Annotated in this window: 214 protein-coding genes and 1 tRNA gene (2 of these 215 running past the window's edge); 121 read left to right on the top strand and 94 right to left on the bottom strand. The window is 69.0% G+C overall.

Annotated elements, in window-relative coordinates; translation table 11 throughout:
- Positions 1-306, bottom strand: the 5' end (the start) of a protein-coding gene (locus tag AC3A6R_RS05815; protein WP_487858097.1) for a Bug family tripartite tricarboxylate transporter substrate binding protein. Its footprint begins 690 nt before the window's first position; only the first 306 of its 996 coding nucleotides appear in the window; its start codon is at positions 304-306; the stop codon falls past the left edge of the window.
- A gap of 100 nt (positions 307-406) precedes the next feature.
- Between AC3A6R_RS05815 and AC3A6R_RS05810 the strand changes: the two genes are divergently transcribed.
- Entirely contained in the window at positions 407-946 is a 540-nt protein-coding gene (locus AC3A6R_RS05810; protein ID WP_487858096.1) for a MarR family winged helix-turn-helix transcriptional regulator, read from the top strand.
- On the opposite strand, the gene AC3A6R_RS05805 is transcribed toward AC3A6R_RS05810, so the two are convergent.
- A complete protein-coding gene (locus AC3A6R_RS05805) occupies positions 918-1,940 on the bottom strand; it encodes a Bug family tripartite tricarboxylate transporter substrate binding protein (RefSeq protein WP_487863964.1) in 1,023 nt (340 codons plus the stop codon). The genes AC3A6R_RS05810 and AC3A6R_RS05805 overlap by 29 nt on opposite strands.
- Before the next feature lie 134 nt (positions 1,941-2,074).
- On the opposite strand from AC3A6R_RS05805, the gene AC3A6R_RS05800 reads away from it, so the two are divergent.
- Both AC3A6R_RS05800 and AC3A6R_RS05795 read left to right on the top strand, forming a co-directional pair.
- Entirely contained in the window at positions 2,075-3,022 is a 948-nt protein-coding gene (locus AC3A6R_RS05800) for a LysR substrate-binding domain-containing protein (RefSeq protein WP_487863963.1), read from the top strand.
- A complete protein-coding gene (locus AC3A6R_RS05795; protein WP_487863962.1) occupies positions 3,019-4,200 on the top strand; it encodes a DUF418 domain-containing protein in 1,182 nt (393 codons plus the stop codon). The genes AC3A6R_RS05800 and AC3A6R_RS05795 overlap by 4 nt, the downstream gene beginning before the upstream one ends.
- Here AC3A6R_RS05795 and AC3A6R_RS05790 read toward each other — a convergent pair.
- The 3 genes from AC3A6R_RS05790 to AC3A6R_RS05780 are packed head-to-tail and all read right to left on the bottom strand — an operon-like array spanning position 4,166 to position 8,543.
- Positions 4,166-5,245, bottom strand: a complete 1,080-nt coding sequence (locus AC3A6R_RS05790; protein ID WP_487863961.1) for a mechanosensitive ion channel family protein — start codon at positions 5,243-5,245, stop codon at positions 4,166-4,168. The genes AC3A6R_RS05795 and AC3A6R_RS05790 overlap by 35 nt on opposite strands.
- Positions 5,242-7,488, bottom strand: coding sequence for an FUSC family protein (locus AC3A6R_RS05785; protein ID WP_487864138.1), 2,247 nt, complete (start codon positions 7,486-7,488; stop codon positions 5,242-5,244). The genes AC3A6R_RS05790 and AC3A6R_RS05785 overlap by 4 nt, the downstream gene beginning before the upstream one ends.
- The gene (locus tag AC3A6R_RS05780) at positions 7,488-8,543 is read right to left on the bottom strand and encodes an inositol monophosphatase family protein (RefSeq protein WP_487863960.1); all 1,056 of its coding nucleotides are present in this window, start codon (positions 8,541-8,543) and stop codon (positions 7,488-7,490) included. The genes AC3A6R_RS05785 and AC3A6R_RS05780 overlap by 1 nt, the downstream gene beginning before the upstream one ends.
- Before the next feature lie 118 nt (positions 8,544-8,661).
- On the opposite strand from AC3A6R_RS05780, the gene AC3A6R_RS05775 reads away from it, so the two are divergent.
- Complete coding sequence (locus AC3A6R_RS05775) at positions 8,662-9,414, top strand: RNA methyltransferase (protein ID WP_487863959.1); 753 nt, start codon at positions 8,662-8,664, stop codon at positions 9,412-9,414.
- Positions 9,371-10,225 carry a serine O-acetyltransferase gene (gene cysE / locus AC3A6R_RS05770; RefSeq protein WP_487864137.1) on the top strand — a complete coding sequence of 285 codons (855 nt, stop codon included), beginning with the start codon at positions 9,371-9,373 and terminating at the stop codon, positions 10,223-10,225. The genes AC3A6R_RS05775 and cysE overlap by 44 nt, the downstream gene beginning before the upstream one ends.
- 7 nt (positions 10,226-10,232) lie before the next feature.
- Here cysE and cadR read toward each other — a convergent pair whose 3' ends face one another.
- A complete protein-coding gene (cadR, locus tag AC3A6R_RS05765; RefSeq protein ID WP_487858088.1) occupies positions 10,233-10,703 on the bottom strand; it encodes a Cd(II)/Pb(II)-responsive transcriptional regulator in 471 nt (156 codons plus the stop codon).
- Positions 10,704-10,768: 65 nt separating this feature from the next.
- On the opposite strand from cadR, the gene AC3A6R_RS05760 reads away from it, so the two are divergent.
- On the top strand, positions 10,769-13,018 hold the full coding sequence (locus AC3A6R_RS05760) for a heavy metal translocating P-type ATPase (RefSeq protein WP_487863958.1): 2,250 nt from the start codon (positions 10,769-10,771) through the stop codon (positions 13,016-13,018).
- Positions 13,019-13,028: 10 nt separating this feature from the next.
- Here AC3A6R_RS05760 and AC3A6R_RS05755 read toward each other — a convergent pair whose 3' ends face one another.
- On the bottom strand, positions 13,029-13,610 hold the full coding sequence (locus tag AC3A6R_RS05755) for a carboxymuconolactone decarboxylase family protein (RefSeq protein ID WP_487858086.1): 582 nt from the start codon (positions 13,608-13,610) through the stop codon (positions 13,029-13,031).
- A gap of 108 nt (positions 13,611-13,718) precedes the next feature.
- Between AC3A6R_RS05755 and AC3A6R_RS05750 the strand changes: the two genes are divergently transcribed.
- Positions 13,719-14,090, top strand: coding sequence for a winged helix-turn-helix transcriptional regulator (locus AC3A6R_RS05750; RefSeq protein ID WP_487863957.1), 372 nt, complete (start codon positions 13,719-13,721; stop codon positions 14,088-14,090).
- Positions 14,091-14,129: 39 nt separating this feature from the next.
- The gene (locus AC3A6R_RS05745; protein WP_487858084.1) at positions 14,130-15,413 is read left to right on the top strand and encodes a cation:proton antiporter; all 1,284 of its coding nucleotides are present in this window, start codon (positions 14,130-14,132) and stop codon (positions 15,411-15,413) included.
- Here the strand turns inward: AC3A6R_RS05745 and AC3A6R_RS05740 are convergent.
- The 3 genes from AC3A6R_RS05740 to yjgA form a co-directional block, all read right to left on the bottom strand.
- Complete coding sequence (locus AC3A6R_RS05740; protein WP_487863956.1) at positions 15,389-16,069, bottom strand: winged helix-turn-helix domain-containing protein; 681 nt, start codon at positions 16,067-16,069, stop codon at positions 15,389-15,391. The two genes, AC3A6R_RS05745 and AC3A6R_RS05740, sit on opposite strands and share 25 nt — an antisense overlap.
- A gap of 31 nt (positions 16,070-16,100) precedes the next feature.
- Positions 16,101-16,691, bottom strand: coding sequence for a molybdopterin adenylyltransferase (mog, locus tag AC3A6R_RS05735; RefSeq protein ID WP_487863955.1), 591 nt, complete (start codon positions 16,689-16,691; stop codon positions 16,101-16,103).
- A 121-nt stretch (positions 16,692-16,812) separates the two neighbouring features.
- Positions 16,813-17,469, bottom strand: coding sequence for a ribosome biogenesis factor YjgA (gene yjgA, locus AC3A6R_RS05730; protein WP_487858078.1), 657 nt, complete (start codon positions 17,467-17,469; stop codon positions 16,813-16,815).
- Between the two features lie 96 nt (positions 17,470-17,565).
- Here yjgA and pmbA point away from each other — a divergent pair, with 96 nt between their 5' ends.
- The 5 genes from pmbA to AC3A6R_RS05705 all read left to right on the top strand — a co-directional run bounded on the left by pmbA (position 17,566) and on the right by AC3A6R_RS05705 (position 23,106).
- Positions 17,566-18,936: a metalloprotease PmbA gene (pmbA, locus tag AC3A6R_RS05725; protein WP_487858077.1), complete on the top strand. Its 1,371-nt coding sequence runs from the start codon at positions 17,566-17,568 to the stop codon at positions 18,934-18,936.
- Positions 18,937-19,031: 95 nt separating this feature from the next.
- Positions 19,032-19,856, top strand: a complete 825-nt coding sequence (locus AC3A6R_RS05720; protein ID WP_487863954.1) for an SDR family oxidoreductase — start codon at positions 19,032-19,034, stop codon at positions 19,854-19,856.
- Positions 19,857-19,859: 3 nt separating this feature from the next.
- Positions 19,860-21,188, top strand: coding sequence for a flavin-containing monooxygenase (locus AC3A6R_RS05715; protein ID WP_487863953.1), 1,329 nt, complete (start codon positions 19,860-19,862; stop codon positions 21,186-21,188).
- A gap of 14 nt (positions 21,189-21,202) precedes the next feature.
- Positions 21,203-22,105 carry a bile acid:sodium symporter family protein gene (locus AC3A6R_RS05710; RefSeq protein WP_487863952.1) on the top strand — a complete coding sequence of 301 codons (903 nt, stop codon included), beginning with the start codon at positions 21,203-21,205 and terminating at the stop codon, positions 22,103-22,105.
- Entirely contained in the window at positions 22,102-23,106 is a 1,005-nt protein-coding gene (locus AC3A6R_RS05705; protein ID WP_487863951.1) for an SDR family oxidoreductase, read from the top strand. Before AC3A6R_RS05710 ends, AC3A6R_RS05705 begins: the two co-directional genes overlap by 4 nt.
- Here AC3A6R_RS05705 and AC3A6R_RS05700 read toward each other — a convergent pair.
- The gene (locus tag AC3A6R_RS05700; protein WP_487863950.1) at positions 23,093-23,998 is read right to left on the bottom strand and encodes a LysR family transcriptional regulator; all 906 of its coding nucleotides are present in this window, start codon (positions 23,996-23,998) and stop codon (positions 23,093-23,095) included. The genes AC3A6R_RS05705 and AC3A6R_RS05700 overlap by 14 nt on opposite strands.
- 101 nt (positions 23,999-24,099) lie before the next feature.
- Here AC3A6R_RS05700 and AC3A6R_RS05695 point away from each other — a divergent pair, with 101 nt between their 5' ends.
- Positions 24,100-24,858, top strand: a complete 759-nt coding sequence (locus AC3A6R_RS05695) for a sulfite exporter TauE/SafE family protein (RefSeq protein ID WP_487863949.1) — start codon at positions 24,100-24,102, stop codon at positions 24,856-24,858.
- A 13-nt stretch (positions 24,859-24,871) separates the two neighbouring features.
- On the opposite strand, the gene AC3A6R_RS05690 is transcribed toward AC3A6R_RS05695, so the two are convergent.
- The 11 genes from AC3A6R_RS05690 to nirB all read right to left on the bottom strand — a co-directional run bounded on the left by AC3A6R_RS05690 (position 24,872) and on the right by nirB (position 37,028).
- The gene (locus tag AC3A6R_RS05690; RefSeq protein WP_487863948.1) at positions 24,872-25,345 is read right to left on the bottom strand and encodes an NUDIX domain-containing protein; all 474 of its coding nucleotides are present in this window, start codon (positions 25,343-25,345) and stop codon (positions 24,872-24,874) included.
- 2 nt (positions 25,346-25,347) lie between these two features.
- Positions 25,348-25,797 carry a GatB/YqeY domain-containing protein gene (locus AC3A6R_RS05685; RefSeq protein WP_487858069.1) on the bottom strand — a complete coding sequence of 150 codons (450 nt, stop codon included), beginning with the start codon at positions 25,795-25,797 and terminating at the stop codon, positions 25,348-25,350.
- Positions 25,798-25,917: 120 nt separating this feature from the next.
- Positions 25,918-26,130, bottom strand: a complete 213-nt coding sequence (rpsU, locus tag AC3A6R_RS05680; protein WP_068628364.1) for a 30S ribosomal protein S21 — start codon at positions 26,128-26,130, stop codon at positions 25,918-25,920.
- A gap of 109 nt (positions 26,131-26,239) precedes the next feature.
- Positions 26,240-27,475, bottom strand: a complete 1,236-nt coding sequence (locus AC3A6R_RS05675) for a BaiN/RdsA family NAD(P)/FAD-dependent oxidoreductase (RefSeq protein WP_487863947.1) — start codon at positions 27,473-27,475, stop codon at positions 26,240-26,242.
- Between the two features lie 5 nt (positions 27,476-27,480).
- Positions 27,481-28,266, bottom strand: a complete 786-nt coding sequence (locus AC3A6R_RS05670) for a YaeF family permuted papain-like enzyme (RefSeq protein ID WP_487864136.1) — start codon at positions 28,264-28,266, stop codon at positions 27,481-27,483.
- On the bottom strand, positions 28,263-29,387 hold the full coding sequence (locus AC3A6R_RS05665; RefSeq protein ID WP_487863946.1) for a sterol desaturase family protein: 1,125 nt from the start codon (positions 29,385-29,387) through the stop codon (positions 28,263-28,265). The genes AC3A6R_RS05670 and AC3A6R_RS05665 overlap by 4 nt, the downstream gene beginning before the upstream one ends.
- A 100-nt stretch (positions 29,388-29,487) precedes the next feature.
- Positions 29,488-30,303 carry a uroporphyrinogen-III C-methyltransferase gene (gene cobA, locus AC3A6R_RS05660; RefSeq protein ID WP_487863945.1) on the bottom strand — a complete coding sequence of 272 codons (816 nt, stop codon included), beginning with the start codon at positions 30,301-30,303 and terminating at the stop codon, positions 29,488-29,490.
- Positions 30,300-31,205 (bottom strand): DNA-binding protein YbiB, encoded by a 906-nt coding sequence (ybiB, locus tag AC3A6R_RS05655; RefSeq protein ID WP_487863944.1) that lies wholly within the window; start codon positions 31,203-31,205, stop codon positions 30,300-30,302. The genes cobA and ybiB overlap by 4 nt, the downstream gene beginning before the upstream one ends.
- 47 nt (positions 31,206-31,252) lie before the next feature.
- Entirely contained in the window at positions 31,253-34,051 is a 2,799-nt protein-coding gene (locus AC3A6R_RS05650; RefSeq protein ID WP_487863943.1) for a nitrate reductase, read from the bottom strand.
- Between the two features lie 75 nt (positions 34,052-34,126).
- Entirely contained in the window at positions 34,127-34,546 is a 420-nt protein-coding gene (gene nirD / locus AC3A6R_RS05645; protein WP_487863942.1) for a nitrite reductase small subunit NirD, read from the bottom strand.
- A 13-nt stretch (positions 34,547-34,559) separates the two neighbouring features.
- Positions 34,560-37,028, bottom strand: coding sequence for a nitrite reductase large subunit NirB (gene nirB / locus AC3A6R_RS05640; protein ID WP_487864135.1), 2,469 nt, complete (start codon positions 37,026-37,028; stop codon positions 34,560-34,562).
- 78 nt (positions 37,029-37,106) lie between these two features.
- On the opposite strand from nirB, the gene AC3A6R_RS05635 reads away from it, so the two are divergent.
- Positions 37,107-38,807: a bifunctional protein-serine/threonine kinase/phosphatase gene (locus tag AC3A6R_RS05635; RefSeq protein WP_487863941.1), complete on the top strand. Its 1,701-nt coding sequence runs from the start codon at positions 37,107-37,109 to the stop codon at positions 38,805-38,807.
- A gap of 20 nt (positions 38,808-38,827) precedes the next feature.
- Here AC3A6R_RS05635 and AC3A6R_RS05630 read toward each other — a convergent pair whose 3' ends face one another.
- A complete protein-coding gene (locus AC3A6R_RS05630) occupies positions 38,828-40,096 on the bottom strand; it encodes an MFS transporter (RefSeq protein ID WP_487863940.1) in 1,269 nt (422 codons plus the stop codon).
- Positions 40,097-40,353: 257 nt separating this feature from the next.
- Between AC3A6R_RS05630 and AC3A6R_RS05625 the strand changes: the two genes are divergently transcribed.
- Positions 40,354-41,634 (top strand): ANTAR domain-containing protein, encoded by a 1,281-nt coding sequence (locus AC3A6R_RS05625; protein WP_487863939.1) that lies wholly within the window; start codon positions 40,354-40,356, stop codon positions 41,632-41,634.
- 31 nt (positions 41,635-41,665) lie between these two features.
- On the opposite strand, the gene AC3A6R_RS05620 is transcribed toward AC3A6R_RS05625, so the two are convergent.
- The 4 genes from AC3A6R_RS05620 to AC3A6R_RS05605 form a co-directional block, all read right to left on the bottom strand.
- A complete protein-coding gene (locus AC3A6R_RS05620) occupies positions 41,666-42,472 on the bottom strand; it encodes an ABC transporter ATP-binding protein (protein ID WP_487863938.1) in 807 nt (268 codons plus the stop codon).
- A gap of 55 nt (positions 42,473-42,527) precedes the next feature.
- Positions 42,528-43,427, bottom strand: coding sequence for a nitrate ABC transporter permease (ntrB, locus tag AC3A6R_RS05615; protein WP_487863937.1), 900 nt, complete (start codon positions 43,425-43,427; stop codon positions 42,528-42,530).
- A gap of 12 nt (positions 43,428-43,439) precedes the next feature.
- Positions 43,440-44,684, bottom strand: coding sequence for a CmpA/NrtA family ABC transporter substrate-binding protein (locus tag AC3A6R_RS05610; protein ID WP_487863936.1), 1,245 nt, complete (start codon positions 44,682-44,684; stop codon positions 43,440-43,442).
- Positions 44,685-44,935: 251 nt separating this feature from the next.
- Positions 44,936-46,216 carry a nitrate- and nitrite sensing domain-containing protein gene (locus AC3A6R_RS05605; protein ID WP_487863935.1) on the bottom strand — a complete coding sequence of 427 codons (1,281 nt, stop codon included), beginning with the start codon at positions 46,214-46,216 and terminating at the stop codon, positions 44,936-44,938.
- 90 nt (positions 46,217-46,306) lie between these two features.
- Between AC3A6R_RS05605 and tsaD the strand changes: the two genes are divergently transcribed.
- On the top strand, positions 46,307-47,368 hold the full coding sequence (gene tsaD / locus AC3A6R_RS05600; RefSeq protein ID WP_487863934.1) for a tRNA (adenosine(37)-N6)-threonylcarbamoyltransferase complex transferase subunit TsaD: 1,062 nt from the start codon (positions 46,307-46,309) through the stop codon (positions 47,366-47,368).
- Here tsaD and AC3A6R_RS05595 read toward each other — a convergent pair.
- Positions 47,304-48,059: an alpha/beta hydrolase-fold protein gene (locus AC3A6R_RS05595; protein WP_487863933.1), complete on the bottom strand. Its 756-nt coding sequence runs from the start codon at positions 48,057-48,059 to the stop codon at positions 47,304-47,306. The genes tsaD and AC3A6R_RS05595 overlap by 65 nt on opposite strands.
- Before the next feature lie 251 nt (positions 48,060-48,310).
- Entirely contained in the window at positions 48,311-48,682 is a 372-nt protein-coding gene (locus AC3A6R_RS05590) for an Hsp20/alpha crystallin family protein (protein WP_487863932.1), read from the bottom strand.
- A 124-nt stretch (positions 48,683-48,806) separates the two neighbouring features.
- On the opposite strand from AC3A6R_RS05590, the gene AC3A6R_RS05585 reads away from it, so the two are divergent.
- The 27 genes from AC3A6R_RS05585 (at position 48,807) to AC3A6R_RS05455 (ending at position 74,463) form a co-directional block, all read left to right on the top strand.
- Entirely contained in the window at positions 48,807-50,099 is a 1,293-nt protein-coding gene (locus AC3A6R_RS05585) for a branched-chain amino acid ABC transporter substrate-binding protein (protein ID WP_487863931.1), read from the top strand.
- 11 nt (positions 50,100-50,110) lie between these two features.
- On the top strand, positions 50,111-51,274 hold the full coding sequence (locus AC3A6R_RS05580; protein ID WP_487863930.1) for a pyridoxal phosphate-dependent aminotransferase: 1,164 nt from the start codon (positions 50,111-50,113) through the stop codon (positions 51,272-51,274).
- 10 nt (positions 51,275-51,284) lie between these two features.
- Complete coding sequence (locus tag AC3A6R_RS05575) at positions 51,285-52,076, top strand: AraC family transcriptional regulator (protein WP_487863929.1); 792 nt, start codon at positions 51,285-51,287, stop codon at positions 52,074-52,076.
- Between the two features lie 95 nt (positions 52,077-52,171).
- The gene (locus AC3A6R_RS05570; RefSeq protein ID WP_487863928.1) at positions 52,172-53,101 is read left to right on the top strand and encodes a DMT family transporter; all 930 of its coding nucleotides are present in this window, start codon (positions 52,172-52,174) and stop codon (positions 53,099-53,101) included.
- A 92-nt stretch (positions 53,102-53,193) separates the two neighbouring features.
- Positions 53,194-53,460, top strand: a complete 267-nt coding sequence (gene rpsO, locus AC3A6R_RS05565) for a 30S ribosomal protein S15 (protein WP_007837783.1) — start codon at positions 53,194-53,196, stop codon at positions 53,458-53,460.
- Positions 53,461-53,677: 217 nt separating this feature from the next.
- Positions 53,678-55,996: a polyribonucleotide nucleotidyltransferase gene (pnp, locus tag AC3A6R_RS05560; protein ID WP_487863927.1), complete on the top strand. Its 2,319-nt coding sequence runs from the start codon at positions 53,678-53,680 to the stop codon at positions 55,994-55,996.
- Between the two features lie 50 nt (positions 55,997-56,046).
- Positions 56,047-57,045, top strand: coding sequence for an NAD(P)H-quinone oxidoreductase (locus AC3A6R_RS05555; protein ID WP_487858047.1), 999 nt, complete (start codon positions 56,047-56,049; stop codon positions 57,043-57,045).
- Positions 57,039-57,839, top strand: coding sequence for a triose-phosphate isomerase (gene tpiA / locus AC3A6R_RS05550; RefSeq protein WP_487863926.1), 801 nt, complete (start codon positions 57,039-57,041; stop codon positions 57,837-57,839). Before AC3A6R_RS05555 ends, tpiA begins: the two co-directional genes overlap by 7 nt.
- A 38-nt stretch (positions 57,840-57,877) precedes the next feature.
- Complete coding sequence (gene secG, locus AC3A6R_RS05545) at positions 57,878-58,285, top strand: preprotein translocase subunit SecG (RefSeq protein WP_487858045.1); 408 nt, start codon at positions 57,878-57,880, stop codon at positions 58,283-58,285.
- A 120-nt stretch (positions 58,286-58,405) separates the two neighbouring features.
- Positions 58,406-58,490, top strand: a tRNA-Leu gene (locus tag AC3A6R_RS05540).
- 67 nt (positions 58,491-58,557) lie between these two features.
- Entirely contained in the window at positions 58,558-58,917 is a 360-nt protein-coding gene (locus AC3A6R_RS05535; protein WP_012748607.1) for an NADH-quinone oxidoreductase subunit A, read from the top strand.
- Positions 58,918-58,932: 15 nt separating this feature from the next.
- Positions 58,933-59,412 carry a NuoB/complex I 20 kDa subunit family protein gene (locus tag AC3A6R_RS05530; protein ID WP_280815972.1) on the top strand — a complete coding sequence of 160 codons (480 nt, stop codon included), beginning with the start codon at positions 58,933-58,935 and terminating at the stop codon, positions 59,410-59,412.
- Positions 59,413-59,424: 12 nt separating this feature from the next.
- Complete coding sequence (locus AC3A6R_RS05525; RefSeq protein ID WP_487858044.1) at positions 59,425-60,036, top strand: NADH-quinone oxidoreductase subunit C; 612 nt, start codon at positions 59,425-59,427, stop codon at positions 60,034-60,036.
- Position 60,037: 1 nt separating this feature from the next.
- Positions 60,038-61,291 carry an NADH-quinone oxidoreductase subunit D gene (locus AC3A6R_RS05520; protein ID WP_487858043.1) on the top strand — a complete coding sequence of 418 codons (1,254 nt, stop codon included), beginning with the start codon at positions 60,038-60,040 and terminating at the stop codon, positions 61,289-61,291.
- A gap of 10 nt (positions 61,292-61,301) precedes the next feature.
- The gene (locus AC3A6R_RS05515) at positions 61,302-61,847 is read left to right on the top strand and encodes an NADH-quinone oxidoreductase subunit NuoE family protein (RefSeq protein WP_487863925.1); all 546 of its coding nucleotides are present in this window, start codon (positions 61,302-61,304) and stop codon (positions 61,845-61,847) included.
- A complete protein-coding gene (gene nuoF / locus AC3A6R_RS05510; protein WP_487863924.1) occupies positions 61,847-63,187 on the top strand; it encodes an NADH-quinone oxidoreductase subunit NuoF in 1,341 nt (446 codons plus the stop codon). Before AC3A6R_RS05515 ends, nuoF begins: the two co-directional genes overlap by 1 nt.
- Before the next feature lie 20 nt (positions 63,188-63,207).
- The gene (nuoG, locus tag AC3A6R_RS05505) at positions 63,208-65,370 is read left to right on the top strand and encodes an NADH-quinone oxidoreductase subunit NuoG (protein WP_487863923.1); all 2,163 of its coding nucleotides are present in this window, start codon (positions 63,208-63,210) and stop codon (positions 65,368-65,370) included.
- Positions 65,367-66,443, top strand: a complete 1,077-nt coding sequence (gene nuoH / locus AC3A6R_RS05500; protein ID WP_487858039.1) for an NADH-quinone oxidoreductase subunit NuoH — start codon at positions 65,367-65,369, stop codon at positions 66,441-66,443. Before nuoG ends, nuoH begins: the two co-directional genes overlap by 4 nt.
- Positions 66,444-66,460: 17 nt before the next feature.
- Complete coding sequence (nuoI, locus tag AC3A6R_RS05495) at positions 66,461-66,985, top strand: NADH-quinone oxidoreductase subunit NuoI (protein WP_487858038.1); 525 nt, start codon at positions 66,461-66,463, stop codon at positions 66,983-66,985.
- A 37-nt stretch (positions 66,986-67,022) separates the two neighbouring features.
- Positions 67,023-67,688, top strand: a complete 666-nt coding sequence (locus AC3A6R_RS05490) for an NADH-quinone oxidoreductase subunit J (RefSeq protein WP_487858037.1) — start codon at positions 67,023-67,025, stop codon at positions 67,686-67,688.
- Entirely contained in the window at positions 67,685-67,993 is a 309-nt protein-coding gene (gene nuoK / locus AC3A6R_RS05485) for an NADH-quinone oxidoreductase subunit NuoK (protein ID WP_487858036.1), read from the top strand. Before AC3A6R_RS05490 ends, nuoK begins: the two co-directional genes overlap by 4 nt.
- A 15-nt stretch (positions 67,994-68,008) precedes the next feature.
- Positions 68,009-70,042: an NADH-quinone oxidoreductase subunit L gene (gene nuoL / locus AC3A6R_RS05480; RefSeq protein ID WP_487863922.1), complete on the top strand. Its 2,034-nt coding sequence runs from the start codon at positions 68,009-68,011 to the stop codon at positions 70,040-70,042.
- A gap of 25 nt (positions 70,043-70,067) precedes the next feature.
- Positions 70,068-71,543: an NADH-quinone oxidoreductase subunit M gene (locus tag AC3A6R_RS05475; RefSeq protein ID WP_487863921.1), complete on the top strand. Its 1,476-nt coding sequence runs from the start codon at positions 70,068-70,070 to the stop codon at positions 71,541-71,543.
- Between the two features lie 24 nt (positions 71,544-71,567).
- Entirely contained in the window at positions 71,568-73,055 is a 1,488-nt protein-coding gene (gene nuoN, locus AC3A6R_RS05470) for an NADH-quinone oxidoreductase subunit NuoN (protein WP_487863920.1), read from the top strand.
- A gap of 20 nt (positions 73,056-73,075) precedes the next feature.
- Positions 73,076-73,381: a DUF2818 family protein gene (locus AC3A6R_RS05465; RefSeq protein ID WP_487863919.1), complete on the top strand. Its 306-nt coding sequence runs from the start codon at positions 73,076-73,078 to the stop codon at positions 73,379-73,381.
- Between the two features lie 10 nt (positions 73,382-73,391).
- Positions 73,392-74,000: an NUDIX domain-containing protein gene (locus AC3A6R_RS05460; protein ID WP_487858031.1), complete on the top strand. Its 609-nt coding sequence runs from the start codon at positions 73,392-73,394 to the stop codon at positions 73,998-74,000.
- A 7-nt stretch (positions 74,001-74,007) separates the two neighbouring features.
- On the top strand, positions 74,008-74,463 hold the full coding sequence (locus tag AC3A6R_RS05455) for a DUF1178 family protein (RefSeq protein ID WP_487858030.1): 456 nt from the start codon (positions 74,008-74,010) through the stop codon (positions 74,461-74,463).
- A gap of 31 nt (positions 74,464-74,494) precedes the next feature.
- Here the strand turns inward: AC3A6R_RS05455 and AC3A6R_RS05450 are convergent, their stop codons facing one another.
- Positions 74,495-76,279 carry an ABC transporter transmembrane domain-containing protein gene (locus AC3A6R_RS05450; RefSeq protein WP_487858029.1) on the bottom strand — a complete coding sequence of 595 codons (1,785 nt, stop codon included), beginning with the start codon at positions 76,277-76,279 and terminating at the stop codon, positions 74,495-74,497.
- A 79-nt stretch (positions 76,280-76,358) separates the two neighbouring features.
- Here AC3A6R_RS05450 and AC3A6R_RS05445 point away from each other — a divergent pair, with 79 nt between their 5' ends.
- The 9 genes from AC3A6R_RS05445 (at position 76,359) to AC3A6R_RS05405 (ending at position 86,260) form a co-directional block, all read left to right on the top strand.
- On the top strand, positions 76,359-76,892 hold the full coding sequence (locus AC3A6R_RS05445) for a MarR family winged helix-turn-helix transcriptional regulator (RefSeq protein WP_487858028.1): 534 nt from the start codon (positions 76,359-76,361) through the stop codon (positions 76,890-76,892).
- Positions 76,885-78,366 (top strand): efflux transporter outer membrane subunit, encoded by a 1,482-nt coding sequence (locus AC3A6R_RS05440; protein ID WP_487858027.1) that lies wholly within the window; start codon positions 76,885-76,887, stop codon positions 78,364-78,366. The genes AC3A6R_RS05445 and AC3A6R_RS05440 overlap by 8 nt, the downstream gene beginning before the upstream one ends.
- 38 nt (positions 78,367-78,404) lie before the next feature.
- The gene (locus AC3A6R_RS05435) at positions 78,405-79,721 is read left to right on the top strand and encodes an EmrA/EmrK family multidrug efflux transporter periplasmic adaptor subunit (protein WP_487858026.1); all 1,317 of its coding nucleotides are present in this window, start codon (positions 78,405-78,407) and stop codon (positions 79,719-79,721) included.
- Between the two features lie 27 nt (positions 79,722-79,748).
- Positions 79,749-81,314 (top strand): DHA2 family efflux MFS transporter permease subunit, encoded by a 1,566-nt coding sequence (locus tag AC3A6R_RS05430; RefSeq protein ID WP_487858025.1) that lies wholly within the window; start codon positions 79,749-79,751, stop codon positions 81,312-81,314.
- 206 nt (positions 81,315-81,520) lie between these two features.
- Entirely contained in the window at positions 81,521-82,291 is a 771-nt protein-coding gene (locus AC3A6R_RS05425; RefSeq protein ID WP_487858024.1) for an ABC transporter ATP-binding protein, read from the top strand.
- Entirely contained in the window at positions 82,291-83,010 is a 720-nt protein-coding gene (locus AC3A6R_RS05420) for an ABC transporter ATP-binding protein (protein ID WP_487858023.1), read from the top strand. Before AC3A6R_RS05425 ends, AC3A6R_RS05420 begins: the two co-directional genes overlap by 1 nt.
- A 31-nt stretch (positions 83,011-83,041) precedes the next feature.
- Positions 83,042-84,331 (top strand): ABC transporter substrate-binding protein, encoded by a 1,290-nt coding sequence (locus AC3A6R_RS05415; protein ID WP_487858022.1) that lies wholly within the window; start codon positions 83,042-83,044, stop codon positions 84,329-84,331.
- 52 nt (positions 84,332-84,383) lie between these two features.
- Positions 84,384-85,259 (top strand): branched-chain amino acid ABC transporter permease, encoded by an 876-nt coding sequence (locus AC3A6R_RS05410; RefSeq protein ID WP_487858021.1) that lies wholly within the window; start codon positions 84,384-84,386, stop codon positions 85,257-85,259.
- 14 nt (positions 85,260-85,273) lie between these two features.
- Positions 85,274-86,260, top strand: coding sequence for a branched-chain amino acid ABC transporter permease (locus tag AC3A6R_RS05405; protein ID WP_487858020.1), 987 nt, complete (start codon positions 85,274-85,276; stop codon positions 86,258-86,260).
- 60 nt (positions 86,261-86,320) lie between these two features.
- Here AC3A6R_RS05405 and AC3A6R_RS05400 read toward each other — a convergent pair whose 3' ends face one another.
- From AC3A6R_RS05400 to AC3A6R_RS05380, 5 genes are all read right to left on the bottom strand, one after another.
- On the bottom strand, positions 86,321-88,141 hold the full coding sequence (locus AC3A6R_RS05400; protein WP_487858019.1) for a bifunctional metallophosphatase/5'-nucleotidase: 1,821 nt from the start codon (positions 88,139-88,141) through the stop codon (positions 86,321-86,323).
- Between the two features lie 84 nt (positions 88,142-88,225).
- The gene (locus AC3A6R_RS05395; protein WP_487858018.1) at positions 88,226-88,678 is read right to left on the bottom strand and encodes a hypothetical protein; all 453 of its coding nucleotides are present in this window, start codon (positions 88,676-88,678) and stop codon (positions 88,226-88,228) included.
- Positions 88,679-88,750: 72 nt separating this feature from the next.
- Positions 88,751-89,827 carry a lipocalin-like domain-containing protein gene (locus tag AC3A6R_RS05390; RefSeq protein ID WP_487858017.1) on the bottom strand — a complete coding sequence of 359 codons (1,077 nt, stop codon included), beginning with the start codon at positions 89,825-89,827 and terminating at the stop codon, positions 88,751-88,753.
- Positions 89,827-90,852, bottom strand: coding sequence for a PLP-dependent cysteine synthase family protein (locus AC3A6R_RS05385; protein WP_487858615.1), 1,026 nt, complete (start codon positions 90,850-90,852; stop codon positions 89,827-89,829). The genes AC3A6R_RS05390 and AC3A6R_RS05385 overlap by 1 nt, the downstream gene beginning before the upstream one ends.
- A 115-nt stretch (positions 90,853-90,967) precedes the next feature.
- Positions 90,968-93,559, bottom strand: a complete 2,592-nt coding sequence (locus tag AC3A6R_RS05380) for an FtsX-like permease family protein (RefSeq protein WP_487858016.1) — start codon at positions 93,557-93,559, stop codon at positions 90,968-90,970.
- Between the two features lie 77 nt (positions 93,560-93,636).
- Between AC3A6R_RS05380 and AC3A6R_RS05375 the strand changes: the two genes are divergently transcribed.
- Complete coding sequence (locus tag AC3A6R_RS05375; RefSeq protein WP_487858015.1) at positions 93,637-95,076, top strand: serine hydrolase domain-containing protein; 1,440 nt, start codon at positions 93,637-93,639, stop codon at positions 95,074-95,076.
- Positions 95,077-95,088: 12 nt separating this feature from the next.
- Here AC3A6R_RS05375 and AC3A6R_RS05370 read toward each other — a convergent pair whose 3' ends face one another.
- The 4 genes from AC3A6R_RS05370 to AC3A6R_RS05355 form a co-directional block, all read right to left on the bottom strand.
- Complete coding sequence (locus AC3A6R_RS05370; RefSeq protein ID WP_487858014.1) at positions 95,089-96,306, bottom strand: RNA polymerase sigma factor; 1,218 nt, start codon at positions 96,304-96,306, stop codon at positions 95,089-95,091.
- Between the two features lie 108 nt (positions 96,307-96,414).
- Complete coding sequence (locus tag AC3A6R_RS05365) at positions 96,415-97,776, bottom strand: NAD(P)H-dependent oxidoreductase (protein WP_487858013.1); 1,362 nt, start codon at positions 97,774-97,776, stop codon at positions 96,415-96,417.
- Positions 97,777-97,780: 4 nt separating this feature from the next.
- On the bottom strand, positions 97,781-98,656 hold the full coding sequence (locus tag AC3A6R_RS05360; RefSeq protein WP_487858012.1) for a phytanoyl-CoA dioxygenase family protein: 876 nt from the start codon (positions 98,654-98,656) through the stop codon (positions 97,781-97,783).
- Positions 98,653-99,372: a GntR family transcriptional regulator gene (locus tag AC3A6R_RS05355; RefSeq protein ID WP_487858011.1), complete on the bottom strand. Its 720-nt coding sequence runs from the start codon at positions 99,370-99,372 to the stop codon at positions 98,653-98,655. Before AC3A6R_RS05355 ends, AC3A6R_RS05360 begins: the two co-directional genes overlap by 4 nt.
- Positions 99,373-99,492: 120 nt before the next feature.
- Between AC3A6R_RS05355 and AC3A6R_RS05350 the strand changes: the two genes are divergently transcribed.
- Positions 99,493-100,455 (top strand): threo-3-hydroxy-L-aspartate ammonia-lyase, encoded by a 963-nt coding sequence (locus AC3A6R_RS05350; RefSeq protein ID WP_487858010.1) that lies wholly within the window; start codon positions 99,493-99,495, stop codon positions 100,453-100,455.
- 6 nt (positions 100,456-100,461) lie between these two features.
- Here the strand turns inward: AC3A6R_RS05350 and AC3A6R_RS05345 are convergent, their stop codons facing one another.
- The 5 genes from AC3A6R_RS05345 to AC3A6R_RS05325 all read right to left on the bottom strand — a co-directional run bounded on the left by AC3A6R_RS05345 (position 100,462) and on the right by AC3A6R_RS05325 (position 106,458).
- Positions 100,462-101,112, bottom strand: a complete 651-nt coding sequence (locus AC3A6R_RS05345) for an ABC transporter ATP-binding protein (protein WP_487858009.1) — start codon at positions 101,110-101,112, stop codon at positions 100,462-100,464.
- Entirely contained in the window at positions 101,109-102,092 is a 984-nt protein-coding gene (gene miaA / locus AC3A6R_RS05340; RefSeq protein WP_487858008.1) for a tRNA (adenosine(37)-N6)-dimethylallyltransferase MiaA, read from the bottom strand. The genes AC3A6R_RS05345 and miaA overlap by 4 nt, the downstream gene beginning before the upstream one ends.
- Before the next feature lie 67 nt (positions 102,093-102,159).
- Positions 102,160-103,131 (bottom strand): alpha/beta hydrolase, encoded by a 972-nt coding sequence (locus AC3A6R_RS05335; RefSeq protein WP_487858007.1) that lies wholly within the window; start codon positions 103,129-103,131, stop codon positions 102,160-102,162.
- 191 nt (positions 103,132-103,322) lie between these two features.
- Positions 103,323-105,182, bottom strand: a complete 1,860-nt coding sequence (gene mutL, locus AC3A6R_RS05330) for a DNA mismatch repair endonuclease MutL (protein WP_487858006.1) — start codon at positions 105,180-105,182, stop codon at positions 103,323-103,325.
- Between the two features lie 55 nt (positions 105,183-105,237).
- Positions 105,238-106,458, bottom strand: a complete 1,221-nt coding sequence (locus AC3A6R_RS05325; protein ID WP_487863918.1) for a dienelactone hydrolase family protein — start codon at positions 106,456-106,458, stop codon at positions 105,238-105,240.
- Between the two features lie 61 nt (positions 106,459-106,519).
- Here AC3A6R_RS05325 and AC3A6R_RS05320 point away from each other — a divergent pair, with 61 nt between their 5' ends.
- Positions 106,520-107,188 carry a DedA family protein gene (locus AC3A6R_RS05320; protein WP_487858004.1) on the top strand — a complete coding sequence of 223 codons (669 nt, stop codon included), beginning with the start codon at positions 106,520-106,522 and terminating at the stop codon, positions 107,186-107,188.
- A 51-nt stretch (positions 107,189-107,239) separates the two neighbouring features.
- Here the strand turns inward: AC3A6R_RS05320 and AC3A6R_RS05315 are convergent, their stop codons facing one another.
- The 3 genes from AC3A6R_RS05315 to tsaE form a co-directional block, all read right to left on the bottom strand.
- Positions 107,240-107,533, bottom strand: coding sequence for a YMGG-like glycine zipper-containing protein (locus tag AC3A6R_RS05315; protein ID WP_487858003.1), 294 nt, complete (start codon positions 107,531-107,533; stop codon positions 107,240-107,242).
- Positions 107,534-107,664: 131 nt separating this feature from the next.
- Positions 107,665-109,242: an N-acetylmuramoyl-L-alanine amidase gene (locus AC3A6R_RS05310; RefSeq protein ID WP_487858002.1), complete on the bottom strand. Its 1,578-nt coding sequence runs from the start codon at positions 109,240-109,242 to the stop codon at positions 107,665-107,667.
- A complete protein-coding gene (gene tsaE, locus AC3A6R_RS05305; RefSeq protein ID WP_487858001.1) occupies positions 109,239-109,754 on the bottom strand; it encodes a tRNA (adenosine(37)-N6)-threonylcarbamoyltransferase complex ATPase subunit type 1 TsaE in 516 nt (171 codons plus the stop codon). Before tsaE ends, AC3A6R_RS05310 begins: the two co-directional genes overlap by 4 nt.
- On the opposite strand from tsaE, the gene queG reads away from it, so the two are divergent.
- Positions 109,740-110,825, top strand: a complete 1,086-nt coding sequence (gene queG, locus AC3A6R_RS05300; RefSeq protein ID WP_487858000.1) for a tRNA epoxyqueuosine(34) reductase QueG — start codon at positions 109,740-109,742, stop codon at positions 110,823-110,825. The two genes, tsaE and queG, sit on opposite strands and share 15 nt — an antisense overlap.
- Here the strand turns inward: queG and AC3A6R_RS05295 are convergent.
- The gene (locus AC3A6R_RS05295; protein ID WP_487857999.1) at positions 110,822-111,739 is read right to left on the bottom strand and encodes an AEC family transporter; all 918 of its coding nucleotides are present in this window, start codon (positions 111,737-111,739) and stop codon (positions 110,822-110,824) included. The two genes, queG and AC3A6R_RS05295, sit on opposite strands and share 4 nt — an antisense overlap.
- A gap of 103 nt (positions 111,740-111,842) precedes the next feature.
- Here AC3A6R_RS05295 and AC3A6R_RS05290 point away from each other — a divergent pair, with 103 nt between their 5' ends.
- The 7 genes from AC3A6R_RS05290 (at position 111,843) to AC3A6R_RS05260 (ending at position 118,045) form a co-directional block, all read left to right on the top strand.
- Positions 111,843-112,817, top strand: a complete 975-nt coding sequence (locus AC3A6R_RS05290; protein WP_487857998.1) for a tripartite tricarboxylate transporter substrate binding protein BugE — start codon at positions 111,843-111,845, stop codon at positions 112,815-112,817.
- An 87-nt stretch (positions 112,818-112,904) separates the two neighbouring features.
- Complete coding sequence (gene xerD / locus AC3A6R_RS05285; protein ID WP_487857997.1) at positions 112,905-113,816, top strand: site-specific tyrosine recombinase XerD; 912 nt, start codon at positions 112,905-112,907, stop codon at positions 113,814-113,816.
- Between the two features lie 78 nt (positions 113,817-113,894).
- On the top strand, positions 113,895-114,668 hold the full coding sequence (locus AC3A6R_RS05280) for a DUF72 domain-containing protein (RefSeq protein ID WP_487857996.1): 774 nt from the start codon (positions 113,895-113,897) through the stop codon (positions 114,666-114,668).
- Positions 114,665-115,675, top strand: a complete 1,011-nt coding sequence (locus tag AC3A6R_RS05275; protein WP_487857995.1) for a Bug family tripartite tricarboxylate transporter substrate binding protein — start codon at positions 114,665-114,667, stop codon at positions 115,673-115,675. Before AC3A6R_RS05280 ends, AC3A6R_RS05275 begins: the two co-directional genes overlap by 4 nt.
- Positions 115,676-115,720: 45 nt before the next feature.
- Entirely contained in the window at positions 115,721-116,308 is a 588-nt protein-coding gene (locus tag AC3A6R_RS05270) for a TetR/AcrR family transcriptional regulator (RefSeq protein ID WP_487857994.1), read from the top strand.
- A 91-nt stretch (positions 116,309-116,399) separates the two neighbouring features.
- A complete protein-coding gene (locus tag AC3A6R_RS05265) occupies positions 116,400-117,533 on the top strand; it encodes a thiolase family protein (RefSeq protein WP_487857993.1) in 1,134 nt (377 codons plus the stop codon).
- Between the two features lie 38 nt (positions 117,534-117,571).
- A complete protein-coding gene (locus AC3A6R_RS05260; RefSeq protein ID WP_487857992.1) occupies positions 117,572-118,045 on the top strand; it encodes a MaoC family dehydratase in 474 nt (157 codons plus the stop codon).
- Between the two features lie 4 nt (positions 118,046-118,049).
- Here the strand turns inward: AC3A6R_RS05260 and AC3A6R_RS05255 are convergent, their stop codons facing one another.
- Complete coding sequence (locus tag AC3A6R_RS05255; protein ID WP_487857991.1) at positions 118,050-118,865, bottom strand: ferritin-like domain-containing protein; 816 nt, start codon at positions 118,863-118,865, stop codon at positions 118,050-118,052.
- Positions 118,866-118,901: 36 nt separating this feature from the next.
- Here AC3A6R_RS05255 and AC3A6R_RS05250 point away from each other — a divergent pair, with 36 nt between their 5' ends.
- Both AC3A6R_RS05250 and hslO read left to right on the top strand, forming a co-directional pair.
- A complete protein-coding gene (locus AC3A6R_RS05250) occupies positions 118,902-119,426 on the top strand; it encodes a gamma carbonic anhydrase family protein (RefSeq protein ID WP_487857990.1) in 525 nt (174 codons plus the stop codon).
- 30 nt (positions 119,427-119,456) lie between these two features.
- Positions 119,457-120,455: an Hsp33 family molecular chaperone HslO gene (gene hslO, locus AC3A6R_RS05245; RefSeq protein WP_487857989.1), complete on the top strand. Its 999-nt coding sequence runs from the start codon at positions 119,457-119,459 to the stop codon at positions 120,453-120,455.
- A gap of 12 nt (positions 120,456-120,467) precedes the next feature.
- On the opposite strand, the gene AC3A6R_RS05240 is transcribed toward hslO, so the two are convergent.
- Together AC3A6R_RS05240 and AC3A6R_RS05235 are read right to left on the bottom strand one after the other, a co-directional pair.
- Positions 120,468-121,331 (bottom strand): NAD(P)-dependent oxidoreductase, encoded by an 864-nt coding sequence (locus tag AC3A6R_RS05240; RefSeq protein ID WP_487857988.1) that lies wholly within the window; start codon positions 121,329-121,331, stop codon positions 120,468-120,470.
- A gap of 29 nt (positions 121,332-121,360) precedes the next feature.
- Positions 121,361-122,152, bottom strand: a complete 792-nt coding sequence (locus AC3A6R_RS05235) for an SDR family oxidoreductase (protein WP_487857987.1) — start codon at positions 122,150-122,152, stop codon at positions 121,361-121,363.
- Positions 122,153-122,257: 105 nt separating this feature from the next.
- Between AC3A6R_RS05235 and AC3A6R_RS05230 the strand changes: the two genes are divergently transcribed.
- Complete coding sequence (locus tag AC3A6R_RS05230) at positions 122,258-123,133, top strand: helix-turn-helix domain-containing protein (protein ID WP_487857986.1); 876 nt, start codon at positions 122,258-122,260, stop codon at positions 123,131-123,133.
- 21 nt (positions 123,134-123,154) lie between these two features.
- On the opposite strand, the gene AC3A6R_RS05225 is transcribed toward AC3A6R_RS05230, so the two are convergent.
- The 8 genes from AC3A6R_RS05225 to pyrG are packed head-to-tail and all read right to left on the bottom strand — an operon-like array spanning position 123,155 to position 129,903.
- Positions 123,155-124,114, bottom strand: a complete 960-nt coding sequence (locus AC3A6R_RS05225) for a hypothetical protein (RefSeq protein ID WP_487857985.1) — start codon at positions 124,112-124,114, stop codon at positions 123,155-123,157.
- Positions 124,114-124,821, bottom strand: a complete 708-nt coding sequence (locus AC3A6R_RS05220) for an AAA family ATPase (RefSeq protein ID WP_487857984.1) — start codon at positions 124,819-124,821, stop codon at positions 124,114-124,116. The genes AC3A6R_RS05225 and AC3A6R_RS05220 overlap by 1 nt, the downstream gene beginning before the upstream one ends.
- Positions 124,818-125,441: a nicotinamide riboside transporter PnuC gene (pnuC, locus tag AC3A6R_RS05215; protein ID WP_487857983.1), complete on the bottom strand. Its 624-nt coding sequence runs from the start codon at positions 125,439-125,441 to the stop codon at positions 124,818-124,820. The genes AC3A6R_RS05220 and pnuC overlap by 4 nt, the downstream gene beginning before the upstream one ends.
- Positions 125,442-125,457: 16 nt before the next feature.
- Complete coding sequence (ftsB, locus tag AC3A6R_RS05210) at positions 125,458-125,736, bottom strand: cell division protein FtsB (protein ID WP_487857982.1); 279 nt, start codon at positions 125,734-125,736, stop codon at positions 125,458-125,460.
- A gap of 18 nt (positions 125,737-125,754) precedes the next feature.
- A complete protein-coding gene (gene eno / locus AC3A6R_RS05205; protein ID WP_487857981.1) occupies positions 125,755-127,038 on the bottom strand; it encodes a phosphopyruvate hydratase in 1,284 nt (427 codons plus the stop codon).
- 44 nt (positions 127,039-127,082) lie between these two features.
- Positions 127,083-127,373, bottom strand: a complete 291-nt coding sequence (locus tag AC3A6R_RS05200) for a DUF1330 domain-containing protein (protein ID WP_487857980.1) — start codon at positions 127,371-127,373, stop codon at positions 127,083-127,085.
- Positions 127,370-128,227 (bottom strand): 3-deoxy-8-phosphooctulonate synthase, encoded by an 858-nt coding sequence (gene kdsA / locus AC3A6R_RS05195; protein ID WP_487857979.1) that lies wholly within the window; start codon positions 128,225-128,227, stop codon positions 127,370-127,372. The genes AC3A6R_RS05200 and kdsA overlap by 4 nt, the downstream gene beginning before the upstream one ends.
- Positions 128,224-129,903, bottom strand: a complete 1,680-nt coding sequence (gene pyrG, locus AC3A6R_RS05190) for a CTP synthase (protein ID WP_487857978.1) — start codon at positions 129,901-129,903, stop codon at positions 128,224-128,226. The genes kdsA and pyrG overlap by 4 nt, the downstream gene beginning before the upstream one ends.
- Positions 129,904-130,027: 124 nt before the next feature.
- On the opposite strand from pyrG, the gene coaBC reads away from it, so the two are divergent.
- From coaBC to AC3A6R_RS05170, 4 genes are all read left to right on the top strand, one after another.
- Positions 130,028-131,251, top strand: a complete 1,224-nt coding sequence (gene coaBC / locus AC3A6R_RS05185; RefSeq protein ID WP_487857977.1) for a bifunctional phosphopantothenoylcysteine decarboxylase/phosphopantothenate--cysteine ligase CoaBC — start codon at positions 130,028-130,030, stop codon at positions 131,249-131,251.
- On the top strand, positions 131,251-131,700 hold the full coding sequence (locus tag AC3A6R_RS05180; RefSeq protein WP_487857976.1) for a hypothetical protein: 450 nt from the start codon (positions 131,251-131,253) through the stop codon (positions 131,698-131,700). Before coaBC ends, AC3A6R_RS05180 begins: the two co-directional genes overlap by 1 nt.
- A 12-nt stretch (positions 131,701-131,712) precedes the next feature.
- A complete protein-coding gene (gene dut / locus AC3A6R_RS05175; protein ID WP_487857975.1) occupies positions 131,713-132,159 on the top strand; it encodes a dUTP diphosphatase in 447 nt (148 codons plus the stop codon).
- A gap of 165 nt (positions 132,160-132,324) precedes the next feature.
- Positions 132,325-132,825, top strand: a complete 501-nt coding sequence (locus tag AC3A6R_RS05170; protein WP_487857974.1) for an outer membrane lipoprotein — start codon at positions 132,325-132,327, stop codon at positions 132,823-132,825.
- Between the two features lie 74 nt (positions 132,826-132,899).
- Here the strand turns inward: AC3A6R_RS05170 and AC3A6R_RS05165 are convergent, their stop codons facing one another.
- Positions 132,900-133,424 carry an FKBP-type peptidyl-prolyl cis-trans isomerase gene (locus tag AC3A6R_RS05165; RefSeq protein WP_487857973.1) on the bottom strand — a complete coding sequence of 175 codons (525 nt, stop codon included), beginning with the start codon at positions 133,422-133,424 and terminating at the stop codon, positions 132,900-132,902.
- Between the two features lie 14 nt (positions 133,425-133,438).
- Between AC3A6R_RS05165 and AC3A6R_RS05160 the strand changes: the two genes are divergently transcribed.
- The 3 genes from AC3A6R_RS05160 (at position 133,439) to AC3A6R_RS05150 (ending at position 135,457) form a co-directional block, all read left to right on the top strand.
- A complete protein-coding gene (locus AC3A6R_RS05160; protein WP_487857972.1) occupies positions 133,439-134,581 on the top strand; it encodes a JmjC domain-containing protein in 1,143 nt (380 codons plus the stop codon).
- Positions 134,571-135,092, top strand: a complete 522-nt coding sequence (locus AC3A6R_RS05155) for a hypothetical protein (protein WP_487857971.1) — start codon at positions 134,571-134,573, stop codon at positions 135,090-135,092. The genes AC3A6R_RS05160 and AC3A6R_RS05155 overlap by 11 nt, the downstream gene beginning before the upstream one ends.
- A gap of 95 nt (positions 135,093-135,187) precedes the next feature.
- Positions 135,188-135,457 carry a hypothetical protein gene (locus tag AC3A6R_RS05150; RefSeq protein ID WP_487857970.1) on the top strand — a complete coding sequence of 90 codons (270 nt, stop codon included), beginning with the start codon at positions 135,188-135,190 and terminating at the stop codon, positions 135,455-135,457.
- A gap of 108 nt (positions 135,458-135,565) precedes the next feature.
- Here the strand turns inward: AC3A6R_RS05150 and AC3A6R_RS05145 are convergent, their stop codons facing one another.
- The 6 genes from AC3A6R_RS05145 to AC3A6R_RS05120 form a co-directional block, all read right to left on the bottom strand.
- Positions 135,566-136,342, bottom strand: a complete 777-nt coding sequence (locus tag AC3A6R_RS05145) for an MBL fold metallo-hydrolase (protein ID WP_487857969.1) — start codon at positions 136,340-136,342, stop codon at positions 135,566-135,568.
- Between the two features lie 5 nt (positions 136,343-136,347).
- Positions 136,348-137,439, bottom strand: coding sequence for an NlpB/DapX family lipoprotein (gene bamC / locus AC3A6R_RS05140; RefSeq protein ID WP_487857968.1), 1,092 nt, complete (start codon positions 137,437-137,439; stop codon positions 136,348-136,350).
- Positions 137,440-137,575: 136 nt separating this feature from the next.
- Positions 137,576-138,466 (bottom strand): 4-hydroxy-tetrahydrodipicolinate synthase, encoded by an 891-nt coding sequence (dapA, locus tag AC3A6R_RS05135; RefSeq protein WP_487857967.1) that lies wholly within the window; start codon positions 138,464-138,466, stop codon positions 137,576-137,578.
- 78 nt (positions 138,467-138,544) lie between these two features.
- Positions 138,545-139,114, bottom strand: coding sequence for a class I SAM-dependent methyltransferase (locus AC3A6R_RS05130; RefSeq protein WP_487857966.1), 570 nt, complete (start codon positions 139,112-139,114; stop codon positions 138,545-138,547).
- Between the two features lie 22 nt (positions 139,115-139,136).
- The gene (locus AC3A6R_RS05125; protein ID WP_487857965.1) at positions 139,137-139,277 is read right to left on the bottom strand and encodes a hypothetical protein; all 141 of its coding nucleotides are present in this window, start codon (positions 139,275-139,277) and stop codon (positions 139,137-139,139) included.
- A gap of 16 nt (positions 139,278-139,293) precedes the next feature.
- A complete protein-coding gene (locus AC3A6R_RS05120; RefSeq protein WP_487857964.1) occupies positions 139,294-140,517 on the bottom strand; it encodes an MFS transporter in 1,224 nt (407 codons plus the stop codon).
- 166 nt (positions 140,518-140,683) lie between these two features.
- On the opposite strand from AC3A6R_RS05120, the gene AC3A6R_RS05115 reads away from it, so the two are divergent.
- The 4 genes from AC3A6R_RS05115 (at position 140,684) to AC3A6R_RS05100 (ending at position 146,282) form a co-directional block, all read left to right on the top strand.
- Complete coding sequence (locus AC3A6R_RS05115; RefSeq protein WP_487857963.1) at positions 140,684-142,681, top strand: DNA topoisomerase IV subunit B; 1,998 nt, start codon at positions 140,684-140,686, stop codon at positions 142,679-142,681.
- Between the two features lie 29 nt (positions 142,682-142,710).
- Complete coding sequence (locus AC3A6R_RS05110; RefSeq protein ID WP_487857962.1) at positions 142,711-143,610, top strand: lytic transglycosylase domain-containing protein; 900 nt, start codon at positions 142,711-142,713, stop codon at positions 143,608-143,610.
- 87 nt (positions 143,611-143,697) lie between these two features.
- Complete coding sequence (gene parC / locus AC3A6R_RS05105) at positions 143,698-146,094, top strand: DNA topoisomerase IV subunit A (RefSeq protein ID WP_487857961.1); 2,397 nt, start codon at positions 143,698-143,700, stop codon at positions 146,092-146,094.
- Complete coding sequence (locus AC3A6R_RS05100) at positions 146,094-146,282, top strand: hypothetical protein (protein WP_487857960.1); 189 nt, start codon at positions 146,094-146,096, stop codon at positions 146,280-146,282. The genes parC and AC3A6R_RS05100 overlap by 1 nt, the downstream gene beginning before the upstream one ends.
- Here AC3A6R_RS05100 and AC3A6R_RS05095 read toward each other — a convergent pair whose 3' ends face one another.
- The gene (locus tag AC3A6R_RS05095) at positions 146,283-147,263 is read right to left on the bottom strand and encodes a tripartite tricarboxylate transporter substrate binding protein (RefSeq protein ID WP_487857959.1); all 981 of its coding nucleotides are present in this window, start codon (positions 147,261-147,263) and stop codon (positions 146,283-146,285) included.
- 62 nt (positions 147,264-147,325) lie between these two features.
- Positions 147,326-148,885 (bottom strand): class I adenylate-forming enzyme family protein, encoded by a 1,560-nt coding sequence (locus AC3A6R_RS05090; protein ID WP_487863917.1) that lies wholly within the window; start codon positions 148,883-148,885, stop codon positions 147,326-147,328.
- Positions 148,886-149,170: 285 nt separating this feature from the next.
- Between AC3A6R_RS05090 and AC3A6R_RS05085 the strand changes: the two genes are divergently transcribed.
- From AC3A6R_RS05085 to AC3A6R_RS05070, 4 genes are read left to right on the top strand one after another with little or no spacing between them, the layout of a single operon-like run.
- A complete protein-coding gene (locus tag AC3A6R_RS05085; RefSeq protein ID WP_487857957.1) occupies positions 149,171-149,899 on the top strand; it encodes an SDR family oxidoreductase in 729 nt (242 codons plus the stop codon).
- 2 nt (positions 149,900-149,901) lie between these two features.
- Positions 149,902-150,543 carry a DsbA family protein gene (locus tag AC3A6R_RS05080; protein WP_487857956.1) on the top strand — a complete coding sequence of 214 codons (642 nt, stop codon included), beginning with the start codon at positions 149,902-149,904 and terminating at the stop codon, positions 150,541-150,543.
- Positions 150,540-151,511 carry an NAD(P)H-dependent flavin oxidoreductase gene (locus AC3A6R_RS05075; RefSeq protein ID WP_487857955.1) on the top strand — a complete coding sequence of 324 codons (972 nt, stop codon included), beginning with the start codon at positions 150,540-150,542 and terminating at the stop codon, positions 151,509-151,511. Before AC3A6R_RS05080 ends, AC3A6R_RS05075 begins: the two co-directional genes overlap by 4 nt.
- A gap of 20 nt (positions 151,512-151,531) precedes the next feature.
- Complete coding sequence (locus tag AC3A6R_RS05070) at positions 151,532-152,371, top strand: IclR family transcriptional regulator (protein WP_487857954.1); 840 nt, start codon at positions 151,532-151,534, stop codon at positions 152,369-152,371.
- A 91-nt stretch (positions 152,372-152,462) separates the two neighbouring features.
- On the opposite strand, the gene AC3A6R_RS05065 is transcribed toward AC3A6R_RS05070, so the two are convergent.
- Together AC3A6R_RS05065 and AC3A6R_RS05060 are read right to left on the bottom strand one after the other, a co-directional pair.
- Positions 152,463-153,671 carry a porin gene (locus AC3A6R_RS05065; RefSeq protein WP_487857953.1) on the bottom strand — a complete coding sequence of 403 codons (1,209 nt, stop codon included), beginning with the start codon at positions 153,669-153,671 and terminating at the stop codon, positions 152,463-152,465.
- A gap of 194 nt (positions 153,672-153,865) precedes the next feature.
- Positions 153,866-155,002 carry an MBL fold metallo-hydrolase gene (locus tag AC3A6R_RS05060; RefSeq protein WP_487857952.1) on the bottom strand — a complete coding sequence of 379 codons (1,137 nt, stop codon included), beginning with the start codon at positions 155,000-155,002 and terminating at the stop codon, positions 153,866-153,868.
- Positions 155,003-155,210: 208 nt separating this feature from the next.
- On the opposite strand from AC3A6R_RS05060, the gene AC3A6R_RS05055 reads away from it, so the two are divergent.
- Complete coding sequence (locus AC3A6R_RS05055; RefSeq protein ID WP_487857951.1) at positions 155,211-155,741, top strand: isochorismatase family protein; 531 nt, start codon at positions 155,211-155,213, stop codon at positions 155,739-155,741.
- A 27-nt stretch (positions 155,742-155,768) separates the two neighbouring features.
- On the opposite strand, the gene AC3A6R_RS05050 is transcribed toward AC3A6R_RS05055, so the two are convergent.
- The 6 genes from AC3A6R_RS05050 to AC3A6R_RS05025 are packed head-to-tail and all read right to left on the bottom strand — an operon-like array spanning position 155,769 to position 161,367.
- Positions 155,769-156,017: an FmdB family zinc ribbon protein gene (locus AC3A6R_RS05050; protein ID WP_487857950.1), complete on the bottom strand. Its 249-nt coding sequence runs from the start codon at positions 156,015-156,017 to the stop codon at positions 155,769-155,771.
- A gap of 13 nt (positions 156,018-156,030) precedes the next feature.
- The gene (gene hydA / locus AC3A6R_RS05045) at positions 156,031-157,443 is read right to left on the bottom strand and encodes a dihydropyrimidinase (protein WP_487857949.1); all 1,413 of its coding nucleotides are present in this window, start codon (positions 157,441-157,443) and stop codon (positions 156,031-156,033) included.
- 40 nt (positions 157,444-157,483) lie between these two features.
- Positions 157,484-158,419, bottom strand: coding sequence for a dihydrodipicolinate synthase family protein (locus AC3A6R_RS05040; protein ID WP_487857948.1), 936 nt, complete (start codon positions 158,417-158,419; stop codon positions 157,484-157,486).
- A 23-nt stretch (positions 158,420-158,442) separates the two neighbouring features.
- Positions 158,443-159,585: an NAD(P)/FAD-dependent oxidoreductase gene (locus AC3A6R_RS05035; RefSeq protein ID WP_487857947.1), complete on the bottom strand. Its 1,143-nt coding sequence runs from the start codon at positions 159,583-159,585 to the stop codon at positions 158,443-158,445.
- On the bottom strand, positions 159,582-161,042 hold the full coding sequence (locus AC3A6R_RS05030) for an FAD/NAD(P)-dependent oxidoreductase (RefSeq protein WP_487857946.1): 1,461 nt from the start codon (positions 161,040-161,042) through the stop codon (positions 159,582-159,584). Before AC3A6R_RS05030 ends, AC3A6R_RS05035 begins: the two co-directional genes overlap by 4 nt.
- Positions 161,035-161,367, bottom strand: coding sequence for a (2Fe-2S)-binding protein (locus AC3A6R_RS05025; protein WP_487857945.1), 333 nt, complete (start codon positions 161,365-161,367; stop codon positions 161,035-161,037). Before AC3A6R_RS05025 ends, AC3A6R_RS05030 begins: the two co-directional genes overlap by 8 nt.
- A gap of 222 nt (positions 161,368-161,589) precedes the next feature.
- On the opposite strand from AC3A6R_RS05025, the gene AC3A6R_RS05020 reads away from it, so the two are divergent.
- From AC3A6R_RS05020 to AC3A6R_RS05005, 4 genes are read left to right on the top strand one after another with little or no spacing between them, the layout of a single operon-like run.
- Positions 161,590-162,423, top strand: a complete 834-nt coding sequence (locus tag AC3A6R_RS05020) for a transporter substrate-binding domain-containing protein (RefSeq protein ID WP_487857944.1) — start codon at positions 161,590-161,592, stop codon at positions 162,421-162,423.
- Between the two features lie 3 nt (positions 162,424-162,426).
- Positions 162,427-163,095 carry an amino acid ABC transporter permease gene (locus AC3A6R_RS05015; protein WP_487857943.1) on the top strand — a complete coding sequence of 223 codons (669 nt, stop codon included), beginning with the start codon at positions 162,427-162,429 and terminating at the stop codon, positions 163,093-163,095.
- Entirely contained in the window at positions 163,095-163,784 is a 690-nt protein-coding gene (locus AC3A6R_RS05010; RefSeq protein ID WP_487857942.1) for an amino acid ABC transporter permease, read from the top strand. Before AC3A6R_RS05015 ends, AC3A6R_RS05010 begins: the two co-directional genes overlap by 1 nt.
- Entirely contained in the window at positions 163,762-164,499 is a 738-nt protein-coding gene (locus tag AC3A6R_RS05005; RefSeq protein ID WP_487857941.1) for an amino acid ABC transporter ATP-binding protein, read from the top strand. The genes AC3A6R_RS05010 and AC3A6R_RS05005 overlap by 23 nt, the downstream gene beginning before the upstream one ends.
- Before the next feature lie 45 nt (positions 164,500-164,544).
- Here AC3A6R_RS05005 and AC3A6R_RS05000 read toward each other — a convergent pair whose 3' ends face one another.
- A complete protein-coding gene (locus AC3A6R_RS05000) occupies positions 164,545-165,327 on the bottom strand; it encodes a GntR family transcriptional regulator (protein ID WP_487857940.1) in 783 nt (260 codons plus the stop codon).
- Positions 165,328-165,534: 207 nt separating this feature from the next.
- Here AC3A6R_RS05000 and AC3A6R_RS04995 point away from each other — a divergent pair, with 207 nt between their 5' ends.
- From AC3A6R_RS04995 to AC3A6R_RS04955, 9 genes are all read left to right on the top strand, one after another.
- The gene (locus AC3A6R_RS04995; protein WP_487857939.1) at positions 165,535-166,206 is read left to right on the top strand and encodes an amino acid ABC transporter permease; all 672 of its coding nucleotides are present in this window, start codon (positions 165,535-165,537) and stop codon (positions 166,204-166,206) included.
- Between the two features lie 24 nt (positions 166,207-166,230).
- Positions 166,231-166,884 carry an amino acid ABC transporter permease gene (locus AC3A6R_RS04990; protein ID WP_487857938.1) on the top strand — a complete coding sequence of 218 codons (654 nt, stop codon included), beginning with the start codon at positions 166,231-166,233 and terminating at the stop codon, positions 166,882-166,884.
- Between the two features lie 162 nt (positions 166,885-167,046).
- Entirely contained in the window at positions 167,047-167,844 is a 798-nt protein-coding gene (locus tag AC3A6R_RS04985; RefSeq protein ID WP_487857937.1) for a transporter substrate-binding domain-containing protein, read from the top strand.
- 37 nt (positions 167,845-167,881) lie between these two features.
- Positions 167,882-168,637 (top strand): amino acid ABC transporter ATP-binding protein, encoded by a 756-nt coding sequence (locus tag AC3A6R_RS04980; protein ID WP_487857936.1) that lies wholly within the window; start codon positions 167,882-167,884, stop codon positions 168,635-168,637.
- On the top strand, positions 168,638-169,396 hold the full coding sequence (locus tag AC3A6R_RS04975; RefSeq protein WP_487857935.1) for a sugar phosphate isomerase/epimerase family protein: 759 nt from the start codon (positions 168,638-168,640) through the stop codon (positions 169,394-169,396).
- Positions 169,393-170,346 (top strand): sugar kinase, encoded by a 954-nt coding sequence (locus AC3A6R_RS04970; RefSeq protein ID WP_487857934.1) that lies wholly within the window; start codon positions 169,393-169,395, stop codon positions 170,344-170,346. Before AC3A6R_RS04975 ends, AC3A6R_RS04970 begins: the two co-directional genes overlap by 4 nt.
- An 8-nt stretch (positions 170,347-170,354) precedes the next feature.
- Entirely contained in the window at positions 170,355-171,353 is a 999-nt protein-coding gene (locus tag AC3A6R_RS04965) for a 2-hydroxyacid dehydrogenase (protein WP_487857933.1), read from the top strand.
- Positions 171,354-171,426: 73 nt separating this feature from the next.
- Positions 171,427-172,455, top strand: a complete 1,029-nt coding sequence (locus AC3A6R_RS04960; protein WP_487857932.1) for a LacI family DNA-binding transcriptional regulator — start codon at positions 171,427-171,429, stop codon at positions 172,453-172,455.
- 49 nt (positions 172,456-172,504) lie between these two features.
- Positions 172,505-173,389 (top strand): NAD(P)-dependent oxidoreductase, encoded by an 885-nt coding sequence (locus AC3A6R_RS04955; RefSeq protein ID WP_487858614.1) that lies wholly within the window; start codon positions 172,505-172,507, stop codon positions 173,387-173,389.
- On the opposite strand, the gene AC3A6R_RS04950 is transcribed toward AC3A6R_RS04955, so the two are convergent.
- From AC3A6R_RS04950 to AC3A6R_RS04940, 3 genes are all read right to left on the bottom strand, one after another.
- Positions 173,386-174,378, bottom strand: a complete 993-nt coding sequence (locus tag AC3A6R_RS04950) for a Bug family tripartite tricarboxylate transporter substrate binding protein (protein ID WP_487857931.1) — start codon at positions 174,376-174,378, stop codon at positions 173,386-173,388. The two genes, AC3A6R_RS04955 and AC3A6R_RS04950, sit on opposite strands and share 4 nt — an antisense overlap.
- Positions 174,379-174,439: 61 nt before the next feature.
- A complete protein-coding gene (locus tag AC3A6R_RS04945; RefSeq protein ID WP_487857930.1) occupies positions 174,440-175,207 on the bottom strand; it encodes a 3-oxoacyl-ACP reductase in 768 nt (255 codons plus the stop codon).
- Positions 175,204-176,934, bottom strand: a complete 1,731-nt coding sequence (locus AC3A6R_RS04940) for an acetolactate synthase catalytic subunit (RefSeq protein WP_487857929.1) — start codon at positions 176,932-176,934, stop codon at positions 175,204-175,206. The genes AC3A6R_RS04945 and AC3A6R_RS04940 overlap by 4 nt, the downstream gene beginning before the upstream one ends.
- 119 nt (positions 176,935-177,053) lie before the next feature.
- Here AC3A6R_RS04940 and AC3A6R_RS04935 point away from each other — a divergent pair, with 119 nt between their 5' ends.
- A complete protein-coding gene (locus AC3A6R_RS04935; protein WP_487857928.1) occupies positions 177,054-177,842 on the top strand; it encodes a GntR family transcriptional regulator in 789 nt (262 codons plus the stop codon).
- A 30-nt stretch (positions 177,843-177,872) separates the two neighbouring features.
- Here the strand turns inward: AC3A6R_RS04935 and AC3A6R_RS04930 are convergent, their stop codons facing one another.
- Both AC3A6R_RS04930 and AC3A6R_RS04925 read right to left on the bottom strand, forming a co-directional pair.
- The gene (locus AC3A6R_RS04930) at positions 177,873-179,054 is read right to left on the bottom strand and encodes a mandelate racemase/muconate lactonizing enzyme family protein (RefSeq protein ID WP_487857927.1); all 1,182 of its coding nucleotides are present in this window, start codon (positions 179,052-179,054) and stop codon (positions 177,873-177,875) included.
- On the bottom strand, positions 179,051-179,785 hold the full coding sequence (locus AC3A6R_RS04925; protein ID WP_487857926.1) for a GntR family transcriptional regulator: 735 nt from the start codon (positions 179,783-179,785) through the stop codon (positions 179,051-179,053). The genes AC3A6R_RS04930 and AC3A6R_RS04925 overlap by 4 nt, the downstream gene beginning before the upstream one ends.
- 110 nt (positions 179,786-179,895) lie before the next feature.
- Here AC3A6R_RS04925 and AC3A6R_RS04920 point away from each other — a divergent pair, with 110 nt between their 5' ends.
- The 6 genes from AC3A6R_RS04920 (at position 179,896) to AC3A6R_RS04895 (ending at position 186,914) form a co-directional block, all read left to right on the top strand.
- The gene (locus AC3A6R_RS04920; protein ID WP_487857925.1) at positions 179,896-180,663 is read left to right on the top strand and encodes an ABC transporter permease; all 768 of its coding nucleotides are present in this window, start codon (positions 179,896-179,898) and stop codon (positions 180,661-180,663) included.
- Positions 180,660-181,481 carry an ABC transporter ATP-binding protein gene (locus AC3A6R_RS04915; RefSeq protein WP_487857924.1) on the top strand — a complete coding sequence of 274 codons (822 nt, stop codon included), beginning with the start codon at positions 180,660-180,662 and terminating at the stop codon, positions 181,479-181,481. The genes AC3A6R_RS04920 and AC3A6R_RS04915 overlap by 4 nt, the downstream gene beginning before the upstream one ends.
- 35 nt (positions 181,482-181,516) lie before the next feature.
- Positions 181,517-182,518 (top strand): ABC transporter substrate-binding protein, encoded by a 1,002-nt coding sequence (locus tag AC3A6R_RS04910; protein WP_487857923.1) that lies wholly within the window; start codon positions 181,517-181,519, stop codon positions 182,516-182,518.
- Positions 182,519-182,531: 13 nt separating this feature from the next.
- Positions 182,532-184,145 (top strand): GMC family oxidoreductase, encoded by a 1,614-nt coding sequence (locus AC3A6R_RS04905; RefSeq protein ID WP_487857922.1) that lies wholly within the window; start codon positions 182,532-182,534, stop codon positions 184,143-184,145.
- A 172-nt stretch (positions 184,146-184,317) separates the two neighbouring features.
- Positions 184,318-184,515, top strand: coding sequence for a hypothetical protein (locus AC3A6R_RS04900; protein WP_487857921.1), 198 nt, complete (start codon positions 184,318-184,320; stop codon positions 184,513-184,515).
- Positions 184,516-184,544: 29 nt separating this feature from the next.
- Positions 184,545-186,914 (top strand): phosphocholine-specific phospholipase C, encoded by a 2,370-nt coding sequence (locus AC3A6R_RS04895; protein WP_487857920.1) that lies wholly within the window; start codon positions 184,545-184,547, stop codon positions 186,912-186,914.
- A 29-nt stretch (positions 186,915-186,943) separates the two neighbouring features.
- Here the strand turns inward: AC3A6R_RS04895 and AC3A6R_RS04890 are convergent, their stop codons facing one another.
- The 9 genes from AC3A6R_RS04890 to AC3A6R_RS04850 all read right to left on the bottom strand — a co-directional run bounded on the left by AC3A6R_RS04890 (position 186,944) and on the right by AC3A6R_RS04850 (position 200,421).
- Complete coding sequence (locus AC3A6R_RS04890) at positions 186,944-187,402, bottom strand: RidA family protein (RefSeq protein ID WP_487857919.1); 459 nt, start codon at positions 187,400-187,402, stop codon at positions 186,944-186,946.
- Positions 187,399-188,394, bottom strand: coding sequence for a transglutaminase family protein (locus AC3A6R_RS04885; protein ID WP_487857918.1), 996 nt, complete (start codon positions 188,392-188,394; stop codon positions 187,399-187,401). Before AC3A6R_RS04885 ends, AC3A6R_RS04890 begins: the two co-directional genes overlap by 4 nt.
- A 19-nt stretch (positions 188,395-188,413) precedes the next feature.
- Complete coding sequence (locus AC3A6R_RS04880; RefSeq protein WP_487857917.1) at positions 188,414-191,008, bottom strand: circularly permuted type 2 ATP-grasp protein; 2,595 nt, start codon at positions 191,006-191,008, stop codon at positions 188,414-188,416.
- A gap of 52 nt (positions 191,009-191,060) precedes the next feature.
- A complete protein-coding gene (locus AC3A6R_RS04875; protein WP_487857916.1) occupies positions 191,061-194,564 on the bottom strand; it encodes a transglutaminase family protein in 3,504 nt (1,167 codons plus the stop codon).
- A 120-nt stretch (positions 194,565-194,684) separates the two neighbouring features.
- Entirely contained in the window at positions 194,685-195,665 is a 981-nt protein-coding gene (locus AC3A6R_RS04870) for a Bug family tripartite tricarboxylate transporter substrate binding protein (RefSeq protein ID WP_487863916.1), read from the bottom strand.
- Positions 195,666-195,687: 22 nt separating this feature from the next.
- A complete protein-coding gene (gene metC / locus AC3A6R_RS04865; RefSeq protein ID WP_487857914.1) occupies positions 195,688-196,887 on the bottom strand; it encodes a cystathionine beta-lyase in 1,200 nt (399 codons plus the stop codon).
- Positions 196,884-198,221 carry a fumarylacetoacetase gene (fahA, locus tag AC3A6R_RS04860; protein ID WP_487857913.1) on the bottom strand — a complete coding sequence of 446 codons (1,338 nt, stop codon included), beginning with the start codon at positions 198,219-198,221 and terminating at the stop codon, positions 196,884-196,886. The genes metC and fahA overlap by 4 nt, the downstream gene beginning before the upstream one ends.
- On the bottom strand, positions 198,218-199,834 hold the full coding sequence (locus AC3A6R_RS04855; RefSeq protein WP_487857912.1) for a rhodanese-like domain-containing protein: 1,617 nt from the start codon (positions 199,832-199,834) through the stop codon (positions 198,218-198,220). Before AC3A6R_RS04855 ends, fahA begins: the two co-directional genes overlap by 4 nt.
- Positions 199,831-200,421: a cysteine dioxygenase family protein gene (locus AC3A6R_RS04850; RefSeq protein WP_487863915.1), complete on the bottom strand. Its 591-nt coding sequence runs from the start codon at positions 200,419-200,421 to the stop codon at positions 199,831-199,833. The genes AC3A6R_RS04855 and AC3A6R_RS04850 overlap by 4 nt, the downstream gene beginning before the upstream one ends.
- A gap of 169 nt (positions 200,422-200,590) precedes the next feature.
- On the opposite strand from AC3A6R_RS04850, the gene AC3A6R_RS04845 reads away from it, so the two are divergent.
- The 12 genes from AC3A6R_RS04845 to AC3A6R_RS04790 all read left to right on the top strand — a co-directional run bounded on the left by AC3A6R_RS04845 (position 200,591) and on the right by AC3A6R_RS04790 (position 214,973).
- The gene (locus tag AC3A6R_RS04845; protein ID WP_487857910.1) at positions 200,591-201,469 is read left to right on the top strand and encodes a LysR substrate-binding domain-containing protein; all 879 of its coding nucleotides are present in this window, start codon (positions 200,591-200,593) and stop codon (positions 201,467-201,469) included.
- 91 nt (positions 201,470-201,560) lie between these two features.
- The gene (locus tag AC3A6R_RS04840) at positions 201,561-203,981 is read left to right on the top strand and encodes a DNA internalization-related competence protein ComEC/Rec2 (protein WP_487863914.1); all 2,421 of its coding nucleotides are present in this window, start codon (positions 201,561-201,563) and stop codon (positions 203,979-203,981) included.
- Between the two features lie 158 nt (positions 203,982-204,139).
- Positions 204,140-204,991 (top strand): IclR family transcriptional regulator, encoded by an 852-nt coding sequence (locus tag AC3A6R_RS04835; protein ID WP_487857908.1) that lies wholly within the window; start codon positions 204,140-204,142, stop codon positions 204,989-204,991.
- A 5-nt stretch (positions 204,992-204,996) separates the two neighbouring features.
- Positions 204,997-206,151, top strand: coding sequence for a thiolase family protein (locus tag AC3A6R_RS04830; RefSeq protein WP_487857907.1), 1,155 nt, complete (start codon positions 204,997-204,999; stop codon positions 206,149-206,151).
- The gene (locus AC3A6R_RS04825; RefSeq protein WP_487857906.1) at positions 206,148-206,516 is read left to right on the top strand and encodes a Zn-ribbon domain-containing OB-fold protein; all 369 of its coding nucleotides are present in this window, start codon (positions 206,148-206,150) and stop codon (positions 206,514-206,516) included. The genes AC3A6R_RS04830 and AC3A6R_RS04825 overlap by 4 nt, the downstream gene beginning before the upstream one ends.
- Positions 206,517-206,566: 50 nt before the next feature.
- Positions 206,567-207,562, top strand: a complete 996-nt coding sequence (locus AC3A6R_RS04820; protein ID WP_487857905.1) for a tripartite tricarboxylate transporter substrate binding protein — start codon at positions 206,567-206,569, stop codon at positions 207,560-207,562.
- A 4-nt stretch (positions 207,563-207,566) separates the two neighbouring features.
- Entirely contained in the window at positions 207,567-208,445 is an 879-nt protein-coding gene (locus AC3A6R_RS04815; RefSeq protein ID WP_487857904.1) for a MaoC/PaaZ C-terminal domain-containing protein, read from the top strand.
- 25 nt (positions 208,446-208,470) lie between these two features.
- Positions 208,471-209,472, top strand: a complete 1,002-nt coding sequence (locus AC3A6R_RS04810) for a tripartite tricarboxylate transporter substrate binding protein (protein WP_487857903.1) — start codon at positions 208,471-208,473, stop codon at positions 209,470-209,472.
- Positions 209,473-209,474: 2 nt separating this feature from the next.
- Positions 209,475-210,272 carry an oxepin-CoA hydrolase, alternative type gene (locus tag AC3A6R_RS04805; protein ID WP_487857902.1) on the top strand — a complete coding sequence of 266 codons (798 nt, stop codon included), beginning with the start codon at positions 209,475-209,477 and terminating at the stop codon, positions 210,270-210,272.
- Positions 210,273-210,284: 12 nt separating this feature from the next.
- Positions 210,285-212,372, top strand: a complete 2,088-nt coding sequence (locus AC3A6R_RS04800; RefSeq protein WP_487857901.1) for an acetate--CoA ligase family protein — start codon at positions 210,285-210,287, stop codon at positions 212,370-212,372.
- A gap of 108 nt (positions 212,373-212,480) precedes the next feature.
- Complete coding sequence (locus AC3A6R_RS04795) at positions 212,481-213,983, top strand: circularly permuted type 2 ATP-grasp protein (protein WP_487857900.1); 1,503 nt, start codon at positions 212,481-212,483, stop codon at positions 213,981-213,983.
- 33 nt (positions 213,984-214,016) lie between these two features.
- A complete protein-coding gene (locus AC3A6R_RS04790) occupies positions 214,017-214,973 on the top strand; it encodes an alpha-E domain-containing protein (RefSeq protein ID WP_487857899.1) in 957 nt (318 codons plus the stop codon).
- A 15-nt stretch (positions 214,974-214,988) separates the two neighbouring features.
- Here the strand turns inward: AC3A6R_RS04790 and AC3A6R_RS04785 are convergent, their stop codons facing one another.
- On the bottom strand, positions 214,989-215,927 hold the full coding sequence (locus AC3A6R_RS04785) for a LysR family transcriptional regulator (protein ID WP_487857898.1): 939 nt from the start codon (positions 215,925-215,927) through the stop codon (positions 214,989-214,991).
- 292 nt (positions 215,928-216,219) lie between these two features.
- Between AC3A6R_RS04785 and AC3A6R_RS04780 the strand changes: the two genes are divergently transcribed.
- The 6 genes from AC3A6R_RS04780 to AC3A6R_RS04755 are packed head-to-tail and all read left to right on the top strand — an operon-like array spanning position 216,220 to position 221,733.
- Entirely contained in the window at positions 216,220-216,798 is a 579-nt protein-coding gene (locus AC3A6R_RS04780) for a cupin domain-containing protein (RefSeq protein WP_487857897.1), read from the top strand.
- A gap of 3 nt (positions 216,799-216,801) precedes the next feature.
- Entirely contained in the window at positions 216,802-217,590 is a 789-nt protein-coding gene (locus tag AC3A6R_RS04775) for an alpha/beta fold hydrolase (protein WP_487857896.1), read from the top strand.
- Positions 217,591-217,639: 49 nt separating this feature from the next.
- The gene (gene dctP, locus AC3A6R_RS04770; RefSeq protein ID WP_487863913.1) at positions 217,640-218,689 is read left to right on the top strand and encodes a TRAP transporter substrate-binding protein DctP; all 1,050 of its coding nucleotides are present in this window, start codon (positions 217,640-217,642) and stop codon (positions 218,687-218,689) included.
- A 41-nt stretch (positions 218,690-218,730) separates the two neighbouring features.
- Positions 218,731-219,924, top strand: a complete 1,194-nt coding sequence (locus tag AC3A6R_RS04765; protein ID WP_487857894.1) for an MFS transporter — start codon at positions 218,731-218,733, stop codon at positions 219,922-219,924.
- Entirely contained in the window at positions 219,921-220,424 is a 504-nt protein-coding gene (locus AC3A6R_RS04760; protein WP_487857893.1) for a TRAP transporter small permease, read from the top strand. Before AC3A6R_RS04765 ends, AC3A6R_RS04760 begins: the two co-directional genes overlap by 4 nt.
- Before the next feature lie 10 nt (positions 220,425-220,434).
- Positions 220,435-221,733, top strand: coding sequence for a TRAP transporter large permease (locus AC3A6R_RS04755; protein WP_487857892.1), 1,299 nt, complete (start codon positions 220,435-220,437; stop codon positions 221,731-221,733).
- Positions 221,734-221,769: 36 nt separating this feature from the next.
- Here the strand turns inward: AC3A6R_RS04755 and AC3A6R_RS04750 are convergent, their stop codons facing one another.
- Positions 221,770-222,738, bottom strand: a complete 969-nt coding sequence (locus AC3A6R_RS04750; RefSeq protein ID WP_487857891.1) for a Bug family tripartite tricarboxylate transporter substrate binding protein — start codon at positions 222,736-222,738, stop codon at positions 221,770-221,772.
- 23 nt (positions 222,739-222,761) lie between these two features.
- Positions 222,762-222,804, bottom strand: partial view of a 3-hydroxybutyrate dehydrogenase gene (locus tag AC3A6R_RS04745; protein ID WP_487857890.1) — the end only. It continues 746 nt past the right edge of the window; 43 of the gene's 789 nt are visible here — the last part of the coding sequence; its start codon lies off the right edge, out of view — the gene reads right to left on this strand; the stop codon is at positions 222,762-222,764.

Here is a 222,804-nt window from a genome sequence, read left to right as displayed (position 1 = left end):
GCTCGCGGTGCCGAGCAGCAGGGTGTGGCCGTCGGGGGCCGCGGTCTTGACGGCCTCGACCGCGATGCGGCCCGCCGCGCCGGAGCGGTTGTCGACGAGAAGCGGCCCGAGCGAGTCGCGCACCTGCTGCGCGATTGCGCGCGTCAGCACGTCCTGCGTGCCGCCGGCGGGCACGCCGATCAGCACCTTGATAGGCTGGCCCGGCGTGAAGGCCTGGCCGCGCGCGAGCGATGGCGCGAGTGCGACGCTGCCCAGGGCAGCAAAGGCGGCGAGGGCCTGGCGTCGGTCGATGGCGGGGCGTGTCATGTGGGGGTGTCTCCGGGTTCTCGTGTGGTGGCGACGACTGTAGAGACGCTACAGTCGATTGATCTAATCAACCATCCTCCGGGCTAACCCCGAATTCCCGATGACCGCCTCGCCGCGCCGCCCGCTCGACGACCTGCTGCTGTACCGGCTGACGCGGCTGTTGTCGGTGGCGGGCAGCATGGTGATCCGGCTTTGCGAGGGGCGTTTCGGCATCACGCGGCGCGAGTGGCGACTCATCGCCACGCTCGCGAGCCGCGGCGAACTGAGCTCCTCGGAACTCGCCGAACATGCGCAGCTCGACCGGGCGCGCACCTCGAAGGCGGTCGGCTCGCTGGTGATCAAGCAGCTGGTCTCGCGGGCCACGCGCGCGGGCGACCGGCGGCAGGTGCGGCTCTGCCTCACCGAGGCAGGGCAGGCGCTGTACGAAGCGCTGTTCCCGCTCGTCACGCGCATCAATGCCGACCTGATGGGCGCGCTCGACGCCGACGATGCGCAGCGCTTCGATGCCTCGCTGCAGAAGCTGCAGGCCCGGGCCGAACGCATGGTCGAAGAGGCCGTGCTGCCCAAGGCCGACCGGGGCCGCCGCGGCGCTGCTGCGGGCGCCGGCGCGCTCAATCCACCTTCATCCCGGTCGCCTTGACGATGCGCCCGTATCGCGCGTGGTTCGCGGCGAGGCGATCGGAGGCCGCGGCGCCGCTTTCGCCGAGCGGCACCATGTCGAGCGTTGCCAGCCGGGCCTTGACCTCGGGCTGCGCGAGCGCCTTGGCGAGCGCCTTCTGCAGCGTCTGCATCACGGGCGCGGGCGTGGCGGCGGGCACCATCGCGAGGTAGAGCACCTCGAACTCCATGTCCTTCAGTCCCAGCTCGCCCACGGCAGGCACCTGGGGCAGCAGCGGCGAGCGCTGGCGGCCGGTCACGGCCAGTGCGCGGAGCTTGCCCGCCTGCACCTGCGGCAGCAGGCCCGGCGTGGCGAGGATGCCGGCCTGCACCTCGCCGGCCATCAGCGCCAGCACCGCGGGCGCGTTGCCCTTGTAGGGCACGTGCGTGATCTTCGCGCCGGTGGCACCGGCAAAGATCTCGGCCGCGATGTGGCCCGGGCTGCCGTTGCCGGCCGAGCTGAAGGTGGCGGGCTCGGTCTTCGCCTGCGCGACGAACTCGGGCAGCGTCTTCGCCTTCACCCCCTGCGACACGCCGAAGCTCAGGCCCGACGAGCTGAAGATCATCAGCGGCTTCAGGTCCTTGGGCGCGAAGGGCATCGATGCATAGAGGTGCGGATTGATCGTGAACGTGCTGTCGATGCTCAGCAGCAGCGTGTAGCCGTCGGCCGCGCTCTTCGCCACCACGTCGGCCCCGATGTTGCCGCCCGCGCCGGGGCGGTTGTCAACCACGAAGGGCTGCTGGAGGTCTTTCTGCAGCACGTCGCCGAGCGCGCGGCCGAGGATGTCGAGCGGTCCGCCGGCAGGGAAGTTGGTGACGAACTTCACCGGCTTGGCGGGATAGGCCGCGTCGGCCTGCGCGGCGGTGGTGGTGGTGAGGGCGCCGAGGCCCAGCACGGCGCAGGCGGCAGCCAGCGCCACGCGGCGGCGCGCGCGGCCTGTGCTTGCGTCTGCGATCTTCGAAAAGCGGGTTGTCATGCTTCGGTCCTTGTCTCCGTATCGGTCCACTTTAGGAGCGTGCCGGTGCACGCACAACTGAAAGCTATTCCGCCAGCTATTCCTGTTGGTTATATTTGGAGTTGCCCGTTTTCCTTTGAGGAGGCATGCCAGCCATGAACTTTGCGCGCCTGAAGCTGCGCCACCTGCAGTGCCTCGTGATGGTGGCGCAGGAGCGCAACCTCGTGCGCGCGGCGCGCGCGCTGTCGCTCACCCAGCCCGCGGTGTCGAAGACCATCGCCGAACTCGAGGAGATCGTCGGGCGCAGGCTGCTCGTGCGCCGGCGCCGCGGCGTCGAGCTCACGCCCGCGGCGGAGGTGCTGGTGCGGCATGGCGTGGCGGCCCTGCGCAGCCTGCGCGAGGGCCTGGGCCTGGCGATGGACCAGCCCGAGGGCGACCAGGTGCAGGTGGCGGTGGGCGCGCTGCCCAACATGGCCGGTAGCCTGTTGCCCGAGGCCGTGGCGGCGCTGCAGGCCGCGCACTCCGCGCTGCACGTGCGGGTGGCGAGCGGCACCAATGCGCAGCTCATGACCCAATTGCGCCAGGGCGAGATCGACATGGTGCTTGGGCGGCTCGCGCAGGCATCGTCGATGGCCGACCTCGCCTTCGAGCAGCTCTATGCCGAGCCGCTGCTGATGGTGGCTCGGCCCGGCCACCCGCTGGCCGCGCGCAGGCATCCGCTGCTCGATGCGCTGGCGAACCATCCGCTGGTGCTGCCGGTGCAGGGCACGTTGATCCGGCATACCGCCGATGCCTTCCTGATTGCAGCGGGCATGGCGCTGCCGAAGCAGGTGGTCGAGGCCACGGACACCAGCTTCGTGGTCGGGCTGCTGCTGCGCAGCGATGCGGTGTGGTTTGCGCCGCAGGGAGCCGTCGAAGGCTTTCTCGCGCGGCGCGACCTGGCGCGGCTGGCCTACGACACGGCTGGCACCGAGGGGCCGGTGGGCATCACGGTGCGCCGCAACGCCGAACCGGGCGAAGGCGCGCGGCTGCTGCTCGACGCGATCGCGCACATCGTGCGGTCGCGCGCCGGCCGAACGGCGCCGGCAGAAAGCGGCGCATGACGACCAGCGAAGACCGCCAGGCCACCGTCGATGCGCTGCGCGGCTTTGCGCTGCTCGGCATCGTCGTGGTCAACATCGCGACCTTCTCCTCGGCCCATTACGGCGCGGGGCTGCCCGATCCGCTCGCGAGCTCCTTCGCCGACCGCTGCGCGGTGCTGGTGAGGACCTTCGCGTTCGAAGCCAAGTTCTACCTGCTGTTCTCGTTCCTGTTCGGCTACAGCTTCACGCTGCAGATGCAGGCGGCCGAACGCGCCGGCGCATCGTTCGCCGCGCGCATGGCGCGGCGGCTAGCCATGCTGTGGCTGCTCGGCGTGCTGCATGCGGTGCTGCTCTACCAGGGCGACATCCTCGCCACCTATGCCGTGATCGGGGCGGTGCTGCTGATGCTGCGGCGGCGCAGCGATGCCTTTTTGCTGCGCGGCGCATGTCTGCTGGTGCTCGCCACGGCGTCGCTCTGGGCCGGCTTCAGCCTGCTGCTGTCGCATTCGCTGGGCGGCGCGATGCTCGACCTGCGCGGTGCCCATGCGCAGGCGGCCGCGGCGCTCTCGGCCTACCGCGGCACGCCTGCGACGGTGGTGGCGCAGCACCTGCGCGACCTGGGGCAGATCTGGTGGATCACGGTGCTGGTGCAGGCGCCGACCGCGCTGGCGATGTTCTTCGTCGGCTGCGTGGCCGGCCGGCGGCGGCTGCTGGCCGACCCCGCCGCGCATGCGGCGCTGTGGCGACGCGTGTGCGCCTGGGGCTTGGCGGTGGGCCTGCCCGGGGCGGCTTTCTACACGGTGTTCACGCTGCGCGAGGAAGACGCGGTGCGCAGCTTCCAGGGGCTCGCGGCCACGCTGCTCACTGCGCCATTCCTGAGCGCGGGCTACGCGGCCGGGCTGGTGCTGCTGTTCGGCACGCAGCGCGGGCGCGTGCTCGAAGCCTGGCTCGCGCCCGCGGGCCGCATGGCGCTGTCGAACTACCTGCTGCAGTCGCTGGTGTGCGCCTGGATCTTCCTGGCCTACGGGCTGCGCTGGATCGGCACGACCGGCCCGCTTGCCGCGATGGCAATCGCGTTCGCGATCTTCGCCTGCCAGTTGCCGCTCAGCCGCTGGTGGATGCGCCGCTTTGCGTACGGCCCGTTCGAGTGGCTGCTGCGCGCGGTCACGAACCTGCAGCTTCCGCCGCTGCGCCGCTAGCCTTGCTGCCGCCGTCGTCGAAGCGCATCTTGGGCAGAAACTGCGGGTACTCGCGCTGCACGAAGTCGATCAGCCCCTCGCGCACGGTGCAGCGCAGGTCGAAGGCGAGGCCCGAGGTGGCAGCGGTGCAGAGCACGCGGACCTGCATCGTGCGCTCGGTGGTGTCGGTGACGCGCAGATTGAAGAAGCGGCCGTCCCATTCCGGCGCGGCCTTCACGATGCGCTCGGCCTCTTCGCGCAGCGGCCCGAGCGGCATGCCGTAGTCGAGGTGGACGAAGACCGAGCCGAGCAGTTGCGCCGAATGGCGCGTCCAGTTCTGGAACGGCTTCTCGATGAAGTAGGTGAGCGGCAGGATCAGCCGCCGGTCGTCCCAGATCTTGAGCACCACGAAGGTGCCGGTGATCTCCTCGACACGGCCCCATTCGCCTTCGACCACCAGCACGTCGTCGATGCGGATCGGCTGTGCGAGCGCGATCTGCAGGCCCGCGATCAGGTTGCTGAACACCGGCTTGGCCGCCAGGCCGGCCACGATGCCGATCACGCCGGCCGATGCCAGCAGGCTCGCGCCGACCTGGCGCGCGCCCGGAAAGGTCATGAGCATCATCGCGGCGCCGGCCACCAGCACGATGCTGATGGCGGTGCGCGAGAGCACGCGCGTCTGCGTGAGCACGCGGCGCGCCTGCAGGTTGTCGGCCACGTCGTACGGGTTCTTCGCGAGCACGCCGTCGGCGAAGCCGCTGATGGCTCGCACCGCGAGCCAGGTGACGGCGGCGATCAGCAGCAGGCCGCTGAAGTGGCGCACCGTGCCGATGAAGCGCAGGTCGTCCGGGGCGGCCTGAAACACGAGCTGCAAGGCGATCAGCGGCAGCACCAGGCGGGCCGGCGCGTGGCAGCTGAGCACCATTGAATGCACCGTGGGCGCCGGGCGGGTGATGCGCCTGAGGACCATGCCGCCGATGCGGTGGATCAGGAGAGCGAGCGGGACGGCAATGAAAACGGCAATCCAGGTGCCGAGCCAGGGGTGGTCGAGGATCTCTTGGGTCATCGGGCGGGTGGCGTCTTTGGGTCTGTTGTCTCGTTCAGGTGTTGAAGAATGCGCGCCGCGTCGTCGCGCAGCTGCGTCGCGAGTGCCGTGGCCAGGTCGAGCCGGCGCAGCAGCCAGGGGCTGATGTCGTTCTCGAACGGATCGGGCAGGGGGGGGATCGGGCCGCCGACGGCCGTGGAGCCTGGGCTCTCCGGCTGGGCCGGCCCGGTCTTGGGCAGGGTCCCGATGGCGGCGGCGATGCGTTCGGCGGTTCGGCTGATCGGCCCTTCGATCTCGTTCGGCGTGAGCCGGTCGCGCCGCAGCACGAGCATCGACTTGACCGCGCTGAGTTGCGCGAGCAGCTGGTAGCTGTGCGCTTGCAGGTGCTCGAGCGGCTCGACCGGCGGCTGCACCGCGCGCGGCTCGGACAGCGAGCGTTGCGTGGCCTGCACCAGCGCCGAGAGGCTGTCGAAGGCCTCGCGGCGCGCGAGCCGCCATTCGAGTTCGGGGCTGCTGTCGATCGCCTGCAGCTGCCCCAGGCCGAGCGCCAGCCGGGCATGGCGCGCCTGCGCGGTGAGCACCCGTGCCACCAGCGCCGGGATCTGCCCGCGCTCCCACGAGGGCAGCACATAGCAGAAGCCCCAGGCCAGCGCGGCGCCGATCAGGGTGTCGGCGATGCGTTCGAACAGCGCGAAGATCGGCGCGGTGCCGGTGTTGAGCATGTGCGCCTGCACCAAGCCGAGCACCGTGGCGGCCACCGCGGTGATCAGGTAGCGCCGCACCGCGAAGCTGTGCGCGATCGCCTGAGAGACCGTGACGATGACCAGCAGCGCCAGCGGCGATGGATGCGCCGCCAAGAGCACGACCGCGAGCACGCTGCCCAGCAGCGTGCCGGCGACGCGGCTGTTACGCCGCTCCAGCGTCTGCGACAGGCTGCCGCGCAGCACCACGACGATGGTCAGCAGGATCCAGTAGTCGTGCGATACCCAGGGCAGCGAGACCGCGATGATGTAGCCGGCTGCGATGGCGAGCGCGGCGCGGATCGCATGCCGCAGCGGCGGCGCGTCCCAGCGCCAGAGCGCGAGGAACGGCAGAATCGACCAGTCGGTCGGGCTCACGAACAGCTGCCAGTTGGCCCGCACCACCGCCAGGTCGGGCTCGGCATCGCCGCGCGCCATGGCCGACAGGCGCAGCACTTCGTCGTTGATGTGGCCGATGCGGCTCGCGAGGCCGCGCGCGAGCATGGCGGCATTCGGCCCGGGCAGGCCGTGGCCGGGCGCGTGGTCCTCGCCCGGCAGGTGGATCGCCGCGAGCCGCGGCCGGCGGTCGGACAGCGCCTCGGGCTGGCGGCTCAGCAGCAGTGCGTCGCCGAGCGCCGCGGTGTCGTCGGCGAGCCCTTCGAGCACGCGCCGCATCTCGATGAGTGCCTCGGCATGGTCGGGGTGGCTCTTGAGCGCATCGAGGTCGAGCTCGCTCGCGAGCAGCTGGTCGCGCATCTCGAGCACGATCACCAGCATCGAGGCCAGCCGCTGGCGCCGCGGCGTTCGCGGCGACTCGAGCACGATGTCGCGCGTGGCCTGCAGCTGGTCGGCCAGCGCCGCCTGTTCGCGCAGCAGCCGCCCCAGCAGCGGCGCGGGGGTGTCGCGCACGTCACGGGTGTCGTCGCGCGGCATGAACTGGCTGGCTTCGGTGCGCATCAGCGCGGCCAGCGAATACAGCACGTCCGAGATCGACTGGACCCGAAAGCGCCAGTTCAGCGCCTGGTTGGCGAGCGTGGCCCAGACCACGTAGAGCGCGGCACCGAGGCCGAAGTGCCAGGTGCGCTCGAGCGCCTCGGCCATGCCGCTCGGCGCGGGCGTGGCCATCGAGAAGACCATCGAGAACATTACCGCGATCGCGATCGGGATGCCCCGCTTGCCCCAGGCCATGGCCAGGAAGGCGACGAAGGTGGCGGGCACGAGCACCAGCCCGAGCCGGATCGGCGCGGCGTGCAGCAGCTGCACCAGAAAGAACAGCGGCAGCCCGAGCAGCGGTGCCGGCAGCATCTGGAAGAACTTGCCGCGGCGCGGGCCGGGCAGGTCGGGCGGCGCGGTGACGATCACGCCGACCGCGGCGGTCGAGGCCGCGACGGCGCCCAGCCAGAGGTGCACGCCGCCCGAGATCAGCAGCAGGCCGACAGCGACGGTGAGCCCGCTCGCGACGTACTGGCCCAGCGCGGTGCGCAGCGCCTCGCGCGCCTGGGTCGCGGCGGCCGGCCCCGCCATCACTGCGCGGGTGCGTCGCCTTCGGCGGCGGGCGCCTCGCGCTTGACGCGGGTGAGCTTGCGGGGCGCCGCCGGCGCGGCGGGCGCCGCTGCCGCGGGGACTTCGCCGTCCTCGAGGGGGGCGGCGGTCTCGTCGGTGACGGTGCTGCGGGCGTAGAGGTCGGCCGAGGCATCGTCGGGGCGCGTGCGGGTCGAAGCCGAGACCGCGCGCACGCGGTCGCTCGCGCGCAGCTTGTCGTCCACGCTCGCGAACTTCGAGTACTTGGCGAGCAACGGCACCAGTTGGCCGTAGATGCGCGGCGCGCCGGCCAGGCATTCGCGCTGCTCGAGGAAGTCGGGCTCGCCCGTGAAGTTGCCGATCAGGCCGCCGGCCTCGGTGACCAGCAGCGAGCCCGCGGCCACGTCCCAGGGGTTGAGCCCGGTCTCGAAGAAGCCGTCGGTGAAGCCCGCGGCCACGTAGGCCAGGTCGAGCGCCGCGGCGCCCGGGCGGCGCAGGCCCGCCATGCGCGGCATCATGTCGGCCATGATCGCGAGGTACTGCTTGAAGTTGTCGCCGCTGCGGAACGGAAAACCGGTGGAGACCAGGCACTCGCTGAGCTTGGTGCGCTTGGACACGCGGATGCGGCGCTCGTTCATGTAGGCGCCGCGGCCCTTGGTGGCGGTGAACAGGTCATTGCGGCTCGGGTCGTAGATGACCGCCTGCTCGATCTTGCCGCGCACCGACAGCGCGATCGAGACGCAGTAGACCGGGAAGCCGTGGATGAAGTTGGTGGTGCCGTCGAGCGGATCGATGATCCAGACGAACTCGGAATCCTTGGCACCGTGTTCGGTGCCCGATTCCTCGGCCAGGATGCCGTGCCCCGGGTACGCGCCAAGCAGCGTTTCGATGATGACCTGCTCGCTGGCGTGGTCGACTTCGGTGACGAAGTCGTTGACCTGCTTCTGCGAGATGCGCACGGCCTCGACGTCGAGGGCGGCTCGGTTGATGATCGCGCCGGCGGCGCGTGCGGCCTTGACGGCCACATTGAGCATGGGATGCAGGTTGGGGGACGACATTGGATTGTGGAAGAACGGCGTAAGGAGCGGCAGGTGCCCCGGTGGGCGGCCCGGCGATGCGGGCGGCGAGAATCGGGGATTTTACCGGCTCCGCCATTTTCGTGCCCCTTCGACCGCCATGCGCACCCGCTTCATCCTGATCCAGACCAGCCATGCCGGCAACGTGGGCGCCGCCGCGCGCGCCATGAAGACCATGGGTTTCGACGACCTCGTGCTGGTGGCGCCGCGCTGGCCCAACGTGCTGCGCCGCGAGGAAACTATCCAGCGCGCGAGCGGCGCGCTCGACGTGCTGGCCAACGCCCGCATCGTCGAAACGCTCGACGAGGCGCTCGACGGCATCACCCACCTGTGCGCCACCGCCATGGTGCCGCGCGACTTCGGCCCGCCCACCCGCACGCCGCGCGAACACCTGGCGCCACTCGCGGCCGAGGGCGACCCGCACGTCGCCTTCCTGTTCGGCTCCGAGCGTTTCGGCATGCGGAACGAAGACGTCTACCGCTGCCATGTGGCGCTGACCATCCCGACCGATCCGAAGTTCGGCTCCCTGAACCTCGGCGCTGCGATCCAGGTGATCGCCTACGAATGGCGGCTCGCGCTGGGCGGCTACGCGGTGCGCGACGCCACCGCGCCCGTGCAGGCGGCCGATGCGAAGGCCGTGGCCGGCATGCTCGAACACTGGGAGCGCTCGCTGGTGGCCGTCGGCTTTCTCGACCCCGAGGCGCCGAAGAAGCTCATGCCGCGGCTGCAACAGCTCTTCAACCGGGCCCAGCCCACGCCCGAGGAGATCCACATCCTGCGCGGCATCGCCAAGGCCATGGCGGACGCGGCTGTCAAAACCCCATCGGCCGTGCGCGAAGAACCCCGGCCTTAGACTGCCCGGCCCTATCGATATAACGACAGCAAAGGCAGCGATGTTCTCTCGGTTGCGCGCCGACATCCGGTGCATTCTCGAACGCGACCCCGCCGCGCGCAGCGCCTGGGAAGTGATCACGGTCTACCCGGGATTCCACGCCGTGGTGCTGCACCGCTGGGCGCACGCCTGCTGGACCCATGGTTTCAAGTGGCCCGCACGCTTCATCGCCCATGTCGCGCGCTGGCTCACCGGCATCGAGATCCACCCCGCGGCCAAGATCGGCGAGCGGGTCTTCTTCGACCATGCGATGGGCGTGGTGGTGGGCGAGACCGCCGAGATCGGCGACGGCTGCACCATCTACCAGGGTGTGACGCTGGGCGGCACCTCGCTCTACAAGGGCACCAAGCGGCATCCCACGCTCGGGCGCAATGTGGTCGTGAGCGCGGGCGCCAAGGTGCTCGGCGGTTTCGAGGTGGGCGACGGCGCCAAGATCGGCAGCAATGCGGTGGTCATCAAGCCGGTGCCCGCGGGCGCGACGGCGGTGGGCATTCCGGCGCGGATCATTCCATCGAAGGCCGGCGAGAGCGCCGACGTGGCCGCGCCGCAGAAGTTCTCGGCCTACGGCATCACGCAGGAAGACGATCCGCTGAGCCAGGCGATGCGCGGCCTGGTCGACAACGCCGCGGGCCAGGAACACCAGATCGCGCTGCTGTGGCAGGCGATCGAGAAGCTGTCCGCCCAGCCCGGCAACAAGGATTGCGTGCCCGGCGATGCGCAGCGGAACGAGAGCTTCCAGGCCGAGAAGCTGACGCAGTTGATCGGGAAGTAGGGCCGGCTCAGGCGGGCCGCTTCGGTCCCGCATGCAAGGCGCCATGCACATGGCCCGCATGCTGGCCGAAGGGCTCGGACGCCAGCGCAGCGGTGTCCAGCTCGTGCAGGATGCCGCAGTGCAGGGCCGATTCGGCACCGCCGCATTGCTCGCGCAGCGCCTTCAGCTGCTTCTCGAGCGTCTTGAGCTCTGCGATGCGCGCGGCCACATGGCCGATGTGGTCGTCGAGCAGCTGGTTGACCTCGCCGCAGTCTTCGCCGGGCGCATCGCGAAAGCGCAGCAGCACGCGGATCTCGTCGAGCGTCATGTCGAGCGAGCGGCAGCGCCGGATGAAACCCAGGCGCTGCGCATGCGCGTCGTCGTAGATGCGGTAGTTGCCGTCGGTGCGGGCCGGCGCGGGCAGCAGTTGCTCGCGCTCGTAGTAGCGAATGGTTTCGACCGGCGTCTTGGCGGCGCGGGCCAGTTCTCCGATTTTCATGGGCTTCGAAGGGAATCAGCAGGGGTGTTTGACTCTACACCTGCTTCAGGGTTTCCAATGAGGCCATGACGAATTCCAACACCCTGAACCCGCCTGAAACCACGTCGTGCTGCGGCAGCGGCTGCGGCGCGGAAGCCATTGCAGCGCCCGACGTCGCGGCGGCGGCAGCGCTGCCTGCCGGCGCACGGCTCTTTCGCATTCCCACCATGGACTGTGCCGTGGAGGAGTCCGAGATCCGCCGCGCGCTCGAACCCGTGGCGGGCGTTTCGGGCCTGCGCTTCCGGCTCGGCGAGCGCACCATGGCGATCACGGCCGAGGGCGCCGCGCTGTCCGAGGCGCTCGCGGCCATCCGCAAGGCCGGGTTCAAGCCCGAGGCGCTCGAAATCCCCGCGGCCGGTAGCGGCGCGGCACCGGTCGCGCCGGCGAGCGCCACCGGCTTCGCCAGCGCCGGCTTGTGGCGCTTGGTGGCCGCGCTGGCGCTGGCCATCGCGGCCGAGACGGTGGCGTTCTTCGCGCCGGAGGGCGCAGGAACCACCGCGGTGGAAATGGGCCTGGCGCTCGCAGCCATTGCGCTCGCGGGCCTCGACACCTACAAGAAGGGCTTTGCCGCGCTCGTGCACGGGCGCCTGAACATCAACGCATTGATGGCCGTGGCGGTCACGGGTGCCTTTCTGATCGGCCAGTGGCCCGAAGCGGCGATGGTGATGGCGCTCTATGCGATCGCCGAACTGATCGAGGCGCGCGCGGTCGACCGCGCGCGCAACGCGATCCAGGGGCTGCTCGCGCTCGCGCCCGAGATGGCGGAGGTCCGGCAAGCCGATGGCGCCTGGAAGACGCACAAGGCCGACACGGTGGCGCTCGACGAGGTCGTGCGCATCCGGCCCGGCGAACGCGTGCCGCTCGACGGCGTGGTCATCGAGGGCACGAGCGCGATCGACCAGGCACCGGTCACCGGCGAAAGCATCCCCGTGGACAAGACGGTGGGCGACCCGGTGTTCGCGGGCACCATCAACCACACGGCGGCGCTCGAATTCCGCGTGACGGCGATCGCGGCCAACACCACGCTCGCGCGCATCATCCATGCCGTCGAGGAAGCGCAGGCCACGCGCGCCCCGACCCAGCGTTTCGTGGACCGCTTCGCGGCCGTCTACACGCCGGCGGTGTTCGTGGCGGCCATCGCCGTGGCGGTGCTCACGCCCTGGCTCATGGACTGGACCTGGCTCGAGGCTCTCTACAAGGCGCTGGTGCTGCTGGTGATCGCATGCCCCTGCGCGCTCGTGATCTCCACGCCGGTCACCGTGGTGAGCGCGCTGGCCTCGGCGGCGCGGCGCGGCATCCTGATCAAGGGCGGCACCTACCTCGAAGAGGCGCGCAAGCTCAAGGCGGTGGCGCTCGACAAGACCGGCACCTTGACCGAAGGCAAGCCGAAGCTGGTCGCGTCGCGCCTGCTCGGGTCCGCGGCGGACGAAGAGGCGGTGCTGGCCATTGCCGCCGGCCTCGCGGGCCGATCGGACCACCCCGTGTCGAAGGCCATTGCCGCGGGCCTGGCGCAGGCGCCGCAGCCGGTCGGCGACTTCAAGGCCCTGCCTGGGCGCGGCGTGCAGGCCACGCACGAAGGCCGCACCTATGTGCTCGGGAACCACCGGCTGATCGAGGAGCAGAGGCTGTGCAGCCCCGCGCTCGAGGCCGAATTGAAGACGCACGAGGAAGCCGGGCGCACCGTCACGCTGCTGGCCTCGGGCGAGGCCGTGCTGGCGCTGTTCGCGGTGGCCGACACCATCAAGCCCTCATCGAAGCAGGCCTTGGCCGAACTGCGCGCGCTCGGCGTGACCCCGGTGATGCTGACCGGCGACAACGCCGCCACCGCGCGGGCCATCGGCGACCAGGCGGGCATCGACGACGTGCGCGGCAACCTGCTGCCCGACGAGAAGCGCGAAGCGGTCAAGGCGCTGCAGCAGCGCTACGGCATGGCCGGCATGGCGGGCGACGGCATCAACGATGCGCCCGCGCTCGCGCAGGCCGATATCGGCTTCGCCATGGGCGGTGCCGGCACCGACACGGCGATGGAAGCTGCCGACGTGGTCATCATGAACGACGACCTGCGGCGCCTGCCCGAGACCATCCGCCTCTCGCGTCGCGCGCATTCGGTGCTGTGGCAGAACATCACGCTGGCGCTGGGCATCAAGGGCGTCTTCTTCGTGCTCGCGGTGTTCGGCAGCGCGACCATGTGGATGGCGGTGTTCGCCGACATGGGCGCCAGCCTGCTCGTGGTGGCCAACGGGCTGCGCCTGATGCGCGCGCCGAAGGGCGGCTGAGCCCGTTCGTTCACCAGCGCACCCCCCAGGTCTCGAGCGGCACGCGCGCGGCGTTGCAGACGTAGCTCACGGTGCGGTACCAGCCTGCGAGCACCAGCAGTTCGATCAATTGCGGGGCGCTCCAGTGCGCGCCGAGCGCCTCCCACAGCGCGTCGTCCACGCTGGAGGTATCGTGCAGCTGGTCGACCATCGACACCAGCAGCCGGTCGCGCGGGGCGAGCTGCTGCAGGTCGCTGGCCGGCGAAGCGATCGCCTGCCGCTCGGCCGCGCTGAAACCCGCCGCATCGCCGAAGGCCGCAATGTGCACGCCCCATTCGTATTCGGCACCGCAGCGGGCGCAGGCGCGTGTGATCACCACTTCGCGCTCGCGCAGGCCGATCGCGGCCCCGCGGCCGAGCAGGTGGCGCCCGAGCCCCAGCATGCGCTCGGCGAGTTCCGGGTGGACCGCCAGCACGCGGAATAGCGCAAGAATCTCGGACCGGCCCGGCGGGTTCATGCGCGCGAGCAGGTCGGCAATGGGCGCGGGGTAGGGCGGCGCGAGCGGGGGGATGCGCGGCGGCAGGGGCGCGCTCGTGGCAGGGGGCATCGTCATCGCGGGTTCCTTTCCATAGAATGCGAATCGATCGCTACGGAATACGTAGCGAAAAGCCAGTTTATCGCTACGCATTCCGTAGCGCAAGAAGGCCTTGGGCCGCACCCGATGGAAGCCACCCGCATGGAAGACGCAGGAACGACGCCGAACGAGCAGGCCGCCCCGCCAGCATCGCGCCGGCCGGTGATGCGGCTGCTCGAGCAGCTGGGCCGCAAGGGCACGCTGCGCGTCCTCTGGGAGTTGCGCGACGGTCTGCCGCAGAGCTTCAGGGCCTTGCGCGCGAGCACGGACTACATGTCGCCGTCGGTTCTCAACGACCGGCTCAAGGAGCTGCGTGCGGGCGGCATCGTGGCGCTGGCCGATGCGGGCTACGTGCTCACCGCATCGGGCGTCGAGCTGGTCAAGCGGCTGAAGCCGCTCAACCAGTGGGCCGACCGCTGGTTCGATGCGCCGGTGCCGGACGATCGCGAGTCGCCCTAAGATGCGGGCCCCAACGCTGCCACCGCCTGCGCCCTTGCCATGTCCGCCACCTCCCTGCTGCTTCAACTGATCGTCATCCTGGGCACCGCGCGCGCCTGCGGCTGGGTGCTGCGCCATGTCGGCCAACCCAGCGTGGTCGGCGAGATGGCGGCGGGGCTGATGCTCGGGCCCGCGGTCATGGGGGCGCTGTTTCCCGATCTGCACGCGCAGCTTTTCTCGAAGAGCCACCTCGATGGCCTCTCGTCGCTCTCGACCGTGGGCCTGGTGCTGTTCATGTTCGTGGTCGGTCTCGAGCTGCGTTCGACCGGCGGGGTGCGCGCGCAGCTCAAGGCCGCGGGCTATGTCGGGGCGCTCAGCGTCGCGGTGCCTATGGTGCTGGGCATTGCGATCGCGCCGGTATTGCATCCGGCGCTGGCACCGGTGGGCACGGGCTTCTGGCCGTTCGCGCTGTTCATGGCGGCGGCGCTGTCGATCACCGCCTTTCCGGTGATGGCGCGCATCCTCAAGGACCGCGGGCTCACGCGCACGCCATTCGGCCAGCTGTCGCTGGGCGCGGCGGCCGTGGTCGACGTGTTCGCGTGGATCCTGCTGGCGCTCGTGGTGGCCATGGCCGGCGCGGGCGAGGGCTACATCGGCCTCGTCAAGATCACGGCAGGCGTAGCCGTGCTGCTGGCGGTGCTGTTCCTCGGCATCAAGCCGGCCTACGCGTGGCTGCTGCGCAGGCGCGCGCCCGACGGCGAGCCCTCGATCACCGAGATGGCTTCGCTCATGATCGGCCTCTTGGCCTGCGCGCTCGCGACCGAATGGCTGCACCTGCATGCGGTGTTCGGCGCTTTCCTGTTCGGTGCCTGCCTGCCGCGCGACGACCGCCTGCTGCGCTCGCTCACCGAGCGCATCGAGCCGATCTCGATCGTGGTGCTGATGCCGCTGTTCTTCGCGCTCGCGGGGCTCGGCACCACGGCCGATGCGTTCTCGGGTGCGAGCGTCGGCGCCATGCTGCTGATCGTCGCGGTCGCCACCATCGGCAAGCTCGCGGGCGGTGCCATCGGCGCGCGCATGGCCGGCTATGGCTGGCGCGACAGCCTGGCCACCGGTTCGCTGATGAATGCGCGCGGGCTGATGGAGCTCATCGTGATGAAGATCGGGCTGGATGCCGGCCTGATCGGCCCCGAGCTCTTCACCATGCTGCTGGTGATGGCGCTCGCCACCACCGCGATGACGGGTCCGCTGATCAACCTGGTGATGGGTCGTGCGAAGCCGGCGGCCGCTGCGACGGCGGCTGCCGCTGCTGCTGCGGTTCAGGAGCGGTCTTCGAGCACGTAGCCCTGGCCGCGCACGGTGTGCAGCAGCTTGCGCGCGAACGGCTCGTCGACCTTGCTGCGCAGCCTGCGGATGGCGACCTCGATCGCGTTGGTGGTGTCGCTGTCGAGCTTGCCGTCCCAGACCTGCTCGGCCAGGTGTGCGCGTGACAGCACTTGCCCCCGGGCGCGCAGCAGCACCGCGAGCAGCGCGAATTCCTGGCCGGTCAGATCGATGCGCATCTGCCCACGCATGCAGCTGTGGTTGGCCAGGTCGAGCGCGAGGTCGGCGAGCCGCAACACGCGCGCATCCTGCCCGTGGCCGGCGCGGCGCGACAGCGCCTGCACGCGCGCCAGCAGGTCCGGCCACAGGAAGGGCTTCACCAGGTAGTCGTTCGCGCCCAGCCGCAGTCCGCTGACCCGGTTCTCGACCGTGTCGCGCGCGGTGAGCACCAGCACCGGCACGTTGCTGCTGCGGCGGATGGCCTGCAGCACTGCAACACCATCGGCGCCCTCCTGGGGCACGTCGAGCAGGATCAGCGCGTAGCGGCTCGCCTCGGCCGCCCGTGCACGCGCCTGGGTGCCGTCGCGCGCAAGGTCCACCGTGTAGCCATGCGCCTCCAGGCCCCGCTTCAACGGGTCTGCCAGCCGGGGCTCGTCCTGGATGACAAGAAGCCGCATGGCCGCAGGCGGATGGCGTGCGGGCCGCGCTTCAGCGGCCGGGCCGGACCGCCGACTTGGGTCGAAAGGCCTTGCAGACCGCATCGTCGGTTTCCAGATACGGACCGCCGATCAGGTCGATGCAGTAGGGGACGGCTGCAAAAATGCCCGGCACGATCTGTGCGCCGTCCGGGTCCTTGAGGCCTTCGAGCGTTTCCGCGATCGCCTTGGGCTGCCCCGGCAGGTTGATGATCAGGCTCTTGTCGCGGATCACCGCCACCTGGCGCGAGAGGATCGCGGTCGGCACGAAGCGCAGGCTGATTTGGCGCATCTGCTCGCCGAAGCCCGGCATTTCCTTGTGCGCGACGGCGAGCGTGGCCTCGGGCGTCACGTCGCGCGGCGCGGGGCCGGTGCCGCCGGTTGTGAGCACCAGCGCGCAGCCGGCATCGACCAGTTCGACCAGCGTGGCGCTGATGAGCGCCGCCTCGTCGGGGATCAGCCGGGCCTCGAAGGTGACGGGGTTCTTCAGCGCCCGGCCGAGCCAGTCCTTCAGCGCGGGCAGCCCCTTGTCTTCGTAGGTGCCGCTCGAGGCGCGGTCGCTGACCGAGACGATGCCGATGCGAACGGGGTCGAGTGCGTTCATGGTCTTGCTCCTTCCCCTTCCGGGGGAAGGTTGGGATGGGGGCGCGCAGAACGCCCGGTGGATGCGCCGTATGCCCCCACCCCGGCCCTCCCCCGGAAGGGGAGGGAGAAAAACAATGCGTTCATGCGTCTTCCTCCCGGTCTTGCGCGGCCGCTGCCGCGGCGTGGTCGTCGCCGCCATGCACCGCGAGCTGCGCGCGCACCAGCTGGAAGATCTCGCGGTAGGCCTTGCCCTGGCGCGGCGCTTCGCCGGGCGGGCCGGCCTTCAGGTCTTTGCGCGCCTGGCGCACCAGCGCACGCAGCTGTTGCGAATCGGTGGCCGGGTGGGTCTCGATCCAGCCGCCCAGCGCGTCGTCGTCGGCAATGAGCCGATCGCGCCAGCGCTCGGCCTCGTGCAGCGCGGCGGCCTCGGCCGCGGGCACGCTGTTCTGCTCCTGCAAGGCCGAGCGGACCGCCTCGAGCACCTCGGGTTCGAGGCCGCGCATCAGCTTGCCGATGAACTGCATCTGCCGCCGCTTGCCTTCGAAGTTGGTGATGCGCTTGGCATCGGCGATCGCGTCGACCAGCTTGTCGCCCAGCGGCAGCGCGTCGAACAGCCCGGCGCGCAGGCCGAGCAGCTCTTCGCCGAGCTTCTGGAGTTCGGCGCTTTCGCGCTTGAGATCGGTTCGGCTCGCCTCGTCGGTGCCCTTGAGCTCGCGCTTGAGCTCCAGGTCGAGTTCGCTGCCCTCGGCGACGAACTGGCCGCGGACGAAATAGCCTTTTTTGGGTTTGCGGGACATGGGGTGGATTCTGGGCCGCGCCGGGCGGCGCTGCAACGCGCCTTGCAAAGGCGAGGGAAACGGAGGAATGGGGTGCGCAAGTATCATAGCCATCACATGACGACATCTTCTTCGCGCGCCGATTCCGGCTTCGCCTACAGCCGCTCCTTCTTCGAAAACCTGGTCGACACGGCCCTGGCGCACGCCAGGAAGCTCGGTGCGACCGACGCCGGCGCCGAGGCGTCCGAAGGCTGCGGCCTCAGCGTCTCGGTCCGCAAGGGCGAACTCGAGAACGTCGAGCGCAACCGCGACAAGTCGCTCGGCATCACGGTCTACGTGGGGCATCGCCGCGGCAATGCCAGCACGTCCGACTTCTCCGAGGCGGCCATCGCCCAGACCGTGCAGGCGGCCTACGACATCGCACGCTTCACGGCCGAAGACCCGGTCAGCGGCCTTCCCGACGAGGACGACATCGCCAAGGTGCATCCCGAACTCGACCTGTTCCATCCGTGGGAAGTGACCAGCGAGGAGGCCGCGCGGCTGGCGCTCGAATGCGAGGAAGCGGCACTGTCGACCGACAGGCGCATCACCAACAGCGAGGGCGCGGGCGTCTCGGCGCAGCAGAGCCATTTCTTCAGTGCGCACACCCATGGCTTTCGCGGCGGCTATGCGAGCTCGCGGCATTCGATCTCGGTAGCGCCGATCGCGGGCAAGGGCGACGGCATGCAGCGCGACGCCTGGTACAGCTCGATGCGCTCGGCCGCGGAACTCGCGAGCCCGCAGTCGGTGGGTCGCTATGCCGCCGAGCGGGCGCTGAGCCGCCTGAAGGCGCGCAAGATCAAGACCGTCGAATGCCCGGTGCTGTTTGAGTCGCCGCTCGCCGTGGGGCTGCTGGGCGGCCTGGTGCAGGCCGTCAGCGGCGGCGCGCTGTACCGCAAGAGCAGCTTCCTGCTCGATTCGCTCGGCAAGCCGGTGCTGCCCAAGCACGTGGACATTGCCGAAGACCCGCACATCCTGCGCGGCAAGGGCAGCTCGCCGTTCGACGACGAAGGCGTGGTGACGCGCGCGCGCAAGGTGGTCGACGCGGGCCGGCTCGAAGGCTATTTCCTCTCGACCTACTCGGCGCGCAAGCTCGGCATGAAGACCACCGGCAATGCCGGCGGCTCGCACAACCTGACGCTCAGCTCGCGCCTCACGCGGGCCGGCGACGACCTCGACGCCATGCTCGCCAAGCTCGGCACGGGCCTGTTCGTGATCGAGCTCATGGGCCAGGGCGTGAACTACGTGACCGGCGACTACTCGCGTGGCGCGAGCGGCTTCTGGGTCGAGAAGGGCCGCATCGCCTTTCCGGTGCAGGAGATCACGATCGCCGGCAACCTGCGTGACATGCTGATGGGCATCGAGGCCATCGGGGCCGACGCCTACACCTTCGGCGCCAAGACCACGGGCTCGATCCTGGTCAACCGCATGAAGGTGGCCGGCAGCTGACTGAGACGCTGCGAGCGCAAGGGGAAACGCGGGGGAGCGAATGCTTGCGCCCCGGCTAAAGTGGGCCGGTTTTTCCGACCGGAGCCACTGCCTCGATGTCCCTGCCGTTTCGCAATGTCGTCCTCACCGGCGCCTGTGGGGGACTCGGCCAGGCACTGGCCCGTGAACTGATCGGCGGTGGCGCGCGGGTGGCGCTGGTCGGCCTCGATGCCGCAAGGCTCGATGCACTCGTGGCGCTGGCGCCCGAGCGCTGTGTGGCTTACAGGCCCGACGTGTCGGACGCGCCCGCGATACAGGCGATGGCGGCCGACTGGATGGCTCGCAGCGGCGTGCCCGATCTCGTGATCGCCAATGCCGGCGTGGCGGGCGGCTTCGACACCGCCGAGGCCGCGGACATCGCCGTGCTGCGCCGCATGCTCGAGATCAACCTGCTCGGCGCCGCCATCACCTTCCATCCTTTCGTGGCCGCCCTGCGTGCGCAGCGGCGCGGCGCGCTGGTCGGCGTTGCCAGCATCGCGGGCTGGCGCGGCATGCCCGGCAACGGCGCCTATTGCGCGAGCAAGGCGGGCCTGATCCGCTACCTCGAAAGCCTGCGCGCCGAACTGCGCGGCACCGGCGTCACGGTGCACACCGTGAGCCCCGGCTACATCCGTACGGCGCTCACCGCTGGCAACCGCTTCGCGATGCCGGGCCTGCTCGAGGCCGACGTCGCCGCGCAGCAGTTGCTTGCGGGTGTGCGCGCGGGGCGCGAACGCATCGTGCTGCCAAGGCGCATCGGCTGGCTCTCGTCGCTGCTGAACCTGTTGCCCGATGCGTTGCACGACCGGGTGCTGCTCGCGCAGCCGCGCAAGCCGCGTGTCGGCGAATCCGGCGCCACCGCCATTCCCGGCCTGAGCGAGCCGAAACCACCCGCCAACTAGCCGATGCCCGACGACATCCCCACCCACGAGAAAATCGCGCTGATCGGCGCCGGCCCGTCGGGCCTGGCGGCGGCGCGCAACCTGCAGAAGCACGATGTACCGTTCCAGGGCTTCGAGGCGCACACCGACGTGGGCGGCCTCTGGGACATCGACAACCCGCGCTCCACCGTCTACGAATCGGCGCACCTGATCTCGAGCAAGACGACCACCGAGTTCGCGGAGTTTCCGATGGCCGAGACGGTGGCCGACTATCCGAGCCACCGCGAGCTGCGCCGCTACTTCAGCGACTTCGCCGACCATTTCGGCCTGCGGCCGCACTTCCGCTTCGGCACGCGCGTGGTCCGGGTCGCGCCGGTGAGCGACACGCCCGACACGCGCTGGCGCGTGAGCGTCGATGCCGGCGACGGACGCAGCGAGACAGCCGAATACAGCGGCGTGGTCATTGCCAACGGCACGCTCGCCGAGCCCAGGCGCCCGCAGTTCGAGGGCCGCTTCGACGGGGAGCTGCTGCACACCAGCGACTACAAGCACCCGCGCATCTTCCAGGGCAAGCGCGTGCTGATCGTCGGCGCGGGCAACTCGGGCTGCGACATCGCGGTCGATGCGGTGCACCATGCCGCGAGCGTCGACATCTCGGTGCGGCGCGGCTACTACTTCGTGCCCAAGTACGTATTCGGCAAGCCCGCCGACACGCTCGGCGGCAAGCGCCCGCTGCCGCCATGGCTTAAGCAGAGGATCGATGCGACCGTGCTCAAGTGGTTCACGGGCGACCCGGTGCGCTTCGGCTTCCCCAAGCCCGACTACAAGATGTACGAGTCGCACCCGATCGTGAACTCGCTGATCCTCTACCACGCGGGCCACGGCGACATCGGTGTGCGGGCCGACGTGGCGCGGCTCGACGGACGCACCGTGCATTTCAAGGATGGCAGCGCGCGCGACTACGACCTGGTGCTGGCCGCCACCGGCTATGCGCTGCACTACCCGTTCATCGACCGCGAACTGCTCGACTGGCAGGGCATGGCGCCGCGGCTCCACCTGAACATCTTCTCGCCGCGCTTCGAGACCCTCGCGGTGCTCGGCATGATCGAGGCGAGCGGCATCGGCTGGCAGGGGCGCTACGAGCAGGCCGAACTGGTGGCGCGCTACCTTCGCGCCGCCGCCGCGGGCGCACCTGCGGCCGCAGCGCTGCGCCGGGCGGTGCAGGGCCCGCCGCCGGACCTGTCGGGCGGTTTCAAGTACCTGCAGCTCGAGCGTATGGCGTATTACGTGCACAAGGACACCTACCGCGCAGCGGTGCGCAGCGCGTCTGCGGCGCTGGCCGATCCATCCTGAGCGAGATCGCCCCTATGCTCCCCGTCGACGAAATCAGGCTCAACTTCAATCCCGCGTCGCTGGTGGCGCTCAACGTGGTGCTGGGCTTCCTGATGTTCGGCATTGCGCTGGACACGCGCATCGACGACTTCCGCCGCGTGGCGCGCATGCCGGGCGCCATGGCGGTCGGCATCGGGGCGCAGTTCTTCGTGCTGCCGGCCGTGACTTTCGCGCTCACGCTCGCCCTCGACCCCGGCCCGAGCATCGCGCTGGGCATGATCCTCGTGGCCTGCTGCCCACCGGGCAACATCTCGCAGATCCTCACCCACCGCGCGGGCGGCAACGTGGCGCTGTCGGTGTCGATGACGGCCATTTCCAATGCGCTCTCCATCGTGCTGATGCCGCTGAACTTCGCGTTCTGGGGCGGGCTGCATCCGACCGCGTCGGCGCTGCTCAAGTCGATTGCGCTCGATCCGCTCGACATGCTGGGCCATATCGTGATGATCATCGGCATCCCGTTCGTGCTGGGGGTTGCCTGCGCGCACCGGCTGCCGCGGCTCACCGCGCGCATCAAGAAGCCCGCGCGCATCCTGAGTTTCGCGGCGCTGGTGGCGTTCATCATCGGCGCGATCGCGGGCAACTGGCGCTACTTCCTCGACTACGTGGGCCTGGTGCTCGTGGCCGTGGTGATCCACGATGCGCTCGCCTTCGGCACCGGCTATCTCTGTGCGCGCCTCTCGGGTCTGGCCGACTACGACCGCCGCGCCGTGGCCATCGAGGTGGGCATTCGCAACGCGGGGCTCGGGCTGGTGCTGATCTTCAGCTTCTTCGGCGGCCTCGGCGGCATGGCCGTGGTGGCCGGCGTGTGGGGCTTCTGGGACATCATCGCGGGCCTGGCGCTCGCGAGCTGGTGGGGGCGCAGGCCCGCGCTGCCGTGAGCGCGGCAAGCGGCGTGAGTGGCGTGACGGCGCGGCGCGTGCTCGTCACGGGCGCCGACGGGTTCCTGGGGCGCGGTGTCGTGTCCGCGCTGTCGGCGCAGGCGCTCGACGAAATCGTGGCGCTCGACGTGCGCGACGTGCCTCGTGAACGGCGGCTGCCTGGTGTGGTCTATCGCCGGCAGGACGTGCGCGAGAGCGGCATCGCCGAGACCATCGCAGAGTGCGCCATCGACACCGTGGTGCACCTGGCATCGATCGTCACGCCCGGCAAGGGCTCGAACCGCGCCTTCGAACATTCGGTGGACGTGGGCGGCACGCGCAACGTGCTCGAGGCCTGCATGGCCGCGGGCGTTCGCCACCTCGTGGTGTCGTCGAGCGGTGCTGCCTACGGCTACCACGCCGACAACCCGGCGTGGATCACCGAGGAGCAGCCGCTGCGTGGCAACGTGGTCTTCGCCTATGCCGACCACAAGCGGCAGGTCGAGGAGATGCTCGCCGAACATCGCGCGCGGCATCCCGCGCTGGCGCAGACGGTGCTGCGCATCGGCACCATCCTCGGCGAAGGCGTCGACAACCAGATCACCGCCCTGTTCGAGAAGAAGCGGCTCATCGCCATCCGCGGCAGCGCGAGCCCGTTCGTCTTCGTGTGGGACGAGGACGTGACCGGCGCCATCGCGCACGCACTGGCTGGCGCGCCGCCCGGCTGCTACAACCTCGCCGGCGACGGCGCGCTCACCCTCCACGAGATCGCGGCGCGCCTGGGCAAGAAGACCGTCGACTGGCCCGCAGGCGTGCTCAAGGCGGCGCTGGCGGTCGGCTCCGCCATCGGCGTGAGCCGCTACGGGCCGGAGCAGCTCGACTTTCTGCGCTATCGACCGGTGCTGTGCAACACCGCGCTGAAGGAACGCTTCGGCTACCTGCCGCGCAAGACCAGCAGCGAAGCCTTCGATGCGTTCGTCGCGGCGCGCGCGCGACAGGGGCGGCCGGTCACCTTGCGGTAGCCTCGGGCGCCGGCGCCACCAGGTGCTCGAGCATGCGCCGTGCATTGAGCGGCAATGCCTGCGACGAGCGCACGCACGCCATCAGCGTGCGCTCGGCCCACGGATCGCCGAGCGCGGCCAGCGCGATCTTCATCGAGCGGGCGCAGCGTTCGGCCGCGGTCTGCGGCACGATGCCCACGCCGATGCCATGCGACACCATCCGGCACACCGCCTCGAAGTTGCCCACGCGCACGCGGTAGGCGAGATGGCGGCCGAGCGCACGCGCGTGCTGCGTCAGCAGCTGCTGCAGCGCGCTGTCGGCGGGCAGGCCGACGAATTCGCTGTCGACCGCTTCGGCCAGCATCACGCGGCGGCGTCGGGCCAGTGCATGGCCGCGCGGCAGCACCAGCACGAGGTCGTCGCGGCGGAACGGATGGCATTCGAGGCCCTCGGTGTCGACGGCGTCCGAGACGATGCCGATATCGCAGCGCCCGCCGCGCAGCGCGTCGGCGGTCTCGGGGCTCGGGCGCTCCTCGAGGTCGACCGAAATGCGCGGATGCTGGATGAGAAAGCGGCTCAGCACCTCCGGCAGGTGCTCGGTCAGCGCCGAGGTGCCGCACATGAAGCGCACGTGCCCCTTGAGGCCCTGGCCGTACTCGCCGAGTTCGCCGCGCAGCCGCTCCATCTGCTGCAGCACGACGCGCGCATGGTGCGCGAGCGTGCGGCCGGCCTCGGTGGGGCGCACACCCTGCGCATGGCGCGTGAGCAGCGGGCTGCCGAGCGCGTCTTCCATGCCGCGCACGCGCTGGCTGGCCGAGGCGAGCGTCATGTGCGAGCGCGCCGCGCCGGCCGTGAGGCTGCCGGCCTCCACCACATGGAGAAAGAGCCGCAGGTCGGTGAGATCGAATCGCATGGTGGGGCGCAAGGTAGCACGGGCGCCTCAGTTTCTGCCTGAGGCCGGCTGCGCGAGCGCCGCATTCCCATGCGCCGTGCGCGCCGGCAGACTCCACCGCCATGACGACGATCCCGAATGAACTGGCAGGCCATGGGTGGGCGGCCGCCGCGGTCTTTTTGCTGGCCGGCGTGGTCAAGGGCGTGATCGGGCTCGGCCTGCCGACGGTGTCGATGGCGCTGCTTGCGCTCTGGATGCCGCCGGTGCGCGCGGCGGCGCTGCTGATCGCGCCGTCGTTGGTCACCAATCTCTGGCAGCTCGGTCCGCGCACCACCTTCTGGCCGGTGCTGCGCCGCATCGGCGGCCTGCAAGCGGGCATCGTGGCGGGTAGCCTGGGCGGCGCGCTGTGGCTCGGCGTGCCCGCGGGCACCTGGGCCTCGGTGGCGCTCGGGGTGGCACTGGTCGCGTATGGCCTGTGGGGGCTGGCGGGCCGGCAGCTGCAGGTGCCGGCGGCGCACGAGCGCTGGCTCGCGCCCGTCGTAGGGGCGGCGACGGGGCTGGTGACGGCGGCGACCGGCGTGTTCGTGGTGCCGGCCGTGCCCTACCTGCAGGCGCTGGGCCTGCAGCGCGACGCGCTGATCCAGGCCATGGGCATCTCGTTCACCACCTCGACCGTGGTGCTCGCGATCGGGCTCGCGGGCAACGGGGGCTATCCGGTGGCGGCGGCGGGCGGCTCGCTCGCGATGCTGGTGCCGGCCCTGGGCGGCATGGCGCTCGGCACCTGGTTGCGCAAGCGCTTGCCGGTGGTGGTGTTCCGGCGCTGCTTCCTTGGCGGGCTGGCGCTGCTGGGCCTCTACATGGTGGTTCGCGCGCTGGCCTGACGCGCGGCATGCGTCAGGCGGTGGTCAGGGCCGCGCGGACGCGCTCGATGGTCTGGCGGTAGGGTGGCGTGAAGTGGCCGATGTCGTCGCCGGCCGCCAGCCAGCTGAACGAGAAGACGAGGCCGTCTTCCTCGGGACTGCCCATCGCCACATGGTCGAAGGTTTCGGGCAGCGGGCCGTCGGCGCGCATCAGGAACAGGTGCCAGAGCTGCGCGTGGCGCAGCGTGTTTCCCTCGATGCCGGCCTCGCAGTCGCGCTGCAGCGTGCCGAGCGGCTCCAGGGCGCCGAGATGGTCGATGCCCGATTCCTCGAGCAGTTCGCGCCGCGCGGCAATCTCGGGCGATTCGCCGGGCTCGATGGTGCCCTTGGGCAGCTGCATGTTGCCGTCGCCGGGGTGGCGGAACACCAGCAGCCGCCCACCGGCGTCCACCAGGCAGGCGCAGGCCTTCAGCACGACCTTGTCCGAGTCGGCGCAGCTGCCGTGCATGCTCAGGCGCCCGCGAGGGCGGCCTTGACCGCCGCGCTCACCTGGCCCATGTCGGCCTTGCCGGCGAGGCGGGTCTTGACCGCGCCCATCACCTTGCCCATGTCGCCCGGGCCCTTGGCGCCCAGCTCGGCCACGATGGCCTTCACTTCGGCGGCCACTTCGTCGGCGCTCATGCGTTGCGGCAGGTAGACCTCGAGCACCTTGATCTCGGCGGCTTCCTTGTCGGCCAGGTCGGTGCGTCCGCCGGTGGTGAACGCGGCGATCGAGTCCTTGCGCTGCTTGACCATCTTGTCGACGATGGCGACGACCATGGCGTCGTCGAGCTCGACGCGCTCGTCGACTTCCTTCTGCTTCAGCGCCGACAGCAGCAGGCGGATGGTGCCGAGGCGCTCCGAATCCTTGGCGCGCATCGCGGTCTTCATGTCTTCGGTGATCTGTTCCTTGAGCGTCATGCGAGAGATCCTTTGGCAAAAAAACAAAAGCCGCGGCAGGTTTCCCTGGCGCGGCTGCGGCAACTGTGCGTTGGCGGTGACGGTGTCGCTGGCCAACGGTCCGGGTTGCCCCGGCGTTGCTTAGAACAGCTTCTTGGGCAGCTGCATGCTGCGCACGCGCTTGTAGTGGCGCTTGACTGCCGCTGCCTTCTTGCGCTTGCGCTCGGCCGTCGGCTTCTCGTAGAACTCGCGGGCACGCAGGTCGGTCAGCAGGCCGAGCTTTTCGATGGTGCGCTTGAAGCGGCGCAGGGCGACGTCGAAAGGCTCGTTTTCTTTAACGCGGATGGTGGTCATTGATGAATCGTTGAACTGAATTTGGCCTGGGGAGATCGAGGCCCCGGGCCGGGGTTCCTCAACTGAAAGTATGTGCGGCCGTTGAGGGAAGGCCAAAGTTAGCCCGCGATTATAACGCGGTTGCGCACGCATGTGCACTCGCCCAGGCCCACTGGAAGTTGTACCCGCCCAACCAGCCCGTCACATCGACCACTTCGCCGATGAAATAGAGCCCGGGCTGCTTCGATTCCATGGTCTGGGACGAGAGATCCCGGGTGTCGACCCCGCCGGCCGTGACCTCGGCCTTCTTGTAGCCCTCGGTGCCGCTCGGAACGATCTGCCAGCGCGCGATGCGCTCGGCCAGCGTGGCCAGCGCCTTGTCGGCGGCTTCGTTGACTGGGCGCTGCAGGGCAGGGTCCTGGCCGACCCAGGCGTCTGCCAGCCGCGATGGCACCAGCGCGGCCAGTTCGTTGGCGATGCGCTTCTTCGAGGACCGGCGCTTGGCCTCGCCCAGCGCCTCGGCCACGTCCACGCCGGGCGCGAAATCGAGCGTGAGCGGCGCGCCCGGCTTCCAGTAGCTCGAGATCTGCAGCACCGCCGGGCCCGACAGGCCGCGGTGCGTGAACAGCAGGTCTTCGAGGAAGGCGATCTTTTCCTTCTTCGTCCCGGTTTCGATGCGCACCGGCAGCGCCAGCCCCGCCAGTTCGGCATAAGGCGCCCAGGCGTCGCCGCCGAAGGTCAGCGGCACCAGCGCCGGGCGCGGGGTGACCACGCGCAGCCCGAACTGTGCCGCCAGCCGGTAGCCGAAGTCGCTCGCGCCGATCTGCGGAATCGACAAGCCGCCGGTGGCGACCACCAGCCGGGGCGTCTCGATCGGCCCCTTGCTGCTATCGATCCGGTAGCAGCCCGGCGCGGCGGGGTCGTCGCTGGCGGGCGTGAACCCGATGTTCCCGAGCTTGCACGGCTGCCAGCGCGTGACCTGGCCCGCATCGCACTCGGCCAGCAGCATGTCGACGATCTGCTGCGACGAGCCGTCGCAGAACAGCTGCCCCTTGTGCTTCTCGTGGAAGGCGATGCCGTGCTTCTGCACCAGCTCGATGAACTGCTGCGGTGCATAGCGCGACAGTGCCGAGCGGCAGAAATTGGGGTTCTCGCCGATGAAGTGGCGCTGCGGCGCACGCACGTCGAGGTCGCGGTTGGTGAAATTGGCGCGGCCGCCGCCCGAGATGCGGATCTTCTCGCCGACTTTCTCGCTGTGGTCCACCAGCAGCACCTTCAGTCCGCGCTGGCCTGCAACGCCGGCGCAGAAGAGGCCGGCCGCACCGGCGCCGACCACCACGACATCGAATCGGGAAGGCGTGCTCAAACCGGTCAGGGCCCGTCGGCCGCCAGCAGCGGCGGCGGGTTGTACTTGAGGTGGCCCACGTAGCGCAGCGGCTGCGTGGCCGCGATGGAGGGCACGTCGCCCTCGCGCATGTGCAGCAGGTCGGCGGGGCTGACCCAGCGCGGATCGGCCTCGGTGACCGGCACGCCGGCCTGCCGATAGGCCTCGAGCACGAACTGCGAGCAGAAGAACTGGTCGTCGCGGCTCGCGCCCAGCTGGACCATCGCCATGCCGCTGATGCAGTAGTGGCTGACGGCGGACGGGATCAGCGGCAGTTCGCAGAGCCTCCGGTTCAGCACGAAAGGCGCGTTCAGCAGCACGCCGGCGGTGTTGTAGCGCGTGCCCACCTGCGCATTGGCCCAGGTGCGGATCTTCTCGACGTCGGCCGCCTGCAGCCCCGGCACGCGGAACGCGACGACCATCTGTTCCTCGTCGACCACGTCGGCGAGCCGGCGCGCGCGCACGCCGCTGCCGACCGCCTCGGCAATCAGCCCGTCGCCGAGGTACAGCACCGCATGGCTCACGGGCGAGAAGGTGCCGAGCCGGATGCCGAACGAGTTGACCGTGGCGATGGAGGTCAGCAGGATGTCGCCGGCCTGCAATGCATCGGCCGCGACGAGTTCACCGCCGTTGCCCGGCGCGATGACCGAGCTCTGCACGCGCAGGCGCAGGCCGGCGTCCTTCGACGGCAGCTCGATGCGGCTGGCGCAGGCCGACAGCAGCAGCAGCGCGGCGGCAGCACCGGCGGCCGCGAGAAAGGCGCGCCGCATCATCCCTTCCACGTGAACGGGAACTTCAGCTGCCTGAAGAAGCCGTTGGGCACGTAGTCGCCGAGCACGCCGTACTTCTCGGGCCAGAGCTTGGTGCTCTTGACCGCGGTGCCGAACAGGTGGTCGAGGAAGGCGTAGTGCGCCGCGTAGTTCTTGTCGAGCGCTTCCACGTCCTGGCTGTGGTGCCAGTGGTGGAAGTTGGGCGTGACGATCACATAGCGCAGAGGGCCGAGCCGCACGCTCACGTTGCAGTGGTTGAACACCGCCTGGAAGCCCACCACCACGATGTAGGCGTCGATCACTTCCTTCGAGAAGCCGAGCACGTAGATCGGCGCGAGCACCAGCGTGCGCGTGATCAGCAGCTCGAGGATGTGCTGGCGCGAGCCGGCCATCCAGTCCATGCTCTTCACGCTGTGGTGCACCGCATGCAGGCGCCAGAGCACCGGCACCTCGTGGTAGGCGCGGTGCGTCCAGTACTGCACCAGGTCGGCCACCAAAACGATCAGCAGCAGCCCCGCCCAGAAGGGCAGGCCGCCGACCCAGCCGCGGATGCCGTCGTAGGCGGCCCAGCCGAAGAACTTGTGCACCATCAGGTTGGTGGCCAGCAGCACGAAGCCCACGATCATGTGGTTGACCACGAAATGGTGGAAGTCGGTCTGCCATTCGGCGCGGAACACCGGCTGGTCCTTGCGCAGCGCGAAGAGCTTCTCGATGAAGATGAAGATCAGCGCCGAACCCAGCAGGTCGAGGATGAACCAGTCGAGCCCGATGTACGGCGTGTTGTCCGCGAAGTCGTTCACCGGCACCTTGTGGCCGCCCAGCAGCGCCGCCGCGACCACCAGCAGGAAGGCCGCCGACGAGAGCCAGCGCGAACGGTTGAAGATGATGTTGACGAGCGCCAGCCCGCCCGAGACGACCAGGGCCACGAGCAGCACGATGCGCATCAGGTCCACGTCGTAGCTCTTGCGCAGCTCGGGCGTCGTGAGGTACTGCGGAAAGTGGAAGGCCAGCACGCCGAGAAAGCAGAGGATGCCGAGCGCGAGCGCAATGGTGCCCGTGACGAGACCGCGGCCGGGGCGCAGTTCGCCGTGGCTTTCGGTGAATTCGTTGAGTCTTTCGAGCATTTCCGCCTCAGTCGTGCTGTGTTTTTGTGGAGCGCGATTCTAGGCGGGCGTAGGAAAAATCTCACGCGCCCGGAGCGCGGGCGCGATGCGCAGCGCGGTTTCAGGTGCCGAAGCGGCCCGCGTCGGCCCCGGCGGGCCGCACGGCGGCCGCCAGCCCCTGCAACACGTCGCCGACCACGATCACCGCCGGGCTCCCGAGTCCGGCTTCGGCGATGCCGGCCTGCAGCCGGCCGAGCGTGGTGACGGTGTGACGCTGCTGCGGCAGGCTCGCATGCTGCACCACCGCCACCGGCGTGTCGGCCGGCAGCCCGTGCAGCAGCTCGCGTTCGATGTGTGCCGCGCCGGCCACGCCCATGTAGATCACGAGCGTGAGGCGGGCGCTGTGCGCCGTGGCGGCGAGTGCGCGCCAGTCGGTGGCGTCTTCATGCGCGCTGGCGCCGGTCTTGGCATGGCCGGTGACGAACACCACGCCCTGCGCATGGTCGCGGTGGGTCAGCGGCACGCCGAGCGAGGTCACGGCGGCCAGGCCCGCGGTGACGCCGTTGACCACCGTGCACTCGATGCCGGCCGCGCGCAGGTGCTCGACCTCCTCGCCGCCGCGCCCGAAGATGAACGGGTCGCCGCCCTTGAGGCGGACCACCGTCTCGCCCTCCTGCACCGCGGTGACCATCAGGCGTTCGATGAAGGCCTGCGGCGTGCTCTTGCAGCCGCCGCGCTTGCCGACGTGCACGATGCGCGCGCCGGGCCGCGCATAGGCGGCGAGGATGCCCTCGTTCACGAGGTCGTCCACCAGCAGCACGGTCGCGGCCTGGATCGCCTTGATGGCCTTGAGCGTCAGCAGCTCGGGGTCGCCGGGACCGGCCCCCACCAGCGTGCAGCTTCCGGGGGCAGAGGAGGAGCGGGAGGTGGTGGTCATGCGTGGGATGCCAGTTGGATGATGTGTCCGACCTGCGCGGCGATCGCGTCCGGCACGGGAAGTTCGCCCTGGAGGACCCGGCGCGCGTAGTCGGCCGTGGTCGCGACGTCGATCTCCTTCGGCAGGCCCGGCACCTCGCTGGCGGTGCCGCTGGCCTGCGCCTGCAGTTCGCTGCGCACGCCGCGCACGAAGCCGTCGATCTGCGCCGTGCGCCGCGGATCGGACACCACTTCGCCCTCGAGCCCGCGCGAGAGCAGGGCGGTGGTCCCCATCAGCTCGAAGGTCTCGCCCATGGTGCGCGCATATTCGGGATGGGTGTAGCTCGCCACGACCACGGCCGGGCCGGTGGTCGGCTGCATCAGCTTGACCACGCTGTGGCCCGGGTTGCGCAGGCCCACGACGCGGCGCACGTCGAGCAGCCGCTTGAGCGCGGGATTGAGCAGTTCGGTCGGCGCGAAGGCCACCTCGCCCGAAGGGATCGCGCGGACCGCCGGGAGCTCCGGCACGCCGAGCGCCTGCAGCACGTTCGACGCCAGCACGCGCGTGGTCTCGGTGGCGCTGCCGTGCACCAGCACCGGTAGGCCTTCGCGCGCGAGCAGCAAGGCCAGCAGCGGCGTGAGCACCGGCAGCTTGCGCGCGCCGTTGTAGCTGGGCAGCACGATGAGCGGCCGTTCGCCGGCGGGCACATGCGCAAGGCGCGCATGGGTGGCGTCGAGGAAGCCGGCCATTTCGTCGGGCGTCTCGCCCTTGATGCGCATGGCCAGGCAGAAGCCGCCGATTTCGAGGTCGGTGACCGCGCCGTCCAGCACCTGGCCGAACAGGTCCGCGGCTTGCTCGCGCGAGAGCGGCCTGGCGCCGCGCGCGCCGCGGCCGATTTCCTTGATGTAGTGGCTGATTCCCATGGGTGCGCCGATTGTCCTGCAATGCTTATGCCGGAATGCGGGTCGGCTTATGCCCCCGCGACCAGGTCGGCGGTGGGCGTGGCGCGCACCATGCGCTGGAGCTCCGGGATGCACGAGCCGCAGTTCGTGCCGCATTTCAATGCGCCCTGCAGCGCGGCGAGCCGCTCGCCGGGCGTGCCGCTGCAGCGGCCCAGTTCGGCCTGGATCGCCAGGTCCGTCACGTTGAAGCAGGTGCAGACCGGCTTGCCGCGCGACTGCACCGCCACCGGTGCGCGCGCGCCCGGCGACAGCAGCAGCCGGCCGTAGCTCTGTGCCGGCATCTCCTCGCGCAGCAGGGTGCCGATCCAGGCCTCGGCGCTGGTGTCGCCGCCGAGCAGGAAAGCCTCGAGTCCGGCATTGCCGTCGGCGCGCCGCACCAGCCGTGCCACGCGGCGCTGGCCGCGGCGCCGGTCGGCGTAGCGCAGCACGTCGCCGGCACCGAGGCCGAGCAGGCCTTCGAGGCGATCGATCAGCGCGTCTTCCGGCGCGTCGTGGACGGCCGCGCGAAACAGCACGCCGCTGCGTTCCTCGCCGGCGGCGCTGCCCGCGAACGGCACGCAGGCCGCGAACGGGAACAGCGCCATCAGCGGCTTGAGCGCCGCATGGGCTGCGAGCGCCGCGTCGGGCGGCAGCCAGGCCATGGCGAGCAGCGCCCAGGGCAGCTCGGCCTTGAGGATCTTCACCGGCGTGTGCTTGAGTTCGGGCTGCTTCGAGCTCGGGCAGAAGGCCGGGCTCGTCAGCGCGTTGATGCCGGCGAGCCGCGTGCCCGTCGACGAACAACCGCTCAGGTATTCCTCGCCCCAGTGCATGCCGACGAAGGCCTGGCTCAAGCCGATTTCCGCGCTGGCGCGCGCGGGCAGCAGGATCGAGCCGCGCTTCGAGGTCAGGTGCACGAGGTCGCCGTCGCGAATGAGCCGGCGCGCCATGTCCTGCACGTTCATCTGCACCACGGGCTCGGCCACGTGGCCGAACAGCCGCCCGACCGTGCCGGTGCGGCTCATGCCGTGCCACTGGTCGCGCAGGCGCCCGGTGTTGAGCGAGAACGGATAGCGCGCATCGCGCGCCTCGGCCACGGGCTTGTAGACCGTGTCGACGAAGCGCGCGCGGCCGTCGGGCGTGGGGAAGACGCCGTCCTCGTAGAGGCGCGCACGGCCCGTGGTCTCGCCTTCCTTCAGCGGCCACTGCTGCGGGCCCGCGGTGTCGAGCATCGCGTAGCTCAGGCCGGTGATGTCGAGGTCGCGCCCGCGCGTCGATTCGCGGTGCTCGTTCCAGACCTGTTCGGCCGTGCCATACGCAAACAGCGTGGGCTCGGTGCGGCCCAGGCGTGCTTCGAGCCGCCGCGCGAAGTCGACCGCGATCGACCAGTCGTGGCGTGCCTCGCCGGGCGCCGGCACCGCGGGGCGCACGCGCGAGATGCGACGCTCGCTGTTGGTCACCGTGCCTTCCTTTTCGCCCCAGGTGGTCGCGGGCAGCAGCAGGTCGGCGAAGGCGCAGGTGGCGGTGGTCGAAAAGGCCTCCTGCACCACGACGAACTCCGCGCGTTCGAGTGCGCGGCGCACGGTCGCCTGGTCGGGCATCGACTGCGCGGGGTTGGTGCAGGCGATCCAAAGCGCCCGGATCTCGCCGTCGGCCGCGGCCTGGAACATCTCGACCGCGGTCTTGCCGGGCTTTTCGGGCACAGCGGGCACTTGCCACAGCGCCGCCACCTCGGCGCGGTGCGCGGGATCGGCCAGGTCGCGGTGCGCGCTCAGCAGGTTGGCGAGCCCGCCCACTTCGCGCCCGCCCATCGCGTTGGGCTGCCCGGTGAGCGAGAACGGACCGGCGCCGGGCTTGCCGATCTGGCCGGTCGCGAGATGCAGGTTGATCAGCGCCGCGTTCTTCGCGGTGCCGCTCGACGACTGGTTGAGGCCCTGGCAATAGAGGCTCAGGGTGGCGGGCGAGGTCGCGAACAGCCGCGCCGCCGCGAGCAGGTCGTCCTTCGCGATGCCGCAGACCTGCGCGACCTTGTCGGGCGTGCATTCGCGCACCGTGGCCTTCAGCGCTTCGAAGCCGTTCGTGTGCGCGGCGATGTAGGCGGCATCGGTCCAGCCCTCCCACAGCATCAGGTGCAGCATGCCGTTGAACAGCATCACGTCGGTGCCGGGCTGCAGCGGCAGGAACAGGTCGGCGATCTCCACCGTGTCGGTGCGGCGCGGATCGGCCACGATGATCTTCAGCGCCGGATTCGCGGCCTTCGCGTCCTCGATGCGGCGGAACAGCACCGGATGTGCCCAGGCCGCGTTGCTGCCCACGATGAAGAGGCACTGCGCATGCTTCAGGTCGTCGTAGCAGGCGGGCGGCGCGTCGGCGCCCAGCGTCTGCTTGTAGCCGGCCACCGCGCTGCTCATGCACAGGCGCGAATTGGTGTCGATGTTGTTGGTGCCGATGAGGCCCTTGGCGAGCTTGTTGAAGACGTAGTAGTCCTCGGTGAGCAGCTGGCCCGAGACGTAGAAGCCGACCGCATCGGGGCCGTGGTCGCGCACGATCTGGGCGAACCTGTCGGCCGCGCCGTCGAGCGCGGTGTCCCAGGCCACCGGCGCCGGATCGCCCCCGCGCGCCGCGCGCTGCATCGGCTGCAGCAGCCGGGTCTGGCGCGTGACCGCGGCGCTCGCGGTGAGGTGCAGCGTCGAGCCCTTGGTGCACAGGCGGCCGAAGTTGGCCGGGTGGTCGGGGTCGCCCCGCACGCCGCTGATCTGGGCGCCGTCGGATTCGATGACCACGCCGCAGCCGACGCCGCAATAGGGGCAGGTGGAGCGGGTCTCCCGCATTACTCCCTCTCCCTCTGGGAGAGGGTGGGGGTGAGGGCCGGCGGCGCCTACGGTGTGCACGCTGCTGCCCTCACCCTAGCCCTCTCCCAGGGGGAGAGGGGACAAGACGGCAAACGGCTTCGGGCCGGCAACGGGACGCGGCAGGTCGATGGCGTGGCAGGACAACTCGCGCCCATCGAGGTGCACCACACCGTCCTCGACCTTCACCGCGAACTTCGGCGTGCAGCCCTCGTCGGGCGACTTCGCGCAGCCGTCGTCGAGCCCGATGGCCCAGTTGTGCAGCGGGCAGGCCACGCTCGTGCCGAACACGATGCCCTGGCTCAGCGGGCCGCCCTTGTGCGGGCAGCGGTCGAGCAGCGCGAAAACCTGGTCCTCCGCGTTGCGGAACACCGCGACGTCGGCGCCGACCGGGCGCGCCACGCGGCGTGCGCCGAGCCTCGGTATGTCGTCCACGCGGCAGATCGCCTGCCATTCGATGCGGATGTTGTCGTTCATCGTGCTGTTCCTTTCAGGCGGCCTGCGCCGCACCTTCGACCACCGCCACCGGCGTGAACTGCCGCACGTCCACTTGCGCCTCGGCCGAAGCGAACCACGGATCGGGCTCGCCGTCGAGCGCGAACTGCAGCCGCTCCCAGAGCGCCTGGCGCCCGGCCTCGTCCTCCACGATCTTCTTCTTCACGTAGTCCAGCCCCACGCGGCCGATGTAGTGCACCGTGCGCTCGAGGTACCAGCCTTCCTCGCGGTACAGCTGCAGGAACGCGCCCGAATAGGCCATCACTTCCTCCGGCGTCTTGACCTTCACGAGGAACTGCGCCACTTCGGTCTTGATGCCGCCGTTGCCGCCCACGTACAGCTCCCAGCCCGAGTCGACCCCGATCACACCCACGTCCTTGATGCCGGCCTCGGCGCAATTGCGCGGGCAGCCCGAGACCGCCAGCTTCACCTTGTGCGGCGCATACATCGCCCAGAGCGCGCGCTCCAGGTCCTTGCCCATCTGCGTGGAGTCCTGCGTGCCGAAGCGGCACCACTCACTGCCCACGCAGGTCTTCACCGTGCGCAGGCTCTTCGCATAGGCAAAGCCCGAGGGCATGCCGATGTCCTTCCAGACATTGGCGAGGTCCTCCTTCTTCACGCCGAGCAGGTCGATGCGCTGGCCGCCCGTGACCTTCACCGTCGGGATCTTGTACTTGTCGGCCGCGTCCGCGATGCGGCGCAGCTCGTCGGGCGTGGTGTGGCCGCCCCACATGCGCGGGATCACCGAATAGGTGCCGTCGCGCTGGATGTTGGCGTGGCTGCGCTCGTTGATGAAGCGGCTCTGCGGATCGTCCTTCGCCTCCTTGGGCCAGGTCGAGATCAGGTAGTAGTTGATCGCCGGGCGGCAGGTGGCGCAGCCGTCGGGCGTGCGCCAGCCCATGCCGCGGTACACCGCCTCGTGCGTGAGCCAGTGTTCGCGCCGGATCGCCTCGCGCACGTCCTGGTGGCTCGCGTCGGTGCAGCCGCACACCGCCTTCTTCTTGGGCGTGGCCGAGTAGTCGCCGCCCGCGGTGAACATCAGGATCTGCTCGACCAGGCCGGTGCACGAGCCGCAGCTCGCGCTCGCCTTGGTGTGCTTCTTGACCTCGTCGAGCGTGAACAGGCCCTTTTCCTTGATCGCCTTGCAGATCGTGCCCTTGGTTACGCCGTTGCAGCCGCACACCTCGGCCTCGTCGGGCATGCTCGCGGCCTTGCTGTGACCCTCGTGGCCGGTGTCGCCGATGTTCGACTCGCCGAACATCAGCTTGTCGCGGATGTCGCCCACGCTGCGGCCGTCGCGCAGCAGCTTGAAGTACCAGCTGCCGTCCACGGTGTCGCCGTACAGGCACGCACCCACGAGCTTGTCGTCCTTGATGACGAGCTTCTTGTAGACGCCGCCGAAGGGGTCGCTCATCACGATCTCCTCAGTGCCTTCGCCGCCCATGAACTCGCCGGCCGAGAACAGGTCGATGCCGGTGACCTTGAGCTTGGTCGAGGTCAGCGAGCCCAGGTAGCGGCCGATGCCGAACTGCGCGAGGTGGTTGGCCGCGACCTTGGCCTGCTCGAACAGCGGGGCCACGAGGCCGTAGGCGATGCCGCGGTGCGCCGCGCATTCGCCGACCGAGTAGATGCGCGCGTCGGTCACCGTTTGCATGGTGTCGGTCACGACGATGCCGCGGTTGCAGTGCAGCCGCATCTTCTCGGCCAGTTCGGTATTGGGCCGGATGCCCACGGCCATGACGACCAGGTCGGCTGCCACCTCGTTGCCGTCCTTGAAGCGGATCGTTTTGACCCGTCCATCCTCACCGCCGAGGAGCGCCTCGGTCTGCGCGCCCATCATGAACTTCAGGCCGCGGTCCTCGAGCGACTTCTGCAGCAACTTGCCGGCCACGTCGTCGAGCTGGCGCTCCATGAGCCAGGGCATCACATGCACCACCGTGACCGTCATGCCGCGCAGCATCAGGCCGTTGGCCGCCTCGAGGCCGAGCAGGCCGCCGCCGATGACGACCGCATTCTTGTGGGTGCGCGCGGTCTCGATCATGTAGTCGGTGTCGGCAATGTCGCGGTAGGCGACGACGCCTTTCAGCGCCTTGCCTGGCACGGGCAGCATGAACGGGTTGGAGCCGGTGCACATCAGCAGGCGGTCGTAGGCGGCCTCGGTGACGGCGCCTTCGGCATCGACGGCGCGCACGATGCGCTTCACGCGGTCGACCTCGACCACCTTCTTGCCCGCGTGCAGCGTGATGCCGTTGTCCGAATACCACTCCCAGCTGTTGAGCACGATCTCGTCGACGGTCTGCTCGCCCGCGAGCACGGGCGACAACAGGATGCGGTTGTAGTTCGGATGCGGCTCGGCACCGAAGACGGTGATGTCGTAAAGCTCGGGCGCGAGCTTCAGCAGCTCTTCCAGCGTGCGCACGCCGGCCATGCCGTTGCCGACCATCACGAGCTTGAGTTTCTTCATCATGGGGAGGGCCTTTCAACCAATCGAACGAACGGGGATGCGCGATGCGCGCAGGAAAAGCCCATGGACAATCGCGCCATGAGCTTCGAAGTGGACATCGGCTATGCCAGCCAGCGCGGACCGCGCGAGGTGAACGAGGATTTCGCCGGCGCCGTGCATGCACCGCCGGGGGACGAATCGCGCGGGTTGATCGCGGCCATCGCAGACGGCGTGTCTACCGGCGGCCGCGGCCTGGAGGCGGCGCAGACCACGGTGATGGGCCTGCTGGCCGACTACTTCGCCACGCCCGCCACCTGGGAGCCGACTGCCGCGCTCGACCGGCTGGTCGCCGCGCAGAACGCCTGGCTGGCCGACCACAACCGGCGCCGCCAGGGCGGCGCCACCGCGCTCACCACGCTGACCGCGTTGGTGCTGCACGGCCAGAGCTACACGCTTGCGCATGTCGGCGATACGCGTGCATGGCGCGTGCGCAGCGACGGCGAAGCGGCGCTGCCGCTCACGCAGGACCATGCCTTCGAGCATCCCGACCTGCGCAGCCGCCTGACGCGCGCCATCGGCCTCGACGACCAGGTGCGCGTGGACTACACGCAGGGCGACGTGCGCGTCGGCGACTGCTTCGTGCTCACCTCCGACGGCGTGCATGGCGTGCTCAAGCCGCAGCGGCTCGCCGCGCTGGCCCTTGCCGGCAGCGCCCGCGAGGCGGGCGAGGCGCTGGTGCAGGCCGCGCTCGAGACGGGCACGCGCGACAACGCGACCGCGCTGGTGATCCGCGTGGTCGGCCTCGATGCGCGGCAGCTCGACGACGAGCTCGGCGACGGCCGCCGGCTCGCGCCGCCGCCGCGCCTGAAGGTGGGCGACGTGCTCGACGGCCATGCCATCACCGCGCTCGTGGCCGACACCGGTGTGCACCTGCTGTACCAGGCGCGCCACATCGCCACGCGCGAACTGGTGGCGATCAAGACGCTGCATCCTTCGCGCGCGAGCGACCCGCAGGAGCGCGCGATGCTTGCCCACGAGGCCTGGCTCGGGTTGCGCGTCGGCAGCAGCGGCTTCGTGCGCGTGCATCCGCGCGGCAGCGACGCGAGCGCGCTCTACCTCGTCTTCGACTGGCATGGCGGACGCACGCTCGAGCAGATCCGAAAGTCGACTGCGCGCGGCGGCGTGGCCGAGGTGGTTGCGGCCGCCATCGAGATCGCCAAGGCGCTCGGTCGGCTGCACCGCCATGGCGTGGTGCACCGCGACATCAAGCCCGGCAACCTGCATCTCGGAGACGACGGCCGGTGGCGCGTTCTCGATCTCGGCGTGGCGCTGTCCGGCCGCGAAGGCGCGGCCCAGCGCGAACTGCATGCCGGCACGCCGAGCTACATCAATCCCGAGCAGTGGGAGGGCGCCCACGCCGATGCCGGCAGCGACCTGTTCGCGCTCGGCGTCACGCTCTACCAGTGGCTCGGCGGGCATCTGCCCTACGGCGAGATCGAGCCCTACCAGGTGGCCCGCTACCGGCGCGACCCAGTCGCGCTGTCGCGCCTGCGGCCCGACGTGCCGGTGTGGCTCGACCATCTGGTGCGCAAGGCCGTGGCGCGCGATCCGCGCGAGCGCTTCGAGACCGCCGAGGAACTGCTGCTGGCGCTCGAGCGCGGCGCGTCCCGTCCCGTCGCCTCGCCCGCTGCCACGCCGCTGATCCGCCGCGATCCCGTCGCGCTCTGGAAGATCGCGCTGGGCGTGTCGCTGCTGTTCAACCTGCTGCTCGTGCTGTGGCTTCTCTTCTTGCCACGCTGAGGCCGACGCCGGGATGAGGTTCATGGCCGGGCCGCCTTGCGTGGCACGGCGTACGCTGCCGCGTCGGCTGGCGCCGGCGTGGTGCGCGCGCGACCACCTTTCTCGGCCCAGGTGCGGGTCCAACGGATCTGCATCACGCGCATGACACCGAGCATTACCAGCGACAGTGCGGCGAAGAACACGAAGCCCCAGACGTAGCTGCCGAGGTACTGCTTCGACAAACCCATGGCGTTGGGCACGAGCCCGCCGCCGAGTGCGCCGATCTCGCCGATCATCGAGCCGGCGACTGCGGTGCTCGCGGGCCAGCGCAGCGGCACCAGCTGGAACAGCGCGCCGTTGCCCGCGCCCAGGGCCGCGAAGCACACGATCAAGAGCAGCGTGGTGAGCACGAGCGACGACGACGAGACACCCACCAGCGCCAGCCCCACGGCCACCGCAAGCAGCACCACCGTGAGCGTGTTGACGCCGCCCCAGCGATCGGAGAGCCAGCCGCCGACGATGCGCACCGCCGCACCCATGAAGGCCGCCAGCATCGTGAGCTGCCCGGCCTCGACCTTGCTGACGCCGAACTGCTCGTAGTAGTACGAAGGCAGGAAGGTGATGAGCCCGATGAAGCCGCCGAAGGTCACGCCGTAGATCAGGCTGAAGACCCAGCCGTCTTTCTCGAACAGGCAGGCGATGTGGGCGCGAAAGCTCGCATGGCTGTCGACGTCGGGCGGTTCCTTGGCGAACACCACCATCACCACCATCGGCAGCAGGATCGCCGCGGCGGCAACCGCATACACGCTCTGCCAGCCGAGCCACTGTGCGAGCGGCGGTGCCACCAGCACCGACACCGCGGTGCCCACGTTGCCGGCGCCCACGAGCCCCATCGCCAGGCCCTTGTGCTGCGGCGGGAACCAGCCTGAACCGAGCGACAGCGCCACGCCGAAGCTCGCGCCGGCAATGCCCAGCAGCACGCCCATCGCCAGCAGGTCGTTGAAGCTCTCGACGAAGAAGAAGCCGAACAGCATCGCCACCGCGATCAGGCCCATCTCGACCAGCGTCGCGTTCTTGCGGCCGATGTACTGCGACAGGATGCCGAGCGGAAAGCGCATCAGCGCGCCCGCGATGATCGGCACCGACAGCATCAGGCCCTTCTGCGCCGGCGAAAGGTCGAAGCTCTCGCCGATGAAGGGCGCCATCGCGCCGTTGAGCACCCAGATGCAGCAGGAGAACGAGAAGTACAGGAAGGCCGCGAACAGCGTGGGGCTGTGGCCGGACTGCAAGAAGCTCTTGAAACTCGACATGGCTTTCAACGATGCAATAAACCGCGGGCGCGGCCTGCAAAGGCCGCGTCGCGGACGGGTTGGGGGGCGGGGGGCCGGCAGCATGCGCTGTCGGCAGGGCGGTGCTTTCCGGCCTGTGCGTGGCCGGAACGGATGCAGGAACCTGCAGCCTCACCAAAGCGGTGCTTCGTTACACCGCGCTGTGTTCGATGCAAGAGCCGTGCCCGCCTTTCCGGGCGTGCGTCGCCTATGCTTCCAGTGCCTTCCCACACGCCGCCATGACTTCCGTTCTTCTCGTCGCCCCCCATGAATGGGATGAATCCGCGCCCTTGCCCGAGCTGCTGCGGCAGGGGTTGGAAGACGCCGGCGCGACCGTGCGCGGGCGCACCATCTGCCGCATGCTGGTGCATCAGGTGGCCGCGCTGGCACCGCAACAGGTGCTGGTCTGGCTCGACGACGCGGCGGCCGTGCAGGCGCTCGCCGACGCGATGCAGGGCTGGCACGGAGTGCCGCCCTGCGCGGTGAGCGTGACCGGTGCGGCGTTGCCGAGCGAGGCACATGCGGCGCTGGTCGCGCTGGGCATGCACGCCTGGGCGCCACTCGACGCGGCCTTGCTGCCCGGGCTGCTGGTCCGCGCGCAGGCGCGCTTCGCGCGCGAGGCGGCGCTGCGCACCGAACTGGAAAACCTGCGCACCCGCATGGACGAGCGCAAGTGGGTCGACCGGGCCAAGGGCCTGCTGATGTCGGCGCGCGGCATCGGCGAGGACGAGGCCTTCGGCCTGCTGCGCGGCGCCGCGATGCATGCCAACCTGCGGCTCGGCGAGGTGTCGCGCTCGGTCATCGAGGCGGCGCAGTGGGCCGAGGCGATCAACCGCGCCGGGCAGTTGCGGATGCTGTCGCAGCGGCTGGTGCGCGTGGCCGCGCAACTGGCCGGCGGCGTCGAGGCGCAGCGCGCGCGCGTGCAGCGTACGCAGTCGGCCGAACGGGTGCAGCAGAACCTCGATCACCTCGCGGCCCTCGAGCTGGCCGGTGCGGGCGCGCAGGCGCTGGCGGAGGTGCAGGCGGCCTGGACCGGGCTGTCCACGGCACTGGTCGCGCGCGCGACGGCGGCGGGGCTGGCCGAGATCGACGGCCGCGCCGAGATGCTGCTGGCCGCGGCCGAGGCGCTCACCGAGGCGCTCGAAGCCTCGGGCGCGCGGCGCGCGCTGCGCATCGTCAACATCTGCGGGCGACAGCGCATGCGGGCGCAGCGCCTGGCGAAGGACGCGCTGCTGGCGTCGGTGCTCGGGCAGCCGGGCGCTAACGCACGGCTTGCGCCCACGATGGACGAGTTCGAGGCCGCGCTCGTCGAACTGGAGCGCGCGCCGCTCAGCACCGCCGAGATCCGCACCGCGCTCGCGAGCGCACGCGACGAGTGGCTGCGGCTGGTGGGCGGCGTGCGCACGATCGACAGCCCCGAGGGACGCGCCACGCTGGTGCGTGCCAGCGAAGCGCTGGTCGATACCTTCGAGCGCCTGACCGCGTCGTACGAGCACAGCCTGCAGGTCATCATGTCCTGAGGGCGCCTGGCGCGAAGGCGTGCGGTCGCCTTCAGGCCACCGCCTTCTCCACATGCGCCTGGCGCGTGTACAGAAAGTCGATGACCGCCTTGCGCGCCTGCACGTAGGCCGGGTCTTCGGCCAGTTCGACGCGGCTGCGCGGACGGGCGATGCCGACCTTCAGCACTTCGCCGATGGTCGCGGCCGGGCCGTTGGTGAGCATCACGATGCGATCGCTCAGCAGCACCGCCTCATCGACGTCGTGTGTGACCATGACGACCGTGCTCCGGGTCTTCTGCACGATCGCGAGCAGCTCGTCCTGCAGCCTGGCGCGCGTGAGCGCGTCGAGCGCGCCGAAGGGCTCGTCCATCAGCAGCACCTTGGGCTCCATCGAGAGTGCGCGTGCGATGCCCACGCGCTGCTTCATGCCGCCCGAGATCTCGCCGGGGCGCTTCTGCGCGGCGGCCGCGAGCCCCACCATGGCGAGCGCCGCATCGGTGCGCGCGCGCAGCTGCGCCTTGGTCTCGGTGGCGGCGAAGACGCGCTCGACCGCGAGGTACACGTTCTCGAAGCAGGTGAGCCAGGGCAGCAGCGAATGGTTCTGGAACACCACCGCGCGCTCCGGCCCGGGACCGCTGATCTCCTTGTCGGCGCACAGCAGCACGCCCTGCGTGGGCGTGGTCAGCCCGGCAATGAGGTTCAGGAGCGTCGACTTGCCGCAGCCCGAGTGGCCGATCAGGGTGACGAATTCGCCCTTGGCCACGTTCAGGTTCACACCCTGCAGCGCGACGAAGCGGCCCTTCGGCGTCTTGAACGCCTGCTCGACGTCGTGGACCTCGATGTACTTGCTGTCGTTCATTGGAAACCTCCGCGCAGCAGCGCTGCGGTATTCGCCTTCGGAGCGGCCGTGCGGCTCATGACTTCACCTCTTCGAACGTGAACGCGGTGGCGAGCTTGATCAGCGTGAACTCCAGCACCAGGCCCACGATGCCGATCACGAAGATCGCGATGATGATGTTGGCGACGTTGAGGTTGTTCCACTCGTCCCACACCCAGAAGCCGATGCCGACGCCGCCGGTCAGCATCTCGGCCGCGACGATCACGAGCCAGGCGGTGCCCACCGCGAGGCGCACCCCCGTGAGCATGTAGGGGAGCACGGCGGGGAACAGGATCCGCGTGAAGATCTTCCACTCCGAAAGGTTCAGCACGCGCGCCACGTTCATGTAGTCGCTGGGCACGCGCTGCACGCCGACCGCGGTGTTGATGATCATCGGCCAGATCGAGCAGATGAAGATGGTCCAGATCGCGGCCGGGTTGGCGCCCTTGAACACCAGCAGTCCGATCGGCAGCCAGGCCAGCGGCGACACCGGACGCAGCAGGCTGATCAACGGGTTGAACATGCGCGAGAGAAACTCGAAGCGGCCGATCGCGAAGCCCGCGGGAATGCCGACGGCGGCCGCGAGCCCGAAGCCGAGCGCCACGCGCTGCAGCGACGAGAGCACGTTCCAGCCCACGCCCTGGTCGTTCGGCCCGTTGCTGTAGAACGGATCGCTGAACACCGTGAGCGCCTGCTGCCAGGTAGCGAGCGGCGAGGGGAAACCGGTGGTGCTGCTCATCGCGACCAGTTCCCAGACCAGCACCAGCAGGCCGAAGCCCGCCAGCGGCGGCAGCACGCGCAGCCAGAACGCGCGCAGGTCGAGGGGTGTGCGGGGCTTTATCTCTTTCTTCTCCTTTTTGGGAAGAGCAGCGTGGGGGTGAGGGTGCGGGGCAGCCTCTGCGCGGGGCAGGGGCGAATGAAAGACGGCGCTGACCATGGTGCGTTCTCCTCAGACGTGCAGCTTGAAGGAATCGGCGTACTTCTTCGGGTCCTTGCCGTCCCAGACCACGCCGTCGAGCAGCTTGCTGCTGCGCATCGGGTCCTTCGGCAGGCTGACCTTCATCGCGCCGGCAACGTCCTTGTACATGTCGATCTGGTTGATCTGCTTCGCCACGGCGAGGTAGTCGGGATGCTCCTTCAGCAAGCCCCAGCGCTTGTGCTGCGTGAGGAACCACATGCCGTCGGAGAGGTAGGGGAAGTTCACCGCGCCGTCGTCGAAGAACTTCATATGATTGGGATCGTCCCAGGTCTTGCCCATGCCGTTGTCGTAGCGCCCGAGGATGCGCTGGTTGATCGCATCGGCACTGGTGTTGATATAGCTCTTCTGCGCCACGGTGTCGGCCATCCGGGCCTTGTTCTGAAGGTTGGCGTCGATCCATTTGCCGGCCTCCATGACGGCCATCATCACGGCGCGGCAGGTGTTCGGGTTGGTCTTGACGAACTCGGCGCGCGTGCCGAGCACCTTCTCCGGATGATCCTTCCAGATGTCCTGCGTGGTGATGGCCGTGACGCCGATCTTGTCGATGATGGCGCGCTGATTCCAGGGCTCGCCCACGCAGAAGCCGTCCATGTTGCCCACGCGCATGTTCGCCACCATCTGCGGCGGCGGCACCACGATCACCTTGGCGTCGGCCACGGGGCTGATGCCTGCCGAGGCCAGCCAGTAGTTCAGCCACATCGTGTGCGTGCTGGTGGGAAAGGTGCCGGCAAAGGTGTACTCGCGCTTTTCCTTCGCCATGACTTTGGCGAGCGAAGGGCCGTCGACCGCGCCCTTGTCGGCCAGCGCCTTCGACAGCGTGATGGCCTGGCCATTGCGATTCAGCCCCATGAGCACGGCCATGTCCTTCTTGGGGCCGCCGACGCCCACGTGCACGCCGTACACCAGCCCGTAGAGCACATGGGCCATGTCGAGTTCGCCGTTCACCAGCTTGTCGCGCACGCCGGCCCAGCTGGCTTCCTTGCTCGGCACGATCTTCACGCCGTATTTCTTGTCGAAGCCGAGCACCGAGGCCATCACCACGCTGGCGCAGTCGGTCAGCGGAATGAAGCCGATCTTCACTTCTTCCTTCTCGGGCTTGTCGGAGCCCTGGGCCCAGACGGCGGCGCGCAGCGCGGGGTCGATGCCCACGGCGCCGAGGGCGGCGGCTTGCAGTACGCGGCGGCGGCTGAGACGGGTTTTCAGCAGGTCGGTCATGGGGCGGGCTCCGGTTGAAGAACAGGCAGTCGATGGAAGACGGAACAAAAAACGAAAAAGGCGTCCGCACCACGCAAGGGCCGCTCGAGAACGAGCCCTTTCGGGGTGGGGACGCCTTTGTCCGGTGACGGCAGCCGCTCCCGCCATTGGGTGCGCCCGCCTCGGACCTGAAGGTCCATGGGCTGGTCTTGCAAGCCGTGTGCCAGCTTTTCTGCACAGATGTTGTGCATGCGCGCGCCGCGGCGCGCCGGTCATCGGCGCCGGGGCGTCGCGTCGGACAGGTAGTCGGCCATCGCGAGCATCGACTCGGCCACGTCGACCAGGCGCCGCTTCTGGTTCATCGCGGTCTGCAGCAGCATCTTGTGGGCCTCGTTCTCGCTCATGCGGCGGTGGGCCATCAGCAGGCCCTTGGCGCGTTCGACGAGCTTGCGCTCGTTGAGCGAGGCCCGCACGGTTTCGAGTTCGTCGCCCATGGCCTGCAGCCGCAGCGACTGCTCCTGCACCATGTCGAGCACCGAACGCTCGAGTTGCCGGCCATAGGGCGCGGGCTCGGTGGTGCGGGTGTCGGCGTCGTCGAAGAAAGCCGCGCCCTCGGCTTGCGGCGCGAGGCTGCCGAGCACCGCCTCGCAGGCCTGCAACTCACTGCGCGCCTGCGCGATCTTCTGGGCGCAGAGCGCGCGCAGGTCGGCGGCGAGCCGGTCTTCCACCGCTTTCATCGCATCGATGCGGCGCGAGCAGCAGTCGAACCAGGCCTGGCTCAGCCGCGCGTCGGGAGCGGCGGCAGGGGACGCCTGGGCGCTCAGGCTCGCGCGGCGCAGGCGCTCGATCTCGGCCATGGCCGCATCGGCCTCGCTGCGGTGCCACAGCGCGAGCACTTCGCCGCGCGAGAATTCGGTGAAGACCTGGAAGCAGCGCTCCTGCAGCGCGATCAGGTGCATCCATTGCTGGCGCTGCTGCGGCTCGCCGCTGCGGCCCACCGCCAGCGTGGCGGCGCCGAAGGCACGCTCCTGGCCGGCGAATTCCTTGCCCTGCATGAAATTGAACATCGCGACCAGCAGGCGCGAGATCTCGGGATCGGTGGCGCCATCGGCCGCCTCGAACACCACGGCCAGCAGCCCGGCGACGAGCTTCGCGAAGGCCGCGGTGGCCTGCGCGGGGGTGAGCTCGAGGGCGCCGACACGGCGGCGCAGTTCGGCCAATCCGTCGAGGCCCGGCAGCACCCAGGCGATCCGGCTGAAGAGGCGCGCGCTGTTGCCCGCCGTGGCGCCGGGGCGGGCCTCGTTCTCGAGCTGGTCGAATCCGGCGCGCACCACCTGCTCGAGCGCGAGGCATTCGGCGCTCTGCGCGCCGCGCTCGGTGGCGAAGCGCTCCCCGCGCGCGGCGAGGAACACGTTCGACAGGCCGCGCTCGCGCTGCAGCGCATGGACCAGCCGTGCGATCAGCCCGACCAGTTCGCTGGTGCGCGCGAGCTGGTCCAGCTCGTCGATTTCGCACTTTCTCGCGGCAATGAGGAAGCTGAGGCTGGATTTCATCTTCAACGCCTGCTGCAACATCTGTGCCGCCGAACGGCGCGGACGTCCCCGCATCCACCCCGTGATTGGCCCGGCGCCTAAACTCCCCCCATGCTCTTGTTGGGAATCGAATCCTCCTGCGACGAGACCGGCGTGGCGCTGGTCGAGACGCACGGCCACGCGCTGCCGCAGTTGAAGGCGCATGCGCTGCACAGCCAGATCGCCATGCACCAGGCCTACGGCGGGGTGGTGCCTGAACTGGCGAGCCGCGACCACATCCGCCGCGTGCTGCCGCTGACCGAAGCGGTCATGAAGGAAGCGGGGCGCACGCTCGCCGAGCTCGACGTGGTGGCCTACACGCGCGGGCCCGGGCTCGCGGGCGCCTTGCTCGTCGGTGCCGGCGTCGCCTGTGCGCTGGGCGCGGCGCTCGGCAAGCCGGTGCTCGGCGTGCATCACCTCGAAGGTCATCTGCTGTCGCCGTTCCTGAGCGCCGATCCACCCGAGTTCCCGTTCGTCGCGCTGCTGGTTTCGGGCGGCCACACGCAGCTGATGCGCGTGGACGGCGTGGGCCGCTACGAACTGCTTGGCGAAACCATCGACGACGCGGCCGGCGAGGCTTTCGACAAGAGCGCCAAGCTCATGGGCCTGCCGTACCCGGGCGGGCCCTGGCTCGCCAAGCTCGCGGAATCAGGCAATGCCACCGCGTTCAAGCTGCCGCGCCCGCTGCTGCACAGCGGCGACCTCGATTTCTCGTTCGCGGGCCTCAAGACCGCGGTGCTCACGCAGGCCCGAAAGCTCGGCGACGGCCTGGAGGCGAACAAGGCCGATTTGGCCGCTTCGACGCAGGCCGCGATCGTCGAGGTGCTGCTGAAGAAATCGCTCGCTGCGCTCGAGCGCACGGGGCTCCAGAGGCTGGTGGTGGCGGGCGGCGTGGGCGCGAACCGCAGCCTGCGCGAGCAGCTCGATGCCGCCTGTGCGAAGCGCGGCGTGCGCGTGCACTATCCCGAACTGCACCTGTGCACCGACAACGGCGCGATGATTGCAATGGCCGCCGCGATGCGGCTGCAGTCGGGGCTGGCACAGGCCAGCACGCGCTATGCCTTCGACGTCAAGCCGCGATGGCCCATGGCTTCGCTGTCGGCGCCGGCAGCAGCTGCGCAGGTGCCGGCATAGGGGCCGAGCGCGCGCGGCCGAGCGAGGGCAGCGGCAGCACGTCGAGCACGTTGCGCCAGAGCTGGCGCCACTGCGGCCAGTCGTGGCCGCCTTCGGTTGTGAAGACGCGGCCTGCGGGCAGGGCGTCGGCGAGTAGCTTGTGGTTGCTCGCGAAGCGGTCGCTGAGGCCGAAACCCAGGTAGAGCTGCGGCAGGTTGCGCGACTTCTGCGCATCGAGGTACTGCTGGAACCAGGGCCAGAGCTTGCGGTCGGGTTCTTCGTCGGGCAGCGGACCGACGGGCGCCTGCCAGGTGCGCAGGCCGCCGGCCTTGAGAATCTCGGCACCGAGCACACGCCGGCCGAGGTAGGGCGCCAACGCGACGATGCCGTCGACCGAACCGGGCTTGGAGAGTTCGTGGATCAACGCACCGAAGCCGCCGATCGAGATGCCCACGAGCCAGATCGACTTGTAGCCCAGTGCGCGCTGCGGCGCGATGACGTCGGCATGCAGCCGCTCGCTGAGGGTCTGATCGTAGTAGTAGGAGACGTCGGCATCCACGAGCAGGGCGTCCGCGGCCAGATGGCGCTCGCGCACCGCGCTGATGAATCCTTCGCGTTCGAACTCGTCCGGTTTCAGGTAGGCGCCGGGCAGGAAGATCAGGAGCGTGTCGGACCGTTCATTGTCTTTGGCTGACTTGAGGTGCGTGATCATGGCGTGCCTTGAAGGGCACCCGAATCCGCACCGTCATGAATGCGCCATGAATGCGGTGCGCATGCGAGCCGCCCACGAAAGAGGAAAGGACAATGTGAAAACATCACATGATGTGACGTTCCCAGCGCTTCTATTGTTATGAGTGAACCAGTTCAAAGTCAAAAACAATAGATAACGCACTTTCCTGCCGTGGGCATTGCAGCCGCGTGTCAAGGGCATGACACGCGGCGCGCAATTCCGCCAGCCGCGCCTTACTTGATCTGCAGCGGCGTGACCTGGCTCACCGGTACGCGCTTGCCAAGCTTGAGCGTGAGCACGCCGTTCTCGAGCGTGGCCTCGCTGGCGCCGGCGTCGATGTCCAGCGGCAGCTCGTAGGCAGCCTTGAACTGGCGCTTGGCGTCGGCCTTGCTGTCGATGCGGACCACGGCACCTTCGATGCCGATGTGGAGGTCTTCGCGCGAGAGGCCGGGCACGTCGATCGAGAGCGTCCAGCTCTTGTCGTCCTGCTCGACCAGCGGCGAGCGGGGCAGGCCCGAGAACGCGTCGGCGACGAAGCGCTCGAAGGCGCGGTCGTGCGGGCGCGGTGCGTAGCGGGCGGTGCGAAGGGTGGGGGCGAAAAACATCTGAGGCTCCTGAATGATGATCACAACGGGGACAAGAAATGTGTGTCCCTTACACTGCGCGGCCATTCCATCCCGGGTGCCGCTTGAGACCTCATCTAGGCCCAGCCGCTCCCGTTTCAAGACAATGAACCCCAGCTTTATTTGGCGCCGCAAGGCCTTGAAATTCGCGGCGCTGGCGCTATGCACGCCGGCCCTCGCGGTGCAGGCGCAGACGCCGCCCGCACCCATCCGCCTGGCGCTGATCGAGAGCATGAGCGGACCGTTCGCCAATACCGGCGAGGCCGTCTTCCGCAACCTGCTGTGGGCCGTCGAACGCGTGAACGCGCGCGGCGGCATTCCCCTCCCCGGCACCGCGGGCGGCGCGCGGCCGCTGCAGCTCGACCGCTACGACAGCAAGGGGCAGAACGAGGAGGCGCTCTCGGCACTGCGCGCGGCTATCGACGACGGTGCGCGCATCGTGCTGCAGGGCAATTCGTCGGCGACCGCCGCGGCGCTCGTCGACGCGATCGAGAAGAACAACGAGCGCGACCCCACGCGGCGCGTGATCTTCCTCAACTACGCGGCGGTCGATCCGGCGCTGACCAACGAGCGCTGCAGCTTCTGGCACTTCCGCTTCGATGCGCATGCCGACATGCGCGTGGCCGCGCTGATGGAAGTGGTGAAGGACGATGCGGCGCTGCGGCGGGCCTACCTGATCGGCCAGGACTACAGCTTCGGCCAGGCGGTGCTGCGCGAGTCGAAGCGCCAGCTCGGCGTGCAGCGGCCCGATGTCGAGATCGTCGGCGAGGAGCTCCATCCGATGGGCAAGGTGAAGGACTTCGCACCGTATGCCGGCAAGATCATCGCCAGTGGCGCCCAAGCGGTCTTCACCGGCAACTGGGGCAACGACCTCACGCTGCTCGTCAAGGCCGCGCGCGAGGGCGGCTTCAACGGCACCTTCTATACCTTCTACGGCAATGCGCTCGGCGCGCCTGCCGCCATCGGCGACGCCGGCATCGGCCGCGTGATTGCTGTGGCCGACTGGCTGCCGAACGTGCAGACCGCGCAGTCGGAGGCCTTCTATCGCGCCTTCCGCACGCGCTTTCCGAGGCCCGCGGACGACTACGTGCACATGCGCATGCAGTTGCTCGTCGAATCGCTCGCACAGGCGCTCGAGCGCGCCGGCAGCGTGGACGCCGTGGCCCTGGCCCGCGCGCTCGAGCAGGCCGACGTGAGCCTGCATGGACAGCGCGGCCGCATGCGCGCGGCGGACCACCAGTTCCAGCAGCAGCTGGTGGTCGGCATGATGGACAAGCAGGGCCGCCCGGGCGTGCAGTTCGACGTCGAAGGCTCGGGCTACGGGTTCCGGGTGGTGAAGACCATCGCGCCCGAACGGGCCGAACTGCCAACCACCTGCAAAATGAGAAGGCCTTCCTAGGAATCGACGACATGCGCGAAGCAATCCAGAACCTCGAAGCCTCCAAGATCCGTGAGGTGGCCAATGCCGGACTCGGCCGTGACGACGTGCTCGCCTTCTGGTTCGGCGAAAGCGACGAGGTCACGCCCGAGGTGGTGCGCCAGGCGGCCATCGATTCGCTGCAGCGCGGCGAGACCTTCTATGCGCACAACCTGGGCCTGCCCGAGCTGCGCGCGGCGATCGCGCGCTACACCAGCGCGCTGCACCCGCCGGTCGATGCGTCGCGCATCGCCGTGACCTCGGGCGGCGTGAGCGCGCTGATGCTCGCGGTGCAGGCGCTGGTCGATGCCGGCGACGAGGTGGTCGCGGTCACGCCCGTGTGGCCCAACCTCACGGCGCAGCCCGCGATCCTCGGTGCCCGGGTGCGCACGGTGCCGCTGGTGCCTTCCGGCGGCGCGTGGACGCTCGACCTCGCCGCCCTGCGCCGGGCGGTCACTGCAGCGACGAAGCTGCTGATCGTCAATGCGCCCAACAACCCCACCGGCTGGACCATGACGCGCGAGGAGCAACAGGCCGTGCTCGACCACTGCCGCGCCACGGGCACCTGGATCCTGGCGGACGAGGTGTACGAGCGGCTCTATTTCGAGCCCACGCCCAATGGCTGCGCGCCGAGCTTTCTCGACATCTCGAGGCCCGACGACCGGCTCGTGGTGACGCACAGCTTCTCGAAGAGCTTCCTCATGACCGGCTGGCGCCTTGGCTGGCTGGTGCTGCCGCCAGCCATGGTCGATGGCATCGGCAAGCTGATCGAGTTCAACACCTCGTGCGCCAGCGTCTTCACGCAGCGCGCGGCGCTCGCGGCGCTCGACCACACCGCGGAGATCACGCCCCGCGTGGTCGCGCATCTCAAGCTGTGCCGCGACACCCTCGTTCCCCTGTTGGCCGGGTTGCCCGGTGTGCAGGTGGCCCCGGCCAAAGGCGGCATGTACGCCTTCTTCCGCCTCGACGGCTTCGGCGACTCCCTCGAACTCGCCAAGCGCCTCGTCGTCGAAGCCGGCCTCGGCCTCGCCCCCGGCAACGCCTTCGCTCCCGAAGCCCAGGGCTGGCTGCGCTGGTGCTTTGCCTCGAAAGATCCACAGCGGCTGGTGCAAGGGGTGGAGCGGCTGCGCAAGTGGCTGGCTGCGCAGAACCGATGAGGCGAAACGCATGCCGTCGAGAGCCGCGCTGATCGATGCGGTGCGTGTGCGCGGCTCGGCATTGCCCGGCCTGCAGACGGTGGCGGCCGAGTCGGCGCGCAGTTTCCCGCGCCACACGCACGATGTGTTCGGCATCGGCGTGATCGACCGCGGGGGGCAACGCTCGGCCAGCGCGCGGGGCGCGGTCGAGGCGGTGCGTGGCGACGTCATCACGGTCAACCCGGGCGAGGTGCACGATGGCGTGGCGCTGCACGGCGAAACGCGCGCTTGGCGCATGCTGCACCTGGCGCCTGCGCTGTTCGGTGATGCAGCGCCCGGGTGCGAACTCACCCGGCCCGTGCTGAACGATCCGGCCCTGCGTTCGGGTGTGGACCGGTTGTTCGCCGCCGTCGCGCGCGGCGATGAGGCGCTGGCGCTGGAGCAGGGCGTGCTGCAGCTGCTGAGCCGTGCCCCCGGCATGTTGGCGCCGGAGCCCGCGCCGCGCGAGGCTTTGGCATCGCTGGAGCGCGCGCGCGCACGCATCGCCGATGACTGCGCCCATGCGCCCACGCTCGCCGAGCTCGCGGCCGAGGCGGGCCTGAGCCGCTTCCAGCTGCTGCGCGGCTTTGCTGCCGCCTTCGGCCTGCCGCCGCACGCCTGGCTCCAGCAATGCCGGTTGTCGCGCGCCCGCCGTCTCATCGCGCAGGGGCAGTCGCTGGCCGAAGCCGCGGCTGGCGCGGGCTTTGCCGACCAGAGCCACATGACGCGCGCCTTCGTGCGTTTCCTGGGCTTCACGCCGGGGGCCTTCGCCGGCGCACGCTGAACGCAGGCCGGGCCGCTGCAATTTCGTTCAAGACCGCAGCACCCCTGGCGGGAGACGCTCGCTGCTTCTCAACGGAATCAGCGAAAGGCGCGACGATGTCGGAACGAAGCAAGGGAATGTGGCTGTGCGCGCTGGCCATGGTCACGGTCGGCAGCACGGTGGTCGCAAGCAAGGTGATCGCACACGACCTGCCGCCGTTCACGGCCACGGCCTTGCGCTTCGCGCTGGCGTTGCCGGTGTTCGTGCTGCTGATGCGGCTCACGCGCACGCCGTGGCCCCGGCCTGGCCGGCGCGACCTGTACTTGCTGCTGTGCCAGGCCGGCCTGGGCAGCGTCGGCTACACGGTGCTGCTGATCATGGGCGTGCGGCTGGCGCCGGCCGCGAGCGCGGGCGTCGTGGCCGGCACGCTGCCGGCCGTGGCTGCGCTCGTGGCCGTGGTGGCGCTGCGCGAGCGGCCCGGGCGGTACCTGGTCGGCAGCATCGCGCTGGCAACGGCGGGTGTGCTCGCGATCAGCTGGCCGGGGGGTGGCGGGGCGGGGGACTCAAAATCCCCTGCCGTCCTGGCAGGCAATCTGCTCGTGCTGGGGGCCGTGGGGTGCGAGGCGGCGTTCATCTTGCTCAACAAGCGCCTGCGCGTGCCCGTGCGGCCGTTGGCGCTGTCGACGCTGATGACGGCTTTCGGGCTGGCCCTGGCGCTGGTCCCGGCGCTGTTCGAGCGGGCCTGGACCGCGCCGCTGCCGCCGGCCGCGCTGGGCGGCGTGGCCTACTATGCGCTGGTGCCGACGGTGCTCGGCTTCGTGCTGTGGTTTGCGGGGGCGTCGCGGCTCACCGGCGCCGAGGCGGCGCTGTTCACGGCGATCCTGCCGGTGTCGGCGCTGATACTCGCCGCGGCCTGGCTGGGCGAAAGTATCAGTCTGGCGCAGGTCGGTGGCGCGGTCTGCGTGCTGGGCGCAGTAGCGCTCGCCTCGCTCGATGGCCGGCGCGCGAAAAGGCTTGAAAGGCCTCGCAAGGCGCTCGGGCTATAATCCCAGAGCTTTGCATGCCGCAAGGCGCACGGTGAGGGCAGTTCCAGCGCTCACCGCAAGTCAAACATCCCGGAACACGCAAGGAATTTCAAATGATCGCAGCCTCCATCAAGGCCGAAGTCGTCAAGGACAACGCCCGCGCCGCCAACGACACCGGCAGCCCCGAAGTCCAGGTCGCACTGCTGACCGCCCGCATCAACGAGCTCACCCCCCACTTCAAGACGCATGCCAAGGACCACCACGGTCGTCGCGGCCTGCTGCGCATGGTGAGCCGCCGCCGCAAGCTCCTGGACTACCTCAAGTCCAAGGACGCCGACCGTTACACCGCGCTGATCGCCAAGCTGGGTCTGCGCAAGTAAACCGAATCGCATGAAGAAACGCCTGGGTTAGTCCGCTAGCTCAGGCGTTTTTTACTTCGCGATCCACATTCGGAGTGCCTAAACAGAGCGAAGCTGTGTCATTCCACTGAAGTTCTCCCCTCGAGCTTCGCTGGAATGGCATCGTGTTCTGAGAAGCCTCCTCCCCCGCGGAACCTGCAGCCCCTGCAGGTCGGCCGCTATCAAAATAGGAGCAAACATGAGCCTCTTCAACAAAGTCACCAAGTCCTTCCAATGGGGCGACAAGACCGTCGTCATGGAAACGGGCGAGATCGCCCGCCAGGCCAGTGGCGCTGTGGTGGTCGACATCGACGGCACCGTGATCCTCGCAACCGTGGTCGCCTCCAAGTCGGCCAAGCCCGGCCAGGACTTCTTCCCGCTGACCGTCGACTACATCGAGAAGACCTATGCCGCAGGCAAGATTCCCGGCAGCTTCTTCAAGCGCGAAGCCAAGCCCAGCGAGCACGAGACGCTGACCAGCCGCCTGATCGACCGTCCGATCCGCCCGCTGTTCCCCGAAGGGTTCCTGAACGAAGTGCACGTGGTCATCCACACGCTGTCGCTCAACCCCGAAGTCGACGCCGACATCGCCGCCATGATCGGCGTGAGCGCCGCACTGTCGATTTCCGGCATTCCGTTCAGCGGCCCGATCGGTGCTGCGCGCGTGGGCTACGTCAATGGCCAGTACGTGCTGAACCCGGGCCAGACGGCCCGCAAGGATTCGCAGATGGACCTCATCGTGGCCGGCACCGAAGCCGCCGTGCTGATGGTCGAGTCCGAAGCGCTGCAGCTCAGCGAAGAGATCATGCTGGGCGGCGTGGTGTACGGCCACGAACAGGCGCGCGTTGCGATCAATGCGATCCATGAACTCGTGCGCGACGCCGGCAAGCCGGTGTGGGATTGGCAGCCGCCCGCCGAAGACGAAGCCTTCGTCGCCAAGGTCAAGGGCCTGGCCGAAGAGAAGCTGCGCGCGGTCTACCAGATCCGCAGCAAGCAGGCCCGCACGCAGGCCCTGCGCGAAGCCAACGCCAGCGTGATGAGCGCGCTGAAGGAAAGCGGCGAGCCCTTCGATGCCGGCAAGGTCAACGACCTGCTGTTCTCGATCGAAGCCAGGATCGTTCGCAGCCAGATCCTCTCGGGCGAGCCGCGCATCGACGGCCGCGACACGCGCACCGTGCGCCCCATCGAGATCCGCAATTCGGTGCTGCCCCGCACCCACGGTTCGGCGCTGTTCACGCGCGGCGAGACGCAGGGCCTGGTCGTGACCACGCTCGGCACCGAGCGCGATGCGCAGCGCATCGACGCGCTGGCCGGCGAGTACGAAGACCGCTTCCTGTTCCACTACAACATGCCTCCGTTCGCCACCGGCGAAGTGGGCCGCATGGGCTCGACCAAGCGCCGCGAAATTGGCCACGGCCGCCTCGCCAAGCGCGCGCTCGTCGCCGTGCTGCCGACGAAGGAAGAATTCCCGTACACCATCCGCGTGGTGTCGGAGATCACCGAATCGAACGGCTCGTCGTCGATGGCCTCGGTGTGCGGCGGCTGCCTCTCGATGATGGACGCCGGCGTGCCGATGAAGGCCCATGTGGCCGGCATCGCCATGGGCCTCATCAAGGAAGACAACCGTTTCGCAGTGCTGACCGACATCCTGGGCGATGAAGATCACCTGGGCGACATGGACTTCAAGGTGGCCGGCACGACCAACGGCATCACCGCGCTGCAGATGGACATCAAGATCCAGGGCATCACCAAGGAAATCATGCAGGTCGCACTGGCCCAGGCCAAGGAAGCGCGCATGCATATCCTCGGCAAGATGCAGGAAGCCATGGGCGAAGCGAAGACCGAGGTCTCGCAGTTCGCGCCGCGCCTGACCACGCTGAAGATCAACCCCGAGAAGATCCGCGACGTGATCGGCAAGGGCGGCGCGGTCATCCGCGGCCTGCAGGAAGAAACCGGCACGACGATCAACATCGACGAAGACGGCACCATCACCATCGCCTCGACCGATCCGGAAAAGGCCGAGTTCGCCAAGAAGCGCATCGAGCAGATCACCGCCGAAGTCGAAATCGGCAAGGTCTACGAAGGCCCGGTCACCAAGATCCTGGACTTCGGCGCGCTCATCAACCTGCTGCCCGGCAAGGACGGCCTGCTGCACATCAGCCAGATCGCGCACGAGCGCGTCGAGAAGGTGACCGACTACCTGAGCGAAGGCCAGATCGTCAAGGTCAAGGTGCTCGAGACCGACGAAAAGGGTCGCGTGAAGCTGTCGATGAAGGCCCTGACCGAACGTCCGGCCGGCATGGAATACAGCGAACGTGCGCCGCGTGAAGACCGCGGCGATCGCGGTGACCGAGGTGGCGACCGCGGCGGTGAGCGCCGCGAGCGCTCGGACCGCGGCGACCGCGGTGGCGAGCGTGCGCCGCGCTTCAACGGCGAGCAGCAGCAGGCCCCGCGCAACGAGCAGCCGCAGCAGGCCGCTCCGGCCGGCGAGCAGCCTTTCACGCCGCGCGAAGAGTAAGCGGAACCTCCCAACCAAGCCCGCGCAGGCGGGCGTTGCAGGCCAGGACCATGAAAGCCATTGAAATCACTTCGTACGGCGCCCCCGAGGTGCTGCGTGCCGTGGAGCGCCCCGATCCCGTGGCCGGCGCGGGCGAGCTGCTGATCCGCGTTGCGGCCAGCGGCATCAACCGCCCCGACGTGCTGCAGCGCAAGGGGCACTACCCGGTGCCGCCGGGCGCTTCCGACCTGCCGGGCCTCGAGGTGGCCGGTGAGATCGTGTCGGGCGACGCCGCGGCGCTGGCCGAGGCGGGGCTCAAGGTCGGCGACAGGGTCTGCGCGCTCGTCGCGGGCGGCGGCTATGCCGAACTGTGCGTGGCGCCGGTGGCGCAATGCCTGCCGGTGCCGAAGGGCTGGAGCGACGTCGAGGCGGCTTCGCTGCCCGAGACCTTCTTCACCGTCTGGAGCAACGTGTTCGATCGCGGCCGGCTGCAGAAGGGCGAGACCCTGCTCATCCAGGGCGGCACGAGCGGCATCGGCGTGACCGCGATCCAGATCGCCAAGGCCATGGGTGCCACGGTGATCGCCACCGCGGGAAGCGACGACAAGTGCGAGGCCTGCAGGAAGCTCGGCGCCGACCACGCCATCAACTACCGCACGAGCGACTTCGTCGAAGAGGCGAAGAAGCTCACGGGCGGCAAGGGCGTGGACGTGATCCTCGACATGGTCGCGGGCGACTACGTGGCGCGCGAGATCGAATGCATGGCCGAAGACGGCCGGCTCGTGATCATCGCGGTGCAGGGCGGGATCAAGAGCGAGTTCAATGCGGGGCTGGTGCTGCGCAGACGGCTCGTGATCACCGGCTCCACGCTGCGGCCGCGGCCGATCGCATTCAAGGGCGAGATCGCCCGCGCGCTGCGCGAGAAGGTCTGGCCGCTGCTCGAAAGCGGCGCGGTCAAGCCCGTGATCCACAGCACCTTCGCAGCGAGTGGCGAGCCGAGCGGCGCGGCCCAGGCGCATGCGCTGATGGAATCCAACCAGCACATCGGCAAGATCGTGCTGACATGGTGACGACGAGCGAGCAACAGACGACGATGACGACGACGACCAAGAAGAAGCTGATTGCCGGCAACTGGAAGATGAACGGCAACCTGGCTGCCAACGAGGCACTCGTGAAGGCCTTGCAGCAGGGCCTCGCCGCGGCGCCGGCCGGCTGCGATGTCGCGCTCTGTACGCCGGCACCGTATTTTGGGCAGCTGCAGTCGCTGCTGGCTGCAACGCCTGCCCTTGCGCTGGGTGCGCAGGACATCTCGGCGCATCCGCAGGGTGCGTTCACGGGCGAGCAGTCGGCCGCCATGCTGAAGGACTTCGGCGTGCGCTATGCGATCGTCGGCCATTCCGAGCGCCGCCAGTACCATGCCGAATCCGACGAGGCGGTGGCCGCCAAGGCGGCGGCCGCGCTGGCGAACGGCATCACGCCGATCGTCTGCGTGGGCGAGACGCTGGCCGAACGCGAAGCAGGGCACACCGAAGAAGTGGTCAAGCGCCAGCTGGCCGCGGTGATCCACGTCAACGGCCATTGCATCAGCGAGATCGTCGTGGCCTACGAGCCCGTCTGGGCCATCGGCACCGGCAAGACCGCCACGCCCGAGCAGGCGCAGGCGGTGCATGCCGTGCTGCGCGCGCAACTGCACCATGCCGCGAGCGAGCACGCAGCGGGCATCCGCATCCTCTATGGCGGCAGCATGAACGCGGCGAACGCCGCCGAGCTGCTGGCCCAGCCCGACATCGACGGCGGGCTCATCGGCGGCGCATCGCTCAAGGCCCCCGATTTCCTGCAGATCATTTCGGCTGCCGCACGCTGAACGCGGCGCGAGCAGTCATCAATTAGGAGTAAGAACGAATGAACCTGGTCCTCAATCTTTTGGTCGGCGTGCAGATGCTGACGGCGCTGGTCATGATCGGGTTGATCCTGATCCAGCACGGCAAGGGCGCCGACATGGGCGCGGCCTTCGGCAGCGGCAGTGCCGGCAGCCTGTTCGGTGCCAGCGGCAGCGCCAATTTCCTGTCGCGCACCACCGCGGTGCTGGCGGCGGTGTTCTTTGCCTCCACGCTGCTGTTGGCCTACTTCAGCCATGCGCGGCCCGCGGGCGGCGGCAACAGCCTGCTGGAGCGCGCGGCCATCGGCGTGCCGGCCACGCCTGCTTCGGGCGCGGCAGGGCAGATTCCCGCTGGCGCAGCCCCGGCTGGTGCAGCTGCATCGGCGCCGGCCGCACCCGCCCCGGGCGCCGGCGAGATCCCGAGCAAATAATCAAGTTGTTTTCATTGAGCAGGTCGCTGAAAACGACTTCATTTCAGGGTAAACTCTAAAGCTGTTCGGAAAGCCAAACACCTTCACAGGTACCTCATGCCATCCGGACAAGTCAAAACCGCGGTCGTGGTGAAATTGGTAGACACGCTATCTTGAGGGGGTAGTGGCGAAAGCTGTGCGAGTTCGAGTCTCGCCGACCGCACCAAATCTCACCGGCAGAAAGCCTCTTTCAGAGCGTTCTTCTGCCGGTGGCAAGCGGTGAAAAATTCCCGATGAACCTCGATTCCTATCTCCCCGTCCTTTTGTTCATTCTGGTCGGTGTCGGTGTAGGCGTCGCGCCACAGGTCATCGGCTACATCCTGGGGCCCAACCGGCCCGACGCAGCGAAGAATGCACCTTACGAGTGCGGCTTCGAGGCCTTCGAGGATGCGCGCATGAAATTCGACGTGCGCTATTACCTCGTCGCGATTCTCTTCATCCTGTTCGATCTCGAGATCGCCTTCCTGTTTCCGTGGGCCATTGCGCTCAAGGAAATCGGCGCCGTCGGCTTCTGGGCCATGATGATCTTTCTCGCCATCCTCGTCGTGGGCTTCGCCTACGAGTGGAAAAAAGGCGCGCTCGACTGGGAATGACAAGGAAGCTACAAAATGGCCATTGAAGGCGTCATGAAAGAAGGCTTCGTCACGACCACCTACGACACGGTGGTGAATTGGGCGAAGACCGGATCACTTTGGCCGATGACTTTCGGCCTTGCATGCTGTGCCGTCGAGATGATGCACGCGGGCGCGGCCCGCTACGACATCGATCGCTTCGGCATGCTGTTTCGTCCGAGCCCGCGCCAGTCCGATCTGATGATCGTGGCCGGCACGTTGTGCAACAAGATGGCGCCGGCGCTGCGCAAGGTCTACGACCAGATGCCCGAGCCGCGCTGGGTGTTGTCGATGGGTTCGTGCGCCAATGGCGGCGGCTACTACCACTACAGCTACTCGGTGGTGCGCGGCTGCGACCGCATCGTGCCCGTCGACGTCTATGTGCCGGGCTGCCCGCCGACGGCCGAGGCGCTGCTCTACGGGATCATCCAGCTGCAGCAGAAGATCCGCCGCACCAACACCATTGCGCGCGCCTGAGGAACTGCCCTGATGACCGACTTTGCGATTTCTCCAGAGGCGCTCCAGGCGACTCTGGTGCAGACCCTGGGTGCCAAGGCCAAGCGCGTGACGGTTGCGCTCGGCGAGGTGACGGTGGTCGTGGCTGCCGCCGACTACATCGACGCCGCGCTGCTGCTGCGCGATGCGCCCGGCTGCCGCTTCGAGCAGCTGATCGACCTCTGCGGCATGGACTACTCGGACTACCGCGAAGGCGAGTGGGAGGGCGCGCGTTATTGCGTCGTCGCCCACCTGCTGTCGGTGAGCCTCAACCAGCGTGTGCGGCTCAAGGTGTTCGCCGAGAGCGACGACCTGCCAGTCGTCGATTCGCTGCAGCCGGTGTGGAGTGCCACTACCTGGTTCGAGCGCGAGGCCTTCGACCTCTACGGCATCGTGTTCGAGGGGCATGACGACCTGCGCCGCATCCTGACCGACTACGGCTTCATCGGCCATCCGTTCCGCAAGGATTTCCCGGTGTCGGGCCACGTCGAGATGCGCTACGACGAAGAACAGAAGCGCGTGGTCTACCAGCCGGTGTCGATCGAGCCGCGAGAGATCACTCCGCGCGTGATCCGCGAAGACAACTACGGCGCCGGACTCCACTGACATGGCCGAAATCAAGAACTACACCCTCAACTTCGGCCCCCAGCATCCCGCGGCACACGGCGTGCTGCGCCTCGTGCTGGAGCTCGACGGCGAAGTGATCCAGCGCGCCGATCCGCACATCGGCCTGTTGCACCGTGCGACCGAGAAGCTGGCCGAATCGCGCACCTTCATCCAGTCGCTGCCGTACATGGACCGTCTCGACTACGTGTCGATGATGAGCAACGAGCACGCCTACTGCCTCGCCATCGAGCGGATGATGGGCCTCGATGTGCCGGAGCGCGCGCAGTACATCCGTGTGATGTTCGCCGAGATCACCCGCCTGCTGAACCACCTGCTTTGGCTCGGCGCGCACGGGCTCGACTGCGGTGCGATGAACATGCTCATCTACTGCTTCCGCGAGCGCGAGGACCTGTTCGACATGTACGAGGCGGTCTCGGGCGCGCGCATGCATGCGGCCTATTTCCGTCCGGGCGGCGTCTACCGCGACCTGCCCGACGCGATGCCGCAGTACAAGGTCAGCAAGATCAAGAACGCCAAGGCGATCGAGAAGCTCAACGAGAACCGCCAGGGCTCGCTGCTCGACTTCATCGACGACTTCTGCAAGCGCTTCCCGAAGATGGTCGACGAGTACGAGACGCTGCTCACCGACAACCGCATCTGGAAGCAGCGCACCGTGGGCATCGGCGTGGTGACGCCGGAGCGCGCGCTGAACCTCGGCTTCACGGGTCCGATGCTTCGCGGCTCGGGCGTCGAGTGGGACCTGCGCAAGAAGCAGCCATACGACGTCTACGACCGCATGCAGTTCGACGTGCCCGTCGGGCGCACCGGCGATTGCTATGACCGCTACCTCGTGCGCGTGGAAGAGATGCGCCAGGCCAACCGGATCATCCAGCAGTGCTCGGCCTGGCTGCGCGTCAACCCGGGCCCGGTCATCACCGACAACCACAAGGTCGCCGCGCCTGCGCGCGAATCGATGAAGGCGAACATGGAGGAGCTGATCCACCATTTCAAGCTCTTCACCGAAGGCTTCCACGTGCCCGAAGGCGAGGCGTATGCCGCCGTCGAGCATCCGAAGGGCGAGTTCGGCATCTACCTCGTGAGCGACGGCGCCAACAAGCCGTATCGCCTGAAGATCCGTGCGCCCGGTTTCCCGCATCTCGCCGCCCTCGACGAAATGTCGCGCGGTCACATGATCGCCGACGCTGTCGCGGTGATCGGCACGATGGACATCGTGTTCGGCGAAATCGACAGGTGAGAAAGAGCGAATGACTTCCTCGACCCACCACGACACGGCGCCCTCGGCGCCTTCTGCTCCTTTGAGGGCCGACATTCTCGAGCGCTTCGCGCGCGAGGTCGCCAAGTACCCCGAGGCCGGCAAGCAGTCGGCCGTGATGGCGTGCCTGGCCATCGTCCAGCAGGACGAGGGCCACGTGAGCATCCCGCGCGAGCGCGAGATCGCCGACTACCTGGGCATGGCGCCGATCGCCGTGCACGAGGTCACGACCTTCTACAACATGTACAACCAGCATCCGGTGGGCCGCTTCAAGCTCAACGTGTGCACCAACCTGCCGTGCCAGCTGCGCGACGGCGCCACCGCGCTCGTGCACCTCGAGAAGAAGCTCGGCATCAAGATGGGCGAGACCACGGCCGACGGCCTGTTCACGCTGCAGCAGAGCGAATGCCTTGGTGCCTGCGCCGATTCGCCGGTGATGCTGGTCAACGACCGCACGATGTGCAGCTTCATGAGCAACGAGAAGCTCGACCAGCTCGTCGACGGCCTGCGCGATTCGGCCAAGGGAGAGGCTGCATGATGTCGCCCGAACAAGTGCTCCAGCAGTTCCGCGCCACGGGCGTGCAGACCTGCTTCCACAATCGCCACCTCGAGCCGCAGATCTATGCCGGCCTCGACGGCACCAACTGGCGCCTGGCCGACTACGAGGCGCGCGGCGGCTACCAGGCGCTGCGCAAGATCCTCACCGAAGGCCTCACGCCCGACCAGGTGATCGCCGAAGTCAAGGCCTCGGGTCTGCGCGGCCGCGGCGGCGCGGGCTTCCCGACCGGGCTCAAGTGGAGCTTCATGCCCCGCCAGTTCCCGGGCCAGAAGTACCTCGTGTGCAATTCCGACGAGGGCGAGCCGGGCACCTGCAAGGACCGCGACATCCTGCAGTTCAACCCGCACATCGTGATCGAGGGCATGGCCATTGCGGCCTACGCCATGGGCATCAGCGTGGGCTACAACTACATCCACGGCGAGATCTTCCAGAGCTACGAGCGCTTCGAAGAGGCGCTCGAGGAAGCGCGCGCGGCGGGCTACCTCGGCGACAACATCATGGGCAGCGCGTACAGCTTCCAGCTGCATGCGTCGCATGGCTTCGGCGCCTACATCTGCGGCGAGGAAACCGCGCTGCTCGAGTCGCTAGAAGGCAAGAAGGGCCAGCCGCGCTTCAAGCCGCCGTTCCCGGCGAGCTTCGGCCTCTACGGCAAGCCCACCACCATCAACAACACCGAGACCTTCGCGGCGGTGCCCTGGATCATCCGCAACGGCGGCCAGGCCTACCTCGAGTGCGGCAAGCCGAACAACGGCGGCACCAAGATCTACTCGGTGAGCGGCGACGTCGAGCTGCCCGGCAACTACGAAGTGCCGATGGGCACGCCGTTCTCGAAGCTGCTCGAGCTCGCGGGCGGCGTGCGCAAGGGCCGCACGCTCAAGGCCGTGATTCCCGGTGGATCGTCGGCGCCGGTGCTGCCGGCCGAGATCATGATGCAGTGCACGATGGACTACGACTCCATCGCCAAGGCCGGCTCCATGCTGGGCTCGGGCGCCGTGATCGTCATGGACGACAGCCGCTCGATGGTCGAGTCGCTGCGCCGCCTCTCGTACTTCTACATGCACGAATCCTGCGGCCAGTGCACGCCGTGCCGCGAGGGCACGGGCTGGCTCTACCGCGTGGTCGACCGCATCTACAACGGGCAGGGCAGGGCAACCGACATGGACCTGCTCAACTCCGTGGCCGACAACATCCAGGGCCGCACCATCTGCGCGCTGGGCGATGCCGCGGCCATGCCGGTGCGCGCCATGATCAAGCACTTCCGCCACGAGTTCGAGGCACTGATCCCGGGCTATGTCCCGAAGGCGCCTGTTCAGGCCTGAGCGCGAGAAGAAACACACTCATGATCGAAATCGAACTCGACGGCAAGAAGGTCGAAGTGACCGAAGGCAGCATGGTGATGCATGCGGCCGACAAGGCGGGCACGTACATCCCGCACTTCTGCTATCACAAGAAGCTCAGCATCGCGGCCAACTGCCGCATGTGCCTGGTCGACGTGGAGAAGGCGCCCAAGCCGATGCCGGCCTGCGCCACGCCCGTGACGCAGGGCATGATCGTTCGCACCAAGAGCGAGAAGGCCATCAAGGCCCAGCAGTCGGTGATGGAGTTCCTGCTGATCAACCATCCGCTCGACTGCCCGATCTGCGACCAGGGCGGCGAATGCCAGCTCCAAGACCTGGCCGTGGGCTACGGCGGCTCTTCCTCGCGCTACGAGGAAGAGAAGCGCGTCGTGTTCCACAAGGACGTCGGCCCGCTGATCAGCATGGAAGAAATGAGCCGCTGCATCCATTGCACGCGCTGCGTGCGCTTCGGCCAGGAAGTGGCCGGCGTGATGGAGCTCGGCATGATCCACCGCGGCGAGCATTCCGAGATCACCACCATCCTCGGCGAGACCGTGGATTCCGAACTCTCGGGCAACATGATCGACCTGTGTCCGGTCGGTGCGCTCACGAGCAAGCCGTTCCGCTACAGCGCTCGTACTTGGGAGCTGTCGCGCCGCAAGTCGGTGAGCCCGCACGATTCGACCGGCGCGAACCTGATCGTGCAGGTCAAGAACAACCGCGTGATGCGCGTGGTGCCGCTCGAGAACGACGACGTCAACGAATGCTGGATCGCCGACCGCGACCGCTTCTCGTACGAGGCGCTCAACGGCCCCGAGCGCCTCACGCAGCCCATGCTCAAGCAGGGCGGCCAGTGGCAGCAGGTCGACTGGCAGACCGCGCTCGAGTACGTCGCCAACGGCCTCAAGCAGATCAAGGCCGACCACGGCGCGCAAAGCATCGGCACGCTCGTGAGCCCGCACAGCACGCTCGAGGAGCTCAAGCTCGCGGCCATGCTCACGCGCGAGCTCGGCAGCGACAACATCGACTACCGCCTGCGCAACGCCGAGTTCCCGGCATTCGAAGGCGTGCGCTGGCTCGGCACTTCGGTCGCATCGCTGTCGCAACTGCAGCGTGCGTTCGTCATCGGCTCGAACCTGCGCAAGGACCATCCGCTGTTCGCGCTGCGCATCCGCGAAGCCGTGCGCAAGGGTGCGGCGCTGTCGGTGCTGACCTCGCAAGGCCTGCTGGCCGATCCCGAGGCATGGGCCATGACCGTGGCCCAGGCCGCCGTCGTCGACGCCGGCCAATGGGTCGAGGTGCTCGCAGGCGTTGCCGCGGCGATCGGCCAGACCACGGGCGTCACATCGCCGCTCGCACCCGCCAACGCACCCGACGACACCGCCAAGGCCATCGCGGCTTCGCTGCTCGGCGGCGAACGCAAGGCGATCCTGCTCGGCAACGCCGCGGCGCACCATGCGCAGGCCAGCAGCCTGCTGGCCCTCGCGAACTGGATCGGCGCGCAGACCGGCGCCACCGTCGGCTACCTGACCGAAGCCGCCAACACCGTGGGCGCACAGCTCGTGGGTGCGTTCCCGAAGAACGGCGGCCTCGATGCCGGGCGCATGCTCGCGGCCGGTTCGGGCCTCAAGGCGGTGCTGCTGCTCAACAACGAACCGGTGTTCGACTCGGCTGCGGGCGCCGCGGCCGCCGACACCATCGGCAATGCCCAGATGGTCGTCACGCTGAGCCCATTCAAGGCCAACCTCGAATTCAGCGACGTGCTGCTGCCGATCGCGCCGTTCACCGAAACGCCGGGCACCTTCGTCAATGCCGAAGGCCGCGTGCAGAGCTTCCATGCCGTCGTCAAGCCGCAAGGCGAGGCGCGTCCGGCCTGGAAGGTGCTGCGCGTGCTCGCGAACCTGCTCGGCCTGCCGGGCTTCGCCTTCGAATCGACCTCGGAAGTGCTCGCCACGGTGGGTGACAACGGCGCGCTGCCGGCCGGTGCGCTGGCCAACGCCACCGCCGCAAAGGCCGTGGCCGCCGACGCGGGCCTGCCCGCGCCCGTGGTCGCGAGCATCTACCAGCTCGATTCGATCGTGCGCCGCGCGCCGTCGCTGCAGCTCACCGCCGATGCGCGCAGTGCATCGGCCGCACCGGCCCGTGCCGAGGAGGCCTTGGCATGATCGACGCACTGCACGCTTTCGGCCAGGGCCTGGTTCAGGCCGGCTGGTGGACCGGCATGGCCTGGCCCGTGATCTGGACGCTCATCAAGATCATTGCGGTCGTGATCCCGCTGATGCTCGCCGTCGCCTACCTCACGCTCTGGGAGCGCAAGGCCATCGGCTTCACGCAGATCCGGGTCGGGCCGAACCGCATCGGGCCGCTGGGCCTGCTGCAGCCGATTGCCGACGCGCTCAAGCTGATGACCAAGGAAATCATCCTTCCGACGGTTGCCAACAAGGGCCTGTTCCTGCTCGGTCCGATCATGACGATCATGCCGGCGCTCGTCGCGTGGGTCGTGATTCCCTTCGGTCCCGACCAGGCGCTGGCCAACATCAATGCCGGCCTGCTGTTCGTGATGGCCATCACCTCGCTCGAGGTCTACGGCGTGATCATCGCCGGCTGGGCCTCGAACTCGAAGTACGCCTTCCTGGGCGCGCTGCGCGCGTCGGCCCAGATGGTGAGCTACGAGATCGCGATGGGCTTCTGCTTCGTCGTGGTGCTGATGGTCTCGGCCAGCCTCAACATGACCGACATCGTGACGGGGCAGGGCAAGGGCATGTTCGCGGACATGGGCATCGGCTTCCTGTCGTGGAACTGGCTGTCGCTGCTGCCGATCTTCGTCGTCTACTTCATCTCGGGCCTGGCCGAAACCAACCGCCATCCCTTCGACGTGGTCGAGGGCGAGTCCGAGATCGTCGCGGGCCACATGATCGAGTACTCGGGCATGAGCTTCGCGATGTTCTTCCTGGCCGAGTACGCCAACATGTGGCTGGTCTCGATCCTGTGCGTCGTGCTGTTCCTCGGTGGATGGCTGCCGCCCTTCGAGTTCCTCGCCTTCATTCCGGGCTGGATCTGGCTCGGCATCAAGACCTTCTGCGTGGTCACCATGTTCCTGTGGGTCCGCTCGACCTTCCCGCGCTTCCGCTATGACCAGATCATGCGGCTCGGCTGGAAGATCTTCATTCCGGTCACGCTCGTGTGGCTGGTGGTGGTCGGTGCCTGGATGCAGACCCCGTTCAATATCTGGAATTAACTGGAAGCGCCAACATCATGTCTGCGCACACCGCAACCACCACCGCGTCCGCACCGTTCTCGCTCAAGGACTTCCTGAGCAGCTTCATGCTGCTCGAGCTGTTCAAGGGCCTGGCGATCACGGGCAAGTACGCCTTCGCACGCAAGATCACCGTGCAGTTCCCCGAAGAGAAGACGCCGCTGTCGCCTCGCTTCCGGGGCCTGCATGCGCTGCGCCGCTATGAGAACGGCGAAGAGCGCTGCATCGCCTGCAAGCTGTGCGAGGCCGTGTGCCCCGCGCTCGCGATCACGATCGAATCCGACGTGCGCGACGACGGCTCGCGGCGCACCACGCGCTACGACATCGACCTGACCAAGTGCATCTTCTGCGGCTTTTGCGAAGAGAGCTGCCCGGTCGATTCGATCGTCGAGACCCACATCTTCGAATACCACGGCGAAAAGCGCGGCGACCTGTACTTCACCAAGGACATGCTCCTGGCGGTGGGCGATCGCTACGAAAAAGAAATCGCGGCGAACAAGGCGGCCGACGCCAAGTACCGCTGATCCGATCGGCCCGAACCCCGTACCCATCCGAATTCCAATGGACGTCAAGACCGGTCTGTTCTATCTGTTTGCCGCGGTGCTGCTGTTCGCGGCATTCCGCGTCATCACCGCACGCAATCCCGTGTACGCCGCGCTGTACCTGGTGCTGGCCTTCTTCCAGGCCTCGGCCATCTGGCTGCTGCTGCGTGCCGAGTTCCTTGCGATCGCGCTCGTGCTCGTCTACGTGGGGGCGGTGATGGTGCTGTTCCTGTTCGTCGTGATGATGCTCGACATCAACATGGACGGCTTGCGGCAGGGCTTCTGGAAGCACTTCCCGCTGGCCGCCGGCGTGGGCGCGCTCATCGCGCTCGAGATGGCCGCGGTGCTGATGGGCGGCTTCCGCCTGTCCGAGGCGCCGCGCGCGGCGACCGAGGCCGCGGCCAACAGCTCGAACACGCTCGAGCTCGGCAAGTTGCTGTATTCGGAATATCTGTATCCGCTCGAGATCGCAGCTGTGATCCTGCTCGTGGCCATCGTGGCGGCCATTGCCCTGACGCTGCGCACCCGCAAGGACAGCAAGTACGTCAACCCGGCCGACCAGGTGCGCGTGAAGGCGCGCGACCGCGTGCGCATCGTGCAGATGTCCGCCACGCGCGCGGCCGAGCCCGTGGTGGAAGCACCAGCCGCCGCCGACGCGCCTGCAGCAAAGGAAAACAAGGCATGACGCTCACGCTCGGACACTTTCTCTCGCTCGGCGCGATGCTCTTCGCGCTGTCGGTGATCGGCATCTTCCTGAACCGCAAGAACCTCATCGTGCTGCTGATGGCGATCGAGCTGATGCTGCTCGCGGTGAACATGAACTTCGTGGCGTTCTCGTACTTCCTGGGCGACATGCACGGCCAGATCTTCGTGTTCTTCATCCTGACGGTGGCGGCGGCCGAGTCGGCCATCGGCCTCGCGCTGCTGGTCCTGTTGTTCCGCAACAAGTCCAACATCAACGTCGATGAGCTCAACACGCTCAAGGGATAACGACAAGAACTCACCATGAGCGCAACCCTCTCTGCATCCACGCTGCTGGCCGTTCCGCTGGCACCCCTGCTCGGCGCGGTCCTCGCGGGCCTGTTCGGCACCAAGTTCGCCGGCAACCACATCGGCCGCAAGGTCACGCATTCGCTGACGATCCTCGGCGTGCTCGTCGCATTCGTGATCTCGGCCATGACGCTGAAGTCGGTCATCGTCGACGGCGCCCGCTTCAACGAGACCATCTACGAATGGATGATGGTCGGCGGCCTCCGGATGGAGGTCGGCTTCCTTGTCGACGGCCTCACCGCCATGATGATGTGCGTCGTGACCTTCGTGTCGCTGATGGTGCACATCTACACCATCGGCTACATGCAGGAAGACGAGGGCTACAACCGGTTCTTCGCGTACATCTCGCTCTTCACCTTCTCGATGCTGATGCTCGTCATGAGCAACAACATGCTCCAGCTGTTCTTCGGTTGGGAAGCGGTGGGCCTGGTGTCGTACCTGCTGATCGGCTTCTGGTTCAACCGGCCGACCGCGATCTTCGCGAACATGAAGGCGTTCCTGGTCAACCGCGTGGGCGACTTCGGCTTCATCCTCGGCATCGGCCTGATCGCGGCCTATGCGGGCACGCTGAACTACGGCGAAGCCTTTGCCAAGGCCGACACGCTGGCCGGCATCACCTTCCCGGGCACCGAATGGATGCTCGTGACCGTGATCTGCATCTGCCTGTTCATCGGCGCCATGGGCAAGAGCGCGCAGTTCCCGCTGCACGTGTGGCTGCCCGACTCGATGGAAGGCCCGACCCCGATCTCGGCACTGATCCACGCGGCGACCATGGTGACAGCGGGCATCTTCATGGTGGCGCGCATGTCGCCGCTGTTCGAGCTCAGCGACACGGCGCTGTCGTTCATCCTCGTGATCGGTGCCATCACCGCGCTGTTCATGGGCTTCCTGGGCATCATCCAGAACGACATCAAGCGCGTGGTCGCGTACTCCACGCTGTCGCAGCTCGGCTACATGACGGTGGCGCTCGGCGCCTCGGCGTACTCGGTGGCGGTGTTCCACCTGATGACCCACGCCTTCTTCAAGGCGCTGCTGTTCCTCGGCGCCGGCTCGGTGATCATCGGCATGCACCACAACCAGGACATCCGCTGGATGGGCGGCGTGCGCAAGTACATGCCGATCACCTGGATCACGTCGCTGCTGGGCTCGCTTGCGCTGATCGGCACGCCGCTGTTCTCGGGCTTCTACTCGAAGGACAGCATCATCGAAGCGGTGAAGGAAAGCCATCTCTGGGGCGCGCAGTTCGCGTACTGGGCGGTGCTGGCCGGCGTGTTCGTGACCGCGTTCTATTCGTTCCGCATGTACTTCCTGGTGTTCCACGGCAAGGAGCGCTACGACCAGAACCCCGATGCCCACCATGACGACCATGGTGCACACGGCGACGACGGCCATGGCCACCACGACCACAAGCCGCACGAATCGCCGATGGTGGTGTGGCTGCCGCTGGTGCTCTTGGCCATTCCGTCGGTCGTGATCGGCTACTTCACGATCGAGCCGATGCTGCACGGCGACTTCTTCAAGGACGCGATCTTCGTGGACGCCGCGAAGCACCACGCCATGAAGGAACTCGGCGAGGCCTTCCACGGCCCGATGGCGATGGCCCTGCACGGCCTGCAGACGGCGCCGTTCTGGCTGGCGCTCGCGGGGGTGGTGCTCTCGTACTACATGTACATGGTCAACCCGGCGCTGCCGACCGCCATCAAGCGCGGCTTTGGGCCGGTCTATCGCCTGCTCGAGAACAAGTACTACCTCGACTGGATCAATGAGAACATCGTGGCGCGCGGCGCGCGCGCGCTCGGCACCGGCCTCTGGAAGGGCGGCGACCAGGCGCTGATCGACGGTGCCGTGGTCAACGGTTCCTGGAAGCTCATCGGCCGCCTCGCGGGCGTGGTGCGCTGGCTGCAGTCGGGCTTCATCTATCACTACGCCTTCGCGATGCTGCTCGGCATCTTCATCCTGATGACGTACTTCGTCTGGTTCAAACGCTGAGTCCAAGCGCTGGAGAAAAAGAAAAATGGGTTTGTTGAGCCTTGCCATCTGGGTGCCGATCGCATTCGGCACCGCGCTGCTGGCGTTCGGCCGCGACGAAAACGCCCGGGGCGTGCGCTGGGTAGCGCTCGTCGGCGCCATCGCGAGCTTCCTGGTGACCGTGCCGCTCTTCACCGGCTTCGAGAACGGCACTGCCGCCATGCAGTTCGTCGAGAAGGCGAGCTGGATCACGCGCTTCAATGTCAGCTACCACCTGGGCGTGGACGGCCTCTCGCTCTGGATGGTGCTGCTGACGTCGTTCATTACTGTCGTGGTGGTGATCTCGGCCTGGGAAGTGATCACCGAGCGCGTCAACCAGTACATGGGCGCGTTCCTGATCCTGTCGGGCCTGATGATCGGCGTGTTCTCCGCGCTCGACGGCATCCTGTTCTACGTGTTCTTCGAAGCCACGCTGATCCCGATGTACCTGATCATCGGCATCTGGGGCGGCCCGAACAAGATCTACGCGGCGTTCAAGTTCTTCCTCTACACGCTGCTCGGCTCGCTCCTGATGCTGGTGGCGCTGATCTACCTGTACAACACCTCGGGCGGCAGCTTCGACATCCTGACCTGGCACAAGCTGCCGCTGGATGGCACCGCGCAGACCTTCCTGTTCTTCGCCTTCTTCGCCGCCTTTGCCGTCAAGGTGCCGATGTGGCCGGTCCACACCTGGCTGCCCGACGTGCACGTCGAGGCGCCCACGGGCGGCTCGGCCGTGCTGGCGGCGATCATGCTGAAGCTCGGCGCCTACGGCTTCCTGCGCTTCTCGATGCCGATCGCCCCCGATGCGTCGCACGAATGGGCCTGGCTCATGATCGCGCTGTCGCTGATCGCGGTGATCTACGTTGGCCTCGTGGCGCTGGTGCAGCAGGACATGAAGAAGCTCGTGGCTTATTCGTCGATCGCGCACATGGGCTTCGTGACGCTCGGCTTCTTCATCTTCAACGAACTCGGCGTGTCGGGCGGCATCGTGCAGATGATCGCGCACGGCTTCGTGTCGGCCGCGATGTTCCTGGGCATCGGCGTGCTGTACGACCGCGTGCATTCGCGCCAGATCGCCGACTACGGCGGCGTGGTCAACACCATGCCCAGGTTCGCGGCCTTTGCGCTGCTGTTCGCCATGGCCAACTGCGGCCTGCCGGGCACGGCCGGCTTCGTGGGCGAGTGGATGGTGATCCTCGGTGCGGTCAAGTTCAACTTCTGGATCGGCCTGGCGGCCGCCACCGCACTGATCTTCGGCGCGGCCTACACCCTGTGGATGTACAAGCGCGTCTACCTCGGCCCGGTCGGCAACGACCACGTCAAGGAACTCACCGACATCAATGCCCGCGAGTTCCTGATGCTCTCGCTGCTGGCGATCGCGGTGCTGTGGATGGGCCTCTATCCGAAGCCCTTCACCGATGCGATGGACGCGTCCGTGGTCGAGCTGCTGCGCCATGTCGCAGTGTCGAAACTGCCTTGATGCCACGCTGAACAAGAGAACGAGATGATTGACAAACTCAGCTGGGTCGCGATCTACCCCGAAATCGTGCTGCTGGCCATGGCCTGCATCATTTTGCTGGTCGACCTGTCGACCACGAGCCCACGCCGCACGCGCACCTATGTGCTCACGCTGCTCACGCTCGCTGTGGTGGCGGTGCTGACCGGCCTCGCGGCCAACGACGGCAAGACCGTCTACGGCTTCGGCGGCATGGTCGTGAGCGACCCCATGGGCAACTGGCTCAAGTGCTTCGCCACGCTGGCGCTGATGGTCACGCTGGTCTATGGCCGCCCGTATGCGGCCGACCGCGAGATGCTGCGCGGCGGCGAACTGTTCACCATCAGCATGTTCGCGCTGCTGGGCATGTTCGTGATGATCTCGGGCAGCAACTTCCTACTGATCTACCTCGGCCTCGAACTGCTCACGCTGTCGAGCTATGCGCTTGTGGCGCTGCGCCGCGACAACGCGGTGGCCAGCGAGGCGGCCATGAAGTACTTCGTGCTCGGCGCGATGGCGAGCGGCTTCCTGCTCTACGGGCTTTCGATGATGTACGGCGCGACCGGCTCGCTCGACGTCAACGAGGTGTTCAAGATCATCGCGAGCGGCAAGGTCAACCACCAGGTGCTGGTGTTCGGCCTGGTGTTCATCGTGGCGGGCCTGGCGTTCAAGGTCGGCGCGGCACCGTTCCACATGTGGGTGCCCGACGTCTACCAGGGCGCGCCGACGGCGGTCACGCTGCTGATCGGTGCGGCGCCCGAGCTGGCTGCGTTCGCCATCATCATCCGCCTGCTGGTCGAGGGCCTGCTGCCGCTTGCCTTCGACTGGCAGCAGATGCTGGCCGTGCTGGCCATCGCGTCGCTCGTGATCGGCAACCTGGCCGCGATCGCGCAGACCAACCTCAAGCGCATGCTGGCCTATTCGACCATCGCGCAGATGGGCTTCATGCTGCTCGGCCTCGTGGCGGGCGTGGTCAACGGCAACACCTACAACGCGCAGTTCGCGTACAGCGCCTCGATGTTCTACATCGTGACCTACGTGCTGACGACGCTCGCGAGCTTCGGCATCATCCTGCTGCTGGCACGCGAAGGCTTCGAGAGCGAGGAGATCACCGACCTCGCGGGCCTGAACCAGCGCAGCCCGCTGTACGCTGGCGTGATGGCCGTGGCGATGTTCTCGCTCGCGGGCCTGCCGCCGCTGGTCGGCTTCTACGCCAAGCTCGCGGTGTTGCAGGCGCTGATTGCCTCGGGCCAGGCGATCTACATCGGCCTCGCGGTGTTCGCGGTGGTCATGTCGCTGATCGGTGCCTTCTACTACCTGCGCGTGGTCAAGGTCATGTACTTCGATGCGCCTGTCACCGTCAGCACCGTGTCGGCACCGCGCGACGTGCGCGTCGTGCTGTCGGCAAACGGCCTGCTGATCCTCGTGCTGGGCATCGTGCCGGGCGGCCTGATGGCGCTGTGCGCCAAGGCCATCGTGGCCACGTTGGCCAACTGATTCCGGACTGAGCACGCTCGGTGTCGCAAACCGCATCGGTCTGGGTCGTGCTGCTGGTGGCCCTGGTGGCCGCCAACCTGCCGTTCCTCAACGAACGGCTGTTCGGCGCCGTGCCGCTGGCCACGCAGGCCAAGCCGCTGGCCGTCCGCTTCGCGGAACTGGTGGTGATGTACTTCATTGCCGGCGGCGTCGGCCTGCTGTTCGAACGCAGGGCAGGGCAGATCGCGCCGCAGGGCTGGGAGTTCTATGTGGTGACCGGCGCGCTCTTCATCGTGCTGGCCTTCCCGGGGTTCACCTGGCGCTACTTGATGAAGCACAGGCACTGAAACTGAAGAAATGACTTCTTCTCCAATCGCCGATTCGCACCTGAGGGAAGAACGCACGGGCAGCGAGATGCTGCTCGAGGGCAACTTCCTCAAGGTCTGCCGCGACACGGTGCGCCTGCCCGACGGGCACAGCGCGACGCGCGAGTACGTGATCCATCCGGGCGCCGTCGTCGTGGTGCCGCTGCTCGACGACGGCCGGGTGGTGATGGAGCGCCAGTACCGCTATCCGGTCGAGCGCGTGATGGTCGAGTTTCCGGCCGGCAAGCTCGATGCGGGCGAGGACCCCTTCGTCTGCGGGCGCCGCGAACTGCTCGAGGAAACCGGCTACACCGCGCGCGAATGGGCCCATGCAGGCGCCATGCACCTGGCGGTGGCCTATTCCACCGAGATCATCCATATCTACTTTGCGCGCGGCCTCTCGCTCGGCGAGCGCCAGCTCGACCACGGCGAGTTTCTCGACGTGTTCACCGCCACGCCGCAGGACGTGGCGCTCTGGTGCCGCGACGGCACGATCACCGATGCAAAGTCGCTCACCTGCGCGCTCTGGCTGCAGAACGTCCTTTCGGGGGCATGGGCTCTGGACTGGCAGGCCGCCCCGGAACAAGGCGGCGCGGGATAATCCGCGCATGAAGGTTCTCGATCTCCGATGCACGCACGGCCACGGCTTCGAAGGCTGGTTCGCGTCCAATGAGGCATTCGAGTCCCAGCTCGCCGCCGGGCTGGTCGAGTGCCCGATCTGCGCCGACACAGGCATCGTCAAGCTGCTGAGCGCCCCGCGCCTCAACCTAGGCAACCCCAGGCCGCCCGAAGCGGCCTCGGCGCCGTCGAAGTCGCAGCTGCCCGCCGAGTTGCCACAGTCGCCCGAGGCGCGCTGGATGCGCGCCGTGCGCGAGGTGCTCGCCAGGACCGAGGACGTCGGCGACCGCTTTGCCGACGAAGCCCGCCGGATGCACTACGGCGAAGCCGAGGAGCGCGGCATCCGTGGCCAGGCCACGCCCGAGCAGACGGTCGCGCTGCTCGAAGAAGGCATTCCCGTGCTGCCGCTGCCGATCCCGGCCGCGCTCAAGGAAACCCTGCAGTAGTCAAACCGCTGGGCCTTTCGTTCACAGCTTTTCAGCTCGTGAACTGCAGCGCGGCCAGCCGCGCATAGACCCCGCCCTGCGCCACCAGCGCCGCATGCGTGCCCTGTTCGACGATGCCGCCGTGGTCGAGCACCACGATGCGGTCGGCGCGCTGCACTGTCGCAAGCCGGTGCGCGATCACCACCGTCGTGCGGTTTTCCATCGCCGACTCGAGCGCGGCCTGCACCATGCGCTCGCTTTCCGCGTCGAGCGCGCTCGTGGCCTCGTCGAGCAGCAGCAGGGGCGGGTTCTTGAGGATCGCGCGCGCGATCGCAATGCGCTGGCGCTGCCCGCCCGACAGTCGCACGCCACGCTCGCCGAGGAAGGTGTCGTAGCCCTCGGGCAGCGCGCTGAGGAAGTCGTGCGCGAAGGCTGCACGGGCCGCGGCATGCACCTCGTCGGCGCTCGCCTCGGGCCGGCCGTAGCGGATGTTCTCGAAGGCGCTGGCCGAGAAGATCACCGCATCCTGCGGCACCAGGCCGATGCGCGTGCGCAGGTCGGCGAGCGCGAGCCCGGCGAGCGGCGCGCCGTCGAGCAGCAGCCCGCCCGACTGCGGGTCGTAGTAGCGCAGCAGCAACTGGAACACCGTGCTCTTGCCCGCGCCGCTCGAACCCACGAGCGCCACCGTCTCGCCGGGGGCCACGTCGAGGCTGAAGTCCTTCAGCGCCGGTGTCCCGGGCCGTGAAGGATAGTGGAATGTCACCGCGTCGAAGCGGATCGTGCTGCCTGCGGCGGGCGTCGGCGCCATGGCCGGGCTGGGCGGCGACACGATGGCCGAGGGCGCGTGGAGCAGCTCCATGAGCCGCTCGGTGGCGCCGGCCGCACGCAGCAGGTCGCCGTAGACCTCGCCGAGCACCGCGGTGGCCGCCGCGAGGATCGCGACATACACCACCGTCTGGCCCAGGTGGCCGGCCGTGATGTCGCCGCGCAGCACCGCCTGCGTGCCCTGGTACAGGCCCCACAGCAGCGCCGCCGAAGTGGCGATGATGATGAAGGCCACGAGCACCGAACGCGCGCGCGTGCGCCGCACGGCGGTGCCGAACGCGTTCTCGGTCGAGGCGCGGAACCGATCGGCCTCGCGCGCCTCGGCCGTGTAGCTCTGCACCACGGGAATGGCATTGAGCACCTCGGCCGCGATCGCACTCGCGTCGGCCACCCGGTCCTGGCTGGCGCGCGAGAGCTTGCGCACGCGGCGACCGAACCACATGCTTGGCAGCACCACCAGCACCAGGATGCCCATCACCTGCACCATCACGTAGGGATTGGTCCAGATCAGCACCGCGAGCGCGCCCACGCCCATCACCGCATTGCGCAGCCCCATGCTGAGCGACGAGCCCACCACCGTCTGCACCAGCGTGGTGTCGGCCGTCAGGCGCGACAGCACCTCGCCGGTCTGCGTGGTTTCGAAGAAGGCCGGGCTCTGGCGCAGCACGCGCTCGTAGACCGCATTGCGCAGGTCGGCCGTGACGCGCTCGCCGAGCCAGCTCACCGTATAGAACCGGGCGGCCGAGAAGAGGCCCAGCGCCACCGCCACCGCGAACAGGGCGCCGAAGTGCTCGCGCAGCGCCATGGTCTGCGCGCCCTTGTCGCTGCTGACCAGGCCGCCGTCGATCAGGCTGCGCAGCGCGAGCGGAAACGCCAGCGTGGTGACCGCTGCCATGACAAGAAAGATGCCGGCGAGCGCGATCTGCACGCGGTAGGGCCGAAGAAAAGGGCCCAGGCCCGAGAGCGATCGGGGTGAGCCCTTGGCCGGCGAGGACAGGGGAGGAGATGCCATGCGGCGATTCTAACGAGCGACCTTTGCCGTCTCAAAGGTAGCCTTGACAATGATTGCCTCGGCAATTAATATTTCGGCCATGAGCGATGCAGATACCCCGCAGGGCACCCAGGCCCCGGCTTCCAACCGCGAGCCGGCCGATTTCTATCGTCCCGAGACCTACCGGGCCGAGGACAGCATCGGCTACCTGATGCGCCGCATCGTGAGCTCGGTCGCGCAATCGGTGGAAACCGGGCTGTGCGAACCGGGCGGGCCGACCTATCCGCAATGGATGCCGCTCTACAAGCTGCACGTGGGAGCGGCCACCACGGTGGCCGAACTGGCACGCGCCTGCGAACTCGATGCGGGCGCAATGACGCGCCTGCTCGACCGTCTGGAGGCCAAGGGCCTGTGCCGCCGCGTGCGCTCGCTCGAAGACCGCCGCGTGGTCAACATCGAACTCACCGACGAAGGCCGCGCCGCCGCCAAGGAGGTGCCGCATGTGCTGTGCCGCGTGCAGAACGATGTCCTCGCGGGCTTCAGCAAGGAAGAGTGGGTGCAGCTCAAGGGCTACCTGCGCCGCGTGCTCGACAACGCACAGACCCTCTCGGCCCGTGGAGAAAAGAATGACTGAATCCTTCGCCGCGCGCGCGATGCGCCGCACCCCCGTGGTTGCCGCCGCGCTGCTCGTGGTGGCGTTGGCCGGCTGTGCCGACATGGGCGGCATCCGATCCCAGGCCACGCTGCGCGACGCCACGTCGCTCGGCATCGCCGCCGACACCCATGCCGCCGCCATGCCGGCCGTCGACAGCCACTGGTGGCGCGCCTTCGGCGATGCGCAGCTCGATGGCCTCGTCGACCGCGCGCTGGCCGGCAACCCGAACCTCCAGGTCGCCCGGGCGCGCCTCGCGCGGGCCCAGGCGTCGGTCGACATCGCCGGCGCGGCGCTGAAACCCCGGGTCGATGCCACGCTCGACCTGAAGCGCCAGAAGTTCAACAGCAACTACATCTATCCCGCGCCGCTCGGCGGCTCGACCCAGAACACCGGCCTGCTGCAGCTCGGCGCGAGTTGGGAGCTCGACTTCTTCGGCAAGCACCGCAGCGCGCTCGATGCGGCGATCGGCAGCGCCAACGCCGCGGCCGCCGAGGCCGATGCCGCGCGCGTGCTGCTGGCCAGCAACGTGGCGCGCAGCTACTTCCAGTGGGCGCGCCTGAACGAACAGCTCGGCGTGGCCCAGCGCACGCTGGCGCAGCGCGACGAGACGCTGAAGCTCGTGCGCGACCGCGTCGCCGCCGGCCTCGACACGCGGCTCGAGCTGCGCCAGAGCGAAGGCGGCCTGCCCGAGGCGCGCCAGCAGATCGAGGCGCTCAACGAGCAGATCGCGCTGCAGCAGCATGCGCTCGACGCGCTCGTGGGCCAGCCCGGCGCCACCGCGTCGCTGAAGCCGCCAATGCTCGAGGCCGTCAAGCCGATCGCGCTGCGCCCCGACATGCCCGCCGACCTGCTCGGCCGGCGCGCCGACATCGCGGCCGCGCGCTGGCGCGTCGAGGCGGCCACGAGCGACGTGGCGAACGCGCGCACCCAGTTCTATCCCAACGTCAACCTCACCGCCTTCGTCGGCTTCCAGAGCTTGGGGTTGGGCAAGCTGCTCAAGTCGGGCAGCGAGCAGTGGGGCGTTGGCCCCGCGGTCCATCTCCCGATCTTCGAGGGTGGCCAGTTGCGCGCCAACCTGCGCGGCAAGGCAGCCGACCTCGATGCCGCGATCGAGAGCTACAACGCCACCGTGCTCGACGCAGTGCGCGATGCGGCCGACCAGGTGTCGAGCGCGCAGTCGATCACGCGCCAGCAGGCCGAGCAGCGCGCCGCGCAGGCCGCGGCGGAGGGCGGCTACGAAATCGCCGTGCAGCGCTACCGCGCAGGCCTCGGCAACTACCTCAACGTGTTGACGGCAGAAACCGCTGTGCTCTCGCAGCGCCGGCTGGCGGTCGACCTCGCCGCGCGCGCACTCGACACCCAGGTCGGCCTGGCGCGTGCGCTCGGCGGCGGTTGGCAGGCGCCTTCCATCGCGACCGCCGCCGCGCCGTCGCCAGGGGCCGCACCGAACTGAGCGCGCCGTCGACCAACTTCGGAAAGAACTTCATCACCATGAACGACAACAACACACCGACGCCCGCTGCACCCGCAGCCTCCCTCGCAACCGAAGCCCCGGCCGGCAACGGCAAGCGCCGCCGCGCACTGACCGCACTCGCGGCCGTGGTGATCGTGGCCGGCAGCGGCTGGGGCCTCTACGAATGGCTGGTCGCCAGCCACTACGAAGAGACCGACAACGCCTACGTGCAAGGCCACGTGATCCAGATCACGCCGCAGATCGGCGGCACCGTGATGGCCATCAACGCCGACGACACCGACTTCGTGAAGGCCGGCCAGCCGCTGGTGCAGCTCGACCCCGCCGATGCGAAGGTCGCGCTCGAGCAGGCCGAGGCCGCGCTGGCGCAGGCCGTGCGCCAGGTGCGCACGCTCTATGCCAACAACGGCTCGCTGGCGGCGCAGGTGTCGCTGCGCCAGGCCGACATCGCCAAGGCGCAGAGCGACGTCGCCAAGGCCCAGGACGACCTGCAGCGCCGCCGCTCGCTCACGGGCAATGGCGCGGTCTCGAAGGAAGAACTCAACCATGCCGAGACGCAACTCGCCAACGCGAAGAGCGCGCTGGCGGCGGCGCAGGCCGGCGTGCTCGCCGCGCGCGAGCAGCTCGCGAGCAACCAGTCGCTGACCGAGGGCACCACGGTGGCCGAGCATCCGAGCGTGCTGGCTGCCGCCGCCAAGGTGCGCGAGGCCTACCTCGCGACGCAACGCGTCGCGATGCCCGCGCCGGTCGACGGCTACGTCGCGCGCCGCACGGTGCAGCTCGGCCAGCGCGTGGCGGCCGGCACGCCGATGATGTCGATCGTGCCGCTCAACCAGCTCTGGGTCGATGCCAACTTCAAGGAAGTGCAACTGCGCAACATCCGCATCGACCAGCCCGTGAAGCTCACGGCCGACGTCTACGGCAAGAAGGTCGAATACACCGGCCGTGTGGCGGGCCTGGGCGTGGGCACGGGCAGCGCGTTTGCGTTGCTGCCGGCGCAGAACGCGACCGGCAACTGGATCAAGGTGGTGCAGCGCGTGCCGGTGCGCATTGCGCTCGACCCCGCGCAGCTCAAAGCCAACCCGCTGCGCATCGGCCTGTCGATGCTGGCCGAGGTCGACATCACGCAAAAGGACGGCAAGATGCTGGCCGATGCGCCGCGCACCACGCCGCTCTCGCAGACGCAGGTCTACAGCCGGCTCGACCACGGCGCCGATGCCGAGGTGGACCGCATCATCGCGGCCAACCTCGGACGCGGAGCGGCGGCCGGCCATGCCGCGAAGCCGGCCGCCGGCACGAAGCAACAGCAGCTCGCCTCTCAATCGCATCCCGGCTGATCGCCGCCGGACCCCGAGGCAAAGCCCATGGCCACTGCTGCTGCTCCCGCCTACGTCGCGCATCCGCCGCTCGAGGGCGCCGCCCGCGTCTGGGGCACGATCGCGCTGTCGGCCGCGACCTTCATGAACGTGCTCGATTCGTCGATCGCGAACGTGTCGCTGCCGGCCATCTCGGGTGACCTGGGCGTGAGCACCACGCAAGGCACCTGGGTCATCACCAGCTTCGCGGTGGCCAACGCCATTGCGGTGCCGCTCACGGGGTTCATGACCCAGCGCTTCGGCCAGGTGCGGCTCTTCATGGCGAGCGTGATCCTCTTCATGATCAGCTCGCTCCTGTGCGGCCTGGCACCGAACATGACCATGCTGATTGCGTTCCGCGCGCTGCAGGGCTTCGTCGCCGGGCCGATGATCCCGCTGTCGCAGACGCTGCTGCTGTCGAGCTATCCGCGCGCCAAGGCCGGCCTTGCCATGGCGATGTGGTCGATGACCACGCTGGTCGCGCCGGTGATGGGGCCGCTGCTCGGTGGCTGGATCACCGACAACATCTCGTGGCCGTGGATCTTCTACATCAACATCCCGGTCGGCATCGTCGCGGCGGTCATCACCTGGGCGCTCTACCGCAAGCGCGATAGCGGCACGCACAAGGTGCCGATCGATGCCATCGGCCTCGCGCTGCTGGTGCTCTGGGTCGGCGCGATGCAGCTGATGCTCGACAAGGGCAAGGAGCTCGACTGGTTCCACTCGCCCGAGATCATCGCGATGGCGGTGATCTCCGTGGTCGGCTTCGCGTTCTTCCTGATCTGGGAGCTGACCGACAAACACCCGGTGGTCGACCTTTCGCTCTTCAAGCGGCGCAACTTCTGGTCGGGCGCGGTGGCCACGGCGGTGGCCTACGGTCTGTTCTTCGGCAACGTGGTGCTGCTGCCGCTGTGGTTGCAGCAGTGGATGGGCTACACCGCGACGCAGGCCGGCATGATCATGGCGCCCGTAGGGCTGCTCGCAATCTTCTTCTCGCCGCTGGTCGGGCTCACGGTGTCGAAGATCGATCCGCGGCAGTACGCGACCTTCTCGTTCCTGATCTTTGCGCTGGTGCTCTGGATGCGCTCGAACTTCAACACGCAGGCCGACTTCGCGACGATCATCATCCCGACGGTCATCCAGGGCATTGCGATGGCGTTCTTCTTCATCCCGCTGGTGACCATCACGCTGTCGGGCCTCACGCCGGACCGCATACCGGCCGCCTCGGGGCTGTCGAACTTCCTGCGCATCACCGCGGGCGCGATGGGCACCTCGATCACCACCACGCTGTGGGAGAACCGTGCGGCGCTGCACCACGCGCAGCTTGCCGAGTCGGTGAACCAGGGCAATGCCGCGGCGACCAGCGCAATGTCGGGCCTGGCGAGCAGCGGGCTCAGCAGCGACCAGGTGCTGGCCCAGATCAACCGCGTGGTCGACCAGCAGGCCTTCATGCTGGCCACGAACGACATCTTTTATGCGTCGGCGCTGCTGTTCCTGCTCCTGATCCCGCTCGTGTGGCTCGCGAAGCCGCAGCGCGGCGGTGCCGGCGGCGACGCCGCGGCCGGCGCGCACTGAGCGCGCAGCGCGCGCCGGGCGCGCTGCCAATGTCGTTGCGGCGACAGTCGCCTGCGGGCAGCCGCGAGGTTGCACCGCAGCATAGGCATTTGCCCCAGTATGCAATCACGGGGCGCCCCTCAACAATCGGTCCGCGTTCGACAGTGGCGCGACAAGATGGACCGCATGACTTTTCTATCCTTTCTGAACCCGGGCGACTTCGCGAGATGAGCGACGTCATCCTAGAAACGCGCCAGCTCACCAAGGAGTTCAAGGGGTTCACCGCGGTCAGCAAGGTCGACCTCTCGGTGGTGCGCGGCTCCATCCATGCGCTCATCGGCCCGAACGGCGCCGGCAAGACCACCTGCTTCAACCTGCTCACCAAGTTTCTCGAACCCACGAGCGGCACCATCCTGTTCAACGGCAACGACATCACCGGCGAGCGGCCGGCGCAGATCGCGCGGCGCGGCATCATCCGCTCGTTCCAGATCTCGGCGGTGTTCCCGCACCTCACCTTGCGCGAGAACGTGCGCCTCGGGCTGCAGCGCGCGCTCGGCACCTCGTACCATTTCTGGAAGAGCGAGAAGACGCTCGCGCCGCTCGATGCGCGCGCGCTCGAGCTGCTGGCCGAGGTCGGCCTCGCCGAGCAGGCCGACGAACTCACGGTGAACCTGCCCTACGGACACAAGCGTGCGCTCGAGATCGCCACCACGCTCGCGATGGATCCCGAGCTGATGCTGCTGGACGAACCCACGCAGGGCATGGGCCATGAAGACGTGCACCGCGTGGCCGAACTCATCAAGCGCGTGTCGGCAGGGCGCACCATCCTCATGGTCGAACACAACATGAGCGTGGTCTCGACCATCGCCGATACCATCACCGTGCTCCAGCGCGGCGCCGTGCTGGCCGAAGGCCCGTATGCCGAAGTCTCGAAGAACCCGCAGGTGATGGAGGCCTACATGGGCACCACCGACGGCCAGCTGCAGGGAGCCCACTGATGGCCGCGCCCGCACTCGAGATCAAGGGCCTGAACGCCTGGTACGGCGAATCGCACGTGCTGCACGGCGTCGACATGGTGGTGCAGCCCGGCGAGGTCGTCACCCTGCTCGGGCGCAACGGCGCCGGGCGCACCAGCACGCTGCGCGCGATCCTGGGCCTGACCGGCACGCGCAAGGGCAGCATCCAGGTCAATGGCGTGCAGACCATCGGCATGGCCACGCACCGCATCGCGCACCTCGGCATCGGCTATTGCCCCGAGGAGCGCGGCATCTTCGCGAGCCTCTCGGCCGAGGAGAACCTGCTTTTGCCACCTCCGCTCAAGAGCGCCAAGGGCGCGGGGCAGGGCATGTCGGTGGCCGAGATCTACGAGATGTTCCCGAACCTCGCCGAGCGGCGCCACAGCCCCGGCACCCGGCTCTCGGGCGGCGAGCAGCAGATGCTCGCGGTGGCGCGCATCCTGCGCACCGGCGCCCGGCTGCTGCTGCTCGACGAGATCTCCGAAGGCCTCGCGCCAGTGATCGTGCAGGCCCTCGCCCGCATGATCCAGACGCTGCGCGGCAAGGGCTACACCATCGTGATGGTGGAGCAGAACTTCCGCTTCGCCGCGCCGCTGGCCGACCGCTTCTACGTGATGGAGCACGGCCGCATGGTCGAGGCTTTCAGTGCCCGCGAACTCGACGCGAAGATGCCCGTGCTCGGCGAGCTGCTCGGCGTCTAGGCTTTCCCCGATTTTTCCAAGGAGACATTCCATGAACTCGAAATTCCTGATTCCATCGCTGGTGGCGGTTGCCGTGCTCGCGGCCTGCGGCAAGAAGGAAGAGCCCGCGCCGGCACCCGCACCTGCGGCGCCGACGGCACCCGCCCCGGCTGCGGCCCCTGCACCTGCCGCCGCACCCACCGCGGACGCACCATCGCCCAACAAGGTCACGATCGGCTACATCAGCGATCTCTCGGGCCTCTACGCCGACCTCGAAGGCAAGGGCGGCGCCACGGCCATCCAGATGGCCATCGACGACATGGGCGGCAAGGTGCTCGGCCAACCCGTCGAGGTGCTGTCCGTCGACCACCAGAACAAGCCCGACATCGCGGCCTCGAAGGCGCGCGAATGGATCGACACCGCCGGCGCCACGATGATCTTCGCGGGCACCAATTCGGGTGTGGCACTGGCGACCGCCAAGGTCGCGCAGGAAAAGAAGCGTGTGTTCTTCACCAACGGCGCCGCCACCTCGGCGCTGACCAATGCGCAGTGCAGCCCCTACACCGTGCACTACGCCTACGACACCGTGGCGCTCGCCAAGAGCACCGGTGGCGCGGTGGTCGACACCGGCGGCAAGAGCTGGTTCTTCCTGACGGCCGACTACGCCTTCGGCCATGCGCTCGAAGCCGACACCTCCAAGGTCGTCAAGGCCAAGGGCGGCACGGTGGTGGGCACGGTCCGCGCGCCGCTCAATGCGTCCGACTTCTCCTCGTTCCTGCTGCAGGCGCAGAACTCCAAGGCCCAGGTGCTGGGGCTCGCCAACGCCGGCGGCGACTTCGTCAATTCGATGAAGGCCTCGAAGGAGTTCGGCATCGACAAGACCATGAAGCTCGCGGGCCTGCTGGTGTTCCTGACCGACGTGAAGAGCCTCGGCCTCGAGGCCACGCAGGGCCTGCTGCACACCACCAGCTGGTACTGGGACGCCGATGACGCCTCGCGCAAGTGGGCGGCCCGCTACGAGGAAAAGACCGGCAACAAGCCTTCGGACATCCAGGCCGCCGACTACTCGGCCACCATGGCCTACCTCAAGGCCGTCGAGGCGGTGCAGACCACCGACGCCGACAAGGTCATGGAGCAGCTCAAGAAGACGCCGATCGACGACTTCTACGCCAAGGGCGTGATCCGTCCCGACGGCCGCATGGTGCACGACATGCTGCTGGCCGAGGTCAAGAAGCCTTCGGAGTCGAAAGGCCCGTGGGACCTGCTGAAGATCGTCAAGAAGGTGCCGGGCGACGAGGTCTACACGACCAAGGAAGAAAGCACCTGCGCCCTCTGGAAGTAAACCTGCTGTCCCGCGCGAAACCGCTGCCGCCACTCCGAACCCAGTTGCCACGATGAATATTTCCATGCCCGCCCTGTTGAGCCAGCTCCTGCTGGGGCTGGTCAACGGGTCGTTCTACGCGATCCTGAGCCTGGGGTTGGCGGTGATCTTCGGCCTGCTCAACGTCATCAACTTCGCACACGGTGCGCTGTTCATGATGGGGGCGGTGCTGTCGTGGATGGCGATGACGTACTTCAACGTCAACTACTGGGTCATGCTGGTGGCAGCGCCGCTCATCGTCGGCGTCTTCGGCATGCTGATCGAGCGGCTGCTGCTGCGCTGGATCTACAAGCTCGACCACCTCTACGGCCTGCTGCTCACGCTCGGCCTCACGCTGCTCATCGAGGGCGGCTTCCGGTCGGTGTACGGCGTGTCCGGCCTGGCCTACAGCCCGCCCGCGGCGCTCAGCGGCGGCACCAACCTGGGCTTCATGTTCCTGCCGAACTACCGCGCCTGGGTGGTCGTCGCGTCGCTCGTGGTGTGCTTCGCCACCTGGTATGCGATCGAGAAGACCCGGCTCGGCGCCTACCTGCGTGCCGGCACCGAGAACCCGCGGCTGGTCGAGGCCTTCGGTGTCAACGTGCCGCTGATGGTCACGCTGACCTACGGGTTCGGGGTGGCGCTCGCGGCCTTTGCCGGCGTGCTCGCCGCACCGGTCATCCAGATCTCGCCCCTCATGGGCCAGAACCTCATCATCATCGTGTTCGCGGTGGTGGTCATCGGCGGCATGGGCTCGATCATGGGCGCCATCATCACGGGCCTTTCGCTCGGCGTCATCGAGGGGTTCACCAAGGTGTTCTATCCCGAGGCTTCATCCACCGTGGTCTTCGCGATCATGGTCGTGGTGCTGCTGATCCGCCCGGCCGGCCTGTTCGGCAGCGAGAAGTGAACGGGCGCCAAGACATGAAGAAGATCTCCCTCGCCGTCTACGCACTGCTCCTGGTGGCGCTGATCGCCGCACCGTTCATCGGTTTCTATCCGGTGTTCGTGATGAAGGTGCTGTGCTTCGCGCTGTTTGCCTGCGCGTTCAACCTGCTGCTCGGCTACACCGGGATGCTGTCGTTCGGCCACGCCGCCTTCCTGGGCGGGGCCGCCTACCTCACGGGCCATGCGCTCAAGGTCTGGCACCTCACGCCCGAACTGGGCCTGCTCGCGGGCACGGCGGCCGGCGCGCTGCTGGGGCTGGTGTTCGGCTGGCTCGCCATTCGCCGCCAGGGCATCTACTTCTCGATGATCACGCTGGCGCTCGCGCAGATGATCTTCTTCGTTGCGCTGCAGGCGCGCTTCACCGGCGGCGAGGACGGCCTGCAGTCGGTGCCGCGCGGCAAGCTCTTCGGCCTGATCGACCTGCGCGACGACCTCACGATGTACTACGTCGCGCTGGTGATCGTGGTGGCGGCCTTCCTGCTGATCGCGCGCACCGTGCACTCCCCGTTCGGGCAGGTGCTCAAGGGCATCAAGGAAAACGAGCCGCGCGCCATCTCGCTCGGCTACGACGTCAACCGCTTCAAGCTGCTGGCCTTCGTGATCTCGGCCGCGCTGTCGGGGCTGGCGGGTTCGCTCAAGACGCTGGTGCTCGGCTTCGCGTCGCTCAGCGACGTGCATTGGACCGCCTCGGGCCACGTGATCCTCATGACGCTGGTCGGCGGGCTCGGCACGCTGTCGGGGCCGCTGGTGGGCTCGGCCGTCGTGGTGCTGCTCGAGAACAAGGTCGGCGACTTCGGCGTCTTCATGGCGAACCTGACGGGCATCAACTGGTTCAACACCCTCGGCGAGTCGGTCACCATGGTCACGGGCCTGATCTTCGTGATCTGCGTGCTGGCGTTCCGCAAGGGCATCATGGGCGAGATCATCGCCTTCGTCGACCGGCGGCGCGGCAAGCGAACCTGAAGCGAAAGAAGGCGGACCCGGTCCGCCTTCTTCGTTTTAGGGCCGGGCTCCGCCCGATGCTCAGGGCAGCGCCGTGATGCGGTTCGTCGCAGGCGGAACGAGCGTGCCGCTTGCCTTGATGTAGGCCTCCAACGCATCCACGTCCTGGTCGCCGCCGAGCGTGTCGGTTCCCTGGTTGAAGACCGTGAAGTTGTCGCCGCCCGTGGCCAGGAAGCTGTTCATCGTGACGCGGTAGCTCGTGGCGTCGCCCATCGCGGTGCCGTTGAGCGCCATGTTCGAGATGCGCGAGCCGGCCGGTGCCGACAGGCTGTAGCTGTAGCGGAGGCTGTGCGAGGGCAGCAGCACCCGAGGGGCGGCGACCGTATTGCTGCCGCTGTTGAACTGCTGCTCGAGCAGGGCCTTGATCTGCGCGCCGGTCATCGTCTTCACCACCAGGCTGTTGCCGAAGGGCTGCACGCTGAAGATCTGGCCATAGGTCACGTTGCCCTTGTCGTCGGGCACGAGGTCGGCCCGCACGCCGCCCGGGTTCATGAAGGCGATCTGCGCGCCGCCCTTGTCGCTGGCGCGGGTCGCGGCGAGCTGTGCGTCGGCAATCAGGTTGCCGAGCACGCTTTCGCGCGACGGGGCCTGCGTGCGCGTGGCCGCCCCCGAGAGCGAGCCCACCACGCGTTGCACCAGCGGCGCGGCGACCGAGAGGTACTGGCTGACGAGCGCCGCCACCTCCTGGTTCTTGCCGAACACCGGGTACTGGTCGGTCAGCGCGATGGTGGTGGCGCCGCTGGTGAAGGCCTCGCCCTGGACGATCACGTTGTCGGCCGATTTGGCCGAGACCTTGCGGGTGCGCGTGTCGATCGTCAGGTTGATGTCGGTCAGCAGCGTGCCGTACTGGCCGGCGCTCGTCAGCAGGAAGGGCCGGGCCGGATTCGACTTGCCGTAGTCGCAGACGTAGGAGCGGTGCGTGTGGCCCGAGATCACCACGTCCACCGCCGGGTCGAGCTTGTCGAGGATCGGCAGGATGTCGCCGCTGAGGCCGGCGCAGCTCTTGTCGTTGTAGCCGACCGTGGTCGTGGCGCCTTCGTGCACCACGACGACGATGGCGTCGGCGCCCTCGGCCTTGAGCTGCGGGATCAGCGCATTGGCGGTGTCCGCCTCGTCCTTGAAACTCAAGCCTGCCACGCCGGCCGGCGTCACGATGCTCGGCGTGTTCTTGAGCGTCATGCCGATGAAGGCCACCTTCACGGTGGCACCGTCCTTCGTGAAGGTCTTCATGCCGGTGGCGGGGAACAGCGTGTTGCCGTCGGTCTTGACGGTGTTGGCCGCCAGGAAGCCGAAGTTCGCGCCCGGGAAGGATTTGTTGACCCGGCAGGGCTCCAGCGGCGTGTGCTTGTCGCAGCCGCCGTTCTTCATGCGCATCAGTTCGTTCTGGCCTTTGTCGAACTCGTGGTTGCCGACCGCGTTGAAGTCGATCTTCATCGCGTTCACCGCCTCGATCGTGGGCTCGTCGAGGAACAGCGCCGACACCAGCGGCGAGGCGCCGATCATGTCCCCGGCCGAAACCACCGCGTTGTTCTCGTTCCTGGCCTTGAGCGACGCGATGGCCGAGGCGAGGTAGGCGGCGCCACCCGCGGGCACCGGGACCGTGCCGCCACCGCTGGCCGGCGCGGTGATCGAAACCCGCGGCGGCTCGAGGTTGCCGTGCAGGTCGTTGAAGGCAATGATCTTCAGCTCGACGCTGCCGGGCGTTGCCGGCGAGGGGGCAGGCGCCGGTGGCGGGAAGAACGGGATGAATGCGTTCGAGCCGCCGCCGCCGCTGCCGCCGCAGGCCGCCAGCGTGGCCAGGACCGCGCCGGCCACGGCGAGATGTTTGATCGATGCGTGCACGAGCCTCTCCTCGGTGAATGGACTGGTCGCATGCTGGCCGCGGCAGATGACGTCGGCGTGACCGGCTGCCGCGCCCCCGGCGTCTCAGGGCAGGTCGATCAGCCGCACCGGGAGGTCGGGGCCGAAAGCCCGCTGCAGCAGTTCGCGCGCGGGTGCGCTGTGCGCAGGGTCCGAACGTGGCAGGGCCAGCGATCCCTCGGCCGCACGGCGCTGCAGGTGCCAGCCTTCCTGGCCGAGGCGGATCAGTTGCGCGAGCGCCGCGGCGTCGGCCACGGGCAGGGCGTCGGGCCGGATGTCGAGCCAGTCGACCACCTGGCCGGACTCGCCGCCGAGCCGCGCGGTCGCACCTTCCACCAGCGCCTGCTGCGTGGCCGCGTCGCGCACCGCGCCCTGCAGCACGATGCCGTGGCCGTGCCAGCGGATCTCGAGCGCGGCACCGCCCGTGGCCGCCGCGGGCGGCACGCGCGCGGCCAGCCATGCGGCGCCCGCAGCGGCTGTCAGCAGCACCGCGAGCACGGCGATCCATCGTCTTCTCATCGGCAAGGCAGGTTCATCGTTCGAGTTCAAGCGCGCGGCATGACGGCCTGATGACGACCTCAGGGCGGGGCTTCAGAGCCGCAGCGGCGCGGCGTAGCCCGTCATCTCGAGGTAGCCGCGGCCAATGCGGCGGCCCTGCGCGTCGCGCAGGTCGCTCAGGCCTTCCCAGTACACGCCGCCGGTCGAGCCGCGGCTGTCGAGCTCCTGGTCGTCGAGCAGCGCATGCACCTCGAACTCGCCCGTCGGCGTGCCCACGCGCCACTGCGTCGGGTAGCGGGCCTGGGTGCGTGGGCTGGTCCAGGCACGGCCGGCTTCGAAGCGCACCTCCTCGTGGCCGAAGATGCGCAGAGCACCGTCGCGCGTGCGGAACGATCCGCCCGCCCACAAGGCGCTGCCGTCGCGCCGGCGCAGGTGAAAGGCGGTGAGCGCACTGCCGTCGTCGAGGTTCATGCCGGTCCAGTCCCAGCCGACGGCCTCGGGGTGCAGCAGCGCCTCGCTCCATTCGTGGTCGAGCCAGGCGCTGCCCGCGACATCGAACGGCGCCTGCCCCTGCAGCGCGATGCGCCCGCGCGCCTGCAACTGCGGTTCGCTGTAGTAGTAGCTCGCCTGGGCTTCCTCGGGGCCCTTGCGCGAGAGGCCGGCGTTGCCTTGCAGCAGCAGCGGCTGCGTCGGCGAGAAACGCAGGTCGAGCGAGAACCCGGCGGCCGGAATGCGCGCCGCGTAGCTGCCGTCGCTTCCGCGCACCAGCGACCAGTCGCGCAGGCGCAGGTCGGTGTCGTGCTCGCTGGCCGACGCAACACCCTGGCCCGCACGCGCGATGCGCTGGTCGTGGCGCAGCGCGCCGGCCTCGAGGTCGGTGATGGCGGCATGCGCGAACACCAGCTGCTTGGCTGCGAAGGCCGAGCGCAACTGCTGCGTGGCGTCGACGCGCGAGCGGAAGAAGGTCACTTGAAAGCCGAAGGTGCGCCCGGCCGGCGTCGTCGCGTGGCCGGTGATGTACCACCACTCGGTTCGCAACTCGGGATGGCTGCCGAAGTCGCGCGGGAACTGCAGGGTGCGTGCGGGCAAGGCCCAGCCCGCGGGCGCGGCGGCCAGCGCCGCCAGCAGCAGGCTGCGCCGCGAGAGTGCGAGGGGCGCCCGCGCCGGCATCAGCCTCTCACAAGTTCGTCGATGCGCTGCCGCGCGGGAGCGATGTCGCCGAATGCGTCGCGCACCCAGCCAGCGTCGTGGTAGCTCGGCAGGTAGCGCTCACCCGCATCGCACAGCAGTGAGAGGATCGATCCCCGGCGGCCCGCCGCGCGCATCTCGTGCGCGATCGCGAGCATGCCCGCGAAGTTGGTGCCGGTGGAAGGCCCGACCTTGCGCCCGAGCAGCGCCGAGAGCGCATGCATCGCGGCCACCGAGTCGAGGTTCGGCACCTCGATCATGCGGTCGACCAGCGTGCGGATGAAGCTGGGTTCCACGCGGGGCCGGCCGATGCCTTCGATGCGCGAGCCCGTCGCCGTGAGCGCGGCGTCGCCGCTCTGGTGATAGGCCGAGAAGACCGAGCCCTCGGGGTCGGGCACGCAGAGCTGCGTGTCGTGGCAGCAGTAGCGCACGTAGCGGCCGATGGTGGCGCTGGTGCCGCCGGTGCCCGCGCCGACCACGATCCAGGCCGGCACCGGATGCCGCTCGCGCGCCATCTGCCGGAACATGCTCTCGGCGATGTTGTTGTTGCCGCGCCAGTCGGTCGCGCGCTCGGCATTCGTGAACTGGTCCATGTAGTGGCCGCCGGTCTGTTCGGCCAGCGCGCGGGCCTCGTCGTAGACCTCGGCCGCATGGTCGACGAAGTGGCAGCGCGCGCCGTAGAAGGCGATCTGCGCGATCTTCTCGGGCGAGGTGCTGCGCGGCATCACCGCGACGAACGGCAGGCCGAGCAGCCGTGCGAAGTACGCTTCGCTGACCGCCGTGGAGCCGCTCGAGGCCTCGACCACCGTCGTGCCTTCGCGCACCCATCCGTTGCACAGCGCATACAGGAAGAGCGAGCGTGCGAGCCGGTGCTTGAGGCTACCGGTCGGATGCGTCGATTCGTCCTTCAGGTAGAGGTCGATGCCGGCCGCGGCGAGCGTGGGCAGGGGCAGCGGGATCAGGTGCGTGTCGGCGCTGCGCTGGTAGTCGGCCTCGATGCGGCGCATCGCAGCGTCGCGCCATGCGGTGCGGGGCGATGAAGAAGCAAGGGACGAAGAAGGAGAGGGTGTGTGCGGCTGCTGCATGGAAGAGGCAGTCTACAAGCCATGCGCCAGAGGCCGCCTACCAGTCTTCCTTCACCGCCAGCACCGCGTCGCTGCCCGCGGCGGCGCGGCCCGCGAGCCAGGCCGTGACGGTGCCGGCGGCCACCACCGCCGCGCACAGCGCCGCGAGGCGCCCCCAAGGGACCAGCAGGTCCATGGTCCAGTGGAAGCTCTGCGGATTGACCACCTTCACGAGCACCAGCGAGACGGCGAGCCCGAGGCCCAGCCCCGCCACCGCGCCGATCGCGGTCCAGGCCGCACCTTCGCCCGCCACCACGGCCAGCACCTGCCGCCGCGTGAAGCCCAGGTGCGCGAGCAGGCCGAACTCCTTGCGCCGCGCCAGCACCTGGGCGCTGAAGCTCGCGGCGATGCCGAACAGGCCGATCGCGATGGCCACCGCCTGCAACCAGTAGGTCACGGCGAAGCTGCGGTCGAAGATGCGCAGCGACGTGGCGCGGATCTGGCCGACCGACGAGATCTCGATGCCGGTGTCGGGCGCCGCGCCATGGCGTGAAGCCAGGTCGCGGACCGCCGCCTGCACCGCGGCCTCCGAAGCGCCCGGCACGAGCCACAGCGACACGTCGCTGACCTCTCGCTCGCCGGTGAGCCGCTCAAAATCGCGCGCATCCATCGCGATCGCGCCGAACTGGCGCGCATAGTCGCGCCACACGCCCGCCACGAAGAACGGCTGCGGCGCCGTTCGGCCCGCACGGCCCAGCGCCGAAGCGAGCGGCGCGTACGGCGCGCCGGGCTTCGCGCCATGCAGCTCGACCATCGGCTCGCTCACGTAGATGCCGATCTGCCCGGGCGGTACCGGCAGTGCCGGCCCGGTGAGCGGCAGCGCCTGCGCCGCGCCGCCTTCGAGGCTGCGCGAGATCAGCGTGACCGCGGGCTGCGCGGGATCGAGCTGCAGCGCTCGGGTGCGCAGCGTGCCGGTGCGCGCCACGCCCGGCAATTGGCCGAGCGCCTGCACGAAGGCCGGCGAGAAGGCCGCGGTGTCGCCGCCGCCGCTGCCCGATGCGGCGCGCAGGTACAGGTCGGCCGGCAGCACGACGTCGAGCCATTGGGTCACCGAATCGCGGAAGCTCGCGACCATCACCGTGAGCGCGACCGCGAGGCTCAGGCTCGCGACCACGCCGCTCACGGCCACCGCCGCGGTACCGCGCATGCGGCGCGCACGCTCGATGGCCAGCATCGGCAGCAACCGGCGCGCGAACATCGGCGCCATCCGGTCATAGAGCAACGCGACGAACCAGGGCAGGGCGGTGATGCCGCCCACCAGCAGGCAACCCACCGACACATAGGCCGCCACCGGAATGCCACCGATCGCAGGCAGGTTGGCCAGCAGCGCGCCCGCAACCACCAGGCCGAGCGCGAGCCAGTGGCTGTTGCCCTGCGTGGGCGCGGCGCCCAGGCCCTTGAGCGTCTGCGCCTCGGGCAGCGCCTGCGCCGCGCGCGCGGGCCACCAGCCGCCGGCCAGCGCCGCGAGCACGCCGAGCGCGCCGTACAGCAGCGCCGCGCCGCCGTTCCAATGCAGCGTCGGCGCCACGCCTTCGAAGTACCCGCCGCCGAGGTCGCCGCCGAGAACCCGCAGCGCGAAGGCCGCGAGCGCGGTGCCCAGCGCGAGGCCGGCCAGGCTGCCGACCAGACCCAGCACCAGCGATTCCGCCAGCACCAGGCGCAGCCGCTCGCGCGGCGTGAGGCCCAGCACGCCGAGCAGCGCGAACTGCTGCGCGCGCTTGGCAACGCTGAGCGCCAGCACCGAGAACACCAGGAACGCGCCCGTGAACAGCGCCACCAGCGCCAGCACGGTGAGGTTGACGCGGTAGGCGCGCGAAAGGTTGCTCACGCGCTCGGCCGCATCGCCCGGCTCGGCGAACTGCAGGCCCGCGGGCCAGCCTGGCCCGCTCGGCGTTTGGGCGAGCGAGGCGGTGAACGAAGCCTGGTCGGTACCCGGCGCGAGCCGCAGGTCGATGCGGCTGAGCTGGCCGAGGCGGTCGAACAGGTCTTGCGCGGCCCCGATGTCCATCACCGCGATCGCGGCGCCGCCGGCCGCGACGTGGCCTGCGACCTCGAGCGTGCGCCAGGCGCCCCCGCCGCTGCGCAGCCGCACGGTCTCGGTGCCGCCCTCGGCGGCCTCGGGCGCGAGCCCCAGCGCACCGCGCGCCGCGGCGTTGAGGAACACATGGCCCGGCGCCAGCATCGCGAAGCGCGACGCATTCTGGCGCGGCTGCGGCATCAGCGCCGGCGCGATGGTGGGGAGTGCCAGCGCGTCGATGCCGATCACGCGCAGCGGCACCTGGCGCTCGTCGCCCGCGAGCGCAAGGCCCTGGATCTCGAGCACGGGGCTCGCGAGCACCACCTGCGGATGCCGCGCCAGCGTGGAGAACACGGCCTCGTCGAACCGGCCCTGCACCGCGCGCACTTCGAGGTCGGGCTGGCCGTTGACCGAACGCACCGCGCTGGAGAATTCGTCGAGCGCCGAGGCATTGATGAGCTGCACCGAGAACGCGAGCGCCACGCCGAGCATCACCGCGAGCACCGCGGCCGCATTGCGCCAGGGGTGATGGCGAAGTTCCTGCCATGAGAAGGTGGTGAGCAAGGCGCGCATGGGGCCATTGTGGCGGGCCGACCGGCGCACCGAGCGCGTGGCACCATGCGGCACCTGTCCATGTCCGGGAATCGACGATGAGCTTTCTCTCCGCGCACCGCCGCATGCTGGCTGCGCTGCTGGCCGCACTGCCGTGGCTGGTTGCCACCGGCGCCGCCGCGCAGTTGGCGCCGTCCGTCGCGGATGCGGGCGCGGCGCCGCTGTCGCTCGCGAGCGACCCGGCCCTGATCGCGCGCACCGCGCTGGGCAGCGAGCGCGGCACGGTCGTGGTCGGGCTGCTGCGCGGCGGGGAGGCGCACTACGGCGGCGCCCACAACCCCGCGCCACCGGACGGCCCGCGCCGGGTGCCGGCCGACGGCGCGGAGCAGCCGATGTTCGAGATCGGCTCGGTCACCAAGGTCTTCACCGGCCTGCTGCTCGCACAGGCCGTCGAGCGCGGCGACCTCCGGCTCGACGACGACCTGGGCCGGCTGCTCGCTGACAAGGTCGCGTCGCTGCCGCCGGCCGTGGCTTCGATCACGCTGCGCCAGTTGGTGACGCACACCGGCTGCATGCCGGTGATGGCCGACGGCGTGGCACGCGGCCCGGCGCTCGCGTCGCAGATGCGTGCGCTCGAACGTCAGGCGCTCTACGAGTCGCTGGCCCGCATCACGCTCACCGGTCCGGCGCCGCCCTGCGCGGGCAGCTACAGCAACCTCGGCATGGCGCTGGTCGGCCAGTTGGTGGCCGAGCGCTACCAGACCACCTGGGGCGAGCTGGTGCGCGCGCGCATCACCGAGCCGCTGGGCATGAACGACACCGTGGTGCTGCTCGGCGCCAAGGCTTCGCGCATGGCGCCTGCGTTCGCGGGCGACCGGCGGCGGTCGCTGCTCGACATGAAGGCCTATGCGCCGGTGGCCGCACTGCGCTCCACCGCGGCCGACATGCTGCGCTTCAGCCGCGCGATCCTGGCTGGCGCGCGCGGTCCGCTGGGCCCGGCCGCCGAGCGCCTGCTCACGCCGCTGGCGCGCTACGAGGGTGCGGAGATCGGCTACGCGGTGATGGTGCGCGGACGCGAGGGCGAGCACCGCACCTACTACCACGCGGGCGTAACCGAGGGCTACCGCACGCTGTGGCTGCTCGCACCCGACACCGGCGAGGCCATGATCCTGCTGGCGAGCAACACGCGCGCGCCGCTGCAGCGCGTGATGCTTGCGATCGGCAAGAGCCGCTATCCGGTGGCGGCCGACGAGGTGCCCGTCGATGCCGCGGCGCTCGCACAGTACCGCGGCGAATACCGCGTGAGCCAAGGCAAGTCGCTCGAGTTCACCGTGCGCGGTGGCCGCCTGCTGGTGCGCGAGAGCGGGCGCGGCTACAACCCGCTCAAGCCCGTGGGCAGTGACCGCTTCGTGGTCGGCGAGATCGGCGCGCAGATCGTGTTTCGGCGCGAGCGCGGCGCGATCGTCGGTGTGACGCTGGCGCAGGGCGGCAGCGAGATCACGGCCCGGCGCGTGAATGACGCAGCGGCGCGCGAGTAGGCCGGCGGGCCTTCACAGCCGTTGTGCCAACGCGCCCAGGTAGGCCCGCACTGCCGCATCCGCGCTGAGCCCGATCGCACGTTCAAAGGCCTGCCGCGCGGCGGCGCGCGCGCCGCCAGCCGCGAGCAGGTGCGCGCGTGCGGCCCAGAAAGGCTGGTAGTTCGACACCTCGTCGGCGGGCAGGGCGTCGAGCGCACGCAGACCCGCCTCGGGCCCGCGGGCCTTCGCGAGCGCACACGCCAGGCTCACTTGCGCGCCGATGCCGGGCCGCAGCCCAAGCAGGCTTTCGTAGAGCGACACCAGCGCTTCGCCGGACACCAGCGCGCCGACGCGGCGCTCGCAATGGGCCGACTGGATGGCGGCCTCGAGTTGGTAGGCGCCCGTGCGCTGCAGCGCCGTCGCGCGGCCCAGGCTGTGCTCGGCTTCGGCGAGCAGACCGGGGTCCCAGCGCGCGGTGTCCTGCTGGTCGAGCGGCACGTAGGCGCCGCTGTCGCTGCGACGCGCGCCGGCGCGGCTTTCGCAGAACAGCATCAGCGCAAGCAGGCCCAGCGGCTCGGGTTCTTCGGGCAACAGGCCGCACAGCATGCGGCCCAGTTCGATGGCTTCGGCCGTGAGCCCGGTGGGCCGCGCATCTGCCCCGTCGACGTCGTCCCAGCCGCTGCCGTAGGCCGCGTAGATGGTGTCGAGCAGATCCTGCAGCCGCTGCGGCAGTTCACGTGGTGCAGGGCGTTCGAATGCATCGGCGATGCCGCGCAGCTGCGCCTTGGCGCGTTTCAAGCGCTGGGCCAGCGTGGCCGGCGCGGCGAGAAAGACGCCGGCCATGCGCGCGGTATCGACGCCGAGCAAGGCCTGCAGCATCAGCGGCGTGCGTGCGCCGGCATCGACCTCGTAATGTGCGCAGGCGAACATCAGCCGCAGCCGCTCGTCGGGCAGGTCGCGGTGCTCGGCCTCGGCCGTGTCGGTCTCGCCAGCCAGGAGCAGCAGCGCGCGCGTGGCTTCGTCCTGCGAGCGCGTGTGGCGCCATGCGTCGAGCCGGCGGTTGCGCGCCACACCGAGCAGCCAGGCGTCGGGCCGCTCGGGCACCCCGTCGGCGGGCCAGCGTTCGAGCGCGCGCGCGAAGGCATCGGCCAACGCGTTCTCGGCGCCGGCGATGTCGCGCGTGCGCACGGCAAGGATGGCGAGCAGCCGGCCGTGGGACTGGCGGGCGGCCCTGGCGGGATCAGACTGCATGGTGCACCCCTTCCTCCAAAGCAACCCGGAGGATCGCTCTGCGCCATTCTTCGACTGCCGCGCCGGCGGCGCAAGGCCGATTTGCCCTGTAGGCCTTGCGACAGCCTCCTAGGCCGCGCGGGCCCGTTCGGCCGGGGCGAACATCGCCTCGAGCTCGCTGCGCAACCGGTAGGCGGCGGTGGTGGTGTCGATCGCCACGTCGGCCCAGCAGAGGCTCTGGCCCTTCTTCACCGGGCGCACCACCTTCACGTCGTGCGCGAGGCCGAGCGGCAGGCCACCCAGGCGCATCGACCGTTCGGCCGGCAGCAGCTTGCCCCAGACGGTGTAGCCGCCTTCACCGTCGAGCATCTCGCCGGGTGCGAGATCGCGCTTGGCGGTGGCGACCACGTCGGCATTCCAGCAGGTGGCCACGCCCGTGGCCTCGCCGCGCAGCGCCACGCTGGCCACCGACATGCCGACCTCGAGGCCGATCAGGTGCCAGCGCTTGTAGAGCGTGAAGTAGCGTCCGCTCGGGTCGGTGTGGGCGTTGTATTCCTCGAAGCAGTTCTTGATGTAGTCGGTCTCGGCCTCGACTGTGACCCACACGCCCATGCGGATGTCGTAGGGAATGCGGCGGCCGTCCGCCTCGAGCGAGGAAACCACCTCGACCATGCCCTTGCGTTCGAGCACGCCGCCTTCGCTCTTCGGCCGCGTGACGAAGGGAATGTCTTCCACGCTCGCGGGCGGATAGAGCAGGCCGTCCGAGGGCACGCTGAGGCCGGTGGCATTGGCCACGGCCGAGCTTTCGATCGAGGGCTTGGAGCCATCGAGAAAGCTGTTGAACATCTTCGGATTGAGCCCGCCGCGCTGGGCCTGCTCGGGCGTGAGGCCGTAGTTTCCCCAAACCGTCTCGGGCGTCGATTCGCTGAAGTGCGGCAGCCACTTGTGGCCGCGCCCGGCCGCCACCACCGGAAAGCCGCAGGTGCGCGCCCAGTCCACGAGGTCGCAGATCAGCGCGGGCTGGTCGCCGAAGGCGAGCGAATACACCACGCCGGCCTGCTGTGCGCGGCGCGCGAGCAGCGGACCGCAGAAGGCGTCGGCCTCGACCGTCACGTTGACCACGTGCTTGCCGTGCGCGAACGCGTCGAGGCAGTGGTCGACCGCCGCCACCGGGTGGCCGGTGCATTCGACCACGATGTCGATCGAGGGCTCGCGCGTCACCGCCTGCCAGTCGTCGGTGACCCAGGTGCTGCCGGTGTCCAGCGCTTCGGCCACCGAGCGTGCGGCGCTGCGCTCGGGCTGCCAGCCGACGCGCGCGAGATTGGCGCGCGCCGCGGCGGGCGAGAGGTCGGCAATGGCCACCAGCTGCACGCCGGGGGTGCGCGGAATCTGCGCCAGGTACATCGAGCCGAACTTGCCGGCGCCGATCAAGCCGATGCGGATCGGGCGGCCTTCGGCTTCGCGCTGCTGCAGGCGGGTGTAGAGGCTCATGGGGTCAGGCCTCCACGGTGTCGCGCACCTCGAGCGAGGTCGCCAGCGCGCTCTCGGGCAGGCCGTTCTTCCACGGCAGATCGACGGGGTAGGGCTTCAGCAGGCAGTCGTCGGGCAGCATCTCGATCGGCGCGAAGTCGCGGTGCGCGATGTATTCGGGGCGCTTGTGGCGGCGGATGTGGTTGCTGACCGCGCACAGGCTCAGGTACACCGCCACCCGGTTGAACGGCGACAGGTTGCTGCCCGAGGCATGCACCAGGCAGCTGTGGAACAGGATCATCGAACCGGCCGGACCCTTCGGCGAGACGATGCCGCCCTGCTTGCCGCCGGCGCGCTCGACCAGCTGACGGATCAGGTCGTTGTCGACCGTCCAGAGCGGATAGCTGGTCGTCGTGAGATCGTGCTTCGCATCGACCACGCCTTTCCTGTGGCTGCCCGGAATGAACATCAGCGGCCCGTTGTGCTCGGTCACCTCGTCGAGAAAGATCGCAACGTTCATCGCACGCTCGGTGGGCATCAGGTCGTCGTTGAGCCAGGTGCCGTAGTCCTGGTGCCATTGCCACACGTCGCCCTCGAAGGCCATCTTGCCGTTGATCTTGAACTGGTGCATGTAGACCTCCTCCTCGAAGAGATCGCGCACCGGGCCGACCATGCGCGGATGGCGCGCGAGCTTCGCGAATGGTTCGCTGATCAGGTGGGCCGCGAAATTGGTGCGCACCGCGTCCGATCCCTTCTCGCGCACGTTGAAGGCCTCGCGCCGGCTGTAGAGCGCGGGCACGGCATCGGTCAGCACGCCGATCTCTTCCGGCGAGAAGTGGCCGGGAAAGAACAGGTAGCCCTCGCGCTCGAACTGCGCGCGTTGCTCGGATGTCAGCTTCATGCGGTGTCTCCTTGGGGGGTGGGGTTTGGGAAAGAGGGCGCGGCGGCCGTGCCGCGCGAAAGCTGTTCGGCAAGCCGCCGGCCGAGCGCCTCGCTGGCCTGGGCCACATGCGCTTCGCTCAGGCGCGCGGCCCGCTCGGCATCGCCCGCCGCAATGGCCGCTGCAATGGCTTCATGCTCGTCCCAGAGCGAGTCGCGCTGCGGCTCCGCCTGCAGCACCGCGCCCATCGCGCGGCGCAGGTGGCGCCAATGCTGGCCGGCGCTCTGGCCGATCAGCGGGTTGCCCGAGGCGTCGTAGATGGCCTGGTGGAAGGCCATGTCGGCGTCGATCATGGCCTCGACGTTGCGCCCGCGCGCGGCGCGGCGGCCGCGCTGCATGAGCTTCGGGTCGATGATGAAGCGTTCCCCCGCCGCGAGCCGTGCGGCCAGCACGTCGAGCGCGCCGCGCACCTGGTAGACCTTCTTCGTCCACTCGGCATCGAGTGGCGCCACGAGCACGCCGCGCCCCGGTGCGTCGTGCACGAAACCGTCCTTCTTGAGCAGGCGCAGCGCCTGCAGCACCGGCTGGCGCGACACTGCGAGACGCTGGGCGATGTCTTCCTGCGTGAGCCGTTCGCCGGGCGCGAGTTCGCCGCTGCTGATGGCGCCGAGCAGGGCGCGGTACACCTGGTCGACGAGGTCGGGAGCGGCTTCGATGCTGACGAGCTGGGCGGGCATGGTGGTGGAAGGCTCCTGTTCCTGAAGTCTGTATACAGAGTACAGAGATTGGCGCCGCCGCGCGCAGCGGGTTTTCACCCATGCCGGCCGAAAGAAAATGCAACCGGCTAAGCTGCGCGCATGCAGTCACTTCCCACCTACGACGACGTCGCCGCCGCGGCCGCGCGGCTCGAGGGCCATGCCCATCGCACGCCCGTGCTGCGTTCGCGCACGGCCGATGAACGCTGGGGCGCCAGCTTCTTCTTCAAGTGCGAGAACTTCCAGCGCATGGGCGCGTTCAAGTTCCGCGGCGCCTTCAACGCGTTGTCGAAATTCGACGCGGCCCAGCGCAAGGGCGGCGTGATCGCGTTCTCGTCTGGCAACCATGCGCAGGCGATCGCGCTGTCGGCGCGGCTGCTGTCGATGCCGGCCGTGATCGTGATGCCCCTGGACGCACCCACCGCGAAGGTCGCGGCCACGCGCGGCTACGGTGCCGAGGTGGTGACCTACGACCGCTTCACCGAAGACCGCGAGGCGCTGACGAAGCGGCTTGCCGAGGAGCGCGGCATGACGATGATCCCGCCCTACGACCATCCGGACGTGCTCGCCGGACAGGGCACCGCGGTGAAGGAGCTGATCGAGGAGAGCGGCCCGCTCGACCAGCTTTTTGTCTGCCTCGGCGGCGGCGGGCTGCTGTCGGGTTCGGCACTGTCGGCGCGCGCGCTGGCGCCGGCCTGCAAGGTCTACGGCGTCGAGCCCGAGGCCGGCAATGACGGACAGCAGTCGTTCCGCACGGGCCGCATCGTGCACATCGAGACGCCGCGGACCATCGCCGACGGCGCGCAGACGCAGCACCTGGGCGAGTACACCTTCGCAATCATCCGCCGCGACGTGGACGACATCCTCACGGTGACGGACGACCAGCTGGTCGAGGCGATGCGCTTCTTCGCCGAGCGCATGAAGATGGTGGTGGAGCCGACCGGCTGCCTGGCCTTCGCGGGCGCCATCGCCGCGGGCAAGGCCATCGCAGGGCAGCGCGTGGGCATCGTGGTGAGCGGCGGCAATGTCGACCTGGCGCGCTTCGCGTCGCTGATCGCGAGTTGAGCTTCTTCAGGCACGAATGCCGCTGGCCGTGAGGTGCAGCAGGCGGTCGGCGCGGGCCGCGGCGCTTTCCGAGTGCGTCACCAGCACCAGCGAGGCGCCATGCTCGCGGGTCTGGCGCACGAGCAGTTCCATCACCTTGGCAGCGGTCGACGGGTCGAGGTTGCCCGTGGGCTCGTCGGCCAGCAGCAGCGCAGGGCGGTGCACCAGCGCGCGCGCGATCGCCACGCGCTGCAACTGGCCGCCCGACAGCGTCTGCGGCAGCCGTGCGCCCATGTCCCCCAGGCCGACCGCCTCAAGCATCTGCGCGACGCGACCCTCGTCGCGCGCAGCGCCCAGCAGCATCAGCGGCAGCGACACGTTCTGCGCCACGTCCAGGTGCGGCAGCACATGGAAGGCCTGGAACACGAAGCCCACATGCCGGCGCCGCCACAGTGCGCAGGCTTCGCCGTCGAGGGCGCCGATGTCGGTCTCGCCATGCCGCACCGTGCCGGTGTCCCAGCGATCGAGGCCGGCCATGCAGTTGAGCAGCGTCGACTTGCCGACGCCCGACTCGCCGACGATCGCGACGAACTCGCCAGGCGCGATGGTGAGCGTCACATGCTCGAACACGGGCACGTCGCCGTAGTGCTTGCCGAGGTCGGTGATGCACAACGTCATGCCTCGATCGCCTCCGCCATGCATTGCACGGCCGCGTCGGTGGCCCCGGGCGCGTCACAGACGATCACCGTGCGCTGCGGCATGCTGCGCAGCCAGGTGATCTGCCGCTTGGCGAGCTGGCGCGTGGCGGCAATGCCGCGCTCGCGCAGCGCATGCATCGCGGCAGCGTCGGGCGCGTCGAGCTCATCAAACATTTCCCAGGCCTGGCGATAGCCGACGCAGCGCATCGATGGCAACTCGGGCGAGAGATCGCCGCGTGCGCGCAGCGCGCGCACCTCGTCGAGGAGGCCCGCGGCCAGCATCGCGTCGAAGCGCTCGGCGATGCGGGCATGCAGCCAGCCGCGGTCGGCGGGTTCGAGCGAGAACAGGCGCCCGCCTGCGGCCGCGGGCGTGGTCTTGTGGGCGCCCGCATGAAAGCGCGACAGCGGCTGGCCGCTGCTTTCCCACACTTCGAGCGCGCGCTGGATGCGCTGGCTGTCCTGCGGCGCGAGCCGCGCGGCGGTTGCCGGATCGACCTCGGCGAGCCGCGCGTGCATCGCGGGCCAGCCGATCGCCGCGGCCTCGGCGTCGATGCGCGCACGCACCTCGAGGTCGGCCGCGGGCATCGCGTCGATGCCGTCGAACAGCGCCTTGAAATACAGCATGGTGCCGCCCACCAGCAGCGGCAGGGCGCCGCGCGCGCGGATCTCGCCGATGAGCCGGGTGGCGTCGGCGACGAACGCCGCGGCGCTGTAGCGCTCGCTTGGATCGAGGATGTCGATCAGGTGGTGCGGCACGGCGCGCAATTCGCCGTCGCTCGGCTTCGCGGTGCCGATGTCCATGCCGCGGTAGACCAGTGCCGAGTCGACGCTGACGATTTCCACCGGAAGCCGGCGCGCCAGCGCGAGCGCGGCGGCGGTCTTGCCCGATGCCGTGGGCCCGGCCAGCGCGATGTACTTCAGGGGTTCGGGGCGGCCGGAGGCGGCGACGGAAGGCGGCATAAGCGCCCGAGGGTAGCAAACAACCAAAGCCGCGGTGCCGCGGCAGGGCAGCGCCTGCCGCCGGGGCTCAGATCGACTGCGCGCCCGCCTGCCGTGCCCTGGTCTGGACTTCGGGCTGCGAACCGTCGGCGTCGATGCGGTTCGCGGGCGGCAGCACCGGCTGCGGCCGCGGCGCACGCGCGAACGTGGCTTCGGGGTTCATGCGGAACAACTGCGTGAGCGCCGAGCGGTATTGCGCCGCGCCGATCGAGTTGGTGTTGTGGTGCGAACCGCCTTCGACCAGCACGAACAGCTTTGGTACGGTGGCCGCCTCGTAGAGCTTGCGGCCCAGCGTGGGATTGATGAGGCTGTCGGCGGTGCCGTGCACCACCAGCAGCGGTGCGCCGATGTCCCTGACCTTGTTGATGGCCTCGAAGCGCTGCGTGATGAAGGGGCCGAACGGCAGCCAGCCCCACTTGAAGCTGCTCACCACGTCGGCGATCGAGGTGAAGGTGCTCTCGACCACGGTGCCGCTTTCGTCACCCACGCGCGAGGCGAGGTCGATGCCGATGGCGCCGCCGAGCGAGTGGCCGAAGATGTAGCGGTGCTGCTTCGGATGGCGCGCGGCGAGCCAGGTCCAGGCTGCGCGGGCGTCCTCGCGCGCGGATTCCTCCGACGGCAGGCCCTTGGTGCTCTTGCCGAAGCCGCGGTAGTCGATCGCGAGCACCGAGAAGCCCAGTTCGTGCATGCGCTGGATGCGCGGGGCCGAACCGGCCACGTTGTAGCGCGCGCCATGCAGGTAGAGCATCACGGGGCGGTCGGTCGTCTCGGGTTCGCCGCCGAGCCAGAGACCGTGCAGCCGCGCGGGCTCGCCGGTGATGGACGACTGGAAGTCGATCCAGACATCCTGCATGCCCGAGGTCATGCTGGCGCTGTTGCCCCAGCTCCGGTCGCTGGGCTGGAAGATCCATTCGCGTTGTCGTTCGTCGAACGTGGCGCAGCCGGCGGCCAAGAGGGCGCAAAGCGAAAGAACGGAGGCAAACAGGGACCAGCGTTTCATGGGCAAGGGACAGACAACGATGTCGGCGGAAAAGTTCATGTGCTTTCTTCCTGGAACACGCCGACACTGCATTCCAGGCCTCCCCCTGCCAAAGTGTTCATCGACACTTTGGTCCTCACATGCAACGCCCGTGCCCAGACCGCGGATGACGGCGAAATCTCCGGAAAAACCCTCAACAATTTGTAACGAACTTAGCGACCGCGCATGAAAAGCGCGTCGAGTTCGCGGACCGACAGCTGGCGCCAGGTCGGCCGGCCGTGGTTGCACTGGTCGGAGCGCTCGGTGGCTTCCATCTGGCGCAGCAGGGCGTTCATCTCGTCGATCGTGAGCTTTCGGTTGGCCCGCACCGCGCCGTGGCAGGCCATGGTCGAGAGCAGTTCGTTCTGCGCCCGCTGCACCACGGTGCTGGCGTCATGTTGGGCCAGTTCGGCCAGCACGCTGCGCGCGAGCTCGACCGGGTCGCCGTCCGCCAGCGTTCCGGGCACCGCGCGCACCGCCAGGGTGCGTGGCGAGAACGGCGTGATCTCGAGGCCCAGCGTGGGCAGGACCGCGGCGCAGGCCTCGGCGGTCGCCACTTCCTGCGGCGTGGCCGCGAAGGTGGCCGGAATCAGCAGCGGCTGGCTCGTGATGGCGGCGCCTTCGAGCTGCGACTTGAGGCGCTCGTAGACGATCCGCTCGTGCGCCGCATGCATGTCGACCACCACCAGCCCCTGGCTGTTCTCGGCGAGGATGTAGATGCCCTGCAGCTGCGCGAGCGCGCGGCCGAGCGGCCAGGCCTGCTCGCTGGTGGCGGCTGCCGGTGCCTCGGGCGCCGCGGACAGCCCCGTCGGGGCGCGGAACGGCACGCCCGGCGCCGCCTCGTCCTGGCCGGTGCGCCGCGGCCACATGGCCTCGAAGTCGCCGGCGCCGCGCTCGGCGGCCCTGAAATTGATGGCCGGCTGGGTCCAGTTCTCGCCGCTGGCGGGGACCGGCTGCTTCAGGAAGAAGGGCGTGGCGGCCGCGCTCGCCGATGCCACGGCGGCATCGCCCGCGCGCGGCGCGGCGAGCGCGTCCTCGATCGCATGGCGCACCGCCTGGTGCACCTCGCGGCCATCGCGAAAGCGCACCTCGATCTTGGTCGGGTGCACGTTCACGTCGACGCGCGCGGGATCGATCTCGAGGTACAGCACGTAAACCGGCTGGCGCTGGCCGTGCAGCACGTCTTCGTAGGCGCTGCGCACCGCGTGCGACAGCACCTTGTCGCGCACGAAGCGGCCGTTGACGTAGAAGAACTGCTGGTCGGCGCGCGAGCGTGCCGCGTCGGGGATGCCCGCGCGGCCGACCACGCGCACCGCGCCGCCGAGGTGCTCGACCGTCACGCTCTGCGCGACGAACTCATCGCTCAGCGCATCGGCGAGCCGCTGCTCGCGGCGCTCGGCCGCGCGCCACTGCTCGACGAGCTTGCCGTCGTGCCAGACCGAGAAACCGACCTCGGGGCGTGCCAGCGCATGGCGGCGCACCGCATCGATGCAGTGCGCCAGCTCGGTGGCATCGGTCTTCAGGAACTTGCGGCGCGCGGGCGTGGCGAAGAAGAGTTCGCGCACCTCGACCGTGGTGCCCACGGCGCGCGCCACCGGGCGCAGCTCGCCGGTGCGGCCGTCGAGCGCGAAGGCGCTGTCGGCGCCGCCAAAGCGCGACAGGATGCTGAGATCGGCAATGGCATTGATGGCCGCCAGCGCTTCGCCGCGAAACCCCATCGTGCCGACCGTCTCGAGGTCGTCGAGGCTCGCGATCTTGCTGGTGGCGTGGCGCCGCAGCGCCACCGTGAGTTCCTCGCGCGGAATGCCCTGGCCATCGTCCTCGACCGAGATCAGCCGCACGCCGCCCGAGGCCAGCCGCACCGTGACCTGGCGCGCGCCGGCATCGAGCGCGTTGTCGAGCAGTTCGCGCACCACCGAGGCCGGGCGCTCGACGACCTCGCCGGCGGCGATCTGGCTGATCAGCTCGTCGGGAAGCTCGCGGATCGGCCGGCGTTCGGAAGCAGGGGAAATGGAAGCGGGAAGGGCACTCACGAGCGGCATTCTAGAAGCGCATCCACCCGCGCCGCCTGTGGCCGGCAGATGCCCTTCAGCCCCGCGTCAGCAACGTGTTCGACGGCAGGGTCTCGTCGAGCAGCTTGCGCGCCGTCTCGACGCCGGCCACCGGCAGCAGCGCGGGGTCGAGCAGGCCGACCTGCACCAGCACGCTGGCCTGGTCCCAGTAGATGTGCTCGTGATAGAGCTTGTTGCCGCGGAACTTGATGACGGCCAGCAGCGGCACCTCGACGCGCCGCCCCGTGGGCGCCACGCCCGGCAGCATCCACGGAATTTCGGTGGTGTGGGTGAAGCTGAACAGCAGCTCGTCGACCACCTGCGTGGCGCCGACGGTACGCGAGATCGATGTCAGCGTGGTGTCGGGCGGATTGCTGTTGACGAAATGGTTGCTGTAGAAGGCATGCAACGCCTTGTAGCCCACGCCGCCGGTCATGGTGGGAATGTGGTTTACGTAGGGCTCGGCGACCATGGTCGACATGGTGTCGTCGACGTTGCGCGTGCCGAATTCGTATTCGCAGTGCTTGTCCCAGAGCGCCGACAGGTCGTAGTTCGGGCCGATCGCGGCCTTCAGCGCGGCGATGCTGCGCTCGTGTGCCATGAGCGCCGAAGGCTTGTGGAAATGCTCGCCGCCCGCGCGTGCAAACGCATGGTCCATGCCCGGATAGACATGCAGCGTCACGTCGGGGCGGCCGGCAAGCGCCTGCACGATGCGCTCGCGGGCTTCGGGCGGACAGAACTTGTCGAGCTCGGCGATGTGCAGCATGAGCGGTCGGCGGATGCGCTCGGCCTCGTCGAGCGCTGCGTCGATGCCCACGCCGTAGTAGCCCACCGCCACATCCGCATCGGTGCGGCAGGCCGCGAGGTAGGCGAGCTTGCCGCCGAGGCAGAAGCCGAGCACGCCGGCCTTGCCGCCGTCCACCTCGGGCAGCGCGCGCAGCGCGTCGAGGGTCGACTGGATGTCTTCCATGCCTTTGGCCTCGTCGAAGCCCTGGTAGAAACCGAACGCGCGCTGCCAGTCGGCCTCGCTGTAGCCGAGCTCCACCTCGGGCTCCTGGCGCCAGAACAGGTCGGGTACCAGTGCCACGTAGCCCTCCTCGGCGTAGTAGTCGGCAACCTCGCGCATCGTGTGGTTGATGCCGAAGATTTCCTGTGCGATCACCAGGCCGGGGCCGCTGCCGGCCTCGGGCGTTGCAAGGTAGGCACGGAAGGAGCCGCTGCCGTCACGGGCATCGACGCGGATGTATCGACCTGTCATGTGGGATCTCCGAATTCATCATGGAACGCCGGACGGCGTGCAGCAAGGATAATCCGCGACCATGGAAATCATCAGCTTTCTCGTCGACTTCATCCTGCACGTCGACAAGCACCTCGAGGCCTTCGTCATCGCTTATGGCCCCTGGGTCTACGCGCTGCTCTTCCTGATCGTGTTCGTGGAGACCGGCGTGGTGGTGATGCCGTTCCTGCCCGGCGACTCGCTGCTGTTCATCGTGGGTGCGCTGTGCGGCGCGGGGTTCATGAGCTATCCGCTGGCCTGCGCGATCCTCATCGCGGCGGCGATCCTCGGCGACCAGTGCAACTACAGCATCGGGCGCTACTTTGGGCCGAAAGTGTTCAAGTGGGAGAACTCGCGCTTCTTCAATCGCAAGGCCTTCGATCAGGCCCACGCGTTCTACGAGCGCTACGGCGGCGTCACGATCATCCTGGCGCGCTTCATGCCCTTCATCCGCACCTTTGCGCCCTTCGTGGCTGGCGTGGCCGAGATGAACCGCGCGAAGTTCACCATGTACAACGTGGTGGGCGCGCTGATCTGGGTGCTCGGCATCGCCACCGCCGGCTACTTCTTCGGCAACCTGCCGTTCGTGCGCGAGCACCTCGACAAGATCATCTGGGCGCTGATCTTCGTGCCGGGCGTGCTCGCGATCTTCGGTGCCTGGCGTGCGTCGCGCGCCGAGAAGGCGCGCGCGGCGGTTCCCACGAAGGCCTGAGCGTACAAAAAAAAAGCGCGCCGGCGGCGCGCTCTTTCAATGCCGGCCCGCTCAGTAGCGCGGGCCATTGTTCGGATAGTAGGTTCCAGGCGGGTAGGCCTGCTGCTGCTGGTTGTAGTAGTTGCGCTCGTCGACGTTGCGGCCCACCTGATTGCCGATGACGCCGCCAATGGCCGCGCCGCCCAATGTGGCGCCGGTGTTGCCGCCGATGGCATGCCCCACGGCCGCGCCGCCGAGTGCACCGATGCCGGTGCCCAGGTTCTGGTTGGGGCCGGAAGCGCAGCCCGCCAGCGCCATGACCGTGGTAGCCGCTGCAGCGGTGATCCAGATTCGTGCCTTCATCATGATGTCCACCTTTCTAGAGTGATGGACTCATCATGCGCAAAAGTCGCATTCGCCCAGTGTAGGAGTCTGCCGCGCATAGGTGTGCGGTCTGACGGCCCGGGCCGCGTGGGACGGCAGGGCGGGGCGCGCCTTCAAAGCTGCCGGCTGCGCGCGAGCGGCGGATTCTGCGCGAAGTAGCGCTGGATGCCGCGCATCAGCGCATCGGAAAGGTCTTCCTGATAGCTCGCGCTGCGCAGCTTGGCTTCTTCCTCGGGGTTGCTGATGAACGCGGTCTCGACCAGCACGCTCGGGATGTCGGGGGCCTTGAGCACCGCGAAGCCGGCCTGCTCGACGCGGGGCTTGTGCAGCCGCGCGCCGATGCCGCGGATCTCGCCGAGCATCGCGCCGCCGAGCTTGAGGCTGTCGTTGATCTGGGCCGTGGTGCTCATGTCGAGCAATGCGCGCTGCACCTGCACGTCGTGGTTGCCGACGTTCACGCCGCCGACCTTGTCGGCATCGTTCTCCTTGTTCGCGAGCCAGCGCGCGGCGCTGCTCGACGCGCCGCTCTGGCTCAGCGCGAACACGCTTGCACCGCGGGCGGCGGGCGTGGTGAATGCGTCGGCATGGATGCTCACGAAGAGGTCGGCCTGCACGCGCCGCGCCTTGTCGACCCGCACGCGCAGCGGCACGAAGAAGTCGGCATCGCGCGTGAGAAAGGCGCGCATCGGGTTGCCGTTGACGCTGCTCGCGTTGATGCGGTCGCGCAGCCGGTGCGCGATCTGCAGCACGATGTCTTTCTCGCGCGTGCCGTTGGGACCGATGGCCCCGGGGTCCTCGCCGCCATGGCCGGGATCGAGCGCCACGATGATGATGCGGTCGGTGCGGTTCGCGGTCGCGCCGCTGCGCGCCACGGCCACGGGCGGCGGTGCCGCGGGAGGGCGTGCTGAAGGCGCAGGCGGTGTGGGAGGCGCGGGCCGCGTGGCCTGCTGCGCCATCAGTTCGCCGAGCGGATCGGCCTGCGCTGGCGCATTGGCGACGGCGGGCGGGCGCGGCGGCATGACCGGCACAGGCACAGGCATCGGCACCGGCGGCGGAACCGGCGGGCGCGGCAGGGGCGGCGCGGGCACGTTCGGCGACGGCCGCACAAGGATCGGTGGCCCCCCGTCGGGGGCCAGGCCGGTGTAGCCGGCATAGGGCGCGGCCGGGGGCGCCGCTGCGACGGCGGCATCGTTGCTGCCGTTGCCGCGCCCGCGCGGCGCGTCGCGCAGGCGTTCGGCAATCAGGGCCTCCATCGGGTCGACCGGCTGCTCGGGGTACAGGTCGAGCACGAGCCGGTGCTTGTACGAGGCGATCGGCGCGAGCGAGAAGACCTGCGGCACCACCGCCTGCTTCAGGTCGAACACGATGCGCACCACCTTCGGTGCGTACTGGCCCACGCGCAGCCCGTTGATGTAGGGATCGCCGGGCTTGATCTTGCCGACGAGTTCGCGCAGCTCGGGGTTGAGGTCGATGCCCTCGATGTCGACCGCGAGCCGCGGCGGGCTGCCGACCACCAGCTGCTGCGACTTGAGCCGCGCGTCGGATTCGATGGTCACGCGCGTGTAGTCGGCCGCGGGCCACACGCGCACTGCCAGGATGGTGGCGCCGCGCGCGATCTGGTGCACGCCGAGCATCAGCGCGACGCTGCCGCCCTGCAGCAGCACGCGCCGCTTCAGCCCGCTCGCCTTCATGCGCCGGTCTGCGCCAGCAGGGCGCTGCCGCGGGGGGTGTTCGCAAGAAGGGTCACGTGGCGGGTGTCGTCGGTCATTGCTTCTATTTTAATAGCGAGGTCGGCAGCCGGTATATGGCCGGCGGCGTTGTCGGGCCATTCGGCGAGCTTGAGTCCGGGTCCGGCGAAGATGTCGCGGAAGCCCGCGTCCTCCCATTCGCGCGGGTCGTTGAACCGGTAGAAGTCGAAGTGGAAGATGGCGAGCCCATCGGGCGCCTCGTGCGGCTCGACCACGGCGTAGGTCGGGCTCTTGATGCGGCCGTCGATGCCGAGCGCACGCAGCAGGTGGCGAACGAAGGTGGTCTTGCCCGCGCCGAGGTCGCCGTGCAGTGCGACAAAGGCATCGCGCAGCGCCGGGGCGGCGGCGAGGGCGCGCGCAAAGGCGGCGGTGTCGTCCTCGCTTTGCCAGTGCAAATTGCGGCTGGCGTTCGGGGTCTTCTGCGTTTCTACAATCGGCAAGTGATCGTCAGCCATCCACTCGTTGCTCGTATTCAGGCCTTGGCCCGGGAACTCGGATTCTCCCAAATAGGGATCGCGGGCGTCGATCTGTCGAGCGCCGAGGCCGGTCTGATGCAATGGCTGGCCCATGGGTTCCATGGCGAGATGAAATACATGGCAACGCATGGCACGCGCCGCGCGCGGCCGGCCGAGCTGGTGCCGGGCACCGTGAGCGTGATCACGGCGCGCATGGACTACCTGCCGCGCGACACGCCCGAGGGCGAGTGGCAGGCGATCGAGTTCGATCGGCTCTCGCGTCCCGGCGAGGCGATCGTCTCGCTGTATGCGCGTGGCCGGGACTATCACAAGGTGATGCGCACGCGGCTCGCGAAGCTCGCCGAGCGCATCGCCGAGGAAGTGGGGCCGTTCGGGCACCGTGCCTTCACCGACTCGGCGCCGGTGCTCGAGGCCGAGCTCGCCTCGCGCAGCGGCCAGGGCTGGCGCGGCAAGCACACGCTGGTGCTCGATCGCGACGCGGGCTCGATGTTCTTCCTCGGCGAGATCTACGTCGACATGGCACTGCCGGAGAGCGAACCGGTGAGCGCGCATTGCGGCAGCTGCAGCGCTTGCATCGACGTGTGCCCGACAAAGGCCATCGTCGCGCCCCACCGGCTCGATGCGCGGCGCTGCATCTCGTACCTGACCATCGAGCATGCCGGCGCGATCCCGCTCGAATTGCGCCCGCTCATGGCCAACCGCATCTACGGCTGCGACGACTGCCAGCTGACTTGCCCCTGGAACAAGTTCGCGAAGAAGAGCGTGCTGCCCGACTTCGATGCGCGCGAAGGGCTCACGGGCCAGACGCTGGCATCGCTTTTCGCCTGGACAGAGGACGAGTTCCTGCGCCGCACCGAAGGCAGCCCGATCCGTCGCATCGGCCACGAGCGCTGGCTGCGCAACATTGCCGTGGCCCTCGGCAACGCCCTGCGCGCCGGCGAACCGGGCGCCGCCGAGGCGCTGGCCACGCGCGCGGACGATGCCAGCGCGCTGGTGCGCGAGCATGTGGCGTGGGGGCTTGCGCAAGGCGCCGGGGCCGATGCTGCCTAGCGCGGCAGCGCCAGCGCGAACGGCAGGCTCACCACCCCCAGCAGCGTAGACAGCGTCACCAGCCCCGCCACGTACGGCCCGTTGTAGCCCATGCGCGCCGCGAGCACATAGGCGCTCGAAGCGGTCGGAACGGCCGAGAACGCCATCAGCACCGCGGCCTGGGTCGCGTCGAGGCGCAGTGCATGCGACAGGCCCCAGGCCACGAGCGGCAGGAACAGGTGGCGGATGGCGAGCACCGATACCGCGAGCGCCTTGCCGCGTCCCAGCGTTGCGAACTGCATGCCCGCGCCCGCGGCCATGAGGCCGAGCGCGAGCGACGCGGCACCGATGCGCGTGAGCGTCGGCGTCGCCCAGTTCGGTACGGTGAGCCCCAGCACGTTGGCGAGCAGCCCGGCGAGCGTGGCGACGATGAGCGGGTTGCGCACCAGTTGCCGCGCGAAGCCGGCCTTGGCATGCCGCGCCATCGGCCAGACGGCGGCGATGTTGAACATCGGCACGCACACGCCGATGAGCACCGCGATCAGCAGCAAGCCCTGCGGACCGGCAAGCCGCTCGGCGAGCGCCAGGCAGATGAAGGAGTTGAAGCGGAATCCGATCTGCGCACTGGCCGCGTGGTCGCGCCGGTCGATGTGCCGGCCGAGGCCGGGCACGAAGGGCAGGGCGTAGGCCATCGCGATGCCGCAGACGCCGACACCCACGCCGGCCGTGAGCAGGCTAGAGGTGGCGCCGAAATCGAGCGGGCTGCGCACGATCGAGTGGAACAGCAGCACCGGAAATAGAAAGTAGTACACGAGGCTCTCGACCTGGTCCCAGACGCGGCGGTCCAGCGCGGTGTAGCGGCAAAGTAGCCAACCGATGGCGATGAGCGAGAAATCCGGGAAGAGCAGCTGTGCAAAGTTCACCGCTTCGAGCATAAACCGTAGAAAACCATGGGTAATCCACAGCACAGGGCGGCGCGTGCTGCGGCTAGCATCCGGGGCTTTGCTTTTTCGACCACAGTCAATCAAGGAGTTATAGATGCAACGTCGTCAATGGAGCGCCATCGTGGGTGCTGCCGCGCTGCTCGCGGCCACGGGCCAGAGCTTTGCCCAGGGCTATCCCACCAAACCGGTGGAACTGAGCGTTCCCTTCGCGCCGGGCGGCACCACCGACATCGTGGCGCGCGTGATCGCTGATCCGCTGGGCAAGGTGCTCGGCCAACCCGTGGTGGTGATCAACCGCGCCGGCGGCGGCGGCATCGTGGGCGCGGCCGAGACGGCGCGCGCGGCACCTGACGGCTACAAGCTCGGCGTGGCCACGGTCTCGAGCACGGCGGCCAACCCGGCCATCAACCCGAAGGTCCCCTACGACCCGATCAACGACTTCACGCCGATCATCAACATCGCGGCCACGCCGAACATCATTGCGGTGAACCCGAGCTTCCCGGCCAAGAACTACGCCGAGTTCGTGGCCGAGCTGAAGAAGAACCCCGGCAAGTATTCGTACGCGTCGTCGGGCACGGGCGGCATCGGCCACCTGCTGATGGAGCTCTACAAGAGCCTCACCAACACCTTCGTCACGCACATCCCGTACCGCGGCGCGGGCCCTGCGCTCAACGACGTGGTGGCGGGCCAGGTGCCGATCATTTTCGACAACATCCCCTCGGCGATGCCCTTCATCCAGAGTGGCCGCCTGGTGCCGATCGTGGTGTCGGCGCCGCAGCGCCTCGCCGCGCTGCCGAACGTGCCCACCTTCAAGGAAGTCGGGCTCGAGCCCGTCAACCGCATGGCCTACTACGGCATCCTCGGCCCCAAGGGCGTGCCGAAGGAAGTGGTCGACAAGATCAACGCCGGTGTGAAGAAGGCGGTCGAAGATCCGGCAGTGAAGAAGCGCATCGAGGACACCGGCTCGCTGATCGTGGCCAACACGCCCGAGCAGTTCGCCGCGCAGATCAAGGCCGAGTACGAGGTGTACAAGCAGGTGGTCGTAAAGCAGAAGCTCAAGCTCGAATGATCCGCCTCGCCTGAAAAAAGGGCCGCCCGCGCACGGGTGGCCCTTTTCTTTTGTTCTTCACCGTTTTCTTTTTGCTATCTTGCCGCCATGACCGAGGCCGCCGCCCCGCCCACTCGTGGAATCGACGACTTTATCGACGCCCTCTGGCTCGAGGACGGGTTGTCGAAGAACACGCTTGCCGCCTACCGGCGTGACCTAGCGCTGTTCGCGCAGTGGCTGCACAAGGAGCGTGCGGGACTCGCGCTCGAGGCGGCGAAGGAGAGCGACCTGCAGGCCTACATGGGTGCGCGCCTGTCCACGCGCGGCAAGGCCACGTCCGCGAACCGGCGGCTCACGGTGTTCAAGCGCTACTACCGCTGGGCCCTGCGCGAGCGGCGCATCGTGGCCGATCCGAGCCTGCGGCTCGCGCCGGCGCGCCAGATGCCGCGCGCGGTGAAGACGCTGTCGGAGAAGCAGGTCGACGACCTGCTCGCCGCGCCCGACGTCGACACGCCGCTCGGGCTGCGCGACCGCGCGATGCTCGAGCTGATGTACGCGAGCGGGCTGCGCGTGAGCGAACTGGTTTCGCTCAAGGTTACCGACCTGAGCCTCAACGACGGCGTGCTGCGCGTGCTCGGCAAGGGCAGCAAGGAGCGGCTCGTGCCCTTCGGCGGCGAGGCGCGGCGCTGGATCGAGCGCTACCTCGAGGAATCGCGGCCCGACATCCTCGGCGGCCAGCAGACGCAGGACCTGTTCGTGACCGCACGCGGTGCGGGCATGACGCGCGTGATGTTCTGGATGATCGTGAAGAAGCAGACCACCGCGGCCGGCATCCATGTGCCGCTGTCGCCGCACACGCTGCGCCATGCGTTCGCCACCCACCTGCTGAACCACGGCGCCGACCTGCGTGCGGTGCAGCTGCTGCTCGGGCATGCCGACATCTCGACCACCACCATCTACACGCACGTGGCGCGCGAGCGGCTCAAGCAGCTGCATGCGCAGCACCATCCGCGCGGCTGATCCACTCGGCCGGGCACGGCGCGTGGGCCGAAGTGAAGATGTCGGCGTCGCTGCACGCCGCGTGCTTACCATGCGGGGATGCTCCAGGCCATTCCCGCCGACCCCGCACGCATCGGCTGCGCAGGCTGGAGCCTGCCGCGCGCGATGTGGCCGCACTTTCCTGCCGAGGGGTCGCACCTTGCGCGCTATGCCCAGCGCTTCGACACCGTCGAGATCGACAGTTCCTTCTACCGCCCGCACCGCGCCGAGACCTACGCGCGCTGGGCCGCCGCCACGCCCGAGGGATTTCGCTTTGCCGTCAAGCTGCCGCAGGCCATCACCCACGAGCGCCGGCTCGCCGGCGCGATGCCGGCTTTCGACGATTTCCTGGCGCAGGTCGAAGGCCTGGGTGCGAAGCTCGGCTGCCTCGTCGTGCAACTGCCGCCGAGCCTGGCATTCGAGCCTCGCACAGTGCAGCGTTTCCTGGCGGCGCTGCGCCGCAGGCATGCCGGCGCCGTGGCACTCGAGCCGCGCCACCGCAGCTGGTTCGCGCCGGCCGTCGACGCCCTGCTCGCGCGCTTTGGCGTAGCGCGTGTGCTGGCCGACCCGGTGCTGTTCGACGAGGCGGCAGCGCCCGGCGGCTGGCCCGCGCTGGTGTACCTGCGGCTGCACGGTTCGCCGCGCCGCTACTGGTCGGCCTACGACGATGCGCTGCTCGCACGCCTCGCCGAGCGATTGCAGCGTGCGCGCGAGGAGGGTGTGCAGTGCTGGTGCATCTTCGACAACACCGCTGGCGGCGAAGCGGTGGGCAACGCGATGACGCTGGCCCGCCGGCTTCGCGTCGCCGATGCGGCAGAATCCCGCGCGACATGACAGAACTTTCTTCTTCCTCCTCCTCCCCTGCGCGGCGCACCGCCGTGCTCGCCCTGCTGGCTGCGGCCGGCACGCTCCTGTCCGGCGCCGCGGTCGCGCAAACCGCGCCCGCACCGCCCAAGACGCTGAAGCTGATCGTCGCCTACCCGGCGGGCGGCGTCAGCGACGTGGTCGCACGTGCGCTCGGCGACCGTCTCGCGGCGCAGATGGGCGTCACCGTGGTGGTCGAGAACCGCGCCGGCGCGAGTGGCGCGATCGGCATGGACGCGGTTGCCAAGGCCGCGCCCGACGGCGCCACGCTGGGCTTCTCGGCCATCAGCCCGCTGGTGCTGAGCCCGCACCTGGGCAAGCTGCCCTTCGATCCGCTGAAGGACGTGGCGCCGGTCGCGAGCGTGATGTATTCGCCCGTGCTGCTGGTCGCCACGCCCGCGAGCAAGGCGCGCGATTTCCGCGCACTGGTCGCCGAGGCCAAGGCGCAGCCCGGCGCGGTGCGCTGGGCCACCTCCGGCCCGGCCTCGCTCGGCCACATCGTGCTCGAGCAGGTGCGCGCCGCGACGGGCGTGGACATCACGCACGTGCCGTACAAGGGCGGCGGCCAACAGCTCAACGACGCACTCGGCGGGCAGTTCGAGATTCTCTCGACCAATGCCAGCCCGACGCTCACCTCGCACATCCAGTCGGGCAAGCTGCGCCCGCTCGCAGTCGGCGCCCCGGCGCGGCTCGACAGCCTGCCGCAGGTGCCCACGCTCGGCGAACTCGGCTTCAACGCGGCCAACATCAGCTCGCAGTTCGGCGTCTTCGCGCCGGGTGCGATGCCGCCCGCCCTCGTGGCCCGCTACAACGCCGAGATCAACAAGGCGCTGGCAAGCCCCGAACTGCGCGCCAAGCTCACCGCCACCGACAACGTGCCGACCGTCGGCACCCCGGCCGCCTTCGCGAAGGAGATCGCGATCGAGTTCGAGAGCAACGCTCGGATCGTCAAGGCGGCAAACATCAAGGCCGATTGACCCTCCGGCTTGCAGGCTCGCCATTCCCTACCTTATAGTAGGTAGATGTCCACCAGAGCTACCGCCCTTGCCGCCGGCAGCACCCGCGAGCAGATCCTCGCGGTGGCACGGTCGCTGATCGAGACGCGCTCGTACCTGGGCTTCAGCTTTCAGGACGTGGCCGACACCATCGGCATTCGCAAGGCGAGCCTGTACCACCACTTTCCGACCAAGGAAGCGCTCGGCATCGCGGTGATCCGCCAGGCGACCCAGCAGTTCAAGGATTGGGACGCAGCGCGGGTGCGTGCGCCGAAGGAGGCGCTCGAATCCTATTTCCGCATGTACCGCAACACGCTCAAGGCGGGTTCGGGCATGTGCCCGGCGGGGGCACTCACGCCGGGCTGGGATTGCATCGAGTCCGAGCTGCGCCAGGCCGTGCAGGACCTGCGCAACACGCAGGTGCTGTGGCTGACAGGCGTGCTCGGCGCGCTGGCGCCGCAGCAGCGGCAGACGCCGGGCGCGCCGTCGGCCGCTTCGCTGGCGGCCTATGTGTTCTCTGTCTGCCAGGGTGCGCTGCTTGCTTCGCGCATGACGGGACGGGCTGAGGACTTCGACGAGGCCATCGCCCAGCTCAGGAGTTCATTGTCCGCCTGAGGCGGGCGAACAGCGGGCGCAGTGCGCCCATTTTTTGGCCCAGAGTGCCTACCGATTGGATGGTAGGTTTGTTGCAACGAAGGAGTCTCCGATGAAAGCCGTGATATCTGCCTATGCCCGCTCGCCATTCCATTTCGCCAAGAAGGGGGCGCTCGCCGAAGTGCGCCCCGACACGCTCGCCGCCGGCGTGGTCCGGGGCCTGCTGCAGCGCACCGACCTCGACCCCGCGCTGCTCGAGGACGTGATCCTGGGCTGCGCCTACCCCGAGGCGTCGCAGGGCAACAACCTCGCGCGCATCGTTGGCCTGCTGGCCGGGCTGCCGCATGAAGTGGGCGGCATGACGGTCAACCGCTTCTGCGGTTCGTCGATGCAGGCCGTGCACATCGCCGCGGCGCAGATCGAGGCCGGCATGGGCGAGGCGTTTCTCTGCGTGGGCGTGGAGTCGATGACGATGGTGCCGCAGGGCGGCTTCAACTTCTCGCCACACCCCGATCTGCAAGCCGGCACCGATGCCTACATCTCGATGGGCGAGACGGCCGAAAACGTCGCCGCGCGCTGGCAGGTGAGCCGCGCCGACCAGGAGGCGTTCGCTGTCGAATCGCACCGCAAGGCCGCCGCCGCGCGCGCCGAGGGTCGGCTCGCGGGCGAGATCGTGCCGGTGCGCCTGGCGTCGGGCGAGCAGGTCGAGGCCGACGGCTGCATCCGCCCGACGACCTCGGCCGAAGCGCTCGCGAGCCTGAAGCCCGCGTTCCGGCCCGACGGCGTGGTGACGGCCGGCACCTCGTCGCCGCTGACCGACGGCGCGGCGGCGGTGCTCGTGACCAGCGACGCCTTCGCCGCCAAGCACGGCCTGACGCCCCTCGCGCGCATCCGTTCGTTCGCGACCGTGGGCGTCGACCCGGCCGTCATGGGCATCGGCCCGATTCCCGCGACCCGCAAGGCACTCGCGCGCGCGGGCCTTGCTGCGGCCGACCTCGACGTGATCGAAATCAACGAGGCGTTCTCGTCGCAGGCGCTGGCCTGCATTCGCGAGCTCGGCCTCGATGCCGCGAAGATCAACCTCGATGGCGGCGGGCTCGCGATCGGCCATCCGCTCGGCGCGACCGGCGCGCGCATCACCGGCAAGGCGGCTTCGCTGCTTGCGCGCGAGCACGGCCGCTATGCGCTCGCCACGCAGTGCATCGGCGGCGGGCAGGGCATCGCGACCATTCTCGAGCGCGCCTGATCGCCCGAGAATGGCGACCATCACCACACGGAGGCCCCATGGCTGCAATTCCTGAAGCGGGCGCGGCGCGCAAGCTCTACCTTGATGACCTGTCGGTCGGCGACCGTTTCCGAAGCGGCGAGCATGCGCTGGATGCCGCGCAGATCAAGGCCTTTGCGTCGCAGTTCGATCCGCAGCCGTTCCATACCGACGAAGAGGCCGCGAAGGCCACCTTCTTCGGTGGCCTTGCGGCGAGCGGATGGCACACCGCGGCGCTGACGATGAAGCTGCTGGTGGAAAGCGGCGTTCCGCTCGCCGACGGCATCATCGGTTCAGGCGGCCAGCTTCAATGGCCGAAGCCGACGCGACCGGGCGACGTGCTGCATGTGGTGAGCGAGGTGGTCGAGATCGCGCCTTCGCGCAGCAAGCCCGGCCGCGCGATGGTGACGATGCACTGCCAGACGTGCAACCAGCACGGCGAGGTGCTGCAGGACTTCAGGCCGAAGCTCGTGGTGCACGCTCGGCCGGCGTAGCGCTTCAGCCCTTGCCCGTGCCCGCAGCCAGCGCGCGCAGTTCCTCGTCGCTGAAGCCGGCGCGGCTGCGCGCCTCGAGGTTGAACGGCGGCTTGTGCCGCGGGGCATCGTAGTGCGCCACGAGCTCGGGATAGCTCGTTTCGGGGTCGCGGCCCGCGCGCTCGCAGAGCCAGCGGTACCAGCGGTTGCCGATCGCGACATGGCCGATCTCGTCGCGCAGGATGATGTCGAGGATCTCGACCGCGCGCAACGCATCGGGCGTGTTCACGCGCCGCAGCTTGGCCTGGATCAGCGGGGTGGCGTCGAGGCCGCGGGCCTCGAGCGTGCGCGGCACCAGCGCCATGCGCGCGAGCACGTCGTCCTTCGTTTTCTCGCACATGTTCCAGAGCCCGTCGTGGCCCGGGAAGTCGCCGTAGCGCCAGCCCATGTCCTGCAGGTGCGCATGCAGCAGCGTGAAGTGCTGCGCTTCCTCATCGGCCACGCGCAGCCAGTCGCGGTAGTAGGACTCGGGCATGCCGTCGTAGCGCCACACCGCATCGAGCGCGAGGTTGATCGCGTTGAACTCGATGTGACAGATCGAATGGACCAGCGCGGCGCGGCCTTCGGGCGTGAAGGGCGAGCGCTTCTGCACCTCGGTCGCGCTGACGCGCAGCGGGCGCTCGGGGCGGCCCGGCACGCCGGTGTCGTCGCCTGCCGTGCGAATGGGTATCGGTGCTATGGATTCGGTAGCTGCGAGCGCAACGGTCGCGCGCGTTGCCGCCACCTTCTGTTCGGGATCGGTGAGGCGCAGCGCGGCCAGGGCGCTCAATCGGGGGTGCATCCCTACAATTCTAGTTTTGGCCCCGGAGACCCCACGATGGCGATTTATGAACTCGACGGCATTGCACCCAAGCTCGGCAGCGGCGCATGGGTCGCCGACAGTGCCGAGGTGATCGGCAACGTGCAGCTGGGCGAGAACGCGAGCATCTGGTTCGGCGCGGTGCTGCGCGGCGACAACGAAACCATGACCATCGGGCGCAACAGCAACGTGCAGGACATGTCGATGCTGCATTCGGACCCGGGCTCGCCGCTCACCATCGGCGAGAACGTCACCATTGGCCACCAGGTCATGCTGCACGGCTGCACCATCGGCGACAACTCGCTGATCGGCATCCAGGCGGTGGTCTTGAATAACGCGAAGATCGGCCGCAACTCGATCGTCGGTGCCGGCAGCGTCGTGACCGAGGGCAAGGAGTTTCCCGACAATTCCCTGATCTTCGGTTCGCCCGCGAAAGTGATGCGCACGATCAGCGACGAGGACGCTGCCCGCCTGCGCCATGGCGCCGACCATTACGTACAGAACGCCGTTCGCTATGCGAAGGGCCTCAAGAAAATCGCCTGACCTGCGCAGGCCCCACAGAAAGAATCCGTTTTGAGCGAGCTGCACAAATTCCTGTTCGATGGCCTGCCGGTGCGCGGCATGATCGTGCGCCTGACGGATGCGTGGCAGGAGATCCTGGCGCGGCGCGCCTCCAACACCGCCACCGGCGCCTACCCGCCGCCCGTGGCCGAGCTGCTCGGCGAAATGACGGCCGCGGCCACGTTGATGCAGGCCAACATCAAGTTCAACGGCGCGCTGATCCTGCAGATCTTCGGCGATGGCCCGGTCAAGGTCGCGGTCGCCGAGGCGATGCCCGACCTGAGCCTGCGCGCCACCGCCAAGGTGATCGGCGACCTGCCGGCCGATGCACGCCTGCCCGAGATGGTCAACGTGGGAAACAAGGGCCGCTGCGCGATCACGCTCGACCCCAAGGACAAGCTGCCCGGCACCACCCCGTACCAAGGCGTGGTGCCGCTGTTCGACGACGAGGGCGAGAAGCTCGGCAGGCTCAGCGACGTGCTGCAGCACTACATGCTGCAAAGCGAGCAGCTCGACACCACGCTGGTGCTCGCGGCCGACGACAAGGTGGCCGCGGGCCTGCTGATCCAGCGCCTGCCGGTGAAGGGCGGGTCCAACCTCGAAGGCACCTCGGGCCGCGACCACGACCAGGCCAACGAAGACCAGATCGGCCGCAACGAGGACTACAACCGCATCGCGATCCTCGCTTCGAGCCTCACGCGCGACGAGCTGCTCACGCTCGATATCGAGACCATCCTGCGGCGCCTGTTCTGGGAAGAGAAGCTGCTGCGCTTCGAGCCGCAGGCCGGCCCGGCGGGCCCGCACTTCGCCTGCACCTGCGGGCGCGAGCGCGTGGCCCAGATGATCCGCGGGCTCGGCGCCAAGGAAGCCGAGGAAATCCTCGCCGAGCGCGGCGACATCGAGGTGGGCTGCGATTTCTGCGGCAAGCAGTACCGCTTCGATGCGGTCGATGCCGCGCAGCTCTTCAAGCCGCCCGGCGACCAGATCCCGGGCAGCTCGGTGGTTCAGTAGCGCCTTTCTTTCTCACGCGGGCTGGCGCAGAACCTTCACCATCGCGGCGAGCCGCTCGTTGGCGAAGCCCGCGTCGAGCGCACGTTCGAACAGCCGCATCAGGAAGTCGGGAAAGCTCGTGTCGAGCTTCGCTTCGCGCGCCTGCTTCACGAACAGGCGGCCCGAGCCGGCGCAGGTGGCCATCGAACTTTCGGGCTCGCCGTAGCGGTTGGCGTGGATGTCCTCGCCCTCGGAGCGGATCATCTCGCCGAGCACCGGCGAAATGGCGCCGATCATGCGCGCGAACTCGTCCACGCGCAGGCCCTCTGATTCGCAGATGCGCGCACCATGGAAGAACCCGCTCATGGCGCCGAACATGCACGAGAGCGTCGCCAGGTCCCACGCGGCCGCATTGCCGATGGGCTCGCCCATGTAGAGGATGTTGCCGGCGATGGTTTCGAGCACCGGCCGCGCCGCCTCGAGCGCGCGGGCTTCGCCCGAGACGAACAGCGGCGTGTCGGCCCGGCCGATCTGGCTCGGCGTGGCGAGCAGGGCGCCGTCGAGGTAGGCGCAGCCGTCGGCCGCGGCCCAGGCATCGCGCGCGTCCTGCGGCGTGCCGGTGCTCAATTGCACCAGCAGTTTGCCGCGCAGCGCCTCGGCCATGCCGGGCGCGGCGAGGATCGCGCGGCTGGCGGCGTAGTCGGCCACGCAGACCAGCACCACCGGGCTTGCCTCGACCGCCGCGCGCGCATCGGGCGCGAGCTGCGTGCCCTGGTTCAAGAGCGGCTGCGCGCGTGCCGCGGTGCGGTTCCACAGCGTGAGGGTGAACTTCGATTGCAGCGCGCGCGCGAGCGCCACGCCCATGGGGCCGAGGCCGATGAGGGAAACGTCTGTCATGTGCATCTTCTTTCTGCGCGTGGACGGGCTCAACCGGCGGCGAGCGTGAGGTTCTGGCCGAGCCCGCCGTCGACGGTGAGCCGCGCGCCCGTGGTGAAGGTGGCCTCGAAGGCGAGGAACAGCACGGCACGCGCCACCTCCTTGGCGCTGCCGTGCCGACGCATCGGCGTGATCTGGTCGCCCAGGTTCATGAATTCCGCCCGCTCCGCGGCGGTGGCGTCGGTCACGCCGAGGGTCGGCGTGTCGATGAAGCCGGGGCTCACCACGTTCACGCGGATGCCCCGCGTCACGAGCTCGGCCGCGAAGCCGGAGGCGAGCGAACGCAGCGCGGCCTTGGTGGCGCTGTAGACGCTCAGGCCGTGCATGCCGCCTTCGTCGGCGATCGACGAGGTGAAGACGATCGCGCTGCCCGCGGGCATCAGCGGCGCCAGGCGCTGCACCGTGAAGAACGGCCCCTTGGTGTTGACCGCGAAAGCCGTGTCGTAGGCGGCTTCGCTCACCTGCTCGAAGGGCTCCAACGCCGAGATGCCCGCGTTGATGTGCAGCAGGTCGATGCGGCCGAGCTTTTCGCGTGCCAGCGCCGCGAGGGCGTCGATGTCGGCCAGCGAGGCTGCATCCGATGCCACCACGTGGGCGCGCGGGCCGAGGGTGCGCCGCGCGGCCTCGAGGTTGTGCGGATTGCGGCCGGTGACGAGCACGTCGGCCCCGCCGTCGAGCAGCGCCTGCGCGGTGGCAAGGCCCATGCCGATGGTGCCGCCGGTGATGAGCGCCTTCTTGCCGGCGTAAGGCGCGAGGGAGGAGGAATGGTTCGTGGAGTTCATGGCTGCGATGATCGGCATCGCGCCGCCGGCCGTCGCGCACGATCAGCCGTGCGCGAGCACAAACGGCCGATGACATGCGGGGTGGCCGCGGCCGATAATGTTTCGATGCGCGATACCGACCTGGAAACCGACTTCCGCGGCGCGGGCCTGGGGTCCGACGTGGTGCTGCCGGACGACGGCTTCGCCGCGCCGCCGCCCTCGGGCGGGCTGCGCGTGGACCTGCGGCAGACGCCCGGCGGCGAGGTCGCGTACGAGGCGCTGCCCGACCATCGCATCAAGTTGCATGCGGGTGCGCCGGTCGCGGGCGCCTGCCAGTACCACCGCTTCGTCTACACGCGCGGCGACCTCGACATCGTGCCGGCCGGCACCAGCGACATCTGGCACGAGGCATCGCCGAGCACCTCGGTCGTGGTGCGCATGGCGCCGGCGCTGCTCGAGCGCACGGCCGAAGAAATGGGGCTGCCGGCCGAACGTGCACGGCTCGGCGAGCGCCACCAGTTCCGCGACCCGCAGATCGAGCACATCGCCTGGGCGCTCGACGCCGAGCGCCGCGCGGGATTTCCGAACGGCCGGCTCTACACCGACAGTCTCGGCACCGCGCTGGCGGTGCAACTGGTCGCGACCGGTCCGGTGCGCTCCGCAAAGTCGGCCGCGCAGGGCCTGACCCGGCTGCAGCTGCAGCGCGTGACGGCCTACATCGAGGACCACCTCGACGGCGACCTGTCACTGGCTGCGCTGGCCGGGGTGGCGGGCCTGAGCGCCTCGCACCTGAAGACGCAGTTCAAGCGCTCCACCGGGCTGCCGGTGCACGAATACGTGGTGCATCGCCGCGTCGATCGCGCGCGCAGCCTGCTGCTGACGAGCGAACTGCCCGTGAGCCTCGTCGCGCTGGAGAGCGGCTTCTCGCACCAGAGCCACATGGCGCGCTGCATGCGCCGCGTGCTCGGCGCCACGCCGGGCGAGGTGCGGCGCGCGCGCTAGCTAAAGGCCGCGCGCCGGCGCTCAGCGCGCGGCGGCGTCGTCGAAGCCGCCGAACAGGATGTCGGGCGCGCTCGTGTTGTGCTTCGAGGGCAGGCTGCGTCCGAAGCGGAACTGCGTGGCGTCCAGCGTCTTCACGTCGGGCAGCGGCAGCGCCTGCTCGGCGGCTTCGGGCGATGCCTGCCAGCGCACTTCGCTCATGTCGGCGTTGTCGGGCGCGACGTACATCGAGCGCAGCACCGCGAACGGGCGCCCCTTCGCGGTCGGCGACGAAAGCCGCACGTCGAGCGCGGTGCGCGTGCGGCTGATCTCGGTGGCCTTGACCACGGCGCTGCCGCCGCGCGTGAAGCGCAGGTGGATCGACAGCGGCTGCGCGACGATGCGGATCGAGGCGATGTCCACCACCGGCCGGCCGGCCTGCTCGACTGGGCCCAGCAGGAACGAAGAGCCGTACACGCCGTCGCCGAAGCGGGCCTCGGGCAGTGGCTTGATGCGCCAGTAGCCGTCGGCCGGGTAGAGCACCATCGCCTCAAGCGCCTTGCCGTCTTCCTTGCGAAACACCTGCAGCAGGTGAAAGCCGCGGTCCTTGCGCGCACCCACGCGCACCGGCACCTGTTGCGGCCGCCAGAAGCTAGCGAGCGTCATGCCGACGATGCGCCACTGTGCGTCCTCGTGCAGCACCACGGTGCGGGGCTCGAACTTGTGCGCGGGATCGGTGGGATGGGCGCCACCATCGAAATTGCAGTTCGAGAAGTCGGGCGCGGTCGTGTCGGTGCGGATGCTGTCGAGATAGGCCGGCTGCAGCGCCTCGATGCGCAGCCGGCGGATGCCTTCGCCGCGCAGCACCAGCGAGACGTTGTCCTCTTCCGCGCAGGCGGTGGGGGTGGTACCGTTTTCCACGGTGGCTGCCACGGGGGCGGCCGTTGCGGCACTCGTGGCCAGCCATGCGGCAAGCAGCAGGACGCGAGAAACGTGGGGGGACATCAGATCTCCGGACTGTGGGGGGTGGTGGATGGCGGGTCGCCGCGGCGTTCGAGCAGTTCGCTGAAGAGGCGGTGCTCGCACGCCGGGTCCGAGCATTTGTCGCAGGCCCACGACCAGCGGGCGGGTGTCGGTTCGGCCTGGCCGCGCAGGCCGGCGGGCGCTTCGTGCCCGGCGCTGGCAAGGATGGCATTCCAGGCACTGGCGAGCCTTTCGCCTCCGCTGCCGTGGACCACCGCGAACGACAGCCCGGCGCCCGACAACGCGGCGCGCAGCAGCCGGTCGGTCGGCTCGCGCGCATGGTCGCCGTCGCGCAGCGCGTCGGCCACCCAGGGAATGTCGAGCGCGGTGAGCAGCGTGATCGCGCAGCGGCGCTGGGCGGCGAGGGCGTCCGGGTAGAGCGAGGTGTCGCCGAACAGCTGTTCGCTGTAGACGGCGGTCATGAGCGCCGTCGTGTCCGCCACCACGACGCCAGACGCTGCCGCGGCCTCGATGCGGCGGGTCTGCTCGTCGGCGATGGCCCGTTGCTCGTCGGGGCGCGGCGTGCGGCCTTCGCGCTCGCACCACTCGCGCAGGTATTCGCCCACGAAGGTGGCGGCCGTGCCGCGGGCCTGCAGCCGCTCGGCGAGCGCTTGTGCGAGTTCGGTCTTGCCGGTGCTTTCGGCGCCCACGAGCGCAATCACGCAGCCGACGGGCAGCACGGGCGTCATGCGCGTGCGGCCCCGCCGTGCAAGCGCATCCGCCAGGCCAGGAAGCCGGCCACGCTGAGCACCGCGAACACGGCGTAGAGCCCGACCGTGAGCCACAGGCCCTTGTGGATGAAGAGGCCCACGCTCACCACATTGACCGCGAGCCAGACCAGCCAGTTTTCAATGAACTTGCGCCCGAGCAGGAACTGGCCCACGAGGCTGAGCCCGGTCGCGAAGCCGTCCCACCAGGGCACGTCGGAATCGGTGAAGCGGCGCAGGAACAGTGCCACCGCGGGCCATGCAATGGCGCAGGCGGCGAGTGCCAGCGCGATGCCGCGCGGCGAAAGCCGGCTCACGCGCAGCGTGCTGCCGTCGGCGCGGTGGCCGCGCAGCCACTGGAACCAGCCCCAGAACGCGACGACCGCGAAGAACACCTGGAGCGAGGCGTCGCCGTAGATGCGTGCCTCGGCGAACACCGCCACATAGAGCAGCGAGCTGACGATCGCGAGCGGCCAGCCCCAGTGGATCTCGCGCATGTTGCAGCCGACCATCGCGAGCGCGAGCACGGTGGCCACGAGTTCGAGCCAGCTGACCGGGGCGCCCCAGATCGCGAAGGCGGGGGCCGAGAAGAACTCCGGCATCGGCAGCGGCCGCGCGTTACCTGGTCACCTGAACGAACACTTCGTTCGGCTTCACCATGCCGAGCTCCTGCCGCGCGCGCTCCTCGACCATCTCGAGGCCGACCTTGAGGTCGTTGACCTCGGAGGCGAGCCGCTCGTTGGTCACGGCGGCCTTGGCGTTCGCATCCTTTTGCGCCGTCAGCTTGTCTTGCAGCTGCGTGACCTCGGGAACGCTTCCGCGCCCGCTCCACAGCTGCCACTGCAGGATGACCAGCAGCAGCAGCAGCACGATGGGTGGAGCGAGTCGCGAGCGCATTGCCGCCGGCTACGGGCGCTACTTGAGGTTGTAGAAGGCGCCGCGGCCCGGGTAGCTTGCGATGTCGCCGAGGTCTTCTTCGATGCGCAGCAGCTGGTTGTACTTGGCAATGCGGTCCGAGCGCGAGAGCGAACCGGTCTTGATCTGGCCCGCGTTGGTGCCCACGGCGATGTCGGCGATGGTGCTGTCCTCGGTTTCGCCCGAGCGGTGCGAGATCACGGCCGTGTAGCCGGCGCGCTTGGCCATCTCGATGGCGGCGAAGGTCTCGGTCAGCGTGCCGATCTGGTTGATCTTGATCAGGATCGAGTTGGCGATGCCCTTCTCGATGCCTTCCTGCAGGATCTTGGTGTTGGTGACGAACAGGTCGTCGCCCACCAGCTGCACGCGCTTGCCGAGGCGATCGGTCAGCAGCTTCCAGCCGTCCCAGTCGCCTTCATGCATGCCGTCCTCGATGCTGATGATCGGGTACTTGTCGACCCAGGTCGCGAGCATGTCGGCCCAGTTGCCGGCCGACAGCGTGAGGTTCTCGCCCGACAGCACGTAGTTGCCGTCCTTGTAGAACTCGCTGGCGGCGCAGTCGAGTCCGAGCGCGATCTGCTCGCCCGCCACGAACCCGGCCTTGTCGATGGCCTCGAGGATCAGCTGGATCGCCGCTTCATGGCTCTCGACGCTGGGGGCGAAACCGCCTTCGTCGCCGACGGCCGTGCTGATGCCGCGGTCGCCCAGGATCTTCTTGAGCGCATGGAACACCTCGGCGCCGTAGCGCACGGCCTCGCGGAAGCTCGGCGCGCCCACGGGGATGATCATGAACTCCTGCAGGTCGAGGCTGTTGTTGGCATGCGCGCCGCCGTTGATGACGTTCATCATCGGCACCGGCAGCTGCATGCCGCCCATGCCGCCGAAATAGCGGTACAGCGGCAGGCCCGACTCTTCGGCCGCGGCACGTGCCACGGCCATCGACACCGCGAGGGTGGCATTGGCGCCCAGGCGGGCCTTGTTGTCGGTGCCGTCGAGGTCGATCATCGTGCGGTCGAGGAAGGCCTGCTCGCTGGCATCGAGGCCGAGCACGGATTCCGAGATCTCGGTGTTGATGTTCTCCACGGCCTTGAGCACGCCCTTGCCGAGATAGCGGTTCTTGTCGCCGTCGCGCAGCTCGATGGCTTCGCGCGAACCGGTCGATGCGCCCGAGGGCACGGCCGCGCGGCCCATGGTGCCCGATTCGAGCAGCACGTCGCATTCAACGGTGGGATTGCCGCGGCTGTCGAGGATTTCTCGGCCGACGATGTCAACGATTGCACTCATGCGTTTTTCTCTTTCCTTGGAGTCTCGAATTCTTCAGGTATAGCTCACAAGCCTTCGACGGCGACCATGCGCATCACGGCCGCGCCGGCACGCGCCTCGCGCGCCTTGAGGTACTCGGGCGTTTCATAAAAGGCCTTGGCCTTCTCGAAGCTCGGGAATTTCAGGATCACGATGCGCGAGGGCGTCCAGTCGCCCTCGAGCACCTCGACCTGGCCGCCGCGCACGCACACTTCGGCGCCGTGCGCCTGCATCGCGGCGCCCGACCATTTCTTGTATTCCTCGTACTGCGTCGGGTTCGTGACCTCGACGTGGGCGATGACGTAACCACTGCTCATGATTGAAAGGTGTCCTCTAGAAAAGCGTTCTTCTTCGTGACCTGGTCGAGCGCCAGCAGCGTTTCGAGCAGGGCCTTCATGTGCTTGAGCGGCACCGCGTTGGGGCCGTCGCTCAGTGCCTTGGCGGGATCGGGGTGCGTCTCCATGAAGAGCCCGGCCACGCCCACGGCCACGGCCGCACGCGACAGCACGGGCACCATCTCGCGTTGGCCGCCCGAGGTCGTGCCCTGGCCGCCCGGCAACTGCACCGAGTGGGTCGCATCGAACACCACGGGCGCGCCGGTCTCGCGCATGATCGCGAGCGAGCGCATGTCGGAGACGAGGTTGTTGTAGCCGAAGCTCGCACCGCGTTCGCAAGCCATGAAGCTGTCTTCGTCGAGGCCGGCTTCCTTGGCTGCCGCGCGCGCCTTGTCGATCACGTTCTTCATGTCGTGCGGCGCGAGGAACTGGCCCTTCTTGATGTTCACGGGCTTGCCCGACTGCGCCACCGCGCGGATGAAGTCGGTCTGGCGGCACAGGAAGGCGGGCGTCTGCAGCACGTCGACCACCTTGGCGGCCTCGGTGATGTCGTCTTCGGTGTGCACGTCGGTCAGCACCGGCAGGCCGAGCTCGCGCTTGACCTTGGCGAGGATCTCCAGGCCCTTGTCGCGGCCCGGGCCGCGAAAGCTCGTGCCCGAGGAACGGTTGGCCTTGTCGAAGCTGCTCTTGAAGATGAACGGAATGCCGAGCGAGGCGGTGATCTCCTTCAGCGTGCCGGCGGTGTCCATCTGCAGCTGCTCGGATTCGACCACGCAGGGTCCCGCGATCAGGAAGAAGGGCTGGTCGAGCCCGATGTCGAATCCGCAAAGTTTCATGCGACGACCTTCAGGTTCGTTGCGCCGCCCGCGCTCTGCGCCTTGTGCTCGAGCGCTGCCTTGATGAAGGCGTTGAAGAGCGGATGGCCGCTCCACGGCGTGGACTTGAACTCGGGGTGGAACTGCACGCCCATGTACCAGGGGTGCACGTCCTGCGGCAGCTCGACGATCTCGGTCAGGTGCTCGCGCTGCGTGAGCGCGGAGATCACCAGGCCCGCGGCGCGCAGCTGGTCGAGGTAGTTGACGTTGGCTTCGTAGCGGTGGCGGTGGCGCTCGGTCACCACGTCGCCGTAGATGCTGTGCGCGAGCGTGCCGGCCGTGACGTCGGAGCTCTGCGCGCCCAGGCGCATCGTGCCGCCGAGGTCGGACTTCTCGTCGCGCGTCTTCACCGTGCCGTCGGCGTCCTTCCACTCGGTGATCAGCGCGATCACGGGGCAGGGCGTCTCGGGGTCGAACTCGGTGCTGTTGGCGTTCTTGAGGCCCGCCACGTGGCGCGCGTATTCGATCGTGGCCACCTGCATGCCCAGGCAGATGCCGAGGTAGGGCACCTTGCTTTCGCGCGCGAAGCGGGCGGCGGCGATCTTGCCTTCGACGCCGCGCTGGCCGAAGCCGCCCGGCACGAGGATCGCGTCGTACTTGGCGAGGCGCGAGACGTCTTGCGCCGAGATGGTCTCGGAATCGATGTAGTCGATCTTCACGCGGGCATGGTTCTTCATGCCGGCATGGCGCAGCGCCTCGTTGAGGGACTTGTAGCTGTCGGACAGGTCGACGTACTTGCCGACCATGGCGATGGTCACTTCCTGCTGCGGATGCTCGACCTCGTAGACCAGGTCGTCCCAGCGCTGCAGCTTGGCCGGCGGGGTGTTGATGCGCAGCTTGTCGCAGATCAGGCCGTCGAGGCCCTGCTCGTGCAGCATGCGCGGCACCTTGTAGATGGTGTCGACGTCCCACATCGAGATCACGCCCCATTCGGGCACGTTCGAGAACAGCGAGATCTTGGCGCGCTCGTCGTCGGGGATCGGGCGGTCGGCGCGACACAGCAGCGCATCGGCCTGGATGCCGATGGCGCGCAGCTCCTTGGCGGTGTGCTGCGTGGGCTTGGTCTTGAGCTCGCCGGCAGCGGCGATCCAGGGCACATAGCTCAGGTGCACGAAGGCCGAGTTGTTCGGGCCCATGCGCAGGCTCATCTGGCGCACGGCCTCGAGGAAGGGAAGCGACTCGATGTCGCCCACGGTGCCGCCGATCTCGACGATGGCCACGTCGACCTCGTGCGCGGTGCCGAGGCCGGCGCCGCGCTTGACGTACTCCTGGATCTCGTTGGTGATGTGCGGGATCACCTGCACCGTCTTGCCGAGGTAGTCGCCGCGGCGTTCCTTCTCGAGCACGGTCTTGTAGATCTGGCCGGTGGTGAAGTTGTTGGCCTTGCGCATCCTCGTGGTGATGAAGCGCTCGTAGTGGCCGAGGTCGAGGTCGGTTTCGGCGCCGTCGTCGGTGACGAACACCTCGCCATGCTGGAACGGCGACATCGTGCCGGGGTCGACATTGATGTACGGATCGAGCTTGATGAGGGTGACCTTGAGGCCGCGCGATTCAAGGATCGCGGCGAGGGAGGCGGATGCGATTCCCTTGCCAAGGGAAGATACGACACCACCGGTGACGAAGACAAATTTGGTCATGCCAGTTCCGGACGCTGTAAATCCGGGCAGTGGGAAATTGCGATTGTATATGCCGGCCCCGTGCTGCCGCGAACCGCAAGCGGCATCTCCTTCGCGGCGGGCCGGGTCATTACACTCCAGCGCTATGCAAGATCTCGCCGGCAAGCACATCGTTCTCGGTCTCACGGGCGGCATCGCCTGCTACAAGTCGGCCGAGCTGTGCCGGCTGTTCGTCAAGGCGGGTGCGACCGTGCAGGTCGTGATGACCGAAGCGGCGGAACAGTTCATCACGCCGGTCACGATGCAGGCGCTCTCGGGGCGCAGCGTCTACACCTCGCAGTGGGACGCGCGCGAGCCCAACAACATGCCCCACATCAACCTGAGCCGCGAGGCCGATGCGATCGTGCTGGCGCCCTGCAGCGCCGATTTCATCGCGCGGCTGGTGCAGGGCAGGGCCGACGACCTGCTGAGCCTGATGTGCCTCGCGCGTCCGGCCGACCGCGTGCCGCTCTTGATCGCGCCGGCCATGAACCGCGAGATGTGGGCTCATCCCGCGACCCAGCGCAACCTGATGCAGGTGGCCGCCGACGGTGCCACGGTGCTCGGCGTCGGCAGCGGCTGGCAGGCCTGCGGCGAGACCGGCGACGGCCGCATGCTCGAAGCGGCGCAGCTGCTCGAGGACGTCACCGCCTTCTTCCAGCCCAAGGTGCTGGCCGGGCAGAAGCTGCTCGTGACCGCGGGGCCGACCTTCGAGGCGCTCGACCCGATCCGCGGCATCACCAACCATTCGTCGGGCAAGATGGGCTTCGCGATTGCGCGCGCGGCGCGCGAGGCCGGCGCGGAGGTCACGCTGGTGGCCGGCCCGGTCCACCTGCCGACGCCGCGCGGCGTGAGCCGCATCGACGTGCTCTCGGCCCAGCAGATGCTCGAAGCGACAATGGCGGCGGCCCAGGCTGCTAGCATTTTCGTAGCAACGGCGGCGGTCGCCGACTGGCGCCCGGCCACCCACAGCGAGCAGAAGATCAAGAAGGACGGCAGCGGCAACACGCCGGTGCTGAACTTCGTCGAGAACGCCGACATCCTGCTCACCGTGGCGAGCAGCGAACGCGCAAAGAGCCGGCAGCTGTTCTGCGTCGGCTTCGCGGCCGAGAGCGAGAACCTCGTCGAACATGCCAAGGCCAAGCGCGCACGCAAGGGCATTCCGCTCCTGGTCGGCAACATCGGCCCGCTGACTTTCGGCCAGGACGACAATGCGCTGCTGCTGGTGGATGCCAACGGCGTGCGCGAGCTGCCACGCGCACCCAAGCTCAGGCTCGCGCGCGAGCTGATGGTCGAAATTGCCGCACGACTTCCTGAATGGAGAGCCTGATGAACACCACGAACAACACCGACTGGAACACGCCGCCCAACGGCGACTTCGCACGCTACGTGGAGCAGCTGTCGGCCCAGGCCGCGCGCCGCGTGGTGGCGCAGGGCAACCCCGAGATGGACGCCGGCATGACGGCAGCGAGTCCGGGCGCGGTGCTCACGCCCGCGCAGCAGCAGCAGCGTCGGCGCACACCGGCCGGGAACGGCGCCGCAGCCGCGAAGACCGCCCTCGGGTCCACGGGTTTCAAGATGCTCGCGGGCATCGGCGCGGTCGTCTTCCTGGTGCTCTGGGCGGCCGGCGTGCCTTTCGGTGCGCTGGCTGTTGCGCTGGCCGTCGTGTTCTGGCTCGGCAGGGGCCTCGTCAAGGGCCTGGCCTCGCCCGGTGTCGCCAAGTGGCAGCAGGTGCTCGAAGAAGCCAACCGCAATCAAAGAGAACAGCCAACCAAGTAAGGCAGCAACGAAGTGAAAGTCGACGTCCGCATCCTCGATCCCCGCATGGTGGATCAATTGCCCACCTACGCCACGCCCGGCAGCGCGGGGCTCGACCTGCGGGCCTGCCTCGATGCACCGCTCACGCTGGCGCCCAATGCCTGGCAGCTGGTGGGCACCGGCATCGCGATCCACCTGGCCGACCCGGGTTTTGCGGCAATGATCCTTCCGCGCTCGGGCCTCGGCCACAAGCACGGCATCGTGCTCGGCAACCTCGTCGGCCTGATCGACAGCGACTACCAGGGCGAGCTCAAGGTCAGCGCATGGAACCGCAGCAGCACGCCCTTCGTGCTCGAGCCGATGGAGCGGCTTGCGCAGCTCGTGATCGTGCCGGTGGTGCAGGCGCAGTTTCAGGTCGTCACCGAATTTTCAGCTTCGCAACGCGGCGAAGGCGGCTACGGGTCGACCGGCAAGCACTGACGAACGCATGGCGGCGGCTTCATGTCGTAGCCGTAAAGACCGGAACCCGAAGCGCGCGGCATGCTCCTACATCGTGCTGTGTGTCGGGCGTCATCTCGCTGGCGGCCAGAACGTTAGACACAGGCTTGGTGCAACGGATGCACCCACCATTTCGAGGAGCCTCCCATGAAAATCTCAACGCGCTTCGTTTCCATTGCCGCCTCGGTGGTGGCCCTGGCCACGCTCACCGCCTGCGTCGCGCCGGCGCCGGTCTATCACACCACGCGCTATCCCTACCAGGCGCCGCCGCAGGCGGTGCCCTACCAGGAAGCGGCCTACGTCGACTACGGCCACGTGGCCAACATCGAGGTGCTGCGCAGCGAAACCGGGGGCACCGGCCCCACGGGCGGCGGCGCCGTCGCGGGTGGCGTGCTGGGCGGCGTCGTGGGCAACCAGTTCGGCCACGGCAGCGGCCGTGCGGCCGCCACGGCGCTCGGCATCGTGGGTGGCGCGCTGCTGGGCAACACCATCGAGTCCCAGAACAACGGCCCGCGCGCCTACGAGAGCTACCGCATCTCGGTGCAGACCGACCGCGGTGGGTATCGTGCCTTCGACGTGCCGCACCCGGGCGACCTGCGCGTCGGCGACCGCGTGCGCATCGACAACGGGCACATCTCGCGCATGTAGGCGCATCCGTCCGCCAGCAGAAAAGCCGGGCGCTGCCCGGCTTTCGCTTGTGTGCCTTCGACGGACGAGGCCCGTCAGTGCAGCAGGTCGTTGCCGGGCGCCGTCGGCGGCACCTTGAAGAAGGCGGTGCCCGCAGTGCCGCTGCCGATCTCTTCCTCGGTCGCTTCGCGCACCGAGCGCACCGTGATGTCGAGCCGCACCGCGATGCCGGCGAGCGGATGGTTGCCGTCGAGCACGAGGTGTTCGGGGTAGATCTCGGCCACGGTGTAGATCACGTCCTTGGGCATCGCCTCGCTCACGCCCTTGGGCAGCGCGGCGCCGTCGAAGGTCATGCCTTCTTCAGTCCCCTCGGGGAACAGCGCGCGCGGCTCCAGGAAGAGCAACTGGTCGTTGAAGTCGCCGAAGCCCTGCTCGGGCTCGAGCTGCAATTGCACGCGTGCGCCGGGCTCGTGGCCCTGCAGCGCCGCTTCGATCACATCGAAGAGGTCGTCGCCGCCGACGAGGAACTCCACCGGCTCGTCAAGCACGTCGAGCACCTCGCCGAGGGTGTCTTTCATGGTCCAGGTCAGGCCGACCACGCATTGTTCAGAGATTTCCATTGCAGAATTCTCCCATGGAGATCACACAACCGCTGCCGCTGCTCGGCGGCCTGAGCGCCGCGCAGTTCATGCGGCGACATTGGCAGAAAAAGCCGCTGCTGGTGCGCCAGGCCGTGCCCGCCATGGTGCCACCGATAGCGCGCAGTGCGCTCTTTGCCCTTGCCGGGCGCGAGGAGGTGGAGTCCCGGCTCATCCGCCATGGCAGGGCCGGCTGGACCCTGCGGCACGGCCCCTTCGGGCGCCGCGCCCTGCCGCCGCTTTCGCAGCCCGCATGGTCGCTGCTGGTGCAGGGCGTCGACCTGCACGATGACGGGGTGCATGCACTGCTTCAGCAGTTCCGCTTTTTGCCCGATGCGCGGCTCGACGACCTGATGATCAGCTATGCGAGCGACCAGGGTGGGGTCGGCCCGCATTTCGACAGCTATGACGTGTTCCTGCTCCAGGCGCAGGGCCGGCGCCGCTGGTCGATCGGCAGGCAGGACGACCTGCGCCTGCAGCCCGGCGTGCCGCTCAAGATCCTCGAGCATTTCGAACCCGAAGAGAGCTTCGTGCTCGAGCCGGGCGACATGCTCTACCTGCCGCCGCGCTATGCGCACGACGGCGTGGCCCTGGGCGACGACTGCATGACCTGCTCGATCGGCTTGCGCTCGCCGGCGGCCGGCGAGTTCGGTGCCGACCTGCTGGCCCGAATGGCGCAGGCTTATTCGGAAGCGCTGGAGGATGCGGGCCCGGCCGAACTGGCGCGCTACCGCGATCCCTCACAGCCCGCGGTCGATGCACCTGCCGCGATGCCGGCGGCAATGCAGGCCTTCGCGCGCAAGGCCATCGACGCGGCGCTGCGCGATCCCGATGCCATCGACCGCGCGCTCGGCGAGTCGCTCACCGAGCCCAAGGCCAATGTCTGGTTCGACGACGGCGGCGAGGTGCCCGACGTGCTGCGGCATGTGGCGCTCGACCGCCGCACCCGCATGCTCTACGACGCGCGGCACCTCTACATCAACGGCGAGAGCTTCCGCGCGGGCGGCGCCGACGCCACGCTGATGCGCCGGCTGGCCGATCGGCGCGCACTCGGTCCGCGCGAACTGGCGCGGGCGAGCGAAGGCGCACTGGCGCTGTTGTCCGAATGGTGCGAGGCGGGGTGGGTCCATGCCGGCTGAAGAAGCGCAGGCCGTGGCTTTGCCTCCGAATCTGCCCGAAGGCCGCTTCGACGGCCGCGAAGCCTTCGACGGCATCGTGCGTGCTGCGCTCGCGAACGCGGCCCGCGAGGGCTGGAACGAACTGGTCTTCAGCGACCCGGATTTTGCCGACTGGCCGCTCGGCGAGCGTGCCTCCGTCGAAGCGCTCACGGCCTGGTCGGCTCCGGGCCGGCGCTTCGTGCTGCTCGCTGAGCGTTTCGACGTGATCGAGCGCGTGCATGCGCGCTTCTTGCCGTGGCGCCGCATGTGGGATCACATCGTCGAATGCCGCAGCTTGCGCGGCGCAGCCGGCGTGCAAATGGTGCCGAGCGCCATCTGGACGCCCGCATGGTTCATGCACCGCATCGACCCCGAGCGCAGCCGCGGCGTCTGCGGCTTCGATCCGCGCGCCCGGCGCGCGCTGCGCGAAACATTCGATGAATCGTGGCGGGCCGGGCGACCGGCATTTCCGGCAACGACATTGGGCTTGTAAGCCAATGCCGCGAATGCGACCGCAAGACACAAAGGGATGACGATGGGGGTCTAGAATTTTTTCGTCCAGACATCCCAATACAAAGGAGTTTCTCTATGAAGAAGTCGTCTTCCGTCTTGCTCGCCTCGCTGATCGCCGTTGCCGCCCTCACGGCCTGCGGAAAGAAAGAGGACGCCGCGCCGGCGGTCGTGACGCCGCCGCCCGCACCGGTGACCGAACCCGCCCCGGCCATGCCGCCCGCATCGAGCCCGTCGACCATGAGCGATCCGGCGGCCGCCACGCCGTCTACGGGCGCATCGTCCGCACTCGACGCGGCCAATGCCGCGACCGACGCTGCCAAGAAGGAAGAAGCGCCCAAGCAGTAATCCGGAGCCTGCTGCCGGCGCGTCCTGCGCCTGGCACGACCGCAAAAAAAGCCGCCCTCATCATCGGGCGGCTTTTTTGCGTGGGCTCGTCGAAGCCCGCCGGCCTGTTCAGACCTCGAGCCACGGCGAGCCGTCGAGCGCGTTCGCTGTAAGCATTTCGGCCTCGTGTCCGCCCAGGGCCTCGGCCATGAGCCGGCGCACGATCTCGGGACGGTTGTTCTGCTCGCTCAGGTGCGCTGCAACCACGTGGCGCAGGCCGTCGTGATGCACTGCGCGCGCGATCTCCGCGGCGGCCGCGTTCGACAGATGGCCGTGCCGGCCGCCCACACGCAGCTTCAAAAACGGCGGGTACGAGGAATTCGCCAGCAGGTCGCTGTCGTGGTTGAACTCCAGCAGCAGCGCATGCACGCCGCTGAGCCTCGACAGCACATGGCTCGTGGCATGACCCAGGTCGGTGAGCACACCGAGCGTGCGCGCGCCGTCGGAGCAGCGAAGCTGCAGCGGCTCGCGCGCATCGTGCGGCACGGTGAAGGGCTGTACCGACAGGTCGCCGACCTCGAAGGCCGCATCGTCGCGCGCCAGATGGAGCCGGCCCTCGAAATCGCGCCCGCCCGTAGCGAGCCAAGTGCCTTCGCTCATCCAGACCGGAATGCGCTCGCGGCGCGAGAGTGCATGGGCGCAGCCGATGTGGTCGCCGTGCTCGTGCGTGATGAAGATCGCGTCGATGTCGGCCGCTGCGAGGCCCGCCTTCGCGAGCCGCAGGTCGAGCTGGCGAATGCCGAAGCCGCAGTCGATCAGGAGCCGCGAAGTGCGGCCGCCGCTGGTCGCCTCGACCAGCGCGGCATTGCCCGTGCTGCCGCTGCCGAGGCTTCGGAAGCGGAGCATGCGGCTTACTTCAGGTCGTCGGCAATGACCTTGACGATGCGTTCTGCATTGGCCGAGGCCTCCGGCGCGCCGGCTTCGTTCTGCACGGCGACGGTCGTCATCTCGCCCTGGCCCTTGACCACGATGCGGAACTTGACGGGTGCCTCGTCCTTCTTCGAGCCGCTGAACAGCTTGCCGAAGAAGCCCGATTCCTTCTTGTCGGCGTTCGGGGTCACGTAGCGAACGTAGTAGATGCCGGCGCTGCGGTCGCGGTCTTCGACGGTGAAGCCGGTGCGGTCGAGCGCGAGGCCGACGCGGCGCCAGGCGCGGTCGAAGCCTTCGCTGATCTGGACGACCGGCTGTCCGCCGACGTTGGCGATGGTGGCGGTCTTGGTCGGCGCGGTGGTGGCGGCGAGGATCTTCGACTGCTCCTGCGAGACGCCGAGCTTGACCATCAGGCGGCGCAGGAACTCGGTCTCGAGTTCGGGGTCGCTCGGGCGCGGCTGCCAGACGGTCTGGTCCTGGCGGCTGTTGGTGTAGATCTCTTGCATGCCGCGGTGGCTGATGAAGATCTCGGTGCCGTTGGGCGTGCGCTCCATGCGGGTGCGGAAGCGGTCGAGTTCACCGGTCGAGTAGACCGAGTCGACCAGCTTGCCGAGTGTGCCTCGGATGATGTCCTGCGGCAGCTTGGCGCGGTTCTCGGCCCAGTCGGTTTCCATGATGCCGAGGTTGCGCTGCTCGGTGGTCAGCAGGAAGCCGCTTTCCTGCCAGAAGTCCTTGACGGGATCCCAGAGCTGGTCGGGCGAGCGGTTGATGACGATCCAGCGCTGCGTGCCCGCGCGTTCCATGCGGACGTCGCCGATGTTGGCGACCGCCGTGGGGATGCCCGGCGCATTCGCCGCGCCGGCCTGGTAGGCATTGGCCGTGACCGGGCCGCCCGGCACCGCATAGCGGTTTTCGCGCGACAGTTGCGACAGGTCGGGCGGGACTTCGAGCGTGGGGGCCTTGCCGGCGCTCTTGTAGTCGATCTTGTCGCCCTCGAGGACGGAGCAGGCGGCGAGGCTGACAACGAGGGTGGCCAGCAGTGCAGCTCGCGGGATGTGCGCAATGTTCTTCAACGTCGTCTTCCTTGTTGGAATGGGTTCGGTCAGTCTGTGGTGGGCCGCGATGCCCGCACTCTCAGAGCGCGGTTCAGGCAAAAGGTTGCGTCACCTCTGTGCGGCGGAGAGGAAATGATGGCAGCGGGAGAGCCGCTCAGCCCTTGAGGAGGCCGGTGGCGCGCAGTGCGGCCTCGACCACCGGATGGTGTGCTTCCGAAAGCTCGGTGAGCGGCAGCCGCAGCGTACCGCCGCAGAGCCCGAGTCGGGCCATGGCCCACTTCAGCGGGATGGGGTTGGGTTCGACGAACAGGTGGCGGTGCAGTGGCATCAGCTCGAACTGGATCTGCATCGCGCGGCGCACGTCGCCCGCCAGGGCCGCCACGCACAGTTCGTGCATCTTGCGCGGCGCGATGTTGGCCGTGACGCTGATGTTGCCCTTGCCGCCGCACAGCATCAGTGCCACTGCGCTGGGGTCGTCGCCCGAGTACACGGCGAAATGTGCGGGGAGGTCGCGGATCAGCCATTGCGCGCGCTCGATGTTGCCGGTGGCTTCCTTGATGCCGATGATGCCCGGCACCTGCGCGAGCCGCAGCACGGTCTCGTGCGCCATATCGGCCACGGTGCGGCCCGGCACGTTGTAGAGCACGGTGGGCAGGTCGCCCACGGCCTCGGCAATGGCCTTGAAGTGCTGGTACTGGCCTTCCTGCGTCGGCTTGTTGTAGTAGGGCACGACCTGCAGCTGCGAGTCGGCGCCCACGCCCTTGGCGAAGCGGGCGAGTTCGATCGCTTCCTTGGTGGAGTTGGCGCCGCAGCCGGCCATGATGGGCACGCGGCCCTTGGCCTGCTCGACCGACACGCGGATGATTTCGCAATGCTCTTCCACGTCGACCGTGGGCGATTCGCCCGTGGTGCCGACGATGCCGAGGCAATCCGTGCCTTCGTCGATGTGCCAGTCGATCAGCCGGCGCAGGGCGGGATAGTCGACACTGCCGTCGTCGTGCATTGGCGTGACGAGAGCGACGATGCTGCCTGTCAGTTGCTCCAAGGGGAATCTCTCTGTCGGTGGACGAAAGTGTCGATTCTACTGACTCCGGGGGGCCTGGAAATCCCGGGCCCGGCGGGCTCAGCCGGCCCGCAGCGGATGGCGCACCGGCGCTCCCGGAACGGGCAGGTCCTCCCGGACGGCCGCAATGCGCTGCACGAAGCGGTCGGGCGCGGCCAGAAAGCCGTCTTCATACGCCACCACGCGCAAACCCTGGCAGGCGGCAAGCAGTTCGCCGGGCTGCAGCAGGAAGTCGGGGCGCGAGGGCTTGCCGACGGTTTCGTTGCCGGCCGCGAAGGTTTCGTAGAGCAGCACGCCGCCCGGTGCGACGGCGGCCAAGATGTCGTCCATGCGCGGACGCCAGAGATAGTGGGTGACGACCACCGCGCCGAACGCCTGGCCGGCGAAGGGCCACGGACCGGCCTCGATGTCGGCGGCCAGCACCTTGCCGAAGGCCCCCGCGGCCGCGACGGCTTCGGCGTCGCGGTCCACGCCCGTCGCCGCATGCCCGCGTTCGGCGAACCAGCGCATGTGCCGTCCGCGGCCGCAGGCCACGTCGAGCACCGTGGCGCCCGGTGCGAGCAGGTGCGACCACCGAACGATCCATTCCGACGGCTCGGTGCCGGCGTGCGGAGGCACTGCGTCTTTCATTCTGGGCGATGGGGCGAAAGGTTCAGAAACAGGACCAGACCTGGTCCACCAGCGTGACCAGGAAGCTCGGTTCGACGTAGAGCGCGAACACGCCGCCGAGCACGGCCAGCGCGGCGGCGAGCCAGCCGGCGTGGACGAGTTGGCGGTGCGTTTGCGGCGTCATGGGCCTATTTTCGCTCTCAGCCCGGCACCCCGGCAGGCCGGGCGGCACGCGTGATCGCGCCTTCCTTGACCGGCAGGTTGATCAGCGCAGCGAACACGCCGAGGGCGATCGCGAGGTACCAGACGACGTCGTAGCTGCCCGTGGTGTCGTAGAGATAGCCGCCGAGCCAGACGCCGAGGAACGACCCGACCTGGTGGCTCAGGAACACGAAGCCGCTGAGCATCGACAGGTGGGCCACGCCGAAGATGCCGGCGACGATCGCGTTCGTCGCGGGCACGGTCGAGAGCCACAGGAAGCCCATGGCGGCCGAGAACAGGTAGACGCTCGCGGGCGAGAGCGGCGCCACCAGGAACAGCGCGATTGCGATCGCCCGCGCGAAGTAGATTGCCGCGAGGATCTTGCGCTTGGCGAGCGTCTGGCCCAGCAGCCCCACGGTGTAGGTGCCGAACACGTTGAAAAGCCCGATCAGCGCCAGTGCATAGCCTGCCACCTCGGGCGGCAGGCTGCGGTCGCGCAGGTAGGTGGGCATGTGGATGCCGATGAACGCCAGCTGGAAGCCGCAGACGAAGTAGCCGGCCATCAGCAGCCCGAAGCTCGGGTAGCGGAAGGCCTCGCCCACCGCCTGCAGCACCGACTGATTGCGGTGCCCCGAGAGCGCCGCGGTCTTCGGCTCGCGCAGCCCGAAGGCCAGCGGAATGATCACCAGCACCAGCACCGCGACCACCGCGAGCGCGGTCTGCCAGCCCAGGCTGCCGATCAGCCGGCCCTCGATCGGCGCCATGAGGAACTGCCCGAACGAGCCCGCCGCGGCCGCCACGCCCATGGCCCACGAACGCCGATCGGCCGGGATCTGCCGCCCGATCACGCCGTAGATCACCGCATAGGTGGTGCCCGCCTGGGCCGCGCCGATCAAGATGCCCGCGCTCAGCGTGAAGAGCAGCGGCGTTGGCGAATGCGCCATGCCGAAGAGGCCCAGCGCGTAGAACACGGCACCGCCGATCAGCACGCGGAAGGCGCCGAAGCGGTCGGCCAGCATGCCCGCGAACACGCCGAAGATGCCCCAAGAGAGGTTCTGGATGGCCAGGGCGAACGAAAAGGTCTGCCGGCTCCAGTCCTGCGCCTGGGTGATCGGCTGCAGCCACAGACCGAAGCCGTGCCGGATGCCCATCGACAGCGTGACGATCATGGCCCCGCAGAACAGGACTTGCTTGACCGAGAGGGCGGGCGCGGACGTTGACATGGCGTCGAATGTAGCGATTTGCCCGTCCCCGCGCCGGCGTGCGGGCCTTCGCGATTGATGATTTATCCGCGGCAATGCAATGCGCCGGACGCATCAACGGCGCCGGCGGCAGGGCGGCTGTACGGGCATCCAGTTGTTTGGTGGCGACTGACTACAATCCGCCCCCATGGCGACTCCCCCCAAGACTTCTCCCGCTTCAGCGTCCGCTGCCTCCGGCTATTCGGAAGGTTCCATCCGCGTGCTCAAGGGCCTCGAGCCCGTGAAGCAGCGCCCGGGCATGTACACCCGCACCGACAACCCCCTGCACATCATCCAGGAGGTGCTCGACAACGCCGCCGACGAGGCGCTCGCGGGGCACGGCAAGAAGATCAAGGTCACGCTGCATGCCGACGGCTCGGTCAGCGTCGAGGACGACGGCCGCGGCATCCCTTTCGGTCTGCATCCCGAGGAGAACGCCCCCGTGATCGAGCTGGTCTACACCCGGCTGCACGCGGGCGGCAAGTTCGACAAGGGCTCGGGCGGCGCCTACAGCTTCTCGGGCGGCCTGCATGGCGTGGGCGTGTCGGTGACGAATGCGCTGTCGAAGCGGCTCGAGGTCAGCTCGCACCGCGAGGGCTCGGTGGCGAAGCTGGCCTTCGGCGGCGGCGACGTGATCGAGGCGCTCGAGGTACGCAAGCTCGAGGCCGGCGAGCGCAAGCAGGGCACCACGGTGCGCGCCTGGCCCGACGCGAAGTATTTCGAGAGCGCCGTGCTGCCCATGGCCGAACTCACCCACCTGCTGCGCAGCAAGGCGGTGCTGATGCCCGGCGTGAGCGTCACGCTCGCGAACGAGAAGACCAAGGAAACGCAGCAGTGGCTCTACAAGGGCGGCCTCAGCGACTACCTGATGCAGACGCTCAACGGCGATCCCGTGATCCCGCTGTTCGAGGGCGCCGGCCATGCCGACCGCAATGCCGACAACTTCGCCGAAGGCGAGGGCGCCGAGTGGTGCGTGGCTTTCACCGAAGACGGCCAGCCGGTGCGCGAGAGTTACGTCAACCTGATTCCCACCAGCGCCGGCGGCACGCACGAAAGCGGCCTGCGCGACGGCCTCTTCACGGCCGTGAAGGGCTTCATCGAGCTGCATTCGCTGTTGCCCAAGGGCGTGAAGCTGCTGCCCGAGGACGTGTTCGCACGCGCCTCGTACGTGCTCAGCGCCAAGGTGCTCGACCCGCAGTTCCAAGGCCAGATCAAGGAGCGCCTGAACTCGCGCGACGCGGTGCGCCTGGTGTCGAGCTTCGTGCGCCCCGCGCTCGAACTCTGGCTCAACCAGCACGTCGACTACGGCAAGAAGCTCGCCGAACTCGCCATCAAGGCGGCGCAGACGCGCCAGCGCGCCGGCCAGAAGGTCGAGAAGCGCAAGGGCTCGGGCGTGGCCGTGCTGCCCGGCAAGCTGACCGATTGCGAAAGCAAGGACATCAGCCACAACGAGGTCTTCCTGGTCGAGGGCGATTCCGCCGGCGGCAGCGCCAAGATGGGCCGCGACAAGGAAAGCCAGGCCATCCTGCCGCTGCGCGGCAAGGTGCTCAACACCTGGGAAGTGGAGCGCGACCGCCTGTTCGCCAACACCGAGATCCACGACATCTCGGTGGCCGTGGGCGTCGATCCGCACGGGCCGAACGACACGCCCGACCTGAGCGGCCTGCGCTACGGCAAGATCTGCATCCTGTCGGACGCCGACGTCGACGGCTCGCACATCCAGGTGCTGCTGCTCACGCTGTTTTTCCGCCATTTCCCGAAGCTCATTGAAACCGGTCACGTCTATGTGGCAAAGCCGCCACTGTTCCGGGTCGATGCACCGGCGCGCGGCAAGAAGCCGGCCTCCAAGGTCTATGCGCTCGACGAGGGCGAGCTGACGGCCACGCTCGACAAGCTGCGCAAGGACGGGGTCCGCGAGGGCGCCTGGAACATCAGCCGCTTCAAGGGCTTGGGCGAAATGAGCGCGGAACAATTGTGGGAAACCACGCTCAATCCGGACACCCGGCGCCTGATGAAGGTCCAATTGGGCAGGTTCGACTTCACCGCCACCCAGGGCGAGATCACCAAGCTCATGGGCAAGGGCGAAGCGGCGGCGCGGCGCGAGCTGATGGAGCTGCGCGCCGACGATGTCGACATCGATGTTTGACCCCCCTCTGCCCACTCTGCCCATCCCGCATGTCTGCCTTCAAGCGTTCGCTGCTCCTCGCTCTCGTGCTGCTCGCACAGCAGGGGCTTGCGCGCGCGGCTGACGTCTACGGCTACATCGACAGCAAGGGCGTGGCGCACTTCGCCGCCGAGAAGCTCGACGAGCGCTACCAGATCTTCTTTCGCCGCGGCCAGAGCTTCGACACCGCGAAGGGCCTCCCGTCCGCCGGCACGCGCGGCAAACGCGGCGGCGACGGCAAGGTCTCGCCCGCGGCCCAGACGCTGCTGGCGCTGTTCGAGTCGTCGCCGAGCCACAAGGCCGCCAAGGCGGCGCTGCGCGATGCGTCGAGCAAGCATTCGATCGACTACGAGCTGCTGCAGGCGCTGATCGCCACCGAATCGGGCTTCGATGCCGAGGCCGTGTCGCCCAAGGGCGCGCGTGGCCTCATGCAGCTGATGCCCGCCACCGCGCAGCGCTATGGCGTGGCGGCCGACAAGCGCGGCAGCATCGAGAAAAAGCTGGCCGACCCGCGCGTCAACATCGCGGCCGGCTCGCGCTACCTGCGCGACCTGATCGCGATGTTCCCGGGCCAGCTCGAACTGGCGCTGGCGGCCTACAACGCGGGCGAGGGCGCGGTGCAGCGCGCGGGCAACAAGATCCCGAACTACAAGGAAACGCAGAACTACGTGCGCACCGTGCTGCAGCTGTATGCCTACCTCAAGCCTTCGGCGGGGCTCGGCGGTGGTGGTGTGCGCGGCGGCAAGGCGCCGGGGCGTGTCCGCATGGAGCTCACTGTGAAGGGCGGCGCCTTCGGGCGTGGCAACATGCCGTCCAAATCGCCCGCGGCCCTGCCGGCCCTGCCCGAGGTGTCGGAGGCGCCCGAGTCGCCGGCCGTACCTGCCGCCGGCGCCGATGCGCCCGCGTCCTGACGGGGCACGCGCGCGGCGCGCCGGGCCCACGGCGGACAACGACAACCCACATCAACGAACAACGACGGTTTCTCTTCTTTCTTCTCCATGGACGACTCCCAACCCCCGCTTGATCTCATCGGTCCTACCGACGGCGACACCACCCTCACGCTGGCCGACTACGCCCAGACCGCCTACCTCGAGTACGCGCTGAGCGTGGTCAAGGGCCGTGCGCTGCCCGATGTGTGCGACGGCCAGAAGCCGGTGCAGCGGCGCATCCTGTACTCGATGTCGCGCATGGGCCTGGGCTTCGGCGGCACCAATGGCAACGTGGGCGCCAAGCCGGTCAAGAGCGCGCGCGTGGTCGGCGACGTGCTCGGCCGCTTCCATCCGCACAGCGACCAGGCCGCCTACGACGCGCTGGTGCGCATGGCGCAAGACTTTTCGCAGCGCTATCCGCTGGTCGACGGCCAGGGCAACTTCGGCAGCCGCGACGGCGACGGCGCCGCGGCCATGCGCTACACCGAGGCGCGGCTCGCGCGCATCACCAGCCTGCTGCTCGACGAGATCGACGAAGGCACGGTCGACTTCATTCCCAACTACGACGGCAGCACCGAGGAGCCGCGCCTTTTGCCCGCGCGGCTGCCGTTCACGCTGCTCAACGGCGCGAGCGGCATCGCAGTGGGCCTGGCGACCGAGATCCCGAGCCACAACCTGCGCGAGATCGCCGACGCCTGCGTCGCGCTGATCAAGTCGAACGGCAAGCTCAGCGAGGAAGAACTCGTCGCCATCGTGCCCGGCCCCGACTATCCGGGCGGCGCGCAGATCATCAGCGGCGCGAGCGACATCGCCGACGCCTACCGCACCGGCCGCGGCTCGCTCAAGGTGCGCGCGCGCTGGAAGATCGAGGACCTCGCCCGCGGCCAGTGGCAGCTCGTAGTCAATGAGCTGCCGCCGGGCGTCAGCACGCAGCGGGTGCTCGAGGAGATCGAGGAAATCACCAACCCGAAGGTCAAGGCCGGCAAGAAGGCGCTGACCGCCGATCAGACCCAGCTCAAGGCCGCGATGCTTTCGGTGCTCGACGTCGTGCGCGACGAGTCGAGCAAGGATGCTGCCGTGCGCCTGGTGTTCGAGCCCAAGACCTCGCGCATCAGCCAGGAAGACTTCATCACCACGCTGCTCGCGCAGACCTCGCTCGAGACCTCGTCGCCGATCAATCTCACGATGGTCGGCATCGACGGCAAGCCCACGCAGAAGTCGCTGCGCCAGATGCTCAACGAGTGGATCGCATTCCGCGAGATCACCGTCGAGAAGCGCTCGCGCCACCGCCTGGGCAAGGTGCAGGACCGCATCCACATCCTCGAGGGCCGGCAGCTGGTGCTGCTGAACATCGACGAAGTGATCGCGATCATCCGCGCGGCCGACGAGCCGAAGGCCGCGCTGATCGCGCGCTTCAACCTCAGCGAACGGCAGGCCGAGGACATTCTTGAAATCCGCCTGCGCCAACTCGCGCGGCTGGAAGCCATCAAGATCGAGCAGGAGCTCAAGGGCCTGCGCGACGAGCAGAAGAAGCTCGAGGACATCCTCGCCAGCCCGGCCGCGCTGCGCCGCCTGCTGGTGAAGGAGATCGAGGCCGATGCCAAGACCTTCGAAGACCCCCGCCGCACGCTGATCCAGGCCGAGAAGCGCGCCGTGGCCGAGGTCAAGGTGGTCGACGAGCCGGTCACGGTGATCGTCTCGCAGAAGGGCTGGGTGCGCGCGCAGAAGGGCTGGCCCGCGGCGGCTGGCGCCAATGGCGAGAAGGCAGCGCCCGAGTACAGCTTCAAGTCGGGCGATGCGCTCTACGGCGCCTTCGAATGCCGCACCGTCGACACGCTGCTGGTGTTCGGCTCGGCCAAGGACAAGACCGTGCGCGTCTACACCGTGCCCGTGGCCTCGCTGCCCGGCGCCCGCGGCGACGGCCAGCCGGTCACCACGCTCATCGAGCTCGAGGCCGGCACGCACGTCACGCACTTCTTCGCGGGGCCGGTGGGCGCCAGCCTGCTGCTGGCCAACACCGGCGGCTACGGCTTCATCGCCACGGTCGAGAACATGATGTCGCGCCAGCGCGGCGGCAAGGCTTTCATCGACGTGGGCGAAGGCGAGGCGCTGTGCCGTCCGTCGCTCGTCGGCGGCGCCAGCGGCGCCGAGCCGATGCCGGCCGCCACGCACGTGGCCTGCGCTTCGACCGGCGGACGCATCCTGACGTTCGAGATCGCCGAGCTCAAGAGCCTGCCGAAGGGCGGCCGCGGCCTCACGCTGATCGACCTGGAGGCCAAGGACACGCTCGCGGGCGCCGCGGCCTACACGCGCAGCGTGCGCATCGAGGGCATCGGCCGTGGCGGCAAGGAACGCGACGAGACGCTCGAGATCCGCACGCTCAACAACGCGCGCGGCACCCGCGCGCGCAAGGGCAAGGCGGCCGACCTGGGCTTCAAGCCGGCAACCATCGTGCGCGTGCTGTGATGGGCGGCCTCGACTTCAGCACCATCGGCCTGTTGCTTGCGGTGGTGACCGGCATCGGCAGCTTCGCGGTCGGCCGCTACCTGCGCACGAAGCACGTGGCGAAGAAGCGGGCCAAGGACCGCATCGCGGCCCAGGCCAGCGAGACCCGCCAGCAGCGCCGGGCGCGCGAGCGGCGCGAGCGGGGCTAGCTAGCGCGCCAGCCCGAGCACGCCCAGGATCTCCTTCTCGCGCTTCATCGCGTCGAGGGCGAATGCGCGGTAGTCCTTCGGGCTCTTGTAGTCCGGCTCCATCTCGTAGCGCGCGAGCACGTCCTTGAACGCCTTCGTCTGCATCGCCTCTTTGAACGCGTCGTGCAGGCGGACGGCGATGGCCGGGTCCAGCCCGCGCGGGCCCACCAGCCCCCAGGGCGAGGTCTGCACGATGTCGACGCCGCTTTCCTTGAGCGTGGGCACGTCGGGGTAGCGCGCCATGCGCTTGTCGCCCCAGACTGCGATCAGGCGCAGTTTCCCGGCGTCCACGTAGGGAACGAATGCCGAAGTCTCCGCCGCCGAATCGACCTGACCGCTCACGATCGCCTGCAGCGATTCGGCGCTGCCCTTGTACGGAATGTGGTTGAGCTGGATGCCGAACTGCCGCGAGACCTGCTCCATCGTCAGGTGGTTGGTGGTGGCGACGCCGGGCGTGCTGTAGGTCAGCGTGCCGGGCTTGGCGCGCGCCTGTGCGACGTAGTCCTTCAGCGTCCCGATGGGCGAGCTCGCGGGCACGACGATGCCGAAGGCGTAGCCGGTCAGGCCAATGATGTAGCTCAGGTCCTTGGCGGGATCCCACTTGATGTCGTTGGTGTAGGGCAGGCGATACACGCCGGCCGGCGCGATCGCGAGCGTGTAGCCGTCGGGCGCGGCCGACTGCAGGCTCTGCACCGGGATCGTGCCGCCGACGCCGGGCTTGTTCTCGATGACGATGGGCTGCTTGAGGATGGCGCCCGCCTTTTCCGCAAGCACGCGCATCGGCGCGTCGGTCGAGCCGCCGGGCGCGAAGCCGATCATGATCTTGATCGGGCGGGAAGGATAGGCGTCGGGCTTCTCCTGCGCATGGGCCGGCGCTGCGGCAGCAAGCATTGCGGCGGCAAGTAGCGCGGTGGCCAGGCGGCCGAGGTTTCGAGCGGACATGGTGTCTCCTTGGGGCATGAAATGCCCTGTCGTTGGTGGAAAAAATCGGGATACCGCGCCGGCTACGTGCCGACGTCGTTTGGAACTTGCGCGAGCGCCCTCAGCACGCCCTTCTGCACCTTGCCGTTCGGCGCCGACGGCAGCGTGGCCATCGTGCGGATCTCGCTGGGCTGCTTGTAGGGCGACAGGTGCTCGCGCAAGTACGCGCGCAGGCGGTCGAGGTCGATCGCCACGCCTTCGCCGGTTTCGAGAAAGGCCACGATCTCCTCGTTGTCGCCGGCCTCGCGCCCGACGACGGCCGACTGCACGACGCCGGGGTAGGTGTTGAGCACCTGTTCGACCTCGAGCGGATAGACGTTGAAGCCCGAGCGGATGATGAGCTCCTTGGTGCGCCCACAGATGACCAGCGCGCCATCGGCCTCCTGGCGCGCGAGGTCGCCGGTGTCGAACCAGCCGGCGCCGTCGATGGCCGCCGCCGTGAGCTCGGGGCTGCGGTAGTAGCCCTTCATCACGCCGGGGCCGCGCACCCAGAGCGCGCCTGCCTCGCCGGGAGGCACGTCGCGGCCGTCGGCCGCGCGGATGCGCACCTCGACCTGCGGGATCGGCGGCCCGACCGCGCAGTCGCCGCGTGGCGATGCGAGCCGCGTTTGCGCGACCGTCGGGCCGGTCTCGGTCAGTCCGTAGCCGTTGTGCAGCGGCTGGCCGAAGGTGCGCTCCACCTCGGCCTTGAGGCTCGGTGTGAGCGGCGAGCCGGCCACGCTGATGAGCCGCAGCCGCGGGGCCGACAGTGCCGTGCCAGCCTGGCGCGACCATTCGAGCAGCCGTGCGAAGAGGGCCGGTACGCCGGTGAAGATCGTGATGCCGTCCTCGCGCAGCGCGCGGGCCGTGCCCTCGGCCGAGAAGCGCGGCTCGAGCACCAGCGTGGCGCCGGCGCTCATCGCGCCGAGGAACTGGGTCGACAGCCCCACCACATGCGCCATCGGCAGCACGCCGTAGACCACGTCGCCCGGGCCCATGGCGCGCAGCTCGCGTGCGGCGGTGGCGACGAAGATCAGGTTGGCATGCGTCAGCATCACGGCCTTGGGCGCGCCCGTGGTGCCCGAGGTATAGACCATGGCGGCGACCTGCCGGCGCGGATCGGCTTCGCCCGGTTCGGGCACGGCGCCCTCGGCCAGTGGCCCGATCGCGAGTTCGCCGCCGAGCGCGCTGGCGAGTTCGCTGGCAAAAGGCTCGGCGCCGTGCCGCCGTGCATGCGCGCCCGCCTCGGGCGAGACATGGCACAGGTAGAGCACGCGGCGCGCGCCCGAATGGTCGATGAACGCATCGATCTCGCGCGGCGACAGCCGCGCATTCACCACGACGGCCCAGGCGTCGAGCTGGCTGAGCGCGAGGAACGCGACGCACAGCGCGGCGCTGTTCTCGCCCACGATCAGCACGCGGTCGCCTACGCGCACGCCGGCGGCGGCGAGCTGGGCGGCCATCGATTCGGTCTCTCGGCCGAGTGCACCATAGCTCAGCGCCACAAAGGCATCGCGCAGCGCCAGGGCCTCGGGACGCTGCGCGATCCAGCGCGCGGGCAGCTCGTGGACCCGTTGCGGCGGCGGGTAGGTCTCGGCAGTCATCGTTCAGTCGGTCTCCTGTGCGTTGTCGGGGGCGAGTCTAGGCAACAGGACGCCAAGGCGGCAGATCCTCAAGACTGCATTGCGGAACACCAAGGCAGGCATTCTTCGCAAAGGAGGGCGCACTCCTCAGGTGAGAAGCAGGGTCCAGCGCCACTCGCATGTGAGACGCAAATTCTGCAGTGCAGTTTTGTCTATCGCCTCGATGACACCGCGGCGCCAGACTGCATCCCAGAATGGCAGGCCGCGCACCGAATCCGGCGCGCACTTGACCGACGAAAGAACCGCATGACCGACAAGAAAGCCATCCTCGTGATCGGTGCCGGGGACGCCACCGGCGGCGCGATCGCCCGCAGATTCGCCCGCGAGGGCTACATCGCCTGCGTGACCCGGCGCAGCGCCGACAAGCTGCAGCCGCTGGTCGACGAGATCCGCGCCGCGGGCGGCGAGGCCCATGGCTTCGGCAGCGACGCGCGCAAGGAAGAGGAGATGGCGGCGCTCGTGGAAAACATCGAGACCAACATCGCACCGATCGAGGTGGCCGTGTTCAACATCGGCGCCAACGTGCGCTTCGGCATCACCGAGACCACGGCGCGCGTGTACTTCAAGGTCTGGGAGATGGCCTGCTTCGGCGGCTTCCTCATGGGCCGCGAGGTGGCCAAGCGCATGCTCGAACGCGAGCGCGGCACCATCATCTTCACCGGCGCGACCGCGAGCCTGCGCGGGCGCGAGGGCTTTGCCGCCTTCGCGGGCGCCAAGCATGCGCTGCGCGCGCTGGCCCAGAGCATGGCGCGCGAGCTGTGGCCCAAGGGCATCCACGTGGCGCATCCGGTGATCGACGGCGCCATCGACACCGAGTTCATCCGCACCAATTTTCCCGAGCGCTATGCGCTGCTCGAGCAAGGCGGCATCGTCTCGCCCGAGAGCATCGGCGAGGCCTACTGGCAGATCCACCAGCAGCCGCGCAACGCCTGGACGCATGAGACGGAGTTGCGCCCCTGGATGGAGGCATGGTGAGCATGCGCCCGGCGAAGGTCGAGTTCCTGTTCGATTTCGGCAGCCCCAATGCCTACCTGTGCCACAAGGTGCTGCCCGCGATGGCGGCGCGCACCGGCGTGGCGGTGGCTTACGAGCCGATCCTGCTGGGCGGGCTGTTCAAGCTCACCAACAACCGATCGCCAGCCGAAGCCTTTGCCGACATTCCGAACAAGCGCGCCTATGACGCGCTCGAGGTCCAGCGCTTCATCGCGAAGCACGGCATCACGGCCTACCGCCGCAACGCCTTCTTTCCCGTGAACACGCTCACCATCATGCGCGGCGCCGTGGCGGCGCAGCGGCTCGGCTGCTTCGAGCGCTACCTCGACACGGTGTTCGCCTGCATGTGGGAGCGCAGCCTCGACATGGCCGACCCGCAGGTGGTGGCCGCTGCGCTGGCCGAAGCCGGCCTGCCCGCGGCGGAGCTGCTGGCCGCCACGCAGGCCGCCGAAGTGAAGCAGGCGCTGCTCGCGAACACGCAGCGGTCCTTCGAGCGCGGCGCGTTCGGCTCGCCGACCTTCTTCGTCGACGACCAGATATTCTTCGGCAAGGACCGGCTGCGCGAGGTCGAGGAAGCGATCGTCCTTGCATCGACAACATCCCAGGAATCCACCCCCTCATCATGAAGACCAGAATCACCCAACTCTTCGGCATCGAGCACCCCATCATCCAGGGCGGCATGCATTTCGTCGGCCTGGCCGAACTGGCCTCGGCGGTCTCGAACGCGGGCGGGCTCGGCATCATCACCGGCCTCACGCAGAAGACGCCCGAGCTGCTCGCGCGCGAGATCGCGCGCTGCAGGGAGATGACCGACAAGCCCTTCGGCGTGAACCTCACCTTCCTGCCGACCTTCGCCGCGCCGCCGTACCCGGAGTACATCCAGGCCCTCATCGAAGGCGGCGTGCGCATCGTCGAGACCGCCGGCCGCAGCCCCGAGCAGTACATGCCGCAGCTCAAGCAGGCCGGCGTCAAGGTGATCCACAAGTGCACGTCGGTACGACATTCGCTGAAGGCGCAGGCCATCGGCTGCGATGCGGTGAGCGTCGACGGCTTCGAGTGCGGCGGCCATCCGGGCGAGGACGACGTGCCCAACTTCATCCTGCTGCCGCGCGCGGCCGAGGCGCTCGACATTCCGTTCGTCGCATCGGGCGGCATGGCCGACGGCCGCAGCCTGGTGGCCGCGCTGGCGCTCGGCGCCGAGGGCATCAACATGGGCACGCGCTTCATCGCCACGCGCGAGGCGCCGGTGCACGACAACGTGAAGGCGGCGATCGTCGCGGCCTCGGAGCTCGATACGCGGCTCGTGATGCGGCCGCTGCGCAACACCGAGCGCGTGCTAAAGAACGCGGGCGTCGAGGCGCTGCTGGCCATCGAGAAGGAGAAGGGCGCCCAGACCACGATCGACGACATCCGCGAATTCGTCGGCGGCGTCTACCCCAAGGTGATGGTGGACGGCGACATGGAAGCCGGCGCGTGGAGCTGCGGCATGGTCGCGGGCCTGATCCACGACGTGCCGACGGTCGGCGAGCTGGTGTCGCGCATCATGCGCGAGGCCGAGGACATCGTCTCCCAGCGCCTCGCGCGGCTGCTCTGAGCAGCCGCGCAGAGAGCAGCGTGAAGCGCGCAGAAGTCCATTCGAAGCGGGCGCTCGGCGAATACCAGGACGTCGAGCACAAGCCGCATGCCAAGGAGGACCGGCACTTCGTGACGGCGCTCGCGCGCGGACTGCAGGTGCTGCAGTGCTTCTCGTCGGGCGAGGAGCGGCTGGGCAACCAGGAGTTGTCCGAGCGCTGCGCGCTGCCGAAGTCCACGGTCACGCGCCTGACCTACACCTTGACCAAGCTCGGCTTCCTGCACCATGTGCCCGAAGCGGGCCGCTACCGGCTCGGCATGGCGACGCTGCGGCTCGGCGGCACCACGCTGTCGCGGCTCGACGCCAAGGAAGTGAGCCGGCCGCTGATGCAGCAACTCGCCAACGAGACCGGCTGCCTGGTGTCGCTCGGCATGCGCGACGGCATGTCGATGCTCTACGTGGAGACCTGCCGCAGCGATTCGATCGTCACCATCCGCCTGAACATCGGCTCGCGCATTCCGCTCGCCACCACCGCGATGGGGCGCGCCTACCTCGCGGGCGCCAAGCCGGCCGCGCGCCGCGGGCTCGAGGAACGCATCCGCACGCTCGATGCGGAGAACTGGCCACGCATCGAACGCGGCATCCGGCAGTCGGTCGAGGACATCGAGCGCCATGGCTGCTGCAGCTCCTTCGGCGACTGGCGTGGCGAGGTCAACGCCATCGCGTCCCCGCTGCGCGTCGGCAAGGGCATGCCGCTCATGGTGCTGAGCGCGGCGGGCCCGCGATCGATGGCACCCGACTTCTTCATGCAGGACGTTCGCCCCAAGCTGTGCGAGACCGTCGAGGCCATCGAGCGGCATTTCCGCCAGCCCGAGCGCTGAGGCGCTGGCGCAAACAAAAAAAGGCCCGCACGAGGCGGGCCTGAAAAGGATCGGTTGGAAGACCCTCGGAGAAAGCGTTGTCGGTCGAGGATCAGAACGTGTGGCGAATGCCGAACTCGTAGCCGGTCGAGGTCTTGGGACGCAGCGCCACGGCATTGGCGCTGGTCAGGTACGACGGACCGGCACCGATCGTGAGGTTCGCGCCGTTCTTGTTCGAGACGCGGGCGATCGTTCCGTAGAGCGCAGTGCGCTTCGACAGGTTGTGCACGTAGCCGAGCGCCAGCTTGTCGGCCTTCGGATCGGCCGTCGTCAGGCCGAACAGGTCCTGGCGGTTGAAGTCGTACTTGACGCGCGAGTACGACGCGCGGATCACGCCTGCGCCCACCGGCACGGACACGCCGAGCAGGTAGCCCGTCAGGTCGAGGTCGGGCGTCTGCGTGAAGATGTTGAGCGGATCGCGTTCGTCGGTCGAGCGCGAGACGATGCCGAACACCTTCGCAACGCCGAAGTCGTAGGTCGAGCCGATGTTGAAGGTCTTGATCTTGCCTGGCCGCGCCACGGCGGCAGCGCCGCTGCCCGTGGTGAACGTGGTGTCGTTCTGCGCGTAGCTGGCCGAGATGTCGAACGGACCGTTGGCATAGCCGATGCGGCCGGCAACGTGGCGTCCGGCGTTCGAGCGGTCGGCGCCGGGGAAGGTGTCGGGCGAGGTGCGCGTGCGTTCGTGCAGCGCGTACTCGAAGCTGCCGTAGACGCCGCCGAGCTTCGGGGGCAGGAAGTACTGCACCATGTTGCCGCTGCGCTTGTAGCTGCTGTTGGAGCCGAAGCCCGTGCCGCTCACGCCGGTCTCGTTGGCGTCGATGATCAGCGAGCCGCCGATGCCGGTGTCGCCGAACGGGTCGTACTGCTCTTCGGTGTACACCGTGGCGGTCTTGTCGCGGCCGATGCGGAATTCGCCGAAGGCGCCCGACAGGCTCACGGTGGAGCGGCGCGTGAACGACGAGACGCCTGTGGCGCCGTCGTCGTTGGTGATCGGTGCCTCGAGCCAGAAGCCGGCTGCGAGGCCGCCGCCGAGGTCTTCGACGCCGCGGAAGCCGAGGCGGCTGGAGCTGAGGCCCGAGTTGGCCAGTTCGGTGCGGCTGGCCTTGGCCGAGAAGGACGGGCCGAAGACGGTGGCGGACTCGCTCTTGTTCGAGACATTGCGCACGGCGGCATCGACGACGCCGAACAGCGTCACGGTGGACTGCGCCGACGCTGCGCCGCACGCGGCGAGCGCGGCCAGGACGACCAGGGATTTCTTCATTCGTATCACTCCATGATGGGGAATCGCCGCTCGGTCGATCAACGACGAAGCGGGCATCGGGTGCCTCGGGCTTTTCATCGCCCCGAGACAGTCATGGAGTGTGGGTCGCCAACAAGACAGTCAGGTTGCGAACCAAAGTTGTCCGGGTGTGGGCGAGGGCTGTCATGCCCGTGCCTCAAAACGGCGCTAACCAGCTAGCGCAGCCTCGTCCACCACCGCGTGTTGGTGCGCGCCTTGCCGACGGTGAGCACTTCGCCGATCACCGGCGTCGCGAGCTCGATCTTCTTTTCTGCCGCGAGATTGGCGATGCGCTCGAGCGGGTCGCGCCATCCGTGGAACGCCAGGTCGAAGGTGCTGTTGTGCACCGAATAGAGCACCTTGCCGCGCAGGTCTTCGAAGGCCTTGATGCTCTGCTCGGGCGTCATGTGCACGCCGGGCCAGTAGCTGTCGTAGGCGCCGTTCTCCATCAGCGCCAGGTCGAAGCCGCCGAAGCGTTCGCCGATCTGCCGAAAGCCCTGGAAGTAGCCCGAGTCGCCGCTGTAGAAGATGCGCTCGGCGCCGCTTTGCAGCACCCACGAGGCCCACAGCGTGCGGTCGCGGTCGGCCAGCGTGCGGCCCGAGAAATGCTGCGCGGGCGTGGCCGTGAGCTTCACGCCCGCATGTTCGGTGCCCTCCCACCAGTCGAGTTCCGTCACGCGCTCGGCGGGAACGCCCATGGCGACGAGCCGCGCACGCACGCCCAGCGGCACGAAGTAGCGCTGCACGCGGGCCGCGAGGTATTCGATCGTCGGCACGTCGAGATGGTCGTAGTGGTCGTGCGAGAGGATCACGGCCTCGATCGGCGGCAGCTCCTCGAGCGTGATCGGCGGTTTGTGGAAGCGCCGCGGGCCGGCCCAGGTGAACGGCGATGCGCGCTCGCCGAACATCGGGTCGATCAGCCAGTATTTGCCCTGCAGCTTGAGCAGGTGCGATGAGTGGCCGAGCCGCACCACATGGCTGGTGTTGGCGTCGAGCGCCTCCAGGTCGGCGCGGGCCAGCGGCTGCACGGGGATCGGGTCGACCGGCACGGTGTCGACCTTCTTGGCAACGATGAAGCGCGACCAGATGCGCCATGCGCTCGCTGAGGGCAGCGTCTCGGGGTTCTCCATGTTGCGGAACACGCCGTCCTTGAACTGCGGCGAGCTGTCGTAGCGGGTCTCGCCACCGCCTGCGGCGCTGCAACCCGCGAGCAGGGCGCAGCAGCCCGCGGCCGCGAACGCGCTGCCGCGGCGCAGCAGGCGTGGCAGGCGTGGCAGGTAGGAGTCTGGTTGCGGATCGGGATGGTCGGGCATCGAAAAACCTCGTGTCTGTGTATCAGTGCTGGGGCGCGAGGCTAACGGCTTGTGGCGCGCCGATGGTTTCAGGCGCAGAAACATTCGAGGCGCGAGGGGATTTCGGACGGGCGGAGGCCCGCGCCGGCGCTGCAGATGCGCGCCATACTTGCTTGCACCGGCGCGACTTCCTCTTCGATTCACCACCACCAACCACCCCCATCGAACCATGAAAACTGCCGTTCTCGTCATCGACATGCAGCGTGGCCTTTGCGACGATCCGCCTCGCCCCCACGAGGCCGAAGCCGTGGTCGAACGCATCAATGCGCTCACCGCACGCGCGCGTGCCGCGCGTGTGCCGGTGGCTTTCGTGCAGCACGAGAACGCGGTTGACCTTGAATTCGATTCCGAGCGTTGGCAGCTCGCGGGCGGGCTCGAAGTGGACGCCGCCGACACGAAGATCCGCAAGACCACGCCCGACGCGTTCCTGCGCACACCGCTCGAAGCGTGGCTCATGGAGCAGGGCGTGCGCCGCCTCGCGATCTGCGGCTATTCGTCGGAGTTCTGTGTCGACACCACCACGCGGCGCGCCGCTGCGCTGGGCTACGAAGTGGTGCTTGCGGCCGATGCGCACACCGCGCACGACAAGGCGCATGCCACGGGCGCCTTCATCCGTGCGCACCACAATGCCACCTTGTCGGACATCCAAAGCTTCGGGGTGCCGATTCGCGCGGTGGACAGCGCAGACATCGGGTTCTGAGCGCGCCTCGGCCGCCTCGACCGGTCCTCAGGGAGGGCAGCAGGCGCATCCGCCGCCATGCCGCAGCCGCCGATAGCCCTCGGCCTCCTGCGTGCCGGGCGATGCCGCCGCGCTCGCGTTGCCTCGGCGTGGCATCGCCCATGCCGCGGGGACGCTGAGCGCCCGCGCCGACGGCGCACCGCAGGTGGGGCAGGGCACCGGCCGGTCGAACAGCGCGAGCGGCTGCCGCGCCGTGAAGCCGCCGCAGCCTTCGCAGCGATAGTCGTAGATCGGCACGGGCTGCTTGCCGCTACCAGCCGCCCGACTCGCCGCGCGGCACGTAGGCGCCGCGGCCAGCGCGGCCCAGCCACCGGTCGCCGTCGACGATGAGCTCGCCGCGCAGCAGCACCTTCTGCACCTTGCCGGCCACCTTGCGGCCCTCGAACAGCGTGAAGTCGCAGTTGCCGTGCTGCGTCTCGGCCGAGATCACGTGGCTGCCGTCAGGGTCGAACAGCACCAGGTCGGCGTCGCTGCCGACCGCGATCGTGCCTTTGCGCGGAAACAGGCCGAACAGCTTGGAAGGCGCCGTCGAGGTCAGCTCGACGAAGCGGTTGAGCGAGATGCGGCCGGCCCGCACACCGCCGTCGTACAGCGTTGCCATGCGCGTCTCCACGCCCGGCACGCCGTTGGGAATCTTCGAGAAGTCATTGCGGCCATAGGGCTTCTGGTTGACCCGGCCCAGGTGGCCTTCCTTCATGCAGAACGGGCAATGGTCGGTCGACACCAGCTGCAGGTCGTCGGTGCGCAGCGCCGTCCACAGTGCGTTCTGCGATTCCTTCGAGCGCAGCGGCGGGCTCATCACGTAGCGCGCGAGGTCGAAGTCCTCGCTGTCGTAGGCGCTGTCGTCGAAGAACAGGTAGTGCGGGCACGTCTCGGCGAACACCGGCACCCCCATGTCGCGCGCCTCGATCACGTGCTTGAGCGCCTCCTTGGCCGACAGGTGCACGAAGTACACCGGCGCGTCCGCCAGTTCCGCCAGCTTGATGCCGCGGTGCGTGGCTTCGCCCTCCATGATGGCCGGGCGCGTGAGAGCGTGGTACTTGGGGGCGGTGTGGCCCTGGGCCAGCGCTTCCTGGATCAGCAGTTCGATGATGGTGCCGTTCTCGGCGTGCAGCGCGATCATGCCGCCGTGCTGGCCGACCATGCGCATGGCCCGGAAGATGGCCGCGTCGTCCACCATGACCGAGCCCGGATAGGCCATGAACATCTTGAAGCTCGACACGCCTTCGTGGCGGATGGCCTGCTGCATGTCGGCCAGCGCCTGGTCGTCCACGCCGGTCACGATCACGTGGAAGCCGTAGTCGATGCAGGCGCCGGCCTCGCCCTTGGCGCGCGCGCGTTCGATCGCCTCCAGCACGCCCACGCCCTGGCGCTGGAACGCGAAGTCGACGATCGTGGTCGTGCCGCCGAAGGCCGCCGAGCGCGTGCCCGATTCGAAGCTGTCGCAGGTGGTCGAGTCGCCGAAGGTGTTGTCCATGTGGGTGTGGCAGTCGACGCCGCCCGGCAGCACGAGCAGGCCGGTGGCGTCGATGACTTCCACGTCGGGGCCGACGTCGAGTGCCAGGCCGATGGCGGCGATGCGGCCATCGGCCACCAGCAGGTCGGCGGTGTAGTCGTCCACGGCCGTGACGATGCGGCCGTTGCGGATGAGCGTTCGGTTCATGGCGGTTGCTTCCTTGTTGCGCTGGAATGGGGTGGCGGCTTCAGGCGCTCACGCCGGCTTCGGCGAGCGCGCGTTCGAGCATGGCGACCTCGCTGGCGGCGAGCGGCCCGATCGGGGGGCGCATCGTGTCGCGCGGAATGCGGCCGAGCAGCTTCAGGCAGGTCTTGAGCCGTGCGTTCGCATGGCCGCCGGGGGCTGTGCCGTAGATGGCCTTGGCGAGCGGATAGACGCGCTCGTTCAGTTCGCGCGCCTTGGCCAGGTCGCCCGCGCGCACGGCGGCGTCGAGCGCGATCACGAGCTCGGGCACCACGGCGGCCAGGCTCACGAGGCTGCCTTCGGAGCCGACGGCAAAGCAGGTCAGCAGGTGCTCGTCGCCCGAGGCCATCATCGCCACGTGGGGGGCCAGGCGCCGCACGAGGCGACGGTTGCCTTCGTAGGCGGCGGCTTCCCAGCTGCCTTCCTTGACGCCGACCACGTGCGGCAACTGCGCAAGCCCGGCCAGCACCTCGGGCGTGTAGGCCATGGTGCCCGCATTGACCCCGGCCTGGTAGAGCATGAGCGGCATCTGCGCCCGGGCATTGGCGATCGTGTGGTGCGCGAGCGCCATGTCGGCGTCTTGCGAGAGCGCCCACGAGAACGGCGGAAAGACGAGCACCGCGTCGGCGCCCGCCGCCTTCGCGTCGTCGACGTGGCGTTGGGCCTCCAGGCTGTCTTCGGCGTTGATGCCGCAGACCAGCACCGACTTCCGGCCGCAGACCTCGAAGGCGATCTCGGTGACGCGCCGCTTCTCTTCGCGCGACAGCATGAAGTTCTCGCCGGCGTGCCCGTTGATGAGCAGGCCCTTCATGCCGGCGACGGTGGCGTTCGCCTCCAGGTGGCGCGCGAGCGTGGGCTCGTCGATGCGGCCATCGTCGAGCAGGGGGCACACGGTGGCGGCGTAGATGCCGTGGAAGGCGTCGGGTTGTTGGGTAATCATCGAAATGGAAGTGGAAAAGGAGTTCAGGCGCCTGGCATGGGCATGCCCAGCAGGCGCGCGGGATCGAAAAGCGGAAGCTCGGGCTGCTGCCCGAGCATGTGCTGCGCAAGGATCCGGCCCATGAACGGGCCGCTGGTGTAGCCCGAGTGGGCGCTGCCCACCACGTAGGCCTCGGGCACGCCCGGCACCTCGCCGATGATGGGCATCGCGTCGGCCGTCTCGGCTTCCAGGCCGAGCCAGATGCGCGCGATGCGGGCCTCGGCCAGTGCGGGCACGGCATAGGCGGCCAGCCGCATGTTGCCCACGAGGTTCTCGGGCCGGGCCTCGACGCCGCCGCGCTCGCGGTCGCCGACGCCCTGCCAGCCGCCACCGATCAGCACCGTGCCGTTGGCGAACTGCTTGAGCGAGAGCAGGCCGTTGGCCACGCTGAGCACGGTGCCCATCACCGGCCGGACGCGCTCGGTGACGATGAGCTGGTTGACCAGCACCTTGATGGGAATCTGCACGCCGAGCCAGCCGAGCATCTGCTCGATCCAGACGCCGCCGGCAAGCACCACGCGGCGGGCATGCAACGGGGCGCGGCCGCCATCGGCGAAGTGCACCGCGTGGCCGCCATCGCCCGAGTCGATGCCGTCGACCGCAGCGTTCTCGATCACGTCCACGCCGGCCTTCAGCAGCGCATGGCGAAAGGCGCGGCCGGTGAGATAGGCGCTCGCGAAGCCGTCGATCTCGCAGTAGCCCGCTTTCAGCAGGCCCGGGTGCAGGCCCGGCTCGATCTGGCGCGCGCGCTCGGGCCCGATGACCTCGATCGGCGCGCCGTATTCGCGGCGCGCCCGGGCGCGCAGCTCGACGAGTTCGCATTCGGCCTCGGTGAAGGCCAGCGTGAGGCCTGGCACCGCGGTGGCGAGCACGCCCATGCCGAGCCATCGTTCGGCGTCCATCCACATCTGCCAGGCGCGCATGGCATAGGGGACCAGCGCGGCCCGCGTCATGTGCAGCGTGAGCGTGCCGGCATTCACGCCGGAGGCTTCGCGGCACAAAGGGCCGCGGTCGACGATGGCGCAGCGCATGCCGCCCGCGGCGAGGTGCAGCGCGGTGGCGCAGCCCATGACGCCGCCGCCGATCACCACGGCGTCGTAGCGCAGGTTGGAGCCGGCCGGGGTCATAGTGGTGCCGCCTTCGGTATCGGGATGTCGGCGTAGCTGTAGTCGCCCGCCACCTCGGCCAGCGACACCGGCCGCAGCGGCGCGCGCGCGGTGAAGCAGCCTGCGGCCTCGCGGCTGCCGACGTGGGCCGACAGCAGCTGGCCCGCCACGTCGCCGCAGGTGCGGCCCTGGCATGGGCCCATGCCACAGCGGGTCCAGGCCTTGAGCTGGTTCATGTCGCGTGCGCCGTCGCGCGCCGCGGCATCGATCTCGGCGCGCGTCACGTCTTCGCAGCGGCAGACCACGGTGTCCGGCGCGATGTCGGCGACCGCGCCCTCGCGCAGCGCCATCAGCCTTGCCATCGCCTGGCCGAAGCGCGCGGGTCCGCGCCATTGCGCCTGCAAGGTGCCGCTGGCCGCCGCGCAGGCTTGCGCGTCGATCAGGCCGAGGTCCTGCGCACAGGCCAGAGCGGCGAGCTCGCCGTGGAAGCCCGCGGCCGCAGCGCCCGAGATGCCCGCGCCGTCGCCGGCCACGTACAGGCCCGGCACCGAGGTGCGGCCGGCCGCATCGGTCTCGGCGATCCAGCCGCCGCGCTCCGCCACATGGCGGTGGCGCGCACGCAGCAGCCGAGTGATGTCGGTGCCGGGCACGAGGCCGTGGCCGACGGCCACCGCGTCGGCCTCGAAGACGGGCCCGGCTGCGGCATCCGCGGCGCGGCGCCCGCTGGCGTCGACGGCGGTGGTGCGCACCGTGAACGTGCCTTGCGCCGCGTCGGCGACCTCGACGGCTTCGATGCCGTGGCGGTAGAGCAGGGGCACGCCCGCGGCGCGCAGCTGCAGCTGCCATTTCATGCCTTGCCAGAGCAGGTCGGGCCGGCCGCGCAGCGAGGGCAGGGTGCGCAGCCATTCGCCGCGCCCCGCAAGGTCGACCACCGCGGCCACTTCGCCGCCCGCCTTGAGGATGCCCGCGGCCACCGCGAGCAGCAGCGGGCCGCTGCCGGCCACCAGCGTGCGCCGGCCGGGCAGCATGTTCTGCGACTTCAAGAGGATCGTGGCCGCGGCCAGGCCGATCACGCCGGGCAGCGTCCAGCCGGGGAAAGGCACCACGCGCTCGGTGGTGCCGGTGGCCACGAGCAGCGCGCGCGGCTGGATGCTCTGCACGCCCACGGGGCCGACCAGGTCGGTGCGAAGGTTGGTGCCGATGTTCCAAGCCTTGTGGCCGAACAGGCACGGCACATTCGCGCGGCGCAGTTCTGCGCGCAGCGCGTCGCCGTCGCGGGCTTCGGGCGTGGGCGCGGCGTTCGGCATGCGCGAGAACCCGGCGGGCAGCGGCCGCCAGACCTGGCCGCCGGCATCGGGGTTCTCGTCGACCAGCAGCACGCGAAGGCCGCAGGCCTGGGCGCGCAGCGCCGCCCGCGCGCCGGCCGGGCCGGCGCCGAGGATCAGCAGGTCCACTGTCGACGGGGCGTTGTCATTCACCAAGGCCACGCTCCCGGAACGCGAGCGATTCCACCACCAGGCCCTCGGCCACCGGCACCTGGCAGGACGGCAGCTTGCGCGCCCCGACCCAGACCAGGCATTCCTGGCACGAGCCCATGAGGCAAAACATGCCACGCGGCGCGCCCGCACGCGGGCTGCGCCGGAGTTCGCGGCAGCCGGCCGCGAACAGCGCCGCGGCCACGCTCTCGCCCTCGAAGGCCTCGATCGTTCCGCCGTCGGCTGAAAAGCGCACCGCGCGCCCGCGCCGCACCGCGCGGTCGCTGCGCAGCGGCTTTGCTTTCGAAGAAACAGAAGGATCGCTCATGGAAGTAAAGGATCGGGAAGAAAAAAACGCTGATCTGCCGGACTGCGGCGCCTGGTGCCCGCGTGCGTGCTGGACCTCAGGGTTTTTATTGTATACATTGCATATATTGTTGTCATATAGTTTGAAGACATTCTGCGTTCTGGCATCGGTCTTGCGTTCGCTTTCCTCGTGCCCGGCCCGCATCCGCGACCGGGTTCCATGCAACCTTCAGGAGTTTTTTTGATGAAGCAAACAACGAACGCCGTGCGCCGCGGCCTTCTCATGGCCGGCTCGCTCGCCCTCGGCTCGACGCTGCTGGGCCTTTCGGCGTCCGCCGCCGCGCGCACGCTCGACGAGATCCTGGCAAGCAAGAAGCTCGTCATCGGCGTCAACCCGACGCTGCCGCCGCTGGGCATCTTCAACGACAAGAACGAGATCGACGGCTTCGACGTGGACGTGGCGCGCAAGCTCGGCGAACTGCTCGGCGTGAAGACCGAGATCGTCCAGGTCGGCTCGCCCGACCGCATTCCCTTCGTGAGCAGCGGCAAGATCGACGCCGTGCTCGGCGCGATGACCATCACCGCGGAGCGCCAGAAGGTGATCGACTTCACCGTGCCGCTGCACACCGAGGTGCTGGGCGTTCTGACGACCAAGTCCAAGCCCTACAAGGACTGGATGGAGCTCAACGATCCCTCGGTCAAGCTGGTCGAGGTGCGCGGCGCCACGCCGGTGAAGCTGGTGCAGGAGAAGCTGCCCAAGGCGCAACTGCTGCTGCTCGACAACTACCCCGACGCGGTGCGCGCCATTGCGCAGGGGCGCGCCGACGCGATGATCGACGTGATGGACTTCATGACCGAGCACACGTCCCGGCACAAGATCGACTGGCGCATCGTGGACGCGCCGATCGAGGTCTACTTCTGCGCCATCGGCGTTCGCAAGGGCAACGACGCACTGCGCGAGAAGCTCAACGGGGCCATCAAGGAGCTGCACCGCAACGGCTACGTGGACGAGCGCTGGAAGAAGTGGTTCGGCGGCCCGATGCTGCACGACCCGCGCACCGCGCCGACCTACAAGTAAGGCATGCAGTTCGACTTCACGCCGATCCTGGAGCGCCTGCCCTATCTGGCGGGCGGCGCCTGGCTGAGCCTGCAGATCGCGTTTCTCGCGTTTGCGTTCGGCATGCTGATCGGCCTGGGCGGCGCATCGGTGCGCGCCTACGGCCCCGGCTGGGCCCGGCGCATCGTCGGCGCCTACGTGGTGTTCTTCACCAACACGCCGCAGCTGATCCAGATCTTCTTCATCTTCTTTGCGCTGCCCGATGCGGGCATCCTGCTGTCGCCGTACCAGGCGGTGCTGATCGGCATGACGCTCAATGCGGGTGCATACCTCACCGAAATACAGCGTGCGGGCTTCGAATCGGTGCGCCTGCCCGAACTCGAGGCCGCCGAAACGCTGGGCTTCTCGCGCATGCAGACCATTCGCTACGTGATCCTGCCGCACATCGTGCGCGTGCTTTTTCCGCCGCTGTCGAACCAGTACATCCTGATGACGCTCGGCACCTCGATGGCCGCGGTCTTCGGTGTCGAGGAGCTCACCGGGCGCGCCTACAACATCAACGCCGAGACCTTCCGCTCGATCGAGGTGTTCACCGTGGCCGCGGGCCTCTACATCGTGATCACGCTGATCGCCACGCTGTCGCTCGCCTTCGTCGGACGCCGCGTGTTCCGCGCCAAGATGAGGTGGTTCTGATGTGGGGCCAGATCGTCGAGGAGCTGCCGCGCTTCTTCAGCTACTACAACCTGCTGTTCTTCGCGAAGGCGCTGGGCGCGACCTTCGCGCTCTCGGCCATCGGCTGCGTGGCCGGCTTCACGCTGGGCTTCGGCCTCGCGGCGGTGCGGTTGAGCACGCTGCGCGCGCTCTGGCCGCTGCGGCTCGCGGCGCAGCTCTTCATCGAGCTGTTCCGGCGCATCCCGTTCCTGGTCACGCTGATGCTGGTGTTCTTCATCTTCCAGGCGCTGAACGCCGACCTGTCGATGTTCTCGGTGGCGCTCATCAGCGTGTGCCTGATCGCCACCGCCTACATCGCGGAGATCGTGCGCAGCGGCCTCGAGTCGGTGCACCAGAACCAGTGGGATGCGGCCGTCACGATGAATTTCGGCTACCTGCAGACGCTGCGCCTGGTGATCGTGCCGCAGGCCTGGAAGATCATCCTGCCGCCGGTGTTCGGCTTCTTCGTGCTGTTCATCAAGGACACCGCGCTCGCATCGCAGATCGGCGTGGTGGAGCTGGCCTTTGCCGGCAAGACGATGAACAACAAGGGCTTCTCGGCCGCGCTCGTCTACGGCACGGTCCTCGTCCTTTATTTCATGCTGTCCTATCCGCTCTCGCGGTTCGGCCTCTATTTGGAGAGAAAACTTGCCCCTGCTCGAAATCGTTGACCTGAAGGCCAACTACGGCGCCCACACGGTGCTCGAAAGCGTGAACCTCAGTGTCGAGAAAGGCGAGATCGTCAGCCTCATCGGCCCCTCGGGGTCGGGCAAGAGCACCTTGCTGCGGGTGCTGGTGGGCCTGCTGCCGCCGATCGGCGGCAGGGTGCGCATCGACGGCGAGGTGCTCGACCATCGCGACCGGGCCCAGCTCAAGCGCATCCGCTCGCGCATGGCCATCGTGTTCCAGCAGTACAACCTGTTCCAGAACATGACCGTGCTCGACAACGTGACCGTGGCCCCGGTGAAGGTGAAGGGCCGGCCGCGCAAGCAGGTCGAGGACTACGCCATCGGCCTGCTCGAGAAGGTCGGCCTCGGCGAGAAGCTCAAGTCGTACCCCGACCAGCTCTCGGGCGGCCAGCAGCAGCGCGTGGCAATCGCACGCGCGCTCGCGCTGCAGCCCGACATCGTGTTGCTCGACGAGGTGACCGCCGCGCTCGACCCCGAGCTGGTCAACGAGGTGCTCGACACGGTGCGCATGCTCGCGGCCGAAGGCATGACCATGTTCATCGTCTCGCACGAGATGGGCTTTGTGCGCGAGGTGTCGAGCAAGGTGGTGTTCATGGACGGCGGCCGCGTTGTCGAGGCCGGAACGCCGCAGCAGATCTTCGACGACCCGCGCGAGGCGCGCACGCGCGAGTTCGTGGGGAAGATCCTGCGGCACTGAGTTGCGGGGCGAAGCGGCTGCGCGGCCGCTTCGCTCAGGGCTTTCTCAGATCACGAGCCCATTGCTGAGCCGCGACAGCGTGTAGCGCGCGAGGTTGCGCAGGTGCGCCACCACCGCATCTTCGGCGGCGCGCGCGTCGCCCGCCACGTAGGCGTCGAGGATCGCGAGATGCTCCACGCGGTCTTCCTCGATGCGGTTGAACGGGTCGACGACCTCGAACAGGCGGCACAGCACGCGCAGGTGGGCAATGGTCTCCGCGAGCATCTCGTTGCCCGATGCCCGCGCGAAGAGCCCGTGGATCTGGTCGTCGGCCTGCCAGTGGCCGGAGCCCTGGTGGCCCGGCTCGAGCGACACGATCGCCGCACGCAGTGCCTCGATGTCCTTCACCGGCACGCGGCCCAGGGCCAGCGACACGGCCTGCGACTCGAGGCGCTCGCGCACCTGCAGGCACTGGAAGTAGTGCGACGCGGTGATGCGGCGCACCGCATACGAACGTGCGTTGGCGCGCACCAGCAGGCCCTCGCCCTCGAGCCGCAGCAGCGCTTCGCGCAACGGCGTGCGCGACATCCGCAGGCGCTCCGCCAGCCGGCCTTCGACCAGCACTTCCCCGCCCGTGAGTTCGCGCTGCAGAATCAGGCGGCGAACCACTTCATAGGCGCGGTCGGTGAGGTTCTTGGGAGAATTCGTGTCCGCCCCGAGGTGGGCTGCTTCATCGGTCGGCGCGGGGCGCGGTGCGGCAGCACGTCCACGCAACACCATCTTCTTGGGTGCGCCGGGCTTCTTCGCCGTCGCTTTTGCCGTGGACTTGGTTGCGACCGTGGATTTCATATGTTTTGTCTACAAACTGTGTGCAATCGCCGGAGCAGAGCATACGACAGCCGCGCGGCTGCGGGGCGCGACCTGATGAAAGCCCACGGGGACTGCGCACCGAACGTGATGTACGGGAAATCCCTAACGTGAACTGAAACCGGTTTCATATAAGCTGCAAGCATTGCTTTCGAGGCCCCGCACGGTCCCCCGTGCACCGCCGCCGACATGAATTACCAGTTCCAATTCGACGCCGTCTTCGCCGCCTGGCCGTTGTTGCTCAAGGGCACCTGGATCACGGTCCAGCTCTCGCTCTCGGCCACGCTGCTGGGCTTGGTGGTCGCCATCTTTTGCGCCTGGGGCAAGACCTCGGGGCCGGGCTGGCTGCGCTTCATCATCAATGCCTACATCGAGGTGATCCGCAACACGCCGTTCCTCGTGCAGCTGTTCTTCTTCTTCTTTGCGCTGCCTGCCATCGGCCTGCGCTGGTCGCCGCAGACGGCCGCGCTGGTTGCGATGGTGGTGAACCTCGGCGCCTATGCGACCGAGATCATCCGCGCGGGCATCGAGTCGATCCCCAAGGGGCAGATCGAGGCCGGCAGGGCGCTGAACCTCAAGCCGTGGGAGATCTTCCGCTTCGTGATCATCAAGCCCGCGCTGAAGGCGATCTATCCGGCGCTGACGAGCCAGTTCATCCTGCTGATGCTGAGTTCGGCCGTGGTGTCGGTGATCTCGGCCGACGACCTGACCTCGGTGGCCGCCAACCTGCAGTCGCAGACCTTCCGCAGCTTCGAGATCTACATCGTGGTGGCGGGCATCTACCTCGCGCTGGCAATGGCGTTCTCCGCGCTTTTCAAGCTGATCTACAAGCGCACGCTCAACTATCCCGACCGCCGATAGATAGCACGACAGGAAGAAGTCAACATGCGTACCTTCGGCTTTCCCGAATTTCTGTTCATCCTCGAAGCGGCCAAGTGGACGCTGGCGCTCTCGGCCATCGCGTTCGTGGGCGGCGCGATCCTGGGGCTGGCGATCGCGCTGGCGCGCACCTCCGGCTCGCGCTGGGCGCGTGGCATCTCGACCACCTTCATCCAGATCTTCCAGGGCACGCCGCTGCTGCTGCAGCTGTTCCTGGTGTTCTTCGGCGCGCCGGTGCTCGGCCTGGACATCAACCCCTGGGTCGCCGCCGGGCTGGCGCTCATCCTCAACAGCGCGGCATTCCTCGGCGAGATCTGGCGCGGCTGCATCGAAGCCGTTCCGCGCGGCCAGTGGGAGGCAGCCGAGGCGCTGAGCCTCCGGTACCGCGACCGCATGCGCGACGTGGTGCTGCCGCAGGCCTTCAAGATCGCGCTCGCGCCCACGGTGGGCTACCTGGTGCAGATCATCAAGGGCACCTCGCTCGCGGCCATCATCGGTTTCGTCGAGGTCACGCGGGCCGGGCAGATCGTCAACAACGCGACCTTCCAGCCGCTGATCGTGTTCTCGGTGGTGGCCTGCATCTACTTCGCGATCTGCTGGCCGCTGTCGCTGCTGGCGGGACGCATGGAGCGCAAGCGCGCGCGTGCGCTGGCGAGATGAGTACTCCCCCAGTCTTCGCGCACTTCGTGTCGCTTCGCCAACCCCCTCGCCGGGGGCAACACCAGCGGCCCGGCGAAGCCGGTTCCGCGGTGTTCCACGAATAAATCGTCAATCAAGCTGAGTTTCTCGTTGCATTCCTACTTTTTTCAGGAGACACATTCCATGACCCGTACCCCCACGCGCCGCATCGCGCTCGCAGCCCTCGGCCTCGGCGCCGCGCTCACCGTGTTCGCTCCCTTCGCCTCGGCACAGACCGTGGCCGACATCAAGAAAAAGGGCGAGATCACCATCGGCATGCTGGTCGACTTTCCGCCCTACGGCACCACCAACCTGCAGAACCAGCCCGACGGCTACGACGCCGACGTGGCGAAGCTGCTCGCCAAGGACTGGGGCGTGAAGGCCAACATCGTGCCGGTGACCGGCCCGAACCGCATTCCGTTCCTGTTGACCAACAAGGTCGACCTGCTGGTGGCCTCGCTCGCCGTCACGCCCGAGCGCGCCAAGCAGGTGCAGTTCTCGCAGCCCTATGCGGCCGCGACGATCGTGCTGTATGGCGAGAGCAAGAAGGCCATCAAGTCCGCCGCCGACCTGAAGGGCCTGCGCGTGGGCGTGGCCCGCGCGTCCACGCAGGACGTGGCCGTCACGAAGGCCGCGCCCGAAGGCACCGAGATCCGTCGCTTCGACGACGACGCCTCGGCCATGCAGGCGCTGATCTCCGGCCAGGTCGATGCCATCGGCTGCTCGGTGACCGTGGCCGCCCAGATCGCCAAGCGCGTGCCCGCCGGCACCTACGAGAACAAGTTCACGCTGGTGCAGCAGGCGATGGCCATCGCGATGCGTCCGGGCCAGGAAGAGCTGACCAAGGCGGTCAACGAATTCGTGCAGAAGAACACCGCCAACGGCGAGCTCAACAAGCTCTACCAGAAGTGGCTGCAGGCCGACCTGCCGAAGATGCAGTAAACGCCGGAGCGGACACGACAAACGGAGTGAAAAGTCCATGACCGAACCCATCATCCGCATGGAAGCCGTCAACAAGTGGTACGGCGACTTCCAGGTGCTGACCGGCATCGACCTCGACGTGCGCCAGGGCGAGCGCATCGTGATCTGCGGGCCTTCGGGTTCGGGCAAGTCGACGCTGATCCGCTGCATCAACCGCCTCGAGACAGTGCAGAAGGGCCGCATCGTGGTCGACGGCATCGAGCTGACCGCGGGCGGCAAGAACGTCGACGCGGTGCGTGCCGAAGTGGGCATGGTGTTCCAGCAGTTCAACCTGTTCCCGCACCTCACGATCCTCGAGAACTGCACGCTCGCGCCGATGCGCTCGCGCGGCATGTCCAAGGCCGAAGCCGAGGAGGTTGCCATGAAGTACCTCACGCGCGTGCGAATCCCCGAGCAGGCAAGCAAGTACCCCAGCCAGCTGTCGGGCGGCCAGCAGCAGCGCGTGGCGATTGCGCGCGCGCTGTGCATGACGCCCAAGATCATGCTGTTCGACGAGCCCACCTCGGCGCTCGATCCCGAGATGGTCAAGGAGGTGCTCGACACCATGATCGGCCTGGCCGAAGACGGCATGACCATGCTGTGCGTGACCCACGAGATGGGCTTCGCCCGCAGCGTGGCCGACCGCGTGATCTTCATGGCCGACGGCAAGATCGTCGAGCAGGCGCCGCCCGAGCAGTTCTTCGGCAACCCGCAGCACGAGAAGACGCGCCAGTTCCTCGGCCAGATCCTCAGTTCGCACCAGGCACAGAGCTGAATGTCGTTCGAGGTCCTGATTTCCCTCTCGTCCTTCGGGGCGGCCGAGGTGGGCCGGCACGGCCAGCTCTGGTGTTCGCAACTGGCGCGCGCGGCGGGCGCGGATTCGGTCGAGGTGCGCGGCGAGATGCTGCGCGACGCCGAAGCCGAACTGCCCGCGCTACACGGACTTGCCTCGGTGTTCTCGAGCCCCGAGGGCCTTTGGGCCGAGAGCGGTGGGCTCGACGCCGACGCGCTGCTGCGCGGCATTGCATCGGCCACGCGGCTGGGTGCGAAGCGGCTCAAGATGGCGATCGGCGGTTTCCGTGCGTCGTCGTCGCAGGGCTCACTGCGCGAAGTCGAGACGCTGCTCGCCGACACGGGCATCGAACTGCTGATCGAGAACGACCAGACGCCGCGTGCCGGCACGCTGGCCGCGCTGCAGGCCTTCTTCGATGCGGCCGACCGCGCCGGCCTTTCGCTCGGCATGACCTTCGACATGGGCAATTGGCATTGGCTCGGCGAATGCCCGCTGCAGGCTGCGAAGGCGCTCGGCCACCGCGTGCGCTACGTGCATTGCAAGGGGGCGCAACGCCTTGCCCACAAGTGGGTCGCGGTGCCGCTCGATGACTCTGCCGCGCCCTGGCGCGCGGTGCTGCGCGCATTGCCGTCCGACGTGCCGCATGCCATCGAATACCCGCTCGTCGGCGACGATCTCAAGGCCGTCACGCGCGCCCAGATCGCCTTCATCCGTGCTGCACGGGCCCTGGAGCATCCATGACACCACCCACCGCCTTCGATGTCGCGCTGTTCGGCGAAGCCATGCTGCTGCTCGTAGCTGACCGGCCCGGCCCGATCGAGAACGCGCAGTCTTTCCACAAGCGCACCGCGGGTGCCGAGACCAACGTGGCCATCGGCCTCTCGCGGCTCGGGCTCAAGGTGGGCTGGGCCAGCCGGCTCGGCACCGATTCGATGGGCCGCGCACTGCTCGCGACCATGCAGGCCGAGGGCATCGACTGCTCGCACGTGACCTGCGATCCGGCGCAGCGCACCGGCTTCCAGTTCAAGGGCCGCGTCACCGACGGCAGCGATCCGCCGGTCGAATACCACCGCAAGGGCTCCGCCGCGAGCCACATGGGCCCGCAGGATGTCGACGAGGACTGGTTGCGTTCGGCGCGGCACCTGCACGCGACCGGCGTGTTCGCCGCGATCTCCGAGACCAGCCTGCAGGCCGCGCTCAAGTCGATGGACGTGATGCGCGCAGCCGGCCGCACGATCTCGTTCGACACCAACCTGCGCCCCACGCTCTGGTCGTCCACCGAGACCATGCGCCACTGGATCAACGAACTCGCCGCGCGCGCCGACTGGGTGCTGCCCGGCATCGAGGAAGGGCTGCTGCTCACGGGCCACAGCGAACCCGAGGCGGTGGCACGGTTCTACCGCGAACGCGGTGCGAAGCTCGTGGTGGTGAAGCTCGGTGCCGACGGCGCCTACTACGACAGCGACTTGGCCGGCACAGGCCGCGTCGAGGGCTTTCCGGTCGACGAAGTGGTCGACACCGTGGGTGCGGGCGATGGCTTTGCGGTCGGCGTGGTGAGCGCGCTGCTCGAAGGCCGCAGCCTGCCCGAGGCGGTGCGCCGCGGCGCCTGGATCGGCGCGCGCGCGGTGCAGGTGCTGGGCGACACCGAGGGCCTGCCGACGCGGGCCGAACTCGATCGGGCAGGGCTTTGAAGAACATGATGAAAACCACCGACAACAGCAACAAGAGGAACGTGCTGGTCTTCCGGGCACTCCCTGGCGACCAGCTTGCGCGCCTTTCGGCCGCGCACCACGTGACCGTGGCCGATCCGCGCAAGGAACCCGAGGCTTTCGCGGCTGCGCTCGGCAGCGCGCACGGGCTCATCGGGTCGAGCCATCCGGTCGATGCGGCGCTGCTCGATGCGGCACCACAGCTGCAGGTGATCTCGAGCGTGTCGGTCGGCGTCGACAACTATCCGCTCGCCGAGCTGCACCGCCGCGGCATCGTGCTGTGCCACACGCCCGACGTGCTGACCGAGACGGTGGCCGACACCGTCTTCGCGATCCTGATGGCGACGCAGCGCCGCGTGGTCGAGCTCTCGAACCTCGTGCGCGAAGGCCGCTGGACGAAGAACATCGGCGAAGACCTGTTCGGCACCGACGTGCATGGCAAGACGCTCGGCATCCTCGGCTTCGGCCGCATCGGCCAGGCGGTGGCGCGCCGCGCTGCGCTGGGCTTCGGCATGCCGGTGCTCTACCACTCGCGCCGTCCGGTGGACCTGGCCGCGCAGGCGCCCGAACTGCAGGGCCGCGCCACCCACACGCCGCTCGACGACCTGCTCGCGCGCTCGGACATCGTGCTCGCGATGCTGCCGCTGACCGAGGCCACGCGCGGCATGATCGATGCGGCGTTCTTCGCGCGCATGAAGCCGCAGGCGGCCTTCATCAACGGCGGGCGGGGCGCCACGGTCGACGAGGCAGCGCTGCTGCACGCGCTCGACCACGGCACGCTGCGCGCCGCCGGCCTCGACGTGTTCGCGAAGGAGCCACTGCCGGCCGATTCGCCGCTGCGCACGCACCCGCGCGTGACGCCGCTGCCGCACATCGGCTCGGCCACGCACGAGACGCGGCATGCGATGGCCGAACTGGCAACGACCAACCTGCTGCAGGTGCTGGCCGGCGAGAAGCCGACGGCGCGCTTCGACACGGCCGCCGCATGAGCGCGACCTCGTCTTTCTCCCTCCCCCTCTGGGGGAGGGCAGGGGTGGGGGCCAGCGGCGCAGGAGCAAGACCATGAAAGCCAGCGGCCGCGCCACCATCGCCGATGTCGCCGCCGCGGCGGGCGTCTCCAAGGCCACCGTCTCGCGCTTTCTCAACCACCGCGACCGCCTGCTGAGCCGCGACATCGCCGCGCGCGTGGAAGCGGCGATCGCCGAGCTGGCGTACACGCCGAGCCCGATGGCGCAGGCGCTGAGCCACGGGCGCTCGCGCCTCATCGGCCTGATCGTGGCCGACATCACCAACCCCTACTCGGTGGCGGTGCTGCGCGGCGCCGAGAAGGCCTGCCAGGACGCGGGCTACCTCGTGATGCTGTTCAACCTCGGCAACGAGAGCGAACGCGAGCGCGAGGCCATCCATGCGCTGTCGGGCTACCAGGTCGACGGCTACATCCTCAACACGCTGGGCCGCGGCAGCAACGTGGTCGACGCGGTCACGTTGCACGGCAAGCCCGCGGTGCTGGTCGACCGGCGCCATGCCGGCATGCACACCGACTTCGTCTCGCTCGACAACGCCGACGCGATGAAGAACACCTGCGGCCATCTCGTCGAGGGTGGCTACCGCGAGCTGCTCTACGTGACCGAGCCGCAGCAGGGCGTGAGTTCGCGGCGCGAGCGCACCGCGGCCTTCGGCGCTTGCGTGGCGGCGCACGAGCCGCGTGTGGCCGGCGAGGTGTTCGAGAGCGTCGAGGGCGACAACGAAGGGCTCGACGAGGCGCTGCGTGCGCTGCACCGGCGTGCGAAGCGCGGGCGCCGTGCGGCGGTGGTCGCGGGCAACGCGGTGGTCACGCTGCGCGTGGCGCAAGCCATGGCGCGCCTGGGCTGGCAGTTCGGCGAAGAGCTCGGCTTCGTCGGCTTCGACGACACCGAATGGGCGCCGTTGATCGGGCCGGGGCTTTCTACCGTGGCCCAGCCGACCGATGCCATCGGCCGCGCGGCGGCCACCTGCCTGATCGAGCGACTGCGCGGCTTCGAAGGCCCGGCGCGGCAGATGCTGCTGCCGGGGCAACTGGTCGTGCGCGGCTCGTCGGCCGGGCCTGGCTGAATGACAATCGGCGGCTGCAGCACATCAGGAATCCTCAGCAATGAATGACATGAAGAAGAAAGCCGCCATCGGCATGGTCGGCATCGGCCTCATGGGCCACGGCATCGCCAGCAACCTCGTGAAGCACGGCCATCCGCTCACCGTGCTCGAGCATCCGGGCAACCAGCCGCTCGACGCACTCCAGGCCGCGGGCGCGAAGAGCGCCGCGAGCGGCGCCGAACTGGCACGCGGCGCCGAGGTGCTGATCGTCTGCGTCACCGGTTCCCCGCAGGTCGAGGCCGTGGTGCTCGGCGACGGCGGCCTGCTGCAGGGCCTGAAGCCCGGCACCATCGTGATCGACTGCTCCACCGCCATCCCGGGTTCGACCGAGCGCGTGGCCGAGGCGGTGCAGCGCGCGGGCGGGCGCTTTCTCGATGCGCCGATGACGCGCACCCCCAAGGAGGCTGCCGAGGGCCGGCTGAACCTGCTCGTCGGTGGCGACGCCGCGCTGCTCGACGAATGTCGTCCGATCCTCTCGTGCTTTGCCGAGAACATCGTGCACACCGGCGCCGTCGGCACCGGCCACGGCATGAAGCTGCTGCACAACTACGTGTCGCTCGGCGCCGTGGCGCTGATCGCCGAAGCCGCGGCCTGCGCCCAGCGTGCGGGTGTGGACCCGGGCGTGTTCGTCGACGTGCTCGCCAAGGGCGGCGGCGGCGGCGTGGCGCTCGAGCGGCTCAGGGGCTTCATCACGGCCGGCGACCCGAGCGGGCTCAAGTTCGCGATGAGCAATGCGCAGAAGGACCTGGGCTACTACACCGAGATGGCGGGCGGCGCCAACGCGGCGCGCGCCATTGCCGATGCGGTGCTCGGCACCTATGCGGGCGCGGTGGAGCAGGGCGGGGCACAGCGCTACGTGCCCGAGCTGGTGGCGCTGCTCGCGCAGCAAAGCTAGTTCGTGCGGGGCAGCTTGGCCGCCTTGAGCGCCGCGCCCATGACCTCGCGGCCTTCCACCAGCTTCTTGCGGTAGTCGGCACCCGAGAGCGCCACCGGGTCCACGCCGGCGCTCTCGAATGTGCGCACGACCTGGGCGCTCGACGTGGCCGTCATCGCCACGGCTTCCATCTTGCTGCGGATGGCCTTGGGCGTGCCCTTGGGGTACGCCAGGCCGATCCAGGAGTCGATCTCGACGTCGTAGCCTTGTTCCTTGAGCGTGGGCACTTCGGGCAGCTCCTTCCAGCGCATCGGGCTGGCGCTCGCGAGGAAGCGCATCTTGCCGGCCTTCACATGCGGAAGGATGTCCGACGGGTTCTGCACAATCACGTCGACCTGGCCGCCGAGCAGCGCGGCGACGGTCTCCGTGCCGGACTTGTAGTTCACCTCCTCGAACTTTCCGCCGGTCTTGCGGCCGAGTTCGTGCATGGCGACGTTGTTGGGCGCGGACGGCGCACCGAAGAAGATGCCCTTGCCCTGCCTGGCGGCGGCCACGAGGTCGGCCATGGTCTGGTAGGGCGAATCGGCGCGCACCGCCACGCCGTAGCGATAGCGCGCGACACCCGCGATGAAGTCGAAATCGTCCACCGTGTAGTCGACCTTCAGCAGGTGCGGCGTGATCGCGATCGTCGAGAAGGTCACCACCCCGAGCGTGTAGCCGTCGGGCTTCTGCCGCGCGAGGTTCGAGACCCCGAGCGTGCCCTGCGCGCCGGCCCGGTTGTGGATGACGACGGTCTTCTTGAGGATGAGCTCCATCGTGTTGCCCAGTGCGCGGGCCGCCACGTCGGTGTTGCCGCCCGCGCCGTAGTTGACGATCAGCGCGAGGTCTTGCGCGGGGAAGGCTTCCGCACCCTGTGCGACGGCGGCGCAGGGCGCGCCCGCCACGAGGAGCGCGGCGGCGCAGCGCGAGAGGAAAGAGCGTTTGCCGAGATGGACAGTGTGGTGTTGCATGTGGGTTCCCTGGGTTTTTTCCGAAGTGTCGAAGTGGCCCCGCGGGGCCGCTGGATGGCGCTCAGCTCATGAAGAAGCCGCCGTTGACGTCGATCACCGCGCCGTTGGTGAAGCCCGCCGCCTCGCTGCAGAGGTAGCGGATCGCCGCACCCACTTCGGCCGGTTCGCCGATGCGCTGGACCGGGATCTGCTGCGCATAGCGGCGGTTGACTTCCTCGCCGGCCTGCAGGGCCATCTGGGTCAGGATGCGGCCCGGCGCCACGCAGTTGGTGGTGATGCCGTACTGCCCCATTTCCGAGGCGATCGCGCGGCTGAGCCCGAGCACAGCCGACTTGGTCAGCATGTAGGCCGGCCCGGCGACGATCGACTTGCCGCGGCCCGCGAGCGACGAGACGTTGACGATGCGCCCCCAGCGCCGCGCCTTCATGCCCGGCAGCACGAGCTGGCAGAGCCGGACGATCGACAGCACGTTGACGTCCAGCGTCTTCTGCACCTCCGCCATGTCGACCTCGAGGATGCCGTTGGAGCGGCCTTCGGCGTTCTTCAGGCTGATGCCGGCGTTGTTGACGAGGATGTCGATGCCGCCGTGCGTGCGCACGATGTCTTCGACCACCTGCCTGCGGCCCGCCTCGTCCGACACGTCGAGCCGCACGGCCGATGCGCGCCCGCGCAGCGCCGCCGGAATGGCGTCGAGCGCGGGCAGGTGCAGGTCGGCGAGCACCACCGTGCGTCCGTCCTGCAGCAGTTCCACCGCGCTGGCCAGGCCGATGCCCTGGGCCGCGCCGGTGACCAGCGCCACGCGCGCAGGATTGTTCGAGCCCGCGCTCATGCCTCGCTCTCCGGCGTGTAGAAGGTGATCGGCGGATAGGCGTTCTCGGCGCACATCACCTCGATCAGCGTGGCCTCCTCGGCCTCTTTCGCAGCCTGGAGCGCAGCGCCGATGTCCGCAGGATCGGTCACGCGCACGCCGCGGATGCCGCAGGCGCGGGCGATGGCGGCGTGGTCCACGGGCGAGAAGTCGACGGCCGAGGTGTGGTCGCCGAACTTCAGGTTCTCGGCATGCTTCTGGTAGCCGAGGATGCCGTTGTTGATGAGGATCGTGATGATCTTGATGCCCATGCGCTTGCAGGTTTCCATCTCGGACCAGACGTGGCCAAAGCCACCGTCGCCGACCAGGCAGAACACATGGCAGCCCTGTTGCGCCAGCCGCGCGCCCATGGCCATCGGCATGCCCCAGCCGAGCCCGGCCAGGCCGCGCGGGGTGATGAATCGCTGCCCCGCGCGGCGCGCCGTCAGGTAGTTGGTGACCCACAGCGTCGAGTAGCTCGCGTCGGCCACCACCGTGTCGTCGGGGCCGAGCAGCGCATCGAGCTCCTGCATGATCCGCTCGGGCCGGATCGGGGTGTCGTTGCCGAGCCGCACGGCGGCGGATTCCTGCTGGTGCTTCTGCCGGCCCTCGGCGATGCGCGCCGCGAGCGCCGCGCGTTGGCCCGTGCGGGCCGACAGGTCCATCGTGCGCGCGATGCCGAGCATCGCCTCGAGCCCGAGCCGGGCGTCGCCGACGAGGCGCAGCGCATCGTAGTTGCGGCCGATCTCCTGGCCGTCGATGTCCAGGTGGATGAGCCGCGCGCCGGGCGGATACAGCGTCCAGCTGTCGGTGCCGTTCTGGTTGGTGCGGCTGCCGACCAGGAACACCACGTCGGCCTTGGCGATGAAGTCCTTCAGGTGGCGCCCCGACCCGTTGGGGCCCAGGCAGTTGGCCATGACGCCCAGCGACAGCTCGGCCGTCTCCGCCACCGCGCCCTTGCCCATGTTGGTGGTGGCGACGGGCAGCGCGAGCGCTTCGGCGAAGGCGCTCAGCGCCTCGCAGGCATCCGAGACATGGACCCCGCCGCCCGCCACGACGACCGGCGCCCGGGCACCGGCCAGCGCCGCCACGGCTTCGCGCAGCGCCGCCGCGTCGGGCGTGCTGCGGTCGAGCGGAAAGCGGCCCAGCGACGCCGGGCGCGCCACGCTCGAGCGCACGCCGGGTTCGTTCAGCAGGTCGGCCGGCAACAGCAGCACGACCGGGCCCGGGCGGCCGCTGCAGGCGGCGATGATGGCCTGCTCGACGTAGTCCTCCACGCGCGAGGCCACGTCCACGCGGCGCACCCACTTGGTCACGGGCTTGAACAGGCCGATGTGGTCCAGGTCCTGGAAGGCGTTCTTGTCGGCCTGGTCGCGCGCGATGTCCTGCACCAGCGCGATCACCGGGATCGACACCTTCAGCGCCTCGGCGAGCGGCGCGACGAGCAGCGCCGCGGCCGGGCCGTTCTGGGCCGTGATCACCGCGGGCCGGTGGCTCATGCGCGCATGCGCGTCGGCCATGTAGCCGCCGGCGTTCTCGGTGCGGTAGGCCACCTGCGTGAGGCCGACCTCCTCGGCCGCGAGCACGAACATGCTGGGCAGGCTCTGGCCGAAGAAGCGATCGATGCCGTGCTTCTTGAGTGTTCTGGCCACAATGTGGCCCACGGTGTCGCGCCTGTTCAGGCCGGGGTTCTGGAGAGGTTTGGACATGCTGCGATCAAAAGTCGGTCAGGAGGATGCAGTGTTTTATAAAATACTGCAGATTCCTGGCATTAAAACGCGTTCGAACGCCCGTCGCAAACGGGGGTTAACCCTTGGATCGAGTCCTCATGAGTGCCAAGAACCTGACCGAAGTGGTCAGAGAGAAGATCGTCAACCAGCTCATCCACGCCGAGTACCGGCCGGGACACGCCTTCAAGCTGCGGGAAATGACCGAAACGGGCGACTTCGCGGGCATCAGCCAGACGCCGATCCGCGAAGCGCTGCTCCAGCTGGTGGCGAAGGACATCCTGGTGGGCCAGCGCGGGTTTTCTATCCGCGTGCCGAGCCCGACGGTGCAGGGGCTGGCCGAGGTGCGCGCGATCCGCATCCGCCTCGAGGTCATGGCCGCCACGGCGGGCCTCGGGCGGTGGGACGACGAGGGCCTCGCGCGGCTTGCGCAGATCCACGAACGGGTGATGGCGGCCAAGAAGGCGCGCAACACCGACGACATCCTGCGCAGCAACGTCGAGTTCCACTTCGCGCTCTACGCGCCGGCCGACATGCCCTACCTCAGTTCATTGCTGCGCCAGCTCTGGGCCATCACGGGGCCGAGCATCCGGTACCTGTACGAAGGCGAGCAGCCCGCGCCCGTGGAAGGCCGCCACAAGCATGAAGACATCATGGACGCGCTGCGCCTGCGCGATGCGCAGAAGCTGGAGCGCGCCATCTCCGACGACGGCGTGCTGCACGGCGAGAAGATCCTCGCGGCCGTGCGGGAGCGGCTGAACCCCGAGGCGCTGGCGATCCAGGCCTTCAAGAACATCGAGGGCACTCGCAAGCGGCAGCACATCGGCCGCCTCATGAAGAAGAACGGCGCTGGTGGACCCGGGCAGCCGGAGACGCCGCCGGTTTCGTGAGCGCGATGCCGCCCGGTGTCTCGGCGTCGTTCAGTCGACCGACACGGGCCGTGCCACGGCCGCCGCCTGCTGCAGCACATCGTCGGGCATGCCAATGCCCGACGTCTCGTCGAGCGTGACCCAGCCGTCGTCGATCCGCGAGAGCCGTGGACTCAGCGCGCTGCGCAGCGGGTTGTCGTTCGAATCGATCTCGAGCAGGCCGTCGCCGCCCGCCGCGGCGAGCAGGTGCGCCGAGGCCAGCAGGCCGAGTCCGCCGCCGAGGTAGTGCGGGCAGTAGCGCAGCCCGGCGGCACGCGCTTTGGCGATCACTGGCCAGCAGCCAGAGATGCCGCCCCATTTGGCCGCATCGGGCTGCAGCACCGAGAACACCTGCGCGGCGATGGCGCTGTCGAATCCATCCAGGCCGGCGACATTCTCGCCGCCGGCCAGGGGCACCGGCGAGCCCGCCTTCAGCTGCTGCCACTCGGGCCAGGGGCGGTCGGCGCGCAGCGGTTCCTCGAGCCAGTCGAGGCGAAAGGGTGCGAGGCGCGGCGCCATGGCCAGCGCCTCGTCGAGCGACCAGGCCTGGTTGGCATCGACCATCATCGATGCCGCATCGCCGAGCGTCTGGCGCAGGGCCTCGAGGTTGCCCACGTCGCGCTCGGCGCCGAAGCCGACCTTGAGCTTGAAGGCGTTGTGGCCCGCGGCGCGCATGCGCTCGGCGGTCTCGAGCGCGCCCTCGGGGTTGATGCCGCTCGCATAGACGGGAATGCGCGGCTGGCCGCCGAGATAGCGCCAGAGCGGCTGGGCGGCGCGGCGCGCCGCCAGGTCCCAGAGCGCGAGGTCGATGCCCGCGATGGCCTGCGCCATCGGGCCGGGCTCGCCCGACTGGATCGCGAGCACCGCGGTCTGGCGCGTGAGCGCTTCCCATGCCTGCTGCGGGCCTTCGTCGAAGCTTTGGCCTTCTAGCAGCGGTGCCATCACGGAGTGCACCAGGCGCGCGCGGTGCTCGGCGCCGCAGCCCGGAAAGTTGCACCACACCTCGCCCCAGCCGCTCGCGCCGTCCTCGTCGGTCACCTCGACGAAGACGGCGGGGCGGTCGGTCATGGTGCCGAAGGAGGTGCGCACCGGCACCTGCACTGGATAGCGGAACACATGCGCGCGCACGCGGGCAATGGCGAGCGGCGAAACGGGCAGGGCGGGCGTGGGAATGGATGCGTTGTCTTGGTTCATGGCAACAGGTTCATTTCGAGGTGGATGGCGTCGCCGCGGTAGGTGACTTCGCCGAGGTAGACCACGCAGTCGTCCGCGTCGCGGAACACGCGACGTACCTCGGCCACCGGCGAATTGACCGGCACGCCGAGCAGGCGCGCGACCTCCATGTCGGCGGCGCCGATGGTCAGCACCTGGTGCGCCTTGGCGATGCGCAGGCTCTTCAGGCCCACGAGGATCGGGATCACGGGTTCGTCGCGAAAGCGCTTCGGCGTGCGGCGGAACACGGGCTCCGCCAGGTGGATGTTGATGACGCAGTACGGTGCGCCCTCGCGCGAGTGCACGCGGCGCATGAACACGTAGCGATCGGCCGGCCGGCCTTCGCCGGGGCGCAGCGCGGGCGCGACGGTCGATTCGTCGATGTTGACGAGCTGCGGCACGGTGTCGCGGTACATGCGTGCGAGCGCCTCGAGCGAGGTCTCGACGCTGAGCCAGCGCTCGCTGGCCTGGCCAGTGACGAAGGTGCCGCGGCCCTGCTGCGGCGACAGCAGGCCGTCCCGCGCGAGCAGCTCGACCGCCTGGCGCACGGTGACCCGCGCCACGCCGAACTCCTGGCCGAGTTCGTCGAGCGACGGCAAGCGGTGGCCCTGCGGCCAGAGGCCGCGCGAAATGCGCTGGCGCATCAGGTCGGCCAGCTGCAGGTAGCGGGGAATGGGGCTGTCGCCGAAGAGGGGTAAATCCGCACTTGCCATCGAGAGTGTTCTAAAGGTATGGTCTATAGAACCTTTAAACCAATATAGCAGAGCGAAGGGCCAGCGGCCACTTCTTTCATGCTGAGCCGATGGCAGGAGACAACAAGCCCATGCGACAAGGAACGGCCGCGCGCCGAACTGCATTGATCCTCGTCCCGTGGCTGCTGCTGCTGGCCATCTGGTATGGCCTGCGCTACAGCGGCCTCGTCAATCCGGCGCTGGTGCCGGCGCCGCACGAGGTGGCCGAGCGCTTCGTCTCGCTGATGGGCGACCGGCTGCCCATGGACATCTTCATGTCGACGCAGCGCGTGTTCATCGGCGTGACGCTGGGCACAGCAGCGGCGGTTCCGGTGGGCTTCTGCCTCGGGTGGTATCGCGGCGTGCGCAGCTTCATCGACCCGGTGATCAACTTCTTTCGTGCGCTGCCGCCGATTGCGCTGATCCCGCTCGTCATCGTCTACTTCGGCATCGGCGAGGTCGCGAAGACCGTGATCCTGTTCTATGCCTCGTTCTTCGCGGGCGTGATCGTGATGTACGAAGGCATCGCGCAGATCAGCCCGATCTACGTGCGCGTGGCGCGCACGCTGGGCGCGAACGACTTCGAGATCTTCGGCCGCGTGATCGTGCCGCTCACGGTGCCGCACATCCTGACGGCGGTGCGCGTATCGCTCGGCGTGGCGTGGGCCACGCTCGTGGCCTCGGAACTGATCGCGGCGCAGCAGGGGCTCGGTGCGCTGATCCAGAACGCATCGTCCTTCTTCCAGCTCGACATCATCTACGTCGGCATCATCTCCATCGGTTTCATCGCGCTCGCGATGGATCTGCTGCTGCGCGCCGCCACACGGCGCCTGGTGGCCTGGCAGGACAGACTGGCATGAACACGCTCGCGAACGGCACCCCGCGCATCCGCTTCGACAACGTGGCGGTCGAATTTCCCACCGCGCAAGGCCCTATGCGGGTGCTCGACGGCGTGAGCCTCGACATCCACCAGGGCGAGTTCGTCTCGATCATCGGGCCCTCGGGCTGCGGCAAGACGACGCTGATGAACATGCTCGCGGGCTTCGTGCAGCCCACCGAGGGCCGCGTGCTGCTCGACGGCGAGCCGGTGACGGCGCCGGGGCCCGACCGCGGCGTGATCTTCCAGGAGTACGGCGTCTTTCCGTGGCTCACGGTGCGGCAGAACATCGCGTTCGGCCTCGGCCTGAGGTCCAACCGCGTGCCCAGGTCGGAGCATGCCGGCATCGTCGAGCGCTACATGCAGCTCATGGGGCTGGGCGACTTTGCCAACCACCATCCCAAGCACCTGTCCGGTGGCATGCGCCAGCGCCTGGCCCTGGCGCGCGCCTATGCGGTAAAGCCCGAGTTCCTGCTCATGGACGAGCCCTTCGGCGCGCTCGACGCGCAGACCCGCAGTGCCATGCAGGACCTGCTGCTCGAGGTGCTGCAGGCCGAGGGCAAGACCGTGATGCTGATCACGCACTCGGTGGACGAGGCAATCTATCTCTCGTCGCGCATCGTCGTGGTGACCGCGCGGCCGGCGCGCATCCGCACCGTGATCGACGTGCCCTTCGGCTATCCGCGCGGCGAGGCGGTGCACGAGGACCCGCGCTTCGCGCAACTGCGCGCGCAGATCCGCGAACTGGTGATGCAGGAGTACGCGGCCCAATCGAAGCAGCAGGTCCGCCTGGCCGATTGATTTTCATTTTGGTAGAGCTTGAAAGGAAGAACGACATGTCCCTCCAACGCAGAACAATCCTCGCAGGCGGCGCCGCCGTCGCGGCCTCCAGCCTCGCGCTGCCGGCCTGGGCGCAATCGCGCATCAAGGTCAACGTGGGCTACCTGCACACGCCCGCCGTCGACGGCCAGATCTGGCTCGGCCAGGAGATGGGCACGTTCGCCAAGCAGGGGCTCGACCTGCAGCTGCGCCAGTTCACCACCGGCCTGGAGATCTTCCAGGCGATGGTGGGCGGCAGCCTCGACGTGCTGGCCACCGGCGCGGTGCTGTCGAACTTTCCCGCCCGCGGCCAGGGCAAGGTGTTCCTGATCAACAACATCGAGTACGCGACTGCGCAGCTCTGGGTGCGCGAGGACGCGGGCGTGAAGACGCTGGCCGACCTGAAGGGAAAGCAGATCTCCACCACCACCGGCACCACCGCGCACGTGTTCCTCGACCGCGCGCTGCGCTCGGCGCAGCTCGACCCGGCCAAGGACGTGCGCATCGTCAACCAGCGCATGTCCGAGGCCGTGACCTCGTTCATCTCGGGTGCGGTGCCGGCGGTGGCGCTGTGGTCGCCGTTCGACACCACGGTGCGCGAGAAGGCGCCCGGCGCAAAGAAGCTGATCGATGCCTCGGCCTTCTTCCCGCAGGCGGCCATCGTCGGCGGCTGGGCCGCGCGCAACGACTACTACGAGAAGAACAAGCCGGTGCTGCAGAAGCTCATCGCCGGCTGGCTGCCCGCCAACGAGCGCATGGTCAACGACCCCGACGGCGCGGCCGCCGCGCTGCAGAAGTCGCAGTACAAGGAAGTGCCGCTCGCGCAGTTCAAGGAGCAGTTCAAGGCCAGCAAATACTACTCGTCGGCCGAGTGGCGCGCCAAGTACGCCGACGGCACGGTCGCCAACTGGCTGCAGCAGGTGACGGATTTCTTCGTCTCGAACGCCAACATCCAGAATGCGCTGAGCGCAAAGCAGTACTTCGATCCGGCGCTGTTCGCCGCGCTGGTCAAGGCGTGAGGGCGCGGCGCGGATGAGCGGATCGACCCAGGGCTTCGACCACATCGTCGTGGGTGCCGGTTCCGCCGGCTGCGTGCTTGCCAACCGGCTCAGCGCCGATGCGCGCCGGCGCGTGCTGCTGCTCGAGGCGGGCACCGACAGCCGGCACTTCTGGCTGAGGTTGCCGGTGGGCTACTTCCGCTCGATCTACGACACGCGCTTCTCGTGGCAGTTCGAGACCGAGCCGCAGCACGAGACCGGCAACCGCCGCATCGTCTGGCCGCGCGGCAAGGTGGTGGGTGGATCGAGCGCAATCAACGGGCTGATCTACATCCGCGGCCAGCGCGCCGACTTCGATGACTGGGCCGCGGCCGGAGCCACCGGCTGGAGCTACCGCGAGCTGCTGCCGTTCTTCAAGAAATCCGAGCGCTACGACGGCGGCGAGACGACGTACCACGGCGGCGCGGGCGAGCTGCGCGTGTCGAACCTGCGCAACGACCATCCCTACTGCGCCGCTTGGCTTGCGGCTGGCGCGCAGGCCGGCTTTGCACAGAGCGACGACTTCAACGGCGAACGCGACGAGGGCCTGGGCACCTACCAGCTCACTCTCGGCGGGCGCTGGCGCTGCGATGCGGCCACGGCCTTTCTCGCGCCGGTGCGGCAGCGGCCCAACCTGCAGCTGCGCAGCGGCGTGCGCGTGACGCGCCTGCTCGTCGAGCAGGGCCGCGCCGTCGGCGTGGAGTGGCTCGACGCGCACGGCCAATTGCAGAGTGCGCGCGCCGACGCCGAGGTGATCCTTGCGGCCGGTGCGCTGCAGACGCCGCAGCTGCTGCAGCTCTCGGGCATCGGCCCGGCCGATGCGCTGCGCGCCCACGGTATCGCGGTCGAGGCCGATGCGCCCGAGGTCGGCGCCAACCTGCAAGACCACTACCAGGCGCGCGTCATCGTCAAGCTGCGCGAGCGCATGTCACTCAACGACCAGGTGCGAAGCCCCTTCGGCCTGGCAAAGATGGGCGCGCAGTGGCTGTTCTCGCAGAGCGGCCCGCTGACCGTGGGCGCGGGGCAGGTGGGCGGCATGGTGCGCACGCCGGTCGCCAAGGACGCGCGCGCCGACGTGCTGTTCAACGTGATGCCGCTGTCGGTCGACAAGCCCGGCGATCCGCTGCACGGCTTCTCGGGCTTCTCGGCTTCGGCCGCGCAGTGCCGGCCCGAGTCGCGCGGCCGCGTCGCGCTGCAGAGCGCCGATCCACTCGCGCCGCCGCGCATCACGACCAACTACCTGGTCGAGCCGCACGACGTGAAGGTGCTCGTCGAGGGCCTGAAGATGCTGCGCGACATTTATGCGCAGCCCGCGTTCCGCGATCTCGTGACCGGCGAGGAATACCTGCCCGGCAACGGCGTGCAGGACGATGCGCAGCTGGCGCGCTTCGCGCGCGAGAAGGGAGGCACGGTGTTCCATCCCGTCGGCACCTGCCGCATGGGCGGCGACGCACGCTCGGTGGTCGATGCGCAACTGCGCGTGCGCGGCATCGAGCGCCTGCGCGTGATCGATGCCTCGGTGATGCCGACGATGACCTCGGCCAACACCAACGCGGCAGCGATCGTGATCGGCGAGAAGGGCGCCGACCTCGTGCTCGCGCAGCCTTGAATTCCTAAGTTCGCACGCCGCGTTGCAACTCGCAACGCTTCGTGTGCTGCACGCATCAACCGCGCACGAACTGCTGCGCGTTCGTTGACCTGTCACCTCGAAATCCTAGTCTTGCGGCTGCCTTGCCGAGGCGGCAGGGATTTCTTCGGTTCGGACAACGGAGTCGTCATCCATGAGCAAGTTCACTTCCTGGCGCGCGTGCATCGCGCTTTCGTTCATCGCCAGCCTTGGCGCCTGTGGCGGTGGCGATGGTGGCGGCGGCGCGGCGGGCTTCGCCGCCCCCCTGTCGAGCAAGACCGAGGCCCCGGCCGTGGCCGATGCGCAAGCCCAGCAGGAACAGGCGCAGCCCAACGTCAGCTTCGCGCCCTGAGCCCCATCAAACGACAAGCACAACACCCCATGACCTCACGCCGCAATTTCCTTCAGAGCGCCGCGGGAACCGGCATTGCCGCCGCCACGCTGGCCACTTTTCCGCCGAGCATCCGCCGCGCGCTCGCGATTCCCGCACACCGCGAGACCGGCACCATCAAGGACGTCAAGCACGTCGTGCTGCTGATGCAGGAGAACCGTTCGTTCGACAGCTACTTCGGCACCTTCAAGGGCGTGCGCGGTTTCGGCGACCGCTTTGCCGTGCCCACGCCGAACGGCAAGAACGTCTTCCACCAGACCTATACCAAGACCTCGCCGCCCACCACCTACGTGCCCTACCACCTCGACGAAAGCAAGGGCAACGCGCAGCGCGCCGGCAGCACGCCGCACAGCTGGGCCGACTCGCAGGCTGCGTGGGACCACGGCCGCATGTACAAGTGGCCCGATGCGAAGAACCCGCTGTCGATGGGCTACTACGAAGCGGCCGAGGTCGCATTCCAGCGCTCGCTCGCCGATGCCTTCACGCTCTGCGACCACTACCACTGCGGCATGCACACCGGCACCATCGCCAACCGCCTGTTCTACTGGAGCGGCACCAACGGCCCGAACGGCATCAGCCCGGTCGACGGCGGCAAGGTCCGCATCGCAGCGCTGAACAACCAGTTCAACGGCGGCAACGACATCGGTGCCTCGACCGAAGGCTGGACCTGGACCACCTACGCCGACCGCCTCGAGCAGGCCGGCGTGAAGTGGAAGGTCTACCAGAGCCTGGTCGACAACTTCGGCTGCAACGAGATGATGGGTTTTCGCCACTGGCGCGCGGCCATCGAGCAGATGCCGCCCGCGCGCCGGCCGGTGTACGTGCCCGCAACCGACATCACGCAGCCGGTGACCGCGGCCGGCCCGTTCTACGACCCCGTGGTCGACGACACCCTGAGCCCGCTCGCCAAGGGTTTCCACAACACCATGCCGCACGGCTTCCTAGAGACCTTCCGCGAGGACATCCAGAACGGCCGGCTGCCCGCGGTGTCGTGGATCATCGCGCCCTCGGTCTACAGCGAGCATCCCGGCCCGTCGAGCCCGGCCAAGGGCGGCTGGTATGTGCAAGAAGTGCTGGACGCGCTGACCGCCAACCCCGAGGTCTGGAGCAAGACGGTGCTGCTCGTGAACTACGACGAGAACGACGGTTTCTTCGACCATGTGCCCACGCCGTCGGCACCCTCGCGCAACCCCGACGGGACGCTGGCCGGCGGCACCACCATGGCGGCCGACGACGTGGCGGTGGAGTACCACGACTGGACGCCGGCAACGCCCAAGCAGCCCGCGCAGGACGGCCGCCCCTACGGCCCCGGTCCGCGCGTGCCGCTGTGGGTGGTGTCGCCGTGGAGCCGCGGCGGCTGGGTCAACTCGCAGGTCTGCGACCACACCTCCACGCTGATGTTCCTCGAGAAGGTCACGGGCGTGGCCGAGCCGCAGATCAGCCCGTTCCGCCGCGCGGTCTGCGGCGACCTCACGAGCGCGTTCAACTTCGACCGTCCCAACGACGAGCCGCTGCCGACCCTGTCCGGGCGCAGCACCAAGGCCGAGGTCGATGCGCGCACCGCCGCGCAGCAGGCCATGCCGAAGATCGAACCGCCCCTGGATGCCGCGCTTCCGCAGCAGGCCACCGGCGTGCGGCCCTCGCGCGCCCTGCCGTACGAACTGCACACCAGCGCGCGCAGCGACGCGACCAACGGCCGCATCCAGCTGCTCTTCGCCAACAGCGGGCGCGCCGCGGCGGTGTTCCATGTCTATGACAAGCTGCACCTCGCCGACCAGCTGCCGCGCCGCTACATGGTGGAGCCCGGCAAGCGGCTCGACGGCCATTGGAACGCGATGACCGACAACGCCGGGCGCTACGACCTTTGGGTGCTGGGCCCGAACGGCTACCACCGGCAGTTCAAGGGCGACCTCAACGCACTGCGCGCGGGCGGCGCGGCATCGCCCGAGATCCGCGTGGGCTACGACGCACGCCGCGGCGACCTGTACCTGCAGCTGCGCAACGACGGGCGCCGCGACTGCGTCTTCACCGTGCAGTCGAACAAGGCCTATGCGCGGCCACGGGTGCTCGGCGGCGGACGCTGGGTGCACGGCGACCGCGACCGTGACGGCGGGCCGGGCAAGGGCCACGGCCACGGGCATGGCCATGGTGGCGGTCGGCCGGACGACGACTGGACGGTGCGTGTGGAAGGTGGCGGCGAGACCCTGCTGAGCTGGAGCCTCGAGGCATCGGGCCAGTGGTACGACCTGGCCGTGCGCTGCGATGCCGACCAGGCGTTCTACCGCCGCCTTGCGGGCCGGATCGAGACCGGCCGCCATGCAGTGAGCGATCCGGCGATGGGCATGGCCGACCGCTTCTGAGCGAGCGGTGCGGCCTTGGCCGGGGTTGTTTATTCCACTTCGGCGATCAGCTCGATCTCGACGCAGGCGCCCATCGGCACCTGCGCCACGCCGAACGCGCTGCGCGCATGCGCGCCCTTCTCGGGACCGAAGACCTCAGCGAAGAATTCGCTCGCGCCGTTGGTCACGAGGTGCTGCTCGGTGAAGGTGCCGACCGAGTTGACGAGGCTCATCAGCTTGACGATGCGCTTGACCTTGTTCAGGTCGCCGACGGCCGCATGCAGCGTGCCGAGCAGGTCGATGGCAATGGCACGCGCGGCCTTCCTGCCTTCGTCGGTGTTGACATCGGCGCCGAGCTGGCCAACCCAGGGCTTGCCGTCCTTGCGTGCGATGTGGCCCGAGAGAAACACGAGGTTGCCGGTGCGCACGAAAGGCACGTAGGCCGCGGCGGGCGTGGCCACCGGGGGCAGGGTGATGCCGAGGCTGGAAAGCTTGTCGTAAACGCTCATGATGGGTCCTTGTCCTGGGGTTGCGAAAACTGAGTCTGTGATTGTGACGGCGCTGCCTGCGCGGCCGCGTCGCCCTGCAGTTCGTCGAGCGGGCGCACCGTCACGCCCACGTCGAGCGTGTGGCGCGCGCCGCCGTGCAGCACGCCGCGCATCGGCGACACGTCGGCATAGTCGCGGCCGATGGCGAGTGCCACGTAGTCCTCGCCGGGCTGGCGGCCGTTGGTGGGATCGAATTCGGCCCAGCCGCCGGCGTCTTCGCTGTTGCCGTCGCCCCTGCTGCCGCCCGGCAGGTAGAGCGCGACCCACGCGTGCGACGCATCGGCGCCCACGAGCCGCGGCTGGCCGGGCGGCGGCTGGGTCAGCAGGTAGCCGCTCACGTAGCGCGCGGGCAGCCCCAATGCGCGCAGGCACGCGATCATGATGTGGGCGAAATCCTGGCACACGCCCCTGCGCTGCGCGAGCGCCTCGACCGCGGGCGTGTTGATCTCGGTGCTGTCGGCGTCGTACTCGAAGTCGCGGTACATGCGCTCGGTCAGGTCCATCGCGGCCTCGAAGGCGGGGCGCTCGGGCGTGAAGCTGGCGCGCGCATAGGCCGCGAAATCGTCGTGGCGCGGCACGTAGGGCGAGGGAAAGACGAACTCCGAGGCCGCATCGAACACCGCGCCCTTGCGGTAGCGGAAGCGCTCGCGCACGGCCTCCCAGGGCAGCGCGCGCGCCACGCCGGGCGCGAGTTGCGGCACCGAGGTCTCGACCACGCTCTCGGCCGTGACCACGAGGCTCTCGTGCGTGGCATCGAGCGCGAAGAAGGCGCGCGTGTTGCCGTAGACGTCGGGCACCTCGTTGCGGTGCGCGGGTGCCGGGTCGATCGTGAGCCGGTGGCTCACGAGGCGCTGCGACGCGGTGTCGAGCGGCTTCAGGTGGGCCAGGTGCTGCGCGGTTTCGACCGGGGGCGAATAGGCGTAGCGGGTTTCGTGCGTGACGTGGAGAAGCATGGGTGTCGCGGCCTCGACGTCAGGCGCCCACCGAGCGCAGCGACTCCGAGGTGAGCGTGAAATAGCGGATGCCGATCGCGTCGGACACATGATAGGCCGCGCTCTCGCAGCCGGCGAGCAGCTCCATCAGCGCAGCATGGCTCGCGTCGGCGCCGGGGGCGCACAGCGCCTCGAGCGACCACGTAGCGGGGTCGGGCAGCTCGTGCGACAGCGCGGTGAGCTTGCCTGGCGCGCTGCCCGCGAGCCGCGCGATGCGCCCGCGCAGCGTCTGCGTCACCCAGGCGAGCGAGCGCGGGTTCTCGGTATCGAGCACGAGCAGGTCGACCAACGTGGCGACGTCGCGCCGCTGCTGGTAGCGCGCATGAAAGGTGATGGTGCTGTCGAACAGCGCCACCATCGCCTCGAAGCCACTCGCCTCGTGCACCGCGCCGCCCTCGAAGCCGGCTGCGAGCGCGCTCGAGAGAAAGCCCAGGCGCTCGATGTGGCGGCCGATGGACAAGAGCCGCCAGGCGTCGTCGCGCGTCATGCGGTCGGTCTGCGCACCCGTCATCGCGGCCAGCGCGGTGCTGGCCGATTCAAGCGTGCGCAGTGCGACGGGGGTCGCGAAGCTACCTTCGCCAGCCTGCTCGGCCGCGCGGCGCAGGAACTCGGCCTCGGTGCGCACGATCTGGTTCCAGTTGTCCTGCGAGAGCCGTTCGCGCACGGCCGCCGCCGACTGGCGGATGCAGCGCAGGCTGTACCCCACGCTGCCGCCGCGCGCCACGTCGCCGAGTTCGGCCACCAGCGCGCGCTCGAACACGCGGCGCGACTGCGGCGCGCTCGGCACGCCCGCCGGCACCAGCGAATTGCGCAGCGCCATGCGATGCAGCCATTCGAGCAGCGGGCGCGACGACTGGTCCTCGCCGCCCAGCAGGTCGAGCACGAGCCGCGCGAGCCGTACCGCGTTCTCGGCGCGCTCGGTGTAGCGGCCGAGCCAGAACATGTTCTCGGCCGCGCGGCTGGTGACGGGTGCGCGGTGCCGCGCGAGCGAGGCGGTGGTGGCATGCGGCTGCAGCAGCGTGGTGCGGTCGACCTCGTCATGGGTCTGGACCCACACGTCGGCACTGCTGCCGCCGCGCTGCATCGAGGCGATCTGCGCGTCGCGTCCCGCGAGTCGCGCGAGCCCGCCGGGCAGCACGCGCCACGACTGTGCGCCGTCGCTGACCGCGAACACGCGCAGCAGCACCGCGCGCGGCGCGATGTGGCCCGGCCCCATGTCGCCTGCCCAGGTGGGCATCTGCGACAGCGGCATGTAGCTCTGCACCGTGTGGGCGTCGCCGTCGCGCAGGATGCGCCCGGCCCATTCGTCGAGCTGGCGCCGCCGGAGCTGGCTGCCGAGCACCGCATCGAAGCTGGTCTGCCCGTCGATGCCGGGATAGGTCGGCTTGATGGCAGAGGCGCCGAGCTGCGGCAGCACCGCGTCGAGCGCGGCACGCTCGCCGCACCACCAGGTCGGCAGCGCGGGCAGGCTGAGTTTTTCGCCGATCAGGCGCCGCGCAAGCCCGGGCAGAAAGCCCAGCAGCGCCGGCGATTCGAGGAATGCCGAGCCCGGCATGTTGGCCACCAGCACGTTGCCGGCGCGGATCGCCTGCAACAGGCCCGGCACGCCCAGCGTGGAGTCGGGGCGCAGCTCGAGCGGATCGAGGAACTGGTCGTCGAGCCGCTTGATGAGGCCGTGCACCGGCCGCAGACCCTGCAGCGTCTTGAGGTAGAGCCGCTGGTCGCGCACCGTGAGGTCGTTGCCCTCGACCAGCGTCAGGCCCAGGTAGCGCGCCAGGTAGGCGTGCTCGAAGTAGGTCTCGTTGTAGGGGCCGGGCGTCAGCAGCGCGATATGCGGCGGCGCGCCGGCCGGGCACATGCGCTGCAGGCCGTCCATCATCGCGCTGTAGGTGGCGGCCAGGCGCTGCACGTGCAGGGCCTCGAAGGCCTGCGGAAACTGTCGCGTGATCGCGAGCCGGTTCTCGAGCAGGTAGCCCAGCCCCGACGGCGCCTGCGTGCGCTGCGACACCACCCACCAGTTGCCGTCGGGCCCGCGCGCGAGATCGAAGGCCGCGATGTGCAGCCAGGTGTCGCCCGGCGGCTTCACGCCGTGCATCGCGCGCAGGTAGCCCGGATGGCCGCGCACCAGCGCATCGGGCAGCAGGCCCTCGGCCAGCAGCTGCTGCGGGCCGTAGACGTCGGCCATCACGCGGTCGAGCACGCGCATGCGCTGCAGCACGCCGGCCTCGATCTGGCGCCAGCTCTCGGGCGAGACGATCAGCGGGAACAGGTCGAGCGACCAGGGCCGCTGCGGTCCGTCGGCGTCGGCATAGACGTTGTAGGTGACGCCGTTGTCCCGGATCTGCCGCGCCAGGCTCACCGCGCGCCGCGGCAGGTCGGCGAAGCCGCCCGGGCCGAGCTGCTCGAAGAAGGCGCTCCAGCCGGTCGTGAGCGGTGGCTTGTCGCCCGCGCCGGCGGCCCGGCCGCGCAGCTCGTCGAAGTGGCCGGGCAGGGCCGCGGGCGCGAGCGCCGACGCCAGCGCAGCTGGATGGTCCAGCGCGGCGGCGTCGAACAGGGATTCGTTCAGGGGTTCCACAGTGCGTGGATTGTCACACCGTCGTCATCAGGGCCTTGCGACCCCGCCTTCTTCAACGCCGCAGATCCAGCGTGAAAGGAAACTCCCGGCTCCCCGCGATCTCGATCGTGGCCGGCGGCGTCTGCAGTGGCCCCGGCGTGTGGCCCGTGCGCGTGAAGCGCGACAGGCGGCGGCTTTCGGCCTCGTAGGCGTTGACCGGGAAGGTCTCGTAGTTGCGCCCGCCCGGATGGGCGACGAAATACTGGCAGCCGCCGAGCGAGCGCTTCATCCAGGTGTCGACGATGTCGAAGGTCAGCGGCGCATGGGCGCCGATGGTCGGATGCAGCGCCGAGGGCGGGTTCCAGGCCTTGTAGCGCACGCCCGCAACGAACTCGCCGGCCGTGCCGGTGGGCTGCAGCGGCAGCACCTGGCCGTTGACGGTGACCGTGTGGCGGCTTTCGTTGAGCCCGGTGACGCGCACCTCGATGCGCTCGAGCGACGAATCGACATACCGCACCGTGCCGCCGGGCGCGCCTTCCTCGCCCATCACATGCCAGGGTTCGAGCGCGTTGCGCAGCGACAGCTCAACGCCCATCGCCTGCACCTGGCCCACCAGCGGAAAGCGGAACTCGAAGTGCGGCGCGAACCATTCGGCCTCGAAGGCGAAGCCGGCCTGCCGCATCTCGGCGATCACGTCGTCGAAGTCCATCTTCACGAATGTCGGCAGCAGGAAGCGGTCGTGCAGCTCGGTGCCCCAGCGCGTGACCGGCGCCCGATATGGCGCGTTCCAGAAGCGCGCGACCAGCGCGCGGATCAGCAGCTGCTGCACGATGCTCATGCGCGCATGCGGCGGCATCTCGAAGGCGCGCAGCTCGAGCAGCCCGAGCCGGCCGGTGCTCGAATCCGGCGAGTAGAGCTTGTCGATGCAGAACTCGCTGCGGTGCGTGTTGCCGCTGACGTCGATCAGGATGTTGCGCAGCGTGCGGTCGACCAGCCATGCCGGCATGCCCTCGCCATGCAGCTCGCGGCTCCTGGCGATCTGCGCGAGCGCGATCTCGAGTTCGTAGACCTGGTCGTTGCGGGCCTCGTCCACGCGCGGCGCCTGGCTGGTCGGGCCGATGAACATGCCCGAGAAAAGATAGCTCAGCGAGGGATGGTTGTGCCAGTAGAGCAACAGGCTTGCGAGCAGCTCGGGCCGGCGCAGGAAGGGGCTGTCGGCGGGCGTGGCCCCGCCCAGCACGAAATGGTTGCCGCCGCCGGTGCCGGTGTGGCGACCGTCGGTCATGAACTTCTCGGCCGACAGGCGCGTTTCGAAGGCCGCGTCGTACAGAAACTCGGTGTGCGCGACCAGTTCCTTCCAGTTGTGCGCGGGATGGATGTTGACCTCGATCACGCCAGGGTCGGGCGTGACCTGCAGCATCTTCAGGCGCGGATCGCGCGGCGGCGGATAGCCTTCCATCACGATGCGCACGCCGAGTTCGCGCGCGGTGGCTTCCACTGCCGCGACGAGGTCGAGGTAGTCCTCGAGCCGCGCGAGCGGCGGCATGAAGACGTACAGCACGCCAGAGGCGCTGCCCTGCTTCTCGGCGGCGGGGCCGTTGGCACGCCGCGGATCGCGCACCTCGACGCACAGCGCCGTGCGCGTGACCCAGTGCGCCGACTCGCCGCGGCGCGGCTGGCGGGTGGTCTGCTGCCGCGCGAAGTGGCTGGCCGCGTCGCCGGCGGCGGCCGGATCGCCGGGCGACTGCATGCGCAGCGCGGCGGGCACCGCGGGCGGCGCGCCGAAGGCGTACGGCACCGCATCGCGATCGGCGCCGGCGCCGGCGCCGTCAACGACGTCATAGCGCGCACGGTAGTCGGTGGCGCTCGGCAGCGCAGCGCGCGGTGCCGTCGGATCGCGCTCGACCAGGTAAGGGTAGTCGCCCTTGCTGGCCCAGGGCTGCGAATCGAGCGGCAGGCGGTAGCCCATCGGCGAATCGCCAGGAATCAGGTAGAGCCGGTCGTCGCGCAGGAACCACGGGCCGGTCTGCCAGCCCGGGCCTTCGAGCGCGGGCGCATCGCGGTCGGCATTGGCGGGCGCGAGCGGCAGCATGTAGCCGATGGCCGCATCGAGCTTCTGCGTGAACACGCGGCGCAGGCGCACGCGTTCGAGTTCGTCCTCGAGCTTCGAGTCGAAGGGATCGACGTTGACGGGCAGGCGGCGCTCGCGCCAGAGGTAGTAGTAGACGTCCTCGTAACCCGGCAGGACGTAGCGCTCGGTGATGCCGAGCTTGCGTGCGAGCAGCGTGGTGAAGCGCTGCGCATCGTCGCTCGTGTAGTGCGTGGGCACGCGCTCGTCGGCAAAGAGCGCGGGATCGTGCCAGAGCGTCTGGCCGTCGCCACGCCAGAAAATCGACAGCGCCCAGCGTGGCAGCTGCTCGCCGGGGTACCACTTGCCCTGGCCGAAATGCAGGAAGCCGCCGTGCCCGTATTCGGCCCGCAGCCGGTGCACGAGCTCGGTGGCGTAGCCGCGCTTGGTGGGGCCGAGCGCATCGGTGTTCCACTCAGGCGCATCGCGGTCGCTCGTGGCCACATAGGTCGGCTCGCCGCCCATCGTGAGGCGCACGTCGCCGGCCTGCAGTTGCGCGTCGACCGCCTCGCCGAGCGCGAGCACCTCGCTCCACTGGTCGTCGCTGTAGGGCTTGGTGACGCGCGGCGATTCGTAGATGCGCGTGACCTTCATCTCGTGGCCGAACTCGACCTCGGATTCATCCACGCCGCCCTCGATCGGCGCGGCGCTCGACGGCGTGGGCGTGCAGGCGAGCGGAATGTGGCCTTCACCGGCCAGGAGGCCGGAGGTGGCGTCCAGGCCGATCCACCCTGCGCCGGGCAGGAATACCTCGCACCAGGCATGCAGGTCGGTGAAGTCGACGGTGGTGCCGCTCGGGCCGTCGAGCGCCTTCACGTCGGGCGTGAGTTGGATCAGGTAGCCCGAAACGAAGCGCGCCGCGAGGCCGCAGTGGCGCAGCAGCTGAACCAGCAGCCAGCCCGAGTCGCGGCACGAGCCGCTGCCGCTGGCGAGCGTCTCTTCGGGCGTCTGCACGCCCGGCTCCATGCGGATCAGGTAGTTGACGTCCTGCTGGACCTGCTGGTTGATGCCGACCAGGAAGTCGATGGTGCGCTGCACCTTGCGGTCGACCTTGTCGAGGTAGGCCGCCAGCAGCGGCGTGGGGGTTTCGGTGACGAGGTAGGGCGCGAGCTCCTCGGCCTGCGACGGCGTGTACTTGAACGGGAAATTCTCGGCTTGCGGCTCGAGGAAGAAGTCGAAGGGGTTGTAGACCGCCATCTCGACCACCAGGTCGACCGTGACCTTGAACTCGCGCGTCTTCTCGGGAAACACGAGCCGCGCCTGGTAGTTGGCGAACGGGTCCTGCATCCAGTTGACGAAATGGTCCGCGGGCTCGACGCGCAGCGAATACGAGACCACGGTGCTGCGGCAATGCGGCGCCGGGCGCAGGCGCACCACCTGTGGTCCCAGTTGCACCGGCCGGTCGTACTTGTAGTGCGTGACGTGGTGGAGCGCGGCGTGGATGGACATGTTTCTCCCGTCAGGACGATATTGCGCGCCGACAGCTGCTGCCGGGCTTCGACGCATGATAGGGCCTGCGGACAGGCCTTCGCCCTGGCGGACGCAAGGAATGCGCCAGCCGCGTCCCGGTCAGCCGACCGGCTTGATCTTCGCGTCCTTGGCGAGCTGCCGCCACTTGCGGGCATCGCCTTCGACGCGGTCGCCGAAGGTCTTCGCATCGGCCTCGAAGGGGTCCAGCGTCAGCGCCTTGAGGCGCTCCTTCATCGCCGGCTGGGCCAGCGCGAAGCTGATCGAGCGGCTGATGCGCTCGGACACCGGCGCGGGCAGTCCGGCCGGGCCCATCAGGCCGAACCACTGCTCGTACACCACGCCCGGCAGGCCGCCTTCAGCGAAGGTCGGCACGTCGGGATAGTCGGGGTGGCGCTCGGGGGCGGTGGTCGCGAGCATGCGCACCTGGCCGTTCTTCACGAAGCTCGCGCCCGAGGCGATGGAGATCACCATCAAATCGATCTGGCCGGCCACGAGGTCGATCATGACAGGCGCGGTGCCCTTGTACGGCACCACGGTCACCCTGGCCTTGCTCAGGTGGCGGATCATCTCGAACACGATGCTGCCGTTGCCGGGGATGCCGATGTTCAGCTTGCCGGGGTGCTTGTGCGCGTAGGCAACCATCTCGGCCACCGATTTGGCGGGAAAGTCGGGCCGGCACACCAGGAACAGCGGCGTTTTGGCGATGCCGCCGATGGCGGTGAAATCCTTCGTGGGGTCGAACGGGATGTTGCGCGTGAACACCGGGTTCACGGTGTGAAGCGCGTCCACGAGCAGCAGCGTGTAGCCGTCGGGTTCGGCCTTGGCGACGTAATGGCTGCCGATGGCGCCGGCCGCGCCCGTCTTGTTCTCGATCAGCACGGTCTGGTCGAGATCCTTCGCCATCCAGTCGCCGATGGTGCGGCCGACGACGTCGGAGCTGCCCCCCGCGGAGAACGGCACGATCAGCCGCACGGGCTTGCGCGACGGATATTCGTCGCCCGCGGCGCCGGCGAGCGGGTGCAGACCCAGTGCGGCAGCGGACAGCAGCAGGTTGCGGCGGTTGAGTGGAAATGGGTTCATGGTTTGCCTCCTTGGTAGTTGGTTAGTTGTTGGTGCGTTGGACGAGCTCGAACGCGTTGGCCAGGTCGGCCAGCAGGTCTTGCACGTCTTCGAGCCCGATGTGCAGGCGAATCACGAGGCCGCAGCCGGCCCAGTTCGATTCGCCGCGCGTGCGGGCCATGTCGTACAGGCCCACCATGCTTTCGTAGCCGCCCCACGAGGCGCCGATGCCGAACAGCGCCAGTGCATCCACCCAGCGCCGCGCGGTGGCGGCGTCCCAGGCGGGGTCGAGCTCGAACGACAGCAGCCCGTTGCTGCCGCGGCAGTCGCGCTGCCACAGCGCATGGCCAGGGTCCTCGGGCAGGGCGGGATGGAACACGCGCACCACTTCGCGGCGGCGCTGCAGCCAGCGCGCGACCTCGAAGGCCTGGCGCTCGTGGCGGGCGAGCCGCACGCCCATCGTGCGCACGCCGCGCAGCACGAGGTAGGCGTCGTCGGGGCTCACCGTCATGCCGAAGGTGTCGCAGGTGGCGTTCAGCGGCGCCCAGGCCGCCTCGGTGGCGCAGGCGGTGCCCATCACCACGTCGGAATGGCCGCCCAGGTACTTGGTCGCGGCCATCACCGAAACGTCGGCGCCCAGTGCCAGCGGGCGGTACTGCATGCCCGAGCCCCAGGTGTTGTCGGCCACCAGCAGCGCGCCGGCTTCGTGCGCCAGCGCGGCCATCGCGGGCAGGTCGCACATCTCGTAGAGCAGTGAACCGGGGCATTCGGCGTAGACCATGCGCGTGTTGGGCCGCAGGCGCTCCGCGAGGTCGCGGCCGTCGGCCGGAAAGAAGTCGCAGGCGATGCCGTGCGGCATGAGGTGGCTGCGCACCAGGTGTTGCGCGGGCTCGTAGACGCCCTCGCTCATCAGCAGGTGATCGCCCGGCTTCAGGTAGGCGAGCAGCACCATGCCGATCGCGGCGAGGCCGGTGGGGAGCAGGCGCGTGCGATGGCCGCCCTCGAGTTCGGTGACCAGGTCCTCGAGTGCGAAGTTGGTGGGATTGCCGCGCGCGCCGTAGATGAAATTGCGCTCGTGGTCGCGCCGCGCGCGCAGGTCGAGCTGCTGGGCGGTGCTGTCGAACAGCACGGTGCTCGCGCGCACCACCGGCGGGTTGACCGGCTGGCCACCCTCGAAGTGCGGATGCTTGCCGCCATGCACCAGCCGGGTGGCGCCCGGCGCGGAAGGGGATGTGTTCTTCATGCGGTCCTCGCCGGCCGCACGACGGCCCGGTTGCAGCCAAAGCCGATGCGCCGCGCGCCGGGCTGCTCGCACCAGCCGTGCAGTTCGACCGCGTCGCCGTCGGCCAGAAAGGCGCGCTCCTGGGGCGCTTCGCCCGCCACCGGCAGAAGCAGCGGCTCGCGCCCGCTGCGCGTCATTTCGAGCAGGCAGCCGGCCTCTTCGGGCGTGGGGCCGGAGATGGTGCCGGTGCCGATCAGGTCGCCCGGTGCGAGGTTGCAGCCGCCGCTCGTGTGGTGCGCCACCATCTGGGCCAGCGTCCAGTACTGGTGGACGAAACTGGTGCGCGATACCTGCACCGCGCGTGCGCCGACGCGGCGATGCGCCTCGGTCTCGATGCCCACGCTGAGCTGGATGTCGAGCGCACCGGCCGCGGCCACGCGCGGATGCGCGAGGTGCGGCAGCGGCTGCGGTTCGTCCGCTGCGCGCTGCCAGGGCCGGCGAAACGGCCGCAGCGCCTCCATCGTCACGATCCACGGTGACACCGTGGTGCAGAAGTTCTTGCCGAGAAAGGGACCGAGCGGTGCCATTTCCCAGAACTGGATGTCCCGCGCAGACCAGTCGTTGAGCAGGCACAGCCCGAAGAGTTGCTCCTCCGCGTCGCCCACGGCGATGGGTTCGCCGAGCGCGTTGCCCGGGCCGATGTAGGCGCCGAGCTCAAGTTCGTAGTCGAGGCGCGTGCTCGGCCCGAATTCGGGCGCCGTGGCACCGGGCGCCATGCGCTGCCCATGCGGCCGGCGCACGCCTTCGCCGAGCACGCCGACGCACACGCTCGAGGCGCGGCCGTGATAGGCCACCGGCAGCCAGCGGAAGTTCGGCGCGAGCGGATCGTTCGGGCGCACCAGCAGGCCCGCGTTGTAGGCGTGGTGCACCGAGGTGTAGAAGTCGGTGTAGTCGCCGATGCGCGCCGGCAGGCGGTAGTAGGCCTGCGCCTGCGGCAGCAGGCAGGCGCTGACCCCGATGCGTTCGGTTTCGCTGGCGTCGGTCGAGAGCAGCGCGAACACCGCGCGGCGCAGCGCACGCCATGCGGGCGCGCCGAGCGCCATGAAGTCGTTCAGCACCGGGGCGCAGCAGGCCGCGGCCGCGTCCTGCGCACCGCCTTCGAGCAGGCCGCTCGCATGCAGCGCCACCAGGTCGACGATCTGGTCGCCGACCGCGATGCCGCCGCGCGCGGGGGCGCCGGCATCGGGCGCGAAGCAGGCGAACGGCAGGTTCTGAATGGGGAAGTCGCAACGCGGCGCATTGGCCGATCCGATCCACGACGTCGCGTCGGGATCATGGGTCGTATCGAGGGTCATGAGGCGAGATGGCCGCCGTCGCCAGGCAGGCGGAACATGGCACGTTCCTCGTCGTCGAGCTGCGCGACCAGCCCGATTTCCCAGGCCAGGTAGCGGCGCGCGGCTTCCTTGTTGCCGTCGTGGCGGTCATGCACGAAGAACACGAAGTCGATGTGCTCGTCCTGCGAGGCCGCGATCGGCGTGGTGTCGACGGGCAGGCCCGCCGCGGCCCAGGCTTCGAAGCCGCCGCGCAGCAGCGAAACGCGCTGGGCGGTGGGCTCGAGTTCGGAGGCGGCGAGCGCGGCGATCGACGGATGCTCGGCCACGAGCACGATCGGGCGGTCGTCGGATGCGTCTGCGAGTGCCCGCATGCGCGGCCGTATCGACCAGGCGGCACCGGGGATGCGCGACTGGCGAAAGAGTGCGCTGGAACGCAGGTCGACCACGCGCACGGTGCCGTTGCGCAGTGCCTCGGCCACTTCCGATGGTTCGACCTCGGGCGGCGCGGGCGGCAGGACAGCCGCCCGCGCGGTCTCGAGCGCCAGTCCGCTGCGCAGCCCGCCGTCGAGCACATGCGCATCGTGGCCCAGCTGGCGCAGCCAGCTCGCGACGGTGGGTGCGCGCACGCCGTCGTCGTCGAACAGCACCAGCCGCGCATTGCGCACGCCGATGTACTCGTCGGTCGACTGGATCAGCTGCCCGCCGGGCGTGTGCTGCGCCCCCGGCAGGCTGCCGGCCGCGAATTCCTCGGGCGAACGCACGTCGCACAGGTAGAGCGTGCGCGCCCCGTCGCGGGCCCATTCGAGCACCGTGGCCGTCGTCACCGCCCGCGCGCCATGCGCCGCGGCCAGTTGCGCCGCGGCCTCGCGCAGCGCGGTGCTGCCCGAGCCGGGCGGATAGCCGTTGTCGCGCCCGTGGTCGAGCGCGAGGTCGTTCAGCGCCCAGCCCTGGGTGCCGTTCTCGAGCGCCAGCACGGGGTTCGGCAGGCCGAGGTTGATCAGCGTCTGCGCGCCGATGATGCTGCGCGTGCGCCCGGCGCAGTTGATGACCACCGTGGTGCGCGGATTGGGCACCAGGCTGGTCACGCGGTAGGGCAGTTCGCCGTTCGGGCAGCAGGTTCCTCCCGGGATGCTCATCTTGCGGAACTCGGTCATCGGGCGGCCGTCGAGGATCGTCAGCGGCTCGCCCGCAGCGACGCGGCGCGCCAGCTCGGTGGCGCTGATGTGCGGCGTGCCGTAGGCCAGCTCCGCGAGCTCTCCGAATGTCTTGGAGGGCACGTTCACGCCGGCGAACAGGCCGTAGCCCGCCGCGGCCCATGCCGCGGTGCCGCCTTCGAGCAGGTAGACGTCGCGGTAGCCGAGCGCCTCGAGGCGGCGCGCCGCATGCACCGCGGCGCCCTTGCCGTCCGCGTCGCAGACGACCGTGCGGACCGCGCGCCGCGGCGCGAGGCGCGGCGCATCGAGTTCGAGGCGGCTGTAGGGCAGCGGTATTGCGAACAGCGGATGCGATTCGGCGAAGGGGCCGCGCTCGCGCACGTCGAACAGCGCCAGTTCCTGGCCGTCGTGCAGCCAGCGCTTGAGGGTCTGCGCGCCGATCGACGGTGGCGGCGTCTTCTGGAGCACGGCTGCGGTCATGCGTTCACCGTGGTCTTCACGCCCATCGTCATGCGCGCGCAGGTGCCGCGCTCCATGTCGTAGGCCAGCCGTTCGGACAGCGATTCGAGCGGGCGCCCGTACATGTGCAGGTGGCGGATTTCCTGGCCGGGCGGGATCTCGACCGAATGGATGTCGTCGGGCATCAGTGCGATGCCGTTGCCTGGCGCGACGATGACTTCGCCCGCCGGGCGCAGCGTCGCCGGGCCGGCCTCGCGGCCGCCGTCGGTGCGCTCGTAGAGGCGGTTGACCTCCGAGCCCTCGACCGCGGCGATGCAGGCCCAGGTGGTGTGGTTGTGCGGCAGGATGCGCTTGCCCGGGCGCATGACGTTCAGGTAGAGCGAATGGCCCAGCGTCTTGTCCTCGCCCACCAGGTAGCGCGCCTGCAGCTCGCCGTCGGCAGGCGCCGGGAAACGCTCGGCCGACCACAGCGAAACCTGCGCGGCCAGCGCCATCAGGTCCTGCTTGACCCGCTCCAGCGCGTCACGCGTGAGCCCGAGTTCCAGGCGGCCCTGAACCTTGGCCAGGGTGTGCGCCACCGCGCGGGAAGTGTGGTCGTAAATGCTCATCGCCAATCCTTTTCAATTGTCAGCAAAGCTGATGTGTTGCTGGCAAGTGGAGGCGGCGACGTTCGCGGTCGTCTGCCATCCTTGCCCTGCCAGCAATGGCGATATTGCCCGGTGTAGGTCGAAAGAATCAATCGAGTCGAGGTGCAAGAATCATTAGAATCCGTGAACTATGAGAGCTTTGGACCTGGATCAGTTGAGGACCCTCGTGGCCATCGAGGAATGCGGCTCCTTCGCAGCGGCTGCGGCGAGGCTCGACCTCACCCAGTCGGCGGTGACGCAGCAGATGCAGCGGCTGGAGCTGCGCATCGGCTTTCCGCTGTTCGAGAAGGCGGGCCGCAACAAGCGCATGAGCAGCCATGCGCTGCGGCTCCTGGTGTATGCGCGGCAATTGCTCGCGGTGCACGACGAGGCGCTGCGCGGGCTCGCGGATTCGGGCGAGCAGGGGCGCGTGCGCATCGGCGCGCCGCACGACATGGCCGACCTGCTGCTGCCGCGCGTGCTGGCGCAGATCGCGCAGACCATGCCGCGCATGCAGATCGATATCGAGATCTCCCGCAGTCCGTACCTGATGGAGTCTCTGGCGCAGGGGCGGCTCGACATCATCATTGCCAACCGGGCCGAGCCCGAGGCCGAAGGGGTGCTGCTGCGGATGCATCCGACCGTGTGGCTTTGCGCCGCGGGCTACAAGCACGATGCCTCCAAGCCGGTGCCGCTGATCGTGATCGACGGGCCCAGCCTGTTCCATCGCATGGCGGCAGAAGCGCTGCAGGGCGTGGGCCTGACCTGGACCGCGAGCTACACCACCTCGAACGTGCTGGGCGTGAAGGCCGCGCTGCGCGCCGGCCTCGGCGTGGCGGCGCGCGGCATCGAGTTCGTGGATTCGTACACCCGCGTGCTCGGTGCGCGCGAGGGGCTGCCGCCGCTGCCCGACGTGCCCTATTTCCTGTACATGCGCAAGAACGCCGTGAGCCCGGTGACGCGGCGCGTGTTCGAGATGATCGGCGGCAATCTCGGGCTCGTCGAGCCGGGGCGCAGGCGGCCGAAGTAGCACCGCGTTCGCGCATACTCCCGCGCAGAACGACAGCAACAAGACAACGCAATGCGCCCGCTCGAGGCGCTGCAAGGGAAGGCAGGGAGGCATGGCACACACGCAGGCCGCGCGCGCGGCATGGCCCTTCGCGGCAATGGGCGGAGTGGTGCTGGGCAGTGCGCTGCAGTTGCAGCAGGCTGCGCTCTGGCCTTGGCCGGCGTACTTGGCACTTTGCATCGCGGGGGGCGCGGTTGTTGCTGCCCTGACCGCGCGCACCCTCCGCGCCAGGCGCCCTGCGATGCTCGCGGCAGCGCTGCTCGCGGGCGCCTGCTGCGGCGCGGGGCTCGCGGGCGTGCGCGCCTGCGCTTTCCTGGCCGGCGCGCTGGAACCTGCACTCGAAGGGCGCGACCTGGAGGTGGTCGGCGTCGTCGCGCAGATGCCGCGCCGCGACGAGGGGGGCACGCGGTTTCGGCTCGATGTGGAATCGGCGCAGTGGCGCGATGCGGACGCCACGCGCCTGCAGGCGCCGCCGCGCGTACCGGCGCGCATTGCGCTGGGCTGGTACCGCGACCGCGACGGCGACGCCGGGGGCCACGCGGTGGCGCTGCATGCGGGCGAGCGTTGGCGCTTCACGGTGCGGCTGAAGGCACCGCACGGCCATCTCAACCCACATGGCTTCGATCATGAGCTGAGGCTCTGGGAGCAGGGCGTCCAGGCCACCGGCTACGTGCGCACGGGCGGGCGCGACACCGCGCCGCAACGGCTGGCGTCCACCTGGCGCCACCCCATCGAGCGGGCCCGCGAGGCGGTGCGCGACGCGGTCTTCGAACGCGTGGCCGATGCGCGGCCGGCCGGCGTCATCGCGGCGCTCGTGACGGGCGACCAGGCGGCCATCGATCGTGCCGACTGGGACATCTTTCGCGCCACCGGCGTGGCGCACCTGATGTCGATCTCGGGGCTGCACATCACCATGTTCGCCTGGCTCGCCGCGCACGCGGTCGGTGCGCTGTGGCGCCGCAGCCTGCGGCTGATGCTGCGCCATCCGGCGCCGCAGGCTGCGCTGGTCGGCGGCGTGCTGCTGGCCGGGCTCTATGCACTCTTCAGCGGCTGGGGCGTGCCCTCGCAGCGCACGGTCTGGATGCTGGCGGCCGCGGCGCTGCTGCGCCTGTCGGGGCGGCGCTGGCCGTGGCCCCATGTCTGGCTGCTGATCGCCGCGGTGGTGGTGCTGCTCGACCCGTGGGCGCTGATGCAGGCCGGCTTCTGGCTCAGCTTCGCGGCGGTCGGCATTCTCTTCACGACCGGCTTCATGCAGCCGGCCGGCGAAGCGATCGGCCCGGCGGCGCGGCTCGCGGGCTTTCTTCGCGAGCAATGGGTGGTCACGCTCGCGCTGGCGCCGCTCGGCCTGCTGTTCTTCCAGCAGGTCTCGTTGGTCGGCCTGGTCGCGAATGCGGTGGCGATCCCGTGGGTCACGCTCGTGGTCACGCCGCTCGCGATGCTCGGCACGGTGGTGCCGCCGCTGTGGAGCGTTGCCGCCGCGGCGGTGCAGGTGCTCGGCGCGCTGCTCGCCTGGCTGGCCGGCTTGCCGTGGGCCACGTTCTCGGTGGCCGCGGCGCCGGCCTGGATGGCCGCCGGCGGCGTGGCGGGCGGGGTGCTGCTTGCGATGCGGCTTCCCTGGGCGCTGCGCGTAGCCGGCGTGCCGCTGCTGCTGCCGGTGCTGCTCTGGCAGGCGCCGCGACCGGCGCAAGGCGAGTTCGAGTTGCTCGCGGCGGACATCGGCCAGGGCAATGCCGTGTTGGTGCGCACCGCCACGCACAGCCTGCTGTTCGACGCGGGGCCGCGCTACGGCCTGGGGAGCGACGCGGGGCAGCGCGTGCTGGTGCCGCTGCTGCGCGCCTTCGACGAGCGGCTCGACATGCTGGTGTTGAGCCACCGCGACAGCGACCACACCGGGGGCGCCGCCGCGGTGCTCGCGATGCAGCCCCAGGCCGCGCTGCTGAGTTCGATCGAGGCCGGGCACCCGCTGCAGTCGCTGCGGCCGGTGCGGCGCTGCGAGGCGGGCCAGCGCTGGACCTGGGACGGTGTGGATTTCGAGGTGCTGCATCCGGTGCCGGCCGACTACCTCTCGTCCACCAAGCCGAATGCGGTGTCGTGCGTGCTGCACCTCACCAACGCGCGGGCGGCGGCGCTGCTGGCGGGCGACATCGAACGCCTGCAGGAAGCGGCGCTGGTGGCACGCACGCCGCAGCAACTGCGCGCCGACGTGCTGCTGGTGCCCCACCACGGCAGCAAGACTTCGTCGAGCGCAGCACTGCTCGAGGCCGTTCGCCCGCGCATCGCGCTGGTGCAGGCGGGCTACCGCAACCGCTTCGGGCACCCCGCCGCCGAGGTGGTCGCGCGCTATACCGGCGCGGGTGTGCCGCTCTTCGAGAGCGCGCGCTGCGGCGCGGCGCTGTGGCGCAGCACGGCGCCCGCCCAGGTGGACTGCGAACGCGAGCGCCACGCGCGCTACTGGCACCACCGCGTGCCCTGACGCGTTCCGCGTGCGCGTGCATCTCGTGGGCACGCGGGTTTTCCCTTGATAAGTTTCGCTGGCAGCAACTATTTCGGGTTTTATTGACCGGCGCCCGCACGGGACCTCCAATGGCGCTGCAATCGCGGTTCCGCTAAGCGAAACAAAGAGAAAAGCCGATGGCCGTCCGACCCCGTTCCGTTGCATCCGTGCTGGCCAACAGCGCCACCGAACCGACCTCGTCGGTCGAGCGGGCCTGCCGCATCCTGCGGGCGCTCTCCGACCCCGGCGTCACACGCCTGACCGACATTGCCCTGGCCACCGGCCTCGACAAGACCACCGTGCTGCGCCTCGTCGAGGTGCTGATGCGCGACGGCTTCGTGGTGCGCGATGCGAAGACCAAGCGCTACAGCCTGGGCGCCGAACTGCTGGTGCTCGGCGCCGCGGCCCTCGCGCGCTTCGACCCGCGCCCGCTGGTGCGCCCGAGCCTGCTGCGCCTCACCGGCACCTTCGAGGACAGCGTGATCCTGTCCATCCCGAGCGGCATCGAGTCGCTGTGCGTCGACGTGGAAGAAGGGCGCTTCCCGATCCGCGCCAACTACCTTTCGGTGGGCAGCCGCCGGCCGCTCGGCGTGGGCGCCGGCAGCCTCGCGCTGCTGGCATGGATGCCCGAGGCCGAGCGAAAGGCCGCGCTCGCGGTGATCGCGCCGCAGCTCAAGCGCTATCCGCGCATCACGCCCAAGCTGCTCGAAGCCCGCGCCCTCGAAGCGCGCGAGCGCGGCCATGCGGTGCTGCTCGACGTGGTGGTCGAGCGCATGGGCGGCATCGCCGCGCCGATCCTCGGGGCCGATGGCCGGCCCGTCGCGGCCATCAGCATCGCGGCGCTGAACGACCGCATCACCTCGCGCGAGGCTGAACTGGCCAAGGCGCTCAAGCGCGAATGCGCCACCTGCGAAGTGTTGTGGAGCGGCGCAGCGCAGCAGAGCGCGCTCGCCACGCGCAGCGTCGGGCATCGGGTGCGGGTGCATTGAACGACATGACTTCTCCCAACGCTTTTCTCGTCGGTGCCGGCGGCACCGCCTTCGGCCGCCACGAAGGCCAGGGCGCCATCGACCTCATGGCCCAGGCCGCGCAGCAGGCGCTCGACGCGGCCGGGCTGCGGCGCGCCGACATCGACGGCGTGCTCTGCGGCTACGCGACCACGCTCCCGCACCTGATGATGTCGACGCTCTTTTGCGAGCGCTTCGCACTGCGGCCCGCCTATGCGCACAGCCTGCAGCTTGGCGGCGCCAGTGGCTCGGCGATGCTGATGCTGGCGCGCGAGCTGGTGCGCGCCGGCCGCTGCCGCAACGTGCTGGTGGTGGGCGGCGAGAACCGGCTCAGCGGCCAGTCGCGCGACAGCGCCATCCAGACCCTAGCGCAGGTGGGCGATGCCGATTTCGAAGTGCCCAACGGCGCCTCGGTGCCGGCCTACTACGGCCTGCTCGCATCGCGCTACATGCACGAGACCGGCACGCGCGAAGCCGATCTGGCCGAACTCGCGGTGCTCATGCGCACGCACGCCATGGGTCACCCCGGCGCGCACCTGCGCTCGCCCATGTCGGTGCCCGACGTGCTGGCATCGAAGCCCATCGCCGCGCCGCTCAAGCTGATGGACTGCTGCCCCATTTCGGATGGCGCGATGGCGCTGGTGGTGTCGTCGGCCGCGCGCGGCGACGAGGGCGTGGCGATTGCGGGCGCGGGCCAGGCGCACCGGCACCAGCACCTGAGCGCGATGGCCGACGTCATGCAGTGCGGCGCGGCCGAAGCGGCCGGGCGCGCGTTCGGCGAAGCGGGCCTGGGCGTGGACGACATCGACTGCCTCGGCATCTACGACTCCTTCACCATCACGCTGGCGATGCTGCTCGAGGAGATCGGGTTCGCGCCGCGCGGCGGTGCGGCCGAGCGCGTGCGCAACGGCGATTTCCGCGCCAGCGGACCGCTGCCGCTCAATACCCACGGCGGCCTGCTGTCGTTCGGCCACTGTGGGGTCGCGGGCGGCATGGCCCACACCGTTGAAGTGTTCCGTCAGATGACGGGGCAAGCCGGCGAGCGGCAATTGCGGCGCCCCCGCCACGCGTTCGTGCATGCGGACGGCGGCGTGATGTCGTCGCATGTGAGCCTGGTGCTTTCTCGTGGGGGTGGGTCATGAGCAGTCTTGCCGCTCCTTTCACCGAAGGCCTCGCGCGGCACCAACTGCGCTACCAGTCGTGCGCCGCCTGCGGCCACGCGCAGACGTTGGCGCGCTACGCCTGCGCGGCCTGCGGCGGCACGCAGCTCGAATGGAGGACTGCGAGCGGCCGCGCGACCGTGCATGCCGTCACCGTCGTCTCGCGCGCGCCCTCCGACGCCTTCCGCGCGCTGGCGCCCTACACGCTGGTGCTCGCCACGCTCGACGAGGGGCCGCGCCTCATGGCGCATGCCGCGCCCGGCGTGCGCATCGGCGACGCGGTGCGGGCCGGCTTCTTCACGCACGCGGGCCAGGTGCTCGTGCGCTTCGCGCCCGCGCCCGACTGAGCCGCAGCGCGCACCCGTCGTCCCAACAACCACAAGCAGGAGACAACCGCATGCATTCGATCCGATCCTTCGCCCGCCGCCAATGGCTGGCGGGTGCGCTGGCAGCCAGCGCCTGCGTCGCGGCGATGCCGCTGGCCGCCCAGGCGCAGGGCTATCCGAGCAAACCGGTCAAGCTGGTCGTGCCGTACCCGCCGGGCGGGCCGACCGACATCGTGGCGCGCGTGGTCGCGCAAAAGCTCTCGGAGCAGACCGGCCAGCAATTCATCATCGACAACCGCCCCGGCGCGGGCGGCAACACCGGCGCCGAGCTGGTGGCGCGCAGCACACCCGATGGCTACACGCTGGTGGTGGCCACCACCGCGCATGCGATCAACCCCTCGCTCTTCAAGAACCTCGGCTACAAGCTCACGAAGGATCTGATGCCGGTGTCGCAGCTCACCAGCGGTCCGCTCGTGATCGTGGCCAACCCCGAGCTGCCCGCGAAGAACGTGGCGGAGCTCATCGCGCTCGCCAAGGCCCGGCCCGGCGGGCTCAACTTCGCGTCGTCGGGCAACGGGCAATCGACGCACCTCGCGGCCGAGCTGTTCGCCGCGACGGCCGGCGTGAAGATGACGCACGTACCGTACAAGGGCAGTGCGCCGGCGCTCACCGACGTGATGGGCAACCAGGCGCAGCTGATGTTCGACACCATGCTCTCGGCCATGCCGCAGGTGAAGGGCGGCAAGCTCAAGGCGCTGGCCGTGACGAGCGCAAAGCGTTCGCCCGCGGCGCCCGAGCTGCCGACGGTGGCCGAGTCGGGCCTGCCGGGCTACGAGGCGATCGCATGGAATGGCCTGCTCGCCCCCGCGGGAACGCCGGGCGAGGTGATCGCGCGACTCAACGCCGAGTTGAAGAAAGCGCTGTCGCAGCCCGACGTGAAAGACAGGTTCGAGGCCCAGGGCTTTGCCGCGACATGGAACACGCCCGAGGACTTCGGCGTCTTCATGAACGCCGAGGTCGGCAAGTGGGCGCAGGTGGTGAAGGTCTCGGGCGCCACGCTCGATTGAGGTCATGATCGATCCCGTTCGACTGAAGGCCTGGCGCTTCGACGACATCGTCCACCGCTACACGGCGGACGACACGATGCGCTACGCGCTCGCACTGGGCCTGGGCCGCGACCCGATGGATGCAGCGCAGCTGCAGTTCGTCAACGACACGGCGCCCGGCATGCCGCTCGCGCTGCCGACGATGGCGGTGGTGCTCGGCTTTCCGGGCTCGTGGATGCAGGACCCGGCCACCGGCATCGACTTCGCGCAGATCGTGCACGGCGAAGAACGCGTGGTGTGGCACCGGCCGCTGCCGGCGGCCGGCACCGTGGTGGCGCGCCACCGCGTGACGCGCGTCGTCGACAAGGGGCCGGGGCGCGGCGCCTTGGTCACCTACGACAAGACGCTGTCCGATGCCGCGAGCGGCGACCTGCTCGCCACCGTCACGCACACGACCTTCGCGCGCGGCAACGGCGGCTTCGCGACCGCGGCGCAGCCCGGCGATGCCGCGCCCGAAGTGCCCGCGCCCGTGCCGCAGCGCATACCCGACGCCGTGGTCGACATTCCGACGCTGCCGCAGCAGGCGCTGCTCTACCGCCTCTGCGCCGACCGCAACCCGCTGCATTCCGATCCGGATGCCGCGCGGGCCGCGGGCTTCGACCGGCCGATCCTGCACGGGCTGTGCACCTGGGGCATCGCGGGCCAGGCGGTGCTCGCGCATGCCTGCGGCAATGCGCCGGCGCGGCTGCAGAGCCTGTTCGCGCGCTTCTCGGCACCGGTGGTCCCGGGCGACACGCTGCGCATCGAGACGTACCGCGAGGGCGCGGACCTGTACTTCCGGGCCCGCGTGCCCGCGCGCGACCGCACCGTGCTCGACCACGGGCATGCGCGCATCAGCGACTGAAGACCGAATCCAACCGGAGGCATCCATGACCAAGCAAGTGTCCGAACTGCGGCGGGTCACGCGCCGCGCATGCATCACCGGCGGCGCTGTCGCGGCGGCCGCGCTGGCCTTTCCTGCGCTCGCGCAGCAGCCGTACCCAGGCCGGCCGGTGCGCTTCATCGTGCCGTTTCCCGCGGGCGGTCCGGTCGACACCACGGCGCGCGCTGTGGCGCAGAAACTCTCCGAGCTCTGGGGCCAGCAGGCCATCATCGACAACCGTGCGGGCGCGGGCGGCATCGTGGGCGCGGACATCGCGTCCAAGTCGCTCGCCGATGGCTACAACCTTTTCGTGTGCAGCATCCACCATGCGGTGCTGCCGAGCCTGAAGCCCAAACTGCCGTACGACATCGAACGCGACTTCGTGCCGCTGAGCTTCGGCGCGACCTTTCCGGTGGTGTTGGTGGCGCATCCGTCGGTGCCGGCGCGCACCGTGGCGGAACTCATCGCGCTCGACCGCAAGTCGCCCGGCAAGCTGAGCTTCGGCTCGGCCGGCAACGGCGGCGGCACGCACCTCGCGGGCGAGCTGTTCAACATCCAGGCCGGCACGAAGCTGCTGCATGTGCCGTACAAGGGCAGCGCGCCCGCCATGGCCGACTTGCTGGGCGGGCAGGTGCAGCTGATGTTCGCCGACGCGCCCACTGCGCTGCCGCAGGTCAGGGGCGGCAAGGTGCGCGCCATCGCAGTGGCGAGCGCGCGCCGCTCGGCGCTGCTGCCCGATGTGCCGACGGTGGCCGAGTCGGGCCTGCCGGGCTACGAGGCCTATTCGTGGGCCGCCTTCATGGCACCCGCGGGCACGCCGAAAGACATCGCGCAGCGCCTGGCCGCCGACATCGCCCGTGCGCTGAACGATCCAGTCGTCAACCGGCGGCTGCACGAGGCCGGTGCCGAGGCCGCGCCGAGCACACCCGAGGCCTTCGCGAAGACGCTGCGCACTGAGATCGTGAAGTGGACGCAGGTGGTGCGCACCGCCAACATCCAGGTGGATTGAGCATGGGCATCGAAACATCCCTGGGCGCACGCCTGCTGTCGCACCGCGAGGGGCCGGTGCTGGTGCTGACCCTGAGCCATCCCGCTGCGCGCAACGCGATGCATCCGTCGCTCTACCGCACCGCCACCGCGCTGCTGCGCGAGACGGCCACCGACCGCACGGTGCGCGCCATCGTGCTGACGGGCGAGGGCGGGCACTTCTGCGGCGGAGGCGACGTCAAGCGGCTGGCCGCGCAGCGCCATCGCCCGCGCGAAGAACAGCTTGGCCACCTCGATGCGCTGCACGACTGGGTGATGGCCATGCACGACGCGCCGCAGCCGGTGATCGCCGCGGTGGAGGGCGCGGCGGCCGGCGGCGGCTTCTCGTTGTGCCTGGGCTGCGACCTCATCGTGGCGGCCGAGGACGCGAAGTTCGTGATGTCCTATGTGAAGCTGGCGCTCTCGCCCGACGGCGGTGGCTCCGATTCGCTGGCACGCGCGTTGCCGGCGCAGGCCGCACTCGAGCTGCTGCTCGACGGCGGCGTCTGCAGCGCCCAGCGCCTGCATGCCTGGGGCGTGGTGAACCGCGTGGTGCCGCAGGGCGAAGCCTTGGCGACGGCGCTCGATTGGGCCGGGCGGCTGTCCGACGGGCCCTTCGATGCGCAGGCGCGCATCAAGCAGCTGGTGCATGCCGCACGCGGGCGCACCCGGCGCGAACAACTCGACGCCGAGCGCGATGCCTTCGTCGACAACCTCTATGGCGACGAGGCCGGCAGCGCCATCGAAGCCTTCCTGTCGGCCCGCCGGCCCTCCAAAACCTGAATGAAAGCGTCCATGTCCGACCTGCTCGAATCCGCACTGGCCCCGAAGTCCGTCACCGTCATCGGCGCCTCGGAAAACATCCACAAGATCGGCGGGCGGCCGATCTACTACATGCAGAAGCACGGCTTCGCCGGCACGATCTACCCGATCAATCCGGCGCGTGACGAGGTGCAGGGGCTCAAGAGCTACGCCTCGCTCGCCGCGCTGCCCGAGGCGCCCGAGCTCGCGCTCGTGATCGTGGGCGGCGAGAAGGCCGTGGCCGCGGTGGACGAATGCGCCGCGCGCGGGGTGAAGTCGGCGGTGGTCATCGCATCGGGGTTCGGCGAAGCGGGCGAGGAGGGCCGCGCGGTGCAGAAGGCCATGGCCGACCGCGCGCGCGCCGCCGGCATGCGGCTCTACGGGCCCAACACGCAAGGCCTGGCGAACTTCGGCAACGGCGCCATCGCGGGGTTCTCGACCATGTTCATCGAGGTGCCGCCGGCCGACGGGCCCATCGGCGTGGTGAGCCAGAGCGGCGGCATGAGCGCCATGGCCTACGGCCTGCTGCGCGGGCGCGGCCTGGGCGTGCGCCATGTGCATGCCACGGGCAACGAGGCCGACGTGACGGTGTCCGACCTGGCCTGGGCCGTGGCGCACGATCCCGAGGTGAAGCTGCTGCTGCTGTACCTCGAGAACATCGCGAACCCCGAGATGCTGGCGCGCACGGCCGCCTACGCACGCGCGCGCGACCTGCCGATCATCGCGGTGAAGGCGGGGCGTTCCGAGAGCGGGCAGAAGGCCGCGTCATCGCACACGGGTTCGCTGGCCAACGAAGACCGCGCGGTCGATGCCTTCTTTCGCCACCACGGCATCTGGCGGGTGCGCGATCCGCATGCGCAGGCACTGGCGGCCGAGGCTTACCTGAAGGGCTGGCGGCCCGAGGGGCGGCGGCTGGTGGTCATCAGCAACTCGGGGGCGAGCTGCGTGATGGGCGCCGATGCGTCCGAAGAATTCGGCCTGCCGCTGGCCGCGCTGTCGGAAGGCACGCGAAAGGACGTGGCCGCGCGGCTGCCAGGTTTCGCTACCGCGACGAACCCGATCGACATCACGGCGGCGCTGCTGTCGAACAGCGGCCTCTTCGGCGATGTGCTGCCCGCGGTGGCCCAGGACCCGGCCGCCGATCTCTTCTTCATCAACATCCCGGTGGCGGGCGCGGGCTACGACGTCGAGGCCTTCGCCGCCGACACCGCGAAGTTCGAGGCCGCGACCGGCAAGCCGGTGGTGGTCGCGGCCTGGCAGGCTTCGGTGGCCGCCCCGTTCCAGGCCCGCGGCATTCCGACCTATGCCAACGAAACCGAGGCGCTCGGCGTGCTCGCGCAGCTGGCGTCGCATACAGCCCTGATGCGCGAGACGCATGCGCCGTGGCCCCCGGCGCCGCCGCCCTCGCTGCCCGAGGGCACGGGCCGCTTCCTCAACGAGGCGCAGAGCCTGGCCTTGCTGGCGGCGCATGGCGTTCCGGTGGTGGCACATCGGCTCTGCCGCAGCGCCGCCGAGGCGCGCGACGCCTGGGGCGCCGTGGGTGGCTCGGCGGTGGTCAAGGCTTGTTCGGCCGACCTGCCGCACAAGTCCGAGCACGGGCTGGTCGCGCTGCACGTCGACAGTGCCGCGCAGGCCGAGGCGCTGTTCGATGCCCAGTGGGCGAAGCTCGCGGCGCTGGGCGCGGCGCAGGAGGGCGTGCTCGTCGCGGCGATGCACAAGGCACGGCACGAATTCATGGTGGGCGCGCGGCACGACCCGGTCTTCGGGCCGGTCGTGGTGGTGGGCGACGGCGGCAAGTACGTCGAGGCGCTGCAGGACGTGGCGGTGCTGATTCCCCCGTTTGACGCGGCCGCCGTGCAGGTGGCCTTGAAGGGCCTGCGCATCGCGCCGCTGCTGGGCGGCGTGCGCGGCGAGCCGCCGCTCGACGTGGCGGCGCTCTGCGCGGTGGCTGTGACGGTCGGACGGCTGATCGTCTCCGCACCGGGGCGTATTGCCTCGATCGACGTGAATCCCGTCATGGTCGGCGCTGTGGGCGAGGGCGCGATGGTGGTCGATGCGCTGGTCGAGCGCGCCGCCGGGTGACTGCGATGTGATCTGTAAATCGCCGAACGGCCCGTCTCCGGCTGGCAGATAAGGGGTTCTACTGGCCTCGAACTTGCTAAGCTATGGCGCAAGGAGATTGGTCGTTCAATGAAAAAATTCGACGAAATGTACGAGCAGCTGCCCTATGCGGGCGCTGCGATCCGGCAGCACTACAAGCGGTACGACCAATGGCTCGCCAAGCAACCTCCCGAGGTGATGCTGTCGCGGCGCGAAGAGGCGGAGATGATCTTCCGCCGGGTCGGCATCACCTTTGCGGTGTATGGCGCGAAGGACGAGGACGGCTCGGGCACCGAGCGGCTCATTCCGTTCGATCTGCTGCCGCGCATCATCCCGACCCATGAGTGGGAGCATATGGAGAAGGGCCTGGTGCAGCGCGTGACGGCGCTCAACCGCTTCCTGCATGACGTCTACCACGACCAGGAGATCATCAAGGCCGGCATCATCCCGGCCGAGCAGATCCTCCACAACGCGCAGTTCCGCCCCGAGATGATGGGCGTCACGGTGCCGCACGAGGTGTACTCCAACATCTCGGGCGTCGACATCGTGCGAGCGGCCGATGTCGACGGCAACGGCGAGTACTACGTGCTCGAGGACAACCTGCGCGTGCCGAGCGGCGTGAGCTACATGCTCGAGAACCGCAAGATGATGATGCGGCTCTTCCCCGACCTGTTCAATCAGAACCGCATCGCGCCCGTGGCGCACTACCCCGACCTGCTGCTCGAGACGCTGCGCGCCAGCGCGCCGCCCGCCACGGCCGATCCTTCCGTGGTGGTGCTCACGCCCGGCATGTACAACAGCGCCTACTTCGAGCATGCCTTCCTCGCGCAGCAGATGGGCATCGACCTCGTCGAGGGGCAGGATCTCTTCGTCAAGGACGACTTCGTCTACAAGCGCACCACGCGCGGGCCGAAGCGCGTCGACGTCATCTACCGCCGCGTGGACGACGACTTCCTCGATCCCGAGGTGTTCCGCCCCGACTCCACGCTCGGATGCGCGGGCCTGATGCGCGCCTACCGCGCGGGCAACGTCGTTATCTGCAATGCCGTGGGCACCGGCGTGGCCGACGACAAGTCGATCTACCCCTATGTGCCGAAGATGATCGAGTTCTACCTTGGCGAGCAGCCGATCCTGAAGAACGTGCCGACCTACATGTGCCGCAACAAGGACGAACTGCAGTACACGCTCGACAACATGAAGGATCTCGTGGTCAAGGAAGTGCACGGCGCGGGGGGCTACGGCATGCTGATCGGCCCGGCCTCGACGCAGGCCGAGATCGAGGACTTCAAGCGCGCCGTGATCGCCAAGCCCGACGGCTACATCGCGCAGCCGACGCTGAGCCTGTCGACCTCGCCGACCTTCGTCGATGCCGGTATCGCGCCGCGCCACATCGACCTGCGGCCCTTCGTGCTGTCGGGCAGCGAAGTGCAGATGGTGCCCGGCGGGCTCACGCGCGTGGCGCTCAAGGAAGGCTCGCTGGTCGTCAACTCGTCGCAGGGCGGCGGCACCAAGGACACCTGGGTGCTCGAAGCCGAGCGCGCGCCCCGCGTCAAGCCCGGGTCGCAGTCGCAGAGCCAGTCGTCGTCGGCCTGAGTGCAGGCAAGCAAAAATTAGGAGAAACAACCGATGCTGTCACGCACCGCCGACCACCTCTACTGGATGTCGCGCTACACCGAGCGCGCCGAGAACACCGCGCGCATGCTCGACGTCAACTACCAGACCTCGCTGCTGCCCCAGTCGGCCGAAGTGGCCAAGTACGGTTGGCAGGGCGTGCTCTCGATCAGCGAGCTGCTGCCATCGTACAACGACAAGTACGAGCAGATCGCGCCCAACGAGGTGATGGAGTTCATGGTCAAGGACGAGAGCAATCCGTCGTCGATCGTCTCGTGCCTCAAGGCCGCGCGCGAGAACGCCCGCGCGGTGCGGGGCGCGCTCACCACCGAGGCCTGGGAGACCCAGAACACCACCTGGCTCGAAGTCAACCGCATGCTGCGCGCCGGCGGCTTCGAGCGCGATCCGGCGCAATTCTTCGAGTGGGTCAAGTTCCGCTCGCACCTGTCGCGCGGCGTCACGCTCGGCACCATGCTGCAGGACGAGGCCTTCTATTTCTCGCGCCTGGGCACCTTCCTCGAACGCGCCGACAACACGGCGCGGCTGGTCGACGTCAAATTTCATGCGCTCAACAGCGAGTTCTTCGGCACCGCCACCGAGGAAGACCAGGAATACGACTTCTATCACTGGAGTGCGATCCTGCGCAGCGTGTCGGCCTTCGAGGTGTACCGCAAGGTGTACCGCGACGTGATCAAGCCCGAGCGCGTGGCCGAACTGCTGATCCTGCGCGCCGACATGCCGCGCTCGCTGCACGCGAGCCTTGCCGAGGTGGTTTCCAATCTCGCGAAGGTGCAGAACGACCAGAGCGCCGAAACCCAGCGCCGCGCCGGCAAGCTGCTGGCCGACCTGCAGTACGGTCGCGTCGACGAGATCCTGGCGACCGGGCTGCATGCCTACCTCACGCAGTTTCTCGACCGGGTGAACGAGCTCGGCATGCGCATCAGCCAGGACTTCCTGGTTCCGGCGCACTGACGCACGCAGCGGCCTTCAGGGGGCCGCGGGCGGCGCCGGCACCTCGTCGCCCGAACACAGCTCGATCACGAGTTCGCGAAACCAGCGGTGCAACGGATTCGTGTGCGTTCGGTCGTGCCACAGCAGCACGACGTTGAACGGCTCGAGCGCGAGCGGCGGGTCGAACATCACGACGTCGGTGAACCTGGCGAAGCCGCGCGCCACGCGCTCGGGCAAGGTGGCCAGCAGGTCTGAATCCTCGACGATGAAGGGCACGCCGAGGAAGGTGGGCTTGGTCAGCTGCGCATGGCGCTGGCGCCCGTGCAGCGTGAGCTGCTGGTCGACCTGGGTGTTGTACCAGGTGGCCGTGCCGGGCTCGACGGTGACGTGCCCGTGGCTGCAGTAGGCGTCGAGGTTGCCCGTGTCCTGCAAGAACGGATGGCCGCGGCGCGCGATGCCCACGAGCCGGTCGGTGAAGAGCGGGCGCACGCGCAGGCTTGCCGGCGGATTGGGAAAGTACGACACCGACACATCGACCTCGCCGCTGCTGAAAATCTCGCCGAGCCGCTCGGGGTTGGGGCCAACCACGCGCAGCATCACGCCGGGCGCGCGGCGCGCCATCGCCTTGACGATCGCGGGCACCAGCAGGAAGTCGATGTAGTCGGTGACGATCAGCGTGATGGTGTCGCGCGCCTGCGCGGGATCGAAGCCCTGCTGCACGTGCAGCAGTCCCTCGATGTGATGGAGCGCGTCGCTGACGCGCGGCGCGAGGTCGACGGCCTTCGCGGTCAGCACCAGCCCGCCGCCGCCCTTCACGAGCAGCGGGTCGTTGAACAGCGTGCGCAGCTTCGAGAGCGCGAGGCTCATCGACGACTGGCTCATCTCGAGCCGGGCGGCCGCGCGCGAGACATGGGCTTCCCGGAGCAGGGCATCCAGGGCTACGAGCAGGTTGAGGTCGAGATCGCGAAGACGCACGTGACGTGAAATTTAGATAGCGGACATCGGCGCAGCGAATTGCGTGCGCACGGCGTTGTGAATGTAATGGATGCACTCAAAAAAATACGCGAGACAAACCATGACCCACGACCCCCTGCCTGCTCACCGCCGCCGCCTGCGCCGCGCTTGAGCGGCTGCCCCGTCCGGGCGGCACCACCTTTTCTAGAACCGCTTCCACGGCCTTGCCGTGGCGGAACCGGCACGCCCGTGCGCGCCGGGCCTCGCATCACGCAAGCACTTCAGCACGCAATCCATCGAAGGAGAAACAACCATGCAACCGAAGATCCCCACCATCCGCGTCACCCGTGAGGAGATGCGCAAGCGCGTGGCCCTGTTCAAGGAAGTCAAGGGCTTCGACGGCGGACTGCCCGACAGCCGTCACCCGAGCGCGCAGCGCAAGCTCTACAACATCATCGGCTTCCAGCCGCCGGCGCGCGCCGATGGCGGCGCCGCGCCGATCGTCTCGCCCGTGGGCGACGATGCGGCAGAGCACGCCCACATCAAGATCAGCGAAGGCTTCAACCTCGGCTTCTGCGAAACGACGCCGGGCAAGGGGCCGATGATGCACAACCACGACACCAACGAGACCTTCATGCCGATGACCGGCAAGTGGCGCTGCTCGTGGGAGGTCGACGGCAAGGTCGAGGCCTTCGACCTCGAGCCCTTCGACGTGATCGCGTTCCCCGCGGGCGTACAGCGCCGCTTCGAGAACATCACCTTCGACGAGCCCGACAAGACGCACTGGCTGCTGTTCGTGATCGGCGGCAACACGCCCGAGGCCGAGTTCTCTCCCGAGGCGCATGCGCAGCTGATCGCCGAGGGCTTCATGACGCCCGACGGAAAGTACTGAGCGATGCGCGAGCTGATCCACAGGCTAGAGAGCCGCTACGCCTGGTCGTCGCTGGCGGACGCCAACGGCCACACCTGGCGCTGGCTCGACACGGCGGGGCACGGCCCGGCCGTCGTCTTGCTGCCGGGCTCGGTCGGCGACGCCGCGATGTTCGTGCGCACCCTGCTGTCGCTCGGCGAGCGGCTGCGGCTGCTCGCCGTGACCTACCCGGCGGTAGCGAGCGCCGAGGAGCTCAGCGACGGGCTCAAGGCCGTCTGCGAACACCTGGGCCTGCCGCCGGCGGTGGTGGTGGGTTCCTCGTTCGCCGCCTGGTGGGCGCAGTACTTTGCGCTGCGCCATCCCGAGCAGGTGCGCAAGCTCGTTATCGGCAACGGCTTCACCGATTCGAGCGACCTGGCGGCCAACCCGATGTTCGCGCCCGCCTGGGTGCGCGACGTCGCGCCGCAGGACCTGCATGCCACCTGGGTGGAGCGCGTGCGTGCCATGCCGGTGTCGCCGCTGCAGCAGTTGCAGCTGCAGATGCTGACCGAGCGCCAGTCGCCGGAGAACCTGCATGCGCGCTTTCTCGGCGTGACGCAGGCACGCGCCTGCCCGCCGCTGCCGTTGGCCGAGTCGGAGGTGACGATCCTCGACTGCGAGGACGACCCGCTGATCCCGGCCGCTGCGCGCGACCGGCTGCGCGCGCGCTACCCGAAGGCCCACCATGTGCGCCTTCCCACCGGCGGCCACTATCCCCACGTGCTGAACCCCGAACGCTACGAGAGCCTGCTGCTCGACCTGGCGTTCGAATGAGCGGGCGCGCGGACGATCCCAGCAAAAATACAGGAGACGACAAATGAAAATGACGACATCACTTCTTGCCGCTGCGGCTTTCGCAGCCATCGCCGGCACGGCCAGCGCCGACAACTACACGCTGCGCATGGGCGGCGGCCACACCACCGGCACCACCTACGTCAAGGTGTTCGACACCTTCTTCGCCGATGAGGTCGCCAAGCGCGTGAAGGAGAAGACCGGCCACCGCATCCGCTTCATCAAGGCCTGGGGCGGCAGCGTCGCCAAGGTCGACGGCGGCATCGAGGCGGTGCAGAAGGGCTCGCTCGACATTGCGCTGTCGCCGATCGGCTTCGAGCAGTCGCGCGCGGGCCTCATGAACTACAGCGCCTACATGCCGTTCACCTCCGACGATCCGGTGCTGCAGCAGAAGGTCGCGAGCCGCATGCTGAAGGAAGTGCCCGCGCTGCAGGCCAGCATGAAGCCCTACAACGCGCACATCCTCGCGCAGATGGTGACTGAGGCCTACAGCGTCGCCACCACCTTCGAGGTCCAGCGCCACGAAGACCTGCGCGGCAAGCGCATCGCGATGTCGGGAACCAATGCGCCGCTGTTCATTCCGACCGGCGCGGTGCCGGTGACGCTGGGCATCGGCGACCACTACCAGGCGATCCAGAACGGCCTGGCCGAGGGCAGCCTTTTCTGGATCTCGGGCATGGAGGCGTTCAAGCTGCGCGAGGTGGCCAAGGTCTGGACCAAGACCGGCTTCGGCTCGTACAGCACGCTCGCCGCGTTCATGAACCTGGACACGCGGACCAAGCTGCCGAAGGAGGTCGTGGCGATCATCGACCAGGTGGCGGACGAAGCGACGGTGCGCGTTGCCGAGCAGAGCAAGCAGCGCGACCTCGACACGGAGGCACGCATCGTGAAGGAGGGCGTGAAGGTCAACACGCTCAGCGTGGCGGAGCGCGCGCGCTGGGCCCAGCTCGTGAAGGACATGCCCGCCAGCGCCGCGAAGGAACTCGACGCCAAGGGGCAGCCCGCCACCGAGGTGATGAAGACCTACGTGCGCTTCCTCGGTGAGGCCGGCTACACGCTGCCGTTCGCGTATCCGCTCTGACGCTTCGACACCTCGAACCCACGCGCGCCGTTGCCCTTCGCATGACCACCCCGGCCCGTCTTGCCGCTGACCGCGCACTCCCGGTGCCGCCAGCGCTCGCCTACCTGGTGGGTATCGCGAGCCTGTCGCCTTTCGGGCTCAACGTCGCGGTGGGGCTACAGCCGGCTTTCGCGTCCGCGGGGCCGATGGACGACGGCGGCCGGGCGGCGGTCGTGGCGCTCTATACGCTGGGGCTGGGCCTCGGGCAGCCAGCGGCGGGCTATGCCGCGGATCGCTGGGGCCGCCGTGCCGCCATGCTGGCCGGCCTCGCGCTGGCCGGCGCCGGGGCGCTTCTGGCTGCGGCGGCGGGCGATGGCGGCATGCTGCTGGTGGGCCGTTTCATCACGGGGCTGGGGCTCGCCGCCTGCCTCGTGGTGCCGCGCACCTGCCTGCGCGACCTGTACCAGGGCGCCGAACTGCAGCGCAGCATGGCGGTGCTGGCAATGGTGTTCGCCATGGCGCCCGCCGTGACGCCGCCGCTGGCCTGGCTGCTGGCCGATGCCTGGTCGTGGCGCGCCCCGATGGTGCTGCTGGCGCTGCTGGTGCTGTGCGCGCTGGCTGTGGCCTGGCGGCTGCACCGGGAGACGCGGCCCGCCATCACGGGCGCGCCCGACTTCGCGGCCTGGAGTGGGCTTGTGCGGCAGCCCATCGTGCGGCGCACCAGCCTTGCGCTGGCCGGTGCCGCGGCGCCGTTCTTCATCGTCGCGGCCGCGGGCCCGGCGGCGCTGCACGCCGCAACCGGTGCCGGGCCGGGGCTGATCGCGGTCGTGCTGGGCGGAACCTACCTCGGCTTCGCGCTCGGCAACCAGTGGGTGCGCCGCCGCGCTGCGGTGCCGGGCGACGTGCACATGGCGCACGGGCTCGGCATCGTGGCCGCGGGCATCGCGCTGCTGGTTGCCACGCTGTGGTGGCCGGCGCTGTGGCTCTGGGCCGCGGCGCTCACGCTGTGCGCCATCGGCCATGGCGTGGTGTTTCCCGCGGCCTTCGCACTGGTGCTGCAGAAGATGCCGCAACAGGCAGGGCTCGCCACGGCGGGGATCGGCACGGTGCACATGTGCACCGGTGCCCTCAGCGCATGGATCGCCGGCGCGCTGCCGCTGTCGGCGCACCCCTCGGTGGTGCTCATGGCCGCGGTGCTGGTGGCGGCAGGATGCGCGGCCTGGTTTCTCCTTCCCTCCGAAAAGGATCACACATGAAGACTTGGTTCGACCGGGCCCTGCTCGGCTTTCACGCCCTGGGCGCGGCGCTGCTCGTGGCCATGGTCGCGGTCATCTGCTACGACGTGCTCGGGCGCTTGCTGTTCAACCGGCCCTTTGCCGGCACCGCCGAACTCACCGGCGCGGGGTTGGTGTTGCTGACCTTCCTGCAGGCGCCGCACGCCATGCGCGAAGGCAAGCTGCTGCGCGTGACCTTCTTCCTGGACCGGGTGCCGACGGCCGTGCGCAGCGCGATGTCGGCGCTGGCCTGGGCCGTGGGCGCCGCGGTGTTCGCGGTGTTCGTGCTGGCGGGCTGGGAGCCTGCGGTCGAGGGTTGGCACAGCGCCGAGTTCTATGGCAACGACGCATTCCGCCTGCCGGCATCGCCGCTTCGCTTTGCCACGCTGGTGCTGTGGATCGTCGGCGCCGCCGTGTGCATCGGGTTCGTGGTGGAGGCATTGCGTGGACGCGATGACCGCCCGAGCGCCTCCAACCACTAGGAATCTCCACATGTTTCTCGAAACCTGGGCGGCCGTGCTGGTGCTCGCCGTGCTCGTGCTGGCCGGCGTGCCGGTGGTGTTCGCCTTCGCGGGCAGCGCGCTCTTCGGCCTGTGCATTGCGCTGGGCGGCCTGTGGCCCGCCATGGACCTGGTCGGACAGACCGCCATCGGCGGCATCAAGGACTACAACTTCGTGGTCATTCCCTGCTTCACCGTGATGGGCATGCTGATCGCGCATTCGGGCGCGGCGCACGACCTGTTCAACGTGGTCAACCGGCGCCTTCGTGGCGTGCCCGGCCGGCTGGCCGTGGCCACGGTCGGCGGCAACGCGGTGTTCGCGGCGGTCACCGGCGTGGGCGTGGCTGCCGCTGCGGCGTTCAGCCACGTGGCCTATCCGGTCATGCGCGCCAACCGCTACAGCCGCAGCTTCGCTACCGGCTGTATCGCGGGCAGCTCGGTGCTGGGCCTGCTGATTCCGCCGTCGGTGTTCATGATCGTCTGGGCCATCCTGACCGAGCAGTCGGTCGGCAAGCTGTTCGCCGCGGGCGTGCTGCCGGGGCTGGTGCTCGCAAGCATGTACGCGCTGTACTGCGCCGTGTTCGCATGGCTCAGGCCTGCGTCGGCGCCCGAAGCCGAGGGCGCCGCCGAGGCGCCGCTGCGCAGCGAATCGCTCGGCGCGCTCTACGTCGGCCTGCTGATCCTGCTGACGCTGGGCGGCATCTGGTTCGGTTTCTTCACGCCCACCGAGGGCAGCGCCGTCGGCATGGTCGGCGCGCTCGTCGTGGCCTGGGCCAAGGGCATGCGTTGGCAGGGCATACGCGATGCGTTCATGGAGGCGGGCCGCACGGTGACGCCGATCATGCTGCTGCTGCTCACCGCCATGATGTTCAGCAAGCTGGTGGCGCTCAACGGCCTGCCGCAGGAGGTCGAGGCGTTGCTGCAGTCGTGGGGCCTCGGGCCGGTCGGCACGATGCTCTTCATCGTGGCCGTGTGGTTCATCCTCGGCAGCTTCATCGACAGCATCTCGATCATGCTGCTGACGGTACCGATCTTCTGGCCGATCGGCATGGCACTGGGCTTCGATCCGATCGTGTTCGCGCTGATCGGCATCCTCGTGATCGAGGCCGGCGTGCTGACCCCGCCGTTCGGCATGAGTGTGTTCGTGGTGAAGGCCGCGGTGCCCGACAAGGAGGTCACGGTGCGCGAGATATTCATGGGCGTCGCGCCCTACTGGGTGATGATCCTCGTGCTGGCCTGGGTGATCTACATGTGGCCGGCGCTCGCGACCTGGCTGCCGTCGAAGCTGTAGTGGCCGCGCGCAGCTGCGCGGGCCGCGGCGGGCGGGTTACTTGACCTTCGTCACCATCGCCTTCAGCGCGTCCTTGTCGCCCACGAAGGTTTCGCGCGCATAGCGCGTGTAGGCCTTGTGGTCCATGTAGATCGGCGACATGCCGAGGCGCGCGAGCGTAGCCTGGAATGAAGGGTCGTCGTAGACGGCCTTGAAGACCGCGTCGAGCTTGGCCACCACTGCCGGGTCCATGCCCTTGGGGCCGGCGATGCCCACGGGCGAGGCATGCACGATGGGGTAGCCCAGCTCCTTCAGCGTGGGTGCGTCGGGCAGGTCCTTGGAGCGCGTTTCGCCGAGCGTGGCCAGCACGCGGATGCGCCCGGACTGCACGTAGGGCAGCAGCGTGCTCGAGCTCACGATGACCTGCACATGGCCGCCCAAGAGCGCCGAGATGGTGCCCGCGTCGCCCTTGTACGGCACGTGCACCCAGCGTGCGCCGCTCTTGTCGCCGAGCTGCGCCATGCCGATGTGCTGGCTGCTGTAGTTGCCCGGCGAACCATAGGAAACCTTGGAATCGGGCCGCTTGGCCTGCGCCACCATGTCGGCCACCGACTTCCACGGCGAGTCGGCCGCGACCGCGATGTAGTAGTTGAACCCGCCGAGCACCGCGAGGTAGGTCAGGTCCTTGAGCGGGTCGTAGGGCGCACCGGTGATGTGCGGCATCCGGAACACGCCCACGGGCACCGCCGTGAGCGTGTAGCCCGCGGGATCGGTGGAGAGCATCTGCACCGCGCCCAGCGTGCCGTTGGCGCCCGGGCGGTTCTCGATCACCATCGGCTGGCCGAGCCGCGGGCCCGCGAGCTCGGCCAGCGCGCGGCCCATCTGGTCGGTCACGCCGCCGGCCGAGTAGGGCACGATGAGCTTCACCGGCTGCTTCGGATAGTCGGCCTGCGCATGGGCCGTGAGGGTGAAGGCTGCCGCACAGGCGGCGATGAGCGTTGAAATGCGTGTCGCGATGGTCGTCATGGTTGTGTCCCTTGTTTTTCGGTTCAGGCTGCCGTGGTGCCGCCGTCGATGGTCCAGGCTGCGCCG

The organism is Variovorax sp. Soil_C_19 (assembly GCF_057657255.1).
This window is presented reverse-complemented; position numbering and strand designations above follow the sequence as displayed.

Coding starts and splice junctions, on each gene's coding strand:
- AC3A6R_RS04960 (WP_487857932.1), top strand. CDS start 171,427: ATGAAAGCCAGCGGCCGCGCCACCATCGCCGATGTCGCCGCCGCGGCG.
- AC3A6R_RS05160 (WP_487857972.1), top strand. CDS start 133,439: ATGGAGATCACACAACCGCTGCCGCTGCTCGGCGGCCTGAGCGCCGCG.
- hydA (WP_487857949.1), bottom strand. CDS start 157,443: ATGAACCGAACGCTCATCCGCAACGGCCGCATCGTCACGGCCGTGGAC.
- AC3A6R_RS05365 (WP_487858013.1), bottom strand. CDS start 97,776: ATGAGCCTCTACACCCGCCTGCAGCAGCGCGAAGCCGAAGGCCGCCCG.
- AC3A6R_RS05785 (WP_487864138.1), bottom strand. CDS start 7,488: ATGGCGGGGCCGGCCGCCGCGACCCAGGCGCGCGAGGCGCTGCGCACC.
- AC3A6R_RS05805 (WP_487863964.1), bottom strand. CDS start 1,940: ATGACAACCCGCTTTTCGAAGATCGCAGACGCAAGCACAGGCCGCGCG.
- AC3A6R_RS05275 (WP_487857995.1), top strand. CDS start 114,665: ATGACAGAACTTTCTTCTTCCTCCTCCTCCCCTGCGCGGCGCACCGCC.
- ftsB (WP_487857982.1), bottom strand. CDS start 125,736: ATGCGCTCGCGACTCGCTCCACCCATCGTGCTGCTGCTGCTGCTGGTC.
- AC3A6R_RS04975 (WP_487857935.1), top strand. CDS start 168,638: ATGTCGTTCGAGGTCCTGATTTCCCTCTCGTCCTTCGGGGCGGCCGAG.
- AC3A6R_RS04925 (WP_487857926.1), bottom strand. CDS start 179,785: ATGGCAAGTGCGGATTTACCCCTCTTCGGCGACAGCCCCATTCCCCGC.
- tsaE (WP_487858001.1), bottom strand. CDS start 109,754: ATGGCTGACGATCACTTGCCGATTGTAGAAACGCAGAAGACCCCGAAC.
- AC3A6R_RS04870 (WP_487863916.1), bottom strand. CDS start 195,665: ATGAACCCATTTCCACTCAACCGCCGCAACCTGCTGCTGTCCGCTGCC.
- AC3A6R_RS05360 (WP_487858012.1), bottom strand. CDS start 98,656: ATGAAGCTGACATCCGAGCAACGCGCGCAGTTCGAGCGCGAGGGCTAC.
- nuoH (WP_487858039.1), top strand. CDS start 65,367: ATGATCGACGCACTGCACGCTTTCGGCCAGGGCCTGGTTCAGGCCGGC.
- parC (WP_487857961.1), top strand. CDS start 143,698: ATGGACGACTCCCAACCCCCGCTTGATCTCATCGGTCCTACCGACGGC.
- AC3A6R_RS05720 (WP_487863954.1), top strand. CDS start 19,032: ATGTCCCTGCCGTTTCGCAATGTCGTCCTCACCGGCGCCTGTGGGGGA.
- ntrB (WP_487863937.1), bottom strand. CDS start 43,427: ATGGTCAGCGCCGTCTTTCATTCGCCCCTGCCCCGCGCAGAGGCTGCC.
- AC3A6R_RS05795 (WP_487863962.1), top strand. CDS start 3,019: ATGACGACCAGCGAAGACCGCCAGGCCACCGTCGATGCGCTGCGCGGC.
- AC3A6R_RS05235 (WP_487857987.1), bottom strand. CDS start 122,152: ATGAACTCCACGAACCATTCCTCCTCCCTCGCGCCTTACGCCGGCAAG.
- fahA (WP_487857913.1), bottom strand. CDS start 198,221: ATGACCCTCGATACGACCCATGATCCCGACGCGACGTCGTGGATCGGA.
- AC3A6R_RS05635 (WP_487863941.1), top strand. CDS start 37,107: ATGAGCTTCGAAGTGGACATCGGCTATGCCAGCCAGCGCGGACCGCGC.
- AC3A6R_RS04755 (WP_487857892.1), top strand. CDS start 220,435: ATGTTTCTCGAAACCTGGGCGGCCGTGCTGGTGCTCGCCGTGCTCGTG.
- AC3A6R_RS05515 (WP_487863925.1), top strand. CDS start 61,302: ATGACTTCCTCGACCCACCACGACACGGCGCCCTCGGCGCCTTCTGCT.
- nuoL (WP_487863922.1), top strand. CDS start 68,009: ATGAGCGCAACCCTCTCTGCATCCACGCTGCTGGCCGTTCCGCTGGCA.
- AC3A6R_RS05580 (WP_487863930.1), top strand. CDS start 50,111: ATGCGCGAAGCAATCCAGAACCTCGAAGCCTCCAAGATCCGTGAGGTG.
- AC3A6R_RS04895 (WP_487857920.1), top strand. CDS start 184,545: ATGACCTCACGCCGCAATTTCCTTCAGAGCGCCGCGGGAACCGGCATT.
- AC3A6R_RS05710 (WP_487863952.1), top strand. CDS start 21,203: ATGCTCCCCGTCGACGAAATCAGGCTCAACTTCAATCCCGCGTCGCTG.
- AC3A6R_RS04825 (WP_487857906.1), top strand. CDS start 206,148: ATGAGCAGTCTTGCCGCTCCTTTCACCGAAGGCCTCGCGCGGCACCAA.
- pnuC (WP_487857983.1), bottom strand. CDS start 125,441: ATGCCGGAGTTCTTCTCGGCCCCCGCCTTCGCGATCTGGGGCGCCCCG.
- AC3A6R_RS05390 (WP_487858017.1), bottom strand. CDS start 89,827: ATGCCGGCGCGGGCGCCCCTCGCACTCTCGCGGCGCAGCCTGCTGCTG.
- AC3A6R_RS05780 (WP_487863960.1), bottom strand. CDS start 8,543: ATGTCGTCCCCCAACCTGCATCCCATGCTCAATGTGGCCGTCAAGGCC.
- AC3A6R_RS05295 (WP_487857999.1), bottom strand. CDS start 111,739: ATGCTCGAAGCGGTGAACTTTGCACAGCTGCTCTTCCCGGATTTCTCG.
- AC3A6R_RS05630 (WP_487863940.1), bottom strand. CDS start 40,096: ATGTCGAGTTTCAAGAGCTTCTTGCAGTCCGGCCACAGCCCCACGCTG.
- AC3A6R_RS04830 (WP_487857907.1), top strand. CDS start 204,997: ATGACTTCTCCCAACGCTTTTCTCGTCGGTGCCGGCGGCACCGCCTTC.
- AC3A6R_RS05750 (WP_487863957.1), top strand. CDS start 13,719: ATGGAAGCCACCCGCATGGAAGACGCAGGAACGACGCCGAACGAGCAG.
- AC3A6R_RS05810 (WP_487858096.1), top strand. CDS start 407: ATGACCGCCTCGCCGCGCCGCCCGCTCGACGACCTGCTGCTGTACCGG.
- AC3A6R_RS05625 (WP_487863939.1), top strand. CDS start 40,354: ATGACTTCCGTTCTTCTCGTCGCCCCCCATGAATGGGATGAATCCGCG.
- AC3A6R_RS04780 (WP_487857897.1), top strand. CDS start 216,220: ATGCAACCGAAGATCCCCACCATCCGCGTCACCCGTGAGGAGATGCGC.
- mog (WP_487863955.1), bottom strand. CDS start 16,691: ATGAACGCACTCGACCCCGTTCGCATCGGCATCGTCTCGGTCAGCGAC.
- AC3A6R_RS05310 (WP_487858002.1), bottom strand. CDS start 109,242: ATGAAGGCGAGCGGGCTGAAGCGGCGCGTGCTGCTGCAGGGCGGCAGC.
- AC3A6R_RS05055 (WP_487857951.1), top strand. CDS start 155,211: ATGAAAACTGCCGTTCTCGTCATCGACATGCAGCGTGGCCTTTGCGAC.
- AC3A6R_RS04820 (WP_487857905.1), top strand. CDS start 206,567: ATGCATTCGATCCGATCCTTCGCCCGCCGCCAATGGCTGGCGGGTGCG.
- AC3A6R_RS05240 (WP_487857988.1), bottom strand. CDS start 121,331: ATGACAGACGTTTCCCTCATCGGCCTCGGCCCCATGGGCGTGGCGCTC.
- AC3A6R_RS05475 (WP_487863921.1), top strand. CDS start 70,068: ATGGGTTTGTTGAGCCTTGCCATCTGGGTGCCGATCGCATTCGGCACC.
- AC3A6R_RS05040 (WP_487857948.1), bottom strand. CDS start 158,419: ATGATTACCCAACAACCCGACGCCTTCCACGGCATCTACGCCGCCACC.
- AC3A6R_RS05435 (WP_487858026.1), top strand. CDS start 78,405: ATGAACGACAACAACACACCGACGCCCGCTGCACCCGCAGCCTCCCTC.
- rpsO (WP_007837783.1), top strand. CDS start 53,194: ATGATCGCAGCCTCCATCAAGGCCGAAGTCGTCAAGGACAACGCCCGC.
- AC3A6R_RS04885 (WP_487857918.1), bottom strand. CDS start 188,394: ATGCTTCTCCACGTCACGCACGAAACCCGCTACGCCTATTCGCCCCCG.
- AC3A6R_RS05335 (WP_487858007.1), bottom strand. CDS start 103,131: ATGAAACGCTGGTCCCTGTTTGCCTCCGTTCTTTCGCTTTGCGCCCTC.
- AC3A6R_RS05685 (WP_487858069.1), bottom strand. CDS start 25,797: ATGACGCTCAAGGAACAGATCACCGAAGACATGAAGACCGCGATGCGC.
- AC3A6R_RS04815 (WP_487857904.1), top strand. CDS start 207,567: ATGATCGATCCCGTTCGACTGAAGGCCTGGCGCTTCGACGACATCGTC.
- AC3A6R_RS05165 (WP_487857973.1), bottom strand. CDS start 133,424: ATGGAAATCTCTGAACAATGCGTGGTCGGCCTGACCTGGACCATGAAA.
- AC3A6R_RS05800 (WP_487863963.1), top strand. CDS start 2,075: ATGAACTTTGCGCGCCTGAAGCTGCGCCACCTGCAGTGCCTCGTGATG.
- AC3A6R_RS05115 (WP_487857963.1), top strand. CDS start 140,684: ATGGCGACTCCCCCCAAGACTTCTCCCGCTTCAGCGTCCGCTGCCTCC.
- AC3A6R_RS04905 (WP_487857922.1), top strand. CDS start 182,532: ATGAGCGGATCGACCCAGGGCTTCGACCACATCGTCGTGGGTGCCGGT.
- AC3A6R_RS05270 (WP_487857994.1), top strand. CDS start 115,721: ATGTCCACCAGAGCTACCGCCCTTGCCGCCGGCAGCACCCGCGAGCAG.
- AC3A6R_RS05490 (WP_487858037.1), top strand. CDS start 67,023: ATGGACGTCAAGACCGGTCTGTTCTATCTGTTTGCCGCGGTGCTGCTG.
- AC3A6R_RS05610 (WP_487863936.1), bottom strand. CDS start 44,684: ATGACCGACCTGCTGAAAACCCGTCTCAGCCGCCGCCGCGTACTGCAA.
- nuoK (WP_487858036.1), top strand. CDS start 67,685: ATGACGCTCACGCTCGGACACTTTCTCTCGCTCGGCGCGATGCTCTTC.
- AC3A6R_RS04855 (WP_487857912.1), bottom strand. CDS start 199,834: ATGACCGCAGCCGTGCTCCAGAAGACGCCGCCACCGTCGATCGGCGCG.
- AC3A6R_RS05695 (WP_487863949.1), top strand. CDS start 24,100: ATGACGACGATCCCGAATGAACTGGCAGGCCATGGGTGGGCGGCCGCC.
- eno (WP_487857981.1), bottom strand. CDS start 127,038: ATGAGTGCAATCGTTGACATCGTCGGCCGAGAAATCCTCGACAGCCGC.
- ybiB (WP_487863944.1), bottom strand. CDS start 31,205: ATGGGAATCAGCCACTACATCAAGGAAATCGGCCGCGGCGCGCGCGGC.
- AC3A6R_RS04850 (WP_487863915.1), bottom strand. CDS start 200,421: ATGAGCATTTACGACCACACTTCCCGCGCGGTGGCGCACACCCTGGCC.
- coaBC (WP_487857977.1), top strand. CDS start 130,028: ATGCAAGATCTCGCCGGCAAGCACATCGTTCTCGGTCTCACGGGCGGC.
- AC3A6R_RS05010 (WP_487857942.1), top strand. CDS start 163,095: ATGTGGGGCCAGATCGTCGAGGAGCTGCCGCGCTTCTTCAGCTACTAC.
- AC3A6R_RS04990 (WP_487857938.1), top strand. CDS start 166,231: ATGCGTACCTTCGGCTTTCCCGAATTTCTGTTCATCCTCGAAGCGGCC.
- AC3A6R_RS05090 (WP_487863917.1), bottom strand. CDS start 148,885: ATGACTGCCGAGACCTACCCGCCGCCGCAACGGGTCCACGAGCTGCCC.
- AC3A6R_RS05025 (WP_487857945.1), bottom strand. CDS start 161,367: ATGAGCGATCCTTCTGTTTCTTCGAAAGCAAAGCCGCTGCGCAGCGAC.
- AC3A6R_RS05440 (WP_487858027.1), top strand. CDS start 76,885: ATGACTGAATCCTTCGCCGCGCGCGCGATGCGCCGCACCCCCGTGGTT.
- AC3A6R_RS05145 (WP_487857969.1), bottom strand. CDS start 136,342: ATGCTCCGCTTCCGAAGCCTCGGCAGCGGCAGCACGGGCAATGCCGCG.
- AC3A6R_RS05255 (WP_487857991.1), bottom strand. CDS start 118,865: ATGCACCCCCGATTGAGCGCCCTGGCCGCGCTGCGCCTCACCGATCCC.
- AC3A6R_RS04795 (WP_487857900.1), top strand. CDS start 212,481: ATGAAAAAATTCGACGAAATGTACGAGCAGCTGCCCTATGCGGGCGCT.
- AC3A6R_RS05230 (WP_487857986.1), top strand. CDS start 122,258: ATGCGCGATACCGACCTGGAAACCGACTTCCGCGGCGCGGGCCTGGGG.
- AC3A6R_RS05020 (WP_487857944.1), top strand. CDS start 161,590: ATGAAGCAAACAACGAACGCCGTGCGCCGCGGCCTTCTCATGGCCGGC.
- AC3A6R_RS05170 (WP_487857974.1), top strand. CDS start 132,325: ATGAAAATCTCAACGCGCTTCGTTTCCATTGCCGCCTCGGTGGTGGCC.
- AC3A6R_RS05060 (WP_487857952.1), bottom strand. CDS start 155,002: ATGCCCGACCATCCCGATCCGCAACCAGACTCCTACCTGCCACGCCTG.
- AC3A6R_RS05380 (WP_487858016.1), bottom strand. CDS start 93,559: ATGCGCGCCTTGCTCACCACCTTCTCATGGCAGGAACTTCGCCATCAC.
- AC3A6R_RS05410 (WP_487858021.1), top strand. CDS start 84,384: ATGAATATTTCCATGCCCGCCCTGTTGAGCCAGCTCCTGCTGGGGCTG.
- AC3A6R_RS05370 (WP_487858014.1), bottom strand. CDS start 96,306: ATGCAGTCTGATCCCGCCAGGGCCGCCCGCCAGTCCCACGGCCGGCTG.
- AC3A6R_RS05665 (WP_487863946.1), bottom strand. CDS start 29,387: ATGCTCGAAAGACTCAACGAATTCACCGAAAGCCACGGCGAACTGCGC.
- yjgA (WP_487858078.1), bottom strand. CDS start 17,469: ATGTCCCGCAAACCCAAAAAAGGCTATTTCGTCCGCGGCCAGTTCGTC.
- AC3A6R_RS05260 (WP_487857992.1), top strand. CDS start 117,572: ATGGCTGCAATTCCTGAAGCGGGCGCGGCGCGCAAGCTCTACCTTGAT.
- metC (WP_487857914.1), bottom strand. CDS start 196,887: ATGAAGAACACATCCCCTTCCGCGCCGGGCGCCACCCGGCTGGTGCAT.
- AC3A6R_RS05220 (WP_487857984.1), bottom strand. CDS start 124,821: ATGACGCCCGTGCTGCCCGTCGGCTGCGTGATTGCGCTCGTGGGCGCC.
- AC3A6R_RS04775 (WP_487857896.1), top strand. CDS start 216,802: ATGCGCGAGCTGATCCACAGGCTAGAGAGCCGCTACGCCTGGTCGTCG.
- AC3A6R_RS04910 (WP_487857923.1), top strand. CDS start 181,517: ATGTCCCTCCAACGCAGAACAATCCTCGCAGGCGGCGCCGCCGTCGCG.
- AC3A6R_RS05155 (WP_487857971.1), top strand. CDS start 134,571: ATGCCGGCTGAAGAAGCGCAGGCCGTGGCTTTGCCTCCGAATCTGCCC.
- AC3A6R_RS05000 (WP_487857940.1), bottom strand. CDS start 165,327: ATGAAATCCACGGTCGCAACCAAGTCCACGGCAAAAGCGACGGCGAAG.
- AC3A6R_RS05530 (WP_280815972.1), top strand. CDS start 58,933: ATGGCCATTGAAGGCGTCATGAAAGAAGGCTTCGTCACGACCACCTAC.
- AC3A6R_RS05180 (WP_487857976.1), top strand. CDS start 131,251: ATGAACACCACGAACAACACCGACTGGAACACGCCGCCCAACGGCGAC.
- AC3A6R_RS05280 (WP_487857996.1), top strand. CDS start 113,895: ATGCTCCAGGCCATTCCCGCCGACCCCGCACGCATCGGCTGCGCAGGC.
- nuoF (WP_487863924.1), top strand. CDS start 61,847: ATGTCGCCCGAACAAGTGCTCCAGCAGTTCCGCGCCACGGGCGTGCAG.
- AC3A6R_RS05585 (WP_487863931.1), top strand. CDS start 48,807: ATGAACCCCAGCTTTATTTGGCGCCGCAAGGCCTTGAAATTCGCGGCG.
- AC3A6R_RS04840 (WP_487863914.1), top strand. CDS start 201,561: ATGGCACACACGCAGGCCGCGCGCGCGGCATGGCCCTTCGCGGCAATG.
- AC3A6R_RS05555 (WP_487858047.1), top strand. CDS start 56,047: ATGAAAGCCATTGAAATCACTTCGTACGGCGCCCCCGAGGTGCTGCGT.
- kdsA (WP_487857979.1), bottom strand. CDS start 128,227: ATGAAACTTTGCGGATTCGACATCGGGCTCGACCAGCCCTTCTTCCTG.
- AC3A6R_RS05035 (WP_487857947.1), bottom strand. CDS start 159,585: ATGACCCCGGCCGGCTCCAACCTGCGCTACGACGCCGTGGTGATCGGC.
- AC3A6R_RS04760 (WP_487857893.1), top strand. CDS start 219,921: ATGAAGACTTGGTTCGACCGGGCCCTGCTCGGCTTTCACGCCCTGGGC.
- AC3A6R_RS05445 (WP_487858028.1), top strand. CDS start 76,359: ATGAGCGATGCAGATACCCCGCAGGGCACCCAGGCCCCGGCTTCCAAC.
- AC3A6R_RS05150 (WP_487857970.1), top strand. CDS start 135,188: ATGAAGAAGTCGTCTTCCGTCTTGCTCGCCTCGCTGATCGCCGTTGCC.
- pmbA (WP_487858077.1), top strand. CDS start 17,566: ATGACGACATCTTCTTCGCGCGCCGATTCCGGCTTCGCCTACAGCCGC.
- AC3A6R_RS05100 (WP_487857960.1), top strand. CDS start 146,094: ATGGGCGGCCTCGACTTCAGCACCATCGGCCTGTTGCTTGCGGTGGTG.
- cadR (WP_487858088.1), bottom strand. CDS start 10,703: ATGAAAATCGGAGAACTGGCCCGCGCCGCCAAGACGCCGGTCGAAACC.
- nirD (WP_487863942.1), bottom strand. CDS start 34,546: ATGAACGACAACATCCGCATCGAATGGCAGGCGATCTGCCGCGTGGAC.
- AC3A6R_RS04845 (WP_487857910.1), top strand. CDS start 200,591: ATGAGAGCTTTGGACCTGGATCAGTTGAGGACCCTCGTGGCCATCGAG.
- AC3A6R_RS04750 (WP_487857891.1), bottom strand. CDS start 222,738: ATGACGACCATCGCGACACGCATTTCAACGCTCATCGCCGCCTGTGCG.
- AC3A6R_RS05085 (WP_487857957.1), top strand. CDS start 149,171: ATGACCGACAAGAAAGCCATCCTCGTGATCGGTGCCGGGGACGCCACC.
- AC3A6R_RS04950 (WP_487857931.1), bottom strand. CDS start 174,378: ATGCAACACCACACTGTCCATCTCGGCAAACGCTCTTTCCTCTCGCGC.
- AC3A6R_RS05395 (WP_487858018.1), bottom strand. CDS start 88,678: ATGAGAAGACGATGGATCGCCGTGCTCGCGGTGCTGCTGACAGCCGCT.
- AC3A6R_RS04900 (WP_487857921.1), top strand. CDS start 184,318: ATGAGCAAGTTCACTTCCTGGCGCGCGTGCATCGCGCTTTCGTTCATC.
- AC3A6R_RS04920 (WP_487857925.1), top strand. CDS start 179,896: ATGCGACAAGGAACGGCCGCGCGCCGAACTGCATTGATCCTCGTCCCG.
- AC3A6R_RS04965 (WP_487857933.1), top strand. CDS start 170,355: ATGAAAACCACCGACAACAGCAACAAGAGGAACGTGCTGGTCTTCCGG.
- AC3A6R_RS05250 (WP_487857990.1), top strand. CDS start 118,902: ATGGCGATTTATGAACTCGACGGCATTGCACCCAAGCTCGGCAGCGGC.
- AC3A6R_RS05110 (WP_487857962.1), top strand. CDS start 142,711: ATGTCTGCCTTCAAGCGTTCGCTGCTCCTCGCTCTCGTGCTGCTCGCA.
- AC3A6R_RS05345 (WP_487858009.1), bottom strand. CDS start 101,112: ATGACGTTGTGCATCACCGACCTCGGCAAGCACTACGGCGACGTGCCC.
- AC3A6R_RS04935 (WP_487857928.1), top strand. CDS start 177,054: ATGAGTGCCAAGAACCTGACCGAAGTGGTCAGAGAGAAGATCGTCAAC.
- AC3A6R_RS05775 (WP_487863959.1), top strand. CDS start 8,662: ATGCGCACCCGCTTCATCCTGATCCAGACCAGCCATGCCGGCAACGTG.
- AC3A6R_RS05605 (WP_487863935.1), bottom strand. CDS start 46,216: ATGAAATCCAGCCTCAGCTTCCTCATTGCCGCGAGAAAGTGCGAAATC.
- AC3A6R_RS05320 (WP_487858004.1), top strand. CDS start 106,520: ATGGAAATCATCAGCTTTCTCGTCGACTTCATCCTGCACGTCGACAAG.
- AC3A6R_RS04765 (WP_487857894.1), top strand. CDS start 218,731: ATGACCACCCCGGCCCGTCTTGCCGCTGACCGCGCACTCCCGGTGCCG.
- rpsU (WP_068628364.1), bottom strand. CDS start 26,130: ATGACCACCATCCGCGTTAAAGAAAACGAGCCTTTCGACGTCGCCCTG.
- xerD (WP_487857997.1), top strand. CDS start 112,905: ATGACCGAGGCCGCCGCCCCGCCCACTCGTGGAATCGACGACTTTATC.
- miaA (WP_487858008.1), bottom strand. CDS start 102,092: ATGCCGCCTTCCGTCGCCGCCTCCGGCCGCCCCGAACCCCTGAAGTAC.
- nirB (WP_487864135.1), bottom strand. CDS start 37,028: ATGAAGAAACTCAAGCTCGTGATGGTCGGCAACGGCATGGCCGGCGTG.
- AC3A6R_RS05095 (WP_487857959.1), bottom strand. CDS start 147,263: ATGTCCGCTCGAAACCTCGGCCGCCTGGCCACCGCGCTACTTGCCGCC.
- AC3A6R_RS05125 (WP_487857965.1), bottom strand. CDS start 139,277: ATGACGCCGCAAACGCACCGCCAACTCGTCCACGCCGGCTGGCTCGCC.
- AC3A6R_RS05650 (WP_487863943.1), bottom strand. CDS start 34,051: ATGCGGGAGACCCGCTCCACCTGCCCCTATTGCGGCGTCGGCTGCGGC.
- AC3A6R_RS05325 (WP_487863918.1), bottom strand. CDS start 106,458: ATGACAGGTCGATACATCCGCGTCGATGCCCGTGACGGCAGCGGCTCC.
- AC3A6R_RS04955 (WP_487858614.1), top strand. CDS start 172,505: ATGAAGAAGAAAGCCGCCATCGGCATGGTCGGCATCGGCCTCATGGGC.
- AC3A6R_RS04970 (WP_487857934.1), top strand. CDS start 169,393: ATGACACCACCCACCGCCTTCGATGTCGCGCTGTTCGGCGAAGCCATG.
- AC3A6R_RS05790 (WP_487863961.1), bottom strand. CDS start 5,245: ATGACCCAAGAGATCCTCGACCACCCCTGGCTCGGCACCTGGATTGCC.
- AC3A6R_RS04805 (WP_487857902.1), top strand. CDS start 209,475: ATGGGCATCGAAACATCCCTGGGCGCACGCCTGCTGTCGCACCGCGAG.
- AC3A6R_RS05460 (WP_487858031.1), top strand. CDS start 73,392: ATGACTTCTTCTCCAATCGCCGATTCGCACCTGAGGGAAGAACGCACG.
- AC3A6R_RS05015 (WP_487857943.1), top strand. CDS start 162,427: ATGCAGTTCGACTTCACGCCGATCCTGGAGCGCCTGCCCTATCTGGCG.
- AC3A6R_RS04995 (WP_487857939.1), top strand. CDS start 165,535: ATGAATTACCAGTTCCAATTCGACGCCGTCTTCGCCGCCTGGCCGTTG.
- AC3A6R_RS04985 (WP_487857937.1), top strand. CDS start 167,047: ATGACCCGTACCCCCACGCGCCGCATCGCGCTCGCAGCCCTCGGCCTC.
- AC3A6R_RS05575 (WP_487863929.1), top strand. CDS start 51,285: ATGCCGTCGAGAGCCGCGCTGATCGATGCGGTGCGTGTGCGCGGCTCG.
- tsaD (WP_487863934.1), top strand. CDS start 46,307: ATGCTCTTGTTGGGAATCGAATCCTCCTGCGACGAGACCGGCGTGGCG.
- AC3A6R_RS05760 (WP_487863958.1), top strand. CDS start 10,769: ATGACGAATTCCAACACCCTGAACCCGCCTGAAACCACGTCGTGCTGC.
- AC3A6R_RS05385 (WP_487858615.1), bottom strand. CDS start 90,852: ATGCGCCGCATCGAGGCCGACTACCAGCGCAGCGCCGACACGCACCTG.
- AC3A6R_RS05200 (WP_487857980.1), bottom strand. CDS start 127,373: ATGAGCAGTGGTTACGTCATCGCCCACGTCGAGGTCACGAACCCGACG.
- AC3A6R_RS04945 (WP_487857930.1), bottom strand. CDS start 175,207: ATGAGCGCGGGCTCGAACAATCCTGCGCGCGTGGCGCTGGTCACCGGC.
- AC3A6R_RS05065 (WP_487857953.1), bottom strand. CDS start 153,671: ATGAAGAAATCCCTGGTCGTCCTGGCCGCGCTCGCCGCGTGCGGCGCA.
- AC3A6R_RS05570 (WP_487863928.1), top strand. CDS start 52,172: ATGTCGGAACGAAGCAAGGGAATGTGGCTGTGCGCGCTGGCCATGGTC.
- AC3A6R_RS05375 (WP_487858015.1), top strand. CDS start 93,637: ATGAGCTTTCTCTCCGCGCACCGCCGCATGCTGGCTGCGCTGCTGGCC.
- tpiA (WP_487863926.1), top strand. CDS start 57,039: ATGGTGACGACGAGCGAGCAACAGACGACGATGACGACGACGACCAAG.
- AC3A6R_RS05130 (WP_487857966.1), bottom strand. CDS start 139,114: ATGAAAGACGCAGTGCCTCCGCACGCCGGCACCGAGCCGTCGGAATGG.
- AC3A6R_RS05075 (WP_487857955.1), top strand. CDS start 150,540: ATGAAGACCAGAATCACCCAACTCTTCGGCATCGAGCACCCCATCATC.
- AC3A6R_RS05755 (WP_487858086.1), bottom strand. CDS start 13,610: ATGACGATGCCCCCTGCCACGAGCGCGCCCCTGCCGCCGCGCATCCCC.
- AC3A6R_RS04810 (WP_487857903.1), top strand. CDS start 208,471: ATGACCAAGCAAGTGTCCGAACTGCGGCGGGTCACGCGCCGCGCATGC.
- AC3A6R_RS04875 (WP_487857916.1), bottom strand. CDS start 194,564: ATGTCCATCCACGCCGCGCTCCACCACGTCACGCACTACAAGTACGAC.
- secG (WP_487858045.1), top strand. CDS start 57,878: ATGAACCTGGTCCTCAATCTTTTGGTCGGCGTGCAGATGCTGACGGCG.
- AC3A6R_RS05425 (WP_487858024.1), top strand. CDS start 81,521: ATGAGCGACGTCATCCTAGAAACGCGCCAGCTCACCAAGGAGTTCAAG.
- AC3A6R_RS05740 (WP_487863956.1), bottom strand. CDS start 16,069: ATGCGGCTTCTTGTCATCCAGGACGAGCCCCGGCTGGCAGACCCGTTG.
- AC3A6R_RS05080 (WP_487857956.1), top strand. CDS start 149,902: ATGCGCCCGGCGAAGGTCGAGTTCCTGTTCGATTTCGGCAGCCCCAAT.
- AC3A6R_RS05415 (WP_487858022.1), top strand. CDS start 83,042: ATGAACTCGAAATTCCTGATTCCATCGCTGGTGGCGGTTGCCGTGCTC.
- AC3A6R_RS05265 (WP_487857993.1), top strand. CDS start 116,400: ATGAAAGCCGTGATATCTGCCTATGCCCGCTCGCCATTCCATTTCGCC.
- nuoN (WP_487863920.1), top strand. CDS start 71,568: ATGATTGACAAACTCAGCTGGGTCGCGATCTACCCCGAAATCGTGCTG.
- AC3A6R_RS04915 (WP_487857924.1), top strand. CDS start 180,660: ATGAACACGCTCGCGAACGGCACCCCGCGCATCCGCTTCGACAACGTG.
- nuoG (WP_487863923.1), top strand. CDS start 63,208: ATGATCGAAATCGAACTCGACGGCAAGAAGGTCGAAGTGACCGAAGGC.
- AC3A6R_RS05700 (WP_487863950.1), bottom strand. CDS start 23,998: ATGCGATTCGATCTCACCGACCTGCGGCTCTTTCTCCATGTGGTGGAG.
- AC3A6R_RS04980 (WP_487857936.1), top strand. CDS start 167,882: ATGACCGAACCCATCATCCGCATGGAAGCCGTCAACAAGTGGTACGGC.
- AC3A6R_RS05520 (WP_487858043.1), top strand. CDS start 60,038: ATGGCCGAAATCAAGAACTACACCCTCAACTTCGGCCCCCAGCATCCC.
- AC3A6R_RS05745 (WP_487858084.1), top strand. CDS start 14,130: ATGTCCGCCACCTCCCTGCTGCTTCAACTGATCGTCATCCTGGGCACC.
- AC3A6R_RS04790 (WP_487857899.1), top strand. CDS start 214,017: ATGCTGTCACGCACCGCCGACCACCTCTACTGGATGTCGCGCTACACC.
- AC3A6R_RS05715 (WP_487863953.1), top strand. CDS start 19,860: ATGCCCGACGACATCCCCACCCACGAGAAAATCGCGCTGATCGGCGCC.
- AC3A6R_RS04890 (WP_487857919.1), bottom strand. CDS start 187,402: ATGAGCGTTTACGACAAGCTTTCCAGCCTCGGCATCACCCTGCCCCCG.
- AC3A6R_RS04930 (WP_487857927.1), bottom strand. CDS start 179,054: ATGAACCAAGACAACGCATCCATTCCCACGCCCGCCCTGCCCGTTTCG.
- AC3A6R_RS05405 (WP_487858020.1), top strand. CDS start 85,274: ATGAAGAAGATCTCCCTCGCCGTCTACGCACTGCTCCTGGTGGCGCTG.
- AC3A6R_RS05290 (WP_487857998.1), top strand. CDS start 111,843: ATGCAACGTCGTCAATGGAGCGCCATCGTGGGTGCTGCCGCGCTGCTC.
- AC3A6R_RS04835 (WP_487857908.1), top strand. CDS start 204,140: ATGGCCGTCCGACCCCGTTCCGTTGCATCCGTGCTGGCCAACAGCGCC.
- pnp (WP_487863927.1), top strand. CDS start 53,678: ATGAGCCTCTTCAACAAAGTCACCAAGTCCTTCCAATGGGGCGACAAG.
- AC3A6R_RS05670 (WP_487864136.1), bottom strand. CDS start 28,266: ATGATGCGGCGCGCCTTTCTCGCGGCCGCCGGTGCTGCCGCCGCGCTG.
- nuoI (WP_487858038.1), top strand. CDS start 66,461: ATGTCTGCGCACACCGCAACCACCACCGCGTCCGCACCGTTCTCGCTC.
- AC3A6R_RS05350 (WP_487858010.1), top strand. CDS start 99,493: ATGCAGTCACTTCCCACCTACGACGACGTCGCCGCCGCGGCCGCGCGG.
- AC3A6R_RS05525 (WP_487858044.1), top strand. CDS start 59,425: ATGACCGACTTTGCGATTTCTCCAGAGGCGCTCCAGGCGACTCTGGTG.
- pyrG (WP_487857978.1), bottom strand. CDS start 129,903: ATGACCAAATTTGTCTTCGTCACCGGTGGTGTCGTATCTTCCCTTGGC.
- AC3A6R_RS04800 (WP_487857901.1), top strand. CDS start 210,285: ATGTCCGACCTGCTCGAATCCGCACTGGCCCCGAAGTCCGTCACCGTC.
- dctP (WP_487863913.1), top strand. CDS start 217,640: ATGACGACATCACTTCTTGCCGCTGCGGCTTTCGCAGCCATCGCCGGC.
- AC3A6R_RS05450 (WP_487858029.1), bottom strand. CDS start 76,279: ATGGCATCTCCTCCCCTGTCCTCGCCGGCCAAGGGCTCACCCCGATCG.
- AC3A6R_RS04940 (WP_487857929.1), bottom strand. CDS start 176,934: ATGTCCAAACCTCTCCAGAACCCCGGCCTGAACAGGCGCGACACCGTG.
- AC3A6R_RS05355 (WP_487858011.1), bottom strand. CDS start 99,372: ATGCCCGCCCAGCTCGTCAGCATCGAAGCCGCTCCCGACCTCGTCGAC.
- AC3A6R_RS05620 (WP_487863938.1), bottom strand. CDS start 42,472: ATGAACGACAGCAAGTACATCGAGGTCCACGACGTCGAGCAGGCGTTC.
- AC3A6R_RS05690 (WP_487863948.1), bottom strand. CDS start 25,345: ATGCACGGCAGCTGCGCCGACTCGGACAAGGTCGTGCTGAAGGCCTGC.
- AC3A6R_RS05315 (WP_487858003.1), bottom strand. CDS start 107,533: ATGATGAAGGCACGAATCTGGATCACCGCTGCAGCGGCTACCACGGTC.
- AC3A6R_RS05535 (WP_012748607.1), top strand. CDS start 58,558: ATGAACCTCGATTCCTATCTCCCCGTCCTTTTGTTCATTCTGGTCGGT.
- AC3A6R_RS05455 (WP_487858030.1), top strand. CDS start 74,008: ATGAAGGTTCTCGATCTCCGATGCACGCACGGCCACGGCTTCGAAGGC.
- AC3A6R_RS05120 (WP_487857964.1), bottom strand. CDS start 140,517: ATGTCAACGTCCGCGCCCGCCCTCTCGGTCAAGCAAGTCCTGTTCTGC.
- AC3A6R_RS05225 (WP_487857985.1), bottom strand. CDS start 124,114: ATGTCCCCCCACGTTTCTCGCGTCCTGCTGCTTGCCGCATGGCTGGCC.
- AC3A6R_RS05590 (WP_487863932.1), bottom strand. CDS start 48,682: ATGTTTTTCGCCCCCACCCTTCGCACCGCCCGCTACGCACCGCGCCCG.
- AC3A6R_RS05420 (WP_487858023.1), top strand. CDS start 82,291: ATGGCCGCGCCCGCACTCGAGATCAAGGGCCTGAACGCCTGGTACGGC.
- cobA (WP_487863945.1), bottom strand. CDS start 30,303: ATGACCACCACCTCCCGCTCCTCCTCTGCCCCCGGAAGCTGCACGCTG.
- AC3A6R_RS05430 (WP_487858025.1), top strand. CDS start 79,749: ATGGCCACTGCTGCTGCTCCCGCCTACGTCGCGCATCCGCCGCTCGAG.
- AC3A6R_RS05595 (WP_487863933.1), bottom strand. CDS start 48,059: ATGATCACGCACCTCAAGTCAGCCAAAGACAATGAACGGTCCGACACG.